Annotated in this window: 165 protein-coding genes, 2 other RNA genes and 7 pseudogenes; 67 read left to right on the top strand and 107 right to left on the bottom strand. The window is 62.0% G+C overall.

What is annotated here, in order from left to right; all coding sequences use genetic code 11:
* On the bottom strand, positions 1–6,194 hold a 6,194-nt coding region (locus ACYCCG_RS10655), incomplete at its 3' end, for an amino acid adenylation domain-containing protein (protein ID WP_459670338.1).
* Positions 6,195–6,468: 274 nt separating this feature from the next.
* Between ACYCCG_RS10655 and ACYCCG_RS10650 the strand changes: the two genes are divergently transcribed.
* Positions 6,469–7,437: a siderophore-interacting protein gene (locus ACYCCG_RS10650; RefSeq protein ID WP_459670337.1), complete on the top strand. Its 969-nt coding sequence runs from the start codon at positions 6,469–6,471 to the stop codon at positions 7,435–7,437.
* A 141-nt stretch (positions 7,438–7,578) separates the two neighbouring features.
* Here ACYCCG_RS10650 and ACYCCG_RS10645 read toward each other — a convergent pair whose 3' ends face one another.
* The 3 genes from ACYCCG_RS10645 to ACYCCG_RS10635 all read right to left on the bottom strand — a co-directional run bounded on the left by ACYCCG_RS10645 (position 7,579) and on the right by ACYCCG_RS10635 (position 11,300).
* A complete protein-coding gene (locus ACYCCG_RS10645) occupies positions 7,579–8,970 on the bottom strand; it encodes a diaminobutyrate--2-oxoglutarate transaminase (RefSeq protein ID WP_459670336.1) in 1,392 nt (463 codons plus the stop codon).
* 327 nt (positions 8,971–9,297) lie between these two features.
* Positions 9,298–10,620, bottom strand: a complete 1,323-nt coding sequence (locus ACYCCG_RS10640; RefSeq protein WP_176685672.1) for an ATP-binding protein — start codon at positions 10,618–10,620, stop codon at positions 9,298–9,300.
* The gene (locus ACYCCG_RS10635; RefSeq protein ID WP_004576176.1) at positions 10,617–11,300 is read right to left on the bottom strand and encodes a response regulator; all 684 of its coding nucleotides are present in this window, start codon (positions 11,298–11,300) and stop codon (positions 10,617–10,619) included. Before ACYCCG_RS10635 ends, ACYCCG_RS10640 begins: the two co-directional genes overlap by 4 nt.
* A 258-nt stretch (positions 11,301–11,558) precedes the next feature.
* Here ACYCCG_RS10635 and ACYCCG_RS10630 point away from each other — a divergent pair.
* Together ACYCCG_RS10630 and ACYCCG_RS10625 are read left to right on the top strand one after the other, a co-directional pair.
* Positions 11,559–12,904: pseudogene (locus tag ACYCCG_RS10630) on the top strand (DUF6861 domain-containing protein).
* Positions 12,905–12,923: 19 nt separating this feature from the next.
* A complete protein-coding gene (locus ACYCCG_RS10625; RefSeq protein ID WP_209967250.1) occupies positions 12,924–13,541 on the top strand; it encodes a GAD-like domain-containing protein in 618 nt (205 codons plus the stop codon).
* 88 nt (positions 13,542–13,629) lie between these two features.
* On the opposite strand, the pseudogene ACYCCG_RS10620 reads toward ACYCCG_RS10625, so the two are convergent.
* Positions 13,630–14,121 (bottom strand): annotated as a pseudogene (locus ACYCCG_RS10620) (two-component sensor histidine kinase); the annotation flags it as partial.
* Positions 14,021–14,268 (bottom strand): annotated as a pseudogene (locus ACYCCG_RS10615) (winged helix-turn-helix domain-containing protein); the annotation flags it as partial. The pseudogenes ACYCCG_RS10615 and ACYCCG_RS10620, both read right to left, overlap by 101 nt.
* A 125-nt stretch (positions 14,269–14,393) precedes the next feature.
* Here ACYCCG_RS10615 and ACYCCG_RS10610 point away from each other — a divergent pair.
* The 3 genes and pseudogenes from ACYCCG_RS10610 (at position 14,394) to ACYCCG_RS10600 (ending at position 16,337) form a co-directional block, all read left to right on the top strand.
* Positions 14,394–15,051: pseudogene (locus ACYCCG_RS10610) on the top strand (DUF6861 domain-containing protein).
* An 18-nt stretch (positions 15,052–15,069) separates the two neighbouring features.
* Positions 15,070–15,688: pseudogene (locus tag ACYCCG_RS10605) on the top strand (GAD-like domain-containing protein).
* A gap of 22 nt (positions 15,689–15,710) precedes the next feature.
* Positions 15,711–16,337 carry a GAD-like domain-containing protein gene (locus ACYCCG_RS10600; protein WP_209967256.1) on the top strand — a complete coding sequence of 209 codons (627 nt, stop codon included), beginning with the start codon at positions 15,711–15,713 and terminating at the stop codon, positions 16,335–16,337.
* 16 nt (positions 16,338–16,353) lie between these two features.
* Here the strand turns inward: ACYCCG_RS10600 and ACYCCG_RS10595 are convergent, their stop codons facing one another.
* From ACYCCG_RS10595 to ACYCCG_RS10575, 5 genes are read right to left on the bottom strand one after another with little or no spacing between them, the layout of a single operon-like run.
* Positions 16,354–16,920 carry a nucleotidyltransferase family protein gene (locus ACYCCG_RS10595; RefSeq protein WP_209967258.1) on the bottom strand — a complete coding sequence of 189 codons (567 nt, stop codon included), beginning with the start codon at positions 16,918–16,920 and terminating at the stop codon, positions 16,354–16,356.
* Positions 16,917–17,888 (bottom strand): XdhC family protein, encoded by a 972-nt coding sequence (locus tag ACYCCG_RS10590; RefSeq protein WP_209967260.1) that lies wholly within the window; start codon positions 17,886–17,888, stop codon positions 16,917–16,919. The genes ACYCCG_RS10595 and ACYCCG_RS10590 overlap by 4 nt, the downstream gene beginning before the upstream one ends.
* Positions 17,889–17,891: 3 nt before the next feature.
* Complete coding sequence (locus ACYCCG_RS10585; RefSeq protein ID WP_339535885.1) at positions 17,892–19,103, bottom strand: cytochrome c; 1,212 nt, start codon at positions 19,101–19,103, stop codon at positions 17,892–17,894.
* A 2-nt stretch (positions 19,104–19,105) separates the two neighbouring features.
* Positions 19,106–19,642 (bottom strand): (2Fe-2S)-binding protein, encoded by a 537-nt coding sequence (locus ACYCCG_RS10580; RefSeq protein ID WP_003254265.1) that lies wholly within the window; start codon positions 19,640–19,642, stop codon positions 19,106–19,108.
* The gene (locus ACYCCG_RS10575; protein ID WP_209967264.1) at positions 19,635–22,466 is read right to left on the bottom strand and encodes a xanthine dehydrogenase family protein molybdopterin-binding subunit; all 2,832 of its coding nucleotides are present in this window, start codon (positions 22,464–22,466) and stop codon (positions 19,635–19,637) included. Before ACYCCG_RS10575 ends, ACYCCG_RS10580 begins: the two co-directional genes overlap by 8 nt.
* Before the next feature lie 368 nt (positions 22,467–22,834).
* On the opposite strand from ACYCCG_RS10575, the gene dsbD reads away from it, so the two are divergent.
* From dsbD to ACYCCG_RS10550, 5 genes are all read left to right on the top strand, one after another.
* The gene (dsbD, locus tag ACYCCG_RS10570) at positions 22,835–24,550 is read left to right on the top strand and encodes a protein-disulfide reductase DsbD (RefSeq protein ID WP_459670328.1); all 1,716 of its coding nucleotides are present in this window, start codon (positions 22,835–22,837) and stop codon (positions 24,548–24,550) included.
* Positions 24,550–25,386, top strand: a complete 837-nt coding sequence (locus ACYCCG_RS10565) for a TlpA disulfide reductase family protein (RefSeq protein ID WP_339444624.1) — start codon at positions 24,550–24,552, stop codon at positions 25,384–25,386. Before dsbD ends, ACYCCG_RS10565 begins: the two co-directional genes overlap by 1 nt.
* A gap of 1 nt (position 25,387) precedes the next feature.
* Entirely contained in the window at positions 25,388–26,146 is a 759-nt protein-coding gene (gene dsbG, locus ACYCCG_RS10560) for a thiol:disulfide interchange protein DsbG (RefSeq protein WP_176685682.1), read from the top strand.
* A gap of 813 nt (positions 26,147–26,959) precedes the next feature.
* Positions 26,960–27,697 (top strand): hypothetical protein, encoded by a 738-nt coding sequence (locus ACYCCG_RS10555; protein ID WP_209967271.1) that lies wholly within the window; start codon positions 26,960–26,962, stop codon positions 27,695–27,697.
* Complete coding sequence (locus tag ACYCCG_RS10550; RefSeq protein WP_209967273.1) at positions 27,697–28,398, top strand: ATP-binding cassette domain-containing protein; 702 nt, start codon at positions 27,697–27,699, stop codon at positions 28,396–28,398. The genes ACYCCG_RS10555 and ACYCCG_RS10550 overlap by 1 nt, the downstream gene beginning before the upstream one ends.
* Before the next feature lie 41 nt (positions 28,399–28,439).
* On the opposite strand, the gene ACYCCG_RS10545 is transcribed toward ACYCCG_RS10550, so the two are convergent.
* A complete protein-coding gene (locus ACYCCG_RS10545) occupies positions 28,440–41,393 on the bottom strand; it encodes a non-ribosomal peptide synthetase (RefSeq protein ID WP_459670325.1) in 12,954 nt (4,317 codons plus the stop codon).
* Positions 41,394–41,698: 305 nt separating this feature from the next.
* Here ACYCCG_RS10545 and ACYCCG_RS10540 point away from each other — a divergent pair, with 305 nt between their 5' ends.
* Complete coding sequence (locus tag ACYCCG_RS10540; RefSeq protein WP_010954997.1) at positions 41,699–42,229, top strand: RNA polymerase factor sigma-70; 531 nt, start codon at positions 41,699–41,701, stop codon at positions 42,227–42,229.
* A 226-nt stretch (positions 42,230–42,455) separates the two neighbouring features.
* On the opposite strand, the gene ACYCCG_RS10535 is transcribed toward ACYCCG_RS10540, so the two are convergent.
* Entirely contained in the window at positions 42,456–43,469 is a 1,014-nt protein-coding gene (locus tag ACYCCG_RS10535) for a GNAT family N-acetyltransferase (protein ID WP_459670324.1), read from the bottom strand.
* 63 nt (positions 43,470–43,532) lie between these two features.
* The gene (locus ACYCCG_RS10530) at positions 43,533–44,333 is read right to left on the bottom strand and encodes a substrate-binding periplasmic protein (RefSeq protein ID WP_209967279.1); all 801 of its coding nucleotides are present in this window, start codon (positions 44,331–44,333) and stop codon (positions 43,533–43,535) included.
* Positions 44,334–44,504: 171 nt separating this feature from the next.
* On the opposite strand from ACYCCG_RS10530, the gene ACYCCG_RS10525 reads away from it, so the two are divergent.
* Both ACYCCG_RS10525 and ppnP read left to right on the top strand, forming a co-directional pair.
* On the top strand, positions 44,505–45,056 hold the full coding sequence (locus ACYCCG_RS10525; protein ID WP_176685184.1) for a 3'-5' exonuclease: 552 nt from the start codon (positions 44,505–44,507) through the stop codon (positions 45,054–45,056).
* A gap of 74 nt (positions 45,057–45,130) precedes the next feature.
* Positions 45,131–45,415 (top strand): pyrimidine/purine nucleoside phosphorylase, encoded by a 285-nt coding sequence (gene ppnP / locus ACYCCG_RS10520; protein ID WP_176685183.1) that lies wholly within the window; start codon positions 45,131–45,133, stop codon positions 45,413–45,415.
* A 103-nt stretch (positions 45,416–45,518) separates the two neighbouring features.
* On the opposite strand, the gene ACYCCG_RS10515 is transcribed toward ppnP, so the two are convergent.
* Positions 45,519–46,211: an alpha/beta family hydrolase gene (locus tag ACYCCG_RS10515; RefSeq protein WP_459670320.1), complete on the bottom strand. Its 693-nt coding sequence runs from the start codon at positions 46,209–46,211 to the stop codon at positions 45,519–45,521.
* Between the two features lie 50 nt (positions 46,212–46,261).
* Here ACYCCG_RS10515 and ccoN (ACYCCG_RS10510) point away from each other — a divergent pair, with 50 nt between their 5' ends.
* The 16 genes from ccoN (ACYCCG_RS10510) to ACYCCG_RS10435 all read left to right on the top strand — a co-directional run bounded on the left by ccoN (ACYCCG_RS10510) (position 46,262) and on the right by ACYCCG_RS10435 (position 61,942).
* The gene (ccoN, locus tag ACYCCG_RS10510) at positions 46,262–47,686 is read left to right on the top strand and encodes a cytochrome-c oxidase, cbb3-type subunit I (protein ID WP_339443583.1); all 1,425 of its coding nucleotides are present in this window, start codon (positions 46,262–46,264) and stop codon (positions 47,684–47,686) included.
* Positions 47,687–47,699: 13 nt separating this feature from the next.
* Positions 47,700–48,308 carry a cytochrome-c oxidase, cbb3-type subunit II gene (gene ccoO, locus ACYCCG_RS10505; RefSeq protein ID WP_003254281.1) on the top strand — a complete coding sequence of 203 codons (609 nt, stop codon included), beginning with the start codon at positions 47,700–47,702 and terminating at the stop codon, positions 48,306–48,308.
* Between the two features lie 5 nt (positions 48,309–48,313).
* Positions 48,314–48,508, top strand: coding sequence for a cbb3-type cytochrome oxidase subunit 3 (locus tag ACYCCG_RS10500; RefSeq protein ID WP_021784453.1), 195 nt, complete (start codon positions 48,314–48,316; stop codon positions 48,506–48,508).
* Complete coding sequence (gene ccoP / locus ACYCCG_RS10495; protein ID WP_339536197.1) at positions 48,505–49,446, top strand: cytochrome-c oxidase, cbb3-type subunit III; 942 nt, start codon at positions 48,505–48,507, stop codon at positions 49,444–49,446. Before ACYCCG_RS10500 ends, ccoP (ACYCCG_RS10495) begins: the two co-directional genes overlap by 4 nt.
* A gap of 531 nt (positions 49,447–49,977) precedes the next feature.
* The gene (ccoN, locus tag ACYCCG_RS10490; protein ID WP_003254284.1) at positions 49,978–51,420 is read left to right on the top strand and encodes a cytochrome-c oxidase, cbb3-type subunit I; all 1,443 of its coding nucleotides are present in this window, start codon (positions 49,978–49,980) and stop codon (positions 51,418–51,420) included.
* Positions 51,420–52,028, top strand: a complete 609-nt coding sequence (gene ccoO, locus ACYCCG_RS10485; RefSeq protein WP_003254286.1) for a cytochrome-c oxidase, cbb3-type subunit II — start codon at positions 51,420–51,422, stop codon at positions 52,026–52,028. Before ccoN (ACYCCG_RS10490) ends, ccoO (ACYCCG_RS10485) begins: the two co-directional genes overlap by 1 nt.
* A 5-nt stretch (positions 52,029–52,033) precedes the next feature.
* Positions 52,034–52,225 (top strand): CcoQ/FixQ family Cbb3-type cytochrome c oxidase assembly chaperone, encoded by a 192-nt coding sequence (locus ACYCCG_RS10480; protein WP_003254287.1) that lies wholly within the window; start codon positions 52,034–52,036, stop codon positions 52,223–52,225.
* Positions 52,222–53,199: a cytochrome-c oxidase, cbb3-type subunit III gene (gene ccoP / locus ACYCCG_RS10475; RefSeq protein ID WP_176685181.1), complete on the top strand. Its 978-nt coding sequence runs from the start codon at positions 52,222–52,224 to the stop codon at positions 53,197–53,199. The genes ACYCCG_RS10480 and ccoP (ACYCCG_RS10475) overlap by 4 nt, the downstream gene beginning before the upstream one ends.
* Positions 53,200–53,490: 291 nt before the next feature.
* Positions 53,491–54,906, top strand: a complete 1,416-nt coding sequence (gene ccoG / locus ACYCCG_RS10470) for a cytochrome c oxidase accessory protein CcoG (protein ID WP_209967281.1) — start codon at positions 53,491–53,493, stop codon at positions 54,904–54,906.
* A gap of 15 nt (positions 54,907–54,921) precedes the next feature.
* A complete protein-coding gene (locus ACYCCG_RS10465; protein ID WP_176685179.1) occupies positions 54,922–55,452 on the top strand; it encodes a FixH family protein in 531 nt (176 codons plus the stop codon).
* 136 nt (positions 55,453–55,588) lie between these two features.
* Positions 55,589–58,063 (top strand): heavy metal translocating P-type ATPase, encoded by a 2,475-nt coding sequence (locus tag ACYCCG_RS10460; protein ID WP_209967284.1) that lies wholly within the window; start codon positions 55,589–55,591, stop codon positions 58,061–58,063.
* Complete coding sequence (ccoS, locus tag ACYCCG_RS10455; protein WP_176685177.1) at positions 58,042–58,257, top strand: cbb3-type cytochrome oxidase assembly protein CcoS; 216 nt, start codon at positions 58,042–58,044, stop codon at positions 58,255–58,257. Before ACYCCG_RS10460 ends, ccoS begins: the two co-directional genes overlap by 22 nt.
* Positions 58,250–58,930 (top strand): sulfite exporter TauE/SafE family protein, encoded by a 681-nt coding sequence (locus tag ACYCCG_RS10450; protein ID WP_459670311.1) that lies wholly within the window; start codon positions 58,250–58,252, stop codon positions 58,928–58,930. The genes ccoS and ACYCCG_RS10450 overlap by 8 nt, the downstream gene beginning before the upstream one ends.
* A gap of 104 nt (positions 58,931–59,034) precedes the next feature.
* Positions 59,035–60,417 carry an oxygen-independent coproporphyrinogen III oxidase gene (hemN, locus tag ACYCCG_RS10445; protein WP_459670310.1) on the top strand — a complete coding sequence of 461 codons (1,383 nt, stop codon included), beginning with the start codon at positions 59,035–59,037 and terminating at the stop codon, positions 60,415–60,417.
* Between the two features lie 186 nt (positions 60,418–60,603).
* Entirely contained in the window at positions 60,604–61,338 is a 735-nt protein-coding gene (fnrA, locus tag ACYCCG_RS10440) for a Crp/Fnr family transcriptional regulator FnrA (RefSeq protein ID WP_003254301.1), read from the top strand.
* A 55-nt stretch (positions 61,339–61,393) separates the two neighbouring features.
* Positions 61,394–61,942, top strand: coding sequence for an adenine phosphoribosyltransferase (locus ACYCCG_RS10435; protein WP_009683910.1), 549 nt, complete (start codon positions 61,394–61,396; stop codon positions 61,940–61,942).
* A gap of 117 nt (positions 61,943–62,059) precedes the next feature.
* Here ACYCCG_RS10435 and recR read toward each other — a convergent pair whose 3' ends face one another.
* The 3 genes from recR to dnaX form a co-directional block, all read right to left on the bottom strand.
* Positions 62,060–62,662 carry a recombination mediator RecR gene (gene recR, locus ACYCCG_RS10430; protein WP_003254304.1) on the bottom strand — a complete coding sequence of 201 codons (603 nt, stop codon included), beginning with the start codon at positions 62,660–62,662 and terminating at the stop codon, positions 62,060–62,062.
* Between the two features lie 357 nt (positions 62,663–63,019).
* Positions 63,020–63,355 carry a YbaB/EbfC family nucleoid-associated protein gene (locus ACYCCG_RS10425; protein WP_003254305.1) on the bottom strand — a complete coding sequence of 112 codons (336 nt, stop codon included), beginning with the start codon at positions 63,353–63,355 and terminating at the stop codon, positions 63,020–63,022.
* A 63-nt stretch (positions 63,356–63,418) separates the two neighbouring features.
* On the bottom strand, positions 63,419–65,494 hold the full coding sequence (gene dnaX / locus ACYCCG_RS10420) for a DNA polymerase III subunit gamma/tau (protein WP_459670305.1): 2,076 nt from the start codon (positions 65,492–65,494) through the stop codon (positions 63,419–63,421).
* A 121-nt stretch (positions 65,495–65,615) separates the two neighbouring features.
* Between dnaX and ACYCCG_RS10415 the strand changes: the two genes are divergently transcribed.
* Positions 65,616–66,422: a substrate-binding periplasmic protein gene (locus ACYCCG_RS10415; protein WP_339443587.1), complete on the top strand. Its 807-nt coding sequence runs from the start codon at positions 65,616–65,618 to the stop codon at positions 66,420–66,422.
* Between the two features lie 265 nt (positions 66,423–66,687).
* Here ACYCCG_RS10415 and ACYCCG_RS10410 read toward each other — a convergent pair whose 3' ends face one another.
* Complete coding sequence (locus ACYCCG_RS10410) at positions 66,688–66,963, bottom strand: hypothetical protein (RefSeq protein ID WP_049588194.1); 276 nt, start codon at positions 66,961–66,963, stop codon at positions 66,688–66,690.
* Positions 66,964–67,321: 358 nt separating this feature from the next.
* A complete protein-coding gene (locus ACYCCG_RS10405; RefSeq protein WP_459670340.1) occupies positions 67,322–67,810 on the bottom strand; it encodes a DUF2938 domain-containing protein in 489 nt (162 codons plus the stop codon).
* A gap of 83 nt (positions 67,811–67,893) precedes the next feature.
* Here ACYCCG_RS10405 and ACYCCG_RS10400 point away from each other — a divergent pair, with 83 nt between their 5' ends.
* Positions 67,894–68,313 (top strand): helix-turn-helix domain-containing protein, encoded by a 420-nt coding sequence (locus ACYCCG_RS10400; protein WP_339535781.1) that lies wholly within the window; start codon positions 67,894–67,896, stop codon positions 68,311–68,313.
* A 35-nt stretch (positions 68,314–68,348) separates the two neighbouring features.
* On the opposite strand, the gene ffs (ACYCCG_RS10395) is transcribed toward ACYCCG_RS10400, so the two are convergent.
* Positions 68,349–68,434: signal recognition particle sRNA small type (gene ffs, locus ACYCCG_RS10395), an RNA gene on the bottom strand.
* Between the two features lie 165 nt (positions 68,435–68,599).
* On the opposite strand from ffs (ACYCCG_RS10395), the gene ACYCCG_RS10390 reads away from it, so the two are divergent.
* The 7 genes from ACYCCG_RS10390 (at position 68,600) to ACYCCG_RS10360 (ending at position 76,018) form a co-directional block, all read left to right on the top strand.
* Positions 68,600–69,892 (top strand): tyrosine-type recombinase/integrase, encoded by a 1,293-nt coding sequence (locus ACYCCG_RS10390; protein WP_459670303.1) that lies wholly within the window; start codon positions 68,600–68,602, stop codon positions 69,890–69,892.
* A 1,158-nt stretch (positions 69,893–71,050) separates the two neighbouring features.
* Positions 71,051–71,263, top strand: coding sequence for a hypothetical protein (locus tag ACYCCG_RS10385; protein ID WP_459670301.1), 213 nt, complete (start codon positions 71,051–71,053; stop codon positions 71,261–71,263).
* Positions 71,264–71,266: 3 nt separating this feature from the next.
* Positions 71,267–71,743: a hypothetical protein gene (locus tag ACYCCG_RS10380; protein ID WP_459670298.1), complete on the top strand. Its 477-nt coding sequence runs from the start codon at positions 71,267–71,269 to the stop codon at positions 71,741–71,743.
* A 580-nt stretch (positions 71,744–72,323) separates the two neighbouring features.
* On the top strand, positions 72,324–73,085 hold the full coding sequence (locus ACYCCG_RS10375; RefSeq protein ID WP_459670297.1) for a hypothetical protein: 762 nt from the start codon (positions 72,324–72,326) through the stop codon (positions 73,083–73,085).
* 840 nt (positions 73,086–73,925) lie between these two features.
* Positions 73,926–74,555, top strand: coding sequence for a recombinase family protein (locus tag ACYCCG_RS10370; protein WP_459670295.1), 630 nt, complete (start codon positions 73,926–73,928; stop codon positions 74,553–74,555).
* A gap of 300 nt (positions 74,556–74,855) precedes the next feature.
* On the top strand, positions 74,856–75,059 hold the full coding sequence (locus ACYCCG_RS10365; RefSeq protein ID WP_459670294.1) for a hypothetical protein: 204 nt from the start codon (positions 74,856–74,858) through the stop codon (positions 75,057–75,059).
* Positions 75,060–75,145: 86 nt separating this feature from the next.
* Complete coding sequence (locus ACYCCG_RS10360) at positions 75,146–76,018, top strand: DUF2971 domain-containing protein (protein ID WP_459670292.1); 873 nt, start codon at positions 75,146–75,148, stop codon at positions 76,016–76,018.
* Between the two features lie 75 nt (positions 76,019–76,093).
* Here the strand turns inward: ACYCCG_RS10360 and ACYCCG_RS10355 are convergent, their stop codons facing one another.
* The 6 genes from ACYCCG_RS10355 to ACYCCG_RS10330 form a co-directional block, all read right to left on the bottom strand.
* Positions 76,094–77,179 carry a type I restriction endonuclease gene (locus ACYCCG_RS10355; RefSeq protein WP_459670291.1) on the bottom strand — a complete coding sequence of 362 codons (1,086 nt, stop codon included), beginning with the start codon at positions 77,177–77,179 and terminating at the stop codon, positions 76,094–76,096.
* Between the two features lie 273 nt (positions 77,180–77,452).
* Positions 77,453–77,549, bottom strand: an RNA gene (ffs, locus tag ACYCCG_RS10350) — signal recognition particle sRNA small type.
* Between the two features lie 226 nt (positions 77,550–77,775).
* Positions 77,776–80,106, bottom strand: a complete 2,331-nt coding sequence (gene ligA, locus ACYCCG_RS10345; protein WP_459670290.1) for an NAD-dependent DNA ligase LigA — start codon at positions 80,104–80,106, stop codon at positions 77,776–77,778.
* Positions 80,107–80,342: 236 nt separating this feature from the next.
* Positions 80,343–81,236: a cell division protein ZipA gene (zipA, locus tag ACYCCG_RS10340; RefSeq protein ID WP_209967297.1), complete on the bottom strand. Its 894-nt coding sequence runs from the start codon at positions 81,234–81,236 to the stop codon at positions 80,343–80,345.
* A gap of 205 nt (positions 81,237–81,441) precedes the next feature.
* The gene (gene smc / locus ACYCCG_RS10335; protein ID WP_459670289.1) at positions 81,442–84,930 is read right to left on the bottom strand and encodes a chromosome segregation protein SMC; all 3,489 of its coding nucleotides are present in this window, start codon (positions 84,928–84,930) and stop codon (positions 81,442–81,444) included.
* Between the two features lie 3 nt (positions 84,931–84,933).
* Positions 84,934–85,593 carry a GntR family transcriptional regulator gene (locus ACYCCG_RS10330; protein WP_209967302.1) on the bottom strand — a complete coding sequence of 220 codons (660 nt, stop codon included), beginning with the start codon at positions 85,591–85,593 and terminating at the stop codon, positions 84,934–84,936.
* A 268-nt stretch (positions 85,594–85,861) separates the two neighbouring features.
* Here ACYCCG_RS10330 and xdhA point away from each other — a divergent pair, with 268 nt between their 5' ends.
* The 4 genes from xdhA to guaD all read left to right on the top strand — a co-directional run bounded on the left by xdhA (position 85,862) and on the right by guaD (position 91,988).
* A complete protein-coding gene (xdhA, locus tag ACYCCG_RS10325) occupies positions 85,862–87,316 on the top strand; it encodes a xanthine dehydrogenase small subunit (protein WP_209967304.1) in 1,455 nt (484 codons plus the stop codon).
* Positions 87,309–89,708: a xanthine dehydrogenase molybdopterin binding subunit gene (xdhB, locus tag ACYCCG_RS10320; protein WP_339443592.1), complete on the top strand. Its 2,400-nt coding sequence runs from the start codon at positions 87,309–87,311 to the stop codon at positions 89,706–89,708. Before xdhA ends, xdhB begins: the two co-directional genes overlap by 8 nt.
* 119 nt (positions 89,709–89,827) lie before the next feature.
* Positions 89,828–90,673, top strand: coding sequence for a xanthine dehydrogenase accessory protein XdhC (gene xdhC, locus ACYCCG_RS10315; protein WP_339443593.1), 846 nt, complete (start codon positions 89,828–89,830; stop codon positions 90,671–90,673).
* 10 nt (positions 90,674–90,683) lie between these two features.
* Positions 90,684–91,988 (top strand): guanine deaminase, encoded by a 1,305-nt coding sequence (gene guaD, locus ACYCCG_RS10310; RefSeq protein ID WP_176685154.1) that lies wholly within the window; start codon positions 90,684–90,686, stop codon positions 91,986–91,988.
* Here guaD and aqpZ read toward each other — a convergent pair.
* Together aqpZ and ACYCCG_RS10300 are read right to left on the bottom strand one after the other, a co-directional pair.
* A complete protein-coding gene (gene aqpZ, locus ACYCCG_RS10305; protein ID WP_176685153.1) occupies positions 91,985–92,683 on the bottom strand; it encodes an aquaporin Z in 699 nt (232 codons plus the stop codon). The genes guaD and aqpZ overlap by 4 nt on opposite strands.
* Positions 92,684–92,832: 149 nt before the next feature.
* Positions 92,833–93,588 (bottom strand): GntR family transcriptional regulator, encoded by a 756-nt coding sequence (locus ACYCCG_RS10300; protein WP_004577063.1) that lies wholly within the window; start codon positions 93,586–93,588, stop codon positions 92,833–92,835.
* A 283-nt stretch (positions 93,589–93,871) separates the two neighbouring features.
* Here ACYCCG_RS10300 and ACYCCG_RS10295 point away from each other — a divergent pair, with 283 nt between their 5' ends.
* The gene (locus ACYCCG_RS10295) at positions 93,872–95,221 is read left to right on the top strand and encodes an NCS2 family permease (RefSeq protein ID WP_010955029.1); all 1,350 of its coding nucleotides are present in this window, start codon (positions 93,872–93,874) and stop codon (positions 95,219–95,221) included.
* A gap of 716 nt (positions 95,222–95,937) precedes the next feature.
* Here ACYCCG_RS10295 and uraH read toward each other — a convergent pair.
* Entirely contained in the window at positions 95,938–96,291 is a 354-nt protein-coding gene (uraH, locus tag ACYCCG_RS10290) for a hydroxyisourate hydrolase (protein ID WP_003254328.1), read from the bottom strand.
* 401 nt (positions 96,292–96,692) lie between these two features.
* Between uraH and puuE the strand changes: the two genes are divergently transcribed.
* The 7 genes from puuE to ACYCCG_RS10255 all read left to right on the top strand — a co-directional run bounded on the left by puuE (position 96,693) and on the right by ACYCCG_RS10255 (position 103,695).
* Entirely contained in the window at positions 96,693–97,619 is a 927-nt protein-coding gene (gene puuE, locus ACYCCG_RS10285) for an allantoinase PuuE (protein WP_176685151.1), read from the top strand.
* Positions 97,619–98,134, top strand: a complete 516-nt coding sequence (uraD, locus tag ACYCCG_RS10280) for a 2-oxo-4-hydroxy-4-carboxy-5-ureidoimidazoline decarboxylase (protein ID WP_176685150.1) — start codon at positions 97,619–97,621, stop codon at positions 98,132–98,134. Before puuE ends, uraD begins: the two co-directional genes overlap by 1 nt.
* Positions 98,135–98,183: 49 nt before the next feature.
* A complete protein-coding gene (locus ACYCCG_RS10275) occupies positions 98,184–98,687 on the top strand; it encodes an ureidoglycolate lyase (RefSeq protein WP_003254333.1) in 504 nt (167 codons plus the stop codon).
* A gap of 44 nt (positions 98,688–98,731) precedes the next feature.
* A complete protein-coding gene (locus tag ACYCCG_RS10270) occupies positions 98,732–100,051 on the top strand; it encodes a urate hydroxylase PuuD (protein WP_176685149.1) in 1,320 nt (439 codons plus the stop codon).
* A 229-nt stretch (positions 100,052–100,280) separates the two neighbouring features.
* Entirely contained in the window at positions 100,281–101,636 is a 1,356-nt protein-coding gene (locus ACYCCG_RS10265) for a nucleobase:cation symporter-2 family protein (RefSeq protein WP_459670277.1), read from the top strand.
* A gap of 137 nt (positions 101,637–101,773) precedes the next feature.
* Positions 101,774–102,559, top strand: a complete 786-nt coding sequence (locus ACYCCG_RS10260) for an outer membrane protein OmpK (protein WP_209967310.1) — start codon at positions 101,774–101,776, stop codon at positions 102,557–102,559.
* A gap of 353 nt (positions 102,560–102,912) precedes the next feature.
* Positions 102,913–103,695: an outer membrane protein OmpK gene (locus ACYCCG_RS10255; RefSeq protein WP_003254339.1), complete on the top strand. Its 783-nt coding sequence runs from the start codon at positions 102,913–102,915 to the stop codon at positions 103,693–103,695.
* A 137-nt stretch (positions 103,696–103,832) separates the two neighbouring features.
* Here the strand turns inward: ACYCCG_RS10255 and ACYCCG_RS10250 are convergent, their stop codons facing one another.
* Positions 103,833–104,747, bottom strand: coding sequence for a DUF808 domain-containing protein (locus tag ACYCCG_RS10250; RefSeq protein ID WP_459670273.1), 915 nt, complete (start codon positions 104,745–104,747; stop codon positions 103,833–103,835).
* Between the two features lie 132 nt (positions 104,748–104,879).
* On the opposite strand from ACYCCG_RS10250, the gene ACYCCG_RS10245 reads away from it, so the two are divergent.
* Positions 104,880–105,491 (top strand): TetR/AcrR family transcriptional regulator, encoded by a 612-nt coding sequence (locus ACYCCG_RS10245; protein ID WP_012273442.1) that lies wholly within the window; start codon positions 104,880–104,882, stop codon positions 105,489–105,491.
* A gap of 122 nt (positions 105,492–105,613) precedes the next feature.
* Here ACYCCG_RS10245 and ACYCCG_RS10240 read toward each other — a convergent pair whose 3' ends face one another.
* Positions 105,614–106,054, bottom strand: a complete 441-nt coding sequence (locus tag ACYCCG_RS10240) for a GlcG/HbpS family heme-binding protein (RefSeq protein WP_010955037.1) — start codon at positions 106,052–106,054, stop codon at positions 105,614–105,616.
* Between the two features lie 257 nt (positions 106,055–106,311).
* Here ACYCCG_RS10240 and gcl point away from each other — a divergent pair, with 257 nt between their 5' ends.
* From gcl to ACYCCG_RS10210, 6 genes are all read left to right on the top strand, one after another.
* On the top strand, positions 106,312–108,087 hold the full coding sequence (gcl, locus tag ACYCCG_RS10235; protein WP_010955038.1) for a glyoxylate carboligase: 1,776 nt from the start codon (positions 106,312–106,314) through the stop codon (positions 108,085–108,087).
* A 54-nt stretch (positions 108,088–108,141) separates the two neighbouring features.
* Positions 108,142–108,924 carry a hydroxypyruvate isomerase gene (gene hyi, locus ACYCCG_RS10230; protein WP_459670269.1) on the top strand — a complete coding sequence of 261 codons (783 nt, stop codon included), beginning with the start codon at positions 108,142–108,144 and terminating at the stop codon, positions 108,922–108,924.
* Between the two features lie 152 nt (positions 108,925–109,076).
* Complete coding sequence (locus tag ACYCCG_RS10225; protein ID WP_103462236.1) at positions 109,077–109,970, top strand: 2-hydroxy-3-oxopropionate reductase; 894 nt, start codon at positions 109,077–109,079, stop codon at positions 109,968–109,970.
* A 240-nt stretch (positions 109,971–110,210) separates the two neighbouring features.
* Entirely contained in the window at positions 110,211–111,485 is a 1,275-nt protein-coding gene (locus tag ACYCCG_RS10220) for a glycerate kinase type-2 family protein (protein WP_176685143.1), read from the top strand.
* Positions 111,482–112,897: a pyruvate kinase gene (gene pyk / locus ACYCCG_RS10215; RefSeq protein WP_003254349.1), complete on the top strand. Its 1,416-nt coding sequence runs from the start codon at positions 111,482–111,484 to the stop codon at positions 112,895–112,897. The genes ACYCCG_RS10220 and pyk overlap by 4 nt, the downstream gene beginning before the upstream one ends.
* A gap of 206 nt (positions 112,898–113,103) precedes the next feature.
* Positions 113,104–113,979: an urea transporter gene (locus ACYCCG_RS10210; protein WP_459670267.1), complete on the top strand. Its 876-nt coding sequence runs from the start codon at positions 113,104–113,106 to the stop codon at positions 113,977–113,979.
* A gap of 50 nt (positions 113,980–114,029) precedes the next feature.
* Here ACYCCG_RS10210 and ACYCCG_RS10205 read toward each other — a convergent pair whose 3' ends face one another.
* Entirely contained in the window at positions 114,030–114,770 is a 741-nt protein-coding gene (locus ACYCCG_RS10205; protein WP_422630970.1) for an RHS repeat-associated core domain-containing protein, read from the bottom strand.
* A gap of 146 nt (positions 114,771–114,916) precedes the next feature.
* Here ACYCCG_RS10205 and ACYCCG_RS10200 point away from each other — a divergent pair, with 146 nt between their 5' ends.
* On the top strand, positions 114,917–115,738 hold the full coding sequence (locus ACYCCG_RS10200; RefSeq protein ID WP_459670265.1) for an ion transporter: 822 nt from the start codon (positions 114,917–114,919) through the stop codon (positions 115,736–115,738).
* 210 nt (positions 115,739–115,948) lie between these two features.
* Positions 115,949–116,947, top strand: coding sequence for a sulfate ABC transporter substrate-binding protein (locus ACYCCG_RS10195; protein ID WP_339444351.1), 999 nt, complete (start codon positions 115,949–115,951; stop codon positions 116,945–116,947).
* Positions 116,948–117,273: 326 nt separating this feature from the next.
* Here ACYCCG_RS10195 and ACYCCG_RS10190 read toward each other — a convergent pair whose 3' ends face one another.
* Together ACYCCG_RS10190 and ACYCCG_RS10185 are read right to left on the bottom strand one after the other, a co-directional pair.
* The gene (locus ACYCCG_RS10190; protein ID WP_459670264.1) at positions 117,274–118,785 is read right to left on the bottom strand and encodes an MFS transporter; all 1,512 of its coding nucleotides are present in this window, start codon (positions 118,783–118,785) and stop codon (positions 117,274–117,276) included.
* A gap of 195 nt (positions 118,786–118,980) precedes the next feature.
* Positions 118,981–119,148: pseudogene (locus tag ACYCCG_RS10185) on the bottom strand (class I SAM-dependent methyltransferase); the annotation flags it as partial.
* An 81-nt stretch (positions 119,149–119,229) separates the two neighbouring features.
* On the opposite strand from ACYCCG_RS10185, the pseudogene ACYCCG_RS10180 reads away from it, so the two are divergent.
* A pseudogene (locus tag ACYCCG_RS10180) lies at positions 119,230–120,047 on the top strand (mechanosensitive ion channel family protein); the annotation flags it as partial.
* A 58-nt stretch (positions 120,048–120,105) separates the two neighbouring features.
* Here the strand turns inward: ACYCCG_RS10180 and ACYCCG_RS10175 are convergent.
* Positions 120,106–121,032 carry a class I SAM-dependent methyltransferase gene (locus tag ACYCCG_RS10175; RefSeq protein ID WP_422631497.1) on the bottom strand — a complete coding sequence of 309 codons (927 nt, stop codon included), beginning with the start codon at positions 121,030–121,032 and terminating at the stop codon, positions 120,106–120,108.
* Between the two features lie 31 nt (positions 121,033–121,063).
* The gene (locus tag ACYCCG_RS10170; RefSeq protein WP_459670262.1) at positions 121,064–121,987 is read right to left on the bottom strand and encodes a DMT family transporter; all 924 of its coding nucleotides are present in this window, start codon (positions 121,985–121,987) and stop codon (positions 121,064–121,066) included.
* A 133-nt stretch (positions 121,988–122,120) separates the two neighbouring features.
* Here ACYCCG_RS10170 and ACYCCG_RS10165 point away from each other — a divergent pair, with 133 nt between their 5' ends.
* The 3 genes from ACYCCG_RS10165 to ACYCCG_RS10155 all read left to right on the top strand — a co-directional run bounded on the left by ACYCCG_RS10165 (position 122,121) and on the right by ACYCCG_RS10155 (position 125,332).
* Positions 122,121–122,558 carry an Lrp/AsnC family transcriptional regulator gene (locus ACYCCG_RS10165; protein ID WP_064493259.1) on the top strand — a complete coding sequence of 146 codons (438 nt, stop codon included), beginning with the start codon at positions 122,121–122,123 and terminating at the stop codon, positions 122,556–122,558.
* 496 nt (positions 122,559–123,054) lie between these two features.
* On the top strand, positions 123,055–124,587 hold the full coding sequence (locus ACYCCG_RS10160; protein WP_459670260.1) for an NCS1 family nucleobase:cation symporter-1: 1,533 nt from the start codon (positions 123,055–123,057) through the stop codon (positions 124,585–124,587).
* A gap of 16 nt (positions 124,588–124,603) precedes the next feature.
* On the top strand, positions 124,604–125,332 hold the full coding sequence (locus ACYCCG_RS10155; RefSeq protein WP_209967333.1) for an aspartate/glutamate racemase family protein: 729 nt from the start codon (positions 124,604–124,606) through the stop codon (positions 125,330–125,332).
* Positions 125,333–125,447: 115 nt separating this feature from the next.
* On the opposite strand, the gene ACYCCG_RS10150 is transcribed toward ACYCCG_RS10155, so the two are convergent.
* From ACYCCG_RS10150 to ccmA, 17 genes are all read right to left on the bottom strand, one after another.
* Positions 125,448–126,641 carry a D-amino acid dehydrogenase gene (locus tag ACYCCG_RS10150; protein WP_339444355.1) on the bottom strand — a complete coding sequence of 398 codons (1,194 nt, stop codon included), beginning with the start codon at positions 126,639–126,641 and terminating at the stop codon, positions 125,448–125,450.
* A 44-nt stretch (positions 126,642–126,685) separates the two neighbouring features.
* The gene (locus ACYCCG_RS10145; RefSeq protein WP_176685136.1) at positions 126,686–127,348 is read right to left on the bottom strand and encodes a histidine phosphatase family protein; all 663 of its coding nucleotides are present in this window, start codon (positions 127,346–127,348) and stop codon (positions 126,686–126,688) included.
* A 234-nt stretch (positions 127,349–127,582) separates the two neighbouring features.
* Complete coding sequence (locus tag ACYCCG_RS10140) at positions 127,583–127,921, bottom strand: FKBP-type peptidyl-prolyl cis-trans isomerase (protein WP_003254365.1); 339 nt, start codon at positions 127,919–127,921, stop codon at positions 127,583–127,585.
* A gap of 126 nt (positions 127,922–128,047) precedes the next feature.
* Positions 128,048–128,455: a GFA family protein gene (locus tag ACYCCG_RS10135; RefSeq protein WP_176685135.1), complete on the bottom strand. Its 408-nt coding sequence runs from the start codon at positions 128,453–128,455 to the stop codon at positions 128,048–128,050.
* A gap of 67 nt (positions 128,456–128,522) precedes the next feature.
* Positions 128,523–129,311: a PhzF family phenazine biosynthesis protein gene (locus tag ACYCCG_RS10130; RefSeq protein WP_209967337.1), complete on the bottom strand. Its 789-nt coding sequence runs from the start codon at positions 129,309–129,311 to the stop codon at positions 128,523–128,525.
* A 51-nt stretch (positions 129,312–129,362) separates the two neighbouring features.
* Positions 129,363–130,301, bottom strand: a complete 939-nt coding sequence (locus ACYCCG_RS10125) for a 2-hydroxyacid dehydrogenase (protein ID WP_209967339.1) — start codon at positions 130,299–130,301, stop codon at positions 129,363–129,365.
* A 54-nt stretch (positions 130,302–130,355) separates the two neighbouring features.
* A complete protein-coding gene (locus ACYCCG_RS10120; RefSeq protein WP_459670256.1) occupies positions 130,356–130,574 on the bottom strand; it encodes a hypothetical protein in 219 nt (72 codons plus the stop codon).
* A gap of 627 nt (positions 130,575–131,201) precedes the next feature.
* Positions 131,202–131,618, bottom strand: coding sequence for a hypothetical protein (locus ACYCCG_RS10115; RefSeq protein WP_176685429.1), 417 nt, complete (start codon positions 131,616–131,618; stop codon positions 131,202–131,204).
* 12 nt (positions 131,619–131,630) lie between these two features.
* Entirely contained in the window at positions 131,631–132,827 is a 1,197-nt protein-coding gene (gene ccmI, locus ACYCCG_RS10110) for a c-type cytochrome biogenesis protein CcmI (RefSeq protein ID WP_392515335.1), read from the bottom strand.
* On the bottom strand, positions 132,820–133,296 hold the full coding sequence (locus tag ACYCCG_RS10105; RefSeq protein ID WP_209967347.1) for a cytochrome c-type biogenesis protein: 477 nt from the start codon (positions 133,294–133,296) through the stop codon (positions 132,820–132,822). The genes ccmI and ACYCCG_RS10105 overlap by 8 nt, the downstream gene beginning before the upstream one ends.
* Positions 133,293–133,829 (bottom strand): DsbE family thiol:disulfide interchange protein, encoded by a 537-nt coding sequence (locus ACYCCG_RS10100; RefSeq protein WP_209967349.1) that lies wholly within the window; start codon positions 133,827–133,829, stop codon positions 133,293–133,295. Before ACYCCG_RS10100 ends, ACYCCG_RS10105 begins: the two co-directional genes overlap by 4 nt.
* Positions 133,826–135,814: a heme lyase CcmF/NrfE family subunit gene (locus ACYCCG_RS10095; protein WP_176685425.1), complete on the bottom strand. Its 1,989-nt coding sequence runs from the start codon at positions 135,812–135,814 to the stop codon at positions 133,826–133,828. Before ACYCCG_RS10095 ends, ACYCCG_RS10100 begins: the two co-directional genes overlap by 4 nt.
* Positions 135,811–136,266, bottom strand: a complete 456-nt coding sequence (gene ccmE / locus ACYCCG_RS10090; protein ID WP_176685424.1) for a cytochrome c maturation protein CcmE — start codon at positions 136,264–136,266, stop codon at positions 135,811–135,813. The genes ACYCCG_RS10095 and ccmE overlap by 4 nt, the downstream gene beginning before the upstream one ends.
* Complete coding sequence (ccmD, locus tag ACYCCG_RS10085) at positions 136,263–136,439, bottom strand: heme exporter protein CcmD (RefSeq protein WP_003254380.1); 177 nt, start codon at positions 136,437–136,439, stop codon at positions 136,263–136,265. Before ccmD ends, ccmE begins: the two co-directional genes overlap by 4 nt.
* On the bottom strand, positions 136,436–137,203 hold the full coding sequence (locus ACYCCG_RS10080) for a heme ABC transporter permease (RefSeq protein ID WP_010955058.1): 768 nt from the start codon (positions 137,201–137,203) through the stop codon (positions 136,436–136,438). The genes ccmD and ACYCCG_RS10080 overlap by 4 nt, the downstream gene beginning before the upstream one ends.
* A gap of 46 nt (positions 137,204–137,249) precedes the next feature.
* A complete protein-coding gene (gene ccmB / locus ACYCCG_RS10075; protein WP_012051653.1) occupies positions 137,250–137,918 on the bottom strand; it encodes a heme exporter protein CcmB in 669 nt (222 codons plus the stop codon).
* A complete protein-coding gene (ccmA, locus tag ACYCCG_RS10070) occupies positions 137,915–138,547 on the bottom strand; it encodes a cytochrome c biogenesis heme-transporting ATPase CcmA (RefSeq protein ID WP_176685423.1) in 633 nt (210 codons plus the stop codon). The genes ccmB and ccmA overlap by 4 nt, the downstream gene beginning before the upstream one ends.
* A 267-nt stretch (positions 138,548–138,814) precedes the next feature.
* Here ccmA and fliK point away from each other — a divergent pair, with 267 nt between their 5' ends.
* From fliK to ACYCCG_RS10055, 3 genes are all read left to right on the top strand, one after another.
* A complete protein-coding gene (fliK, locus tag ACYCCG_RS10065; RefSeq protein ID WP_209967350.1) occupies positions 138,815–140,371 on the top strand; it encodes a flagellar hook-length control protein FliK in 1,557 nt (518 codons plus the stop codon).
* Positions 140,368–140,706, top strand: coding sequence for an EscU/YscU/HrcU family type III secretion system export apparatus switch protein (locus ACYCCG_RS10060; protein ID WP_176685421.1), 339 nt, complete (start codon positions 140,368–140,370; stop codon positions 140,704–140,706). Before fliK ends, ACYCCG_RS10060 begins: the two co-directional genes overlap by 4 nt.
* 67 nt (positions 140,707–140,773) lie before the next feature.
* Complete coding sequence (locus ACYCCG_RS10055) at positions 140,774–143,485, top strand: dermonecrotic toxin domain-containing protein (protein WP_209967352.1); 2,712 nt, start codon at positions 140,774–140,776, stop codon at positions 143,483–143,485.
* 115 nt (positions 143,486–143,600) lie between these two features.
* Here ACYCCG_RS10055 and ACYCCG_RS10050 read toward each other — a convergent pair whose 3' ends face one another.
* The 53 genes from ACYCCG_RS10050 to flgB all read right to left on the bottom strand — a co-directional run bounded on the left by ACYCCG_RS10050 (position 143,601) and on the right by flgB (position 195,980).
* The gene (locus tag ACYCCG_RS10050) at positions 143,601–143,996 is read right to left on the bottom strand and encodes a DUF2802 domain-containing protein (RefSeq protein ID WP_010955062.1); all 396 of its coding nucleotides are present in this window, start codon (positions 143,994–143,996) and stop codon (positions 143,601–143,603) included.
* Between the two features lies 1 nt (position 143,997).
* Positions 143,998–144,477 carry a chemotaxis protein CheW gene (locus ACYCCG_RS10045; protein ID WP_003254393.1) on the bottom strand — a complete coding sequence of 160 codons (480 nt, stop codon included), beginning with the start codon at positions 144,475–144,477 and terminating at the stop codon, positions 143,998–144,000.
* Positions 144,478–144,518: 41 nt separating this feature from the next.
* Positions 144,519–145,409: a CheW domain-containing protein gene (locus ACYCCG_RS10040; RefSeq protein ID WP_392461851.1), complete on the bottom strand. Its 891-nt coding sequence runs from the start codon at positions 145,407–145,409 to the stop codon at positions 144,519–144,521.
* Complete coding sequence (locus ACYCCG_RS10035; RefSeq protein WP_176685418.1) at positions 145,409–146,197, bottom strand: ParA family protein; 789 nt, start codon at positions 146,195–146,197, stop codon at positions 145,409–145,411. Before ACYCCG_RS10035 ends, ACYCCG_RS10040 begins: the two co-directional genes overlap by 1 nt.
* 223 nt (positions 146,198–146,420) lie before the next feature.
* Positions 146,421–147,278: a flagellar motor protein MotD gene (gene motD / locus ACYCCG_RS10030; RefSeq protein WP_209967355.1), complete on the bottom strand. Its 858-nt coding sequence runs from the start codon at positions 147,276–147,278 to the stop codon at positions 146,421–146,423.
* Positions 147,279–147,281: 3 nt separating this feature from the next.
* Complete coding sequence (locus tag ACYCCG_RS10025; protein ID WP_003254399.1) at positions 147,282–148,022, bottom strand: flagellar motor protein; 741 nt, start codon at positions 148,020–148,022, stop codon at positions 147,282–147,284.
* Positions 148,022–149,134, bottom strand: a complete 1,113-nt coding sequence (locus ACYCCG_RS10020; protein ID WP_021785198.1) for a protein-glutamate methylesterase/protein-glutamine glutaminase — start codon at positions 149,132–149,134, stop codon at positions 148,022–148,024. The genes ACYCCG_RS10025 and ACYCCG_RS10020 overlap by 1 nt, the downstream gene beginning before the upstream one ends.
* A gap of 45 nt (positions 149,135–149,179) precedes the next feature.
* Positions 149,180–151,423 (bottom strand): chemotaxis protein CheA, encoded by a 2,244-nt coding sequence (locus tag ACYCCG_RS10015; protein ID WP_176685415.1) that lies wholly within the window; start codon positions 151,421–151,423, stop codon positions 149,180–149,182.
* Positions 151,424–151,435: 12 nt separating this feature from the next.
* Entirely contained in the window at positions 151,436–152,224 is a 789-nt protein-coding gene (locus ACYCCG_RS10010; RefSeq protein ID WP_176685414.1) for a protein phosphatase CheZ, read from the bottom strand.
* A gap of 22 nt (positions 152,225–152,246) precedes the next feature.
* Entirely contained in the window at positions 152,247–152,621 is a 375-nt protein-coding gene (locus tag ACYCCG_RS10005; RefSeq protein WP_010955070.1) for a chemotaxis response regulator CheY, read from the bottom strand.
* 107 nt (positions 152,622–152,728) lie between these two features.
* Positions 152,729–153,469, bottom strand: a complete 741-nt coding sequence (gene fliA / locus ACYCCG_RS10000) for an RNA polymerase sigma factor FliA (protein WP_003254406.1) — start codon at positions 153,467–153,469, stop codon at positions 152,729–152,731.
* The gene (fleN, locus tag ACYCCG_RS09995; protein WP_021785193.1) at positions 153,466–154,299 is read right to left on the bottom strand and encodes a flagellar synthesis regulator FleN; all 834 of its coding nucleotides are present in this window, start codon (positions 154,297–154,299) and stop codon (positions 153,466–153,468) included. The genes fliA and fleN overlap by 4 nt, the downstream gene beginning before the upstream one ends.
* A gap of 93 nt (positions 154,300–154,392) precedes the next feature.
* Positions 154,393–155,700, bottom strand: a complete 1,308-nt coding sequence (flhF, locus tag ACYCCG_RS09990; protein WP_176685413.1) for a flagellar biosynthesis protein FlhF — start codon at positions 155,698–155,700, stop codon at positions 154,393–154,395.
* Positions 155,701–155,711: 11 nt separating this feature from the next.
* Positions 155,712–157,841, bottom strand: coding sequence for a flagellar biosynthesis protein FlhA (flhA, locus tag ACYCCG_RS09985; protein WP_252460543.1), 2,130 nt, complete (start codon positions 157,839–157,841; stop codon positions 155,712–155,714).
* Between the two features lie 367 nt (positions 157,842–158,208).
* Positions 158,209–159,351, bottom strand: a complete 1,143-nt coding sequence (gene flhB / locus ACYCCG_RS09980; RefSeq protein WP_209967362.1) for a flagellar biosynthesis protein FlhB — start codon at positions 159,349–159,351, stop codon at positions 158,209–158,211.
* 2 nt (positions 159,352–159,353) lie between these two features.
* Positions 159,354–160,130: a flagellar biosynthetic protein FliR gene (fliR, locus tag ACYCCG_RS09975; RefSeq protein WP_209967365.1), complete on the bottom strand. Its 777-nt coding sequence runs from the start codon at positions 160,128–160,130 to the stop codon at positions 159,354–159,356.
* A 7-nt stretch (positions 160,131–160,137) separates the two neighbouring features.
* Complete coding sequence (gene fliQ, locus ACYCCG_RS09970) at positions 160,138–160,407, bottom strand: flagellar biosynthesis protein FliQ (RefSeq protein ID WP_103462211.1); 270 nt, start codon at positions 160,405–160,407, stop codon at positions 160,138–160,140.
* Positions 160,408–160,428: 21 nt separating this feature from the next.
* Positions 160,429–161,184, bottom strand: coding sequence for a flagellar type III secretion system pore protein FliP (gene fliP / locus ACYCCG_RS09965; RefSeq protein WP_003254415.1), 756 nt, complete (start codon positions 161,182–161,184; stop codon positions 160,429–160,431).
* The gene (gene fliO / locus ACYCCG_RS09960; protein WP_176685430.1) at positions 161,184–161,618 is read right to left on the bottom strand and encodes a flagellar biosynthetic protein FliO; all 435 of its coding nucleotides are present in this window, start codon (positions 161,616–161,618) and stop codon (positions 161,184–161,186) included. The genes fliP and fliO overlap by 1 nt, the downstream gene beginning before the upstream one ends.
* Before the next feature lie 12 nt (positions 161,619–161,630).
* Positions 161,631–162,098, bottom strand: a complete 468-nt coding sequence (gene fliN, locus ACYCCG_RS09955) for a flagellar motor switch protein FliN (RefSeq protein ID WP_029615633.1) — start codon at positions 162,096–162,098, stop codon at positions 161,631–161,633.
* Positions 162,099–162,145: 47 nt separating this feature from the next.
* Positions 162,146–163,114, bottom strand: a complete 969-nt coding sequence (gene fliM, locus ACYCCG_RS09950) for a flagellar motor switch protein FliM (protein ID WP_021785186.1) — start codon at positions 163,112–163,114, stop codon at positions 162,146–162,148.
* Between the two features lie 9 nt (positions 163,115–163,123).
* A complete protein-coding gene (fliL, locus tag ACYCCG_RS09945; protein WP_176685407.1) occupies positions 163,124–163,621 on the bottom strand; it encodes a flagellar basal body-associated protein FliL in 498 nt (165 codons plus the stop codon).
* Between the two features lie 217 nt (positions 163,622–163,838).
* Positions 163,839–165,104: a flagellar hook-length control protein FliK gene (locus ACYCCG_RS09940; protein ID WP_459670244.1), complete on the bottom strand. Its 1,266-nt coding sequence runs from the start codon at positions 165,102–165,104 to the stop codon at positions 163,839–163,841.
* Between the two features lie 71 nt (positions 165,105–165,175).
* Positions 165,176–165,523 (bottom strand): Hpt domain-containing protein, encoded by a 348-nt coding sequence (locus tag ACYCCG_RS09935; RefSeq protein ID WP_004577674.1) that lies wholly within the window; start codon positions 165,521–165,523, stop codon positions 165,176–165,178.
* Between the two features lie 48 nt (positions 165,524–165,571).
* The gene (locus ACYCCG_RS09930; RefSeq protein WP_459670241.1) at positions 165,572–167,263 is read right to left on the bottom strand and encodes a fused response regulator/phosphatase; all 1,692 of its coding nucleotides are present in this window, start codon (positions 167,261–167,263) and stop codon (positions 165,572–165,574) included.
* Between the two features lie 8 nt (positions 167,264–167,271).
* Positions 167,272–167,577, bottom strand: a complete 306-nt coding sequence (locus ACYCCG_RS09925; protein WP_176685404.1) for an STAS domain-containing protein — start codon at positions 167,575–167,577, stop codon at positions 167,272–167,274.
* Positions 167,578–167,886: 309 nt separating this feature from the next.
* A complete protein-coding gene (fliJ, locus tag ACYCCG_RS09920; protein WP_103462206.1) occupies positions 167,887–168,339 on the bottom strand; it encodes a flagellar export protein FliJ in 453 nt (150 codons plus the stop codon).
* A 6-nt stretch (positions 168,340–168,345) separates the two neighbouring features.
* Positions 168,346–169,701, bottom strand: coding sequence for a flagellar protein export ATPase FliI (gene fliI / locus ACYCCG_RS09915; protein ID WP_103462205.1), 1,356 nt, complete (start codon positions 169,699–169,701; stop codon positions 168,346–168,348).
* Complete coding sequence (gene fliH / locus ACYCCG_RS09910; protein ID WP_339444572.1) at positions 169,691–170,485, bottom strand: flagellar assembly protein FliH; 795 nt, start codon at positions 170,483–170,485, stop codon at positions 169,691–169,693. The genes fliI and fliH overlap by 11 nt, the downstream gene beginning before the upstream one ends.
* Positions 170,486–170,647: 162 nt before the next feature.
* Complete coding sequence (gene fliG, locus ACYCCG_RS09905; RefSeq protein ID WP_003254434.1) at positions 170,648–171,667, bottom strand: flagellar motor switch protein FliG; 1,020 nt, start codon at positions 171,665–171,667, stop codon at positions 170,648–170,650.
* Entirely contained in the window at positions 171,660–173,438 is a 1,779-nt protein-coding gene (gene fliF / locus ACYCCG_RS09900) for a flagellar basal-body MS-ring/collar protein FliF (RefSeq protein WP_209967371.1), read from the bottom strand. Before fliF ends, fliG begins: the two co-directional genes overlap by 8 nt.
* Before the next feature lie 15 nt (positions 173,439–173,453).
* Entirely contained in the window at positions 173,454–173,786 is a 333-nt protein-coding gene (gene fliE / locus ACYCCG_RS09895; RefSeq protein WP_176685401.1) for a flagellar hook-basal body complex protein FliE, read from the bottom strand.
* Between the two features lie 194 nt (positions 173,787–173,980).
* Positions 173,981–175,336: a sigma-54-dependent transcriptional regulator gene (locus tag ACYCCG_RS09890; RefSeq protein WP_103462202.1), complete on the bottom strand. Its 1,356-nt coding sequence runs from the start codon at positions 175,334–175,336 to the stop codon at positions 173,981–173,983.
* The gene (locus ACYCCG_RS09885) at positions 175,336–176,553 is read right to left on the bottom strand and encodes a sensor histidine kinase (protein WP_209967372.1); all 1,218 of its coding nucleotides are present in this window, start codon (positions 176,551–176,553) and stop codon (positions 175,336–175,338) included. Before ACYCCG_RS09885 ends, ACYCCG_RS09890 begins: the two co-directional genes overlap by 1 nt.
* 202 nt (positions 176,554–176,755) lie before the next feature.
* Positions 176,756–178,231: a transcriptional regulator FleQ gene (fleQ, locus tag ACYCCG_RS09880; protein ID WP_459670232.1), complete on the bottom strand. Its 1,476-nt coding sequence runs from the start codon at positions 178,229–178,231 to the stop codon at positions 176,756–176,758.
* Positions 178,232–178,399: 168 nt separating this feature from the next.
* Positions 178,400–178,693: a hypothetical protein gene (locus ACYCCG_RS09875; protein WP_014590131.1), complete on the bottom strand. Its 294-nt coding sequence runs from the start codon at positions 178,691–178,693 to the stop codon at positions 178,400–178,402.
* 16 nt (positions 178,694–178,709) lie between these two features.
* Positions 178,710–179,111, bottom strand: a complete 402-nt coding sequence (gene fliS / locus ACYCCG_RS09870; RefSeq protein ID WP_019438376.1) for a flagellar export chaperone FliS — start codon at positions 179,109–179,111, stop codon at positions 178,710–178,712.
* Positions 179,112–179,238: 127 nt separating this feature from the next.
* Positions 179,239–180,627, bottom strand: a complete 1,389-nt coding sequence (fliD, locus tag ACYCCG_RS09865; RefSeq protein WP_459670229.1) for a flagellar filament capping protein FliD — start codon at positions 180,625–180,627, stop codon at positions 179,239–179,241.
* An 83-nt stretch (positions 180,628–180,710) separates the two neighbouring features.
* Positions 180,711–181,067 carry a flagellar protein FlaG gene (locus ACYCCG_RS09860; RefSeq protein WP_209967376.1) on the bottom strand — a complete coding sequence of 119 codons (357 nt, stop codon included), beginning with the start codon at positions 181,065–181,067 and terminating at the stop codon, positions 180,711–180,713.
* Between the two features lie 76 nt (positions 181,068–181,143).
* A complete protein-coding gene (locus ACYCCG_RS09855) occupies positions 181,144–182,589 on the bottom strand; it encodes a flagellin N-terminal helical domain-containing protein (protein WP_209967377.1) in 1,446 nt (481 codons plus the stop codon).
* Between the two features lie 393 nt (positions 182,590–182,982).
* Positions 182,983–183,912 carry a ketoacyl-ACP synthase III gene (locus ACYCCG_RS09850; RefSeq protein ID WP_176685394.1) on the bottom strand — a complete coding sequence of 310 codons (930 nt, stop codon included), beginning with the start codon at positions 183,910–183,912 and terminating at the stop codon, positions 182,983–182,985.
* 499 nt (positions 183,913–184,411) lie between these two features.
* Positions 184,412–185,974 (bottom strand): flagellar hook-associated protein 3, encoded by a 1,563-nt coding sequence (locus ACYCCG_RS09845; RefSeq protein WP_401100063.1) that lies wholly within the window; start codon positions 185,972–185,974, stop codon positions 184,412–184,414.
* A 13-nt stretch (positions 185,975–185,987) separates the two neighbouring features.
* Positions 185,988–188,030: a flagellar hook-associated protein FlgK gene (gene flgK, locus ACYCCG_RS09840; RefSeq protein ID WP_252458837.1), complete on the bottom strand. Its 2,043-nt coding sequence runs from the start codon at positions 188,028–188,030 to the stop codon at positions 185,988–185,990.
* 12 nt (positions 188,031–188,042) lie between these two features.
* Positions 188,043–189,197 (bottom strand): flagellar assembly peptidoglycan hydrolase FlgJ, encoded by a 1,155-nt coding sequence (gene flgJ, locus ACYCCG_RS09835; RefSeq protein ID WP_252458838.1) that lies wholly within the window; start codon positions 189,195–189,197, stop codon positions 188,043–188,045.
* An 11-nt stretch (positions 189,198–189,208) separates the two neighbouring features.
* Positions 189,209–190,318: a flagellar basal body P-ring protein FlgI gene (locus tag ACYCCG_RS09830; protein WP_370844649.1), complete on the bottom strand. Its 1,110-nt coding sequence runs from the start codon at positions 190,316–190,318 to the stop codon at positions 189,209–189,211.
* A 12-nt stretch (positions 190,319–190,330) separates the two neighbouring features.
* Positions 190,331–191,026 (bottom strand): flagellar basal body L-ring protein FlgH, encoded by a 696-nt coding sequence (gene flgH, locus ACYCCG_RS09825; protein WP_103462191.1) that lies wholly within the window; start codon positions 191,024–191,026, stop codon positions 190,331–190,333.
* Positions 191,027–191,062: 36 nt separating this feature from the next.
* Positions 191,063–191,848 carry a flagellar basal-body rod protein FlgG gene (gene flgG, locus ACYCCG_RS09820; RefSeq protein WP_459670225.1) on the bottom strand — a complete coding sequence of 262 codons (786 nt, stop codon included), beginning with the start codon at positions 191,846–191,848 and terminating at the stop codon, positions 191,063–191,065.
* A gap of 47 nt (positions 191,849–191,895) precedes the next feature.
* Positions 191,896–192,636, bottom strand: a complete 741-nt coding sequence (flgF, locus tag ACYCCG_RS09815) for a flagellar basal-body rod protein FlgF (protein ID WP_103462189.1) — start codon at positions 192,634–192,636, stop codon at positions 191,896–191,898.
* 160 nt (positions 192,637–192,796) lie between these two features.
* Entirely contained in the window at positions 192,797–192,988 is a 192-nt protein-coding gene (locus ACYCCG_RS09810) for a hypothetical protein (RefSeq protein ID WP_003254464.1), read from the bottom strand.
* Positions 192,989–193,058: 70 nt separating this feature from the next.
* Positions 193,059–194,381, bottom strand: a complete 1,323-nt coding sequence (gene flgE, locus ACYCCG_RS09805; RefSeq protein WP_103462188.1) for a flagellar hook protein FlgE — start codon at positions 194,379–194,381, stop codon at positions 193,059–193,061.
* Positions 194,382–194,409: 28 nt separating this feature from the next.
* Positions 194,410–195,111: a flagellar hook assembly protein FlgD gene (gene flgD, locus ACYCCG_RS09800; RefSeq protein ID WP_103462187.1), complete on the bottom strand. Its 702-nt coding sequence runs from the start codon at positions 195,109–195,111 to the stop codon at positions 194,410–194,412.
* A gap of 12 nt (positions 195,112–195,123) precedes the next feature.
* Positions 195,124–195,567, bottom strand: a complete 444-nt coding sequence (gene flgC, locus ACYCCG_RS09795) for a flagellar basal body rod protein FlgC (RefSeq protein ID WP_012051596.1) — start codon at positions 195,565–195,567, stop codon at positions 195,124–195,126.
* A gap of 2 nt (positions 195,568–195,569) precedes the next feature.
* Entirely contained in the window at positions 195,570–195,980 is a 411-nt protein-coding gene (gene flgB / locus ACYCCG_RS09790) for a flagellar basal body rod protein FlgB (RefSeq protein WP_021785151.1), read from the bottom strand.
* Positions 195,981–196,716 lie beyond the last annotated feature (736 nt).

The raw sequence follows: 196,716 nt of genomic DNA, 5'->3' as shown, positions 1-196,716 counted from the left end.
TTGAGGATGGCCAGCAGGCCGACCACCATTTCGAGACTGCGCTCGGCGGCGATGCCCACCAGCACGTCCGGGCCAACACCGGCTACGACCAGGCGGTTGGCCAGCTGGTTGGCGCGGGCATCGAGCTCGGCGTAGCTCAGGCGCAGGTCACCGAATACCAGCGCCTCGGCGTCCGGAGTGCGTTGCACCTGGGCCTCGATCAAGCGCTGCACCGGGGTGTCCAGCGGGTAGTCGGTGGCGGTGGCATTGAAGTCTTCGACCAGCAGTTGGCGCTCGTCGGCCGCCAGCAGTGCCAGGTTGCCCAGGGACTGTGCGGGCTGCGCGCAGAAAGCGTCGAGCAGTTGCGCCAGGTGACGCGCCAGCATTGCCACCGCGGCATCGTCAAACTGCCCGCGGTCGTAGCTCAGGTGCAGTTCCAGCTCTACGCCCTGCCCCACGGCCAGGGTCAGCGGATAGTGAGTGTGCTCGCGATGCTCAAGGGCTGCGAAACGCACTTCACCACCGGCCTGGCCCAGAGCCTCGGCGACCGGGTAGTTGTCGAACACCACCAAGGTGTCGAACAGGGCCTCGCCGCCCTGGCCATGCCAGCGCTGCACCTCGGCCAGGGGCGTATGTTCGTGCTCGCGCAGGTTCAGGTTGAGCGCCTGCACCTGTTGCAACCACTGCGCCACAGTCTGCGTCGCCACCGGGCTGCCGATCACCGGCAACGTGTTGATGAACAGGCCGATTTGGCGCTCGACGCCTGGCAACTGCGCCGGACGCCCGGCCACCGTGGCGCCGAAGCACACCGTGGACTGCCCGGTATAGCGCTGCAACAGCAGCGACCAGGCCGCCTGTACCAAGGTATTGAGGGTGACCTTGTGCTGCCGGGCGAAGGTATCCAGGCGCTGCAGAGCCGTGGCCGGGAGTTGCAGGTAGTGATCGCCGAAGCCCTCGCCGGCCGCCGCGCGGGGCAAGGCCAGGGCCAACCGGGTAGGGCTATCCAGCGCCACCAGCTGATCGCGCCAGAACGCTTCACTACCGACAGCACCCTTGGCCTGCAGCCAGGCGATGTAATCGCGGAAACGCCCGGGCGCGGCATCCACCGCCTGGCCCCGGTAGCGCTGCAGCACCTCGCCCAGCAGTTGGGCATTGCTCCAGCCATCCATCAGCACGTGATGGTGGGTGTAGACCAGTTGGCACTGCGTGTCGCTCAGGCGGATCAGCACCACCCGCAGCAGCGGCGGCTGGCTCAGGTCGAAACCGCGCTGGCGCTCTTCGACTGCCAGGGCCTGTGCGGCGGCCTGGGCATCATTGCGGCCGCGCCAGTCAAGGTAGCGGAACGGCAGCTCCACCTGGCGCTGCACCACTTGCAAGGGCTGCGCCAGAGCGCCATCCCAGAGGAATCCGCTACGCAGGATATCGTGGGCCTGCAGGCACGCCTGCCAGGCCGCACGGAAGCGCTCCGCGTCAACGCCTTCGACCTGCACGTTGAGCTGGTTGATATAGCTGCCGCTGTGCGGGTCGATCAGGCTGTGGAACAGCATGCCCTGTTGCATCGGCGACAGGCCATAGAGGTCTTCGATCTGGGCTAGCGGCAAGGCCAGAGCGTCGAGCCCGGCCTGATCGATCAGTGCCAGCGGGAAGTCCGACGGCGTGGCCTGGGGGGCCGGCAACTGGCAGCAGTGGGCGACCAGCGCCTGCAAACGGGCACGGAAATGCTCGAGCAGGCCGGCGATGGTGGCGGGCTGGTACATCTGCTCGCTGAAGCCGAACTGCAACGCCAGTTCACCACCGAACACCTGGCCTTCGACGGTCAGCCAATTGACCAGCGGCGCGTCGGCATCCTGGGCTGCGCCGCTGCTTTCACCAGCCGGTGCCCACAGGGCGTGCTCGTCGAATTGCTGATCGAACTGCCCCAGGTAGTTGAAGGTGATGCGCGGTGCGGCCAGCGCGGCCAGCACCTGGCGTTGAGCGTCGTTACCCAACTGGCGCAGCAGTCCATGGCCGAGGCCTTTGTGCGGCACGCTGCGCACTTGCTCCTTGATGGCCTTGAGCGCGGCGCCTGGTTCGGCGCTTGGCGTCAGGCGCAGCGGGAACAGGGTAGTGAACCAACCCACGGTGCGCGACAGGTCGATATCCTCGAACACCTCTTCGCGGCCATGGCCCTCAAGCTGCACCAGCACCTCGGCCTGGCCGCTCCAGTCGGCAACGGCCTGGGCCAGGGCGGTCAGCAGCAGGTCGTTTACCTGGGTGCGGTAGGCCGCCGGAGCCTGCTGCAGCAACTGCCGGGTGAAGGCGGCATCGAAGCGGGCTTCGAGCTTGTGGGCGTGGCGATTGCTGACCGCTCCCTGCGGGTTATCGCAAGGCAGCTCGGCCACTACGGTCTGGGCACGCCAGAAGTCAAGCTCTGCGGCGTGCCCCTCGGCCAGTGCCGGCAGACGCGCCGTCCAGGCCTGCCAGGCGCTGGTCTTGGCCGGCAGCGGTTGCTGCTGGTAGGCCTGCTGCAGGTCTTCGAGCAACACGCGCCAGGACACGCCATCGACCACCAGGTGGTGGATCACCAGCAGCAGACGTTGGCTGCCATCGGGCAACTGCGCCAGCACCGCACGCAGCAGCGGGCCATGTTCCAGGTCGAGGCTGCGCTGGGTGGCCTGGCACAACTCGGCCAAGGCCTGCTCGCTAGCCACTGCCTGCTCGCTGAACACTGGCGCGGCCTCGGCATGCCAGGCCTGCCACTGGCCGTGCCGCTCGGCAAAACGCAAGCGCAGGGCGTCGTGCTGGCGCACCAGTTGCTCCACAGCATCGGCCAGACGCTCGCCATCCAGCGTTTGCCGCGGGGTCAGCAGCAGCGACTGGTTCCAATGCTGACGCACCGGCACAGTCTGTTCGAAGAAGTGCAACTGGATCGGGCTGAGAGCTGCCTCACCCTGCACCAGCCCCTGCTCGGCCTCGACTTGCACGGCGCAACCTGCGGCAGCGGCCAGGCTGCGCACGGTCTGGTACTGGAACAGGTCACGTGGGCTGAACTGCAGGCCCTGGCGGCGAGCGCGGCTGACCACCTGGATGGCGATGATCGAGTCGCCACCAAGCTCGAAGAAGTTGTCGTCGATACCCACCTGGGCCAGGCCCAGCACCTCGGCCCACACCTGGGCCAGCAGGCGCTGGCTGTCATCGCCCGGTGCCACGTAAGCCTCGCGCGGGACAGCCTCGGGCTGTGGCAGGGCCTTGCGGTCGAGCTTACCGTTGGGGGTCAGCGGCAGGCTGGCCAGCGGGATCAGGTGGGTGGGCACCATGAACTCGGGCAGCGCTTGTAGCAGCCAGTCTTTAAGCAACTGCTGCCAGCCCTCGCCTTGCTGGTTGAGCACCAGGTAGCCCAGCAGTTGCTTGCCATCGACGGCCAGCACTACCGCCTCGCGCACGCTCGGGTGCTGGGCCAGGCGCGCCTCGATTTCGCCCAGTTCGATACGCAGGCCACGGATCTTCACCTGATGGTCGAAGCGGCCGAGGTACTCGATCACCCCATCGTTGCGCTGGCGCACGCGGTCGCCGGTGCGGTACAGGCGCTCGCCGGTGCCGAACGGGCCGGCAATGAAGCGCTCGGCGGTGAGGCTGGCACGACGGTGGTAGCCGCGCGCCAGGCCGACCCCGCCCAGATACAGCTCTCCGGATACCCCAGGGGCCACCGGCTCCAAGCCGGCATCGAGCACATAGGTGCGGATGTTGGCGATGGGCTGGCCGATGGGCACGCTGTCGCGGCCTTCATCACGGCAGGTCCAGTGGGTAACGTCGATGGCTGCCTCGGTGGGGCCGTACAGGTTGTACAGGCCGGCACCGGGCAGCCGGGCGAACACATGCTGCTGGGCATCCACCGGCAGCGCCTCGCCGCTGCACACCACCCGGCGCAGGCTGCTACAGGCTTCGACACCCGGCTCATGGATGAAGGCCTGGAGCATCGACGGTACGAAATGCAGGGTGCTCACCTGATGACGCTGGATGGTCGCGATCAGCCGCGCCGGGTCGCGGTGCTCGCCAGGGGCCGCCACCGCCAGGCGGGCGCCGGTCATCAGCGGCCAGAAGAACTCCCACACCGACACATCGAAGCTGAACGGGGTCTTCTGCAACACCGTGTCAGTGGCGTCCAGACCATAGGCCTGCTGCATCCAGCAAAGACGGTTGGTCAGGGCCTTGTGGCTGTTGCCGGCACCCTTGGGGCGGCCGGTGGAGCCGGAGGTGTAGATCACATAGGCCAGTTGCCCGGCGTCCACCATCAGGTCCAGCATCGAGGCGGGCTGGTCGTCCAGCGCCAGCGTGTCGAGGGCCACGCAACGCACCCCAGCCGGCACCGGCAGGCCGGGCAGCAGCGCCTGCTGGGTGAGCAACAGCTCGATACCACTGTCCTCGACCATGTAGGCCAGGCGCTCGGTGGGGTATTCCGGATCGAGCGGCACGTAGGCGGCACCGGACTTCAGGATGCCTAGCAGGCCCACTACCATTTCCACGCTGCGCTGTACGCTGATGCCCACCAGGTGATCGCTGCCAGCGCCCTGGTCGCGTAGATAGTGGGCCAGGCGGTTGGCCCTGGCATCCAATTCGGCGTAGCTCAGGGTGGTGCCACCGAACACCAGGGCGGGAGCATGCGGAGTACGCCGCACCTGGTCCTCGATCAACTGGTGTACCGCGCGCTGCAACGGGTATTCGGTAGCGGTGGCGTTCCAGCCATGCAGCACCGCCTGCAGAGTGGCGGCATCGAGCATCGGCAATTGCCACAGGGCGCGCTGTGGCTGCTCCACCAGCGCGCGCAACAGGGTTTGCCAATGGGCGGCCATGCGTTCGATGGTAGCGGCGTCGAACAGGTCGCTGGCGTAGGTGAACGCAGCGTGCAGCACACCGCCCCGCTCATAGGTATCCAGGCTCAGGTCGAATTGGGTGGTGCGGCTGCGCCAGTCCAGGGTCGACAGCTCAAGGCCCGAGGCCAGGGTAACGGCGGCCAGGTCGGCAACCTGTGGCTGGTGGTTGTACATCACCTGGAACAGCGGCGCATGGGCCAAGCTACGCTCGACCTTGAGGGCATCGACCAGACGTTCGAACGGCAGGTCCTGGTGGGCCTGGGCACCGAGCACTGTCTGGCGCACCGCCTGAAGGTAGGCCAGGCCGTCACTCTGCGCTTCTGGCTGTAGACGCAGCACCTGGGTGTTGACGAACAGGCCGATCAGGCCCTCGATCTCGTTACGGTTGCGGTTGGCCACCGGGCTACCGATGCGTAGGTCGGCCTGGCCAGTGTGGCGTTGCAGCAACAGGCCGAAACCACCCAGTAACAGCATGAACAGGGTCAGGTTGTGCTGACGAGCGAAGCCGCGCAGTTGCTCGGCCAGGGCGCTGTCCACGGCGAACTCCAGGCGGCTGCCGCGAAAGCTCGGGGTGGCCGGGCGCGGATGGTCCAGCGGTAGCTCCAGCACCGGTTGCTCCTCGCCCAGTGTGGCCTGCCAGTAGGCCAGTTGGCGCTCCAGTTCACCGGCTTCGAGCCAGCGCCGCTGCCACAGGGCGTAGTCGACGTACTGAATCGGCAGCGCCGGCAATTGTGGCTGCGCGCCGTTGGCGAAGGCGTCGTAGCAGCGGCTGAACTCGTCGATCAGCACGTTCATCGACCAGCCATCGGAGACGATGTGGTGCAGGGTGAGCAGCAGTACATGCTCTTGCTCGGCCAACTGAAGCAAGCGGATGCGCAGCAAAGGCCCTTGCTCAAGATCGAATGGCATTAGCGATTCGGCCTCGACTTCGGCTTGCACCCGCGCTTCACGAGCCTGCTCGGCCAATTCGCGTAGGTCCAGGCGCTGAATGTTCGGTTTCGTCGGCCGGTGTACCTGCAACGGGCGCTCATCGGCTTGTGGCTGGAACACGCAGGTCAGACTCTGGTGGCGCTCCAGCAGGCAGGCGAAGGCCTGCTCCAGCGCCGCCTCATCCAGCTCCCCCTTGAGCCTGACCGCCCCCGGCAAATTGTAGGCACCACCTTGCGGGTCCAGCTGCCACAGCACCCACATGCGCTGCTGAGCGTAGGACGGCGCCAGACGGTCGTCGGCCGTCACCCCCGCCGGAATCGGGAACTGGGAAAAGTCGATGCCCTCCCGCGCGAGCGTCTCAAGGAACAGGCGGCGCTTTTCCGGCGGCAATTCAATGAAACGGCGGGCCAGTTGCAGGGACTTTTCGGGATTCATCAGCTTGCTTTCCGTACGAGTGAGGTGCCACGGGCAGTGCCCGGCTACTCCTACGAAACGGATACAACCTGAAAAAAATTAACGCTTCTGAACTCCCCTGACGGCGGTCGAAGACATACTACATTCCGCGGCCGGCCCTTCGTTACCCGCACTTACCGTTTCGGTGAATTTCTGGGCCAATTCCGAGCGTGTCTGGTAAGCCGACAGCTAGGCATTAATTTGCCTTGGCGGCGGCTCGTTTACCCAGAAAGCCGCCCTGCAAGAGGACCCTCGCATGTCCAGCCCCGCCCGCATCACCCTGGCGATCCAGCAAGGCCTGCGCCGCCTGGTCGGCAGCCCCAGCCCGGCTGCCAGCGCCTACCGCCTGTTCGACCTACAGCTCAAGCAACGCATCACCCTTTCCCCTTCTTTGACACGCCTGGTGTTCACCGGCCCGGATGTGGCCCAAATGACCACCCTGGCGCCGGACCAGCGGGTCAAGCTGTTCTTCCCCGCCCCCGACGGCTCGTTGCCAGTGCTGCCTACGGATGCCCACTGGAAGGCTGCGCACAGTGCCCTGCCGGCGGAGCAGCGACCACCCATGCGTACCTACACCATCCGCGCCCTGCGGCGCGAAGCTTTGGAGGTGGATGTCGATTTTGTCCTGCATGGTGTAAACGGCCCGGCTTCGGCCTGGGCTACCCATGCCCAGGTCGGCAAGCGCCTGCAAATGATCGCGCCGAACCTGGCCTACGGTGGCGACACTGGCGGTTATGAATGGAAACCGCCGAAGGATGTGCGCCATGTGCTGCTGGTGGGCGATGAAACGGCATTGCCGGCCATCGCCGGCATTCTCGAACAATTGGCCAACACACAGCCCGAGCTGGCCGTGGAAGCGTTCATCGAAGTACCGCAGGAGGCCGACTGCCTGGCTTTGCGCCACGGCGCCAATACCCGCCTGCATTGGCTACCGCGCGACCTGCTGCAATGCGCGCATGGCCAGGCCATGCAGCATGCCGTGCGCGAGCTGGCCAGCCTGCCGCAGGGGCATGCCGCGCCGCGGGTGAAGCTGGAAGAGGTGGATATTGATACGCGCATCCTATGGGAACAGGCCACTAGCGCCAGCAGTGTGTTTCACGCCTGGGTGGCGGGAGAATCGGCGACGGTGATGGATATACGCCGGTACCTGATCAAGGAGCGCGGGTTGCAGCGCGAGTGCCTGACCTTGATGGGCTATTGGCGGGCCGGGCGGACCTTTGATTGACTTGAGATAGCCGGGGGCGCTTTGCGCCCCTATCGCCGGCAAGCCAGCTCCCACAGGTACCGCGCCGACCAGAAGGCTTACGCGGTACCTGTGGGAGCTGGCTTGCCGGCGATAGGGCCGCAAAGCGGCCCCAGCAATCAGTCAGACCGCCGCCATCAACGCTTCGGCAAAGCGCTGCGCCACCTCGTCGATCTGCTCGCCACTGATAATCAACGGCGGCAGGAAACGCACCACCGCCCCATGCCGCCCACCCAACTCCAGGATCAGCCCGCGCTTGAGGCACTCGCGCTGCACCTTCGGCGCCAAGTCGCGATTAGCCGGTGGGTGGCCCAGCGCATCCGGCTGGCCTTGTGGGTCGACCAGCTCCACACCCAGCATCAAGCCACGGCCACGGATATCACCCAACTGCGGATAGTCCCGCTGCAGGCGCTGCAAATGCCCACGCAACCGCTGCCCCATGGCCTCGGCATGCTCGGCCAGGCGATGCTCGACCAAGTAATTGATCACCGCCGAACCCGCCGCCATGGCCATCTGGTTGCCACGGAAAGTGCCAGCATGTGCGCCCGGCTTCCAGGTATCCAGCCAGTCGCGGTACACCACCACCGCCAGCGGCAGACTGCCGCCGATGGCCTTGGACAAGGTGACCACGTCCGGCACGATGCCGGCATGTTCGAAGGCGAACATGCGTCCGGTGCGGGCAAAGCCGCTCTGGATCTCGTCGATGATCAGCGCCACACCGGCCTGCTCGGTGATACGGCGCACACCCCTGAGCCATTCGATATCGGCCGGGATCACACCACCCTCGCCCTGCACCACCTCAAGGATCACCGCCGCCGGCAGTGGCACGCCGCTTTCCGGGTCGAGCAGCAGGTTTTCCAGGTAATGCAGGTTGGCCTTCACCCCGGCTTCGCCGCCCAAGCCGAACGGGCAGCGGTAGTCGTACGGGTAAGGCATGAACTGCACGCCGTTACCGAGCAAGGCCCCCAGTGGCTGTTTCGGCCCATGGCTGCCCATCAGGCTCAGCGCGCCCTGGCTCATGCCATGGTAGGCGCCCTGGAAGGCCAGCACGGTGCTGCGGCCGGTGGCGCTGCGCACCAGTTTCAGCGCCGCCTCTACCGCATCAGTGCCGGTCGGGCCACAGAACTGCACCTTGGCCTCGCGGCGCAGCGCCTCGGGCAGGATGCCGAACAGGTCCTGGACGAAGCGGTCCTTGACCGGGGTGGTCAGGTCCAAGGTGTGCAGCGGCAACTCGTCAGCCAGCACCCGCTGGATCGCCTCGACCACCACCGGGTGGTTGTGGCCCAGGGCCAGGGTGCCGGCACCGGCCAGGCAGTCGATGAACTGGCGGCCTTCGACATCTTCGACGTGGATGCCACGGGCGCGCCTGAGCGCCAGCGGGATGCGCCGTGGATAGCTGCGGGCGTTGGATTCCTGTTGCTGCTGACGTTGCAGCAAGGGCGAATCGGTGAATTCGTACAAGGGCTGCGGCACGCTGGCCGGTACAACCCGGGCAAGGCTGGAAGCGGTGGGCATGGGTAAATCCTCGCGAGCAAGCGGATGGGCGGTTATCGCTTTGGAAACGCTTGAGTGAGGGGAGGATTTAGCGGTTGTTACGCCATTTTATTTGGGTCTGTGCCGGCCCTTTCGCGGGTAAACCCGCTCCTACAACCACACCGCCCGCGTAGGAGCGGGTTCACCCGCGAAGAGGCCAGCACAGGCAAACCCACCCCCACAGACCGCCACCCGCCCGTAGGAGCGGGTTCACCCGCGAAGAGGCCAGCACAGGCAACCCACCCCCACAGACCGCACCGCCCGTAGGAGCGGGTTCACCCGCGAAGAGGCCAGCACAGGCGATAAACATCAATGTCCAGGACGCGCCGGTACCTGCAACAAGACCCGCAAGCCGTCACTACGGCTGTCAAAGCGCAGGCTACCGGCACACCGCTGCACGATCGCCTGCACAATCGCCAGCCCCAATCCGCAACCACCACTCTGCCCATTGCGCCAGAAGCGCTCGGTCAGGTGCTCCAGGTCCGCTTCGGCAATCCCTGGCCCGTGGTCGCGCACCATGAAACCCACCTGGCCGTCCGCCATCTGCACCTCCAGCTCTACGGCTTCATCGCCGCCATGACGCAAGGCGTTGTCCAGCAGGTTGCGCAGCGCTGCCACCGCCAACGGTGCGGGCATGCCCAAGTAGATTTGCGTGGCCTCTTCAGGCAGGCGCAACACGATACGCCGGTTGTCGCCACCACCGGCATCCTGCACCGCCTGACGGGCCACCTGCTCGGCGCTGCACTGCACGCCATCCTCGAACGACAGGCTGCCTTCCACCCGCGCCAGCATCAGCAACTGCTCCAGCGTGCGGTGCATGCGGTCGGCGCCCTGCTCGGCATGCTCCAGCGCCTGCTCGCGCACTGCACCGTCGGTCATGCGCGCCACCTGCAGATGGGTCTTGATCGCGGTCAGCGGGCTGCGCAGTTCATGCGCGGCATCGTCGGTCAGGCGCCGCTCACGCTCGAGGGTCTGGGCAATGCGCCGGAACAACTGGTTCTGGGTTTCCAGCAACGGCTGCAACTCGCTGGGCATGCCCGCCACTTGCAGCGGCTCGACACTGTCCGCACGCCTGCGGCGCAACGCATCACGCATGCGGTTGAGCGGCTCCAGGCCCTTGCCAAGGCCGATCCACAACAGCCCCAGGCTGCCGAGCAGGGCCATCAGTACCGGCGCCGATGCCGCCAGCAGAATCGACTGGTTCAGCGCCTCGCGCTCCATATGCCGGTCGGCCGTGGTGATGCGCACATCGCCGTGGTTGTAGGTGAAGGTGCGCCAAAGCGCATCGTCGATGGTCTGGTCACGAAACCCACTGCGCTCGTCGTCCATGGCGCCATCGTGCTTGTGGTTGCTGGCAAGGATCTCGCCACGCAACGAGGTGACCTGGCAGGCCATGCCATCCGGTACGCTGAACTGGTCGGCGGAAAAATGCGCCTCCCCGCCCTTGGCGGTCAGCGGCTGCGGCAGTTGGTCGATCAGCCCGGCGACCATACGCGCCGACGCCACCAGCCGCTGGTCGAGGGAGAACATCATTTGCTGGCGCAGGTCTCGCAGCATCCACGCGGCGGCCAGTGCCCAGATGATCACGAAGGCACTGCCGAGGATCAGGCTCAGGCGCACCCGCAGGCTCATGATGCGGCCTCTTGCGGTGCCTGCGCCGGACCCAGCCGGTAGCCCAGGCCACGCACGGTCTCGACAATGCCGTTGCCCAGCTTGCGGCGCAGGTGGTGGATGTGCACGTTGAGGGCGTTGCTCTCGACTTCGTCGCTGAACCCGTACACGCAGTCTTTCAGTTGCTCGCTGGACAGCACGCGCCCGGGGTTCTGCAGCAGCGCCTGAAGCAGGGCCTGTTCGCGGCGGGACAGGTCGACATGCTGGCCGGCCAGGGTCGCCTCGCAGCTACTCGGATCATAGCGCAGCGGGCCGTGCTCGATCACGTTCACCGCCCGCCCGGCCACCCGCCGCAGCAAGGTATGCAGGCGTGCGGCCAGCTCGCGCAGATCGAAGGGCTTGAGCAGGTAATCATCGGCACCGGCCTGCAGGCCATCGACACGATCGGTGACGGCATCGCGGGCGGTGAGCACCAGTACCGGCAGGGTCTCGCCTTTTTCGCGCAGGCGGCGCAGCAGCTTTAGGCCGTCTTCGTCGGGCAGGCCAAGGTCGAGGATCATCACGTCGAACTGCGCGGCCTGCAGCATCGCCCGCGCAGCGGCGGCGTTACCCACCCGGTCCACGGTCAGGCCCTGGGCGGTGAGGCCGGCGCAGATGCCGGCGGCGATCAGGTCGTCGTCCTCGCAGAGCAGAACGTGCATGGTGGGGCTCCCGGAGTGGTGTGGCTGGTATTGCACCTTGGGCGGATTAAGGGGGGATTATGGACCTTTTGGGGAGGGTTGGGGGTAGATCGAGCGCCGCGCGGGGTCGCCGCCCTGCCCATCGCAGCCTCACCCCAATTCCCGAGCTTCTCGAACACAACAGAAACGAAGTCGCCTTTTCCTACAACTGACCCAGAAACCTCTGATCCGAATCCATGATGGGATTTCCCCCTGCACACGTTGTCAGGGAGACACCTCATGTACCTGGATTACCTCGTGCCCTCGTGGCACGAGATCGAGTCACGTGTCATCGCCATGGTGGGCTACCCAAGCGGTGGCCAGTTTCGCACCAGCCTCAATGAAGAGGTCGCCTCACTGGGCCTCAACCTGCGCCGGATCGAAGCTGTCCGCACAGCCTTCTACCACGCCTAATGGCAGGCGGCGCACATGCTGCGCCAGCGCTTCGCCGACCTCGACATCAACAGCATCGTCGACGAACTGCTGAGGGTCGTGAAGCAGATGGCGATGATCGTCGCCGGCAGCACCATTACCGGTGGCCTGCTTGGCGCGGGGGTAGGCGCATTCGCCGGCGGCGCCGGAACCATTCCGTTCGCCGGCGCAGGCGCGGCCATGGGCCTCAAGGTCAGCGGCTGGATCCTCGGTGCGCTGGGGCTGGCTTCCATTGCCGAATTCTTCATCGACGGCTTGCCGCGGATCGGCGAGTACTACGTCGATGGCATCCGCTTCGCCTGGGAAGGCACCTGCGGCAATGAAGGCACCGGCCCGTTCTGCCGGGACGACCCGTATGCGATATCCCGGGCCACGCATCAGATTGCCCAAGGCCATGTGGAAGTCGTGGTGCTGTTGTTGGGGCAATCGTGTCGTACCTCACCCGCGGGCGCGGCGATGCCCGGGTGCTGGCCCAGGAGATGGCGGCCAGCCGCAAAGGCGCGCGGTTGGGGCAATGGATTCTCCAGCATGAAGAGGGGTTGAAGAAACGGCCGGATCTGCAGGTGCCGGAGCGGCGCAAAGGGGCGATGGATGATCCGCAGCCAGTTCAGCCGAATCGGCAGGCGGGAAAAGACAAGGAGCACCCCACAGGGAAGCCCGGTAGCATGCCGTTGCATACGGTGGCGTGTTTCAAGGCGGATAAATTGCCAGCGTCGAAGCATGGCGAGTTTGAGCGGCAGTTAAAGGGACAACAAGATGGACTCAATCGGCTGACGGTTGAAGAGTTCCTGGAAAATATTGCAAATCCCATAAAGCGAGATCCAAAAACTGCGAGAAAAGCAAGACAAAAACTGTATGACGACCTAAGGAAAAGAGCTTATAGAAAACTGCCCAAGGACATGAACCCAATTGAAGCAAGAAAAATTTCAACGATGCAGGCTAAGGAAACGATGTCCTCTCTTGCTGCGCTGCACAATCCAGATCTAATCGCCGGCGGCAAGGATGTCATTTCTGACTTCGGGGATAGGCAAGTAAATTCCACTATAGGTCCCCAATGGAGAAGCAGGGTAGGAGAGCTGACAAGATCAGTCGAAGAACAAGCCAAAGATGGCCGTGCATCAGGCTTTTTAAATGTCAGACTGCACAAATGCTAACAAGATAAGGAGCGCGACAATGGACGAATTTTTCTCCCTCTTCATAGAAGAAATGGGCGAGCCGATTTTCAGGCAGGAGGTGCCACCTTCTAGCATCGAGCGCTACAGCGGTAAATTGCCGAAGAAACTGTTGGAGTACTGGGCCGAGCACGGATGGTGCGGATATGGTGATGGAATATTCTGGACGGTCAATCCGCAAGACTACGAGGGCGTAGCCGCCTCATTCATAGAAGGCACTGCGCTCGAAGGGCGAGATACCTATCATGTCATCGCTCGGGGCGCCTTTGGTGATCTCTATCTGTACGGAGAAAATTCCGGGTTTTCATTAGACATCGTAGCCCACACTTCACAATACTGCGGCAGAGTGAATGAACTTGATGCAGGCAACATGGACAAGGAGGTGCAAGGCTTCTTTCTATTGATCGAACGGGAGTCCAACAACTTTGGCGATTTATTCGAGCCTGCATATAACAAATTAGGCAAACTCGATCATGATGAGATGTATGGTTTCGTTCCAGCCTTGGCATTCGGTGGCCCCTGCGATCTTGCCCACCTAGAAAAAGTCAAAGCTGTCGAGCACTTGATACTACTTGCACAGATCTCCACCCTCGAGCCCTATAGCTTTTCTGACTTCTAAACACAGTATTGGCCGTGAAAAGCGGCGGATGAGATGCACGGCTTCGTCCGGCGTTGATGCTGGACGCGTCTGCCAGCCTGGCCAATCCTGCATGCTCCAGCGCTTGCTCGCGCACCGCACCGTCGGTCAGCCGCCGCTCACGCTCAAGGGGCTGGGCAATGCGCCGGAACAGCTGGTTCTGGGTTTCCAGCAACGTCTGCAACTCGCTGGGCATACCCGCCACCTGCAGCGGTTCGACACTGTCCGCACGCCTGCTGCGCAACGCATCACGCACGCAGTTGAGCGGCTCCAGGCCCTTGCCAAGGCCGATCCACAACAGCCCCAGGCTGCCGAGCAGGGCCATCAGTACCGGCGCCGATGCCGCCAGCAGAATCGACTGGTTCAGCGCCTCGCGCTCCATGTGCCGGTCGGCCGTGGTGATGCGCACATCGCCGTGGTTGTAGGTGAAGGTGCGCCAAAGCGCATCGTCGATGGTCTGGTCACGGAACCCGCTGCGCTCGTCGTCCATGGCACCATCGTGCTTGTGGTTGCTGGCGAGGATCTCGCCACGCAGCGAGCTGACCTGGCAGGCCATGCCATCTGCGGCGCAGGTGGTGGATGTGCACGTTCAGGGCGTTGCTCTCGACTTCGTCGCTGAAACCGTACACGCAGTCTTTCAGTTGCTCGCTGGACAGCACTCGCCCGGGTTCTGCAGCAGCGCCTGGAGCAGGGCATGCTCACGGCGGGACCCAATTCCCGAGCTTCTCGAACACAACAGAAACGAAGTCGCCCTTTCCTACAACTGACCCAGAAACCTCTGATCCGAATCCATGATGGGATTTCCCCCTGCACACGCTGTCAGGGAGACACCTCATGTACCTGGATTACCTCGTGCCCTCATGGCACGAGATCGAGTCACGTGTCATCGCCATGGTGGGGCTACCCAAGCGGTGGCCAGTTCCGCACCAGCCTCAATGAAGAGGTCGCCTCACTGGGCCTCAACCTGCGCCGGATCGAAGCTGTCCGCACAGCCTTCTACCACGCTGAATGGCAGGCGGCGCACATGCTACGCCAGCGCTTCGCAGACCTCGACATCAACAGCATCGTCGACGAACTGCTGAGGGTCGTGCAGCAGATGGCAATGATCGTCGTCGGCAGCACCATTACCGGTGGCCTGCTTGGCGCGGGGGTAGGCGCATTCGCCGGCGGCGCCGGAACCATTCCGTTCGCCGGCGCAGGCGCGGCCATGGGCCTCAAGGTCAGCGGCTGGATCCTCGGTGCGCTGGGGCTGGCTTCCATTGCCGAGTTCTTCGTCGAGGGCTTGCCGCGTATCGGCGAGTACTACGTCGATGGCATCCGCTTCGCCTGGGAAGGCACCTGCGGCAATGAAGGTACCGGCCCGTTCTGGGTCAACTCCAGCATTGGTGCTCAATGGCGAAACAGACTAGCCAGCATAAAAGAGGCTGCGGAAAAATCGCCGAAATTCGGCACCCACTCGACTTACATGAATGTAAGACTTCATAAGTGCTAACGACAAGAGGCATCGCAAATGGATGAGGTATTCTCCATATTCCTTGACAATATAGGCGCGCCTTTTTCCCGTCGAGAGGTGCCCCCCCTCCAGCATTGATCGCTATAACGGAAAACTTCCAGAGTTGTTACTTGCATACTGGAAAGAGCATGGATGGTGTGGTTTTGGCGAAGGTATATTCTGGCTGGTTAATCCACAGGAGTATGAGGGCGTTGTCTCATCCTGGACCGAGGGCACCCTCCTTGAAAACCGGGACACTTACCACTTGGTTGCCAGAAGCGCTTTCGGCGACCTGTATCTTTGGGGAGAGAACAGTGGCTTTTCAGTAAAAATCACAAGTCTTCTGTCCCGTTACACAGGTGAAAACTGCACACTCACTGAAACGGAAGCAACCAGAGAGGTCCAAAGCTTCTTTCTATCAAGAAAAAAAGAACACAACGACTTTGAAAGCCTTTTTGAGCCCGCGAAGAAAAAGCTGGGCATCTTGAAAGAAGATGAGATATATGCATTTGTTCCTGCATTGATGCTGGGAGGGCGCCCCGACCTCAAAAACCTGGAAAAACTTAAAGCAATAGAGCATTTAATTTTGCTGTCTCAAATCACCGAACTCGAACCCTACAGCTTCTCTGACTTCTGAGCACACAAAAGGACCTAAACGAATGGATGTCATCTTCAGCATTTTCCTGGAAACCTTCGGCGAACCCATCAGCCAGCAACCCGTACCACCTGCCGCTGTCGATCATTACCAAGGCAAACTCCCCAATCGCCTCCTTGAATACTGGCAAGACCACGGCTGGTGCGGCTACGGCGGCGGCTTGTTCTGGCTGGTAAATCCTCAGGAATACCAGGGTGTAGTGGCCTCTTGGTTGGCCGGTACGCACTTCGAAGAATGCGACACTTATCACCTCATCGCCCGCAGCGCTTTTGGCGACCTGTACCTATGGGGTGAGAAAACCGGTTCGGTGCTGACCATTGCGGCCTACCATTCCCGTTACCTCGATGGCGCTCATAGCTCAGGCGACGAAGAACGGGACAGCAGGATCCACGGTTTGCTCATGTGGCTGATGACCGAGTGCGTCTACTTCGACGACCTGTTCGAACCTGCCAGGGAACGGCTCGGCACCCTGGGCCCAGACGAGATGTATGGCTTTGTCCCCGCCTTGATGCTGGGAGGCCCAGACAGCCTCGAGCGTCTTGAAAAGCTGAAGGCAGTGGAGCATCTGGTGCTGCTTTCCCAACTGGGCGAACTCGAACCCTATGAACTCACTGGCGAAGAAGATGAATAGCCTTTGACGAACGCATTCAAGGGCGCACCGCATCCGGCCTATCGACATCCTGCAGCACGCCGGCATCCTCGACATCCAGCCGGACGCAACGGTCCGCATGGGCCTTCAGCACCGAACGCGCCCCTTCATCACCCTTCAGCCGGGCAAGCGCCGGCCAGAAATCACGCCCGAACAACACCGGATGGCCCTGTCGTCCGGCATGACAAGGCAGGACTATCGTTGATCCACTGGCCTCGCGTGCAAGCAAATCCAGGGTCGCGGACGCCACCCAGGGCATATCACCCAACAGAATCGCTACTGCCTGGGCCTCGCTGTCAGCCAGCGAAGCGGCCCCGGCCGCCAGGCTATGGCCCATGCCCAATGTGAAATCCGGACTGGAGACCACCCTGCACCGCGCAGGCAACCCTAGGTCCACGCCTCGCTCCCCTTCACGCAACACCACCCGCACATCATCGAACACTGCGCAGGCGCTCTCTACGCTGTGCACCAGCAAGCTTCGACCGTCAGCCAGCAGCGAACGGCGCTTGTCAGAGCCAAAACGCACACTGCTGCCTGCCGCCAATACCAACGCAACCACGCTCACAGCGCCGCCCGCTCGATGCCGTTGCGCACACGAAGGATATCGGCCAGTACCGCCAGGGCGATCTCGGCCGGGGTCTTGCTGCCCAGGTTCAGGCCAATCGGCGCATGGATGCGCGCCAGCTCGTCGCAACCCAGGCCACCAATTCGCTGCAAGCGTTCGCGACGCTTGTCGGAGGTGGCCTTGGAGCCCATCACGCCGATGTAGAACGCTTCGGTCCGCACGGCTTCAAGCATGGCCAGGTCATCGATTTTTGGATCATGGGTCAATGCCACCACTGCCGTGTCGGCATGGCAACCGCCATTGGCGATGAATTCCGACGGAAGCTCGCGGCGCACCTCAATGCCATTCAGCACTACGCCGTCGAGTACTTCATCACGCGGCTCGCAAAGGATGACCTCAAACCCCATGCCCCTGCCGAATTCGACGCAAAAATGCGCCACGCTGGAATAACCGGCCAGCAGCAGCCGCTGGGCGGCGCCGACACGCAAGCGCACCCGGGCATTTTCCCGTTCCACCCGTGGCCCCTGACTATGGTCATCGAGCAGCTGGCGGGTACCCGTAGGCAGGCTCACCTCACGCAGTATCCGGCGCTGTCCCAGCAGCGCACGTTCCAGCTCACGCAGATGCGCCTGCACCTCGCATTCAACCGGCAGGTTCTCCACCAGTACTTCAAGCACACCGCCACACGGCAGGCGAACGCGCGAACGCGGGTCGCTGCCGTCGCCATAACGCACGATGGCAACTGGCTCCGGGAATTCCCCCAGGGCCACGCGTTCGAGAAAGTCGTCTTCGACACAGCCACCGGACAGCGAGCCCAGCCACTGGCCGCTGGCGTTCACCGCCAGCAGCGAACCCGGTGCACGCGGCGCCGAGCCGTAGGTGGCGAGCACCGTGCACAACCATACCCGCTGGCCGTTGCAGGACCACTGCAAAGCCTGACGGATCACCCGTAGATCGAGATGCTGCACGCTTTACTCCGCCTTCAGCTCGGCGAGCTGCTGTACGCTCAGGTCGCCGGGCAATCCACCCCAGGCCTGGCGCAGGTAGTTGACCATATCCGTCACCTGTTGGTCATCCAGCTTGTCGGCAAAGCCCGGCATCGGCTGCATGCGCTCGAAGCCGGTGAACTGCTGTTCACGGATGCCTTCGAGGACCACCTTGACCAGGTTGCGGGAGTCGGCCTGGCGCAGCACGGTGTTGCCGCGCATGGCCACGGCGATGTGCGGCTTGCCCTCGCCGTCGACCCCATGGCAGCCGGCGCAGACGTTCAGGTACTGCTGGTGGCCACGCTTGGCACTGTCGCTCATCTGCTCCAGGGCAACAGTCTCGATAGCCTTGGCCGGCGGCGGCTGGTCGCCCAGCAGGTAGGTAGCCATGGCCGCAAGGTCTGCATCTTCCAGGTGCTGGGTGCTGTGGTGCACCACCGGGAACATCTCGTTGAACATGCTGCCCTGGGCGCTGATGCCGTGCTTGAGGAAGGTGGTCAGGTCCGGCTGGGTCCAGCCGCGCTCGGCCAGGTCCTGGGCCAGCAGGCTTGGCGCCAGGTAGCCACCCAGCAGGCCGCCGCTCAGGCGCTGGTCCTGCTGCAGCGCACCGATCGGGTTGCGCGGGGTATGGCATTCGCCACAATGGCCCATGACCTCGACCATGTACTGGCCGCGCTGCCAGGCCGGGCTTTTACCCTCGGTCGGCTGCAGTTGCACGCTCTTGCCATACAGCATGTTCCAGCCGCTGAGGCCCATGCGCACATTGAACGGGAAGCGCAGCGAGGTCTGCGGTGCCGGGCGGTTGATCGGCGGTATGGTCATCAGGTAGGCGAGGATTGCGTCCGAATCTTCACGCTTGATCAGGTGGTACGAGGTGTAAGGCATCGCAGGATAAAGGTTGGCGCCATCCTTGCGCTTGCCCTCGGTGACTGCGGCGAAGAACTCGTCGGCGCTGTAGTTGCCGATGCCGTACTGTTTGTCCGGGGTGATATTGCTGCCATAAATGGTGCCGAACGGCGAATGGATCGGCAGGCCACCCGCATACGGCGCGCCGCCTTCAGCGGTATGGCAGGCCATGCAGTCGGCCGCGCGGGCCAGGTATTCACCGCGCTTGACCTGCGCATCGTCGGCTGCCAGGGCAATCGAACTGACAGCCAGCCCGAGGACCAACGCCGAAGCGCTACGTACGAAGCCCATGTTCAACCCTCCTTGACCAGGCCGAGATCGTTGAGCACCTTGCGGGTGGCATCGTAGTAACGCACGTAGCCTGTGCAGCGGCAGATGTGGTGACCGAGGCTGGCCTCGATGCGGTCCTCCACTTCGCTCTTCTTCAGCGGCTGGCGCTGGGCCGTTTCCACCAGCACGGTAGCGGCGTTGACGAAGCCTGGTGCGCAGTAGCTGCACTGGAAGGCGAACAGGTCGACGAACTTCTGCTGGATCGGGTTGAGCGTCAGGTTACCGGCCTCGTCTTTCTTGGCATGGCCTTCGATGGTGCGAACCTTCTTGCCTTCGAAGTAATGCGCACCGGTGATGCAGGTGCGCACTTCTTCGCTGGTGCCGTCGGGGTTGTCGACGATCACCACGCAGGCGTGGCAGATGCCCTGGCCGCAACCCAGGCGCGAGCCGGTGAGGTTCTGGTGTTCGTGCAGGTAGTCGATCATCGCCAGGTCCGCGGGGACCTCGACCGGCCCGACCGGTTGACCATTGAGCGTCAGTTGCAGTGGACGGTTAGCCATTGAGGGCCTCCTTGATACGGGCTGGGGTGATGGGGAGATCGCGCACGCGCTTGCCGATGGCATGCGCGACGGCATTGCCGATGGCACCGACGACCGGGATCATCACCACTTCGGCGATGCCCTTGGACGGGTCGGTCGGTGACAGCGGCGGGAGGATTTCGCTGGTCTGCTGCCACACCGCCACATCGCGCGCATGTGGCAGGCGGTAGCGGTTGAAGTTCCAGTCGCCCTCCCCGGGCCCACCCTCGTACAACGGCATTTCTTCGGTCAGTGCATGGCCAATGCCCATGGCGATACCGCCTTCGAGCTGGCCCTTGACCAGTTCCGGCACCAGCACCCGGCCGCACTCGACCCAGCTGTGGTGGTTGAGCACCTGTGTCTCCAAGGTGCCTTTGTTGACCTTGACCTCGACGATGGTCGCCACCGGGCTGTAGTAGGTGACCATGGCATTGTTCAACTGGGTGTCGGGGTAGGCCGCATTCTGCCGGTCGAGCAGGTGGTAGCCATGGCTGTTCATCTGCGCCTTCTTCGCATTCACCGCCCCATCGCCGTATTTCACCGCCACCGCGTCGAGCGGTAAACGCTCACGCACGCCGTCGATGACGAAGTCGGCCTCGGCCCAGCTCCAGCGGTTGAAACCGTGCACACTGGCGCCGGTGACCAAGCCCATGTCGTGGGCCTTCTGTGCGAGCTGGGCGAACGGAATCGGCTGAAGACCGTTACCAGTCAGCTCTCCGTTGACCCACACCGCATTTTCGCGGCGCACCACCAGTGGGTTGGCCTGGCCGCCATACGGGCCCTGGCTCCAGATCGCCATGGCCGCTGGCCACAGGCCATGGTTGAACAGCACACGCGCCGCTTCGCGGGTGGCATGGCTGAAGTAGAAGGCCGAGTTGGTCGCCGACGATGGCGACGCCAGCTTGCCGACCCAGCGCGGGTTGCGCAGCGCGGCGTCCTGCTCAGGCTGGCTGATCAGGTACGGGTTGCCGCTGGTGCTCAGTTGCAGCTCAGGCCATTCGGTGACTGCCGTCGTTACCTCGTCGGCCGAACGGCCGAGGAAATCGCTGACCACCAAAGCCTGGGAGGTGGACATGCCGGTACCCAGCTCGGTGCCGATGTGGCGCAGGCTGATACGCCCGTCGCGGCTGAATTCGATGCTTGCCATCGGTGCTTCGGAGCCCGTGCCGAAGTCCTTCTGGCAAATGGCAAACCCCACCCCGTACCAGTGGTCCTGATCCTGCGCGTCCATCTGCCGCTTGCGTGCGTCGCGGTCGCGCCACCATTCATGCACAGCTGCCTTGTCGAGGATCTCGTAAAGCCGCAGGGCGCCCGCCGGCACCGCACCCTGGGTGTTCTTCATGCCCGATTTCAGCGCGTTGGCGCGGCGCAGGTCGATGGCATCGACCCCCAGGCGGCCGGCGATCTCATCCACCATCATCTCGGTGGCTGCCATGCTCTGCAGGGTGCCGTAACCACGCATGGAGCCGGCCTCGACACCACGGGAATAGTAGGCGGTAACCGACAGGTCGTTCTGCGGCATGTAGTAGATCGACTGCGCTGCAGTGGCGCCTACGGCTGCCACCGACGGGCTGTAGTTGATGCGCCCGCCGCCGTCGCAGCTCATGTCGGCGCGGAAGATCTTGAAGCTGTTGTCCTTCTTGTCCACCGCCAACTGGTAGCGGATATCGAAGGCATGGCGCTTGATGCCGCTCTGGAACTGCTCGTAGCGGTCGTTGGCCAGGCGGATCGGCACCCCGGCGCCGTACAGCGCGGCCACCGCGGCATAGAAGACGAAGATATTGTTGTCTTTTGAGCCATAGCCCACGGTATAGCCCGGGTGCATGTTCAGCGTGTTCAGGGCGAAGCGCGACGGCTTGATCATGTGCACGCATTCCTGCGCCACTTCGAACGGGCACTGGGTGGCGACCACGAAGTGCAGCGTGCCCGTGGTAGGGTCGTACCAGCCGTTGCCGTTGTCCGGCTCCAGCGCGGCAGGTTCGATGGACGGCGTCTTGTAGCGCTCGTCGAACACCAGCCAGTCCTCGGGCGGGTTGTCCAGCTGCTCGGCCATGCGCTTGGCGTAGAACAACCCCTGCTCGGTCAGGTCGCCGTGCTGGTTGGGCTGCTTCGACCACACCGGCTTGCGGTTGAGGATGGTGGGGAACAGCATGGAGTTCTTCAGGCTGGAGAACTCATCGTCGTCGAACGGCGTGGTGCCGCCCACCCGCACGAAACGGAAGCTGCCATAAGGGTCGCGCTGGTACAACGGCGCCTGGGCACCGTAACGGATCGCCTGCTGATTGAACTGCAGCTTGCGCTTGGCCTGGCGGAAGCGCTCGAAGTCGTGCCAGATCAGGATCGCCACCGGGTGGCCGATGAACATCGGCACCTTGCCGGGCGGCAGCAGCGGGTCGGGCGAATGGGCCTCGGGCCAGGCGATGCCGTCCTGTTCGAGGTCGGCGGCGGTGACGATGCGGTCCGGCTGCAGGTCGGTGCCGAGCAGGCTGAGGTCATGGCCGGCATAAATCCGGTCGACCTTGGTCGCCTTGAGCAGCAGCGCATGACCTTGCTGCGCGGGCCAGCCGGGCATGTCCTTGGCGCGGATGTCGCGCGCGAACACTTTGTCGCCGCAGACCTTGGACAAGGCATCGTTACGGAAACGCGCCTTGCCGTCGTGGTTCATCCACTTCTGCGGCGAAGTGGTAACGCGCTCCTCCATCAACGCGGCGAATGCCGGGCTGCCTAATGGCGCCATGGTCACACCGACACCAGCGATCAGGCCGCCTTGCAAAAAGGCGCGCCGGGAAATATCACGGTTGGACATGCTTGATCCTCTGGGCAGTTGGGGCCTGCCCTTTCTTTTGATTCTTGGCCTGGCTTGAGAAAACTGACCTTGGCGTCAACTTTACAGGAATTGGGTGGATATAGGCAAAGTCAAGCCGACAATGTGTCGCGGTGTGTATAGGGCAAGAGGCGGAATTCGCGCTTTGGCGGGTAGGTGTTCGCCGGGAGATTTTCAGCGCCTGTGAGATCGAGCGCCGCCCCCTCGAAAATCCAACAACGAAGACCCTGCAAATCCAGAACAAACTCTTAATACTCCTGACCCACCCCCAACCCCAACACCCGCGTTAACCTTCATTTAATCGACCCCAGCCAGCATGGCCCCATTCCCAGATCTGCCAAGGCGAAGACATGCGCGTTCTCCTGCTCTTCCTCACACTCCTGCTGGCCGGCCCGTTGCAAGCCAACCCGTTCGATGTGAAACCAGACTTCCTGCCGGTTGACCAAGCCTTCGTGCTCACCCACGACCGCCAGGCCGACGGCCAGATGCGCCTGTACTTCCAGATCAAGCCGGGCTACTACCTGTACCAGAAGCGCCTGAAGTTCGACGGCCTGCCTGCAGAGCAACACCCGCAGCTGCCGCCAGCACTCAACCATCACGACGAGTTCTTCGGCGACAGCGCGGTGTATCGCGACCAGCTTGAACTGCTATTGCCTGCCAACGCCCAGGGTCAGTTGCGCCTGGGCTGGCAGGGCTGCGCCGATGCCGGCCTGTGCTACCCGCCGCAAACCACCTCGATCGACTTGGGTGGCAGCGTAACGCCCGCCGCCGAGCAAGCCAGCGACCAGGCCCTGGCCAGCGGCCTTCAGCAAGGCCACCTGGCCTGGAGCCTGCTGGCGTTCTTCGGCCTTGGGCTGCTGCTGGCCTTCACCCCCTGCTCGCTGCCGATGCTGCCGATCCTTGCCGGGCTGGTGCTGGGCAATGGCGCCAGTGCCCGGCGCGGCTGGCTGCTGGCCGGGGTCTATGTGCTGAGCATGGCCCTGGTGTACGCCGGGCTCGGGGTGGTTGCTGCCCTGCTGGGTGCCAGCCTGCAGGCCTGGCTGCAGCAACCCTGGCTGCTGGGCAGCCTGGCGGGGCTGTTCGTGCTGCTGGCACTGCCGATGTTCGGCGCCTTCGAACTGCAACTGCCTGCCGCCCTGCGCGACCGCCTGGACCGCGCCGGGCAAGGTACCCGTGGCGGCAACCTGTATGGCGCGGCATTGCTCGGGGCGTTGTCCGGCCTGTTGCTCGGCCCGTGCATGACTGCGCCGTTGGCCGGTGCGCTGCTGTACATCGCGCAAAGCGGTGACGTACTGCAAGGCGCGCTGGTGCTGTTCAGCCTCGGCCTGGGCATGGGCGTGCCGCTGCTGTTGCTGGTAACCCTGGGCAACCGTTACCTGCCGCGCCCGGGTGCGTGGATGAACCGGGTCAAGGGTGTGTTCGGTTTCGTGTTCCTGGCCATGGCACTGTACACCGTGCGCAGCCTGCTGCCTGCTACCTTGCTGCTGGCACTGAGCGGCGCCTGGCTGATCGCCCTGGCCTGGGCCGCCTGGCCAGCCCTGCAGCGCCTGCCGGCGTTGCGTGCAGTGCCGTTGCTCGGCGCCCTGTGGGGCGGCCTGTTGCTGGTCGGTGCGGCAGCAGGCGGCGACGACCTCTGGCAGCCACTACGCCCGTTCGCCGGGGGTGGCAGCACAGCGGCCGCTGGCCAGCATGCCGAGGACAGCTTCGTCACCGTCAGCCGCCCCGAGGACCTGCAACGTGAGCTGGACGCGGCCAAAGCCCGCGGCCAGTGGGTGATGCTCGACTACTATGCCGACTGGTGCGTGTCGTGCAAAGTCATGGAAAAACAGGTGTTCGCCCGCAGCGACGTGCAGACCGGCCTGGCCGGCGTGCACCTGCTGCGCCTGGACGTGACCGCCGACAGCCCAGCCAGCAAAGCCCTGCTACAGCGCTACCAGGTACCCGGCCCGCCCAGCATCATCTGGATCGGCCCGGAAGGCGAAGAACGCCGCGCGCGGCGCATCACCGGTGAGGTGGATGCAGCAGCGTTCCAGCAACACTGGGTCCAGACCAGGAGCCAAGGCTGATGCTGACCGTAACACTCGGGCCACTGACCATGGCCCTCAACCACCTGCTGATGCTCACCGCCCTGGTGATCGCAAGCGTGGTCGGCTGGTGGGTCGCCCGACGTGGCGGCGAGAGCCCGGAATCGGCGCTGTTCAACCTGTTCCTGATCGGCCTGCTGTGTGCCCGCGCCGGTTTCGTGCTGGCCTACTGGACGATGTACCAGGACGAACCACTGCAAATCATCGACATCCGTGATGGCGGCTTCCTGTTCTGGCCGGGCCTTGCCGGCATCGTGGCAGGTGCCCTGTGGCAGGGCTGGCGCCACCCCGGCCTGCGTCGCCCGCTAGGCTGGGCGCTGTTCAGCGGCGCACTGTTCTGGGGCCTGGCCAGCCTCGGCGGCCACCTGTACAGCAAAGGCACCGAGTTGCCCGAACTGAGCCTGCGCAACGCCGGCGGCCAGTCCGTGGCATTGCTCAGCTACCGCGGCAAGCCGCTGGTCATCAATATCTGGGCCACCTGGTGTCCACCGTGTCGGCGTGAGATGCCCGTGCTGCAACAGGCACAAAGCGATTACCCGCACGTGACCTTCCTGTTCGTCAACCAGGGCGAGACCCCGGAAAACGTCAGCACCTTCCTCGCCACCACCGGCCTGAGCCTGACCCACGTGCTATTCGACGGCACCGGCCTGCTGGCCCAGCGTGTCGGCTCCATGGCCCTACCCACCACCCTGTTCTACGACGCCAACGGGCGGCTGATCGGCAGCCACCTGGGCGAGCTGTCCCGGGCCAGCCTGCGCCACGCTCTGGAACCCTTCGAACGGGCCCTGGCGCCCGCCCCTGCCGCACAAGGAAACTGACATGCGATTGACTGCACTGCTGCCCCTGTCCCTGGCCCTGCTGGCCACCCCTGCCCTGCAGGCCGAAGAACTGCCCAAGGCGGTTCAGCAACTGCAAGCCAAAGGCGCCGTGATCAAGGGCAGCTTCGATGCGCCCAACGGCCTGCGCGGTTATGCCGCCGAGTACCAGAACAACGCCCTGGCCCTGTACCTGACCCCTGACGGCAAGCACGTACTGGTCGGCAGCCTGTTCGACGAACAGGGCAAGGACCTTAGCGCCGAGCCACTGCAGAAGCTTGTATACGCGCCGATGAGCAAGGAAATCTGGGCGAAAATGGAAAAAACCGCGTGGATCGCCGACGGCAAGGCCGACGCGCCGCGCAAGGTATACCTGTTCAGCGACCCGAACTGCCCATACTGCAACATGTTCTGGGAACAGGCGCGGCCGTGGGTGGAGTCGGGCAAGGTGCAGTTGCGCCATATCATGGTCGGCATCATCCGTGAGGACAGCCCGGGCAAGTCGGCGGCGCTGCTGGCAGCGAAAGATCCGGCCAAGGCCCTGCAGCAGCATGAAAAGGCCGGCAAGGCCAGCACCCTGAAGGCACTCGAGCAGGTGCCAGAGGCTGTGCAACAGAAGCTGGCGGCGAACATGGCGTTGATGGAAGAGATGGGGTTGCAGGCGACCCCGGCCATTTTCTATCAGGATGAGCAAGGCAACCTGCAAAGCCAGCAAGGGGCACCACGGCCGGAGATGCTTGGGAAGATTCTGGGCAAGCGCTAGTGCATGTGGTGGGGCACAGATAGAGCGCCGCGAAGCAGATGACGCGGGGCATGGCACCGGCTACGCCGGTGTTCGCGGGTGAACCCGCTCCTACGGGGCTCGCGCTAACGGCTGGATTGTGATCGCAAGGCCTGCGCGGTCGGGTGTAGGAGCGGGTTTACCCGCGAAAGGGCCGGACCTGCTGGCCAATTTCCACCAGCCGTTCACCGTTGCCGCCGCCATTGTATTCGCGGGTAAACCCGCTCCTACGCTGATCGGGAGTGGACACACATTGGTGATTGGACGCAGGCCGTTCTTTCGCAAGCAGTAGATCTCCAGGCCCGGCAAATCTACCCCGCGCAGATTTAAATCTGCCACTCAACATACCCAGAAACAATTATTCGGCACGCCCCTTCGCCAAACATCGTCTGCTTGCTTCCCTTATTCAAATCCCACACACACGCACAACAAAGAACACTCGGACGTTCACGACAGAGTATTCGAGCATCAAAAACAGAAATTTCTCACACAATTAGAAGAAAAAATAAACCCCAAAAAACATTATCAGACTTAAGTAAGACCCTTCTGAAGAATTTTCCCACAAAAATAGCTTTAAACCAAACATTCCAATATCACTTCCAGCCACGCCACCCCCACCGAAAGATTGACTTTAAACAGCCGAACGCCTAAACCTCCATACCCGTACCTTTCAGACACACCAAAAACCAGGAGGCACTCATGAAAAATCAATATGGCATTAACCTCGTGGCATTGGCTTCGACACTCACTGCAAAATCAAATAACACGCAACCATGACACCAAAATGGTCCACCCATGAACCCAAACCACTTTATCCGCAGCGCAAAAAAAATCACGAGTATCACAAGAATCTTGACCACTGAGCACTTGAGGGAGCCCACATCGCTTCTTTGGTCAGCGCTGGCCCCTTGCATACTCTACATGATCACCAACCCAACGCATGCAACCTCAACCTATACCGCTTCAGCCGCCTGGTTCTACTCATACATCTCTGCCACCCTCGCGTTCTTTGGATTCAGCTTCTACCTTATCGGCAGAAGGGAAAGTGGCTTCACGCGGTCCTTCATCTACCAACACGGCGCAATCAAGCTATTCCTGACGGCCCATACACTCAGCTATTTATTATTGAGCACACTTTACGCCACACTATTTTACCTCTTGACCAAACCCTTGCGAGGTCAGTACTCACTCCCTGAATTCCTCTATCTGATGGCATGCTTTTACACCAGTTACCTCATGTTCACCTGTATCGGCCTGGGGATCGCTGCGCTGCCGATAAAATTCAGCACGGCCAGCACCCTTTTTTCGCTCATGTCATTTCTCATGCTGGTCTCCGGATACAACGGCGCCACAATGGGGCACGATGCTTCGCAGGCGCTAACGCTGATCAACCCGCTCTTTTTAAGCGCGCAGATCTTCCATGGCGAAATGCCCCTTCTCAACAGTTTCCTGATTGCACTTTCGGCCTCTGCAGCCTCGACATACCTGACTGGAAGGTATTTCAGAATTCAACCCATATGGAGCCGATACTGATGGACATTTTAACTATAAACAACCTTCAATTCGGATACAGCGGAAACCCGCTACTGAACGACATTGAACTCACTATAAAAGCGGGGGAACTGGTCGGTATTCTTGGCAACAACGGAGCCGGAAAGACAACCCTTTTCGACCTCATCTGTAAAATAAAGAAGCCGACAAAGGGTGCTATTTCCAATTTATCCAGGCGTCAGGCCTATTTGACGCAAATCCTTACACCGCCCCCATTGCTCCGCATGAACGAAGCGGGCAAGCTTATCACCAGCCTGACCCCCAACGTTTCCCCAGATCACACAGAGATTCTCTCGAAACTAGCCAAATGGTCCCCGCCACTGTCCAGGCGATATGCGGACATCGCCAAGAAAAAAGCCGCCAATTGCAGCTACGGTGAAATTCGCAGCTATTTCACGCTGACCTTGCTACTTTTAAACAGTGACTTGATCATTCTTGACGAGCCAACGGCTGGCGTAGACCCTGAATTTCGACACTATATATGGCTCGGTATTAAAAGCGCGTGCGCGGAAGGTGCGAGCGTGCTGATATCTTCTCATTACACAGAGGAAATCACGAAAAACTGCCAGCGCTTTTATATGCTCGCAAACAAACGACTGGAAGCGTTTGACAGTGGTGGACAGTTCATGGAACGCCACCACGCCAAATCGCTGGATGAAGCCTTTATCAATGCTTCGGTCTAGGTACCGTGGCCATTGAAAGGGGCGCCAAGCGCCCCTGCCCATCACAGCCCCTCCAGCTCCGCCATCAGGTCACTGAGCCGATCGACCTTGTCATCATCCAGCGCACTGCCCTGCAGCCCCTGTACATACTCGGCCAACGCCTCCACCGTGCTGCACTCGAACATCGCCCGCAGCGGCACGTTCAGCTGTAGCTGCTTCTGCACCCGCGAAGCGATCTGCGTGGCCAACAGCGAATGCCCGCCCAGCTCGAAGAAGTTGTCGTGCACCCCCACCCGCTCGGCTTTGAGCACATCGGCCCAGATACCCGCCAACACGCCCTCCAATTCGTTGCGTGGCGCCTGATAGGCCTGACTGTATTGGCCGCCGATGTCGATGGCTGGCAGGGCCTTGCGGTCGAGCTTGCCGTTGGCGTTGTGCGGCAAGCTGTCGAACCAGCCCCAATGCAACGGCACCATGTACTCCGGCAACTCGGCACGCAGTCGTTGCTTGACCTGCTCCAGCAACGCGGCATCGGCACTGACGCCCTGGTGCGCCACCAGGTAGCCAACCAGATGCTTGCCGTTCACGCCCTCCTGCACCGCCACGGCAGCATCGCGAATTTCCGCCTGCTCATGCAGCCGGGCCTCGATCTCGCCCAGCTCGATGCGATAGCCGCGAATCTTCACCTGATGGTCGATGCGCCCGACGTACTCCAGCACACCGTCCGGGCGTTGCCGCGCCAGGTCGCCAGTGCGGTACAGGCGTTCGCCCGGCGCCCCGTAAGGGTGAGGGATGAACGCCAGTGCCGTGCGCACCGGGTCACCGACGTAGCCACGGCCTACACCCGTACCAGCCACGCACAACTCGCCCACCGCACCCAGCGGCACCAGTGCCTGGTCCTCGCCGAACAGGTACAGGCGGTTGTTATCGGTTGGCGTGCCGATGGGCAGGTAGCTGCCTTGGGTCGAGGCGGCATCGACGCGGAAGAACGCCACGTCATCCGAGCACTCCGCCGGCCCATAGGCATTGACCAGGCCGATCTGCGGGTAGCGCTGCAGCCACTGCGCCGCCAGCTCCGGTGGCATGGCCTCGCCGGTCGGCAGCATCCAGCGCAGGCCGTCGAGGGCCTGGTGGTCGCTGGCCAGCATGCCCTGGATCAGCGACGGCACGCTCTCCAGCACGGTGATGCCGGTAGTTTGCACATGCGCCAGCAGGCCCTGCGGGTCATGGGCGATGGCGTTAGGCACGATCTCTACCTTGGCGCCGAACAGCGGCGCAGCCAGGAACTGCCAGACCGAGATGTCGAAGCTTTGCGAGGCGGTCTGGGCAATCACGTCCTGCTCGCTCAGGGCCAGGTACGGCACCTTGCTCAGCTGGTTGTTGAGCATGCCACGCTGCTCGACCATCACCCCTTTCGGCAGGCCGGTCGAGCCTGAGGTGTAGATCACGTAGGCGAGGTTGTCCGGGCCACTGTGGATACCCGGATTGTGGCTTGCGATCGGGTTGGCCTGGATGTCTTCCCAGACCAGCAGTCGCGGCCGCAGCGCAGTCTCCAGCTCACCGAGCAACTGCCGCCCCTGCTCGGCGCAGGCCGCGCTGCACACCAGCACTGGCGTACGGCTGAGCTGGATGATGCTTTGCAGGCGCGCCGCCGGCAGGCCCGGGTCCAGCGGCAGGTAGCCGGCCCCGGCCTTGAAGCTGCCGACAATCATGCCCAGCAGCGGCAACCCACGCTCGGCAAGCAGTGCCACTGGCTGGTCCACGCAGACCCCGGCAGCCACCAGCGCATGGCCCAGGCGGTTGGCCGCCAGGTTCAGCCCGGCGTAATCGTAGGACGCCTCCAGGCAGCAGGCCACGGTACGCTGCGGATGCGCCACGACCTGCGCTTCGAACTGCGCGATGTAGCTTTGTTCCAGCGGATAAACCCGCTCGGTCCGGTTGCAGTCCTCCAGCAGGAAGCCTTGCTCTTGGGCGCTCAGCAACGGTAGCTCGCTCACCGTCCCTTCAAAACCTTGTACCAGCGCCAGCAGCAGGCGCTTGAATTCGGCCAGCAGACGCTCGACGGTCGGGTAGTCGAAGTAACGCTGGTCGAACGACAGGTGCAGGCCCAGGTCATCACCCGGGTAACACACCGCCGTCAGCGGGAAGTTGGTGTGGGTACGGCCCGAGTCGGAGCTGGCGTTCAGGTGCTGGGCGTGATCGAGCACGGCGGTTTCAACCGGCGCATTCTCGAACACGAACAGGCTGTCGAACAGCGGCTGGCCCTTGGGCAACTCGCTGCACGCCTGGATCGCCACCAGCGGCAGGTATTCGTACTCGCGCAGTTCCATGTTGCTTTGCAGCAGGCCCTGCAGCCACTGGCGTACGCTGCAACGCTCACCAGCGATGGGCAACTGCACGCGCAGGGCCACGCTGTTGATGAACAGGCCGACGGTGCGTTGCATCTGCGGCATGCTCACCGGGCGACCGGCCACGGTCACGCCAAAGGCCACATCGCGGTCGCCGCTGTGACGCGCCAACACCAGGGCCCAGGCCGCCTGGGCGAAGGTGTTGACGGTGAGCTGATGAGCCTGGGCCAGTTCGCGCAGACGCACACCATCACTCACCTCCAGGCGGGTGTAGCAGTCGCCGACGACCATGCCGCTACCGGCGTGATCATGGCGCAGCGGGCGGTCGCTAGGGATGGCTGTAGCACGTTCGAAGCCGGCCAGGTTGGCCTGCCACCAGGCGCGTGCGTCGTCCAGGCCCTGGCGTTGCAGCCAACCGATGTAATCGCGGTAACGCGGCGGCACCGGCAGTTGGGCCTGACGGCCTTCGCCAAGGGCCTGGTAGACCTCGAAGAAATCGTTCATCAACAGCGAGCGGCACCAGGCATCGATAAGGATGTGGTGGTTGCTCATCATGAACCAGTAGCGTTCATCGGCCACGCGCACCAGGCGCAGGTGGAACGGTGCCTCGCTGAGCAGGGCAAAGCCGGCCTCGCGCTCCTGCTTGTGCAGAGCCTGCAGGCGCTGCTCCTGGGCATCCTCAGCCAGGCCGCGCCAGTCCTGGTAGTCCACCGCCAGGTTGCCTGGCTTGTGGATGATCTGCAGCATCGCCTCGCCGCTGTTCCAACTGAACGAGGCGCGCAACGCTTCGTGGCGCGCCACCACCGCCTGCCAGGCCTGGGCGAAACGCTCGGGGTCTAGCGCGCTGTTGATGCGGTAGCGGTCCTGCATGTAGTAAAGGCCGGTGCCCGGCTCCAGCAGGGTGTGCAGCAGCATGCCTTCCTGCATCGGCGTCAGCGGGTAAACGTCCTCGATCTGCGCGGCCGGTACCGGCAATGCGTCGATCTGCTCCTGAGTCAGGTGCGCCAGCGGGAAGTCCGATGGGGTGAAGCTGCCATTGCCATCGGCCAGGCAATGCGCGACCAGCGCCAGCAGCTCCTGACGATAGGCCTCGGCCAGACCCGCGATGGTCTGCTGGTCGTAGCGCTCGGCGCTGAAGGTCCAGCGCAGTTGCAGAGCACCGCCATACACCTGGCCATCGACGCTCAACCAGTTGGGCAACGGCGCATCGAGGTCATGCGCCAACCCGGCCGGTGCCTCCAGGGGCTGGAACAAGGCCGCACTGTCGAACTGCTGGTCGAACTGGCCCAGGTAGTTGAAGGTGATGCGCGCCTGCGGCAAGGCCGCCATCTGCTCGCGCCCGGCGGCATCCGCCAGGTAGCGCAGTACGCCGTAGCCCAGGCCCTTGTGCGGCACATGGCGCAGTTGTTCCTTGATGCGCTTGATCGAACCGGCCCGCGCCGCGTCGTCTTCACCTGGCAGCGGACGCAGGCTCAGTGGGTAGGCATTGGTGAACCAGCCGACGCTGCGGGTCAGGTCCATGTCTTCGAACAGCCCGTCACGGCCATGGCCTTCGAGCTGCACCAGCACTTCTTCATCGCCGCTCCAGCGGCACAAGGCCCGCGCCAGTGCAGTCAACAGCAGGTCGTTGACCTGGGTGTGGTAAGCCGCCGGGGCTTGTTGCAACAGTTGTCGGGTCTGCTCCACGTCCAGGCCGATAGCCAGGGTCTGGGCGTGGCGGTGCAAATTGCTGCCCTGCGGGTGATCGCATGGCAGTTCGCGGCGCACGCTACCCAGTTGGCCTTGCCACCAGGTCAGTTCGTCACGCAGCGAATCGCTGCCAGCGTAGCTGGCCAGGCGCGCGGCCCAGTCGCCGACGACGTGGGTCTTGGCCGGCAGAGGCTGGCCACGGTACAGCGCCTGCAGGTCTTCCAGCAGCACCCGCCAGGACACACCATCGACCACCAGGTGATGGATCGCCAGCAGCAACCGCTGGGTGCCCTGCCCGTCACGCACCAGCAAGGCGCGCAGCAGCGGCCCTTGTTGCAGGTCCAGGCTGCGCTGCACGTCGGTGTAGAGCGCCTGACAATCATTGAAATCGGCTACTGTGGCGCTCCACAGCAGTTGCTCGGCGCCAGGCCGCACGTACTGGGCCTGCCAGCGGCCCTGGGCGTCGCTGAAGCGCAGGCGCAGGCTGTCATGGTGCTGCACCAGCGCAGCCAATGCCTGTGCAAGAGTGGCCTCAACCAAGGGTTGGCGCACCTCCAGCAGCACGGCCTGGTTCCAGTGTTGCGGCTGTGGCACGTCACTGTCGAAGAACCAGTGCTGGATCGGCGTCAGCCCGGCCTGGCCCTGGCGCAGTCCCTGCTCCACCGTGCTCACGGCTTCGCTGAGCTGAACCACAGCTGCCAGGGTCTGGATGGTCTGATGCTGGAACAGGTCGCGCGGGGTGAATTGCAAGCCGGCCTGCCGGGCGCGGCTGACCACCTGAATCGACAGGATCGAGTCGCCGCCCAGTTCGAAGAAGTTGTCCTGCACCCCGACCTGGGCAACGTTCAGCACGTCGCGCCAGATCTGCGCCAGTTGCGCTTCCACCTCATTACCCGGGGCCTGGTACTGCTGGCGCGCCTGCTCCAGGTCGGGCAGTGGCAAGGCACGGCGGTCGAGCTTGCCGTTCCCCATCAACGGCAGGCTTTCGAGCAGAACCAAGTGTGCGGGCACCATGTAGTCCGGCAGGTGCTGGCGGGCATTGGCCTTCACCGCTTCGCGCAGCAGGCTTTGCGTATCGCTGTCGGCAGGGGCCTGCTTGCACACCAGGTAACCCACCAGTTGCTTGCCACCCGGCAGATCAAGGGCCAGCACCACGGCTTCTTCGACATCGGCATGCGCTTGCAGGCGGCTCTCGATTTCGCCCAGCTCGATGCGGAAGCCGCGGATCTTCACCTGCTGGTCGGCACGGCCGACATACTCCACCAGGCCATCGGTACCCAGGCGTACCAGGTCGCCGGTACGGTACAGGCGCCCGCCTTCGGCACTGAACGGGTCGGCGACAAAGCGCTCGGCAGTGAGGCCTGGCCGGTCGTGGTAACCCTGGGCCAGGCCGGCGCCGCCGACATACAGCTCGCCAATGCCGCCTTGCGGCAACAAGGCCAGATCCTCGTCGAGGATGTAGGCCGTACGGCTACCGATGACGCGGCCGATCGGTACGCTGCCAAGGTCTGCTGGCAAGGCCTCTGGGGCCAGGCACGCCAGCGGCATGACCACGGTTTCGGTCGGGCCGTAGGCATTGAAGCACTGCTGCGGCGCAAAGGCCTGGCGGATGCGTTGCAGGTGCTCGCCGGTCAGCGCTTCGCCGCCGGTGATCACCAGGCGCACCGGCAACTGTTCGCCCCGCCCACCCAGGTACTGGGCCAGTTGGCTGCCGTAGCTAGGGGTGAAACCGAGGATGCTCACCTGCTGCTCACGCACCAGTTGGCAGATTTCCTCGGCGCCCCACTGCCCTTGGGCACGCAGCACCACACGGGCGCCACACAGCAGCGGCGCCCACAGGCGCTCGCTGGCGGCATCGAAGTTGATCGAATAGAAATGCAGTTCGCAGTCATCGCTGCGCATGCCGAACGCGGCGATCACCGCCTGGCAATGCATGGCGAATTCGCCATGGCTGACCACCACACCTTTGGGCTTGCCGGTGGAGCCGGAGGTATAGATCAGGTAGGCCTGGTGCTGCGGCAGGTTGAGGTTGTCCAGCGGCGCGTCGCTGTACGCCGACAGGCTGGCAGCGTCGTCTTCCAGGCTCCAGCGCGCCACGCCTTCGGGCAGCTCGCCGAGGGTTTGCAGCAACGCGCGCTGGCTCAGCAGCAGGCCGATGCGGCTGTCTTCGATCATGTAGCGCAGGCGGTCGAGCGGGTACTCGGGGTCGAGCGGTACATAGGCGCCACCGGCCTTGAGGATGGCCAACAGGCCGACGACCATTTCCAGCGAGCGCTCCAGGGCCAGGCCCACGCGCACCTGCGGGCCGACACCACGCTCGCGCAGGGCGCGGGCCAGGCGGTTGGCCTGTTGGTCGAGTTCGGCGTAGGTCATGTGCTGGCCGGCAAAGGTCAACGCGCCAGCCTGTGGCGCGCGCGCGGCCTGGGCGGCGAACAGGCCGTGCAAGGTCTGGTCGAGGTCGAAATCGTGCTCGCCCTGCAACTGGCCCACCAGCACCTGCTGCTCGGCGCTGCTCAGCATCGGCAGTTCGCACAGGCGCTGTTGCGGGTTGTCCAGCAGGCCGACCAGCAGTTGCTGCCAATGCTCGGCCATGCGCGCGATGCGCGGCTCGTCGAACAGGTCACGGCTGTAGGTCAGGCAGCAACCCAGGCGACCGTCGAGGTCGGTCACCTCCAGGTACAGGTCGAACTTGGTGGCGCTGGCGTCATTGACCAGGTAATCCACCTGCACGCCGGCAAGCTGGCGGCTTTGCTGGAAGGCCCAGCGCTGCACGTTGCACATCACCTGGAACAGTGGGTTGTAGGCGCTGCTGCGCGGCGGCTGCAAGGCCTCCACCAACTGGTCGAACGGCAGGTCCTGGTGTGACTGGCCTTCGATGGCGGCCTGACGCATCTGCTCCAACAACTGAGCGGCGGTCATCTGGCCGTCCAGCTCGCAGCGCAGCACCTGGGTGTTGAGGAAGGCGCCGATCAGCCCTTCGCTTTCCGGACGGATGCGGTTGGCCACCGGCGCGCCGATACGCAGGTCGCGCTGGCCACTGTAGCGGTGCAGCAAGGCGGCCAGGGTGGCGGTCATGGTCATGAACAGGGTCAGGCCGCGCTGGCTGTTGAAGGCATGCACGCGGGCGACCAGGGCCGGGCCGAGGTCGAAGCGGTACAGCTCGCCACGGTGGCTTTGCACAGCCGGCCGCGGGCGGTCGGCGGGCAAGGCCAATACCGGGTGTTCATCGCCCAGGCGAGCCTTCCAGTAGGCCAACTGGCGCGCGCCCTCGCCGCTTTCCAGCCATTGCCGTTGCCACACGCTGTAGTCCAGGTACTGCACCGGCAGCGGCGGCAGCGGCGACTCGCGGTCATCGACGAAGGCCTCGTACAGCTCGCCCAATTCGCGGGCGAAGATGTCCATGGCCCAGCCTTCGGTGACGATGTGGTGCAGCGTCAGCACGAAGCAGTGCTCGCGCTCGTCGGCCTTGACCAGACAGGCGCGCAGCAGCGGCCCCCGCTCCAGGTCGAAGGGCTGGTGCGCCTGGTCGTCGGCCAGTTGTTGCAAACGTTGCTGGCGGGCATCGTCTGACAAAGCGCTGAAGTCTTGCCAGTCCAGATGCAGACCGCTGTCTTCGGCCACGCACTGGTACGGCACGCCGTCGATGCTGGGGAACGTGGTGCGCAAGGTTTCGTGACGCACGATCAGCGCCTGCAGCGCACGCTCGAAGGCGTCCACGTGCAGGGTGCCGCGCAGGCGTGCCATGCCGCCGACGTTGTACGCCGGGCTGTCAGGCTCCATTTGCCAGAGGAACCACATGCGCTGCTGCGAGTACGACAGCGGTACGGCCTGGCGGCGGTCGACGCGGGCGATTTCGCCTTGCAGGTTGCGCTCGCCGACCGCGCGCAAGCGCGCGATCTCGGCACAGAAGGCGCCCAGTTCGCTGGCTTCGAACAGGGTCTTGAGCGGCAGCTCGACATCGCAGGCCTGGCGGCTGCGCGAGACAATCTGGGTGGCCAACAGCGAGTGGCCACCCAGGGCGAAGAAGTCGTCCTGCAGGCCGATGCGCGGCAGGTTCAGCACTTCACGCCAGATCGCAGCGACCTGTTGCTGCAACTCGGTTTGTGGTTCGACATGCACACGCTGCTGCCACACCGGAGCCGGCAGCGCCTTGCGGTCGACCTTGCCGCTGGGGCCCAGCGGCATCTGTGCCAGCGGGATGAGCTGTGCCGGCACCATGTACGCTGGCAACTGGGCAGCCAGCACTGCCAACAGCTCGGCGGGCTGGGCGCTGCCACAGTAGTAGCCCACCAGTTGCGCGCCGACAGCATCCTTGTGAATCAATACCAGCGCCTGTTCGACACCCGCCTGCGCCAGCAGGCAGGCCTGGACTTCCTCGGGTTCGACGCGGAAGCCACGCACCTTTACCTGCTGGTCGAGGCGGCCAAGGTATTCCAGTGCCTCCATCTGCACCTGCCAACGGGCACCATCGCCACTGCGGTACAGACGCTGACCATTACCGTCGGCCTGGGGTACGAAGCGCTCGGCAGTGAGGCCGGGGCGGCCCAGGTAACCACGGGCCAACCCCGCGCCACCGAGGTACAGCTCGCCCGGCACCCCGGGGATAGTCAGTTCCAGCTCATCGTCCAGCACGCGGCACAGCACATTGCCCAGCGGCCGGCCGATGGGCGAGCGCTCGCCGTCCGCTGCCTGGCAGTGCCAGTGGGTGACGTTGATGGCGGTTTCGGTCGGGCCGTAACGGTTGTGCAGCTGCACCTGCGGCAGCACTTGCAGCACGCGGTCTCGTAGCGTGGCGGACAACGCTTCGCCACCCGAGAACACCCGGCGCAGGCTGGTGCAGGCACCCGCCTGCGGCTCCTGGACGAACACCTGCAACAGCGGCGGCACGAAGTGCAGCGTGGTCACCCCATGGGCCTGGACCATGGCAGCGATACGCTGCGGGTCGCGGTGTTCACCAGGGCCGGCGAGCACCAGCTTGCAGCCGGTGACCAGCGGCCAAAAGCATTCCCACACCGATACGTCGAAGCTGATCGGTGCCTTCTGCATCAGCACGTCGCTGTCATCCAACGCATAGGTGGCCTGCATCCACTGCAGGCGATCGGCCAGGGCCGCGTGAGTGTTGCCCACGCCCTTGGGTTGGCCGGTCGAGCCGGAGGTGTAAATCACGTAGGCCAGGTTGTCACCGTGCAGGTGCAGACCGGGAGCGTGGCTGGGCCAGCTGTCCAGGTGCAACTGGTCGAGGGCAATGGCACTGACACCGTCGACCTGCGGCAGCTTGCCCAGCAGGCTGCTGTGGCTCAGTAGCAAACGGGCGTCGCAGTCGGCCAGCATGTAGGCCAGCCGTTCGGCCGGGTAATCGACATCCAGCGGCACGTAGGCACCGCCAGCCTTGAGAATGGCTAGCAGGCCGACCAGCAATTGCGGCGAGCGCTCGATGGCAATGGCCACACAGGTATCGGGGCCGACGCCTTTGTCACGCAGGTAGTGGGCCAGGCGGTTGGCTTGCTGGTGCAACCCGGCGTAATCCAGGCTGCCCCCGTCCCAAATCAGGGCGGTGCGCTGCGGCGTCAGGCGTGCCTGCTCATTGAGTTGCTCGACCAACAGGTGCTGCGCTGCGGCGGCCGGTGCCTGGCCCCAACCCAGCAGTTGCGCACGGCCGGGCTCATCCAGCAATTGCACGTCGCCCAGCGCCTGCTGCGGCGCGGCACACACCTGTTCCAGCAGCGCCAGCAGGTGATGGGCCAGACGTTCGACGGTGCTGGCTTCGAACAGCTCCGCGGCATAGTCGAAGGCCAGGCTCAGGCGGCCCAGATGGTCCTCCTCACTGTGCAACTGCAAGTCGAACTTGGCTTCGCGGCTGTGCCACGCCAGCTCTTCGGCCAACAGCCCCGGCAGACGCCGCAGGGCTGACAGGTCGCGTTGCTGGTGGTTGAACATGACCTGGAACAGGCCTTGCTCTCGGGCCTCTGGCAAGGCTTCGACCAACTGCTCGAATGGCAGGTCCTGGTTGGCCTGGGCTTCCAGGGTGGCCTGACGGACCTGGGCCAGCAACTGCGCGAACGGCAGGCGGCCATCGAGCTGCGCGCGCAACACCTGGGTGTTGATGAAGAAGCCGACCAGGCCCTGGGCTTCCAGTCGCGGGCGGTTGGCGTTGGGCACACCGACGCGGATATCGGCCTGGCCGCTGTAGCGGTGCAGCAGCGCCTGCCAACCTGCCAGCAGGACCATGAACAGGCTGGCGTGCTGCTCGCGGGCCAGGCCCTTGAGCGCTTCGGTAAGCCTGGCCGGCACCTTTAGGCTGAAACGGGCGGCGCGATGGTCGCGCTGGCTGGCACGTGGATGATCGGTACACAGGTCGAGCACCGGCAGTTCATCGCCCAGGCGCGCCTGCCAATACTGCAGCTGCCGCTCGGCTTCGCCTTCGGCCAGCCATTGCCGCTGCCAGGTGCCATAGTCGGCGTAGCCCAGGGTCAGCGGTGCCAGGCTGGCCTGCAGGCCCTGGCAGTGGGCGGCATACAGTTTGGCGAACTCATCGAGCAGGATGTTCAGCGACCAGCCGTCAGCGACGATGTGGTGCAGAGTCACCCACAGTTGATGATCTTCATCGCCCAGCCGCGCCAGGGTCACCCGCAGCAACGGGCCCTGGGTGAGGTCGAACGGCTGGCAGGCCTCGGTTTCACGCTGCGCGGCAACCTGCTCGGGCGAGTGCCCCCCAAGGTCCAGGCAATGCAGGCTGAACGGCTGTTGCGGCAGGATACGCTGCAGCGCCTGGCCATTCTCTTCGCTGAACACGGTACGCAACGATTCATGGCGTGCCACCAGCGCCTGGAAGGCCGCTTTTAGGGCGTCGACATCCAGCTCGCCGCGCAGGTGCAAGCCGGCGGGAATGTTGTAGGCCGCTGATTGCGGCTCCAGCAGCCACAGCAGCCACAAGCGGTTCTGCGCCAGCGACTGGGGCAACGCCTGGGCGCGCTCCAGCGTGGTGATGGCCACGGTGCCTGCGGCGCCATCGGCGATGATCTGTGCCACGGCCTTGCTGTAGTCGGCCAGTACCGGCGCCTCGAACAGCGTGCGCAGGCTCAGGTCGATACCCAACTCATCGGCCAGGCGCGCTGTGGCCTGGGTGGCGGCGATGGAGTTACCGCCCAGCAACAGGAAGTGGTCGTCCGCGGCCACCGCCTCTACCTCGAGGATGTCGCGCCACACAGCGCCGATGCGTGCTTGCAGCTCATCACCAGCGGTTGCACCGGCACCGGCTTCGCTTGCCTCAGGGAAACGGGCATAGCAGTCCAGGCTGCCATCGTCCATGCGCAGGCGGCAGGCAGAGCGCTGCAACTTGCCGCTGGAGGTCTTCGGCAGCGCACCGGGGTTCAGCAGCAGGACCACGGCGGGGGCCTGTCGGCAGGCGTCGGCGACGACCTGGCGCAGGGTCTTGATCAGGTCCTGGGGCTTGATTGCCTTTTGCACGTTGCGGCTGATCTCCACCGCGACACCGATGCCCTCCTCGCCTTGGTGCTCGACGGCGAACACCGCCACCCGGCCTTTACGCAGCACCTGAACTTCGCGCTCGAGGTTTTTTTCCAGGTCTTGTGGGTACAGGTTTTGCCCACGCACGATCAGCATGTCCTTCAGACGCCCGGTGACGAATACCTCGCCGTCACGCATGAAGCCCAGATCGCCGGTGCGCAGCCAGGTCTGGCCGTCCATTTCGACAAAGGTGCGAGCGCTGGCTTCGGGGTTGCGCCAGTAACCCAATGCGATACTCGGGCCGCCGGCCCAGATCTCGCCAACCTGGTTGTCATCCAGCACTTGCAGGCGTTGTGGTTCGACGATACGTACGGCATGCCCCGGCTGTGGGTAGCCGCAGCTCATCAGCACACTGCCCTTGCCCGGCTCGGCACGGTTGGCAGCGAAGGCTGCGGCGTCCAGCTCCAGCGCGGCGATACCTTGGCCACGACGGCTGCCGCTGACGAACAGGGTGGCTTCGGCCAGGCCATAACTGGCGAAGAAACTCTGCGGATCGAAGCCGCAGGCCTGGAACTTGTCGGCGAAGGTGGCCAGGCTGTCCTGGCGGATAGGCTCGGAACCGGAATAGGCCACGCGCCAGCGGCTCAGGTCGAGCCCGGCCTGCGAAGCCTCGCTCACCCGTTCGCTGCACAAGCGGTAGGCGAAGTCGGGCCCGCCGCTGATGGTGCCACCGTAGTCGCTGATGGCCTGCAACCAGCGCAGCGGCCGGGCCAGGAAGTAGCCCGGCGACATCAGCACGCAGGGCACGCCACTGAAAATCGGCTGCAGCAGGCCGCCGATCAGACCCATATCGTGATAAAGCGGCAGCCAGCTGACGATCACGTCGTCGGGGTTGAGGTCGATGCCAAAGCCTTGGCGGATCAGTTGCTCGTTGGCCACCAGGTTGCCATGACTGACCTGCACGCCCTTGGGCAGCGCAGTGGAACCGGAGGTGTACTGCAGGAAGGCGATGTCATCGCCCTTGAGTACGGGCTCACGCCAGTTCGCCGCCAGGGCCGGGTCCAAGCCATCCACTGCCAGCAGTTGGGGGGCATTGTCCGCCGCCAGGGCTTCCAGGCCCTGCAGGCTGTCGTGCAGCGCCGCCACGGTCAGCAGCAGGCGCGGCTCGGCGTCGTCGATGATCGACAGCAAACGCTCCTGGTGGTGCTGGCGCGCCGACTCCGGTGGGTAAGCCGGCACCGCGATGACCCCGGCATACAGACAGCCGAAGAACGCCGCCACATAGTCCGGCCCGCTGGGAAACAACAGCACTGCACGATCGCCGAAGCGGGCACGAGCCTGCAAGGCGGCGGCGATGGTGCGCGCGCGCTGGTCGAGGTCCCGGTAGCTCAGCACGGCCTGCTCACCGGGCGCGTCGGCCAGAAAGCGCAAGGCAATGCTGTCCGGGGTCTGCGAGGCGCGTTGCGCCAGGGCCTGGACCAGCGTGTGCGGGAGTTCGAAGGCGTCCGTCATGGGGTGTTCCTGCCAGTGTCTGGTTAGGTCCGACAGCTGCTCCACCAACATGGGCGGGCAACGTATGCGACCGGGGATGTACACAGGGGAACGGATGGGCGGGGAGAGAAATTAGCGGGGGAGATTAGGCTTCAAGGGTTGATAAGGCATATCCCCAAAGCCAACCGCGCCTTAGAACTGAAACAGGTCGATATTAATTACATTTCGCATTTGACAATTATTATCATCTTGAATAGCTTGTCGCACGTCGTAGGAAGCTTCCCAACCTTGGGCGCCTCCTCTCCCTCTGTGACAAGGTGATTTCCATGGCGGAACAACTATCCACAAGTAAGTGCGATTCACCATTACTGCAGGCCTTCGTCGACAACCGCAGCATCCTGGTCAAGATCGCCGCCCGCATCACAGGCTGCCGTTCGCGCGCTGAGGACGTGGTACAGGATGCCTTTTTCCGGCTCAGCACCGCCCCGCAGATCACCTCATCGTTCAAGGCCCAGCTGAGCTACCTGTTCCAGATCGTGCGCAACCTGGCGATCGACCACTATCGCAAGCAGGCAATGGAGCTGAAGTACTCCGGTAGCGAGGAGGAAGGCATGAACGTGGTGGTGCAGAACGCCTCGCCCGAAGCCACCCACATCAACCGCGCCGCGCTGAATGACATCGCGGAGGCCTTGAACGAACTGCCGCCACGCACCCGCTATGCTTTCGAGATGTACCGCCTTAATGGCGTGCCGCAGAAGGACATTGCCAAGGAACTGGGCGTATCGCCGACCTTGGTCAACTTCATGATCCGCGATGCGCTGGTGCATTGCCGCAAGACGGCCAGTCGGCAGGCCTGAAGATAGCTGCAAGCAAAAGCGAGAGCGAACCTGGATCGCTCTGCTTTTGCTTGCAGCGCTAGTGTGGTGTTTTGCAAATACGGCCAATAACTCGCGAGCGATTTTTGCGTTCAGGCAAGGTGTCGCGACGAGTCGCAGCCCAGCTACGGCGAGGAGCGACAACGCCGCATGAGTGCAAAAAGCGCCGCGAGTTATGGTCGTTATTTGTGAAACACCACACTAGCCCCTACGTCAGCTTGCAACGATCGAAAAACCGCTCCCGCCCCAGAATCATCAACGCCGCCCGCTTGTGTGGAAAGTCGAACTCTTTGTCGCAATGGAAACATTGGTCGTGCATGTAGCCAATCATCTTGCCGTTGTCGGCGCGCGGCTCGGCCACCACCCGCTGGGTGCGCGGGTCATCCAGGAACAGGTAGTGCACCAACGCCGATAGCCAACTGGCCACCTTGTGCGGCCCTCGGTGGCTCTCCTCTCCCACCAGCATATGGATACCGCGGTCGTAGTCATCGGTCGGGTAGAAGGGGGCAATGCGGTCCTCCTTGGCCCAGTACGCCTCGAAGTAGGCAAACGGCTCGTCATCGAAACAACCGATCAACGTCAACGTATGCGGGTCGGCTTCGAGCTTGCCCAAGTATTCGCGGTGCTGCGCCAGCGTGCCCCCCTCCTGCCAGAACGCCTCCACACGAGGGTTGTTCTGCCAGCGGTTGAAACGTTCCAGGTCATGCTCGATCTCCAGGGTACGCAGCGATACCCAACTGCCCAAGCGCGCATCGAAGCGTCGGTACACTTCGCCCCGCGGCTTGGGTGCCCGGCGCGGGTGGCGCTTGCCGTCGCTGATCTGCATCTGCTGCGGATAGACCCCGGCGACCGACTCGCCCAGCCAAGGCTGCGGTAGCTGCCAGAACAGTGCGCGCTCGCACAGGTACTGGCCAGGCTGTTCACCGGCCAGCAGCAGGCCACTGGCCAACGCCTGCGGCTGCACTTCGGGCAGGTGCCAGGTCAGGCGCTGGCAGGCGGAATCGCGCGCCAGCAACCAATAGCAGGCGGCCCACAAGGCTTGGTAGGGGCGCTCGGGGCAAAAGCGCTCAAGGTGAACGTGCAGAGAAGCGCCAGGCTCCAGGCGCAACTGGATCAGGGGGCGGCCTTCAAGGGCCAGGCTTAGCCAGCTGTCGCCCTCCTCGGCACTGAGGCTACGCCAGCGTGGCGGTGACTGTGGCTGCGAAGCGGCATCGTACGGCATGGGCTTGACTCACGAGAATGAAGAAAAGGCACACTGCAGGGAACGTTGCCGCAACACGGGAATTTAGTCTTGCGGTGCAGCCACCGTGATACGGTACGGCTCGAAGATGCGCGCCAGTTCGCCACTGTCGCGCAGGGCGCGCAGCAGCGCCGCGAACGACTGCTCGCCGATCGGCGCCCCCGGACGCAGCAAGGCGTAGTGGTGATAGACCTGGTCAATGCGTTGCGAAGGCACCAGTTGCGCCCTGCTCGCCGGGTTGCGTGCCAGAAAATCGCTGAGGTAGGAGCGCGTGACCAGGGCGATATCGGCGCGGCCGGCCTGCACCATCAGCAGGTTGCTGTCGTGGGAATAGGTCAGGGTCGCGTTGTATGTCTTGCGCAGGTAGCCCGGCTCAGCGTTGAAACTGGCGAACGCGTAGTGGTAGCCGTTGAACAATGCCAGGCGTTTGCCGCGCAGGTCATCGAAGTAGTGTGGATCATTGCCATTTGCCTTGCGGGCGACGAACACTTCGGCATCTTCCAGGCCCATGTCCACGGCCTGATGGGCAATCTGCTCCCAGCCCCATTGTGGATTCTCGAAAATTGCCATGTCGGTGCGGCCCTGCTGGAAGTCACCGAAGCGCCGCTGGATAGACGTAGGCACCAGAACGAAGTGATAGTGCTGCTGCGCCCGGTTGAGTGCATCGACCAACTGCGGCAGCAAACCGGTATCGGCGCCTTGCTCGGGGCGCACCGTGTAAGGCGGGAAATGGGCCGCGCCAATCTTCACTTCGACCGCTTCACCCGCCCGTACGGGTGCCGCCAACCAGAACACGGCCAGCAGCATCAGGGTGGACAAGGCCTTGAGGCCGGGCGCTGGAGTCAAGACGGACACTCATCACGGTTTATGCCGGTATCTGCTTAAGCTAGGCGTTTTCCGGGGGCGGCACAACTACCGGTGCCTGCTCTTTGTGCCAAAGCAGGCGGCAAAATGCCATAGGATGCCGTATGCCCAGACATTGGCTACGCTCTAGCAGGATCTGCAAGGGAGCCTGGTATGGGCCATTGGTTGGTGATCGACCTGGAAGCCACCACCGACGATGGTGGGTGGCCAGTCACAGAGATGGAAGTCATTGAAATCGGCGCAAGCCTGGTTACCCGCGAAGGCCGCGAGGTCGACCATTTCCAGCGTTTTGTAAAGCCACGGCGGCGTCCGCAGTTGACCCCGTTCTGCCGCGAACTGACCCACATCAGCCAGGCCGACGTGGACAACGCCGCGCCGTTTCGCGAGGTGTGGGCAAGCTTCGAGCGCTGGCTGGGGCACCACCGCGGGCAGCTTCAGGCCTGGGTCAGCTGGGGCGACTACGACCGCCAGCAACTGCACCAGGAGTGGCAGCAGCACGGCCTCGACAGCCTGCTGCGCACATTGCCGCACATTAATCTCAAGCAACGCTTTGCCAAGGCCCGCCACCTGCAGCGCCCCACCGGCCTGAACGGCGCCCTGCAACTGGCCGGCATGCACTTTTGCGGGCAACAGCACAGGGCCCTGGAAGATGCGCGCAACACGGCGCGGCTATTACCGTTGAGCCTGCCCGCCAACAGCCCCTGAAAGCAGATGACGAGGCCTGTGGGCTTGGGCATACTGGCGAGCCCTTTTTCACCACCTCTTTTCAGGAGTCGCCCATGTTCCAGGTCAACGAGTACTTCAACGGCGCCGTCAAGTCGATCGCATTCTCGGGCGAAGAAGGCCCGGCCACCGTCGGCGTCATGGCTCCGGGCGAATACGAATTCGGCACTGCCAAGCGCGAGATCATGCATGTGGTATCGGGCGCGCTGACCGTGAAACTGCCGGGTAGCGACAACTGGGAAACGTTCAAGGCAGGCGACAAGTTCAATGTTGCCGCCGACAGCAAGTTCCAGCTGAAAGTGGCGGTGGATACTGCCTACCTGTGCGAGTACCGCGACTAAGCGTCGGCCTGTGCCGGCCTCTTCGCGGGTGAACCCGCTCCTACAGGTGCTTCGATGTTGTGCGGTCCTTGTAGGAGCGGGTTTACCCGCGAAGAATCCAGCACTAATCCTTCAGAAAATCAGCAATGCGTTCAGCCGCCGCCTGCAAGTGCTGCTCATGGCTGAACCCCGAAGCCTTCAACGGCTTCAGGTCATGGTCCCCCGCCGCTAGCCAGCTCACCTCGATCGCCGGCGACAACGCATACCCCGCCACCGCCTCGCGGTTACCCAGCGCATCCCGCTCGCCCTGCACGATCAACGTCGGTGTCTTCAACTCGGACAGGTGCTCTACCCGTGGCTTCTCGGGTTTACCCACCGCGTAGAACGGATAGCCCAGGCACACCAGCGCATCCGCGCCCAGTTCGTCGGCCAGCAGGCTCGCCATGCGCCCGCCCATGGACTTGCCACCCACGGCCAGCTTGCCCGCGACCAAAGGTCGCACTTGCCGGTACACCTCGCGCCAGCATTCAAGCAACACCTTCTGCGGGTTCGGCGGCCGCTTGCCACCGGTAACCCTGCGCTCGGCCATGTACGGGAACTCGAAGCGCACTACCGCTACCCCAAGAGCCGCAAGCCTTTGCGCCATTTCGTCCATGAACCCGCTGTCCATCGGCGCGCCCGCGCCATGGGCCAGGATCAGGCACCCCTTGTAGCCCTCTTTACCTTCAACCCGCGGAGGATCGCAGCGCAAGCCTGGGACATTTGCGACCTTCGCCCATTGATCCCCGTCAATACCGGCACTTTGCCCATTAATCATGCTTGCCTCGCTGTAAAGCCTGCCAAATAACCGTGGATGGGAACCCATACATGAACACAACCAGCAGTACCGCCTATAACTACAAGGTGGTCCGCCAATTCGCCATCATGACGGTGGTGTGGGGAATCGTCGGGATGGGGCTCGGCGTCTTCATCGCCGCCCAGCTCGCCTGGCCGTCCCTCAACTTCGACCTCCCCTGGACCAGCTTCGGCCGCCTGCGCCCCCTGCATACCAATGCGGTGATCTTCGCGTTCGGCGGCTGCGCACTGTTCGCCACCTCCTATTATTCGGTGCAACGCACCTGCCAGACCACCCTGTTCGCACCGGGCCTGGCCGCGTTCACGTTCTGGGGCTGGCAACTGGTTATCCTGCTGGCGGCCATCAGCCTGCCGCTGGGCTACACCAGCTCCAAGGAATACGCCGAACTGGAATGGCCGATCGACATTCTGATCACCATCGTCTGGGTGGGCTACGCCATCGTGTTCTTCGGCACGCTGATGAAGCGCAACACCAAACACATCTACGTCGGCAACTGGTTCTTCGGCGCCTTCATCCTGACCGTGGCACTGCTGCACATCGTCAACAACCTGGAGCTGCCGGTCAGCCTGACCAAATCCTACTCGGTCTACGCAGGCGCCACCGATGCCATGGTGCAGTGGTGGTACGGCCATAACGCGGTGGGCTTCTTCCTGACCGCAGGCTTCCTGGGGATGATGTACTACTACGTGCCCAAGCAGGCCGAACGGCCGGTGTATTCGTATCGCTTGTCGATCGTGCACTTCTGGGCACTGATTACCCTGTACATCTGGGCCGGCCCGCACCACCTGCACTACACCGCCCTGCCCGACTGGGCGCAGTCGCTGGGCATGGTGATGTCGCTGATCCTGCTGGCACCTAGCTGGGGCGGCATGATCAACGGCATGATGACCCTGTCGGGCGCCTGGCACAAATTGCGCAGCGACCCGATCCTGCGCTTCCTGGTGGTGTCGCTGGCGTTCTACGGCATGTCCACCTTCGAAGGCCCGATGATGGCCATCAAGACGGTCAACGCCCTGTCCCACTACACCGACTGGACCATCGGCCACGTCCACGCCGGCGCCCTCGGCTGGGTAGCGATGATTTCGATCGGCGCGCTGTACCACACCATCCCCAAAGTGTTCGGCAAAGAACGCATGTACAGCCTCGGCCTGATCAATGCGCACTTCTGGCTGGCCACCATTGGTACCGTACTGTACATCGCTTCGATGTGGGTCAACGGCATCGCCCAGGGCCTGATGTGGCGCGCGGTCAACAGCGACGGCACGCTCACCTACTCGTTCGTGGAAACCCTGGTGGCCAGCCACCCAGGCTTCGTCGTGCGCTTCGTCGGCGGCGCGATCTTCCTCAGCGGCATGCTCCTGATGGCCTGGAACACCTGGCGCACCGTGCGTTCGCCAGCGCTTGACGTCGCCCCTGCGAACGCCCAGTTGGCTTGAGGAGAAACGCCTGATGAAACATGAAGTCATCGAGAAAAACGTCGGCCTGATGGCCCTGCTGATGGTATTTGCCGTCAGCATCGGCGGCCTGACCCAGATCGTCCCGCTGTTCTTCCAGGACGTCACCAACAAACCGGTGGAGGGCATGAAGCCCTATACCGCGCTGCAACTGGAAGGTCGCGATGTCTACATCCGCGAAGGTTGCGTAGGCTGCCACTCGCAGATGATCCGCCCGTTCCGCGCCGAAACCGAGCGTTACGGCCACTACTCGGTGGCCGGTGAAAGCGTGTGGGACCACCCGTTCCTGTGGGGCTCCAAGCGCACCGGGCCGGACCTGGCCCGGGTCGGTGGCCGCTACTCGGACGACTGGCACCGTGCGCACCTGTACAACCCGCGCAACGTGGTGCCGGAGTCGAAGATGCCGTCCTACCCGTGGCTGGTTGCCCAGCAGGTCGACAACAGCCACACCGACGTCAAGATGCGCACCCTGCGCACCCTGGGCGTGCCGTACACCGACGACGACATCGCCGGCGCCCGTGAAGCAGTCAAGGGCAAGACCGAGATGGATGCACTGGTCGCCTACCTGCAAGTGCTCGGCACTGCGATTAAGAACAAGAGGTGAGTGCGATGGAAATGGACATCGGCATGATCCGCGGGCTGGGCACCCTGGTGGTGATGATTGCCTTCATCGGCCTCACCCTGTGGGTCTTCAACCGCCGCCGCGACCGTGATTTCGCCGAAGCGCGCCTGCTGCCCTTCGTCGACGACCGCCTGCCCCCTGCCGGGCAGGAACCTGCTGCAAAAAGGAGTAACGGGCAATGACCACCTTCTGGAGTACGTACATCAGCGTACTGACCATCGGTAGCCTGATTGGCCTGACCTGGCTGCTGCTCGCCACGCGCAAGGGCCAGAGCAACAACACCACTGACGAGACCATGGGGCACAGCTTCGACGGCATCGAGGAGTACGACAACCCGCTGCCCAAGTGGTGGTTCTGGCTGTTTGTTGGCACCTTGGTGTTCTCGGTCGGCTACCTGATCCTCTATCCGGGCCTGGGCAACTGGAAAGGCATCCTGCCGGGCTATGAAAATGGCTGGACCGGTGCCAACGAATGGCAGAAGGAAATGGACAAGGCCGATGCCAGGTTCGGTCCGATCTTCGCCAAATACGCCGCCATGCCCGTAGAAGAAGTGGCGAAGGACCCGCAGGCGCTGAAAATGGGCAGCCGCCTGTTTGCCTCCAACTGCTCGGTGTGCCACGGCTCCGACGCCAAGGGCGCTTTCGGCTTCCCCAACCTCACCGACAATGACTGGCGCTGGGGCGGCGATCCGGAAACCATCAAGACCAGCATCATGGGTGGTCGCCATGGCGTGATGCCGGCCTGGGCCGAAGTGATTGGTGACCAGGGAGTGGCCGATGTGGCTGCATTCGTGGTCAGCAAACTCGATGGCCGCACACTGCCTGAGGGCGCGAAAGCCGATGTCGAGAACGGGCAGAAGATCTTTGCTGCCAACTGCGTGGCCTGCCACGGGCCGGAAGGCAAAGGTACGCCCGCCATGGGCGCGCCGAACCTGACCCACCCGCAGGCGTTCATCTACGGCTCGAGCTTTGTCCAGTTGCAGCAGACCATTCGTTATGGCCGCCAGGGGCAGATGCCGGCGCAGGCCGAGATCCAAGGGAATGACAAGGTGCACCTGCTGGCGGCTTACGTGTATAGCCTGTCGCAGGATGGTTCGGCTGAGACTGTGACGGCCAAATGAGTTCGCCGAAAGGGATTTACCAAGTGAGTTCGCCGAAAGGCATTCGCCGCCTGTGAGATCGAGCGCCGCCCGCGCGGCGCTCGATCTCTGCCCCACCACAACACTCAAACCTTACACCCCCGCCCCATCACAACCCCCAAACCTTACACCCCCCGCCCCACATAACCCTCAAGCCTTGCACTCCCCCGCCCCACTACCAGCCTCAGTCCCCTTCCCTTGCACCCCCACCGAACACAACTAAGCTTGTTGCCTCAGTGGGCTTCTCTCCGAAAGGACCGGAGCAGACGCGGCGCATGGCCTGTCGCCGCCCCAGAAAAAGCTTGACCGATCGATCAGAAAAAGATGAAAAACGGTACACATTACAAATATTTATTTGTGTACAATCGCCCAGGCCCGATCCCTGCGGGACATCAGTGAACGGGTCTGGACACGGGTCGGCGTACCAAAGTTGCGTTGCGGTAACCTTGCCGGTTATCAATACTGGCGCCGATTTTTCGACCAACAAGAACATCAAAACCGTGGAACCTTAGAATGAGCACAGCAATCAGTCCGACTGCTTATAACTATAAGGTCGTCCGCCAGTTCGCCATCATGACGGTGGTCTGGGGGATCCTTGGCATGGGCCTCGGCGTCTTCATCGCCTCGCAGCTGGTGTGGCCGCAGCTGAACCTGGACCTTCCCTGGACCAGCTTCGGCCGCCTGCGCCCGCTGCACACCAACCTGGTGATCTTCGCCTTCGGGGGCTGTGCGCTGTTCGGCACCAGCTACTACGTGGTGCAGCGCACCTGCCAGACCCGGCTGATCTCCGACAGCATGGCCGCCTTCACCTTCTGGGGTTGGCAAGCCGTGATCGTCGGTGCGCTGATCACCCTGCCGATGGGCTACACCACCACCAAGGAATACGCCGAGCTCGAGTGGCCGCTGGCGATCCTGCTGGCCATTGTCTGGGTAACCTACGGCCTGGTGTTCTTCGGCACCATCGTCAAGCGCAAGACCAAGCACATCTATGTCGGCAACTGGTTCTACGGCGCCTTCATCGTGGTGACTGCGATGTTGCACATCGTCAACCACATCTCGCTGCCGGTGAGCCTGTTCAAGTCCTACTCGGCCTACTCCGGCGCCACCGACGCGATGATCCAGTGGTGGTACGGCCACAACGCCGTGGGCTTCTTCCTCACCACCGGTTTCCTGGGGATGATGTACTACTTCGTGCCCAAGCAGGCCGAGCGACCGATCTACTCGTATCGCTTGTCGATCGTGCACTTCTGGGCACTGATCACCCTGTACATCTGGGCCGGCCCGCATCACCTGCACTACACCGCCCTGCCTGACTGGGCGCAGTCGCTGGGCATGGTAATGTCGATCATCCTGCTGGCGCCAAGCTGGGGCGGCATGATCAACGGCATGATGACCCTGTCGGGCGCCTGGCACAAACTGCGCACCGACCCGATCCTGCGCTTCCTGGTGGTGTCGCTGGCGTTCTACGGCATGTCCACCTTCGAAGGCCCGATGATGGCCATCAAAACCGTGAACTCACTGTCGCACTACACCGACTGGACCATCGGCCACGTCCACGCCGGCGCCCTCGGCTGGGTGGCAATGATTTCGATCGGCGCCGTGTACCACATGATCCCGAAACTCTACGGCCGCGAGCAGATGCACAGCATCGGCCTGATCAATGCGCACTTCTGGCTGGCCACCATCGGCACCGTGCTGTATATCGCCTCGATGTGGGTCAACGGCATCACCCAGGGCCTGATGTGGCGCGCCATCAACGATGACGGTACCCTCACCTACTCCTTCGTCGAAGCCCTGCAGGCCAGCCACCCCGGCTACATCGTCCGCGCCCTGGGCGGTGCGTTCTTCGCCAGCGGCATGCTGCTGATGGCCTACAACGTGTTCCGTACCGTACGTGCCGCCAACCCGGCACAGGCTGAAGAGGCCGCCAAGATCGTCGTTGTGGGAGCGCACTGATGAAGCATGAAGCCGTCGAGAAGAACATAGGCCTGCTGGCCTTCTTCATGGTCATCGCCGTGAGCGTCGGTGGCCTGACCCAGATCGTCCCGCTGTTTTTCCAGGACGTCACCAACAAGCCGGTCGAGGGCATGAAGCCGCGCACCGCGCTGGAGCTGGAAGGCCGTGATATCTACATCCGCGAAGGCTGCGTGGGCTGCCACTCGCAGATGATCCGCCCGTTCCGTGCCGAAACCGAGCGTTACGGCCATTATTCGGTAGCCGGCGAGAGCGTGTGGGACCATCCGTTCCTGTGGGGCTCCAAGCGTACCGGGCCGGACCTGGCCCGCGTCGGTGGCCGCTACTCCGACGACTGGCACCGTGCGCACCTGTACAACCCGCGCAACGTGGTACCGGAATCGAAGATGCCTTCCTACCCGTGGCTGGTCGAGAACAAGCTCGACGGCAAAGACACCGCGAAGAAGATGGAAGTGCTGCGCACACTCGGCACCCCGTACACCGACGCCGACATTGCCGGCGCACGTGACGCGGTCAAGGGCAAGACCGAAATGGACGCCATCGTCGCGTACCTGCAGGGTCTTGGCACCATCATCAAGAGCAAACGGTGACGCTGATGGATATCGGGATGATTCGCGGCCTGGGCACCGTCGTGGTGATGGTGGCCTTCGTGGGCCTGGCACTGTGGGTATTCAACCCACGGCGTAAAAAGGACTTCGACGAAGCGACCCAACTGCCCTTCGCGGATGACCCCGAGGCCACTCGGCACGTCGAGCAAGCAAAAGCTTCTGGGAGCAAACAACAATGACAACCTTCTGGAGTCTGTACGTTACCGTCCTGACCCTGGGCACCATCTTCTCGTTGACCTGGCTGCTGCTGTCGACCCGCAAGGGCCAGCGCGAAGAGGTTACCGACGAAACCGTCGGGCATGCCTTCGATGGCATCGAGGAATACGACAACCCGCTGCCGCAATGGTGGTTCTGGCTGTTCGTCGGCACCATCATCTTCGCCCTCGGCTATCTGGTGCTGTACCCGGGCCTGGGCAACTGGAAAGGCGTCCTGCCGGGCTATTCATACCTGGATAACGACAAGCGGACCGAGTTTTCCAACGGCCAGCCGGGCTGGACCGGCGTGCACGAGTGGGAAAAGGAAATGGCCAAGGCCGACGCCCGCTTCGGGCCGATTTTCGCCAAGTTCGCAGCCATGCCCATCGAGGAGGTGGCCAAGGACCCACAGGCATTGAAAATGGGCGCGCGGCTGTTCGCCTCCAACTGCTCGGTGTGCCACGGTTCCGACGCCAAGGGCGCCTTCGGCTTCCCCAACCTCACCGACAATGACTGGCGCTGGGGTGGCGAGCCGGAAACCATCAAGACCAGCATCATGGGTGGTCGCCATGGCGTGATGCCGGCCTGGGCCGAAGTGATCGGTGACCAGGGCGTGGCCGATGTGGCTGCATTCGTGGTCAGCAAACTCGATGGCCGCACACTGCCTGAGGGCGCGAAAGCCGATGTCGAGAACGGGCAGAAGATCTTTGCTGCCAACTGCGTGGCCTGCCACGGGCCGGAAGGCAAAGGTACGCCCGCCATGGGCGCACCGAACCTGACCCACCCGCAGGCGTTCATCTACGGTTCGAGCTTTGCCCAATTGCAGCAGACCATTCGTTATGGTCGCCAGGGGCAGATGCCGGCCCAGGAACAGCTGCAGGGCAACGACAAGGTGCACTTGCTGGCGGCTTATGTTTACAGCCTGTCGCACCAGGCTGAACCGGCCAAGGCTGAGTAAGGCAGGCCTCTTCGCGGGTAAACCCGCTCCTACACAGGATCCTTGTAGGAGCGGGTTTACCCGCGAAGAGGCCGGTACTGGCACAGCATTTCTCGCAGGCAAGTGACCTGGATCAATTGACACCCGCCATAACACGTTTCATACCACGAACCCAACGCGACTAAAGGTCGCAGTGCGAACCCATACTGCCATCAGCGGCGTATCATGGTCCGCAGAGCGCTAGCAGATTGCGCGAGACTGCGGCCCGCACGCACTGGCCGCGGCGTTTCTCCACTGCCGTGGGACTTGATGATGAGCAAGCAAATTCCGGTACATGATGTAACCCCGCCCGCCAACAAAGGGAAGGATTCCGTCGACCTCTATGCCTCCCGCGAAAAAATCTACACTCGCGCCTTCACCGGCCTGTTCCGTCGCCTGCGCATGGTCGGTGGTGCCGCACTGTTCCTGCTGTACTTCGGCACCGTGTGGCTGAACTGGGGCGGTCACCAGGCCGTGTGGTGGAACCTGCCCGAGCGCAAGTTCTACATCTTCGGCGCCACCATCTGGCCGCAAGACTTCATCCTGCTCTCGGGCATTCTCATCGTCGCCGCCTTCGGCCTGTTCTTCATCACGGTGTTCGCCGGCCGGGTGTGGTGCGGCTACACCTGCCCGCAAAGCGTGTGGACCTGGATTTTCATGTGGTGCGAAAAGGTCACCGAGGGTGACCGCAACCAGCGCATGAAGCTCGACAAAGCCCCCATGAGCGGCAACAAGTTCCTGCGCAAATTCGCCAAGCACAGCCTGTGGCTGCTGATCGGCTTTGTCACCGGCATGACCTTTGTCGGCTACTTCTCGCCGATCCGTGAACTGGCAATCGAATTCTTCACGGGCCAGGCCGATGGCTGGGCCTACTTCTGGGTCGGTTTCTTCACCCTCGCCACTTACGGCAACGCCGGCTGGCTGCGCGAACAGGTGTGCGTGTACATGTGCCCCTATGCACGCTTCCAGAGCGTGATGTTCGACAAGGACACGCTGATCGTGTCCTACGACCCACGCCGCGGCGAAACCCGCGGGCCGCGAAAAAAAGACGCTGACTACAAGGCCCAAGGCTTGGGTGACTGCATCGACTGCACCATGTGCGTGCAGGTCTGCCCTACCGGCATCGATATCCGTGACGGCCTGCAGATCGAGTGCATCGGCTGCGCCGCCTGTATTGATGCCTGCGACAGCATCATGGACAAGATGAACTACCCCAAAGGGCTGATCAGCTACACCACCGAACACAACCTGTCCGGGCAGAAGACCCACATGCTGCGCCCGCGCCTGATCGGCTATGCCGTGGTACTGCTGGTGATGATGGTCGGGCTGGCGACGGCCTTCGCTACCCGTTCGCTGGTCGGCTTCGACGTCAGCAAAGACCGCGTGCTGTACCGCGAAAACGCCCAGGGGCGGATCGAGAACGTGTATAGCCTGAAGGTGATGAACAAGGACCAGCGCGATCACGTCTACGTGCTGGACGCCGCCGGCCTGCCGGACCTCAAGCTCGAAGGCCAACGCGAAATCCGCGTGGCAGCCGGTGATATCGTCAGCCTTCCCGTGCAGCTGTCGGTCGCCCCCGAGAAACTGCCATCAACCACCAACGAAATCACCTTCATCCTCAAGAGCGCCGACGACAGTGACGCCCAGGTTGAAGCCAAGAGCCGTTTCATCGGCCCACAGATCCGCTAAGAGAGATAACGCACAATGCCTGCCGCCACCGCCGCCAGCCCCTGGTACAAACACCTCTGGCCCTGGATCATCATCGGCATCCTTACCACCTCGGTGTGCCTGAGCCTGACCATGGTCAGCATCGCTGTGCACAACCCGGACAACCTGGTGAACGACAACTACTACGAGGCCGGCAAGGGCATCAACCGCTCGCTGGACCGCGAGCTGCTGGCGCAGCAGCTGGGCCTGAAAGCCAGCGTGCATCTGGACGAACTGACCGGCGAAGCAGACCTGCGCCTGACCGGTAACAGCGACCCGCAAAGCCTGGAGCTGAACCTGATTTCGCCAACCCAGCCAGAGAAGGACCGCAAGGTGCTACTGAGCCGGGTCGAAGCAGGGCGCTATGTGGGGCAGTTGGAAGACAAGGTCGACGGGCGCCGCTTTGTCGAACTGCTGGGTAGCGAAGGGGGCCAGGTGTGGCGCTTGTTCGAAGAGGAAAAAGTGGCGCATGGTGTGACCTTGCAGCTGGGTGATGAAGCACTGCAAGGCGCCGAACACCAACAGTAGCAACACCGCAAATCCCTGTGGGAGCGGGCACGCCCGCGAATGCGATAGCTCAGGCAAAGGTATTTCCAGGTCTGACGCATTCGCGGGCGCGCCCGCTCCCACAGGGTTTCCTATCTGCCTGAGCAGTGTCTGCCCTATGACCCAACCCACCCCCTGCTACCACTGCGCCCTGCCCGTCCCCACCGGTAGCCGCTTCACCGCCGTGGTCCTCGGCCAGCCCCGGCAGTTCTGCTGCCCAGGCTGTCAGGCGGTGGCCGAGTCGATCGTCGCTGGAGGCCTGGAACATTACTACCAGCACCGTAGCGACAACAGCGCCAACCCCGAAGCCCTGCCCAAGCAACTGCAGGACGAACTGGCCCTCTACGACCGCAGCGACGTGCAACAAACCTTCGTCCGCCACCAGGGCGAGCTGGCCGAAACCACCCTGCTGGTCGAAGGCATCAGTTGTGCCGCCTGCGGCTGGCTGATCGAAAAGCACTTGCGCAACCTGCCCGGTGTCGCCGAAGCGCGCCTGAATCTGTCCAATCACCGCCTGCTGCTGAACTGGGACGACAACCAGCTACCGCTGTCGCGCCTGCTCACCGAGCTACGACAGATCGGCTACGCCGCCCATCCCTATCAGCCCGACCAGGCTACCGAACAGCTGGCCCGGGAGAACCGTAGCGCCTTGCGCCGCCTGGGCGTGGCCGGGCTGCTGTGGTTCCAGGCGATGATGGCAACCATGGCCACCTGGCCGGAGTTCAACATCGACCTGTCGCCCGAACTGCACACCATTCTGCGCTGGGTGGCACTGTTCCTCACCATCCCCATCGTGTTCTACAGCTGCGCGCCGTTCTTCAAAGGCGCGGCACGCGACCTGCGCACCCGCCACCTGACCATGGACGTTTCAGTGTCGCTGGCCATTGGCCTGGCCTTCGGCGCCGGCATCTGGACGGCCATCACCGGCAGCGGCGAGCTGTATTTCGACACGGTGGGCATGTTCGCCCTGTTTCTGCTCACCGGCCGCTACCTGGAACGCCGAGCCCGAGAACGCACGGCTGCGGCCACTGCCCAGCTGGTCAACCTGCTGCCGGCCTCGTGCCTGCGCCTGGACGCCATCGGCCGCAGCGAGCGCATCCTCCTTGGCGAACTGCGCTGCGGTGACACCGTGCAAGTGCTGCCAGGCGCGGTAATCCCGGCCGACGGGCGTATCGTAGAAGGCCGCTCCAGCGTCGACGAATCACTGCTGACCGGCGAATACCTGCCACAACCCCGCCAGGTGGGCGAGCGGGTCACCGGCGGCACGTTGAATGTCGAAAGCACCCTGAACGTGGAAGTCGAAGCCCTCGGTCACGATTCACGGTTGTCGGCCATCGTCCGCCTGCTGGAGCGTGCACAGACCGAAAAACCGCGCCTGGCGGAAATTGCCGACCGTGCCTCGCAGTGGTTCCTGCTGTTTTCGCTGCTGGCCGCCGTTGCCATCGGCCTGTGGTGGTGGCACCTGGACCCGACGCGGGCGTTCTGGATCGTGCTGGCCATGCTCGTGGCCACCTGCCCTTGTGCCCTGTCTTTGGCTACGCCAACCGCACTGACCGCCGCCACCGGAACTCTGCACAAGCTCGGCCTCCTGGTGACCCGCGGTCATGTGCTGGAAGGCCTGAACCAGATCGACACGGTAATCTTCGACAAGACCGGCACACTGACCGAAGGCCGCCTGACCTTGCGCAGCATTCGCCCGCTCGGCAACCAGGCAGCCGACCGCTGCCTGGCCCTTGCCGCCGCGTTGGAAAACCGCTCCGAACACCCCATCGCCCGCGCCTTCGGCCGTACCGCCACGCCTGCCGATGATGTGCAGACCGTACCTGGCCTGGGCCTGGAAGGGCTGGTGGACGGGCAGCGCCTGCGCATTGGTCAGGCCACCTTCGTCTGCGCCTTGAGCGGCGCGCAGCCCCCCGCCGTGCCGGAGCCTCGCGGCCAATGGCTGCTGCTGGGCGACCGCCAGGGGCCATTGGCCTGGTTTGGCCTGGACGACCGTCTGCGCGACGATGCCCCTGCCCTGCTCGCTGCCTGCAAGGCACGTGGCTGGCGCACGCTGCTGCTGTCGGGCGACAGCTCGCCGATGGTTGCCGAAGTGGCCGCACAACTGGGCATCGACCAGGCCATTGGCGGCCTGCGGCCAGACGACAAACTTGACCGGCTGAAAGCCCTGCAGGCGCAGGGGCGCAAGGTGCTGATGCTTGGCGACGGTGTCAACGATGTGCCGGTGCTGGCCGCTGCCGACATCAGCATCGCCATGGGTAGCGCCACCGACCTTGCCAAGACCAGCGCCGATGCCGTACTGCTGTCCAACCGCCTGCAAGCGCTGGTGCAGGCCTTCGACCTGGCCCGTCGAACGCGGCGCAACATCCTCGAGAACCTGCTGTGGGCGACCCTGTATAATGGCCTGATGTTGCCGTTTGCCGCGCTCGGCTGGATCACGCCGGTGTGGGCCGCCATCGGCATGTCGGTCAGCTCGCTGATCGTGGTGCTCAATGCCCTGCGCCTGACCCGTATGCCAGTGGCCTTGGGCCCGCTGCCCCACGAAGCCCCTTTATCCGGGAGGAAGTCGCCATGCCCGCCCTCTATGTCATGATTCCGGCAGCCCTGCTGCTGGTCGGCGTGGCCGTGTACATCTTCTTCTGGGCGGTAGACAGCGGCCAGTACGACGACCTTGAAGGCCCCGCCCACAGCATCCTGTTCGACGATCAGGACCCGCGCCACCAGGCTGCCGTGAAGCCCGACGACGCCCCAACCGACACCGACAAGGAACCACCTCCACGTGCCTGACCTGCTTCCCCTTGGCTCGGCGCTGGTCCTTGGCCTGCTGGGTGGCGGCCACTGCATGGGCATGTGTGGCGGCCTGATGGGGGCCCTGACCCTGGCAATACCGCCCGAACAACGTGGCAGGCGCCTGCGCCTGCTGCTGGCCTACAACCTCGGGCGCGTTCTCAGTTATGCCTGCGCCGGCCTGCTGCTGGGCCTGGCAGGCTGGGCCGTGGCCAGCAGCCCGGCAGCGCTGGCGCTGCGGGTGGCTGCGGCGCTGCTGCTGATTGCCATGGGCCTGTACCTGGCCGGCTGGTGGAGCGGGCTGACCCGCATCGAGGCGCTTGGCCGCGGGTTGTGGCGGCATATCCAGCCGCTGACGTCGCGCTTGCTGCCGGTGTCCAGCCTGCCCCGGGCATTGCTGCTGGGCGCCCTATGGGGCTGGTTGCCGTGCGGGCTGGTGTACAGCACCCTGCTGTGGGCGGCCAGCCAGGGCAATGCCGGCTACAGCGCAGCGTTGATGCTGGCGTTCGGGGTGGGCACCTGGCCAGTGTTGCTGGCAACCGGGCTGGCTGCCGAACGGGTAAACGCCCTGTTGCGACGACGCAGCGTGCGTGTGGCGGGCGGTGTGCTGGTGATGCTGTTCGGTGTCTGGACCCTGCCGGGCCCACACCAGCACTGGCTGATGGGGCATTGACGGGGCCGCTCTGCGGACCCAATGCCCTTGATACAAATCAACACAGTTTCCTACAGACGGCCATAGACTCCGGTGCACTGCTGCTCTTTCCGGGGACTACCCTCATGCTCGACGAACTACGTTGGGATACCGACCTGATCCGCCGCTACGATCTCGCCGGGCCACGCTACACCTCTTACCCAACCGCCGTGCAACTGCACAGCGAGGTGGGTTCGTTCGACCTGCTCAACGCCCTGCGCGAGAGCCGACGGGCCGTGCGCTCGCTGTCGCTGTACGTGCATGTGCCGTTCTGCGCCAACATCTGCTACTACTGCGCCTGCAACAAGGTCATCACCAAGGACCGCGCGCGCGCCGCGCCCTACCTGCAGCGCCTGGAGCAGGAAATCCAGTTGATCGCCTGCCACCTGGACCCTAAACAACGTGTGGAACAGCTGCATTTTGGCGGCGGCACACCAACCTTCCTCAGCCATGTGGAACTGCGCCAGCTGATGGCCACCCTGCGCCAGCACTTCCACCTGCTGGACGACGATTCCGGCGACTACGGCATCGAGATCGACCCCCGCGAAGCCGACTGGTCGACCATGGGCCTGCTTCGCGAACTGGGCTTCAACCGCGTCAGCCTGGGCGTGCAGGACCTCGACCCGGCCGTGCAGCGCGCGATCAACCGCCTGCAGAGCCTGGAGCAGACCCGCACCCTGATCGAGGCTGCCCGCACGCTACAGTTTCGCTCGGTCAACCTCGACCTGATCTACGGCCTGCCCAAGCAAACCCCGGAAGGCTTTGCCCGTACCGTCGAAGAGGTGATCCGCCTGCAGCCCGACCGCCTGTCGGTGTTCAACTATGCCCACCTTCCAGAGCGCTTCATGCCGCAACGCCGCATCGACAGCAACGACCTGCCCAGCGCCGCCGCCAAGCTGGAGATGCTGCACGCCACCATCGACCAACTGACCGCCGCCGGTTACCGCTACATCGGCATGGACCATTTCGCCCTGCCCGACGACGAACTGGCCATTGCCCAGGAAGAAGGCACCTTGCAGCGCAACTTCCAGGGCTACACCACCCACGGGCATTGCGACCTGATTGGCCTGGGCGTGTCGGCGATCAGCCAGATCGGCGACCTGTACTGCCAGAACAGCAGTGACCTCAGCACCTATCAGGACAGCCTGTCCAACGCCCAACTGGCCACCCAGCGCGGCTTGCTGTGCAACCACGACGATCGCATACGCCGGGCGGTGATCCAGCAACTGATCTGCCATTTCGAGCTGGATTTCGAACCCATCGAACAGGCTTTCACCCTGGATTTTCGCGGTTACTTCAACGACCTCTGGCCCGAGCTGCTGACCTTGCAGCGCGACGGCCTGATCAGCCTGGACGACAAGGGCATTCGCATCCTGCCCGCCGGCCGGCTGCTGGCGCGCTCGGTATGCATGGTGTTCGACGCCTACCTGACGATGCACAACCGCCAGCGCTTCTCGCGAGTGATCTGAAAAACAAGGCGTTCAACCGCATGGACAAGCTTCCTTGTCAGGCACACTATGAGCACACATGGACTCCCGGCAGGCCACCTGCCGGGGTTTCGCCAGCGCGCACCATCATCGCGCACACTGGCCTACACCCTGTGTCGTGAGTTACCCTTACGACTTATGTGTGCTTTCCCACAAGGATCGATTCAAATGTCCGAGCCAGTCAAACTGCGCCCACACAACCAGGCCCATTGCAAGGATTGCAGCCTGGCCCCCCTGTGCCTGCCTCTTTCGCTGAACCTGGAAGACATGGACGCACTGGATGAAATCGTCAAACGCGGGCGGCCGCTCAAGAAAGGCGAGTTTCTGTTCCGCCAGGGTGACAGTTTTGGCTCGGTCTACGCAGTACGGTCCGGGGCCCTGAAAACCTTCAGCCTCAGCGACAGCGGCGAAGAGCAGATCACGGGCTTTCACCTGCCCAGCGAGCTGGTCGGCCTGTCGGGCATGGATACCGAGGCCTACCCGGTATCGGCCCAGGCTCAGGAAACCACTTCGGTGTGTGAAATCCCCTTCGAGCGGCTGGACGAGCTGTCGGTGCAACTGCCACAGCTACGCCGCCAGCTGATGCGGGTAATGAGCCGCGAAATCCGCGACGACCAGCAAATGATGCTGCTGCTCTCGAAAAAGACCGCCGACGAGCGCATTGCCACCTTCCTGGTCAACCTGTCGGCGCGCTTCCGCGCTCGCGGCTATTCGGCCAATCAGTTCCGCCTGAGCATGTCGCGCAACGAAATCGGCAACTACCTTGGCCTGGCGGTAGAAACCGTGTCGCGGGTGTTCACCCGCTTCCAGCAGAATGGCCTGCTGCGCGCCGAGGGCAAGGAAGTGCACATCCTCGACCCGATCCAGCTGTGCGCGCTGGCCGGTGGTGCAATCGAGGCCTGAGGCCAGTCTTTAGCGGGTATACTTGGGCATTCGTTTTCCCAGGATACCCGCAACAATGCACAGCGACGCCTTCGACCTCAAAGCCCTGATCCGCCCGGTAGTGGACTTCCCCAAACCGGGTGTGATCTTCCGCGACATTACCCCGTTATTCCAGTCGCCACGCGGGCTGCGCTATGTGGCCGACCAGTTCATCGAGCGCTATGTCGAGGCGGAATTCAGCCACATCGGCGCCATGGACGCGCGGGGTTTCCTGATCGGCTCGATCATCGCCCACCAGTTGAACAAGCCGCTGATCCTGTTCCGCAAGCAGGGCAAGCTGCCGGCTGACGTGTTGAGCGAGGGTTACCAGACCGAGTACGGCGAGGCCTTCCTGGAAGTGCATGCCGACAGCCTGTGTGAAGGCGACTCGGTGCTGATCTTCGATGACCTGATTGCTACTGGCGGTACGCTGCTGGCGGCGGCCAACCTGGTGCGTCGTACCGGGGCGCAGGTGTTCGAGGCGGCGGCGATCATCGACCTGCCGGAACTGGACGGCTCGCGTCGACTGCAGGCGGCCGGGGTACCTACCTTCTGCCTGACCGAGTTTTCCCTCAGCGAGTACTGAGTGGGCTTTTGGGGCTGCTTTGCAGCCCATTCGCGGGTAAACCCGCTCCTACAAAGGCCGCGCATTTTTGTAGGCGCGGGTTTACCCACGAATGGGCCGCCAAGCGGCCCCAATGAATCAGAGCGAAATGGGCCGGCGCCCTGCAAAGGCATGGGCCAAGGTACCGCCGTCCACCATCTCCAGCTCACCGCCCAGCGGCACACCATGGGCAATGCGAGACGCCACCAAGCCCTTCTCGCTCAGCAACTGGGCAATGTAATGCGCCGTCGCCTCCCCCTCCACCGTCGGGTTGGTCGCCAGGATCACCTCGGTAAAAGTGCCCTGCTCTTCGATCCGCGCCATCAGCTGCGGAATACCGATCGCCTCAGGCCCCAGGCCATCCAGCGGCGACAGGTGCCCCTTGAGCACGAAGTAACGGCCACGGTAGCCAGTCTGCTCCACCGCATACACATCGGTCGGCCCCTCGACCACGCACAGCTGTGTGTCGTCACGGCGCGGGTCGGCACACTGCGGGCACAGCTCCTGCTCGGTGAGGGTGCGACACTGGCGGCAATGCCCTACCCCTTCCATGGCCTGGGTCAAGGCCTGAGCCAGGCGCAGCCCGCCACTGCGGTCGCGCTCGAGCAGTTGCAGGGCCATGCGCTGGGCGGTTTTCTGGCCAACGCCTGGCAAGATGCGCAGGCCATCGATCAGTTGGCGGATGAGGGGGCTGAAGCTCATGGGAAAGGCCTGACAATTCAATAAGAGGCGGTTTATACCCAGCGGGGGCGGTGGCGTCAAATCAGGTCACCCCAAGTCTACGCGGCCTGCAGTTATATGAGCGCAATTACCTTGCACAAAACTGGAAAGCCAGTGTGATCACTGTGGGAGCGGGCATGCCCGCGAAGCAGGCTGCACAGTGGATGGCACGGGCTTCGCCCGTGTTCGCGGGCATGCCCGCTCCCACAGTGATCGTGCAAAATTTCAAAGTTCGAGCACAACAGTTGCACCCGACATAAAAAAGCAGACCGCAGTTGGGTGAAATCTACGCAAAAAAACGCCGCTGATATCAGCGGCGTTTTTGAGTACCTCAATGCCTTAGAACGGCATCTTGAAGCCCGGCGGCAGCTGCATGCCGGCGGTCATGCCGCCCATCTTTTCCTGGCTGCTTTGCTCAACCTTGCGCACTGCGTCGTTCAGCGCAGCGGCAATAAGGTCTTCCAGCACTTCCTTGTCGTCTTCATCAGTCGACATCAGGCTCTGGTCGATGCTGACGCGCTTGACGTCGTGACGACCGGTCATCACCACGCTCACCAGGCCGCCACCGGACTGGCCAGTGACTTCGGCGTTGGCCAGTTCTTCCTGCATCTTCTGCATTTTTTCCTGCATCTGCTGGGCCTGCTTCATCAGGCCGGCCATGCCACCTTTCATCATGGGGTATACCTCGATTGGGTCATGTGATGCGGCCCGGCACCGGGCCGGCCGCATGGTTATCCGTTACTGGCCCTGACTGGCCAGGGCTTCTACAGGCTCAATAGTATCCTGCCGCACCTTGGCGCCGAACAACTTGATCATCTGCTGGATCAACGGATCCTGCTCGATCGAAGCGACTGCATCCTGCTGGCGCTCGGCGCGCTTGCGTGCCGCGGCCTGAGCCGGGGTTTCCTGCTCGGGCAGGATCAGCTCGATGCGCAGGTTCAGCGTACGCCCCAGGTGCTGGTTGAGCGCTTCGTTCAGGCGCCGCTGCTGGGTTGCGTTGAACAGCGCCCCCTGGCCTGGATCCAGATGCAGCAGCCAGTCGTCGCCCTCGGCGGCAATCAGCGTACAGTTTGCCGCGATGTTGCCTGTCATCCCGGACACAGGCAACTGTGGGAATAATTCCAGCCATTGCAGGGCCAGGCCGGTAGCCGGTTTGGCTGCCGGCAACGGTTCGGCAGCCGGTTTGGAGACGTCTTCCTGAACATGTTCGGCCAACTCGTCCAGGTAGCTGAAACCTGCCGGATCGCTTTCGCCGCCGTAATAGTCTTCGTCCAGCGGTGGCTCATCGTCGCGGTCCATCCCCACGGCAGCGTAGGCGGACGGGTCGAAGGGCGGCTCGTCGTGCGCTGGGGTAGCCTGTGCGGGCGCCACCGGGGCAACAGGCTCGGGCGCAGGAGCCGGGGCAGGCGCAGGTTCAGCCGCTAAAGGCGCAGGTGCAACTGCAGGTTCTTCCCACGGCAGGTCGACCACTTCGGCGACAGGCTCAGGTACGGAGATGGCCTCGGCTTCGGCCTTCAGCTCAACGTCTGGCTCGGCCTCCGGCTCATGGTCAACCGTCGCGGGGGCAGGCACCTCCAGTTGCGGCACTTGCGCTACCGGTTCCGCCGGCACGGCGGCGACAGGCGATGAAAGCGCGACCGACGCCGGGGCTGCCACCTGCGCTGCAGGATCAGCTGTGGCCTGGCTGATCCCCACTGGCTTTAGCACCGGCTTCGGCGCGTCGTCCGTGTCGGCCGGGCGGAACGCCAGCATGCGCAGCAGCACCATCTCGAAGCCGCCGCGCGGGTCCGGCGCAAGGGGCAGATCACGGCGGCCAATCAGGCCCATCTGATAATAGAACTGCACATCCTCGGCCGGCAGCGCCGAAGCCAGTGCCAACACCCGCTCGCGATCACCCTGGCCGTTGTCTACCGCGTCGGGCAGCGCCTGGGCAATGGCTACACGGTGCAGCACATTGAGCATTTCGGCCAGAACACCCGACCAGTCCGGCCCTTGCTCGGCCAGGTTACGCACGGCCTCCAGCAAAGCCCTGGCATCGCCTTCGAGCAGTGCCTGCAAGACACCATACACCTGGCCATGGTCGAGGCTACCCAACATGGCACGCACATCGGCGGCCAGTACCTTGCCTTCACCAAAAGCAATGGCCTGATCGGTCAGGCTCATGGCATCACGCATGGAGCCATCGGCCGCACGACCCAGCAGCCACAGGGCATCTTCCTCGAACGGCACGTTCTCGGCGGCCAGTACATGGCTGAGGTGCTCCACCACCCGCTCCGGGCTCATGTTCTTCAACGAGAACTGCAGGCAGCGCGACAGGATGGTGGCCGGCAGCTTCTGCGGGTCGGTGGTGGCGAGGATGAACTTGACGTAGGGCGGCGGCTCTTCCAGCGTCTTGAGCAAGGCGTTGAACGAGTGGGTCGAGAGCATGTGCACTTCGTCGATCAGGTAGACCTTGAAGCGCCCACGGCTGGGGGCGTACTGCACGTTATCGAGCAGTTCGCGGGTGTCCTCGACCTTGGTGCGGCTGGCGGCGTCGATCTCGATCAGGTCGACGAAGCGGCCTTCGTCGATTTCACGGCACACCGAACAGGTGCCACAGGGCGTGGAGGTGATGCCGGTTTCGCAGTTCAGGCACTTGGCGATGATACGGGCGATGGTCGTCTTGCCCACGCCGCGGGTACCGGTGAACAGGTAGGCATGGTGCAGGCGCTGGTTGTCCAAGGCATTGATCAAGGCCTTGAGCACATGGGTCTGGCCGACCATTTCGCGGAACGAGCGCGGACGCCATTTTCGTGCAAGAACCTGATAACTCATCGAAAAACCATCGTAGCCTGATCGAGCGGAAGATCGCTAATGCTAGCGGAGCGGGGGCAAAATTGCACCCTGCGCGAGTCGTCTAAGCTTGGAATGACGCATTGTCCAGGGAGGATTGCCTTTGCGAAGTCTGCTGGCCCTGTTACTGCTGTGGTCTACCCACAGCCTGGCTGACCAGCCGGTGCTACGCTTTTCCGTAGCCGAGAGCTGGAGCATGCCGCTGGTGCGCATCGAAGACGATCAGCCAGTGGAGGGATTGCTTCACGACCTGATGCAAGCCGTTGCCAGGGAGGTGGGCGTTCGCCCCGAGTTTCACGTCATGGCCCGCCTGCGTCTGGAGGAGGCGATGAGCAGCGGCGACATAGATGTCCGTTGCTACGTGAGTACCCAATGGCTCAACGACCGTCCAAGGGATTTTGTGTGGAGTATCCCGCTGATTCATCAGCGCGACGTGCTGGTTGGCCGCGCTGGCGACAGCACCCCGACACCCCCGGAGCGACTGCCACCCCAGGCGATCGGCACGGTGCTGGGCTACACCTATTCAACCCTGCAACCACTGCTGGACAACGGCCAGCTGCACCGTGAGGACAGCCGCAGCCAGTTGCTGGTGCTGCAAAAGCTGCAGGCCGGCCGGTACCGCCATGCGGTGAGCAACCAGTTGTCGTTGCAGTGGTTCAACCAGGGATTGCCAGCGGAGCAGCAGCTGCAAACACTGGCGGTGCTGGACGAACAGGATTTGGGGTGCATGGTGCGCAACGATCCGGCGATACCGACACAAGGGCTGTTGCGGGCGTTGGTAAGAATGAAGCAGTCGGGGGAGATCGAGCGGATTTTGCAGCGGTATGAAGGGAGGGGCGACCCGGACAGTATGTCTGTGGCCCGGCCCGAAATACCCAGCAAAATGCCGGCACACAGCCAGCGCAACTAACGGCCCTGCTCATTTCGCGAACGCTTGCGCAAACACTGTGGGAGCAACTGTCTTGCTCAATTTCTAAAAGCTGGCGCGATCCCTGGACTGCTCCCAAGGGTTGGATTGGTGTCCAACTTCTTGGGGGCAGTCCATCCCTGTGGGAGCGGGCTTGCCCGCGAACACGGGCGAAGCCCGTGCCATCCACCGCGCTATATTCTTCGCGGGCACGCCCGCTCCCACAGCGTTGTGCGGCACACTCACAATCTCTATCACAAACTCAACGTCACCGGCCTTTACGTTCAAACGCCACGCTGACAGCATCCGCCTGCCCCCAGGCAATCTGCATGGCCCGCAACCCATGCTCCAACAACTGCCTGGTTTCTTCGTCCTGAATACGCTCAAGCGCCCGCCGGCTATCGCTGTAGGCGAACATCAGGTAGTGGGACACATTCATCAACGCGAACTCCATCGGGACGATGCCTTCGCTGATCGCGCGGGAAAGGGATTTGCCTTGGGGAAGATCGAAGACGTGGGGCGGATCGGGGACCAGTTTTTTCATGAGTTCACCATACCGGGCTGAGAGCACCCTTTCGCTTCCACACTTAGGGTGACAGTTGTACGCGGGGTGGAAGACCAGGGGTATGGCAAACCCGGCAGGCCCGAAGGCCTCCCACGCACAACTGTCATATCGACAGCCGCCAAACCACCCAGGCTTCCACACCCGATCGCTGAACTGACAGCGACCGCGAAAGCCTAGTGGGCGAGGTTGACCGGGACAATCAGACGGGAGTCGACGGAACACGTAGGATAATTCGCTATGCCTGCCTGACGCGTAGGGGCTTTCCTAGACTGTTATCAGACCTATCTTAAAAGTGGGCACTCTGATCATGTGCTTACTGTAATCGGGATCCCTGTCTTCACACCAAAGCCCGTAAATACGCACTCAAGAACAACCCCACACCAAACACAAAATGCGTGGCCAGGCTCTTCAAACAGTTCCGCGCAGGTGTCGGCGTTCTGGACGCAAAGAACCCTGCCCCCATGGCCGGCTGCATGAAGCACAGCGGCGCCATGACTGTACCCACACCCACAACTACCGCAGGTAAAAGAGTAGGCGATCGCAACCAGCCCTCCCCTACGATCACAAGCAGCAGCATCGCGAAAAGCACGCCGGTGGCGTAGTGAATCACCCATCCCCACGCCAACTCATTTCGCACCGGTTCCGCTTTGGCAATCGCTTGGTGCGAAACACGCCCACCTAGCAGGTGCCCCGCCCAACGCCCGACCATGGCAAAGTTCAGCGTTGCCACACCCAACCGCCTCAGCAGCAGCCCCCACAGGTCCATCACTACAGTGGCACCGATGCCAATCGGCAACGCAGCTAAAAACATTGAAGTAAACGTCATTGAACAAGCCCTCGAAAGTTGACGGTCATTACCCATGCCGCGCAGCATAGAAGTTGAAGTCAACTTCAAGTCAAGGACCCGAAATGGACATTGCCGACGTCGCCAAACGCACAGGCGTACCTGCATCGACACTCCGCTACTACGAGAAGAAAGGCTTGCTCAAGTCCCTGGCCGGGCGCGGCCAGCGACGACAGTTTGCAGCCGATGTGGCGGACAGGCTGGCGCTGATCGCCCTGGGGCAGGCTGCAGGGTTTTCGCTGGATGAAGTGGGGGCGATGCTGGTGGACCTGCAGGTCGACCGGCAGAAGCTGAATGCCAAGGCAGACGAGCTTGACGCGCGGATCAGGCGCTTGCAGGCCATGAGCAAGGGGTTGCGCCATGCAGCGCAATGCCCTGAGAAAGATCATCTGGCATGCCCGAAATTTCAGCGGCTGATGAAGCTGTCGGCGGCGGGAGCACTGGGCGAAAAGCAGGAAAGAACGAAAGCGTTCGTTATAGATTGAGGTTTTCCGACCCCGAAAATGGAGGCGGCCCCACCAGCCACACCCCGGCACTCGATGTTCCCGCTATGGCTGCTCCCTTCCGGGCCTGACCAGGTACGCATGCAAGCATGCTCGGGAATCAATGCGGGCCTTATGGGGCAAGGGTTTCAGGCTGATGAGGTAGCACGCCATCTACACGTGCAGACACTCAGCACGGACTCGCAGAGCTTGGGGTGTGACCAGAATTGTTCCACTCAATTGGTCCACTCAATTGGTCCACTCTACTGGTCCACTCTGGTGTTCATTCATGGCCTACATCGTTCGCCGCCAGTCCGTTTACTACCTCAACCTTCGCTTGCCGAAGCACCTATTCCCCAACCGGCACACACTTCGCATTTCACTGCGGGTGCGTGAGCGTCAGGCAGCCCTCTTCCTTGCTACATCGCTGGCTCAGCAGGTGAATAGCCACTTGAGCGAGCATCCCCTTACAACCTCAGAAACCCTGCGTGCGTTATGTGAGCAATGGCGTGCTGCGACACCCCTGACTTCAATTCCGATTGCTCCACAGACGCTCTCAAAGACTACACCGACGTTGATCGGTGAAGGGCCGACCCTAGCGTCACTTTCCAAGCTGTATATAGAAGAAGGCAAACGCGGCGGCACATGGCGACAAACCAGTACCGATGACGTAGAGCGTGCCCTAGCTGACCTGTTCGAGCTAATGGGTGACATGCCTGCGGCAGCCTTCGACGCTCAGCAGTCTCGGCTACTGAAAGAACGGCTTAGCCGGTGCCCTCAGTACTTCGGCCTTCGCCCGGAATTCAAGGGCAAGACACTGAGACAGGTCGTTGAGTCGGACACCACCTACAAGACGATCACCGCCGTCACGGTAAACAACCGGCTACGTAAGCTCACCGCATTCTTCAACTGGTGCAAGGTAAACAAGTACGTCACTGAAAACCCTTTGGCGGGCATGAAGGTGATGACGGGCTCGGCAAAGGAAGCTCGACTGTCATTTGATCGCCACGATTTAGTGGCCCTGCTGGACCAAGAAGCATTGCGAAAGGAAGCCCGCAAGCATCAGTGGCGATTCTGGATACCACTGCTGGGTCGATACACCGGGGCACGACTGGAAGAACTGTGCCAATTGCGTGTTGACGACTTCATTGAGCAACAAGGTTTCTACTGCTTCCGTATTGATGACAGCAGTGAAAGCCAGAGCCTCAAGAACTCGGGTAGTCGGCGTGTACTCCCTATCCACCCTACCCTGATCGAACTGGGTTTGTTACAGCACGTTGAGACAGTCAAAGCATCCGGGTTTGATCGACTGTTCCCTGATCTGGAAGCAGTGCGTGGGAAACTTGGTCACGCTCCATCGAAATGGTTTGGCAGGTACAAGACGAAGCTGGGTATCACTGACACCCGAAAGACATTCCATAGCTTCAGGCACACATTCATTGATGATCTTCGTGAGGCAGCAGTACAGGATTCGTTAATCAAGCGCATGGTCGGGCATGAGGACAGTTCCGTCACCTTTGGTATCTATGGAAGTCGGACGCCGATAGCGGCTATGCGAGAAGCATTGCTATGTATTCAATGACCCAACGATTTCGCACAAAAGTTCGTAAAAAACACGAACAGATATTGACAATCATTCTCATTTAAGGTATAATGAGCAGGTCAATAAAGATAAAGTAAACGTACTTGCGGTAGTAGGTATTGAAACTTTCCTTATTGACTCGAATCCTTCAACGTCAAACCCTAGACGTTGTTCCAGTGAATGACTTACCCTTGCCTCCTTCTCGGGTAACTCATTCACAGCCAGTTAACTACCCTCTATAAGTTAACTGGCAACTTATTCTCCCCTTTTGCTCTCATCATCTAATCGGGTGATGGGACTTCTTTTTGCTTCAAATAATATCTGTTCAATCCAAAAAACAAATCACATACCTATTGGAGGTAACAATGGTAGAAATTCGCTTGTGTAAAATTTGTAATAACTCAATTAATAACCGGCGTCGTGATGCAATCACATGCAGTAGTAGCTGTCGCGGTAGGCTCTTTCGATCAAACAAAATAAAGCATGTGCTTGTGCAGTTCAAGGTGCCAACTAGTACGTACACTGATCTAGCAATCAAGGCCTTCAGTGCTAAACAAGGGATCAACGAGTACCTGACCAATCTAGTAGTAGCTTCACAATGATTGGCAATTATCTTCTAATCCACAAGGCCTCCAATTTAATTGTCAGCTCATTTGAAGCTGACAAGCCAGAGCAGCCTAGCAACCAGTACAAGTTGATTCCGGTAAGTAACTTCGTACTTGATAAATACTACGCTATCCTAGCTAAGCACCAAGACGGTACTTGTGTGGATGCAGGTGAGTTTTCCTTGATTAGTCCAAGCTTTCTGGAAGCACTTAAGGTATCTTAATTCTATATCTTCCCTGAAATTCTATATACCTCTAGAACGCTCTGTTTTGCGTTTTGAGAGGTTTTATTTTTGGCTATATAACCCTACAGACCCCCTACTTTTGTACCGCTGCAGGCCACGGAATACGCGGTCTGTATTTGCGAAAACGAGCATGTCAGCGACATATTTTAGAAGGAACCAATAATGAGTAATAAAGAAATTTATCAACATATGAAATATTACAAGTCAATGAGGGCCGCAGCGGTATGCACTGGCAATAGGAGTGAGCATGAGCGGTGTAATGAAATCCTAGAGCTATTATCTGAATGCCTAGTAGGTGGTGCAGCACGATGAACGTTGATCTATTTACTAAAGGGCTTCAGCGAGCTAATGCTAATCGTAAGCAGCGACAAGTAAAGCAGCAAGATACAAACGCTAAACTCTCACCAGTGTTAACTAAACCAATACTCGCTAGCTCGACAGTGTTCGACTTGGAAGTATACCGCATCGGTATTATTGCCAAGGCAATTGCACATATTATTAACAACAAACAAAGGAAATGAAAAATGACAGAGAAGATTACAATCAAGGGAATTCCTCCTCAATACGATGACGCCGAATTGGAAAGCCGAGTAGCTAATTGGGTGCACGCATACAAGAACACCACGCAATCAATGGAGCTTGTACGTTCTCCGTTACCTCATGATCTACTTCAGCAAGTGATTGATAAAGCCAGTGATGGTTACACACTGGCACGCAGCCAACCGGTAAGCCTCGCTCCACTAAATAATTCAGCGTGGATGGTTAAGCCCGTTGCAATGCAGGAAGACGACATTGCCAATATCCGAGTGGAGCAAAAGGAAAAATACATTGCAGACCTCCAAGCAGAGCGTGAACGTTATCAAGGGCTACTACGTCAGCAGTTGATTCAAGCGAAGAACGAGAAAGAAGCTAGGGCTGCTGAGCTAGCAGAAGCAAAGAAATTGGAAGAAATTGAGCGTGAAGTGCAGGCCTGTTACAAGCCTTTGGTAATTCCTAAATAAAACCTTCGACGTAGCTGAGCGTTAAAAAGTGAAAAATAACAGGATAGGGTTGTGGTGGTTAAATACTACCACAGCCTTTTTTTGTGCCTGGAAGAAAGTGGAACAGCTGGTTTCACTCCGATAAACATTGGGGTAGTGGGTATTGGTGCTTAGCACATTAGAGGCTTTCGCCAAAAAACTCGTCATTTCTCTACGGTTACAACACTTAAATTCAGTTCTCTACGGAATCCCGTGGGCAATACGGTAGGAGCGCTCGCTGATGGGGCTAGCAGAGCTTTTCTTTTGTTTTCCATTCTAGGGTGGCGGGTAATGATGGTCATCGCTGTAATAGCTTGGTTTGAAATCATGGACTGTTGGAATGTCAGCGTGAATGGAAAATAGTTGTTGACTTTACACCACGACTAGCGTATAAGGCACATCTTAAATCCAAAACGCCAACCTCCACGCGACCACGTTCGTCAGACGAATTGTGCATCGTAGGGGACTCTGTCGTGCCTGCGATTTGAGAAGTTACACCCACACTGATACGGCACCACCGAGAGGAATGCCTATGAACTGAACTTGAGAAGGAGAATCAAAAATGTCGTACCCACTTGCCTCGAATTCCCCAAGCAATACCGAATTCCACCCCACCACTGTCCACTCGACCATCCTTCTTTCCCATGCGGAGTTGGAAGCACCGAATGCACACAAGGGGAAGGCTTACGTTGCCCCCAACCTTAACGTCGACGGACTGTTGATCAGTCCAACAACCGGCGAAATCTTTGACTACGATGACAAGCCTTCTGCTTTCAGCGAACGCCCTGACTACCGGCCAGAACTGAGCAAGTGCCGCAGTGCTGACGACCTGCACGCGCATCTGAAGCACGTCGATCGCCGAAAGCTGCCAACACATACGCTGCACTCACTGACCGACGCACAGGACTACGCCCATGGCCTATGGCGCCGGACAGGCGTGGACTGCCGTATCACTGTCCCGATGATGAACACCCTGAGCAAACTGCACGGGCTGGTTCAGTACCGGAACATGATCATCATGCCTCAAGCCGAACTGGCGAAGGCATTGGGCACGACGGAGTCAAACCTGATGAAGAAGCTGGGCACGTTGATCAACAGCAATATGGTGCGCGTGAGCACCTCAAGGCAGGGTGGCATTCGCACGGGTGAAATCAAGCTGACAGTAAATCCACGGCTGATCTTCCGGGGTGATGACGCCACACGGGATGAGTACATCGAGCATTGGTATCGTGAATGGACAACTCGCCACCCTCAATCGGCATCGAGCATGAATAAAAATGGGTGGGATGACAGTACCATTTACGCAGCAGCACTTGCCGCTTGACCCTAAATGCTGGCTGGTGACCTTGCGTAGTTTCTCATCACTTTTTCAAATAAACTACGCAAGAAATGCTCTACAAGCCACGAAAATCAAGGGGTTGTGAAAAACCCTTATACATATAAAGCTTTTGTTTCTCAGGAGGTCATCCTGAGGGTAGTAATTGATTTAGGGTGAAACCCTACATTAATACTCTGAGAAATTGGAAAGGAGAGGATGGATAAACCATCCAAAACTAGAGATCATTATTCATAGCTCAGCTATGAATATTGCTTTCCTGTACTGAGTACAGAAAACAGATCAAGAGCTTGGTAGGCTGTCTGCCTCCCTATTGAAAAGCATTCGCCTTCGGCTCACCTGCGATCACTCAATGTATGAGAGTGATGATGTTCTGATTGTCAATCAGTGATCGCAAGGAAACCGTAGGTTGACGTTCTTGAGGATTCATCCTCGATAGTCATTCTTCAGCGTCAACGCTGAACAGGACATTCCTAGATCATTGAAAGGGAGGGGAAAGGAACGACCCCAAAACACCGCGTCATAATCTTCACCGTCGAACGGTGAAGAGCATTCACCAACACCTCTTGACGTACACCAATGTCGTCACACCTTCCCCTCCAATGCCGCTAGGGGGTGATTCGATTTTCCTCCAGTCTCATTTTTGATCACAGATAGTTCCAACATTCCAACCTCATGCTGGCGATGATCGCATTGTCACTATCAAAGAACTCTACTCAAACGGGAGTGCCGGTCCTATCTGATAGTGGCTATCAAAATACCTATTGATGATAGCTATATGATTACTTATCATAGACCCATAAAATAGATAGCTAAAGGATAGTTACCATGAAAGCCCATCTATATCTCCGTGCTTCAACCAAGGATCAGGACGCCAACCGTGCACGCCAGATGCTTGAGGCTTTCGCCAGTGACCACAACCTCACCATTGCAGGCGTATACGCTGAGAACATCTCAGGAACTAAGCTGGAGCGTCCAGAGCTTTCCCGTCTGCTTGATGCTGCTCAAGCTGGTGACTCCATCGTATGCGAATCGGTTGACCGCCTGTCTCGGTTGTCCAGTGTTGAATGGGACGTACTGAAATCGACAATCAAGGCTAAGGGCTTACGTCTGGTAGTGGTTGACCTGCCCACCTCTCACCAGTTGGTCAGCGATACAGGTATCACTGGTGCAATCATGGAAGTCATCAACAACATGCTCCTCGACCTGATGGCAACCATGGCTCGCTTGGATCAAGAGAAGCGTGTGGAGCGGATCAAACAAGGTATCGAAAACAAGAAGGCCGCTGATCCTGCTTGGAAACCAGCGGGCAAAGGTAAGAACGCTGCCATGTGGGAGAAGGTGATCAGCATCATGGCCAAGCACCCAACCATGAACGCCGACGATGTAGCCAAGCTGGCAGAGTGTGGAGTTGCCACGGTCTACAGGATCAAGAAGGAAGTGAAAGCAGCTGTTTAAAACCAGCCCCATACAGGGCAGTTCTAGTCTTACCCTGAGCCCCCAAGCCCCGCTATGAGCCTATTTGGAGCTTCTGCGGGGCATTCTTGTATGCATCCACCGGATTTCAGCAATGTCTAGGCCCCCCTACCTTGGCCAGTGGCTTGCAGTCAAGCAGCGGTGCTATGTCGCGGAGGATTTCTGACCATTGGGCTATTTAGGCCGTGCTCAAGAACCAGATTCAGAAACTGGGGGGTTGGGTTGATAGCCTAAACTCGATATACCTAACGCTAGCACACCCTTTCTTGATGAGCCTCGCACATGGACAAAGCCACCATCACCGCTGACACCCTAGAACTACTCCACCTGAACCAGATAGCCATACGGGCGGCAATTGAGGAAGTCAGTGCATGGATACGCCAACGTGGTTCAACCAACGTTCACGACAACGTGATGGTCGCATTGCAGGCGCTCGATACCAATGCCGAGGTCATCAGCTCAGCGATTGAGCGGCTACGCCAATAGCCGCTTAACCGAGAATTTTCCATGCTGTGATATTTTAAAAAATGCACCACCTAACAGCAATCTTGACCACACAAGGAAAGCAATATATGCCCGAAGCATACTACAAGTACATGAGCTATAGCACAGCAGAAATTGTACTAAAGAACCAAACACTTCGATGGACAACGCCAGCAACACTAAATGATCCATATGATATTCAATTCGACCTTCGGATTGACTTCGACCGCAAAGCAGCACTAGAACTAACGATCGAGAAGCTCTGGAACGTAATCAATGGAAAAATTCAGTGCAGCATAAACTCCCCCATGCACAAGATTGCCCCGCTATTGCAGCTCAGGTACAAAAAACACTCCAAGGAGGACTTCACCTTAGCCATGACCGATGGAATTCTTGAGTCTTTCGCATCTTTAGACAAGAACATTCAAAAAACAAGGGAGGACACCAGAGCAATACTTTCAAGCATAAAAGTATTATGCCTTACCGATTCACCAAAAAATCAACTAATGTGGGCATATTATGCTGATAGCAACAAAGGCGCAGTTCTTAGATTCGAAAACGTGGCGGAGCTCGATAGCCCTTACAAGACAGCGAGACCAATCAACTACAGAACAGAAGTACCTATGCTGTTTGATGAAGAAGGAATTTCCAACACCCTATCAGGATTAACCAAAACTGATCCACAAGAGATATTTGAAGCTCTAATATACACAAAGTCAGCAGCTTGGTCCCATGAGAGAGAATGGCGAATTTGCTCGGGTGACGGCCGCAACAAAGATGCACCGCACGAGGATATCCGCTTTGGAAGTAGAGAACTTACTGGCGTAATATTCGGATGCCGAATGCCCAACGACCAGAAGCACTCGCTTTCCGAAATAATAAAAAAATCATATCCGCATACACAACTATTACAAGCAACCCCGATCAACCACAGCTACGAGCTAGAAATTGCTAAACTTTGATGAACAGCACATGCCATCAAAAAAAGAAGCACCGACCACACACCTAAATGGTCGGCGCTTCTAGAGTCAAATCTCTTACTCGTAAAAAGAAATAGTACCCTTCAACTGTTCCGCAAATCCGTAGATATCATCTACAGATGCAACTGGATGACGCGTTTCGTTCTTCTCAGCGTCGAAGAGACCTATGTACTTCTGACTGCGATTGAAATGCAACCGGCAAATCGGTTTACGATTGTTATCGTCCAGCAGAATCCCGAAGTAACTTTGGGTATCACGGTGAACGATCCGCTTTGCATCCACAACCGCCCGCACAATTGCCTTGACGATATGGAAGCCCTCAAGCTCTTCAAGAGTAGTCTGGATACGGTCATCGTCGTCGGCTTCCTCAGCAGACTCAGGCGCCGTTGCCACTTGAACGGCCATCATCGCATAAGACGGCTCGACCGCACCGCTCATAGCCGACTTCAGCCTGTCGTTAATCTGATCTCCTAGGAACTGGATTGCCGCCTTCCTAGTCAAGGTGGTGAATTGCTCTCTCACCTTCTGGGTAATGATCCCGTCGTAGACCCGAGTAGCGAAGAACTTCACGAACTCGTCACTAGGCTGACTAAACTGCGAAGCCATCTCTTTCTTGATCTGACCAACGTACTTCAGTTCTCCAGCAGCACTGATGATCGAGTCAACATCGAACGCAGACTTGGTTAGTTTCTGAAGCTCCGGAAGGGCGTGCTCGTCCAGATCGAGAAGGTCTAGCTCCAAGAACGGTTTCTCATCCATCTTGTTAGGGGCATCGAGGTCGGTGAAGAACCGGTAGACCTGACCATTGGTAAGGATCGAGATACGGGCGGTGGTGACGTGGAAATACCGGAAGAGCTGGCTCGCGTGATTGATATGCAGCGGCTCGCCAATCTTCTTGCACTCGATCAGGATCTGAATCTCGCCATTCTTCATGATGGCGTAGTCGATCTTCTCGCCTTTCTTCGTCCCCACGTCGCAGACGTACTCTGGCGTAACCTCTGAGGGATCGAAGACGTCGTAACCTAGGACAGAGTTGATGAAGGGCATGACAAAGGCAATCTTGGTCGCCTCTTCAGTCTGGATAGCAGTGCCCTGCTGGCGGATCTTGGCAGATAATGCGTTCAGTCGCTCTACGAATTCCATGTCTCGCTCCTCGCTCAGATGCCACATCCTAGTAGCACAGCCACCGTACTGGCAATTACAAATCACTGCGAGAGACAGGGGGGAAACCGACACATGAGCGGATGACAAGATAGCGCCTAGATTGGCGTAACCAGAGAGGTATTGGAGAGGCAAGATCAGGAAGCTAGAATGCTCAGCACAGTGCACCACTCAGGTGTACTACGGCACTGGTCCACTTCGAGATTTTTGAGAGAGAAAGCCTTGAGAATTCAAGGGCTTACGTAATGGAGGCGGCCCCACCAGCCACACCCCGGCACTCGATGTTCCCGCTATGGCTGCTCCCTTCCGGGCCTGACCAGGTTAACGGGTAATCAATGCGGGGGGACCGATGGGGCCACCACTACATGCCTCGCTGAGCAGCGAGTGGCGCCATTGTACCGGTCTTTGGGGCAGATACAACCACTGCGGCAGAAAAAGTCATCATTTCTCAATGACTTGTCAGGGTCGAGGCGGCCTGGACGGGCCCATTCGCGGGTAAACCCGCTCCTACAGGTGACCGCGCAGGCTTTTCAAATTTTGAGCGAGACAGTTGCCCCCCACAGGGGGGGCGCGGATGCCTAGACCGCTATGCCCTGCTCGGCCAGGAATGTGACGAAGGCATCTTCGTCCAGTACCTTCACACCCAGTTCAGCAGCCTTGGCCAGCTTGGAACCTGCCCCCGGCCCTGCCACCACGCAGTGGGTCTTGCCGGAAACCGAACCCGCCACCTTGGCCCCCAGGCTTTCCAGCTTGTCCTTGGCAATGTCCCGGCTCATGCGCTCCAGGGTGCCGGTCAGCACCCAGGTCTGGCCAGCCAGTGGCAAGCCTTCAGCCACTTTCTTCTCGTTGCGCCAGTGCATGCCGAACGCCAGCAGCTGTGCCTCGATGTCCCGCGCCAGCTTCTGGTTCGCTTCATCCTTGAAGAACTCGCGCACCGCGTCTGCCTGCTTCGCCGCCAATGCCTGGCGCAGGTCGATGCCGTCGGCGGCGATGATCTTGTCCAGGCTGTCGAGCTTGGCCACCAACTTTTCGGCACCGGTCGGGCCGACGGAGGCGATGTCGAGCTTGGCGATCATCCCGGCCAAGGTGGTGCTGGCAGCGAACTCGGCGGCCAGCTCGCCTTCGTCCTGCAACTGCATACCGCTGTCGAGCAGTTGCTGGATAACCTTCTGGTTGTGCTCGTCTTCAAAGAAGTTGTGGATCTCGTAGGCAACCTCCAGGCCGATGTCCGGCAGGTAGGTGAGCACCTGCGGCAGCGCCTGCTGGACGCGGGCCAGGCTACCCAGCGAGCGGGCCAGCACCTTGGCGGTCTCTTCGCCTACATCAGGAATACCCAGGGCGTAGATGAAGCGCGCCAGGCTCGGGCGCTTGCTGGCTTCAATGGCATCGAGCAACTTCTTGCTGGACACCTCGGCGAAGCCTTCAAGGCCGACGATCTGCTCGAACTGCAGCTTGTACAGGTCAGCCGGCGAGCCGATCAGGCCTTCATCCACCAACTGCTCGACGCTCTTCTCGCCCAGGCCGTCGATGTCCATGGCACGGCGCGACACATAATGAATGATCGCCTGCTTGAGCTGGGCGCCACAGGCCAGGCGACCAACACAGCGGTACACCGCGCCTTCGCTGGTGGTTGCCTTGCCTTTGCTGCGCTTTACCAGCTGGGTACGCTCGACCTGCGAACCACACACCGGGCACTCGCTTGGTACGTCTACCGGGCGGGCGTCTTGCGGACGACGCTCCAGCACCACCTGCATCACCTGCGGGATCACGTCGCCGGCCCGGCGAATGATCACCGTATCGCCAATGCGCAGGCCAAGGCGGGCGATTTCGTCCATGTTGTGCAGGGTGGCGTTGGACACGGTCACACCGGCCACCTTGACCGGCCGCAGGCGCGCCACAGGCGTTACCGCCCCCGTACGGCCAACCTGAAACTCGACGTCCAGCACCTCGGTCAGCTCTTCCATGGCCGGGAACTTGTGGGCAATCGCCCAGCGCGGCTCACGGGCGCGGAAGCCCAGCTCGCGCTGGGCGGCCAGGCTGTTGACCTTGAACACTACACCGTCGATCTCATACGGCAGGCTGTTACGGCGCTCGCCAATGTCGCGGTAGTAGGCCAGGCATTCTTCGATGCCGGCCGCATGCTTGAGCTCGCGGCTGATCGGCAGGCCCCAGACTTTGAGTTGCTCGAGGATGCCGATGTGGCTGTCGCCGATACTCTCGGACACCTGGCCGACGCCATAGCAGCAGAACTCCAGCGGGCGGCTGGCGGTAATTTTCGAATCCAGCTGGCGCAGGCTGCCAGCGGCAGCGTTGCGCGGGTTGGCGAAGGTCTTGCCACCGGCCTCGGCCTGGGCGGCATTGAGCCGGTCGAAACCGGCCTTGCTCATGTACACCTCACCGCGCACCTCCAGCACTGCCGGCCAGCCCTTACCCTGCAACTTGAGCGGGATGTTGCGCACGGTGCGTACGTTGGCGCTGATGTCTTCGCCAGTGGTGCCGTCGCCACGGGTGGCGCCCTGCACCAACTGCCCGTCGCGGTACAGCAGGCTCACGGCCAGGCCATCGAGCTTGGGTTCGCAACTGTAGTCGACCGCGCCAGGCTGATCGAGGCCTTCTACCACGCGACGGCCGAACTCACGCAGGTCGGCTTCTTCGAAGGCGTTGCCCAGGCTGAGCATGGGCACTTCGTGGCGTACCTGGCTGAACGCCGCCAGGGCAGCTCCACCTACACGCTGCGTGGGCGAGTCAGGGGTTACCAGGTGAGGGTGTTCGGCTTCCAGCGCCTTGAGCTCGTTGAACAGGCGGTCGTATTCGGCATCGGGCACGCTGGGCTCGTCGAGCACGTAGTAGCGATAGTTGTGCTGGTCGAGCTCGGCACGCAGTTCGAGGATACGGGTTTCGGCGGTCATGGGATTTGTCTTCTCTTGCAAAGCAAAAGAGCAGCTTGGGGTGTGCGTGGGGTTCCAGGTGTCTATTGACTGTGCCGGCCTCTTCGCGGGTAAACCCGCTCCTACAAGGGCATCACATACCTCCAGGGCGGTGATGTACCTGTAGGAGCGGGTTTACCCGCGAAGAGGCCGGCACAGGCAACGACGATACCCGAACCGGCCAGCACGCCCTCAGGCTGCTCTTTCGTCTGGATCTGTCAGCGCTTCTGGGTCAGCGCACGGCGCTCGAACTCGACGATACGCTGGCGATAGTGCTCGATGGTCTGGGCGGTCAGCACGCTGCGCTGGTCGTCCTTGAGCTCACCGTTCAGTTCGTGGGCCAGCTTGCGCGCCGCGGCAACCATCACGTCGAAAGCCTGTTTCGGATGACGTGGGCCCGGCAAGCCGAGGAAGAAGCTCACAGCGCGGGTGCTGAAGTGATCGATGTCGTCCAGGTCGAACACGCCAGGCTTGACTGCGTTGGCCATCGAGAACAGCACCTCGCCGTGACCGGCCATGCTCTCGTGGCGGTGGAAGATGTCCATTTCGCCGAAGCGCAAGCCACTTTCCAGGATGTTCTGCAGCAACGCCGGGCCCTTGAAGCCCCCCTCGTCGCGGGAGATCACGCTGATGACCAGCACCTCTTCGGCGGGTGGCAACTCCTTGACGCTGCTGCTGGCAGGCGCTGCGCCGCTACTACGGTTGTTGTCGGCGGCAAAGTCGTCATCGCTGTCGGCAAACAGGTCGGGCTCACGCTGCTCGGCGCTCAGGTTCAGGTCACCCTGCTGCACATCGGCAGCCGCACTGGCACGCTTGCCGCGCTTGCTGGCCTTGACCGGCTTGGGCTCACGCTCGCGATCACGCGCAGACGCGCTGAGCGACGGCAGGTCGCTTTCGTCAAGCTCAGGCTCCTTGTGGGTATCGAGCACTCGCGACGGGCCGAGCACCTCGGCACTGCCACCCTCTTCGTCCGGCAGGTTGGAATAACTGCGATCCAGACGGAATTTCAACTTGCCTTTGCCGCCGCGCATGCGGCGCCAGCCGTCGAAAAGAATCCCGGCAATAACAATGATGCCGATAACGATCAGCCACTCGCGCAGACCGATTTCCATGTAATCCCGTGCCTCTATAAAAATATGCTTGAAAACAAAGGGTTCAAAGCCCTTTAACACGTGGCGCCAACTCTATGTTCTGACAGGCGTTTTACCCACGCAAAAAACGAGTGACATTAAGCTAGCACGACCAAAGACAACTTTACACCGTCTGTCGCACACGGCGGGGGCATTTCGCTACAGAATGTGCCCCTATCGTCGTACATCAAGCGTCGACCATGGCCATGGCCGCCTCCACATCAACCGCAACAAGGCGTGAACAACCCGGCTCATGCATGGTCACCCCCATCAATTGATCCGCCATCTCCATCGCAATCTTGTTATGGGTGATGTAGATGAACTGCACGCTTTCACTCATTTCCTTGACCAGACGCGCATAGCGCCCGACGTTGGCATCGTCCAGCGGCGCATCGACCTCGTCGAGCATGCAGAACGGTGCGGGGTTCAACTTGAAGATGGCAAACACCAGCGCCAAAGCGGTCAGTGCCTTCTCGCCGCCGGACAGCAAATGGATGGTGCTGTTCTTCTTGCCCGGGGGGCGCGCCATGATCGTCACCCCTGTATCGAGTAGATCTTCGCCCGTCAGTTCCAGATAAGCGCTGCCACCACCGAAAACTTTTGGGAAAAGTGCCTGTAATCCGGCATTTATCTGATCAAAGGTATCCTTGAAGCGGTTGCGGGTCTCCTTGTCGATCTTGCGGATGACGTTTTCGAGGGTTTCCAGCGCTTCGACCAGGTCGGCGTCCTGGGCGTCCAGGTAACGTTTGCGCTCGGACTGCTGCTCGTATTCTTCGATGGCCGCCAGGTTGATCGCCCCCAGGCGCTGGATGCGCGCCTCAAGCTGCTCCAGTTCCTGTTCGGTACCCTGCTCGCTGGCCTCGGCTTCCAGGGTGGCGAGCACGCCTTGCAGGTCATAACCGTCGGCCAGCAACTGCTCTTGCAGGGTCTTGCGCCGCACATCCAGGCCCTGGCACTCCAGGCGCAGTTGCTCCAGTTGACCGCGCAGCAACTGGGCCTGCTGCTCGGCCTGGGTGCGGCGCTTTTCGGCATCGCGCAGTTCGCGGTCGGCTTCGTCCATGTGCAGGCGAGCCAGGCGCATTTCCTCGTCGACGCTCATGCGCCGCTCCAGCAGTTCCTCCAGCTTCAGGCGCAGTTCTTCCTGCGGGGCTTCCCCCTCCTCCAGGTTCAGGCTCAGTTGTTCCTGGCGCTCGGTCAGGCGCGCAGCTTGCAGCTCCAGGCGCTCCAGAGCCTGGCGGGTAGAATCGTACTGGGCGCGCAGCGAACCCAGGCGTACCGCCAACTGGTGAGCGTGATCCTTGTGCTGACGGGCCTCCTGACGCACCCGGTCAAGGCTTTCGCGCAGGGTATCGCGGCGGGCCATCAACTGTTCGCGCTGCTCGGTGTCCTGGGCCATGAGCTCCAGAGCCTCTTGCAGCAGCAGGCGTGCTTCGCCCAGTTGCTCGTGTTCCAGGGCGCGCTGTTCTTCCAGCTCGCCCAGCTCTTCATGCAGGCGGCGGCGGCGCAACTCGACCTGCTCGGCGCGCGCGCGGCTGGCCGAAAGACTGGCCTTCAGCTCGCCGTGCAGGCGGTTTTCATCCTGTGTACGGCGGCGCAACTGTTCGCGCTGCTCCTCCAGGTCCAGTTGCTGCTCGCGCAGGGCCTGCAACTGTTGATCGAGCTGTTCCAGCGCCGCTTCCTGTACCAGTTGCTCCTGGCCCAGGCGTTCGATTTCCTGGCCACGCGCCAGCACGCCGCCTTCGGCCTCGCCACCCCGGCGCACCCGCAGGAAGTGCCGGCCGACCCAATAGCCATCGCGACTGACCAGGCTCTGCCCTTCGCCGAGCGACCCGCGCTGCTCCAGTGCCTGGGCCAGGTCTTCCACAGGCCTGACCTGGCCCAGCCAGGGCGCCAGGTCGATACGGCCCTCGACCTTCTCCAGCAAGCTGCCGGGCAACGTCGCCCCCGCGCCGACGGCCAGCAGCAAGCGCAGTTCACCCTGCTCCAGGCCCGCAAAATCGAGGTCGTTGAAATCGTCCACCAGCACGGCCTGCAGATCGGCACCAAGCACGGTCTCTACCGCCAGCTCCCAACCCGGCTCCACCCGCAAGCCTTCGGCCAGCCGCGGCTGTTGCTCCAGCCCTTGGCCGTGCAGCCATTGCGCAGCACCTGCGCCCGGCTCCAGGGCGGCCTGCTGCAAGGCTTCAAGCGAGGCCAGGCGCCCGCCTAGGCGCTGCAAGTCGCCCTGTGCCTGCTGTTGCGCCTGGGTGGCCTGCTGCAGTTGCTCGCGTGCGTTTTCCAGGCGCTCGATCACCTGCTCTTCGCAGAGCTGCAGTTCTTCCAGCAGCATTTCGCTGCTGGCCAGCTGCTCGGCCAGTTCGAGCATGGCGGCATCCTGCGGGTCGCTGCCCAGCTGCTCGCGCTCCTCGACCAACTTGCGCTGGCGCTCGGCCTGGCGCTCAAGGCTGGTTTCCAGCTGCTGCAGGCGCGCCTGCTGCACTTCGGCCTGACGGCGCGGTTCGGCGGAACTGCTGTTGAAGCTGTCCCACTGCTCCTGCCAGCCGTGCATGCCCAGTTCGGCCTCTTCAAGCGCGGCAGCGGCTTCCTCGGCAGCCGCCAGAGTCATTTCCTGCTCGGGTTCGAGCATGGCCAGCTCTTCGCCCAGGGTCGCCAGCAAGGTGCGGTCGTGCCCCAGGTGCGATTCGGTTTCCAGGCGTGTGCGCTCGGCTTCCTTGAAGTCGTCCTGCAACTGCCGCAGGCGCTGCTGGCCGTGCTGGATGCTCTGCTCGACCCGGGCGATGTCACCGGCCACCGAGTAGAAACGGCCCTGCACCTGGTTGAAGCGTTCGGACAGTTCGTGATGACCGTCGCGCAGGCGTTCGATGCTGGCATCGGCATTGCGCTGCTCGGCCACCAGCGCCTCGTGAGAAACGCCCTGATCGCCGATCACCGACTCGCGCTGGCGGACTTGTTCGTCCAGGCCTCGCCAGCGCAAGGCAGACAGGCGCGCTTTCATCTGGCGCTCCTGAGCCTTGTACTCACGGTACTTCTCGGCAGCCTGGGCCTGGCGATGCAGACGCTCCAGCTGGCGCTCGAGCTCTTCGCGCAGGTCAGTCAGACGCGCCAGGTTTTCCTGGGTGCGACGGATGCGGTTCTCGGTTTCGCGGCGGCGCTCCTTGTATTTGGAAATGCCAGCTGCTTCCTCGATGAAGTTGCGCAACTCCTCGGGCTTGGCCTCGATCAGCTTGGAGATCATGCCCTGCTCGATGATCGAGTAGCTGCGCGGCCCCAGCCCCGTCCCGAGGAAGATATCGGTGATGTCACGCCGGCGGCACTTGGTGCCGTTGAGGTAATAGCTATTCTGCCCGTCGCGGGTAACCTTGCGGCGGATCGATATCTCGGCGTAGGCGGCATACTCGCCGACCAGGGTGGTTTCGCTGTTGTCGAACACCAGCTCGATACTGGCCTGGCTGACCGGCTTGCGCCCACTGGAGCCGTTGAAGATGACGTCGGTCATCGACTCGCCGCGCAGGTTCTTCGCCGAACTCTCGCCCATCACCCAACGCACCGCGTCGATGATATTGGACTTGCCGCAGCCGTTTGGGCCGACCACGGCCGCCATGTTGCTGGGGAAGTTGACCGTGGTCGGGTCGACGAACGACTTGAACCCGGCCAGGCGAATGCACTTCAGGCGCATCGGTCAGCCTCTGGCCAGTGCCGCCAGCACCAGTTCGCAGCTGCGCTGGCCATAGGCGGTGAGCACCTCGCGAATGCGCGGCAGGTCGCGGGAGACCACGGCTTCGAGCAGGCGGGCGAACAGGTCGAGATAGTCGCTCATGTTGGCCTGGCGCTGGTCCAGCGACAGGTAATAGGCACGGCTCATGGCCGGCTGCAGGTTTTCCACGGTTTCCTGCAGGAACGGGTTGTCGGCGAATGGATAGGCCGCACGCATGACCGCAAAACTGTCGGCGACGAAGGTCTTGATGTCGAGCTGGTCATGGGCACGCTGCAGCCGCTGCTGGATCTCCAGAAACGGGCGCAAGTCGGCTTCGGTGCGCCATTTTTGCGCAACCGCATTGCCCAGCAGGATGTAGAACTCGCCCATCAGCGAGCACAGGCTGCGAACGCTGCGCTCGTCCAGCTTGGTCACATGGGCACCCCGGCGCGGCAGGATCGCCACCAGATGGCGGCGTTCGAGGATCAGCAGTGCCTCGCGCACCGAGCCGCGGCTGACGTTGAGCGCCTGGGTAACCTTCTGCTCCTGGATACGTTCGCCTGGCGCCAGCTCGCCGCGGATGATGCGTTCGGCCAGGTAATCGGCAATCTGCTCGGAGAGGCTGTCCGGGGCCTTGAACGTCATGGTTTTCCTTCAAAATCATTGAACTGGGCACAAGGGGCGAATTGTAGCGTACTTGGGCGGTAGTCGCGCAGAGGGGCCAGGTGGTTTATTTGACCTGTCAGACAGCCACGCGCCCGGCGCGATCTATGCTTGGAATAGAGGCAGTGTGTTCGGCTGGGCATGGACATGTGCATTTTCTTGACCTTTGGGTCAGAAAAATATTGACCTGCTAGACAGGTCTTGCTTAGAGTCCGCCCAACAACAATAAAACCATTGCGAGGCCATCCCCGTGATCCAGTTTCTCGTCAACCAGGAGCTGCGTAGTGAGCACGCCCTGGACCCAAACATGACGGTGCTGCAGTACCTGCGCGAGCACCTGGGCAAAACCGGCACCAAGGAGGGCTGCGCCAGTGGAGACTGCGGTGCGTGCACCGTGGTGGTCGGCGAACTGAGCCAGGACGACCAAGGCAACGACAGCCTGCGCTACCGCAGCCTCAATTCGTGCCTGACCTTTGTGTCGTCGCTGCACGGCAAGCAACTGATCAGCGTCGAGGGTCTCAAACAACAGGGCCAACTGCACAGCGTTCAACAAGCGATGGCAGACTGCCACGGATCGCAATGCGGCTTCTGCACGCCCGGCTTCGTCATGTCACTGTTTGCCCTGCAAAAGAACAGCAGCGGCCCCGACCTGCACCAGGCCCAGGAAGCCCTGGCTGGCAACCTGTGCCGCTGCACCGGTTACCGACCGATCCTCGACGCTGCCGAGCAGAGCTGCCGCCAGCCCTGCCGCGACCAGTTCGATAGCCAGCAGGCGCAAACCATCAGCCGCCTCAAGGCCATTGCCCCGACCCAGACCGGCGAGCTGAACAGCGGCGACAAGCGCTGCCTGGTACCGCTGACCGTCTCCGACCTGGCCGACCTGTACAGCTCGCACCCTGAAGCGCGCCTGCTCGCGGGGGGGACCGACCTGGCGCTGGAAGTCACCCAGTTCCACAAGACCCTGCCAGTGATGATCTATGTCGGCCATGTGGCGGAGCTCAAGCGCATCGAGAAAACCGCCAGCCACCTGGAAATCGGCGCCGCCACGTCGCTGACTGACTGCTACGCCGCACTGAACGAAGAGTACCCTGACTTCGGGGCACTGCTTCACCGCTTCGCCTCGCTGCAAATCCGCAACCAGGGCACCCTCGGCGGCAACATCGGCAACGCCTCGCCGATCGGCGACTCGCCACCCTTGCTGATCGCACTGGATGCGCAGGTCGTCCTGCGCCAGGGCGAGCGCCAGCGGGTGATGCCACTGGAAGACTACTTCATCGATTACCGCATCACTGCCCGACAGGACAGCGAGTTCATCGAGAAGATCATTGTGCCGCGCGCCACCAGCGACTGGGCGTTCCGCGCCTATAAAGTGTCCAAGCGCCTGGACGATGACATCTCCGCCGTGTGCGGGGCGTTCAACCTCAGCATCGAAGACGGCGTAGTCAGCGGGGTACGCATCGCCTTCGGCGGCATGGCGGCGATCCCCAAACGCGCCCGCGCCTGTGAGGCGGCGCTACGTGGCAAGCCATGGGACCAGGCTGCCATCGAGCGCGCCTGCCAGGCCCTGGCCGAAGACTTCACCCCGCTCAGCGACTTCCGCGCCAGCAAGGAATACCGCCTGCTGACCGCGCAGAACCTGCTGCGCAAGTATTTCATCGAACAGCAAACACCGCACATCGAAACCCGGGTGACCGCTTATGTCTAACCATCACGTAGCCAAAAGCCAGGCCGAGATGGCCGAACTGTTCAGCCAGGACCTGACCACCGGGGTGGGCCGCAGCGTCAAGCACGACAGCGCCGACAAGCATGTGTCCGGCGAGGCGGTGTACATCGACGACCGCCTGGAATTCCCCAACCAGTTGCACGTCTATGCCCGCACCGCCGACCGCGCCCATGCGCGTATCCTGCGCATCGATACCACGCCGTGCTACGCCTTCGAGGGCGTGCGCATTGCCATCACCCACGAAGACATCCCCGGCCTGAAGGACATCGGCCCGGTGGTGGCCGGCGACCCGCTGCTGGCCATCGACAAGGTCGAGTTCTTCGGCCAGCCGGTGCTCGCTGTCGCTGCCCGCGATCTTGAAACCGCACGTAAAGCGGCCATGGCCGCCATCGTCGAGTACGAAGACCTGGAACCGGTGCTGGACGTGGTCGAGGCGCTGCGCAAGAAGCACTTCGTGCTCGATAGCCACACCCATCAGCGCGGCGATTCGGCTGCCGCCCTGGCCAGCGCCCCGCACCGCATTCAGGGCACCCTGCACATCGGCGGCCAGGAGCACTTCTACCTGGAAACGCAGATTTCCTCGGTAATGCCTACCGAAGACGGCGGCATGATCGTCTACTGCTCCACGCAGAACCCCACCGAAGTGCAGAAACTGGTCGCCGAAGTGCTCGACGTACCGATGAACAAGGTGGTGCTGGACATGCGCCGCATGGGTGGCGGTTTTGGCGGCAAGGAAACCCAGGCCGCCAGCCCGGCATGCCTGTGCGCGGTAGTTGCGCGCCTGACCGGCCAGCCAACCAAGATGCGCCTGCCGCGGGTCGAAGACATGACCATGACCGGCAAGCGCCACCCGTTCTACGTCGAGTATGACGTGGGCTTCGACGACAATGGCCGGCTGCACGGCATCAATTTCGACCTGGCCGGCAACTGCGGCTATTCGCCCGACCTGTCCGGCTCGATCGTCGACCGCGCCATGTTCCACTCCGACAACGCTTACTACCTGGGCGATGCCACCGTCCACGGCCACCGCTGCAAGACCAACACCGCCTCCAACACCGCCTACCGTGGCTTTGGCGGCCCACAGGGCATGGTCGCCATCGAGCAGGTGATGGACCATATCGCCCGTCATCTGGGCCGTGACCCGCTGGCCGTGCGCAAGGCCAACTATTACGGCAAGACCGAACGCAACGTCACCCACTACTACCAGACCGTCGAGCACAACATGCTCGAGGAGATGACCGCCGAGCTGGAAGCCAGCAGCGACTACGCCGAACGCCGCGAGTCGATCCGCCGCTTCAACGCCAACAGCCCGATCCTGAAGAAAGGCCTGGCGCTGACTCCGGTCAAGTTCGGCATTTCGTTCACCGCCACCTTCCTCAACCAGGCCGGTGCGCTGATCCACATCTATACAGACGGCAGCATCCACCTGAACCACGGCGGCACCGAGATGGGTCAGGGCCTGAACACCAAGGTAGCCCAGGTGGTGGCGCAGATCTTCCAGGTGGATTTCAGCCGCATTCAGATCACCGCCACCAACACCGACAAGGTGCCTAACACCTCGCCTACGGCTGCTTCCAGCGGCGCCGACCTGAACGGCAAGGCGGCGCAGAACGCGGCTGAAATCCTCAAGCGCCGCCTGACCGAGTTTGCCGCACGGCACTATCAGGTGACCGAGGAAGACGTCGAGTTCCGTAACGGCCATGTGCGCGTGCGCGACCAGATCGTCAGCTTCGAGCAACTGGTGCAGCAGGCTTACTTCGCTCAGGTGTCGCTGTCCAGCACAGGGTTCTACCGCACACCGAAGATCTTCTACGACCGCAGCCAGGCTCGCGGCCGGCCGTTCTACTACTTCGCCTTTGGCGCTGCCTGCGTGGAAGTGATCGTCGATACGCTGACCGGCGAATACAAGATGTTGCGCGCCGACATCCTGCACGACGTGGGCGATTCGCTGAACCCTGCGATCGACATCGGCCAGGTAGAGGGCGGTTTCATCCAGGGCATGGGCTGGCTGACTACCGAAGAGCTGGTGTGGAACGCCAAAGGCAAGCTGATGACCAACGGCCCGGCCAGCTACAAGATACCGGCCGTGGCCGACATGCCACTGGACTTGCGGGTAAAACTGGTGGAGAACCGCAAAAACCCGGAAGACACCGTGTTCCACTCCAAGGCCGTGGGCGAACCACCATTCATGCTCGGCATCGCTGCCTGGTGTGCAATCAAGGATGCCGTGGCCAGCCTCGCCGACTACCGCGTGCAGCCGCAGGTGGATGCGCCAGCCACACCTGAGCGGGTGCTGTGGGGCTGCGAGCAGATGCGCAAGGCAGTGGCTGAAACACAGTCGCGCGAACTGGAACTGGAAACCATCACCCCCTGACAACGCAAGGCCCTGGTAGGAGCGGGTTTACCCGCGAATGCGATATCAGCTTCACCGCTACATTCGCGGGTAATCCCGCTCCTACCCGGGTCGGCAGCATAGCTTAGAGAGGTTGCATCATGCACCAATGGATCAACGCCCTCGCCGACCACCAGTCACGTGGCGAAGCCTGCGTGCTGGTGACCATCATCGAGGAACGCGGCTCAACACCGCGCAATGCCGGCTCAAAGATGGTGGTCAGCGCCAGCGGCCTGTTCGACACCATCGGCGGCGGGCACCTCGAATACAAGGCCTTGCACATCGCCCGGCAAATGCTCGAAGAGCAGCGCACCACCCCGCACCTGGAGCGCTTCAGCCTCGGCGCCAGCCTGGGCCAGTGTTGCGGCGGCGCCACCGTGCTGCTGTTCGAGCCGATGGCCGCTGTGCAGGCGCAGATCGCCGTGTTCGGCGCGGGCCATGTCGGCAGGGCTCTGGTACCCTTGCTCGCCGCGCTCCCCTGCCGGGTGCGCTGGATCGACTCGCGTGAACAGGAATTCCCCGAACTCATCCCCAAAGGGGTGACCAAGGTCGTCAGTGAGGAACCGGTCGACGAAGTCGCGGACCTGCCGCCCGGCAGCTACTGCATCGTCATGACCCACAACCACCAGCTCGACCTGGAACTGACCGCCGCCATTCTCAAACGCAACGATTTCAACTGGTTCGGCCTGATCGGCTCGAAGACCAAGCGGGTCAAGTTCGAGCACCGCCTGCGCGAGCGAGGCTTCGACGAGGCCGTGATGGCACGCATGCGCTGCCCCATGGGCCTGACCGAGGTCAAGGGCAAGCTGCCCATCGAGATCGCCGTGTCTATCGCCGGTGAAATCATTGCCACTTACAACGCCTGCTTCGGCCAGCACGACGCTGCCGCCAATGCCGGCCCCATTGCCCAATTGCTGCCGCCCTCCCGCCGCAGCCAAGCCATTTGACGAGTGTGTTATGACCGTTACCCGCAAAGCCTACCGTGCCGCCATCCTGCACAGCATTGCCGACCCGGCCGAGGTAGGCCTGGAGGCTTCCCATGAATACTACGAAGACGGCCTGCTGGTGGTCGACGATGGCCGCATCAGCGCCGTTGGGCACGCCAGTGAACTGCTGCCGACGCTGGATGCCGGCATCCCGGTCGAGCACTATCAGGACGCGCTGATCACCCCGGGTTTCATCGATACCCACATCCACTTCCCGCAGACCGGCATGATCGGTTCCTACGGCGAGCAGTTGCTGGACTGGCTCAACACCTACACCTTCCCCTGCGAAAAGCAGTTCGCCGACAAAGACCACGCCGACCAGGTGGCGAAGATCTTCCTCAAGGAACTGCTGCGTAACGGCACCACCACTGCGCTGGTATTCGGCAGCGTGCACCCGGAGTCGGTCAACGCCCTGTTCGAAGAAGCCGAGCGCCTGGACCTGCGCCTGATCGCCGGCAAAGTGATGATGGACCGCAATGCCCCAGACTACCTGACCGACACCGCCGAGTCCGGCTATGCCGAAAGCAAGGCACTGATCGAGCGCTGGCACGGCAAAGGCCGCCTGCACTATGCCGTGACCCCGCGCTTCGCCCCAACCAGTACGCCGGAACAATTGACCCTGGCCGGCCAATTGCTCAAGGAGCACCCGGGCGTGTACATGCACACGCACCTGTCGGAAAACCTCAAGGAAATCGACTGGGTCAAGTCGCTGTTCCCCGAGCAGAAGGGTTATCTGGACGTCTACGATCACTTCGAGCTGCTGGGCGAACGCTCAGTGTTTGCCCACGGCGTGCACCTGTGCGACGAAGAGTGCCAACGCCTGGCCGAAACCGGCTCGGCCGTGGCCTTCTGCCCCACCTCCAACCTGTTCCTCGGCAGCGGCCTGTTCAACCTGCCCCAGGCCGAGCGGTTCAAGGTCAACGTGGGCCTGGGCACCGACGTTGGCGCCGGCACCAGCTTCTCTCTGCTTAACACCCTGAACGAGGCATACAAGGTGATGCAGCTGCAAGGCGCGCGCCTGCACCCGTACAAATCGCTGTACCTGGCCACCCTCGGCGGCGCCCGCGCGCTACGCCTGGACGACCGTATCGGCAGCCTGCGCCCAGGCAACGATGCCGACTTCGTGGTGCTGGACTACAAGGCCACGCCACTGCTGGACTACCGCATCCAGCAGTCCAACAGCATCGAAGAAACCTTGTTCGTGCTCACCACCCTGGGCGATGACCGTACCGTGCGTGAAACCTACGCCGCCGGGCGCTGCGTGCACCAGCGCTAAGGTTCTTTCGCCAAACCCCGATACAGCGCGCCGCCGATTGCAGCCCCGATCAGCGGCGCCACCCAGAACAGCCACAGCTGCTGCAGGGCCCAGCCCCCGACGAACAAGGCCGGCCCCGTGCTACGCGCGGGGTTGACCGAGGTATTGGTGATCGGGATCGAGATCAGGTGGATCAGGGTAAGGGCCAGGCCGATGGCGATGGGTGCAAAACCGGCCGGTGCGCGGGCGTCGGTCGCCCCCATGATCACCACCAGGAACATGGCGGTCATCACCACTTCACTGATGAAGCCGGCGCCCAGCGTGTAGCCACCGGGCGAGTGGTCGGCGTAGCCGTTTGAAGCCAACCCCGAAGACAGCTCGAAACCGGCCTTGCCGCTGGCGATGAGGTAGATCACCCCGGCCGCCAGGATGGCACCGATGACCTGAGCGATCACATAAGGCAGCAGCTCTTTGGCCGGGAAGCGCCCGCCTACCACCAGCCCGAACGACACGGCAGGGTTTAGATGGCAACCAGAGATATGGCCAATCGCGAAAGCCATGGTCAGTACAGTGAGGCCGAAGGCGAAGGCGACACCGAGTACACCGATGCCGAGAGGGGAACTGGCTGCGAGTACCGCACTGCCACAGCCACCAAGGACCAGCCAGAAGGTGCCGATCAGTTCGGCCCCCATGCGTTTACCCAGGGACATGCTCATGAATCCGTTCCTCAAGAAGTTGAACGCAACGAATGCGCAAGCCCAACTGCTTGATGAAGGTTTGCTCACAAGAATTTAGCAGACCTTTGGGTTATGGCCAGTAGTGCCTGGGGGCTGCCTTGCAGCCCCTCGATCACACCGGCAAACGATCAACCCTTGACGGAAACCTTGGGCTTTTTCAACAGGTGCGAGAAGACCGCATGCAAATCGTCCGAGGCGCTCTCCTCGTCCAGGTTCAGCTTGCTGTCGATGTGGTCCATGTGATGCATCATCAGGCTCACGGCCTGCTCGGCATCGCGCGCCTCGATAGCATCGATAAGCTGCATGTGCTCATCGTAAGAGCAGTGCGAGCGGTTGCCGCTTTCGTACTGGGCGATGATCAGCGAAGTCTGCGATACCAGGCTGCGCTGGAAACTCACCAGCGGTGCATTGCCCGCCGCTTCGGCCAGCTTGAGGTGGAACTCGCCGGAAAGGCGGATGCCGGCACCCCGGTCACCGCGCGAGAAGCTGTCGCGCTCCTCGCGCACCATCTGCCGCAGCTCGTTGAGCTGATCGGGGGTGGCATGCTGCACCGCCAACTCGGTGATGGCGCGTTCGACCATGCGCCGCGAGAAGAACACTTGGCGCGCCTCTTCCACGGTCGGGCTGGCCACCACCGCGCCGCGGTTCGGCCGCAGCAGCACCACGCTTTCGTGGGCCAGGCGCGACAAGGCGCGTCGGATGATGGTGCGACTGACGCCAAAGATCTCGCCCAGCGCTTCCTCGCTCAACTTGGTGCCCGGAGCCAGACGCTGCTCGAGGATCGCCTCGAAAATATGCGCGTAGACGATGTCGTCCTGGGTACCGCTGCGGCCGGCCTTGCCGACTCGTGCAGGTTTCTTCAGAGGTTGCAGCTGTTCGTTCATGGGCTCTCGAGGCACGAAGAGAAAGTATGGCGCCATTGTACACAGGCTGAGGCGATTCCGCAGGGGGCGTTTTACCTATATAGCCGTTGTACGACACATTGCGCATACAAAACATAAAACATTATTTGCTTTCTTTGTACACAAAAGCATAATCCATCGAGCGACTTCTTGACCCATGAGTCAACAAACCGGTCAGACGTCTGCCTTCCCTCGCGGAGCCGCCAAGTGCATTGCGCAGGAAACTGGCTCCATAACAACAAGAAAGACTTGAGGAGTACCCGCTGTGGAAAGCCGCAAATCCGAAGCCCCTACGCTGGATCTCGCCCCACCGCTCGAAACGAGCTGGCTGGAGCGGATTTTCAAACTCAAGCAACACGGCAGTACCGTCAGAACCGAAATGATCGCTGGGGTGACCACCTTCATCACCATGGCCTACATCATCTTCGTCAACCCCAACATCATGGCCGACGCCGGCATCGACCATGGTGCCGCTTTCGTCGCCACCTGCATCGCCGCCGCGCTGGGCTGCCTGCTGATGGGCCTGTACGCCAACTGGCCGGTGGGCCTGGCGCCGGGCATGGGGCTCAATGCCTTCTTTACCTACACCGTTGTCGGCACCATGGGCTACAACTGGGAAACGGCGCTGGGGGCGGTATTCGTCTCGGGCGTGCTGTTCATGTTCCTGACCTTGTCGAAAGTGCGCGAATGGCTGCTCAACAGCATCCCGGTCAGCCTGCGCCATGCCATGGGGGCCGGCGTCGGATTGTTTCTCGGGCTGATCGGCCTTAAGACCGCAGGCATCATCGTCGACAGCCCTGCCACCCTGATCAAGCTGGGCTCGCTGCATGAACCGGGGCCACTGCTGGCAGCCGTGTGCTTCCTGCTGATCGCCATCCTCAGCTACAAGCGGGTATTCGGCGCGATCCTGATCAGCATCATGGGTGTCACCCTGGCCGGCTGGGGCCTGGGCCTGGTCAAATTTGGCGGGGTGATGTCGATGCCGCCGAGCCTGGCGCCCACCTGGATGGCCATGGACGTGGCTGGCGTGTTCAACGTCAGCATGATCAGCGTGGTGCTGGCGTTCCTCTTCGTGCACATGTTCGACACTGCCGGCACCCTGATGGGCGTCGCGCAACGGGCCAACCTGGTGGCGCCGGACGGGCGTATCGAGAACCTGTCGAAGGCGTTGAAGGCTGACAGTGCCTCGAGTGTGTTCGGTGCGGTGGTAGGTGTACCGCCGGTGACCAGCTATGTGGAGAGTGCCGCGGGGGTTGCCGCAGGTGGCCGAACTGGCCTGACGGCTGTGGTGGTAGGCCTGCTGTTCATCGCCGCGATGTTCTTCGCGCCGCTGGCCGGGATGATTCCGGCCTATGCGACAGCAGGTGCACTGATCTATGTTGCAATGCTGATGATGGGCAGCATGGCGCATATCCATTGGGATGAGGCCACCGACAGCATTCCGGCGATCGTCACGGTGATCATGATGCCGCTGACGTTCTCGGTTGCCGATGGTATTGCCCTGGGCTTCATCAGCTATGTGGCCTTGAAGGCGGGTACAGGCAAGTACAAGGAAATCTCGGCCAGCCTGTGGGTGCTGTGCGCGATCTTCATCGCCAAGTTCGTATTCCTCTGATCAAGGGTGTCTGGCTTTAGATTTCCAGTGTTTTCGAAACCGAGCGCCGCCCGCGCGGCGCATCGCGACCAAGGTCGCTCCTACGCTTGTTTCGGGCCACTAATGCCTGCGAGGGACGTGCGCGACCGCCTTGTTGGTATGCCGCGATATGGCGCCCTTGCTCAACATTTGAAAGGCCTTCGCGGTCGCCCGTAGGAGCGGGTTCACCCGCGAAAGGGCCGGCCCTGCCTGCCAATCTCCACCCGCCGTTCACCGTTGCTGCTGCCACCGTATTCGCGGGTAAACCCGCTCCTACAACGGTGGCGGACAGTTGGACACAGCCCGCTGTAGGAGCGGGTTTACCCGCGAAAGGGCCGGCCCTGCCTGCCAATCTCCACCCGCCGTTCACCGTTGCTGCCGCCACCGTATTCGCGGGTAAACCCGCTCCTACCACGGTGGTGGACAGTTGGACACAGCCCGCTGTAGGAGCGGGTTCACCCGCGAAAGGGCCGGCCCTGCCTACCAATCTCCACCCGCCGTTCACCGTTGCTGCCGCCACCGTATTCGCGGGTAAACCCGCTCCTACCACGGTGGTGGACAGTTGGACACAGCCCGTCGTAGGAGCGGGTTCACCCGCGAAGAGGCCGGCACAGGCAACGCAAAAAACAGCAGACGAAAAAAAGCCCGCCAGTGTGAGAGCGGGCCAAAGGACCTACGAAGATTCTTCTAGCGACCAACTAGCTTCCACGATAGGTCGAATAGCTGTACGGCGAAATCAGCAGCGGCACGTGGTAATGCTCCTGCGACTCGTCGATGCCAAAGCGCAGCACAACAACATCCAGAAACGCCTGGGCCGGCAGTTGCACGCCACGGGCGCGGTAGTAATCCCCAGCGCTGAACTGCAACTGGTAAACGCCAGTGCGGTAATCGTCCCCCTGCAACAGCGGCGCATCGACGCGGCCATCGCTATTGGTCAGGGCGGTGTTCACCAGCTCCAGCTGCTGGCCTTCGACGCGGTACAGCTCGACCTTGATCGAGCTACCCGGGCAGCCATGCGCGGCATCCAGTACGTGTGTGGTCAAACGTCCCATTGCGTGTCGCCTCTTGTTCAATCTGTGGGCAAAAAATACTCAGCCATCGCACCAGCTTAGCGCCTGCGGCAGGCGGGAATGACGTTATTAAGACATTCCACCCATGAATTGTACACAATTTTTTGATCTCCCCTGTCGCACCCTCCCTTTGATGCCCATAAACGACCCATCGGTCGCAAATACGCGCACCATAACGATGCCAACTTTATTAGCTGACCAATCAGGCAGGTTTCTTGCACTGTATTTCCAAGTCGCTGTCAGGCGACAAAAGGGAAGAAATGCGGAAAAACAGGCTTACAAAAGATTTCAGAAGTTGTATACAATCAGCCCATCCGGTGGTGCGACATACCGACGCGGCCCGCCCACCCCCCCCGCACTAACGCACAAGAAGGAAGACTGCAGTGAGCGCTGATTACCCTCGCGACCTGATCGGTTACGGCAACAACCCTCCTCACCCGCAATGGCCGGGCAACGCCCGCATCGCGCTGTCTTTCGTCCTCAACTACGAGGAAGGTGGCGAACGCAACATCCTGCACGGTGACAAGGAATCCGAAGCCTTCCTGTCCGAGATGGTCGCTGCCCAACCACTGCAGGGCCAGCGCAACATGAGCATGGAGTCGCTGTATGAATACGGCAGCCGTGCCGGTGTATGGCGCCTGCTGAAGCTGTTCAAGGACAGCGGCGTACCACTCACCATCTTCGCCGTGGCCATGGCCGCCCAGCGCCACCCCGACGTGATCCGCGCCATGGTCGAAGCCGGCCACGAGATCTGCAGCCACGGCTACCGCTGGATCGACTACCAGAACATGGACGAGGCCCAGGAGCGCGAGCACATGCTCGAAGCCATCCGTATCCTCACCGAACTCACTGGCGAGCGCCCGCTGGGCTGGTACACCGGCCGAACCGGCCCGAACACCCGCCGCCTGGTGATGGAGGAAGGTGGTTTCCTCTATGACAGCGACACCTACGACGACGACCTGCCCTACTGGGAGCCAAACAACCCCACTGGCAAGCCGCACCTGGTGATCCCCTACACCCTGGACACCAACGACATGCGCTTCACCCAGGTACAGGGCTTCAACTGCGGCGAGCAGTTCTTCCAGTACCTGAAAGACGCCTTTGATGTGCTGTACGCCGAAGGCGCCGACGCACCGAAAATGCTTTCCATCGGCCTGCACTGCCGCCTGGTCGGTCGCCCGGCGCGCCTGGCAGCACTCAAGCGCTTCGTCGATTACGCAAAAAGTCATGACCAGGTCTGGTTCGCCCGTCGCGTGGATATCGCCCGCCACTGGCACACCACCCACCCGTACAAGAAAGAGAACGCCTGATGACCGCCTTCAATACCCTCAAACCATCCGCCCTGGACCGTGACACCTTCGTCAAGGCCTTCGCCGACATCTACGAGCACTCGCCGTGGGTTGCCGAAAAAGCCTACGACCTGGGCCAACTGGGCGAGCTGGACGAGATCGAGGCGCTGCACCAGCGCATGAGCGACATCCTGCTCAGCGCCAACCACGCCGACCAGCTGGCGCTGATCAACGCTCACCCGGACCTGGCCGGCAAGGCAGCCATCCAGGGCGAGCTGACAGAATCGAGCACCAACGAACAGGCCGGCGCCGGCATTCACCAGTGCACCGCCGAGGAGTTCGCCCGCTTCACCGAGCTGAATGATGCCTACAAAGCCAAGTTCCAGTTCCCGTTCATCATGGCAGTGAAGGGCAGCAACCGGCACCAGATTCTCGCCGCCTTTGAAAAGCGCATCCACAACGATGCCGATGCCGAATTCAAGGAAGCCCTGACGCAGATCAACCAGATCGCCCTGTTCCGCCTGCTGCAGCTGTAAGCAACAGCCGAACCTTATTCAGAAAACGAACAATAGAAGAGATAACCGCATGCGCACCCTGATGATCGAGCCCTTGACCAAAGAAGCCTTCGCCCAGTTCGGAGACGTGATCGAAACCGACGGCAGCGACCACTTCATGATCAACAACGGCTCGACCATGCGCTTTCACAAGCTCGCCACGGTCGAAACCGCCGAGCCTGAAGACAAGGCGATCATCAGCATCTTCCGCGCCGACGCGCAGGACATGCCGCTGACCGTGCGCATGCTGGAACGCCATCCGCTGGGCAGCCAGGCTTTCATCCCGCTGCTCGGCAACCCCTTTCTGATCGTGGTCGCGCCCGTTGGCGATGCACCTGTATCAGGCTTGGTCCGAGCCTTCCGCAGTAATGGCAGGCAGGGCGTTAATTACCATCGCGGCGTCTGGCACCACCCGGTGCTGACGATCGAAAAGCGGGATGATTTCCTGGTGGTTGATCGCAGTGGTTCTGGCAACAACTGCGATGAGCATTACTTCACCGAGGAACAGATGCTGATCCTCAATCCCCACCAATAAGAAAAGGTCAGTCATCTTCTCGGTGACTGGCAGAGGTACATACTGTGGAAGCACACCTTCACGAATGGCTGAACCTGAGCATTCGCTGGGTTCACATGATCACCGGCGTCGCCTGGATCGGTGCATCGTTCTACTTCGTCTGGCTGGAGAACCACCTGAACCGAAGCAACCCGCGCGATGGGTTGTCGGGTGATCTCTGGGCGATTCACGGCGGTGGTATCTACCACCTGGAGAAATACAAGCTCGCCCCCCCGAAAATGCCCGAGAACCTGCACTGGTTCAAATGGGAAGCCTACTTCACCTGGATGTCCGGTATCGCCCTGCTGTGCGTGGTGTTCTACTGGAACCCGACCCTGTACCTGCTGGCACCTGGCAGCACCCTGAGCGGTGCCGAAGGCGTGGCCATCGGTATCGGTTCGCTGATCGCGGGCTGGTTCATCTACGACTTCCTGTGCGACTCGCCCCTGGGCAAGAAGCCAGCGCTGCTCGGTGGTGTGCTGTTCGTGCTGATCATCGCAGCCTGCTGGGGCTTCAGCCTGGTGTTCAGCGGCCGTGGCGCCTACCTGCACACCGGCGCGATCATCGGCACCATCATGGTCGGTAACGTGTTCCGCATCATCATGCCGGCCCAACGCCAGCTGGTGGCGGCGATCGAGAACAACCAGACGCCCGACCCGGTACTGCCGGCCAAGGGCCTGCTGCGCTCGCGTCACAACAACTACTTCACCCTGCCGGTGCTGTTCATCATGATCAGCAACCATTTCCCGAGCACCTACGGTAGCCAGTACAACTGGCTGATCCTGGCCGGTATCGCAGTAGCCGCGGTTCTGATCCGCCACTACTTCAACACCCGCCACGACAGCAACAAGTACGCCTGGACCCTGCCCGTCGGCGCCCTGGCGATGATCTGCCTGGCTTACGTTACCGGCCCGAAACCGATGGCCGTAAGCCCTGAGCAAGCAGCAGCGAAGATCGAGTACCAACCGCTGCCGGCAACTGCGGTAGGCGGCAAGACCGCTGCCGAGCAGCGCGCCGAGGACGCCGCCAAGGCTGCCGAAACACCTGCGCAGGCACCGGCCCAGGCCGCTGCCCAGGCCGGTGGTGGCGACTTCGACAAGATCCACAATGTCATCCAGGAACGCTGCACCGTGTGCCACTCGTCCAAGCCGACCAGCCCACTGTTCAGCACCGCCCCTGCCGGCGTGATGTTCGACACTCCGCAGCAGATCCAGGCCCAGGCCGCGCGCATTCAGGCGCAAGCGGTTGCCAGCCAGATCATGCCGCTGGGCAACATCACCCAGATGACCACCGAAGAGCGCAAGCTCGTCGGGGACTGGATCGCCAAAGGCGCCCAGGTCAACTGACAGCACCTCGCCAGGCAACCCGCCCCCAAGGGAATCATCTTTCCCTGAAGGGGTGGGCTGACCCGCAAATCGGGGGATTGCACATCCCTTGTAGGAGCGGGCTTGCCCGCGAAGAGGCCGGTAACCCCAGCCTCAAGCTCCATGTGTTACGCAACAAGCAAGCATCGAGCGCGCAGGCATGAAGCCTGCCGCTTGGATCCGAGAATAAAAACAAAACTCGAGGTGCTGCATGTCCGAGTCACGCAAGGCGTATATCCCCATTGCGCCGCCGCGCGAACCCTTGCCCCTGTTCCAACTGTTCCTGGTTGGCCTGCAACACGTTCTGCTGATGTACGGTGGCGCGATCGCCGTGCCGTTGATCATCGGCCAGGCCGCCGGGTTGTCCCGTGAAGAAGTCGCTTTCCTGATCAACGCCGACCTGCTGGTCGCTGGCGTCGCTACCATCATCCAGTCGTTCGGTATCGGCCCGGTGGGCATCCGCATGCCGGTGATGATGGGTGCCAGTTTCGCCGCCGTCGGCAGCATGGTGGCCATGGCCGGCATGCCCGGCGTAGGCCTGCAGGGGATCTTCGGCGCGACCATCGCTGCCGGGTTCTTCGGCATGCTGATCGCGCCGTTCATGTCAAAGGTTGTCCGCTTCTTCCCACCGCTGGTCACCGGTACGGTGATCACCTCGATTGGCCTGTCGCTGTTCCCGGTGGCAGTCAACTGGGCCGGTGGCGGCCATGAAGCAGAAACGTTCGGCTCGCCGATCTACCTGCTGGTGGCCGGCCTGGTACTGGCCGTGATCCTGCTGATCAACCGTTTCATGCGCGGTTTCTGGGTCAACGTGTCGGTACTGGTGGGCATGGGCCTTGGCTACATCCTGGCCGGCTCCATCGGCATGGTCGACCTGTCGGGCCTGAATGAAGCACCGTGGTTGCAGGTGGTCACCCCGCTGCACTTCGGCATGCCGACCTTCAGCCTGGCGCCGATCCTGTCCATGTGCCTGGTAGTGGTGATCATCTTCGTCGAGTCCACCGGCATGTTCCTGGCCCTGGGCAAGGTGACTGATCGTGAAGTAACCCCTGGCATGCTGCGTCGCGGCCTGCTGTGCGATGCCGGTGCGTCGTTCATTGCGGGCTTCTTCAACACCTTCACCCACTCCTCGTTCGCCCAGAACATCGGCCTGGTGCAGATGACCGGGGTGCGCTGCCGCTATGTCACCATCGTGGCCGGTGCACTGCTGATCCTGCTCAGCCTGCTGCCCAAGGCGGCCTTCCTGATTGCCTCTATCCCGCCTGCGGTACTGGGCGGCGCGTCCATCGCCATGTTCGGCATGGTCACCGCCACCGGGATCAAGATTCTTCAGGAGGCGGACATCGGCGACCGCCGCAACCAGCTGTTGGTTGCCGTGAGCGTCGGCTTCGGGTTGATCCCCGTGGTACGTCCGGAGTTCTTTGCCCAGATGCCACAGTGGATGGAACCCATCACCCACAGTGGAATCGCCATGGCCACAGTCAGCGCCCTGGTGTTGAACGTACTGTTCAACATCCTTGGCGGTGCCGACCGCGCAATGCACAACGACGTCTGTCACCAGCATTGAGCCAAAGGGGGCGGCGCATGGCTGCCCCTCGTTCACCTCTGCAGTAACCGCTACGCCGTCGACCCGCCGGAATGGGTCGCCCGGGGCGCCTGCGCGCCAAAAACACCAACAAAAACAATAAGTCCGGGAATCACAACATGAAGCGCATCACCACGTCCCTGTTGTTGGGCAGCAGCCTGCTGGCCACCCTACCCTCGCACGCAGGCGAATGGCTGCAATGGCACGGCGAAAGCCTGACCTACCTGTACGGCAAGGACTTCAAGGTCAACCCTGATATCCAGCAGACCATCACCTTCGAGCACGCCAACAAATGGAAGTACGGCGACACCTTCATGTTCGTCGACAAGATCTTCTACAACGGCAAGGCCGACCCCGGCAAAGGTGTGACCACCTACTACGGCGAGTTCAGCCCACGCCTGTCATTGGGCAAGATCTTCGACCGCAAGCTTGCCTTCGGTCCGATCAAGGACGTGCTGCTGGCCATGACCTACGAGCGCGGTGAAGGCGACAACGAGGCCTACCTGATCGGCCCAGGCTTCGACTTGAACATCCCCGGCTTCAACTACTTCACCCTCAATTTCTACGTGCGTAACACCGAAGGCAGCCGCCCCGGTGACAACGTCTGGCAGATTACCCCCGGCTGGTCGTACACCCTCCCCGTGGGGCGGTCAGACATTCTGATCGACGGTTACATGGACTGGGTTACCGACAACGACCAGACCCGCCGTGGCACCTATCACGCCAACCTGCACTTCAACCCGCAGGTCAAATACGACCTGGGCAAGGCGCTGAACCTGGGCGCCAAGCAGCTCTACGTTGGCTTTGAATACAGCTACTGGAAAGACAAGTACGGCATTGACAGCCGCGGCAACCTGGACAGTAACCAGAGCGTCGCCAGCGCGCTGGTCAAGGTCCACTTCTGACAAGCTGACCAAACGCACAGGTTTGATCCACCCCGCTCCAGGACGGAGCACTTGAGGCGCGGCGCGCAAGCCAGTAATCTGCGCGCCCCCTCGATCAGGGCAGAACGGATTCTGCCTGCGTTTACTGACCGCTCAGTCAATGAATTCGGGCGGTTGGCCAACGTGTTGCCAGCCTGAAAGACCCTTTTCATCCGTTCAGAACGAAGTCGAGCAGGAAGGTTTTGCCAACCCGGAAAAGTTGGCCCAACCCTTGCCAAACAGCTGTGGCCTATCGAAAAAAGCTGACTCAAAAGACAAAAAAAGCGCCGACACCGAGCGCTGACAACAGATCAATCAAGGGAGCGACACTCGCAATGCGTACTATCAAGAGCCTGATCCTCGCTGGCGGCCTGCTGGCCTGCGGCACCACCTTCGGCGGCGACCTGCTGCAATGGCAGAACAACAGCCTGACCTACCTGTGGGGCAAGAACTTCAAGGTCAACCCGGCGATTCAGCAAACCGTCACCTTCGAGCACGCCGATGGCTGGAAGTACGGAGACAACTTCATTTTCGTCGACAAGATTTTCTACCAGGGCCAGAAAGACGCCGGCAACGGCCCGAACACCTACTACGGTGAGATCAGCCCACGCCTGTCGTTCGGCAAGATTTTCGATCAGAAGATCGAGTTTGGCCCGGTCAAGGACGTGCTGCTGGCGATGACCTACGAGTTTGGCGAAGGTGACACAGAGTCTTACCTGATCGGCCCAGGCTTCGACCTGGCCATTCCGGGCTTCGACTACTTCCAGCTAAACTTCTACAACCGCACCACCGACGGCAGCCGCGCTGGCGACAACGTGTGGCAGATCACCCCGGTGTGGTCGTACACCATTCCGGTCGGCGATTCCGACGTACTGATCGACGGCTTCATGGACTGGGTGGTGGACAACGACGAGAACCGCCGCGGCACCTACCAGGCCAACCTGCACTTCAACCCGCAGATCAAGTACGACCTGGGCAAGGCATTGCACCTGGGTGAGAAACAGCTGTATGTGGGTGTGGAGTATGACTACTGGAAAAACAAGTACGGCATCAAGGACAGCGATGCCTTCACTACCGACCAGAACACCATGAGCTTCCTGGTCAAGGTTCACTTCTGAACTGATCGCTCGGGGCCGCGCTGCGGCCCATTCGCGGGTAAACCCGCTCCTACAGGGGCCGCGCCGGGTTCAAGGCAAACGCGATACCTGGGGGGAGGGTTCACCCGCGAACCGGGGCAAAGCCCCGGACACACGCCTCAATTGGCTGGCCGAACTGCCCGCCACAATTTCCCCGCAACGCTTACCACCAGCAGCACCACAGCACCTGCGATGACTCCGACCCCGCCGTTGAGCAACGCACCGGTCAACGCCCCGCCACGCCCTTCGCTGAACGCCTCGATGGCATGATGCAGCGGCTCGATGCCATGCACCAGGATCCCACCGCCAACCAGGAACATCGCCGCGGTACCAATCACCGACAGGCTTTTCATCATGTACGGCGCCGCCCGCAGGATGCCGTTACCCACTGCCTGAGTCAGCCTGGAGGTTTTGCGGGCCATCCACAGCCCAAGGTCGTCAAGCTTGACGATCCCGCCTACCAACCCATACACACCAATGGTCATGACCACCGCAATGCCCGACAGCACGATGATCTGCTGGGTCAGCGGCGAGTCCGCGACGATACCCAAGGTAATGGCGATGATTTCCGCCGACAGGATGAAGTCGGTACGCACCGCCCCCTTGATCTTGGCTTTTTCAAAAGCCACCAGGTCAACGCTGGGATCGGCAACGGCCTCCTTGCGCGCCTCGTGCTGTGCCTCATCCTCTTCCTTGCTGTGCAAGAACTTGTGCGCCAGCTTCTCGAAACCCTCGAAGCACAGGTACGCACCGCCCAGCATCAGCAGTGGCGTTACCGCCCACGGGATGAAGGCACTGATCAGCAGGGCCGCCGGCACCAGAATGGCCTTGTTCAGCAGCGAGCCTTTGGCCACCGCCCACACCACCGGCAACTCGCGATCAGCGCGCACGCCGGTGACCTGCTGAGCATTCAGTGCCAGGTCGTCACCCAGCACACCCGCAGTCTTTTTCGCCGCAACTTTGGTCATTAGCGAGACGTCATCCAGCAGCGTGGCGATGTCGTCGATCAGTACCAGTAGACTGCTTCCTGCCATGTTTGCCTGTTTCCCCTGAATTGAATGTGCCGGAGTCTAGCCGAAAGTCGCTGCCTTGAGCGCCCGTCGAGCCCGGTGCTACCATGCCCGATCCCCCTTAGAGGTGGCCAGACACGAGGAAGATCCCTGACCATGAGCACCATTCGCGAGCGCAACAAGGAATTGATCCTGCGCGCGGCAAGCGAGGAATTCGCCGACAAGGGCTTCGCCGCCACCAAGACCAGCGATATCGCGGCCAAGGCCGGCCTGCCCAAGCCGAACGTGTATTACTACTTCAAGTCCAAGGACAACCTTTACCGCGAGGTCCTGGAAAGCATCATCGCGCCAATCATGCAGGCATCCACGCCGTTCAATGCAGACGGCGACCCGAAGGAAGTGCTGAGCGCGTACATTCGTTCGAAGATTCGCATTTCGCGTGATCTGCCTTATGCGTCCAAGGTGTTCGCCAGCGAGATCATGCATGGCGCGCCGCACCTGTCACCGAACCAGGTAGAGCAGTTGAACGAGCAGGCCCGACACAACATCGAGTGTATCCAGCGCTGGATCGACCGCGGGCAGATCGCCCATGTGGACGCGCATCACCTGATGTTCAGCATCTGGGCGGCGACCCAGACCTATGCGGACTTCGACTGGCAGATTTCTGCAGTGACCGGCAAGGCCAAGCTGGCCGACAGTGATTATGACGCGGCAGCCGAAACCATCATTCGTATGGTCTTGAAAGGTTGTGAGCCTGAGGCAGCCTGAACCATCCCGAAGGGCCATTCGCGGGCAAGCCCGCTCCCACAGGATCACCACATGCCTGAAGATAGTGGAGTCCCTGTGGGAGCGGGCTTGCCCGCGAATGGGCCAGAACAGGCAATAGAGATTTAGGCCGCTACCCCGGCATCTGCCCGCAACCCCACCTCCTCGATCGCACTGATCGCACACTGCTCGTCGATATCCGAGGTATCGCCGCTGATCCCCACGGCACCCAGCACCTTGCCGTCCTGATCACGAATCAGCACCCCACCCGGCGCCGGCACCACCGGCCGCTCACCCATGCCGTTCAACGCGGCAAAAAAAGCCGGCCGCTGCTGCGCATCCAGCGCCAGCAAGCGCGATCCCTTGCCCAGGGCAATCGCGCCCCAGGCCTTGCCAGTGGCCACTTCAGGACGAATCAGGCTGGCGCCATCCTCGCGCTGCAGCGCCAGCAGGTGCCCGCCGGCATCCAGCACCGCCACGGTCAGCGGCGCGGCATTGATCTTGCGGCCCGCCACCAGCGCGGCATTCACCAGGCTGACGGCGACTTTCAGGTTCAGAACGTTCATGGAAAGGTCCTCTTCTTGTTGTGAGAAGCCCTGAGGGCAGTTGAAAACCGATCGAACAAATAGAACACAACGAGAGATGTTTTTGTATACAATATTTTTAAACGATCGTATGCGATGGCGCAAACCCTCGTTTTCACGGGCGCTCTGACGAAAGCCAGCTTAGTCGATGAAAACCCATTGACCTGAGCCGCCAGGCGTGAATACACTCTGTCGCAAAGCAAGTTGTATACAATTACAAAATCGATGAGGCACAAACCATGAGCAAAATGAGAGCAATCGATGCAGCCGTTCTGGTCATGCGCCGTGAAGGTGTAGATACCGCGTTCGGCATCCCGGGGGCTGCCATCAACCCGTTGTATTCGGCCCTGAAGAAAGTCGGTGGCATCGATCACGTCCTCGCTCGTCACGTCGAAGGTGCCTCGCACATGGCCGAGGGCTACACCCGCGCCAACCCGGGCAACATCGGTGTGTGCATCGGCACGTCCGGCCCTGCCGGCACCGACATGGTCACCGGCCTGTACAGTGCCTCGGCCGACTCCATCCCGATTCTGTGCATCACCGGCCAGGCGCCACGTGCCCGCCTGCACAAGGAAGACTTCCAGGCTGTCGACATCACCAACATCGTCAAGCCGGTGACCAAGTGGGCGACCACCGTTCTGGAGCCAGGCCAGGTGCCTTACGCCTTCCAGAAGGCCTTCTATGAAATGCGTACCGGCCGCCCAGGCCCGGTGCTGATCGACCTGCCGTTCGATGTGCAGATGGCCGAAATCGAATTCGACATCGACGCCTACGAACCGCTCCCCGTGCACAAGCCGTCCGCCACTCGCGTACAGGCCGAAAAAGCCCTGGCCCTGCTCAATGATGCCGAGCGCCCCCTGCTGGTAGCCGGTGGTGGCATCATCAACGCCGACGCCAGCGACAAGCTGGTCGAATTCGCCGAACTGACCGGCGTACCGGTGATCCCGACCCTGATGGGCTGGGGCACCATCCCGGACGACCACGCACAAATGGTCGGCATGGTCGGCCTGCAGACCTCGCACCGCTATGGCAACGCAACCCTGCTGAAATCCGACCTGGTATTCGGTATCGGTAACCGCTGGGCCAACCGCCACACCGGTTCCGTCGATGTCTACACCGAAGGCCGCAAGTTCGTGCACGTCGACATCGAACCGACCCAGATCGGCCGCGTGTTCACCCCGGACCTGGGCATCGTTTCCGATGCGGGCAAGGCACTGGACGTGTTCCTGGAAGTGGCCCGCGAGTGGAAAGCCGCCGGCAAGCTCAAGTGCCGCAAGGCCTGGCTCGAAGAGTGCCAGGAGCGCAAGTCGAGCCTGCAGCGCAAGACCCACTTCGACAACGTGCCGGTCAAGCCGCAGCGCGTCTACGAAGAAATGAACCAGGTATTCGGCAAGGACACCTGCTACGTCAGCACCATCGGTCTGTCGCAGATTGCCGGCGCCCAGTTCCTGCATGTGTACAAGCCTCGCCACTGGATCAACTGCGGCCAGGCCGGCCCGCTGGGCTGGACCATCCCTGCCGCGCTGGGTGTGGTCAAAGCCGACCCGAAGCGCAAGGTTGTGGCGCTGTCGGGTGACTACGACTTCCAGTTCATGATCGAAGAGCTGGCGGTAGGCGCACAGTTCAACCTGCCGTACGTCCACGTGCTGGTCAACAACGCCTACCTGGGCCTGATCCGTCAGGCGCAGCGTGGCTTCGACATGGATTACTGTGTACAACTGGCGTTCGAGAACATCAACTCGACCGACGCTGCCACCTACGGTGTCGATCACGTCGCTGTGGTCGAAGGCCTGGGTTGCAAGGCCATCCGTGTGTTCGAGCCAGCAGAAATCGCCCCTGCCCTGATCAAGGCACAGAAGATGGCCGAAGAGTTCCGCGTGCCGGTGGTGGTTGAAGTGATTCTCGAGCGTGTGACCAACATTTCCATGGGCACCGAGATCAACGCGGTCAACGAGTTCGAAGACCTGGCCCTGGTCGGCAACGACGCGCCAACCGCCATCTCGCTGCTGGACTGATCGCCTGACGCCCCCAGGCACGCCCTGGGGGCCTTCATCGCAAGGAGACAACTCATGCCTCGCTTCGCTGCCAACCTGTCCATGCTGTTCACCGAACAGGACTTCCTGGCCCGCTTCAAAGCTGCCGCTGACGCTGGCTTCAGCGGCGTCGAATACCTCTTCCCCTATGACTTCAGCGCAGCTGAAATCAAGCAGCAGTTGGAGGCCAACGGCCTGACCCAAGTGCTGTTCAACCTGCCGGCAGGCGACTGGGCCAAAGGTGAGCGCGGCATCACCTGCCACCCCGACCGCATCGAAGAATTCCGCGCAGGTGTCGACAAAGCCATCGAATACGCCAAGGTCCTTGGCAACACCCAGGTCAACGCCCTGGCCGGCATCCGCCCACAAGGCCCGGACTGCGCCACCGTGCGCAAGACCTTCGTCGAGAACCTGCGCTACGCCGCTGACAAGCTCAAGGCCGACGGGATCCGCCTGGTCATGGAAATGATCAACACCCGCGATATCCCCGGTTTCTACCTGAACACCACCCAACAGGCGCTGGAAATCCAGGCCGAGGTAGGCAGCGACAACCTGTTCCTGCAGTACGACATCTACCACATGCAGATCATGGAAGGTGACCTGGCTCGCACGATGGAAGCCAACCTGAAGCTGATCAACCACATCCAACTGGCCGACAACCCCGGCCGTAACGAACCAGGCACCGGCGAGATCAACTACCGCTTCCTGTTCGAGCACCTGGACCGCATTGGCTACCAGGGCTGGGTGGGCGCGGAGTACAAGCCGCTGACCACCACCGAAGCGGGCCTGGGCTGGCTGAAAACCCACAACGCAATCTGAGGAACAACTCGGGACCCTGTGGGAGCGGGCTCGCCCGCGAACACCGGCAAAGCCGGTGCCATCCACCGAGTTGTCTGCTTCGCGGGCGAGCCCGCTCCCACAGGGGGCCAAAGCTTGCTTGAGATATCACAATTACAAAGAGGTAATTTCTCATGGCTAAAATCGGTTTCATCGGCACCGGCATCATGGGCAAGCCCATGGCCCAGAACCTGCAAAAGGCAGGTCACAGCCTGTTCATTTCCACCCACCACGACGCCGCGCCAGCCGACCTGATCGCTGCCGGTGCCGTGGCCCTGGCCAACCCGAAAGAGGTTGCCCAGGAAGCCGAATTCATCATCGTCATGGTCCCCGACACCCCGCAGGTAGAAAGCGTTCTGTTCGGTGAAAACGGCGTGGCCGAAGGCGTCGGCCCGAACAAGGTGGTGATCGACATGAGTTCGATCTCGCCAACCGCGACCAAAGTGTTCGCAGAGAAAATCAAGGCAACCGGCGCTGCCTACCTGGACGCTCCTGTATCCGGTGGCGAAGTCGGTGCCAAGGCTGCGACCCTGAGCATCATGGTCGGTGGCTGCCCGAACGCCTTCGAGCGCACCCTGCCGCTGTTCGAAGCCATGGGCAAGAACATCACCCGCGTCGGTGGCAACGGTGACGGCCAGACCGCCAAGGTCGCCAACCAGATCATTGTCGCCCTGAACATCCAGGCCGTCAGCGAAGCATTGCTGTTCGCCGCCAAGAACGGTGCCGACCCGGCCAAGGTGCGTGAAGCACTGATGGGCGGCTTCGCCTCGTCGAAAATCCTCGAAGTGCACGCCGAGCGCATGATCAAGGGCACCTTCGACCCAGGCTTCCGCATCAACCTGCACCAGAAGGACCTGAACCTGGCCCTGCAAGGCGCCAAGGAACTGGGCATCAACCTGCCCAATACCTCCAATGCCCAGCAAGTGTTCAACACCTGCCAGGCCCTGGGCGGCGGCAACTGGGACCACTCGGCGCTGATCAAAGGCCTGGAGCACATGGCCAACTTCTCGATCCGCGGCGACAAATAAGTCGTTTTTAGCCTTCACTGGCCTCTTCGCGGGTAAACCCGCTCCTACCAAAGACCGCACAATCGCTCAGAGCTGTGCATTTAGGAGCGGGGCTTGTCCGCGAAGAAGCCAACGCCGTTGAACCTGCGACCACAGGCCCAATGGTGGCATCGAGCAACACCCGCCCCTGGTTCGGCCTGCACGGAGGCAGTTCCAGGGGCGTCTTTGATTCTGCAGAACAACAATAACTGGGAGCCTGCCATGTCGGTCGATCCGCAAAAACTTCTCCGCGAGCTGTTCGACACAGCCATCGCCGCCGCCCACCCCCGTCAAGTCCTCGAACCCTACCTGCCCGCCGATCGCAGCGGCCGGGTTATCGTCATCGGCGCCGGCAAGGCCGCAGCCGCCATGGCCGAAGTGGTCGAGAAAAGCTGGCAGGGCGAAGTCTCCGGCCTGGTCGTCACCCGCTACGGCCATGGTGCCAACTGCCAGAAGATCGAGGTGGTCGAAGCCGCCCACCCGGTCCCGGACGCTGCCGGCCTGGCTGTGGCCAAGCGCGTGCTGGACCTGGTCAGCAACCTCAACGAAAACGACCGCGTCATCTTCCTGCTGTCTGGCGGTGGCTCGGCGCTGCTGGCCCTGCCTGCCGAGGGCCTGACCCTGGCCGACAAGCAGCAGATCAACAAGGCGCTGCTGAAATCCGGCGCCACCATCGGCGAGATGAACTGCGTGCGCAAGCACCTCTCGGCGATCAAGGGCGGGCGCCTGGCCAAGGCCTGCTGGCCGGCCACGGTCTACACCTATGCCATTTCCGATGTACCGGGCGACCTCGCCACGGTAATCGCCTCCGGCCCCACAGTGGCCGACCCGAGCACCTCGGCCGACGCCCTGGCCATCCTCAAACGCTACAACATCGAAGCGCCCAAAGCGGTCATCGACTGGTTGAACAACCCGGCCTCGGAAACCGTCAAGGCCGACGACCCGGCCTTGGCCCGCAGCCACTTCCAGTTGATCGCCAAACCCCAGCAGTCGCTCGAGGCCGCCGCCGTCAAAGCCCGCCAGGCCGGTTTCAGCCCGCTGATCCTCGGCGACCTTGAAGGCGAATCGCGCGAAGTGGCCAAGGTGCATGCCGGTATCGCCCGGCAAATCGTTCAGCACGGCCAACCGCTCAAAGCGCCCTGCGTGATCCTGTCGGGTGGCGAAACCACCGTGACCGTACGCGGCAATGGCCGTGGCGGGCGCAACGCCGAGTTCCTGCTCAGCCTCACCGAAAGCCTGAAAGGCCTGCCGGGTGTTTACGCCCTGGCCGGTGACACCGACGGCATCGATGGCTCGGAAGATAACGCCGGTGCCTTCATGACCCCCGCCAGCTACGACCGCGCCGAAGCGTTGGGCCTGTCGGCCAGCGACGAATTGGACAACAACAACGGCTACGGCTACTTCGCCGCGCTGGATGCGCTGATCGTCACCGAACCGACTCGCACCAACGTCAACGACTTCCGCGCCATCCTGATCCTCGAGACTGCCCAATCATGACGCCTGATAAAAAAGTAAAGATCCTCGCCACCCTTGGCCCTGCGATCAACGGCATCGACGATATCCGCCAGCTGGTCGAAGCCGGGGTGAACATCTTCCGCCTCAACTTCAGCCATGGCGAGCATGCCGACCACGCCCTGCGCTACCAGTGGATCCGCGAAGTCGAGCAGCAACTGAACTACCCGCTGGGTATCCTCATGGACCTGCAAGGGCCGAAGCTGCGCGTTGGCCGCTTTGCCGAAGGCAAGGTGCAGCTGCAACGCGGCCAGGCCCTGCGCCTGGACCTGGACAAAACCCCGGGCGACAGCCGCCGGGTCAACCTGCCGCACCCCGAAATCATCGCCGCCCTTGAGCCCGGCATGGACCTGCTGCTGGACGACGGCAAGCTGCGTCTGCGCGTTACCGCCAAGCACAGCGACGCCATCGACACCGAGGTACTGAACGGTGGCGAGCTTTCCGACCGCAAGGGCGTCAACGTACCGCAAGCGGTGCTCGACCTCTCCCCGCTCACCGAAAAAGACCGCCGCGACCTGGCCTTTGGCCTGGAGCTGGGTGTGGACTGGGTCGCCCTGTCGTTCGTGCAGCGCCCTGAAGACATCGTCGAAGCGCGCCAGCTGATTGGCGACCGCGCCTACCTGATGGCCAAGATCGAGAAGCCATCGGCGGTGGAGCAACTGCAAGCCATCGCCGAACTGGCAGACGCGATCATGGTGGCCCGTGGTGACCTGGGCGTGGAAGTACCGGCCGAAAGCGTGCCGCAGATCCAGAAGCGCATCATCGGTACCTGCCGCCAGCTGGGCAAGCCGGTGGTGGTGGCCACGCAGATGCTCGAGTCGATGCGTTTCTCGCCAGCACCAACCCGTGCCGAAGTCACCGACGTGGCCAACGCGGTGGCCGAAGGTGCCGACGCTGTGATGCTGTCGGCCGAGACGGCCTCGGGCGACTACCCGCTGGAAGCTGTGCAGATGATGAGCAAGATCATCCGCCAGGTGGAGAACGGCCCGGACTACCAGGCCCAGCTCGACGTCGGCCGGCCAAAGGCCGAAGCGACCGTATCGGATGCCATCAGCTGCGCCATCCGCCGCATCAGCGGCATTCTGCCGGTGGCGGTGCTGGTCAACTACAGCGAGTCGGGTGCCTCGACCCTGCGCGCGGCACGTGAGCGGCCACGGGCACCGATCCTCAACCTGACGCCGAACCTGAACACCGCGCGCCGCCTGAGCGTGGCCTGGGGCGTGCATTCGGTGGTCAACGACCGCCTGCGTCAGGTCGACGAGGTGGTTTCCACCGCCCTGGAGATTGCCCAGGCGCAAGGCATGGCCAGCCGTGGCGACACGTTGCTGATCACCGCTGGCGTGCCTTTCGGCAAGCCGGGTACGACCAACACGCTGCGGATCGAGACTTTGATCTGAGATTGCCGGGGGCGCGTTGCGCCCCTTTCGCGACACAAGGCCGCTCCCACAGGGCCGCGCTGGCACAAGGGAATGCGATCCCTGTGTGAGCGGCCTTGTGTCGCGATTGGAGGGCAAAGCCCTCCCCGAATACCGCTCTACCTGACCGCGGAAAACCGAGGCCCAAAGAGGCCCACCGCTCCCCCATCAACCTCACTGACTGCCCCATGTACACCAAAAATTTCGTCAACCCGTGCCCCGACTGGGCCACGGCGTTACTCAACGGCTTCAGCCAGGTGCTGCTGCTGCGCAACCCCCTGTGCGGCCTGTGCTGCCTGCTGGCCATCCTGCTGACCGCACCCAACCTGGTCGGCGGCGCGCTGCTTGGTGCCTTGGCCGGCCTGCTCACCGCCCAGGCACGCGGCTATGACCGTGCCGACCGCCAAGCGGGGCTGTACTGCTACAACGGCGTGCTGATCGGCATCCTGATCAGCGCGGTGCTGCCCTGGTCGGCGATCCTGCCGCCACTGATCATCGCCGCCGGCGGCCTGTCCAGCATCATCACCCACCAGTGGCGCAAGCGCGGCGGCAAGTTGCTGATTGCCTACACCTCCCCTTTCGTATTGCTGGGCTGGGCCACACTGCTGGTCGCCAGCCCCTCGCCCAACGGCTTCGTCGAAGCCGACCCGCTGTATGCGTTGGCCCGCGGCGTGGGCCAGATTTTCCTGCTCGACCAGCCCTTGGCCGGGTTGCTGATCATCGTCGGCATGTTCATCGCCAATCCCTATGCGGCGATGTGGGCGGTGATCGGCTCGGCCATTGGTGGCGGCGTGGCGTTGCTCACCGATCAGGCGCAAGCCGCCTGGTTAGGCCTGTACGGCTTCAATGGCGCACTGGCGGCACTGGCCTTTAGCCGGCAAGGTGAAAAGCCCTGGGTGACGGTGCTGGCCATTGCCCTGGCGCTGTTGCTACAACCGCTGCTCAACTTGATGCCCATTGCAGGGCTGACAGCGCCGTTCGTACTGGCCTGCTGGCTGATGCATTCGGGCAACCACTTCTGGCAGCTTCTGCTGCGTCGGAATATATGGCGCCTACATAACTGAAGGCCAGAACACATCGGATGTGCAGGACTCTGTCAGCCACGCTGTGCCACTTACCCATGACCAAAGGATGCCAGCGCCTGGATATCCAATACCTGGCGTGCGCCCTGCTCCCTGATAAACGCCATGGAGTGCTCGATATCGGCAATCTGAGTGTTCTGGGCCCGCTGATGATTGGGAATCATCTGGTCCAGACTCATTGGCTGAGTGCCCGGCCTGTGTTCCCAGTGCCAATGGTTATGCCAAGACGCTCCAAGCTCATCGATAGTTGGCCCTTGTGACGGAACGCCTGCTACTGTCGCTACGGGACGTATCTTCACAGGCGCGCCACTGAAATCTTCGGTAGTGCCAGAGCCGCTAAAGTCAACGACTTCACTCAAAACAGTGCGCGCAAGCTGATACTTGCCGGGACCATTTTTGAAAACCGGTGAAACTCGATCATCTGTCGCTTTTACAGGACTGACCACGGCCACTCGCCTTGCCCGCCCCGGCAAACGTTTCAAAATGCCTGTTCCACCAGTCGGGTCCAAGCGATTGACCGGATCACCTTGGCAATAGGAATACGTGTTGACCCCACCCTTACCGAACGGACTCAACATGTCAGGGCTGAAAAAGCGCATAAGTGCAGGGCAATAGAATCGATACCCGTTGCCCAGAGCATAGCCTTGAAGCACCTCTTCCTTCCTCTCGCCATTGAACCCCAACGCAGCGCCCGGCCCCTTCTGCAAAAAGCCGTAAGCGTTATATGACAGTGTTCGCCGAGCCAAGCCCCGTGGTTCAGTTACCCTTTTCATGACCGTCTCACACACTTGCCCGTGCCTGACGCTATTCTGCGCCCACCACTCAGATACCTAAAACTGGCATTTTTGCCAGTTCAGCCTGTTGCAGGCCCGGACACTGACCTTTTAGGCTTGTTGCTTACGCACCCGGATCACAAGCCATGCAAACCCCGCAATCAATACGCGAGCGGCTCTTCGTCATCGTCTTCCAGACCGACACCGTAGCCGGTCGCCGCTTCGACAAGATCCTGCTACTGATCATCCTGGCCAGCCTGGTCACGGTGATCCTCGACAGCATCGACGAAGTGCACCAAGGCTACGCTGGCCTACTGGCCGGCATCGAGTGGGGCTTTACCGCGATCTTCCTGGCCGAATACATCACCCGCCTGTACTGCTCGCCGAAGCCGTTGCGCTATGCCTTCAGTTTCTATGGCCTGGTCGATTTACTGGCGGTCGTGCCGGGGATCCTCGCGCTGTACTACAGCGACGCCCAGTACCTGTTGATCATTCGTGTGATACGGATGCTGCGGATCTTCCGTGTACTCAAGCTCAGCCCGTACCTCAAGCAGGCCCATTACCTGATGGAGGCGCTGCGCGGCAGCAAACAGAAGATCATCGTGTTCCTAGTGACGGTATCGACGCTGGTGACCGTGTTCGGCACGCTGATGTACGTGATCGAAGGGCCTGAGAATGGTTTTACCAGCATCCCCAAAGGCATCTACTGGGCCATCGTTACCCTGACCACCGTGGGCTTTGGCGACATCGTGCCGAAGACTCCGCTGGGGCAGGTGCTTTCGTCGCTGGTGATGATCACCGGTTATTCGATCATTGCCGTGCCGACCGGCATCTTTACCGCCGAGCTGGCCAATGCCATGCGCGGGGAGCAGTTGCAGCATGATTGCCCGACCTGCCACAAGAAGACCCACGAGCATGGGGCAGCGTTCTGTTCTCGCTGTGGGAATGGGTTGTTTCCCAAAGCGTGATAGCGCCTGTGCCGGCCTCTTCGCGGGTAAACCCGCTCCTACAACAGGCGCGGACCGTGCGCGGTCCCCCGTAGGAGCGGGTTTACCCGCGAAGAGGCCGGCACAGGCAGAAGCATAACCAAAGCATTTTTTGTTCTTTAACCCGTATAAACCCACCCGCTATAGTCGCTGGCAATCTGCCCCAACACCCTTCAAGAACAAGGAAGCATCGTGAAAAAGCTCTTCACCGCCTCGCTGCTCGCCGCAGGCCTGGCCTTGGGTAACCTCGCCCAAGCCGCCCCCACCTTGCTCAACGTTTCCTACGACGTGATGCGCGACTTCTACAAGGACTACAACCCGGCCTTCCAGAAGCACTGGGAAGCCGAACACAACGAGAAGGTCAACGTGCAGATGTCCTTCGGCGGCTCGAGCAAGCAGGCGCGTGCGGTGATCGATGGTCTGCCGGCCGATGTCATCACCATGAACATGGCCACCGACATCAACGCCCTGGCAGACAAGGGCAAGCTGGTGCCCGACAACTGGGTAAGCCGCCTGCCGAACAACAGCGCGCCATTCACCTCGGCCACGGTGTTCATCGTGCGCAAGGGCAACCCAAAAGCCCTCAAAGACTGGCCCGACCTGCTCAAGGACGGTGTGCAGGTGATCGTGCCCAACCCGAAAACCTCGGGTAATGGCCGCTATACCTACCTGTCGGCCTGGGGCTACGTACTCAAGCAAGGCGGCGATGAAAGCAAAGCCCGCGACTTCGTCGGCAAGCTGTTCAAGCAGGCCCCCGTGCTGGACACCGGTGGCCGTGCCGCCACCACCACGTTCATGACCAACCAGATCGGTGACGTACTGGTCACCTTCGAGAACGAAGCCGAGATGATCGCCCGCGAGTTCGGCCGCGACCAGTTCGAAGTGGTCTACCCAAGCGTATCGGCCGAAGCCGAGCCACCGGTGACGGTGGTCGACAGGGTAGTGGCCCGGAAAGGCACCCAGGCCGTGGCCGAGGAATACCTGAAGTACCTGTGGTCACCAGCAGCCCAGGAGATCGCCGCCAACAACTACCTGCGCCCGCGTGATGCGACGGTACTGGCCAAGTACACCGACCGCTTCCCGAAAGTGGACTTCCTGTCGGTGGAGAAAACCTTCGGTGACTGGCGTACCGTGCAGAAGACCCACTTCAATGATGGTGGGGTGTTTGACCAGATCTATACCAATCAATAGCCGTAAGGGGGCATCTGGCCTAATGCCAGTCAGTTAAGACAGACTCATTGACCTTTAGCCTGTAGGCCGCAAAATCCGACGCTTGGAAACGAGCATCGGATTTTTTATGCGCCTGTCAAAAGCCCTCTCTCTGAAACACCACATTAGATGCTCCTGCGGTATCAGGACTTCGCCGACATAACGCTGTTCCAGATGCAAGGCCGCACGCTGATCATACAATTGCCCCAATAGTAGGCGCATGCCACCTCTCCAAATTTAAAGCAGCACAAATCCAGACCCGAAACTATTCAACTGAACAGTTCCGGGCCGAGCATTATTTGACTAAATTAAGAAGAAACTTGCTGTTCGGCAGAAACTGTCGAATACCTTCGAAAGTTCACAAACACCAACAGTGCGATGACCACGAGTAACCCCACGGTGGCCATCATTACCGAGGACACCGCTTGGTCGAACGCCAATCGCGCATTCACAGCGATTTCCTGCCCCAGCGGGGCGGGCATTTGCGCGGCAGCGGCTAGCGCGCTGTCGATCCCGTCCTGCAGGTGCGCCGCGTCGGTGGCCTGCTCGGGCACGACCAGCGAGCGGCTGTACACCACCGACATCAGGCTACCCATGAAGGCGATGCCCAACCCTCCTCCCAGCTCGTAGGAAATTTCCTCGGCCGAAGCGGCCATCCCCGCTCGCTCCGGCGGCGCGCTGGCCATGATGGTGGTGGACGCCCCGGTCATACTCGCCCCTACGCAAGCACCCATGACGAACAGCAGCAGCAGTCGCAGGGCGACCGACTGGCTGAAGCTGTACATGAACAGGCCAATGGCACCGGCGTAGATCAACAGTGCGAGCACCAGGAACCGATCACAACGGACCTTGGGCAGCAACCAGCCGCTTAACGGACCGGCCACGATCGCTCCCACGGAAAGGGGCAGGAAATAAAGGCCGGTCTCGAGCGGGGATAGCCCGACAACCAGTTGCAGGCGCTGGCTCAGTACCAGGTTGATGCCCATCAGGCAGCCGGCCGCGGCCAGGCTGGCGATGACCGCAGAGGAGAACGCGGGGCTGCGGAAAATCTGCAGGTCGATCAACGGAAAACCACGCTTGCGCTGCCCGCGCACGAACATCCAACCGAAGCCCGCGCAGATGGCCAACGCCCCCAGCGCCGCCACCAGCGAGGGCTCGGGCTTGGCGAATTCCTTGATCAGGTACGCCAGGCTGATGAGCCCTACCATCGCCTGAAGGGAGCCAAGCAAGTCCCATCGCCCGGCGTTGGCCTGTTGCATGTTCCTGATCAGCAGCAAGGACAACACCAGGGCCACCAGCACGATGGGCACGTTGATCAGAAACACGGAACCCCACCAGAAATGCTCGAGCAGCGCCCCCCCTATCAGCGGACCAATCGCTGCACCACCGGAAGCCACGGCCGTCCAGACGCCGATGGCAAAACCACGCTCACGCTCATCCTCGAAGGTCAGACTGATGATCGCCAGCGTGGCCGGCATCATGGCCGCCGCACCGACGCCCAGCGCGCCCCTAGCCAGGATTAGCAGCGCGGAAGATGGCGCGAATGCAGCCAGAAGCGACGCCGCACCGAACAGCACAAGGCCGATCACGAACAATCGCTGGTGGCCGATGCGATCACCCAAGGTGCCAGCACCCAGCAACAGGCCGGCGACGACCAGGGGATACATGTTGATGATCCACAGCTTTTCGGAGGTAGATGCCCCGAGCGCATGGGTAAGTGTGGGCAAGGCGATGTAAAGGACCGTCATGTCGATCGCAACCAATAGCAAGGCGAAGGACAGGACGGCCAATACGAGCCATCGCTGGTAAGTGTTGAACATTGGCATTCTCCCTGCCTTGATCAAGCCGATCACTAATTGTCGGCGCCGTATCCAAATAGGAACTCGGATCCTAGTAGACGGCCAACTTCATTGCAAATATTAAAAATTGTAAAAACAATTAATCTCCACGCAATGAATATAAATAAATCATGCCCGTAAGATAAATCCTACATTAACAGAGGAATAATGACGTATTTAAAATAGAACTCCATCACCTTGAGTGCTCCTCCACGCCCGCATCCGAAAAATCGGCGAATTCGCCAGCCGCTCGGCGAACGCCAGCGCCGGGGCATGCAAGGACAACTCTTCGATAAGGAACTGCAGCCCGATGCCTGGGTCGTTGGCACAGGCCAGTAAGGTGCCGAACAACTGGTAACCCGCCTGCCGGACAACAGCGTGCCGTTCACCTCGGCTCATACAAGGGATGCGCGGGTACGCCCCTGTAAGGAGCTGCTGTGCAGCCTCGCCCACGCGCTACTGCGCATCGACATGGCCGTCACCTTCATCGAGCTGCTGGGGCGCATCTGGGGCTTCTCGGTGGTCGATTTCGCCCTGAGCAACAGCCTGGGCCAGGCGATCAGCAACTCGCTGTCGAGCATTGGCTTGATCCTGCTGGTCACCTGGCTGCTGTGGGTGGTACTCGATACGGCCATCCAGGAAGCACTCAAGCCCCCCGTCGGCCGCCGCAGCGCGCGTCAGCCGAGCACCCGGGTGCGGACCATCCTGCCGATGCTGCACAATGCGACCAAAGTGGTCCTGATCGTCATCTGCACCATCACCACCATGGCCAACCTGGGCACCAACGTCGCGCCGTTCCTGGCCGGTGCCGGGGTGATCGGCCTGGCCATCGGCTTCGGCTCGCAGCAGCGGGTGCACGATGTGATTACCGGGTTGTTCATCCTCATCGAGGATTCCATTTCCATCGGCGACTGGGTAGTGCTCGATTCCGGCCATACCGGTACAGTCGAAAGCCTGACGATCCGTAGCGGCTGCGCGATGGCAAAGGCTTCGTGCACTCCGTGCCGTTTCGCCAGATCAAGGCGGTTACCAACCAGTCGCGGCAGTTCGCCTATGCGTTCTTCTCGGTGCAGTTCACTTACGACAGTGATGTGGATGCGTCACTCGCGCTGATCCATGAGGTGGACAAGTCGATCAGCGAAGACCCGCTGCTGCGCATCAACCTGCAAGGGCCGTTACAGGTATCCGGGGTGGACCGCTTTGCCCAGGTGTACCCGCTGCCGCTGCAGGCCCTGGGGGCTTGAATTCGCCTGCACCGGCCCTTTCGCGGGCTCGCTCGCGAAGCTTCCAGCAAGGGCAGCATCAAACCTGACGGAATACCAATGCCTTCAGCCCCCCCGCCGGGTCAACGTCCGGAAACTCCGGCGGGTTTTCCAGACGCTCGACATAAGCCAGCGAAGGCGCCTGCGCTGCCATGCCTTCGATCAGAAACTCAGGCCCGATCCCCGGGTCGTTGACACACGCCAGCACCGTCCCTCCCGCATTCAACAACTCCGGCAAACGCCGCAGGATCTTTGCGTAATCCTGGGTCAGCACAAAGCTGCCACGCTGGAAGGTAGGCGGGTCGATGATGATCAGGTCATAAGGCCCGTACTTGCGCACCTTGCCCCACGACTTGAACAGTTCATGCCCCAGGTATGCCACCCGTGATGCATCGTGGCCATTGAGGCGATGGTTGTCCCGGCCCCGCGACAGGGCCGACTTGGCCATGTCCAGGTTCACCACCTGCTCGGCGCCACCGGCAATCGCTGCCACGGAAAAGCCGCAGGTATAAGCAAAAAGGTTCAACACGCGCTTGCCCGCGGCCTGCTCGCGCACCCAGCGGCGGCCATAGCGCATGTCGAGGAACAGGCCATTGTTTTGCCGCACGCCCAAGTCCAGCAGGTAGGTCAGGCCGTCCTCGATCACTTCGCGTTGCTGGCACGGCTCGCCCAGCAGCCACTGGCCCGGGCTGTCGGGCAGGTAGCGGTGCTGGATGATGACTGCCTGCCCAGTCCACTGCGGGCGCTCGGCCAAGCTGCGCAGCATGGCTTCCAGTTCGGCGAGCTGGCCCTCGGGCGGCTCACGGAACAAGGCGACCGACAGCACGCCCTGCAGCCAGTCGACGGTGACCTGCTCCAGGCCCTGCCAGCAGCGGCCGCGGCCGTGAAACAGGCGGCGGGTTTCCCGTGGTGCAGGGTCGAGGGCGGCAAGCAGGTGTTGCTCGAGGGTGTCGATGGGCGAGGTCATGGCGGATCGCAGGCTGGCAAAAAGCGGCATTCTACCTTGCGGGCCTCTTCGCGGGTAAACCCGCGCCTACAGGATGCCGCGCCGAGCGGAACCACCACCCCTGCTGCATGCCCGCTGCCGCCAGCAGGATCAACCCCACGCCCAGCCACTGCAGCGGCGCCAGGCGGTGCCCGAACGCCACCCAGTCCACCAGAATTGCCGCAATCGGGTAAATGAACGACAGCGCACCGGTCAACGCCGTGGGCAAACGCTGGATGGCGCTGTACAACAGCACATACATCAGGCCGGTGTGCACCATGCCCAGTGTCAACAAGCTGGCCAACGCCGGCACTTCAACCGGCAACCCGCCAAGCGTGACCCACGGCGCCAGCAGCAGTACACCCGTGGTTACCTGAATCAGCGCTATCAGGTGCGGGGGCGTGCCACTCAGGCGCTTGATGATCAACGCCGCGATTGCATACAAGAATGCCGCCCCCAGCGCCAGGGCAATCCCCAGCAGATAGTCCTCGCCATTACTTTGCCCAGCGCCATGGGCACTGACGATGGCCAGCATGCCGAGGAACGCCACACTCAGCCAGGTCACCTTGGCCAAGGTAATCTTTTCGCCCAGAAACAGCGCCGCCAGCCCCACCAGAATGAATGGCTGCACGTTGTAAACCGCCGTGCCGATGGCAATCGACGCCCGTGCGTACGAAGCGAACAACATCAGCCAGTTGCCGACAATGGCCACCCCACTGGCAATCGCCAGCAAAAATGCCGTGCGGCTGATCACGCCCGGTCGCAGAAAGCCAAACGCGGCGCAAATCGCCAGCAAGGTCACGGCACCGAACACGCAGCGCCAGAACACCACATCCAGCACCGGCTGGCCGGACACCAGCACGAACCAGCCAATGGTCCCGGAAATCAGCATGGCGGCCACCATTTCCAGCGAGCCACGGCGCAATGAACTGTCCATCTCAAATCTCCCGTTGATGATGGTCACAGTATGCAAAGGCGACAGCCTGGCCATCCAGCGGATAACCAAGGCATATTTGTGGCTCTGCCTTTACTATCAAGGCAAATAACACGAATTACCTGATGAGGTGGGTATGACCGATGCCATCGACCAACTATTGATCAATGCCCTGATGGAGGACTCGCGCCGCTCGCTCAAGGCTCTGGCGCAGGTCAGCGGGCTGTCCGCACCCAGCGTCAGCGAGCGCCTGCGCCGGCTCGAAGAGCGCGGCGTGCTGCGCGGCTACACCGTGGAGGTCGACCCTCGCGCCTTTGGCTACCAGTTGCAGGCGATCGTGCGTATCCGTCCGCTGCCGGGGAAGCTGCAAGAAGTGGAGCGCCAGATCATTGCGATTCCTGAGTTCACCGAATGCGACAAGGTCATTGGCGAGGACTGCTTCATAGCCCGACTGCATGTGCGCTCGATGGAGCAGCTGGACACGCTGCTCGATCTCATGAATGTGCTGGCTGAGACCAATACCGCGATCATCAAGAAGACCCCGGTCAAGCGGCGGTTGCCGCCAATGGATTGATGGGCGCCTGTGCTGGCCTCTTTGCAGGCGTGCCCGCGAAGAGGTCAGCACCGGAAAAGCTGACTATTTTTTGTACACAAATACGTAACCATAAGTGCCATTTTTGTGTGCACTTTCTTCAGTAGCGCCCCAATTCGTTACACACTTCCCACCCGTTATTTTGACCAAATGATCAACTAATCAATCTTTCGAAAATTTAAACTTGTTCAATCGGTCAACTTATATTCTCTTTATTTCATTAACTTACCTTTCAACAAGATAAGTTCGAAATGATCGCCTATTGAAACCTGCTCTTCCTTTGGCATGGAACTCGCTTTTGTGTGTCCGTGTTTTGTATACAACTTAGACAAAACATAAATACACAAGAACCCGCGACGCCGCCCCAACGTCGGCCGCCGCGCCCACAACCCTGTGATGCCAACGCTGCACCGACGAGATGGCGAGCCCGTGCGCATGCCCGCTCATCGCAGTCCATGTGCATCAGGAGCCCGCCGGAATGAGTAGCAGCCTCGACCTTGCCCCTGAACAATCCGTCGCCAGCACACACCCGAGTTCCACGCTTGCCGGTCACCAGCCGGACCTTGTTCTCAGCCCGCGCCTGCATAACCGCGACCTGGCGCCAACGCGTATGGAAGGCCGTCGCTGGGGCGGCTACAGCATCTTCGCGCTGTGGACAAACGATGTGCACAATATCGCCAACTACTCGTTCGCCATGGGCTTGTTCGCCCTCGGCCTGGGTGGCTGGCAAATTCTGTTGTCGCTGGCCATCGGCGCGGCACTGGTGTACTTCTTCATGAACCTGTCGGGTTACATGGGGCAGAAAACCGGGGTGCCGTTTCCGGTCATCAGCCGCATTGCCTTCGGCATCCACGGCGCGCAGATACCGGCGCTGATCCGAGCCATCATCGCCATCGCCTGGTTCGGCATCCAGACCTACCTGGCATCGGTGGTGCTGCGGGTGCTGCTCACCGCCGTGTGGCCGCAACTGGCAGCCTACGACCACGACAGCATCCTCGGCCTGTCGAGCCTGGGCTGGGTGTGTTTCGTGTCGATCTGGCTGGTGCAACTGGTGATCCTGGCCTACGGCATGGAGATGGTGCGCCGTTACGAGGCCTTTGCCGGGCCGGTGATCCTGCTGACCGTCGCCGCACTGGCGGTGTTCATGTACTTCAAGGCCGACGCGCGCATTGCCTGGTCGGTGGCTACGCCGCTGACCGGCTACGAGATGTGGCGCAACATCTTCGCCGGCGGCGCACTGTGGCTGGCGATCTACGGCACCCTGGTGCTGAACTTCTGTGACTTCGCCCGCTCCTCGCCTTGCCGCAAGACCATCCGCGTGGGCAACTTCTGGGGCCTGCCGGTGAACATCCTGGTGTTCGCCGTGATCACCGTGGTGCTGTGCGGCGCGCAGTTCCAGATCAACGGCCAGATCATCGACAGCCCGACGCAGATCGTCGCCGCCATACCCAGCACGCCATTCCTGGTGCTCGGCTGCCTGGCCTTCCTGATCGTCACCGTGGCGGTGAACATCATGGCCAACTTCGTCGCCCCGGCCTTCGTACTCAGCAACCTGGCACCGCGCCACCTGAACTTCCGCCGTGCCGGGCTGATCAGTGCCACCCTCGCGGTGCTGATCCTGCCGTGGAACCTGTACAACAGCCCGCTGGTGATCGTGTACTTCCTGTCGGGCCTGGGCGCCCTGCTCGGCCCGCTGTACGGCGTGATCATGTCCGACTACTGGTTGCTGCGCAAAGGCTGCATCAACGTGCCAGAGCTGTATACCGAGCACCCGGCCGGTGCCTATCACTACAGCAAGGGCATCAACCTGCGCGCCGTGGCCGCCTTCGTGCCGGCCGCACTGCTGGCCATCGTGCTGGCCCTGGTGCCCAACTTCCACGGTATCGCGCCGTTCTCCTGGCTGATCGGTGCCGGCATCGCCGCCGCCCTGTACCTGCTGATCGCGCCACGTAACCACCATTACCACGACGTCAGCGGCGAGTGCATCGCCGTCGACCACAGCGGCCATTGATCAAGGAGGACTGCCCATGCGTATTCTGATCGCCAACGTCAACACCACCGAAGCCATTACCCAAGCCATTGCCGAGCAGGCCCGTGCGGTGGCCGCACCCGGTACCGAAATCGTCGGCCTCACACCCTGGTTCGGCGCCGAGTCGGTGGAGGGCAACTTCGAGAGCTACCTGGCGGCCATCGCGGTGATGGACCGGGTACTGGCCTTTGAAGGGCCTTACGATGCCGTGATCCAGGCCGGTTATGGCGAACACGGCCGCGAAGGCCTGCAGGAACTGCTTAACGTGCCTGTGGTGGACATTACTGACGCCGCCGCCAGCACAGCAATGTACCTGGGCCACGCCTATTCCGTAGTAACCACGCTTGACCGCACCGTGCCATTGATCGAGGACCGCCTGAAGCTCTCGGGCCTGTATGACCGCTGCGCCTCGGTGCGAGCCAGCGGGCTGGCGGTGCTGGAACTGGAAGCCGACCCGCAGCGGGCCGTGGAGGCGATTGTTGGCCAGGCCGAGCGCGCCGTGCGTGACGACAAGGCCGAAGTGATCTGCCTGGGTTGTGGCGGCATGGCCGGGCTGGACGAGCAGATTCGCCAACGTACCGGCGTGCCGGTGGTGGATGGTGTGAGTGCAGCGGTGACCATTGCCGAATCGCTGGTGCGCATGGGCTTGAGCACGTCCAAAGTGCGCACCTATGCTACGCCGCGGACAAAGAAAGTGGTGGGTTGGCCGATGCGCTTCGGCCGCTAGATATCCTTCGCCTGTACCGGCCTCTTCGCGGCTAAAGCCGCTACAGGACCACCACAAGCCTGAATACCGTGGGGTCCTCGTAGGAGCGGCTTTAGCCGCGAAGAGGCCGGTCCGGTTAACGCATCATCCGGGCCAAACGCTGCGCACTGCCACAGGCCAAGGTGAACCCCAACGCCCCATGCCCCAGGTTCAGCCACAGGTTGCGGTACACCGTCCCACCGATGATCGGCACCCCGGTCGGTGTCGCCGGCCGCATCCCCGCCCACTCCACCGCCTGGCCATAATCCGCCGCCCTCGGCAGCGTCTCCAGCGCCAGCCGCCGCATGCTCTGCAAACGGCGCATGTCCACCGACTCATCGAACCCGACAATGTCCACCATCGCCGCTACCCGCAGCTGCTGCCCCAGGCGGGCGTAGACGATCTTGCGCTCATAGTCGGTAAGGCTCACCTCCGGGGGCAGGTGCGCGGCGCTGATCGGTGCCGTCAGGCTATAGCCCTTCAGCGGGTAGACTGGTATCTGCACCTCCGGTAATGCCAAGCCTGGGCCGCGATGCCCGGCACACAGCACCAACTGCTCCACGTCCAGCTGCTGATCGCCCAGTTGCAGTGCCACGACCTGGCCCTGGCGCTGAAGCAATTGCGTCACCGGCCGGCCAAGCAGGAAATGGCACTGGCCCGACGCGCGCAACAGCGCCTCCAGCCGCAAGCAAAACACGTGACAATCGCCAACCTCTTCGCCCGCCGTGAACACGCCACCCACAAACGGTGCGCCATCCAGGGCAGGCTCCAGCCCGCGCAGCTCGGCAGCCGCCAGCACCTGCTGACTGGACGGGTCCGCCAACTGTTCCCGGCCTTGGGCAAAGGCCCGTTCACTGCGAAATGCCACCAGCTTGCCATTGCGCCGCCAGGCAAAATCCCCCAGGTTCTGGTCCTCGCGCCATTGCGCCAGAACGGCCTGACTGTAAAGCGCCAGCTCAAGCAATTGCCCGGCATTACGGCGATTGACGCTTCGCCGGCAAGCCAGGGTGAATGCCAGCAGCCAGCGCCACTGGGCCGGGTCCATGCGCAAGCGCAATCGCAATGGCGACTCGCCCTGCAACAGCCAGCCCAGCGCCTGCCACGGCACCCCGGCATCAGCCAGCGGCGCCACATAGCGATAGGACAATTGCCCGCCATTGGCAAAGCTGGTGGCCGACGCCAGGCTGTCGCGGGCCTCGATCAGGTCAACCGACCACCCTTCCCGAACCAGCGCGTAAGCCGTCGCCAGGCCCACCACTCCACCACCGATCACCGTTACCCGCTGTTTCATCGCTCATCCCTGTTCCAGCTTCCTTGCCAAACAGTACCAGCGGATCAGGTCGGGCAGCTATGCGCACCGTCATTCAGGCCCTGGCGCACATTACGGCTCAGCAGGCTGGCTTTGCCGTTTTGCCAGGTCAGGGTCAGTACATAGAGCGTGTCGAAGTCTTCGCCGCTCCAATCCTCGGTGATCACCCGCTCCTCCCCCAGGGCCTTGCCGGCCACGGTGTTGATCAGTTCCGGCAGGTAGCCGTGGGACCAGGCAGTGTAGATGGTCGCATTGCGGTACTTGTCGCTCAGCAACTCATCGGCCAGTTCAGCAGTGTCGTTGGCGCCGTAGTCGATATTCACCGGCAAGCCGAGGCGGATGGCACTGGGGGTGATGGTCATCAATGGGCGGATATAGCTGTAGCTTTCGTCCCGGCTGCCTTCCTCGACATGCCGCGTGGGGTTGGCGGCAAACACGTAGTCGGCCTTGCCGAAGCGCTCGGGCAGTACAGTGGCCAGGTCCAGTGCACGGTTGAGGCCCTGGCAGTTCAACTGCCCGAGCCCCTCGCCCGGCTTCTCGCCATGACGCAGAAACACCAGGGTCTGGGTGCCATCCACCGGTCGTGCCCGGCTTTCGACAGCCTCCAGCGCCAACGGTACGGCGATGGCTGTGAGCAACAGACTCAGCAGCAAGTGACGGCGACGGCGGAAGAGTGTTGGCAACTTCATCAAGGCAGGCTCGTGTGGCAGAGAAAATCGGGTTTACCCGCCACATCGCCCGGCCAGTTGCAGGGCGCCCATGTAGTGAATGCCATCCCTGGCAACGCGTGAGGGTCAGAGTGCCCCGAACCCGTTTGGTTCCTCCCTGGAGGTGGATGCCGTTCCCTAGGCAAGGCCTAGATTAGGGGCTGGGTGTTGCGCAATTGTGTAAGGTGCAAGAATTTCGGGTTGCAACGTGCCCACTCAATCATCCCGCGTGAGCACTTCCAGCAGTTCGATCTCGAAGGTCAGGTCCGAATTCGGTGGGATCGCCCCTACGCTGCGTTCGCCATAGCCCAGGTGCGCCGGTACCAGCAGCTTGCGCTTACCGCCAACGCGCATACCCATCAGGCCTTGGTCCCAGCCTTTGATTACCCTGCCGGTACCGATTACGCACTGAAACGGCTTACCGCGCGACCAGGACGAGTCGAACTCGCTGCCATCGGCCAGCCAGCCGGTGTACTGGGTGGTGATCAGGGCACCTTTGACGGCGGCTTTGCCGTCTCCCTCGACCAGGTCGATGATCTGCAGTTCTTGGCTCATGGGTACACTCCAAACGCTGAAAAACAAAACCGCCCTTTTCTCAGGAATGCACCGGTTTGGCAAGTTCACGCAGAATTGTATGGAGGCATTCGCCGACGGAACGCCCCCGTACAACATGACGTTGAATCAGCTGTTCTGCTCGAACACCTCTTGGCCGGACAGCTCCTTGGTCTGATTGGCGAAGCAGTACCACGCGGGTTTCTGTTCGACGAAGATCTGCAGGTCGAAATCCCAGGCTTGGTCGCCATCGAGCAGGCCGACCGGCACGGCGTGGAAGTCGTTGGCCTTGAGCCGGTAGTACAGGTGCGTACCACAGCGGCCACAGAAAGCACGCTGGGCCCAGTCGGACGAATCATAGACGCTCGGCGCACGCCCTTCGATCAGCGGAGGCTTGCTGCAGTGCACCACCAACAGCGGGCCACCGGTCCACTTGCGGCACATGCTGCAATGACAAGCGCTGATATGGGTATTGTCGACGCTGACCGTCAGCCGCGTGTCGCCGCACAGGCAGGTGCCGTGTTTTTCCAGGTCCATGGGTGGCTCCTTGAACGGAAAGATGGGCCTGCAATTATAGAAGCCCCCCAGGGCATCACACGCCATACTAGATGTACACATTGCCCCGCAGGTACAACGCCGCCCGCCCACTGATGATTACGCGGCCATTGCCCGGCACTTCACACTGCAATTGCCCTTTGCGTGCCCCGCCCTGCTCGCAGTTCAGCACCTTCTTGCCCAGCCTCTGGGCCCATACCGGCGCCAGCGAAGTGTGCGCCGAGCCGGTTACCGGGTCTTCATTCACACCAACCCGCGGGCCGAACCAGCGGGTGACGAAGTCAAAGCCACGCCCTGCCGCGGTCACGGCAATGCCACGGACGTCGAAGGCCGACAGTGCAACAAAGTCTGGTTTCAACGTATCGAGCAGCAAGGCGTCATCGATCACCACCACATAATCGTCGCTACGGTACACCACCTGTGCCTGGCTCAAGCCCAACGCCTGCAGCAGGCCCGCCGGCATGTCCACCGCTACGGGTTGCTTGGCCGGGAAGTCCATGGCCAGCAGGCCATCAGTGCCACGGCTGACGCGCAACTCGCCACTGCGGGTATTGAAGCGCAGCACTTGCGCCTGCTCACCCAGTTGCTCGAACAGCACGTAAGCCGAGGCCAAGGTAGCATGGCCGCACAGGTCGACCTCCACGGCGGGGGTAAACCAACGCAAGTCAAACGTTTCGCCGTTGCGCACGAAGTAGGCTGTTTCTGACAGGTTGTTTTCTTCGGCAATGCGCTGCAGCACATCGTCCGGCAGCCAGCTGTCCAGCGGGATCACTGCGGCCGGGTTGCCACCGAACGGTTCAGTGGAAAAGGCATCGACCTGGAATATTTCGAGTTGCATGCACACACTCCTTGTTGCCCGGGCGCTGCCAGGCAGATATCTGGAAAAGGGTTACGGGCGTACCGGGGTCAAAACTGGCTCACCGGCAAAGAACGCCTGCAGGTTGCGTAGCACCAAGGCCACCGTGTCGCGCGCGGCTTCTGGCGATTGGCCAGCCACGTGGGGTGTGAGCACGGTGTTGGGCAAGGCCTTGAGTGCATCGGGCACTGCCGGCTCGTCATCGAATACATCCAGCGCGGCGCCAGCCAGCTGGCCACGCTGCAATGCAGCAATCAGGGCTTGCGTGTCGACCACGCTGGCACGGGCGATGTTCACCAGATAGCCGTCAGCCCCCAGGGCCTGAAGGACGTGGGCATCGACCAGATGCCGGGTGTTGGCGCCACCGGGGGTAGCCACCACCAGGATGTCGACGGCTTCAGCCAAGTGTCGTGGGCTGTCGTACCAGGTATAGGGCACCCCCTGGCGTGCTGTGCGGCTGTGGTAGCTGACGTGCATGTCGAAGCCCAAGTGGGCCCGCTTGGCAATCGCCAGCCCTACTGCGCCGAGGCCGAGAATGCCCAGGCGCTTGCCACTCACCGAGGGGCTGATCACCCGGTTCCATTCACCGCGCCGCGTGCTGGCATCGGCACGGGGGATGTCGCGCAGCAGCGCCAGCAGCAGGGCCAGGGTGTGGTCGGCGACGGCCGCGGCATTGGCCCCTGCGCCATTGGTGACGGTTATGCCGCGGGCAGCGGCGGCGGCCAGGTCGACCTGCTCGTAGCCGGCGCCGATCACGCAGATGATCTGCAATCTGGGTAATGCGTCAATTTCGGCGGCGGATAGCCCCAGCGGCCCACGGGTGAGGACCGCATCGATTTCTTCGGCGTGGCGATGAATGGCATCGGCGCGCATTTTCGGCGAAGGGGCACGGATCAGGTGGTAACCGGCCTGCTCCAGCATGGGCAGGTAATCGTCGACGGTTTCCACCAGTACCAGGACTGTCTTGCGCATGCCACCTCCGGGTGAATTCGAGGCGTCATTATGCGGAGTCACCGACCGGTACAGTCAATGGAAATAACAAGGCAAAACTGTACTGTACTGTACTGTGCTGTTGCTGTTGCTGTTGCTGTTGCTGTTGCTGTTGCTGTTGCTGTTGCTGTTGCTGTTGCTGTTGCTGTTGCTGTTGCTGTTGATCTTGATCTTGATCTTGATCTTGATCTTGATCTTGATCTTCGCGACTTCAGGAGGCCGAACGCAGGCCTTGCGGAGGCAGGTGACGGGCATGGATGCCCGTCAAGCGCTGAGGCCCCAGGATGGGGCCTTCGGCGCGGTCCTGCCGGGAGCAAGGCCGGAGTGAGGGGACCCCGGAGCGCAGCGCAGGGGCCGGATGATGGGAGCGCAGCGTTTTTTGGTTACTTTTTGTCGCGTTTGACAAAAAGTGACTCGCCGTAAGGGCGAAAAGGTGAGTCAGTGTCGCCATCGCGAATGGACTGTTCGCTGAGTCAAAACAGACGAGTTCGCTTCTTGCTTCTTGCTTCTTGCTTCTTGGATGTGGGCATCCACATCGAGTAGGTATTCATTCACGCAGGTGGCGCATAGTCACCTTTCCGCCCTTACGGCGGGTCACTTTTTGTCAAACGCGACAAAAAGTAACCAAAAAACGCTGGCTCCTATCATCCGGCCCCTGCGCTACGCTCCGGGGTTCCCTCGCTACGGTCTTGCTCCCGGGAGGACCGCGCTGCAGGCCCCATCCTGGGGCCCAGCGCTTGACGGGCATCCATGCCCGTCACCTCCCTTCGCAAGCCCTGCGCTCGGCCTCCTGAAGTCGCAATCTGCGTCGCCTGAACTACCGCGCGCTTACAAGCAAAAGCAGAAGCAGAAGAAGAAGAAGAAGCAGATACAGAAACAGCGTTACTGTGCGAACGCCCGCCCTAACCCACCTGGTACACCACTGCTGTCAGTTTCCTGCCAAGGCCCATTCGGGCTCAACGACCAGCTCCAGCCGTTATCGAACCGATAGTAGGTACGCTGCCGGTAGAAGGTATTGGGCTGCTTCTCCAACACATATACACCCAGCCTGGGATCCCAGTGGCTTGCCCCGCCAGGCGGTGGCGCAAAGCTGGCCGAGGTACGCGGCATGGGCTTGGGTATCGCCGCCGGCTTGCTCGGCTGAGTGGCAGGCTGCCCGCCCGGCAAGGGCTTGACCACCGGCCCCGATGGCGGCACACGCTCGATCGGTGGCGCGGGCTGCTCGTACGGCTCGTGCACCGTACACGCAGACAAACCCAGGGCCAGGGTAATCAGGGTCAGGCGGACGGTGCTGTGCATGGCAGTGCTCTCTTACTGGTCTGGAGTGTCGATGGTCAGGCGCTGGGTAGCCTGGGTGGCGCTAGGCAACGGAGCACCCCGGCCAATCCACTCACCCTGGGTAGGCTGACCCGCGCGTGAAACACGTGCAACCAGTTGGACTTCGGCAAATTGCGACAGTTTCATCTGCGGCATCATCGCATCAGCGTCAGACAATTCCACCTCGATCGGCAACTGCGCCACAGTCACCCGCTTGGCCGCCAGTGGCATCGGCGGGCCATTGCTGGCGCGAGCGAAGATAAATACCGTGTCGTCCGGCTTGACCTTGTCCTTCAAGGCAGCCGCCAGTTCCACCCGCACTTTCAGGCGAGCCGCCACAGGTGCAGGCTCGGTCGCCTCTGCTGGCACCCCACCCAGGCGCTCGGCGGCGCGGTCGATACCACCCTGCAGGGCCGCTCGCGATGCATCACCTTCTGGCAACTGCGCCAGCAAGCGCTTCCAGTAGTCGATGGCTTCCTGATAACGCTCGCCTTCAAACGCAGCAATACCGCGCAGGCCCAGGCTGGTCACCTCGTTAGGGTCCGCCTTCAGCGCTTCGTCAGTCAGCGCCTGCAATTGCGGGCTCCACTGCTTGTTGGCGGCAAAGTACAGCGCCTGCGCCCACTGCCCCAGCAGCTCGGGCTGACGACCAGCCAGGGCCACGGCCCGTTCGAACGTGCGCGCGGCATCGGCCGGGCGCTGCTCGGCCATGTAGGCCCGGCCAAGGAAATACATGGCCTCGGCCGAATCCGGCTGGGCCTGCACCACGCGCTCAAGGCGCGTAGTCATTTCATCCATCGACTTGGGTGCCTCGGCAAATTCCTGGGTCAGCGCCACCTTGTCGGCCGCGCCAAAATGCAGGTACAGCCCCAGCGCCATCAGCGGTACCAGCACTGCCGCCAGCAGCGGCAGCGCCTTGCCCAAATGCCCCTGGCGCGGGGCCTCGGCGCCTTCGGTATCGGCCAGCAACTCGCGGGCAGCCTCGTCCCGGCCCTTGGCCATCTGCGCCTCATCGAGCACACCGGCGGCTTGCTGGGCCGCCAGTTCGGCGACGCGTTCCTGGTAAAGGGCCACGTTCAAGGCCGTGCGGTCTTCTTCCTGCTGGCGACGGCGGCCACGCAGGATCGGGAGCAGCAAAAAGCTGAGGGCAGCGAGCAGCAGAAGGCCCGCGCTAAGCCAGAATTCAATCATGGGTCTGTTCTTTTTCCAGCAGTTTGGCGAGACGCTCGCGTTCTTCGGCAGACAACTCATCGGTGCCTTGCACGGCCGTGGCACGGCGCCGGCGCACGATCACCGCCAGCACCACGAAGCCACCGGCCAGCAAGATCCCCGGGCCAAACCACAGCAGCCAGGTACGCGCGCTGAGCGCCGGCTTGTAGCGCACGAAGTCGCCATAGCGATCGACCATGAAGTCGATGATCTGCTGGTTGCTCTGGCCTTCGCCGAGCATGCGGAAGATTTCCCGGCGCAGGTCGGCAGCAATCGGCGCGTTGGAGTCGGCAATATCCTGGTTCTGGCACTTGGGGCAGCGCAGTTCCTTGGTCAACTGTTGGTAACGCTCGCGCTCGGCCTCGTCGCGAAACTGGTAGGTGTCGATAGCCGCCTTGGCCACACCGGCCAGGCTCATGCCCAGCACCGCAGCTGCCAGCCAGCGCTTCATGGCTTGGCCTCGTCGATCAGGCCCTGGTACAACGGCGCCAGTTGTTCACGCCAGACCGTGGCATCAACGATACCCACGTGCTTGTAGCGGATGATGCCCTTGGCGTCTATCAGGAAGGTTTCCGGCGCCCCATACACCCCAAGGTCCAGGCCCAGGCTGCCCTGCTCGTCACGAATATCCAGCTGGTAGGGGTTGTGGAACTCGGCCAGCCACCTCTGCGCGGCGGCGTTGTCATCCTTGTAGTTGACCCCATGGATCACCACACCCTGCCGTGCCAGCTGGTTCAGGTACGGATGCTCGACCTTGCATGATGGACACCAGGTGGCCCACACATTGACCAGTGCCGGGCGACCCTGCAAGTCAGCCTGAGTCAGGGTGCGGTCCCCCTGTGTCGAAGCCAGGGAAAACACCGGGAACGGTTTGCCGATCATTGCCGAAGGCAGCTCGTCGGGCTTGAGGAAAAGCCCCTTGTAGAGGAACACCGCCACCAGCAGGAACACTGCAAGGGGCACCACCATGATCCAACGCTTCATGCAGCTGCTCCAGACACGCCCAGGACATCACGCACCCGGGTCTTGACCTTGACGCGGTAGCGCCGGTCGAGGGCCGCCAGCAACCCGCCCAGGCCGGTCAGCAGACCGCCCAGCCAGATCCAGCGAACGTAAGGCTTAATATGTACGCGCACAGCCCAGGCGCCATTCTCCAGTGGCTCACCAAGCGCAACGTACAGGTCTCGGGTAAAGCCGGCGTCGATGCCCGCTTCGGTCATCATCGACTGTTGCACGGTGTACAGGCGCTTCTCCGGGTGCAGTGTGGTCACTTCACGACCCTCGCGGCTGACCACGATGGTGCCCTTGTCAGAGATGAAGTTCGGCCCCTCGAAGTGCTTGGCGCCCTGGAACAGGAAGTGGTAGCCACCCAGCTCCACACTTTCGCCCGGCGCCATGCGCAGGTCGCGTTCGGCGCTGTTGTTGCTGGACAGCACCACGCCCAGCGCGCACACCGCCAGGCCCAAGTGCGCCAGTTGCATGCCCCAGTAGCTGCGCCCCAGGCCCGGCAAGCCTTTGATCAGGCCCTTGTGGCGGGTCTTGTCGAAAATGTCACGCAGCCCGCCAAGCACTACCCAAGAAGCCAGGGCGAAGGCCGTCAGCGTCGGCCAATCGAAGTCGTCGACGATAAAGCCGGCAACCGGAGCAAGGATGGCACTGCCGATCAACACTGGGGTCATCATGCTGGCCAGCCATTTGCCCGGGGTGTCCTTCCAGCGCACCACCACGCCCACGCTCATCACCACCATCAGCAGCGCCATCAACGGCAGGAACAAGGCGTCGAAGTAGGGCGGGCCGACCGATAGCTTGGCACCGGTCAGGGCATCGAGCACCAGCGGGTACAGGGTACCGAGCAGAATCATCGAAGCCGCCACCACCAGCACCAGGTTGTTGGCCAGCAGCAGCGTTTCACGCGACCACAGGGCGAAACCGACCTGGCTCTTGACCACCGGTGCACGCAGTGCGAACAGCGTGAGCGACCCGCCGACCACGAACAGCAGGAAAAACAGGATGAAAATACCGCGCGACGGGTCGGCGGCAAACGCGTGCACCGAGGTCAGCACGCCGGAACGCACCAGGAAGGTACCCAGCAGGCTCAGCGAGAATGCGGCAATTGCCAGCAGCACGGTCCAGCTCTTGAACACCCCGCGTTTCTCGGTCACCGCCAGCGAGTGGATCAGTGCCGTGCCCACCAGCCAAGGCATGAACGAGGCGTTTTCCACCGGGTCCCAGAACCACCAGCCACCCCAGCCCAGTTCGTAATAGGCCCACCACGATCCCAAGGTGATGCCAATACCCAGAAAAGCCCAGGCGACGATGGTCCACGGCCGCGACCAGCGCGCCCAGGCAGCGTCCAGCCGGCCGCCCAGCAAGGCGGCGATGGCGAAGGCGAAGGCCACCGAAAAGCCCACGTAGCCCATGTAGAGCATGGGTGGGTGAACGATCAGGCCAAAGTCCTGCAGCAGCGGGTTGAGGTCACGGCCATCAGTCGGCACCTGCGGCAGCAGGCGCTGGAACGGGTTGGAAGTAATGATCAGGAAGCTCAGGAAGCCCACGCTGATCATGCCCATTACCGCCAGTACGCGGGCCAGCATCACCTGCGGCAACTGCCGGGAGAACACCGACACAGCAAAGGTCCAACCGCCGAGGATCAGCGCCCAAAGCAGCAGCGAACCCTCATGGGCGCCCCACACCGCACTGAACTTGTAGTACCAGGGCAAGGCGCTGTTGGAGTTGCTGGCCACATAGGCGACCGAGAAGTTGTCTGTCATGAAGGCATGGGTCAGGCAGGCAAAGGCAAACGCCAGGAAGACGAACTGCCCCCACGCTGCCGGCCGCGCCAGGCTCATCCACAGGCTGTCGCCACGCCACGCGCCAAGCAGCGGCACACTGGCCTGCACGACGGCAAAGCAGATCGCCAGAATCATCGCCAACTGGCCCAGTTCGGGAATTACCAGTGCGGCGTTCATGGCTTGGCCTCTACGCCGGTAGCGGCCTGGCCGCTTTCCTTCAACGCCTTGGTGACCTCGGGCGGCATGTATTTCTCGTCGTGCTTGGCCAGCACTTCATCGGCTACCACCACACCTTCGCCGTTGAGCTTGCCAAGGGCGACGATGCCCTGCCCTTCGCGGAATAGATCGGGGAGGATGCCGCGGTAGGTGATGGGTACCGACTTGTTGAAGTCGGTAACCACGAAACGCACGTCCAACGAGTCGGCCGAGCGCTGAACCGAGCCTTTCTCGACCATGCCGCCAGCGCGAATGCGCGTGTCCAGCGGCGCTTCGCCGTTGGCGATCTGGGTCGGTGTATAGAACAGGTTGATGTTCTGCTGCAATGCGCTCAAGGCAAAGCCGACGGCAACCCCGACGCCGACCAGCAGGCCGACGATGAGCAACAGGCGTTTCTTGCGCTGCGGATTCACTGGTTGTTCTCCCGGCGCAAACGGCGCGCCTCTTCTTGCAAATAGCGACGACGGGCCAGCAGTGGCGCACCAACGTTCAGCGCCAGCACCGCCAGGCAGATGCCATAGGCCGACCACACGTACAGGCCATGGTGGCCCATGGCGAGAAAGTCACCGAAAGTGGCAAAGCTCATTGTGCGGCCCTCCGCCCCAGGCTGTTCAATACTTCGTCCCTGACCCAACTGGCACGTGCTTCGCGCTTGAGCACTTCAAGGCGCATACGCAGCAACAGCACCGCACCGAAAAAGCAGTAGAAACCCAGCGCCGTGCACAACAGCGGCAGCCACATTTCGGCCGGCATCGCCGGCTTTTCGGTAAGGGTGAAGGTGGCGCCCTGGTGCAGGGTGTTCCACCACTCCACCGAATACTTGATGATCGGGATATTCACCACACCGACAATCGCAAGCACCGCACAGGCCTTGGCCGCACTGTCACGATTACTGATCGCCTGGCCCAGCGCAATAATGCCGAAGTACAGGAACAGCAGGATGAGCATGGACGTAAGGCGGGCATCCCACACCCACCAGCTGCCCCAGGTCGGCTTGCCCCAGATGGCGCCGGTAACCAGCGCCACGGCGGTCATCCAGGCGCCGATGGGTGCGGCACATTGCAGGGCGACGTCGGCCAGTTTCATCTTCCACACCAGCCCCACCACCCCGGCCACCGCCAGCAGCACATAGCAGGACTGCGCCAGCATCGCCGCCGGCACATGGATATAGATGATGCGGAAGCTGTTGCCCTGCTGGTAGTCCTGGGGGGCGAAGGCCAGGCCCCAGGTGATGCCGACCAGCAGCAGGAGCACGGCAGCACCGGCCAGCCACGGCAGCATGCGGCCGCTGATGGCATAGAACCATTTCGGGGAGCCCAGCTTGTGGAACCACGTCCAGCTTATTTTCATCAGGGTACATCCAGGGTATTTGCCGGGCTTGAGAGCCCGGGACTCGTTATTCGCCGACGCTGATCTTCAGGCCGGCCGCTATCGCAAAGGGTGCCAGGGTAACGGCCAGGGCCGTCAGACTGGCGAGCCAGAGCAGATGGCCGGTTGCCGGCATATTTTGCAACGCCGCTTGCAACGCACCACTGCCCAGGATCAATACAGGGATATACAACGGCAGAATCAGCAACGCCAGTAACAAACCTCCGCGTTTAAGGCCGACTGTCAGCGCCGCGCCCACCGCGCCCAGCAAGCTCAATACCGGCGTACCCAGCAGCAGCGAACCGAGTAGCACCGGCAGGCAATGGCTTGGCAGCCCCAGCATCAGTGCCAGCAGTGGCGCCAACAATACCAGCGCCAGCCCGGAAAAGATCCAGTGCGCCAGCACCTTGGCCAGCACCAGCAGCGCCAGTGGGTGCGGCGACAGCACCCACTGCTCCAGCGAGCCGTCTTCGAAATCGCTGCGGAACAGGCCGTCCAGCGACAACAACACGGCCAGCAACGCTGCCACCCAGACCAGGCCGGGCGACAAGGTTTGCAACAATTGGCTTTCCGGGCCGACCGCCAGCGGGAACATGGCCACGACGATGGCGAAGAACACCAACGGGTTGGCCAGTTCGGCGGGGCGACGGAACAGCAGGCGCGCTTCGCGGCGCAGCAACAAAATGAATACGCTCATGCAGCCCATTGCCCCAGGTTCAGTTCTCGATAACCGGAGGGCTTGCGTTCCAGTGTGTGGTGAGTCGTCAGCACCACCGTGCCGCCCTGCTCGCAGTGGGCTGCCAGGTGCGCTTCAAGCTGCGCCACGCCTTGCTTGTCGAGCGCGGTGAACGGCTCGTCGAGAATCCAGAGCGGCGGACTAGCCAGGTGCAGCCGGGCCAGGGCCACACGGCGCTGCTGACCGGCTGACAGGGTATGGCAGGGAACGTCTTCGAAACCGCGCAGGCCGACAGCCTCCAGCGCCGCCCAGATCGCCTCGCGGCTGGCCGGCTGGTGCAGGGCGCACAGCCAGGTGAGGTTTTCCTCGGCGGTGAGCAAGTCCTTGATACCAGCGGCGTGGCCGATCCACAGCAGTGCGCTGGCCAGGGCATGGCGCTGCTCGGCCAAGGGCTTGCCACCCAGCAGAATCTGCCCGGCCGTCGGCTGCATCAGCCCGGCCAGCAAGCGCAACAGGCTGGTCTTGCCACTGCCGTTGGGGCCACTGATCTGCAGCATGTCGCCGGCGCCCAGCTCGAAATCGAGCTGCTCGAACAGCAGGCGCCAGTCGCGCTCGCAGGCCAGGCCCGCGGCTTGGAGGTGAAGGGTCACGGTTTCGCCTTATCTTTAGTAGGGCTTTGGCGCGGCGTCGCCTGTTTCGCGGGTGAACCCGCTCCTACAGGTTCGGCGCAGTACTCGGATACCGCACAGAACCCTGTAGGAGCGGGTTCACCCGCGAAGCAGCCAACACCGCTCCAAAGCCCTTGTGTCTCAAGTCGCCCCGCGCGCTGCCGTTATACTGGCAACCACGGGCGCTCGGCATTATTACACGCGCCGCCGCGCTGCCAAGAGGCCGGGCTCGACAGGTTGTATACAATCATGACTGAAATCAATAGTCTCGGCGCACAAAACGCGATCAACAGCCAAGCCATGAAGGCAGGCATGACCGGCGAACTGCTGCGCCTGATCCAGGCGCAGCCCGGTCTACTGGCCCCTGGCGAAACCGCGCAAGCCGAGGTCGTATCGTTGCGCCAGACCGGCCAGGACTTTCAGTTGGTGCTACGGCTGATGCAGGCCAACGGCATACAGACCCAGCTACAGGCCAACGCCAGCCAGCCGCTGCCCCAAGGCAGCCAGATCACCGTCAGCCAGACCGAAAGCAATCGCCTGGCGATCATGCTGCAACAGGCCAGCGCCAGCCAGGTCGCCACCCTCACCCAGCTGGACACCAGCAAGGTGCCGGTCGGCACCTTGTTGCAAGGCAAGGTCCTGACCAACCAGCCGCTGGCCCAGGAACCCGGCCAACCGGCCGTGTACCGAGCGCTGGTCAGCTTGCTCAACAGCGCCCAGGCCGGTGCCACACTGAGCATCGACAGCCCGCGTCCACTGGCCATTGGCAGCCTGCTCAGCGCCCTGGTGCAGGGCGACCAGTCATTGCGCTTCGTGCCACTCAGCGGCAGGCAGGACCAACTCAGCATTGCCCAACAGCTGCTGACCCAGCAAAACCGCCAAGCCTCGCTACCCGGCCTGCTCAACGCCCTGCAACAGCTCACCCGCGACCCAGGCGTCGATGGCGACCTGCGCGCCAGCGCCGAACGCCTGCTGGCCGGCCTGCCGGACGCCCGACAACTGGGCGACGCCAAGGCAGTGGCCCAGGCCCTGAACAACAGCGGCAGCTTTCTCGAAGCGAAGCTGCTGAGTGGGTCCACCGCCAGCATCGCCACCGACCTCAAGGCGCATTTGCTGCGGCTGATGGACCAGGCCCCTGCCCTTCCGGCGGGCGCCACCAATCTCAACCCCGCCAGCCTGGCCGTGACCATGCCGGCACTGGCGCGCAGTGCACTGGGCATGCTCGAGCGGGTCAGCCCCAAGCCGCAGCCGGGGGCGTTCCCGTTACCGTCGCGCCTGCTCAAGGCCATGGAGGACGAAGGCGACCTGCAACAGTTGCTGCGCCTGGCTGCTGCTGCCGTTTCACGCTTGCAGAGCCACGCCATGAGCAGCCTGCAACAGACCGGCACGCTGGAGAACGGCAACCTGCAGACCACCTGGCAAACCGAAGTGCCGATCCGCCACGGCCAGGAGTTCATCCCGCTGCAAGTCAAACTGCAACGCGAAGAAACCCCGCAACAACAAGCCGACCGCCAATATAAAGCCCAAGACCCTCGGCAAGCCCTGTGGCGCATCGAGCTGGCCTTTGACCTGTCCCCGCTCGGCCCCCTGCAAGTACAGGCGCAACTGAGCCAGGGCCGTTTGAGTGGGCAGCTATGGGCGGAGCGCGAGCAGACCGCGCGCTTGATCGACACCCAGCTCGGCGCGCTGCGCGAGCGCCTGCTGGCCCGGGGCCTGGAAGTCGGCGACCTGGAGTGCTACCCGGGCATTCCGCCGCTGGGGCCACGCACACGAATGGAACAACGCTGGGTGGACGAAACCGCATGAGCCACACGACACCACGCCAAGCCATAGCGCTGAACTACGACGGCCATCAGGCACCGACCCTCACCGCCAAGGGCGACGGGGAACTGGCCGAGGCCATCCTTGCGCTCGCCCGCGAACACGAAGTGCCGATCTACGAAAACGCCGAGCTGGTGCGCCTGCTGGCGCGGCTGGAGCTGGGCGATCAAATACCCGAGGCGCTGTACCTGACCATTGCCGAGATCATCGCCTTCGCCTGGCAACTGCGCGGCAAGGTACCTGCGGGTTTCGATGATGCGCCTCCGGAAGAGCACGATATCACCCCGCCATTACCCCTCCTGCCCGGAACTGGCCGGTAACTATCTACCACCCCCTCCCCCACCATGCGCCCAACCTTGTCGGTCTCCCACGTACAAGGTGACCGTCATGATCGACAGCAGAATCAACGCCCAAGGTGTGCAGTTCGTAGTAGACCATCTGGCCAACATCCCACGCCCGGACCGCGAAGCCAATCGCTTGATCCGGCAGTGGCTCGCCGGGCAAGGTGTGCATATCGACCCCGATCGCGTCGATGTGGTCACCCTGCACTACCGGCTGGATGAGCAAGGCTATGTGGCAGCGGTCCAGCAGACCCAGAGCATGACCCAGGCGCTGCTGGGCAACTGGCAAGGGGAGTCCGATAACAACCTCATCGGAGCACTGTTCACCAACCCTTGGGCAGGCACCTTCCCCCAAGGGCCGTTGAAGCTGGTCGATCGCCTGCCAACGCTGGGCTTTGGCCATCAGGGCGCGGCCTTCGAGGTGTATAACGGCCTGTTCCAGCGATCGTCCCCCGCCCGCTACGATGCTTCGACCCACGTTCAGGTTCCGGCTGAAGCCTTCCAGCGGTTCATAGAAGCGCTGGACTTTCACCAGCCGTTCAAAGCCATGCTCGACGCTTACTGGCAGGAGCATCAGTACAGTCACCGCCTGGCCAGCAAGATCAATTTCATCGCCGCCTGCAACGCCCAGGTCAGCCGAGGCAGCCTGAGCGATGCCGCCAGAACGCTGGCATGGCAAGCCGCTGGCCTGATGCCGCGGCGGCGCAAGGTAAGGGTGAGCACACTGAGCATCTATGGCTACGCGGCCACCGACCTGCTGTACATCAATGCCCCCGACAGCGATCTGACCCTGCTGTACATGCCAGGCAACAGCTCACCCTTGCTCGAATTCGCCAGCGAAAACCTGCTCAAGGACTGGGTGGGCGATCAGTGCAAGGACCCCGCCCGACGCGAGGCACTCAAACAACATTTCAGGCTCGCCGACCGTCCTCAGGGCCTCGATTTCAGCGGCCTGGACACCGCGCTAGAGGGCCTTGGCGACTATCCAAACCGGCACCGGCTGCCGCCTGAACATGGTTATTTCAACGATGATGGTGTCTGGCCCCCTAGAACCTACGTGAACTACAAACCTGGCAAATACAACCCCAAACTGACCGGGGATATGTTCGCAGCCCTGACCGAGCGCCAGCGCCAGCGCAGCTACGACGATGCCGATTTTGTCATCACCACCGATAGCCAGGTTACCAAAGCCAGATGGCGAGGCTACCTCACCAACACGCTCAACCTGCTGGCGCCACTGTGCCTGGTGGTGCCGGGGCTGGCGCCATTGCTGGCAGTCGGTGGCATTGCCCAGTTGGGCCTGGGCCTGGATCAGGTGATCAACGGCCACAGCCTGAAAGCCAAACAGGACGGGGTTGGCGACATCGCCTGGGGGCTGTTCAACGCCGTACCGCTGGCAACGGAGGGCACGGCAGGCATCAAGGCCCTGTTCGAGTTCAAAAGCGATGGTTTTGTCATGCCGCGCGAGGTCAACGGGCAGCTCGGCTACCCGCTGAGCCCGATCCGTCCACCACGGCTTCCCGAGCCAGAAGGCGTGGAGTATTTCCACAACCACGAGCCGATTACACCGCTTGACGAAGGCGACCCGGCTGTTGCCGGCGCGGTGATTCGCTTGCCCCACTACGATGGCGAACTGGACGACCTGGAATGCAGCATCGAAACCTACAATGCACGCGTGGTCTATGACCTGGAGCGCGACGCATTCATCATCAAGGAAACCGTCAACGAGGTCGAGCCGCAAGCCTACATCGCAGTACCTGGCAGCCGTGACCTTGTCGCGCTCGACAGGCAGCGCCCAGTCACCGACGCCATGCGCACCCGCACCTTGCGCGCGCTGGGTGTGGACCTGCCACTGCCAGTAAACATTCCGACACCGGCGCCGGACAGCGCTCCCATCCCCAAACTTATCTCCAGCCTCTGGGTCGGCGACAAAGTCATAAGCGAGCCATTGCTGGCCAACCTTGCCGCCAACGCCGCGCGCCTGAGCGACAGTGAATACAGCATGCGCCTGTTTCTGTCGAAGGCTTCGCCTACCGCCTACGAACAGAACGCAAGACTATTGGCAGCCCGGGCGCCAGGGCTGCAGGTATTGCCGCTAGAAGAGCAAGGCTTCTTCCGGGCCTTCCGCCAGAGCCGCTATTACGCACAGTACGAGGCAGCGCTGGATGGCAACGGTGGCATCGCCACCAATTACGCGTCTGCGACCGATGTGCTGCGCTACCGGATGCTGCACCATGAGGGCGGGCTATACATGGACGTAGACGATTTCCTGCTGCCGGACGGCAAGGGCGAAACGATCGATCAGGTCGAGTTGCGCACCCCACCCGATGGGCTGCTGCTGCCTCCGCCGATGTCCAACGAGAAAATGAGCATGAATTGCCTGTACAACACCAGCCTCATGGGTAGCCACCCAGGCAACCCGCTGCTGGATGCAATCTCCGATGAAATGCTCGCACGTTTCCAGACCCATGCAGACTTCTACGAAAGCCGACCGAGCCTGGAACAGGACCCGAGCGGTTTCTACCGCTATGCCAATACGCTCAGCTATCTCACCGGGCCGGCGCTGCTCACCGAAGTGGTCGATCGCCATCTACCCGGGCTGCGGACCCTGCGCCAGATCATCAACCTGCACACCATGCCACGCGTCAACACCTATCCATTCATCGACCCTTCGCAAGCCAATACAGCCCTGAGGCAACTGCTGCCACTGAACCGATTCGCCGGCGTCGGCGGCAACCATTCCTGGGTTCGCAACTGAAATGAACAGCGGGTACCGAACGGGCCCGGCGGCACCTTTCAGATCGAGCGTCGCGTGGACGTCGCTCGATTTCCCAGGCGACGAACCTGCTGCCAAGGATACCTGCCAGCCCCACTCAAGGAGCCCGGTACACCTTGCTCATCAACTCCGCCTCGGCCTGGGTCAGGCCGCAGCTCTGGGTCAACTCATCGATACTCGCCCCCATCCCCACCAGCTTGGCCGCCTGGCTGAAGGTAACGTTGCTCGGGTCGCGCTGTTCGAGGCGCTCCAGCCGGTCCGGCAGGGTGGCCACCGCCGCACGCAGCTCATGGATGGCCTCCCCCATGCGCACAGTGCCGTTCTGGTAGTCATCCAGACGCTTGGCCAAGTCCTTGATGCGCTGGTCACGCAGCGCATCGCCCTCGGCCTGCTGCGCAGCCAGCTCGCGCTGGCGCTTGCTGTAGTTGAGAAAAAACCACAGGCTCAGCGCCCAGGCCAGCGCCAGGAAGATGACAGCAACCTCTAGGATCAACTCAGATGTTCTCCAGCTCGGACCACTCTTCCTCGGTCATCATCTTGTCCAGTTCGACCAGGATCAGCAGCTCGCCATTCTTGTTGCACACGCCCTGAATGAACTTGGCCGACTCTTCGTTACCCACGTTCGGCGCAGTCTCGATTTCGGACTGGCGCAGGTAAACCACTTCGGCCACGCTGTCGACCAGAATGCCGACCACTTGCTTGTCGGCTTCGATGATGACGATACGGGTGTTGTCGGTCACTTCGGTCGGCATCAGGCCAAAACGCTGACGCGTGTCGATCACCGTCACCACGTTACCGCGCAAGTTGATGATGCCCAGCACGTAGCTCGGCGCGCCCGGCACCGGGGCGATCTCGGTGTAGCGCAGTACTTCCTGCACCTGCATCACATTGATGCCGTAGGACTCGTTGTCCAGACGGAAGGTAACCCACTGCAGGATCGGATCTTCGGAACCTTGTGCAGACGACTTTTTCATTCCCCTACCCTCAAAATCCGCCGTTGGCGGTATGTTCTGTGTCATTTCTGGTTGGCGTGCATCTGCTTGACCGCACCGCTGGCGATCAGCTCGGCCAGTGCGGCGACGTCGAGCAGTGCACACATGTGTTCGATTACGGTACCGGCCAGCCACGGGCGCTGGCCACGCTGGCTGCGCCACTTGATCTCCGACGGGTCCAGGCGCAGCGAACGGCTGACCTGATGCACCGCCAGCCCCCATTCGTAGCCCTGCACCGAAATCACGTACTGCAGGCCCTGGCGAAAATCATCGCGGTAACGGTCGGGCATTACCCAACGCGCAGTGTCCAGCACCTTCAGGTTGCCAGCCTGGCAGGTCAGGATGCCGAGGAACCAGTCGGGCTGGCCGAACAGTGGCGTCAGTTCCTGGCCAGCCAGGGTGTAGATCGAGCCCAGGCACACCAACGGCACCGCCAGGGTCAAGCCGGCAACATCGAACAGCAGGCACTCGAACGGCTCGGCCGCCCACGCCGGACGACCCTCTACAGTGGCCGGAGGCACGGGCAGGTTGGGCGCCGGCAGATACACATCGACCAGCGGCACAGCCGGTTCCACGGTTTGCTCTTCGACCAGTACCGGAATGGTGGCTTCGGCCACGATCTCCTGCTCGACCACCGCCACCACCGGGGCTTGCACCGGCATCACGCTGGGCAGTACCGCCAGCCGGGGCTCGGCGAACGGCCGGGCAAGGCTGGCGGCGGCTTCGGCGGGCTCAGGCCGGGCCGGCTGCCGGGCATCGCGTGCCTGCTCCTCGCGCACCGCCTCGGCGAACTCATCCGCCACTGCCGGCGGCTCGCTCTGGTCTTCGGCCTCGGTGGCCTCCTGCAGCAGGCCGTCCAGGTACGATTGCAGGGCCATCTGGGGTCGGGTGCTGGTTTGCCGGGTTTGAGTCATCAGGCCACCTGCACTGCGTTCTTGTAGGTGAGCAGGTGCTTGAGCAACGCCCTGTAGGCGATCAACCCACGGCTCTTGCTGTCGAACTGCGAGGGCGTGACGCCCTTGCGACTGGCATCGCGCAGGCGCGTATCCACCGGAATGTAACCCTGCCATACATGCTGCCCGTAAGTGTCACGTAGCAGCTTGAGGGTGCCCAGCGACGCCTGGGTACGACGGTCGAACAGGGTTGGCACGATCTGGTACGGCAGCGCCTGCTTGCGCGAACGGTTGACCATGGCCAAGGTGCCGACCATGCGCTCCAGGCCCTTCACCGCGAGGAATTCGGTTTGTACCGGGATCACCAGCTGCTGGCTGGCGGCCAGGGCATTGACCATCAGCACACCCAGCAAGGGTGGGCTGTCGATCAAGGCATAGTCGAAATCCTGCCACAGTTGCGCCAGACTCTTGGCGATTACCAGGCCCAGGCCATTCTGCCCTGGTGACTGGCGCTCCAGCACCGCCAGCGCGGTACTCGACGGCAACAGCGAAATGCGCTCATCGCTGGTGGGCAGCAGCAGTTGCCCGGGCAAGCCTTCGGGCACCGCCCCCTTGTGCAGGAACAGGTCGTAGCAGCTGTGCTCCAGGGCATCCGGGTTATGCCCGAAGTAGCTGGTCATCGAGCCGTGCGGATCGAGGTCGACGACGACCACGCGCTTGCCGGCCTCGGCCAGCAGGCCGGCCAGGGCAATGGTAGTGGTGGTCTTGCCGACGCCACCTTTTTGATTGGCTACTGCCCAGACTCTCATCAAGCAAACTCTATCCATTGATTTGGCAGGGACACTGTAGATACAACTGTCATGCGCAAAACTTCAAAGCTTGCACGCCCCTCTGTGGGAGCGGGCAAGCCCGCGAATACCGGCGCAGCCGGTGCCATTCACCGAGTCGCTGGCTTCGCGGGCATGCCCGCCCCCACAGGGGACGGCGGCACATTCAAAATCGTGTTCGTATCAGCGACGGGGAATTGACGAATCACTGCCCCGCCACTGTTGCTGGCGTTGCTGGTGCACTTTGTGTGCCAGCCCGGCGCAATGCGGCATCCGGTGTGGCATTGGCGCTGCCCGAGCCTGTCAGGCTGCGACGCACTTCCAGGTTACGGGAAATCACCAGCACCACCCGACGATTGCGTGCGCGCCCTTCGGCGGTATCGTTGCTGGCCACCGGCTGGTACTCGCCGTAGCCCACCGAAGCCATGCGCGCCGGGTTGACGCCCTCCATGGCCAGCAGCCGCACGATGCTGGCCGCGCGCGCCGAGGACAACTCCCAGTTGGTGGGGTACTGCGCGGTGCGGATCGGCAGGTTGTCGGTGAAGCCTTCGACGTGCACCGGGTTGGCGAACGGCTTGAGGATGTTGGCCACCTTCTCGATGATCGCAAACGCCTTGTCACTGGGCATCGCATCACCACTGCCAAACAGCAGCGACGAATTGAGCTCGATCTCGACCCACAGCTCGTTACCGCGCACAGTCATCTGGTCGCTTTTGATCAGGTCGCCAAAGGCATCGCGCACGTCATTGCTGATGGTTTTCAACGGGTCGGCATTGGTCGCCGCCAGGCCCGCTTCGGTCTGCTCGCTGTCTTTGACCAGCGGTTCGGCCGGACGCACGCTCAGCGGCTGCTCATCGCCAATCGGGATCGGTTTCATACTGCGCTCGGGGTCGTTGAAGACCCCGAGCAAGGCCTGAGAAATAACCTTGTACTTACCCTCGTTGATCGAGGAAATCGAATACATCACCACGAAGAAGGCGAACAGCAACGTGATGAAGTCGGCGTACGACACCAGCCAGCGCTCGTGGTTTTCGTGTTCCTCGGTATGACGACGGCGACGCATGGGTTACTCCATGAAGCCTTGCAGCTTCAGCTCGATCGAGCGCGGGTTTTCACCTTCGGCAATCGACAGCAGGCCTTCGAGCAGCATTTCGCGGTAGCGCGACTGGCGCATGACGATGGCCTTGAGCTTGCTGGCAACCGGCAATAGCACAAGGTTGGCACTGGCCACACCGTAAATGGTGGCGACAAAGGCCACGGCAATGCCATTGCCCAGTTGCGACGGGTCGGCCAGATTGCCCATCACGTGGATAAGGCCCATGACCGCACCGATGATGCCGATGGTCGGCGCATAGCCGCCCATGCTTTCGAATACCTTGGCTGCCTGGATGTCACGGCCTTCCTGGGTAAGGAAGTCGACCTCTAGGATGCTGCGGATGGCTTCCGGCTCGGCGCCGTCCACCAGCAGTTGCAGGCCCTTGCGCGCATACGGGTCGGGTTCGCTGTCCGCTACCCCTTCCAGGCCGAGCAGGCCTTCTTTGCGAGCGGTCAGGCTCCAGTTCACCACGCGGTCGATGCCGCCCGCCAGGTCGACCCGTGGAGGAAACAGGATCCAACGCAAAATCTGCAAGGCACGCTTGAACGACGACAGCGGCGACTGCAACAGCGCCGCCGCCAGAGTGCCACCCAGTACAATCAGAGCCGCCGGGCCATTGACCAGAGCACCGACATGACCACCTTCAAGGAAGTTGCCACCGACGATGGCAACGAAAGCCAGGATCAAACCGATCAGGCTGAGGACGTCCATCAGACGCACGCCTCCACCAGGTGCTTGCCGATTTCGTCCAGGCTGTACACGGCATCAGCCAAATTGGCCTTGACGATGGCCATGGGCATGCCATAAATCACGCAGCTGGCTTCATCCTGGGCCCACACTGTGCTGCCCCCCTGCTTGAGCAGGCGCGCGCCTTCGCGGCCATCGGCGCCCATGCCGGTGAGCACTACCGACAACACCTTGTCACCATACGACTTGGCCGCCGAACCGAAGGTGATGTCCACGCAGGGTTTGTAGTTCAGACGCTCGTCGCCGGGCAGGATCTTCACCGTACCACGGCCATCGATCATCATCTGCTTGCCACCGGGGGCCAGCAGGGCCAGGCCCGGGCGCAGCATGTCGCCGTCTTCGGCTTCCTTGACGCTGATGCGGCACAGCTTGTCCAGGCGTTCGGCAAACGCTTTGGTGAAGGCCGCCGGCATGTGCTGGATCAGCACGATCGGCGCCGGGAAATTGGCTGGCAATTGGGTCAGTACCCGCTGCAACGCCACTGGCCCCCCCGTGGAGGTACCGATGGCCACCAGTTTATAGGGCTTGCGCTTGGGTGCCGGCGACTGCGAGGCCGCCGCTGTCGGGGCCGCTGCACGGGCAGGCGCAGCCGGGCGCGCCTGCGCCTGGCTGGTGAAGGTGCTGGCCGGCGCTGGCGCGGCGACCGGCGCCGTTCGCGCGTAGCTGCCGATCCGGCGGTTGCTGCGCGAAATGGTGTGCACCTTCTCGCACAGCAGTTGCTTGACCTTGTCAGGGTTGCGCGAGATGTCCTCGAAATTTTTCGGCAGGTAGTCCACTGCGCCGGCATCCAGCGCGTCGAGGGTGACCCGGGCGCCTTCGTGGGTCAGCGACGAGAACATCAACACGGGCGTCGGGCAGCGCTGCATGATGTGCCGCACTGCGGTAATGCCATCCATCATGGGCATTTCGTAGTCCATGGTGATGACATCGGGCTTGAGCGCCAGCGCCTGGTCGATTGCTTCCTTGCCGTTGGTCGCGGTTCCCACTACCTGGATCGTTGGATCCGCCGAGAGGATTTCCGAGACACGGCGGCGGAAGAAACCAGAATCATCCACCACCAGGACCTTGACTGCCATAAACACTCCATTAGGCGGCGCAACCCGCAGGGCGCGCCACCGAAATCAAATACGCCGCGCGGCGTAACGCTTGAGCATGCTCGGAACGTCGAGAATCAACGCGATGCGACCGTCGCCGGTAATGGTGGCCCCGGACATGCCCGGGGTGCCCTGCAGCATCTTGCCCAGTGGCTTGATGACCACTTCTTCCTGGCCAACCAGTTGGTCGACGACAAAGCCGATGCGCTGGGTGCCGACCGACAGAATCACCACGTGGCCCTCGTGCTGTTCTTCGTGCACCTGGCCCTGGACCAGCCAGCGCTTTAGGTAGAACAGCGGCAGCGCCTTGTCGCGCACGATCACCACTTCCTGGCCGTCGACCACGTTGGTGCGCGACAGGTCGAGGTGGAAGATCTCGTTGACGTTGACCAGCGGGAAGGCAAACGCCTGGTTGCCCAGCATCACCATCAGGGTGGGCATGATCGCCAAGGTCAGCGGCACCTTGATGACGATCTTGGAGCCCTGGCCCTTGGCCGAGAAAATGTTGATCGAGCCGTTGAGCTGGGAGATCTTGGTTTTCACCACGTCCATGCCCACGCCACGCCCGGACACATCGGAAATCTCGGTCTTGGTCGAGAAGCCCGGGGCGAAGATCAGGTTGTAGCAGTCCGACTCGCTCAGGCGCTCCGCGGCGTCCTTGTCCATCAGGCCCTTTTCCACGGCCTTGGCACGCAGGATGTTCGGGTCCATGCCCTTGCCGTCGTCCGAGATCGACAGCAGGATGTGGTCACCTTCCTGTTCGGCCGATAGCACTACGCGGCCGGTACGCGCCTTGCCAGAAGCTTCACGCTCGGCGGGCATCTCGATACCGTGGTCGACAGCATTGCGCACCAAGTGCACCAGCGGGTCGGCCAAGGCTTCTACGAGGTTCTTGTCAAGGTCGGTCTCTTCGCCGACCAGCTCCAGGTTGATCTCTTTCTTCAGCTGGCGCGCCAGGTCGCGCACCAGGCGCGGGAAGCGGCCGAAGACTTTCTTGATCGGCTGCATGCGGGTTTTCATCACCGCAGTCTGCAGGTCGGCGGTGACCACGTCGAGGTTGGACACGGCCTTGGACATGGCCTCGTCGCCGCTGTTCAGGCCCAGGCGCACCAGGCGGTTACGCACCAGCACCAGCTCGCCGACCATGTTCATGATCTCGTCCAGGCGCGCGGTATCGACGCGCACCGTGGTTTCTGCTTCGCTGGCGGCATGCTTTTCGGCGGCCGGGGCTGGCGCGCGAGGCGCCGCGGCAGGTTTGCTGGCCGGCGAAGGCGCTGGCGCGGCGGCTGGCTTGGCCACCGGCTGGCTTTCGGCCTTGGCGGCAGCCGGCGCTTGCGCCTGGGCAGCAGCCGGGGCTTCTACAGCGGCAACATCGCCACCGAACTTGCCCTTGCCGTGCAACTGGTCCAGCAGGGCTTCGAATTCGTGCTCGCTGATTTCATCGCTGGCTGCGCTGCTGTCTGGCACGGCAGGTGCTGGTGTCTGGGCGGCTGGCAAGGCATCGACCTGGAAGGTGCCCTTGCCATGCAGTTGGTCGAGCAGCGATTCGAATTCGGCGTCGGTGATCTCATCACTGGTCGCTTCGCTGCTGACGGCAACCGGCGGCGCCGCAACCTCGACACTGAACTGGCCCTTGCCGTGCAACTGGTCCAGCAGCGACTCGAACTCGGCGTCGGTGATTTCATCACCAGCGCCACTGACAGTCTCGCCCTGCATCTGCTCGTCGGCCGCTGCTTGCGCCTTGACCGCATCGAGCGAATCGAGCAACTGCTCAAACTCGCTGTCAGTGATGTCCTGGTGCTGCTCTTCGGCCTCGGCAGGAGCCGCAACCGCCACGTCGGCAACCGGGGCCGGCGGCGGCGCTGCAACAGCTTCGGCTGCGCCAGGTTCGGCCAGGCGCGCCAACGCTGCCAGCAGCTCGGGGGTGGCCGGCGTCACTTCAGCACGCTCGCGCACCTGGCCAAACATGCTGTTGACCGTATCCAGTGCCTCGAGCACCACATCCATCAGTTCCGCATCGACCCGGCGCTCACCTTTGCGCAGGACGTCGAACACGTTCTCGGCGATATGGCAGCACTCCACCAGCTCGTTCAGCTGAAGGAAGCCGGCGCCCCCTTTTACAGTGTGGAAACCGCGAAAGATCGCATTGAGCAGGTCGGCATCGTCAGGCCGGCTTTCCAGCTCGACCAGTTGCTCGGACAATTGCTCAAGAATTTCGCCGGCTTCTACCAGGAAATCCTGGAGGATTTCTTCATCGGCGCCGAAGCTCATCAAACGTGCTCCTTAAAAACCAAGGCTGGACAGCAGATCATCGACATCGTCCTGACCGGACACGACGTCTTCACGCTTATCGGCATGAATCTGCGGACCTTCACCCCGAGTCGGATGTTTTTCTCGATCTTTTTCTGCACGCAATTGATCGTGATCATGGTTTATACCGGCAAAGCGGTCGACCTGGCTGGCCATCAGCACCAGCTTGAGCAGGTTGCTTTCCACCTCGGTCACCAGTGTGGTGACGCGCTTGATCACCTGGCCGGTCAGGTCCTGATAGTCCTGGGCCAGCAAAATGTCATTGAGGTGCCCGGAAACCTTGCGGTTACCCTCAGCGCTATGCGTCAGGAAACTGTCGACTCGCTTGACCAGATCACGAAATTCCGGCGCAGCCACTTCGCGGCGCATGAAGCGCTGCCAGTCGGTGCTCAGGGCCTTGGCCTCGCTGGCCAGCTCATTGAGCACTGGTGTGCTTTCCTCGACCAGGTCCATGGTGCGGTTGGCCGCGCCTTCGGTGAGCTTGACCACGTAAGACAGGCGCTCGGTGGCGTCGGTGATCTGCGACACCTCTTCTGCCTGCGGCATGGTGGGGTCGATCTGGAAACTGACGATGGCGCTGTGCAACTCGCGAGTCAGCTTGCCGACTTCCTGATACAGGCCGCGGTCGCGGGTCTGGTTCAACTCGTGAATCAGTTGCACCGCCTCGCCGAAACGGCCCCGCTCCAGGCTTTCGACCAACTCCTGGGCATGCTTCTTCAGGGTCGATTCGAACTCGCCCAAAGACGTTTGTGATGAATCCATGACGCGCCCCCCGTAACGTGACTCAGCCGTTGACGCGTTCGAAGATCTTCTCGATCTTCTCTTTGAGCACCTGAGCGGTGAACGGCTTGACCACATAACCATTGACGCCGGCTTGGGCCGCTTCAATGATCTGGTCGCGCTTGGCTTCAGCGGTCACCATCAACACCGGCATGCTTTTCAGCTTGTCGCTGGCACGCACTTTACGCAGCAGGTCGATGCCGGACATGCCCGGCATGTTCCAGTCGGTCACCAGGAAGTCGTAGTGACCGTTTTCCAGCATTGGCAACGCCGTGGTGCCGTCATCGGCTTCATCGGTGTTGGTGAAACCCAGGTCACGCAACAGGTTCTTGATGATCCGCCGCATCGTCGAAAAGTCGTCAACGATGAGGATTTTCATGTTCTTGTCCAATTAGACCTCCAAGCAGTCTCAAACGCGCTCGGCCTACCGAGCACGCACTCATTCAATTCGGTACAACGTGGAAAACGACTGCAACGACAGCGGGCTCAACGCGCCCGCCATTCCCCCAGGCGGCTGCGCAGGCGCGCGGCACACTGACTGTGCAACTGGCTGACCCGCGACTCGCTGACCCCCAGCACCTCACCGATCTCCTTGAGGTTCAGCTCTTCGTCGTAGTACAGCGCCAGCACCAGACGCTCACGCTCCGGCAGGTTGGCGATAGCCTCGGTCAGGGCAGCCTGGAAGCGCTCCTCCTCCAGCCCGCGCGCAGGTTCGACCTGGCCACTGGCGCCATCCTCATGCAGCCCTTCGTGCTCGCCATCCTGCAACAGGTCGTCGAAGCTGAACAGGCGGCTGCCCAGGGTATCGTTCAAGATCCCGTAGTAATCATCGAGACTCAATTGGAGTTCGGCAGCAACTTCATGATCTTTAGCGTCACGGCCTGTTCTGGCTTCTACTGCACGCATGGCATCACTGACCATACGAGTGTTGCGGTGCACCGAACGCGGTGCCCAGTCACCTTTGCGCACTTCGTCCAGCATGGCGCCGCGGATGCGGATACCCGCGTAAGTCTCAAAGCTGGCGCCCTTGCTGGCGTCGTATTTGTTGGCCACTTCCAGCAGGCCGATCATGCCGGCCTGGATCAGGTCCTCGACCTGTACGTTGGCCGGCAAGCGGGCCAACAGGTGGTAGGCGATGCGCTTGACCAGCGGGGCGTAGCGTTCGATCAGCTCGTACTGGGCATCCTTCGCCGCCCGGCTGTACATCTTGAAACCGCTGGCGTTCATAGTACGGGTCCCGCGCTGGTGGGTTGCACCAAGCGCTCGACAAAGAACTCCAGATGACCGCGCGGGTTGGCCGGCAGCGGCCAGCTGTCGACCTTCTGCGCAATCGCCTTGAAGGCCAGTGCACACTTGGAGCGGGGGAAGGCTTCGTAGACGGCACGCTGCTTCTGCACCGCCTTGCGCACGCATTCGTCGTAAGGCACGGCACCCACGTACTGCAGGGCAACGTCAAGGAAGCGATCGGTGACCTTGGTCAGCTTGGCAAACAGGTTACGCCCTTCCTGCGGGCTCTGCGCCATGTTGGCCAAGACACGGAAACGGTTCATGCCGTAGTCGCGGTTGAGCAGCTTGATCAACGCGTAGGCATCGGTAATCGAGGTAGGTTCATCACACACCACCAACAGCACTTCCTGGGCGGCACGAACGAAGCTGACCACCGAGTCACCAATACCCGCAGCAGTATCGATCACCAACACATCGAGGTTGTCACCGATTTCGCTGAACGCCTGGATCAGCCCGGCGTGCTGGGCCGGGGCCAGGTGCACCATGCTCTGGGTGCCCGAGGCTGCCGGCACGATGCGCACACCACCAGGGCCCTGCAGCATCACGTCACGCAGCTCGCAACGCCCTTCGATGACATCGGCGAGGGTACGTTTGGGGGCAAGGCCCAGCAACACGTCGACATTGGCCAGGCCCAGGTCGGCGTCCAGTAACATGACCCTGCGGCCAAGCTCGGCCAGCGCCAGGGACAAGTTCACTGAAACGTTAGTCTTGCCGACGCCACCTTTGCCACCGGTCACGGCGATCACCTGTACGGGATGCATGCTACCCATGTCTGTTCTTTACCTTGTCTCGCTGGGACTCAGGCCACACGTAGGGCAATTCTGCGTGCCCCTTGGCATAGCGACTTTGCACACGCTTCATGGTCAACCCGCTCGCCGTGGGTTGTGATAGAGATCAGCGAACATGTCGGCCATGGCCTCTTCGCTGGGCTCGTCCTGCTGCTGCACATTCACGGCCCGCGTGACCAACTGGTGGCCCCGCGGCAGGTGCAGGTCGTCAGGAATGCGTGGGCCATCGGTAAGATAGGCCACTGGCAGTTCATGACTGATGGCAAGGCTCAACACATCGCCAAGGCTTGCCGTTTCATCGAGCTTGGTCAGGATGCAACCGGCCAGGCCACAGCGCTTGTAGCTGTGGTAGGCGGCGGTCAGCACCTGCTTCTGGCTGGTGGTGGCCAGCACCAGGTAGTTCTTCGCGGCAATGCCACGCCCGGCCAGGGTTTCCAGTTGCATGCGCAGCGCAGGGTCGCTGGCCTGCAGGCCGGCAGTATCGATCAGCACCACGCGCTTGCGCAGCAGCGGCTCCAGCGCTGCTGCCAGCGACTGGCCCGGGTCGACGTAAGTCACCGGCACGTTGAGGATGCGGCCCAGGGTCTTGAGCTGCTCCTGGGCGCCGATACGGAAGCTGTCCATGCTCACCAGCGCCAGGTTCTGCGCGCCGTACTTGAGCACGTAGCGCGCGGCCAGCTTGGCCAGGGTGGTGGTCTTGCCCATGCCCGCCGGGCCCACCACGGCGATCACGCCGCCCTCTTCGATCGGCTCGACTTCAGGTATTTCGATCATCCGCGCCAAGTGAGCCAGCAGCATGCGCCAGGCCTGGCGCGGCTCTTCGATCTCGGCGGTCAGGTCCAGCAACTCGCGGGCAATCGGCCCCGACAGGCCGATGCGCTGCAGGCGGCGCCAAAGGTTGGCCTGCTGCGGCTTGCTGCCCTGCAGCTGATTCCAGGCCAGTGAACCGAGTTGCACTTCCAGCAACTCGCGCAGGCCCGACAGTTCGGAACGCATGGCATCGAACAGGCGCGGATCAACCGGTGCAGCAACCGGTGCGGCGGCTGCCTCAGGGATATCGGCGTGCGGCTCGACCAACGGTTCGGCAGCGGTCAAAGATTGCCCGGCGAACAATTGGCGGTTGTTGTCGCTGCTGTCCTGACGCTGGTCCAGCTCGGCCTGGGCACTGGCAATGCGCGTATGGGTCTTGCGCAGCTCTTGTTCCAGCTCGGCGTTGGGCACACGCGGGGCCAGGGCGGACAGCTTGTAGTCCAGCGCGGCCGTCAGTTCGACACCACCGGCAATGCGGCGGTTGCCAATGATCGCGGCATCGGCGCCCAGCTCGTCACGAACCAGCTTCATGGCCTGACGCATATCGGCGGCGAAAAATCGCTTAACTTGCATTATCCCCTACCTCAGCCGTTAGGGCCCACGGTGGCAACGATGGTGACTTGCTTGTTGTCAGGTATTTCCTGATACGCCAGAACATGCAAATTCGGTACAGCCAGGCGACCGAAACGCGACAACATGGCGCGGATCGGGCCGGCGACCAGCAGAATGGCCGGCTGACCCTGCATTTCCTGGCGCTGGGCCGCCTCGATCAGCGAACGTTGCAGTTTCTCGGCCATGCTTGGCTCCAGAAGAACACCGTCTTCCTGACCCTGCCCAGCCCTTTGCAGACTATTCAGCAAAATCTGTTCCAACCTTGGCTCCAGGGTAATCACTGGCAGCTCCGACTCAACGCCGACAATGCTTTGCACGATGGCGCGACACAATCCGACGCGCACCGCCGCCACCAGCGCGGCGGTATCTTGACTCTTGCCGGCATTGTTCGCGATGGCCTCGGCAATACTGCGAATATCGCGCACTGGCACCTGTTCAGACAACAGTGCTTGCAGCACCTTGAGCAGCCCCGACAAGGAAATGACACCCGGCACCAGCTCTTCTGCAAGTTTAGGCGATGCCTTGGCAAGTACTTGCAACAGTTGCTGAACCTCTTCGTGGCCGATCAGTTCGTGGCAATGTTTCTGCAGGATCTGGTTGAGGTGGGTGGCCACCACGGTGCTTGCATCGACCACGGTGTAGCCCAGCGACTGCGCCTGCGAGCGCTGGCCAACGTCGATCCACACCGCCTCCAGGCCAAACGCCGGGTCGCGCGCGGCAATACCATTGAGGGTGCCGAACACCTGCCCCGGGTTGATCGCCAGCTCGCGGTCCGGATAGATCTCCGCCTCGGCCAGAATCACCCCCATCAGGGTCAGGCGATAGGCGCTGGGTTGCAGGTCGAGGTTGTCCCGAATGTGCACGGTGGGCATCAGGAAACCCAGGTCCTGCGACAGCTTCTTGCGCACGCCCTTGATCCGCGCCAGCAACTGGCCGCCCTGGTTGCGGTCGACCAGCGGGATCAGCCGATAGCCGACTTCCAGGCCGATCATGTCGATGGGGGTGACGTCGTCCCAACCCAGCTCCTTGGTTTCCAGCGCGCGCTGTGGCGAGGGCAGCAGGTCCTGCTGGCGCTGCGCCTCTTCCAGGGCCTTGACCTTGACCTGTTGCTGTTTCTTCCACACCAGGTAGGCGCCGCCACCGGCCAGCAGGCCGAGGCTTAGGAACGCCACGTGCGGCATGCCCGGCACCAGCCCCATGACAATCATCAACCCGCCAGACACCGCAAGAGCCTTGGGCGAATCGAACATCTGCCGATTGATCAGCTTGCCCATGTCCTCGGAGCCCGACGCGCGGGTCACCATGATCGCGGCGGCAGTGGACAACAGCAGTGATGGCAATTGCGCCACCAAACCGTCACCGATGGTCAGCAAGGCGTACACCTTGCCGGCCTCCGTGAAACTCATGCCGTGCTGCATCATGCCGATCAATATGCCGCCGATCAGGTTGATGAACAGGATCAGCAAGCCGGCGATGGCATCACCGCGCACGAACTTGCTGGCACCGTCCATAGAACCGTAGAACTCGGCCTCCTGCGCCACCTCGGCACGGCGGTGCTTGGCCTGGGCCTGGTCGATCAGGCCGGCATTGAGGTCGGCGTCGATGGCCATCTGCTTGCCAGGCATGGCGTCGAGGGTGAAACGCGCACTCACTTCCGAGATACGCCCGGCACCCTTGGTCACCACCACGAAGTTGATGATCATGAGGATGGCGAACACCACGGCACCGACCACGTAGTTACCACCGATCACCACCTCACCGAAGGCCTGGATCACTTTACCGGCAGCGCCATGGCCCTCCTGACCATGCAGCATGACCACACGGGTGGACGCCACGTTCAGGGCCAGGCGCAACAACGTGGCCACCAGCAAAATGGTCGGGAACGCAGCAAAGTCGAGGGGGCGCAGGGCGTATACACAGACCAGCAGCACCACGATCGACAGGGCGATGTTGAAGGTGAAGAACACGTCGAGCAGGAACGGCGGTATCGGCAACATCATCATTGCCAACATCACCAGCAGCAACAGCGGCACACCCAGGTTGCCCCGGCCGAGCCCGGCCAGGTTGTTACGGGCGTTGCTGATTAACTGAGTGCGATCCACCGCGAGTCCTCTTGATGCAAAACTTTGACGCCCAGGGGGCGCCTGGGCGTGGCTTTGCAAGAAGCTTTCCAACTTTGCATGGCGAGGGATTTATGTTGCTGGTACCGGCCCTTTCGCGGGTAAACCCGCTCCTACGACGGCCTGTGCCCAACCACCGACCTGCGCCCACCACCGTGGTAGGAGCGGGTTTACCCGCGAATACGGTGGCGGCGGCGACGGTGAACGGCGGGTGGAAATTGGCCAGCAGGAACGGCCCTTTCGCGGGTGAACCCGCTCCTACGACGGCCTGCGCCCAACCACCGACATGTGTCCACCACCGTGTAGGAACAGGTCCGCCCGCGAAATGGCCTGAAGCCGTGACACAAGGTCAACTGTCACGCCGCAAATCCGGCGGGATCGGCAGGTCGTCTTTCAGCGGCTCCGGCCGCTTGCCCTTGCCAGCCCGGTACTGCCGGATCTGGAACACATACGCCAACACCTGGGCCACCGCCAGGTACAAGCCCGCGGGGATTTCCTGCTCGAGTTCGGTGGAGTAATAAATCGCCCGCGCCAGCGCCGGCGATTCGAGGATCTGGATGTTGTGCTCTACGCCAATTTCACGAATTTTCAACGCCATGAAATCGCTACCCTTGGCCAGCAGCAACGGCGCCGCACCGCCCTTCTCCGGGTCGTACTGCAACGCCACCGCATAATGCGTCGGGTTGGTGATGATCACGTCGGCATCCGGCACCGCCGCCATCATGCGCCGCTGCGACACCTCGCGCTGCAGCTGGCGAATACGCTGCTTGACTTCGGGCTTGCCCTCGCTGTCCTTGTACTCGTCGCGCACTTCCTGCTTGGTCATCTTCATTTTCTTGTGCGTCTGGTACAGCTGGAACGGCACATCTGCTGCGGCAATCAGCAACAGCCCGGCTGACATCCACAAGGCACTCCAGCCCACCACCTGCAAGCTGTGGATGATCGCCTGCTCCAGCGGCTCATTGGCAATCGACAGCAAGGCCTGGCGGTCGCTGGACAGCACCAGCACCGCCACCACCAGAATCACGAAGAACTTGGCCAGCGCCTTGAGCAGTTCAGTCAAGGCATTCATCGAGAACATGCGCTTGATCCCCGACAGCGGGTTCATGCGGCTGAATTTTGGCTGCAGCAAGCTGCCCGAGAACAGGAAACCGCTGAGCGCGATGGGCGCCACGAAGGAAATCACGAACAGCAGGATCAGCACCGGCTGCACCGCCCAGATGGCCATCTTGCCCGAGGCCAGCAGGAAGGCGCCCATGGCCCGCTCATCGACGATGATGTCGCGGGTCAAACTGAAGTTCATGCGCATCAACGCCAGCAACGTCTCGGCCACGTGGCCACCGAACGCCAGCAGGCCACCGGCGCCCGCCAGGGTCACCGCCACCGTGTTCAGCTCCTTGGAGCGGGCGACCTCGCCCTTCTCGCGGGCGTCGCGCTTGCGCTTTTCGGTGGGTTCTTCTGTCTTGTCCTGCCCGCTCTCGCTTTCTGCCATGCTCAGCGCGCCCTCGCCAGTTCACGCAGCCATTGCAGCGTTTCGCTGGCCAATGCCTGATAGTGGGACAGGACATCGGCCAGGCCGACCCAGAAGATGAACATGCCCATGACCAAGGTCAGCGGGAAGCCGATAGAAAAAATGTTCAGCTGCGGCGCAGCGCGGGTCATTACGCCAAAGGCGATGTTCACCACCAGCAGCGCAGCGATCACCGGCAGAATCAACAGCAGGCCGGCACCGAACACCCAGCCCATGCGCCCGGCCAGCTCCCAGAAGTGGTTGACCACCAGCGCACTCCCCACCGGCAGGGTGGTAAAACTTTCGGTCAGCACCTCGAACACCACCAGGTGGCCGTTCATCAACAGGAACAGCACACTCACCAGCATGGTCATGAACTGGCTGATTACCGTGACGTTGACACCATTGGCGGGGTCGACCATCGAGGCGAACGCCATGCCCATCTGTACCGCGACGATTTGCCCGGCCACCACGAAAGCCTGAAACAGCAACTGCAAGGCCAGGCCAAACAGCACGCCGACGATGATCTGCTCGGCACACAGCAGCATACCGCGCAGGCTCAACGGGTCGAACTCGGGCAGTGGCGGCAATGCCGGCACGATTACCACGGTTACCGCCACCGCGACGTACAGGCGAATCCGCGCCGGCAACATGCGGGTACCGAAGATCGGCATGGTCATCAGCACCGCAGTCACCCTGAACAACGGCAGGATGAAGGTGGCGACCCAGGTGCCAATCTGCGTGTCGGTCAGCTCCAGCATCGCCGCGTCAACCAATGAGCTGCGGGATGTTGGTGTAAAGGGTGGTGAAGTACTCCATGAACTTCTGCACCAGCCAAGGCCCGGCGACGATCAGTGTGATCAGCATCACCAGCAGGCGCGGCAAAAAGCTCAAGGTCTGTTCGTTGATCTGCGTGGCAGCCTGGAACATCGCCACCACCAGGCCCACCAACAGGCTCGGCACCACCAGCACGGCGACCATGAGGGTGGTCAGCCACAGGGCATCACGAAACAGGTCGACAGCGACTTCAGGTGTCATCGGCGGCTCTCCTTGACGGCGTCAGACGCCGCCGAAACTGCTGGCCAGGGTACCCATGATCAACGCCCAGCCATCGACCAGCACGAACAGCATGATCTTGAACGGTAGCGAGATGATCAGCGGCGAAAGCATCATCATACCCATGGCCATCAGCACACTGGCCACGACCATGTCGATGATCAGGAACGGGATGAAGATCATGAAACCGATCTGGAACGCCGTCTTCAGCTCGGAAGTAACAAACGCTGGCACCAGGATCGTCAGCGGCACCTGGTCGGGGCCAGCGATGTCGGTACGCTTGGACAGGCGCATGAACAGGTCAAGGTCGCTTTGCCGGGTTTGCGCCAGCATGAAGTCCTTGAGCGGCCCCTGAGCCTTGTCGATCGCCTGCTGGGCAGTCATCTGCTCCTTCAGGTACGGTTGCAGCGCGTCCTGGTTCACCCGATCGAACACCGGCGCCATGATGAACATGGTCAGGAACAGCGCCATGCCGGTCAACAGCTGGTTGGACGGTGTCTGCTGCAGGCCCAGGGCCTGACGCAGGATCGAGAACACGATGATGATGCGGGTAAAGCTGGTCATCAGGATGACGAACGCCGGAATGAAGCTCAGCGCGGTCATGATCAGCAGGATTTGCAGACTGACCGAATATTCCTGCTGCCCGTCCGGGGTGTTGGACAGGGTAATGGCCGGTATCGACAGCGGGTCGGCGGCCAGAGCCAGCGGCGCAGCCAACAGCAGCGCCAGAGTCAACAACGTACGCAGCGCGCCGCTCATCACTTGTTGTCCTTAGGGTCCTTGCCCATCAGCTCCATCAGCCGCTGGGCAAACTCCGGCGTCGCCTGACGGACACTTGCCGGCACTTCCACGGGTTCGGCCAGTACGTGCAGGGCCTCGATACTGCCGGGGGTATGGCCGATCAGGATCTGCTCCTTGCCTACCTGCACCAGCAGCAGGCGGTCACGCGGGCCGATGGCACGGCTGCCGACGATCTCGATCACCTGCCCACCCTTCACTGCGGTGCTCTGCAGGCGCCGAAGCAGCCAGGCCAGGAAGAAGATCAGGCCCACCACCAGCAGCAGGCCCAAGACCATCTGCGCCAGCTGCCCGCCGAGACTGCCCGGTTGAGCCGCCGGGGTGGCCGCTGGCGTGGCCGCGGCCAGGCAGGCGTGGCTGGCGAACAGCGCCGCGACTGCGGCGATGGCGCGCATCGTGCCTTTCACTCAGCGCAGCTTCTTGATACGTTCGCTGGGGCTGATCACGTCGGTCAGGCGGATGCCGAACTTTTCGTTGACCACGACCACTTCGCCATGGGCGATCAGCGTGCCGTTGACCAGCACGTCCAGCGGCTCGCCGGCCAGGCGGTCGAGCTCGATCACCGAGCCCTGGTTGAGCTGCAGCAGGTTGCGGATGTTGATCTCGGTGCTGCCCACCTCCATGGAAATGTTCACCGGAATGTCCAGGATCACGTCCAGATTCGGGCCTTCGAGGCTGACATTTTCGTTCGGCTTCGGCGAGCTGGCGAATTCTTCCATCGGCAGGCGGCCCGGGCCGCTGCTGCTGCCGGTATCCCCGCCCAGCAGCGCATCGATGTCGGCCTGGCCGGCTGAACCGGTTTCCTCCAACGCTGCGGCCCACTCATCGGCCAGTGCCTGGTCCTCTGGGGAGGTGATCTCGTTTTCGTTAGCCATGATTTCCTCGACAGGCATTCAATTCGTTGTAAGCGACCGGCACACCGTCAGCGGCGTTCGATCGGGTCGATGATCTGCAGGGCCAGGTTGCCCTTGTGCGAGCCCAGCCGCGCCTTGAACGCGGGCACCCCGTTAGCGCGCAGCACCAGGTGCTCAGGCAGCTCGACCGGAATCACGTCACCCGGCTGCATGTGCAAGATGTCGCGCAACTTCAGTTGGCGCCGGGCGACCGTGGCGCTCATCGGCACGGCCACGTCCAGCACGTCCTCGCGCAGGGCCTTGACCCAGCGCTCGTCCTGGTCGTCCAGATCCGACTGGAAACCGGCATCGAGCATTTCCCGCACCGGCTCGATCATCGAGTACGGCATGGTCACATGCAGATCGCCACCACCGCCGTCCAGTTCGATGTGGAAGGTGGACACCACCACCGCCTCGCTGGGGCCGACGATGTTGGCCATGGCCGGGTTGACCTCGGAGTTCATGTACTCGAAGGTGACCGGCATGATCGCCTGCCAGGCTTCCTTGAGGTCGACGAAACACTGGTCCAGCACCATGCGCACCACGCGCAGTTCGGTCGGGGTGAACTCGCGCCCCTCGATCTTGGCGTGGCGGCCATCGCCGCCAAAGAAGTTGTCCACCAGCTTGAACACCAGCTTGGCGTCGAGGATGAACAGCGAGGTGCCGCGTAGCGGCTTGATCTTGACCAGGTTGAGGCTGGTGGGTACGTACAGCGAGTGCACGTATTCACCGAACTTCATTACCTGCACACCACCCACGGCCACATCTGCGGAGCGGCGTAGCAGGTTGAACATGCTGATACGGGTGTAGCGGGCGAAGCGTTCGTTGATCATTTCCAGGGTCGGCATGCGACCCCGTACGATCCGATCCTGGCTGGTCAGGTCGTAGCTTTTGATGCTGCCAGGCTCGGATGCGCTCTCGGTCTGCACCAGACCGTCGTCGACGCCGTGCAACAGGGCATCAATTTCATCCTGGGACAGCAGGTCCTGTACGGCCATTGCGGACTCCTACTGCAATACGAAATTGGTGAACAGCAACTGGTCAACGACCGGCTTGCCGACTTCCTTCTGCGCCACTTCCTGGACCACCGCAGTGGCCTTCTGGCGCAACATCTCCTGCCCTACCGGGCTGCTGGCCAGGGCGTCGAACCCTTGCCCGGAGAACATCATCACCAGGTTGTTGCGGATAACCGGCATGTGCACCTTGAGCGCATCCAGGTCGGCCTGGTTACGCGCCTGCAGGGTGATGCTCAGTTGCATGTAGCGCTGACGGCCGTTCTGGTTGAAGTTGACCACGAAAGCCGGGGTCAGCGCTTCGTAGATCGCCGCTGGCTTGACGTTGCTGGCCGCAGCCTCGGTGGCCGGAGCCGGCTCGCTCTTGTGCATGATGAACCAGGTAGCGCCCACCGAAAGGCCGATCGCCAGCAACAGGCCTACCACGGCCAACAGGATCAGCTTGAGTTTGCCTTTAGTGGCGGGGTCTTTGACTGCTTCGCTCTTCGCCATGCCAATAATCCGTCGTCCATCGGGGGTTCAAGGGAGGATGGCTTGGCTTGAGCAAGTGTTATGCCAGATTTTGCAGTGGATGGATTCCAGCAGGTTTGCGGTGCTGGCTTCTTCGCGGGCACGCCCGCTCCCACAGGTACCGCACAGGGTTCGAAATCAACGAAATGCCTGTGGAAGCGGGCGTGCCCGCGAAGAAGCCAGCCCAGGCCAACAGTTATCAGGCGTAGTAATCGACCGCACTGTCGCCGATAACCACCTGCTGCTCCAAAGGCCGGGCGCTGTCGACCGCCTCGGACCCACCCTGCTCGGCCCGGCGCGCCGCCACCCCGGACAGGTTGCCGCCCTGCGCCTGCCCCTGCTGCTGTTGCTGCTCGCGCGACTGGTCAGCGACGTTGACATCCGGCTGCGCCAACCCCTGCTGGGCAAACAGTTCGCGCAAGCGGTGCACCTGGCTGTCGAGGGCATCACGTACGCCGGCGTGGCCGCTGATGAAGGTAACCTGGGTGGCCTGATCCGCCGCAACATTGACGCGAATGTCGAGGCGACCGAGTTCTGCCGGCTCCAGCTGGATATCAGCTGACTTGAGGTTCTGGCTGGACAGGTACATGACCCGGTTGACCAGGCCCTCGGCCCAAGCGTTCTGGTTCATCGGCAATGGCTGATGCAACGGGCTCGCATTGGCCGGCACGGCGTTGGCGGTCTTGGCCGTGGCCGCCTGGGTCAGGTTGGCCAGGCGGTTGGCAAAATCATCGACGCGGGTGTCGCTGCTGGCACTCTTGGTGTCCTTAAGGCCGTCTTCAAGCAAGGCGCCAAAGGCCTTGTCACCGGACTCGGCGCTTTCGCCATCGGCATTCTCGACCAGATTCGCCAAGGTATTGACGGCTGCCCGCCCTTCCTCGCCCTGAGCCTGGGCAGCATCAAGGGCATGTGCCGAGGTGCCACCTTTGGCCTGGGCACTGTGCTCCAGCGCCAAGCGCAGGGTCGGCAAGTTGGCCAGGGGGTCAGCATCCGGGTCGAAGGCCTCCTCGGCAGACGGCTCTTCAGGCAATGCCGCAGCAACCTGGCTTTGCGCCGTGGCCGCCTGAAGCACTGGCGCCACCGCCTCGGCCTGCGCCTGGATCAGTTGCGCGCCAGGCTGGGCATCGGTGACCTGACCAGCCACCAGGCTGGCGTCGCGCACACCCGCATCGGCCTGGGCCGAATCGCCTTCTGGCAACTTGTTGCCGTCATCGGCAACTGCAGCCTTGCCAGCCGGGTCTTTCTTGCCGCCCGTTGCCGCATCAGGCTTGTCCTTGGGCTTGGCCGGAGCGACCTTGTCATCCTGCCCTACAACCTTGTCGCGGCCCTGCCTGGCCATCATCTGGCCAAAGGCATCGCCCTTGTCGCCCTGCGCCTGCAGCGGCTTGTCCGCCTGCACGGTGGCCGAACGCGTGGTTTTGCCGAGGGCATTGGCTTGCAACAATGGGTTAGGTGCGACAGGCATCGAGCGGTCTCCGCGCCAGAAACAAAAAATCATCGAGACAGAGACAGGCAAGACTCGCGCCAACTCACGTATCAACCTGCGGAAATACGCTGCTGCTCACCACGGTAAAAGTGCTGCACCACGACGAACTCCATGTCGATGCGGCTGATCAAGTCTTCAATACCGTACAACGGGGGCCGCCGCGCGCGCTCTTCGAGCTGTTGACACAGGCTGGCCAAGGCCACAGCGCCCATGTTGCTGCTGCTGCCCTTGAAACTGTGAGCCGCCGCGCCAAGCTCCTCGGCGCTTTTGGCCGCATGCAACTGCCCAAGACGCCGCTCCGAGTCATCGAGAAAAGTCTGCACCAACTGCAGGTAGCCATCTTCCATGACCTCACGCAGGTCACTGAGTACCTTGTGGTCAATATGCATGTCGGTCACTTGTTCACTCCTTGATCAAGCCAGATTATGCCCGAGCCAACCAGCGGCTCACCATACGAACTCCACATGCGCGCAACGCCCGCCCTCACTCCAGTGCGTATCACTGGCCAACTGCCTCACCAGATTCAGACCGCGACCGCTCAGCCCCTGATCCGGCGAAGGCCGCGCCAGCACTCGCTGCACGTCAAAGCCGGCACCGCTGTCGCGCACCTCGATCATCAGACGCCCACCGCCGCCATACGGTTCAACCTTGAAATCGATGCTTACAAAGCCTTCGGTCAGCGAGCCCAGGCGCCGGGCGCGCTCCTGGTAATAGTCGGTAAAGCCTTGCACATCGCGCTTGAGCTGCGAGTCCAGGCCCAGCACACCATGCTCCAGCGCATTGGAATACAACTCGCTAAGCACACTGTGCAGGTTGCCCGTACGTGCGCGCAGGCCATGAATTTCTTGCAATAACTGCACCAGGTACGGCACAGGGTTGAAGCGCTTGAGGCTTTCGCCACGCACCTCGAAGCCCAGCGACCAGTCCAACGGGCTGGAACGACCGCTGTCAGAGTAGATCATCGGTGCTGACACCCGCTCCTCGGCAGTGAACATGCGAATGTCGCACAAGCTGATGTCATCGCGTGGCTGCCCCCCAAAACGCTCCAGGGCCAGCATCAGCTCGTCGAACAACTGCACAGGGTCGCGGTTGTCGGCCAGTACCGCTCGCAGGCGCTGCACGCCAAACAGGCGTTCCTGGTCGTCGGCGGTATCGAGCACACCATCCGACAGCAGCAACAGGCGCTCGTCCGGTGCCAGCGGCAACACCTCAGTGCTGTCATCGAAGCGCTCAGCGGCCAGAATGCCCAGCGGCAGGTGCCGCGAACTCAGTACCGACAGCACCTGGCCATCCACCGACAGGCGATACCCATCGGGCATACCGCCATTCCACACCTCCACCGTGCCGCGCTGCATGCTGAGGTTGAGCAGCAGCGCACAGCAGAACATGTCTACCGGCAGGATGCGCTTGAGCTTGGCATTCATCTCGCGCAGGATCTGCGCCATGCCGTGGCCCTTGGCGGTCATGCCGTAGAACACCTCAGCCATCGGCAAGGTGCCGACCGCGGCCGGCAGGCCGTGACCGGTGAAATCGCCGAGCAGCACACGCATGTCGCCGGCCGGGGTAAATGCCGCCAGCATCAGGTCGCCATTGAACAGCGCGTAAGGCGATTGCAGGTAGCGAATGTTGGGCGCAGAAAGGCATCCAGAGTGGGCCACTTTGTCGAACACCGCCTTGGCCACCCGCTGCTCGTTAAGCAGGTGATGGTGATGCCGTGTGATCTGGTCGCGCTGCGCCAGCACGGTAGCCTGTAACCGGCGCAGACGGTCCATGGCGCGGATCTTGGCAGCGAGGATCACCGCGCTGTAGGGCTTGGCCATGAAATCATCGCCCCCCGCCTCAAGGCAACGCACCAGGCCTTCCTCTTCATTCAGCGAAGTCAGGAAAATGATCGGCACCAGCGCCTCGCCAGCCAATGCCTTGATCTGCCGCGCCGCCTCGAAGCCATCCATGACCGGCATCAGGGCGTCCAGCAGCACCAGTTGAGGGCGCCGTTCGATGAACAGCGCTACCGCTTGCTCGCCGTTCTCCGCAGTGAATACCTGATGCCCCTGGCGGCGCACGATCTGCGAAAGCAGCAGGCGATCGACAGCACTGTCTTCGGCGACCAGCACGGTCAACGCCTGTTCGGCCGGCATGTCGGCGCTCAACTGATATCGAAGAGTTTTTCGAAATTGGAGATGGCGAGAATCTTGCGCACGTCGGAGCTGGCATGCACCACCCGCACGTCCGACTCATCACCGCCCGCGTGGTCGCGCAGCAACAGCAGCATGCCAAGCGCGGAGCTGTCGAGGTAGGTGGTATCCTTCAGGTCGACGACCACCGAATCCGGCCGCCCGGGCTGGCGTTCGTACGCTTCGCGAAACTCCTGATGCTTGCCGAAATCGAAGCGCCCCTTGATCTTGATGGTCAGCTTTTTCCCGTCCTGCGAAAAATCAGTCTCGACTGCCATGCTAGCGATTCCTTCGATGATGGCGGATGCAACTGCTTTAAGGTTTAGCAGGCGAAGGTGGGGGTGGCAAGCGGATGCAGGCTCATGGCTTTGATGGCCTGTACCGGCCTCTTCGCGGGTAAACCCGCTCCTACATCAATCGGTGGTGTCGCCCCATACCGTGGTAGGAGCGGGTTCACCCGCGAATAGGCCGGACCTGCCAGCCAATATACCCGGTCATACACCGTCGCAGCCGCCACCGCATTCGCGGGCAAGACCTCTCATTTGTTTCGGGCCAATTATTCCGCTGCAAGGCCTGCGGGCGAACACCTATAGATGGTTTTGCCGCGGCAGGCGCTGCGACAGCTCATCCAGCAAGCGCTGCTCACGCTTGTCTTCAGCGCGCCGGGCCTCGTCCTGGTAGCGCTGCACCAGCTTGCGCAAACCCTCCACCCGGGCATAGGCCTGCTGCCAGGTACCACGCGCGTTATTGAGGTTGTTCTGGTGCCAGACCAGGCTCTGGCGCTGCTGGGTCATGGCCGTTTCCAGCTGCCCGAGAAAACGCTGGTAATTGACCAGCCAACTGCCATTGACCCCTTGCCCGCCGCGGTTGATCCACTGCAGCTGGTAATCCTCGCGAAAGCGCTCCAGCTCAGCCAGCTTGGCCTGGGCCGTGGCCACCTGCTGCTGAAAGTGGCCAAGGCGCTGAGCCGCCTTGCGCTCGGCCTCTTCGGCCATGTCCACCACCGGCGCCAGGCGAGCGGCACGCCCAGGCTGCGCCATGGCTTATCAACCTGCCGGGGGCGTGAAAATCGCCCCCAGCTGTTCGCGGCTCTGCGCCATACCCACGTTCTCGCGCAGGCCCTGGCGCAGGAACTCCACCAGCTTCGATTGCAAGGCAATGGCCAGGTCGGTCTCCGGATCACCGCCGGCCACATAGGCACCCACGCTGATCAGGTCGCGGCTTTGCGACAGACGCGACCACAGTTGCTTGAACTTCTGCGCCTGGCGCAAGTGGTCGGCATCGACCACTTGGGGCATGACCCGACTGATCGACGCTTCGATGTCGATGGCCGGGTAATGGCCTTCCTCAGCCAGCCGACGCGACAGCACAAAGTGGCCGTCTAGCACGCCCCGCGCCGAGTCGGCGATCGGGTCTTGCTGGTCGTCGCCTTCGGACAGTACGGTATAGAACGCAGTGATCGAACCACCGCCAGGTTCGCCATTGCCTGCCCGCTCGACCAGTTTTGGCAACTTGGCAAACACCGAGGGCGGGTAACCACGGGTGGCCGGCGGCTCGCCGATGGCCAGGGCAATTTCCCGCTGGGCCTGGGCGAAACGGGTCAACGAGTCCATCAGCAACAGCACATTCTTGCCTTTGTCGCGGAAGTACTCGGCAATGCGTGTGCAATACATGGCGGCACGCAGGCGCATCAGTGGCGCATCGTCGGCCGGCGAAGCCACCACCACCGAGCGCTTGAGGCCCTCTTCACCGAGGATATGCTCGATGAACTCCTTCACCTCGCGCCCCCGCTCACCGATCAGGCCGACCACGATGATTTCGGCTTCGGTGAAGCGGGTCATCATGCCCAGCAACACCGATTTACCCACCCCGGTACCGGCAAACAGGCCTAGCCGCTGGCCACGGCCGACGGTAAGCAGGCCGTTGATACTGCGAATACCCACATCCAGCGGCTTGCTGATAGGGTCGCGGTTGAGCGGGTTGATCACCGGGCCGTCCATCGGCACCCAGTCCTCGGCCTTCATCCCGCCCTTGCCATCCAGCGCGCGGCCGGCGCCGTCGAGCACCCGCCCCAGCATACTCATGCCCATGGGCAGGCGGCCACCGTCATCCAACGGCACTACCCGGGCCCCCGGAGCGATGCCGACGATGCTGCCCACCGGCATCAGAAACACCTTGGGCCCGGCAAAGCCCATGACTTCGGCCTCGACCTGCACCGGGTGATAACTGTCGTCGTTGATCACCAGGCAACGGCTGCCCACTGCAGCGCGCAGGCCTTCGGCTTCCAGGGTGAGACCGACCATACGCAGCAAGCGGCCTTCGACGATGGGCTGGGCCGGCAGCGCGATGGCCTCAGCGTAAGTGCCCAGGCGCTTGCCGAAGCTGGTGCGCTCAAGGTGCATCTGGGCTGTCCACGGTACGCTCGACCGGCGCATCCAGGTCTGTCGACATGTCTGGCGCCGCCGGGTGCAGGGATTGGTCATGCAACTGGTCGAACAGCTGCGCCACCGCTTTTTCGATACGCGTTTCCATGGTGGCATCGATGCGGCTGTGGGCCGTCTCGATGCGGCAACCACCCGGCAGCAGCGCACTGTCTTCCAGCAGCCGCCAGTTCTCCTCATGGCGTTCGCGCAGGGCTTTGGCCAGCTCGAAATCCTGCGGATTGAGGTGGATGCGGATATTGTCCGCGCCCATGGGCAGCAGCTTGAGCGCTTCGCGCAGCACCTGAGTGATCTGGCTGGAATCGTTGCGCAGCTCGCGGCCGATCACCTGGCGAGTCATGTGCGCGATCAGATGTACCAGGCTTTTCTCGATCTGCGTGTCCTGCTCGGCAATCGGCTCCATCAGGTTGGCCATCAGCCGCTCGAGGCTGTCCAGCTTGGCCTTCAGGGCCTCTTCAGCCTCCTGCCGGACCTTGAGCTGGGTGCTGTGGAAGCCCTCGCGCTCACCGGTGGCGAAACCCTCGTTGTAGGCCTCCTGGCGGATGGCTTCGAGCTCTTCCAGGGTCAGTGGCTGGACTTCTTCCAGCGGCACTTCCTCGATTTCTTCCTCGATGACCTCGGGCTCCGGTTCCGGCTCGGGCGCAGGCTCCGGTTCCGGGTCGAAGCTGGGCAACGTCCACACGTCCACGCCCTCGAGGTCGCGGGCGCGGATCAGGTCGCTGGGGTGGTGTTCTTTGGTGGGCATGCTGTCATGTTCTCAAACCATGTTCGGCCGATACGGTCCCTTGCAGGAGCGGGTTCACCCGCGAATGCGTCGGCAGCGACAACCTCGATTGCCAGGACCGACGCCTTCGCGGGTAAACCCGCGCCTACAAAAGGCGGCGTCGGCTATGGGGTCGCGAATACCTTAGATCATTTCCTCGGCGCCCTTGCCGCCGAGCACGATCTCGCCGGCCTCGGCCATGCGCCGGGCAATGGTGAGGATTTCTTTCTGCGCGGTTTCCACGTCGCTGACCCGTACCGGCCCTTTGGCCTCCAGATCGTCACGCAGCAGTTCCGAAGCACGTTTGGACATGTTCTTGAAGATCTTGTCCTTGACCCGCTCGTCGGCGCCCTTGAGCGACACCACCAACACGTCGGAGGACACCTCGCGCAACAGCGCCTGGATGCCTCGGTCGTCGACGTCGGCCAGGTTGTTGAAGACAAACATCAAGTCTTCGATCTGCTCCGACAGGTCGCTGTCGATTTCGCGGATCGCGTCCATCAGTGCGCCTTCCACCGAGCTGTCGAGGAAGTTCATGATGTCGGCAGCACGCTTGATACCACCCAGGGTGGTGCGCGCGGCGTTGGAGTTGCCCGAGAACTGCTTCTCGAGGATCTGGTTCAGCTCCTTCAGCGCCGCCGGCTGCACGGTGTTCAGCGATGACACGCGCAGGACGATATCCAGGCGCACCTTGTGGTCGAAGTTGCTCAGCACTTCACCGGCCTGGTCCGGGTCGAGGTAGGCGACCACGATGGCCTGGATCTGCGGGTGCTCGTAGCGGATCACGTCGGCCACGGCACGCGGCTCCATCCACTTGAGGCTGTCCAGGCCGCTGGTATTGCCGCCGAGCAGGATGCGGTCGACCAGGCCATTGGCCTTGTCCTCGCCCAGGGCCTGGTTGAGCATCTTGCGGATGTACGCATCAGACCCGACACCCAGGCTGGTCTGGTCGCCAACGATGTCGACAAACTCGCTCATCACCTGTTCGACCTGGTCACGGTGCACATTGCCCATCTGCGCCATGGCCACACCTACCCGCTGCACTTCCTTCGGGCCCATGTGCCGCAGCACCTGGGCCGCATCGGTCTCGCCCAGCGAGAGCAGGAGGATCGCCGCCTTGTCGACGCGGCTCAGCTTGGCGGTAACGGCTCGGTTATCACTCATCGGCGTTGATCCAGTCTTTCACGACCTGGGCCACACGGCCCGGGTCTTCGGCCACCAGGCCTTTGATTGCGTTGAGCTGTGCCTCGTAACCCTCGCTCGGGCTAGGCAGCAGAATGCTTGTCGGGCCACCCAGGCTGACGCGGTCGTTGGCCAGTTCGCCATCCAGACCCATCATGCCGCCCAGCTCCATGTCGCTATCCGGGGCAGCCTGCTTGCCGCCCCCGGTAATGTTGTTCAGCACTGGCCGCAGCACGCCGAACACCAGCACCAGGATGAACACCACGCCCAGCACTTGCTTGACGATATCCCAGAACCAGGGCTGCTGGTAGAAGGCGATGTCGGCGATTTCCTCGCCACGGTCGGCGGCGAACGGCACGTTGATCACCGTCACGCTGTCGCCACGGCTGGCATCGAAGCCGACTGCGTCCTGCACCAGGCGGGTAAAGCGCGCCAGGTCCTCGGCGCCCCATGGCGCACGTGTGGTATCGCCAGTGGCCGGGTCGATCTTGACCTGGTCGTCCACCACCACCGCTACCGACAGACGGGTCATGCGCCCCTGCTGCTGGCGAGTGTGGCTGATGGAACGGTCCAGCTCGAAGTTCTTGGTGCTTTGCTGACGTTTGTCTGATGGGTACGGCGCGAGCATCGGCTGGCCGGTGGCCGGGTCCATGATCTGCTGGCCGTTGGCATCCACCAGCGGTTGGCCAGGCTGAATGGCAGCAGCCGGGGTAGCCGCGCCACCGGTGGTCTGCGGTGCCGAAGCGGCGCCTGGCGGCTGGTTGCTCAGCGCGCCAGGCACGCCTTGCGGGCCTTGGCTGCTGGCACGCTGTTCGTCGACTGACTGCTCGCTGCGCAACGCCGGCTGATCGGGGTTGAACTGTTCGGAGGTGGACTCGACCGCGCTGAAGTCGAGGTCGGCGGACACTTCGGCCTTGTAGCGGTCGTTGCCCAGCACCGGCTGCAGGATATTGTGCACGCGCTGGGTAAGCATGCTTTCCACCCGGCGACTGTAGTCGAACTGCTTGCCAGCCTGGGTCAGCGCGGAATCCTGAATCTGATCGGACAGCAGGTTGCCCTTCTGGTCGACGACGGTGACCTGGGACTTGTCCAGTTCCGGCACGCTGGTGGCGACCAGGTTGACGATGGCCATCACCTGCCCGGCTTCCAGTGCGCGGCCTGGGTACAGCTCGACCAGTACCGAGGCGCTGGGCTTGCGTTCATCACGCACGAACACCGAACTTTTCGGGATGGCCAGGTGCACACGCGCGGCCTTGACGTTGTTGAGGCTGGAAACGGTACGGGCCAGTTCGCCTTCCAGGCTGCGGCGGTAGCGAGTGGTTTCCATGAACTGGCTGGTGCCCAGGCCCTGCTCCTTGTCGAGCAGCTCGAAGCCGACATTGCCGTCGCTCGGCGCCACGCCGGCGGCTGCCAGTTTCAGGCGCGCACGGGAGAGGTCGTCGGCCTTGACCAGCAGGGCCCCCGAGTTGGGCTCCACGTTATAGGAGATGTCAGCAGCGGCCAGGGTGTCCATGACCTGCTTGGTGTCCATGCCCGACAGGCTGCCGTACAACGGACGGTAATCGGGTTGTTGCGACCACAGCACCACGGCAAAGCCGATGGCCACGCTGGCCGCCAGGCCGACCATGAGGCCGATCTGGCGCAGCATGGGCATCTGCGAGATGTTTTCCAGAAACGCCATGCCAAACAGCGGCGGCTTGGCCGCTGGCGAGCCAGCTTTGGCGGGGGCGTTTTCGACGACTGCTTCAGCCATGGGTTACATCCGTCCTCAAACCGGCATCTGCATGATGTCCTGGTACGCCTGGACCAGCTTGTTGCGTACCTGGGTCATGGCTTGCATCGACACGCTGGCCTTTTGCGAAGCGATCATCACGTCAGTCAGGTCGACGCCGCTCTTGCCGATTTCGAACGCGTTGGCCAGCTGGGTCGAGGCCTGCTGCGTCTCATGCACCTTGCCGATGGCCTGGCCGAGCATGTCGGCGAAGGTACTTTGCCCCGGCGCCAGCTCTGGGGCAACGGTTGCCTTGGGCAGCGACATGGCATCGGCCTGCATGGCCCGCATGTCCAACATCAGACGATTGAATTCAACACCTTGGCTCATGACCCTTCTCTCTCCTGCGGCCGCATTTTTTTGACAGTCATGCGGCGAATGACCTACCTAAAGCAACAAAGGTGCCAGCCTTCGCGACTCATTTCCCAGGGATCACACAATTCCTGTGGGAGCGGCCTTGCGCCCCTATCGCGACGCAAGGCCGCTCCCACAGAGGTCCGCGCCAGTTGCAGATGATTTGCCTGTCAGCCGAACAGGCTGGCCTCGACGTCAAACCCGGCATCGCGCATCTGTGCCAGCTTGTAGCGCAACGTGCGCGGGCTGATGCCCAGGCGTTCGGCCGCCTCTTTGCGGCGGCCGCGTTCGGCGCGCAGGGTGTCGATGATCATCTGGTACTCGTGGCGACGCATGTCATCCCCCAAGCCGCCAGCATCAGCAACCACCTCAAGAGATGGCTCGGTGCCAGCCGACAATGGAATGGCGCCTGCCAGACAAAAATCCGCCGCCTCGATCACGCCCCCCTGCTGCAGAATCAACGCCCGCTGCAGTGCGTTGTCCAGCTCGCGCACGTTGCCCGGCCAGGCATATGCCTGCAGGCAGGCCCGAGCCGCTGGCGAGAGACGCACCGGGGCATGCTTCATCTTGGCCACATGGCGCGCCAGCAGGCGCTCAGCCAGTTGCAGGATATCGCCCGGCCGCTCACGCAGCGGGCGCCAGGCCAGCGGGAACACCGACAGGCGGTAGTACAAGTCTTCGCGGAAGCGCCCGGCCGCCACTTCGCCGGCCAGGTCGCGGTTGGTGGTGGCCAGCACCCGAATATCCAGGCTGATCGGCTTGCGCCCGCCTACCCGCTCCACCTCGCGCTCCTGCAGCACACGCAGCAGCTTGGCCTGCAAGGCCATGGGCATTTCCGAGATTTCGTCCAGCAGCAGGGTGCCGCCTTCGGCCTGCTCGAACTTGCCAGCCTGAGCCGCGATAGCGCCGGTGAAGGCGCCCTTCTCGTGGCCGAACAGGGTGGCCTCGAGCATGTTGTCGGGGATCGCCGCGCAATTGATCGCCACGAAGGGCTGCGCCGCACGCGGCGATTGCTGGTGAATGTAGCGCGCCAGCACTTCCTTGCCAGTACCGGACTCGCCGGAAATCAGCACGGTCGAGTCACTGCGCGCCACACGGGCCGCCAGCTCCAGCAACTGGCGACTGGCCGGCTCGCAAGCCACCGGCCCTTCTTCGCCGGTGACCCGCCCGGCGGCATGCCGCTCCACGAGGCTGAGCAGCGCCTTGGGCTCGAACGGCTTGACCAGGTAGTCGGCGGCGCCTTGACGCATGGCCTCGACCGCACGCTCGACAGCAGCATGCGCCGTCATCAACAGCACCGGCAACTGCGGCTGCTGGCGGCGCAGCTGGCTGAGCAACTGGTGCCCGTCCATACCGGGCATGTTGACGTCACTGACTACCAGGCTGAACGCGTCATCCAGTACGGCCTCCAGCGCTTCTTCGGCACTGCCCACCGCCTGATAGGCGAACCCGCCGATTTCCAGGGTATCGCCCAGCGCCTGGCGCAATACGCGGTCATCCTCGACCAGCAGCACCTTGATTGCCATTACACCCCCTCCGCCAATTGCCCGTCGATCAACGGCAGTTCTACCCGCACGCAGGTACCACGGCCGACTTTCGAGCGCAGGTTGATCGTGCCCTGATGCGCGCGCACCACTGCCTTGACCACGGCCAGGCCCAGGCCGGTACCGGTGGCCTTGGTGGTGAGGAACGGCTCGCCCAAACGGCCAAGCAAGCCTGCATCGATGCCACTGCCGGCATCGCTGACGCAGAGGTGCAAGCTACGTTCGCGGCGGTACAGGTGCACCTTCAGCCGTGCCGGGCCATCGCTGGCCTGCAGGGCATTTTCAATCAGGTTGAGCAAGGCGCCGACCAGGGTGTCGCGGTTGCACAGCAACTCGCCCAGATGACTGTCGCACTGCCAGCGCACGGCATGCCCTTGCACATGTGCCTGGGCCGCCTGTTGCAGGGCCTGGAACAGCGCTTTCGGGGTCACCCGATCCCCCAGTGGCAACTCGCCACGGGCAAACACCAGCATGTCGCGCACCTGGTGTTCCAGCTCGTGCAGGCGCTCCTTCAAGGTCGCGGCGAAGCGCTGGCGGGTTTCCGCGCTCAGTGCTTGCTCGCTATCGGCCAGGTGGCTGGCATACAGCATGGCTGCCGACAGCGGCGTGCGAATCTGATGGGCCAGCGAGGCAACCATGCGCCCCAAGGACGACAGCCGCTCATGGCGAGCCAGTTGATCCTGGAGGCGACGGGTTTCAGTCAGGTCGTTGAGCAGCACCAACTGGCCAGGCTCGGCATCCAGCGAGCGGGTGGCAATCGACAGGCGGCGGCCGTCGCGCAGCGAGACTTCGTGGCCGTCGTCCTTGCGCGGGGCAAAGCTACGGGCGATCACCTGGCGCCACAATTGGCCGATCAGAGGATCGCCGAGCAACTCGCAGGCGGCCGGGTTGGCTTCGCGCACCAGGCCCTGGCCGTCGATCACGATCACCCCACCGGGCAGCAAGTCCAGCAGGTTCTGCAGGCGGTTGGCCAGGCGCTCCTTTTCGCTCAGTTCGTCGATGCGCTGGGCGCTGACCACGGCCAGCTCACCTTTGAGCTCACTGACCCGGGCTTCGAGCAGGCTGTAGGACTGGCTCAGCTGGCTGGACACCTGATTGAACAGGGCAAAGGCTTGCGCGATACCCTGGCCGCTGTCCTGCGCGACCGGGGTTTGCCCCTGCTGATCGGGGGCTCGGGATACGTGGGCGGCCTGGGGCATCGTGCTCTCTCGCGTGGCTGACCGTCATAAAAACGGTGTGTTGCCAGCGGTGTAGCAATAGCCGTGCCGGAGATAGGGATTTGTGCCGGCCTCTTCGCGGGCACGCCCGCTCCCACAGGATCGATACACATCTTCAATTCGGTGATATCCCTGTGGGAGCGGGCTTGCCCGCGAAGAGGCCGGCATAGGCAACCGCCAGGCTTCAATCTTCCGCCTGTTCCTCGCCGCCCTGGCGGCTCATGCCGTACTTGCGCATCTTCTCGACCAGGGTGGTACGGCGAATACGCAAACGTTCAGCCGCGCGCGCAACGATACCGTTGGCATCGTCCAGCGCCTGCTGGATCAGGCCCTGCTCCAGGCTACCCAGGTAGTCCTTGAGGTCCAGGCCTTCGGGCGGCAGCATGGCGTGGTTGCTGAAGTTTGGTGTATGGCCATTGATCGCCACGCGCTCTTCAAGGTCGCTGCGCAGGCTGTCGACCATCTGCTCGTCTTCGTCATCGACATAGCGGAATTTCTTCGGCAGTTCCGACACGCCAATGACCCCGTACGGGTGCATGATCGCCATGCGCTCGACCAGGTTGGCCAGCTCGCGCACGTTGCCCGGCCAGCCGTGACGACACAGCGACATGATCGAGGCGGAATTGAAGCGAATGGAACCGCGCTTCTCGTGCTCCATGCGCGAAATCAGCTCGTTCATCAGCAACGGGATGTCTTCCACCCGCTCACGCAGCGGTGCCATCTCGATAGGGAACACGTTCAGGCGGTAGTACAGGTCTTCGCGAAAGGTACCGTCCTCGATCATGTTTTCGAGGTTTTTGTGCGTCGCAGCGATGATGCGCACGTCGATGCTCTGGGTCTTGTTGCTACCCACGCGCTCGAAGGTACGCTCCTGCAGTACACGCAGCAGCTTGACCTGCATCGGCAACGGCATGTCGCCGATTTCATCGAGGAACAGAGTACCACCGTTGGCCAGCTCGAAACGCCCGGCACGGCTGGTGATGGCCCCGGTAAAGGCGCCCTTCTCGTGGCCGAACAGTTCGCTTTCCAGCAGCTCGGCCGGGATCGCGCCACAGTTGACCGGCACGAATGGCGCTTCGCGGCGCTTGGAATGGTAGTGCAGGTTGCGCGCCACCACTTCCTTACCGGTGCCCGACTCACCCAGGATGAGCACGCTGGCGTCGGTATCCGCCACTTGCTGCATCATTTGCCGCACGTGCTGAATGGCACGACTGGTGCCAACCAGGCTGCGGAACAGATTGGGCTCGCGCTGGCGACCGCGCTCACGCGCCTGGTCATACATTTCGCGGTAGACCTGGGCACGGTGCAGCGAGTCCAGCAGCTGGCTGTAGCTTGGCGGCAGTTCCAGGTTGGAAAGCACCCGGCGGCGAAGGTCTTCCGGCAGCTCGGCAGAAGAAATTTCACCTAAAAGCAGAACCGGAAGGAACTCATCCCAGGTAGCCACTGTCTTAAGCAACCCAAGCAGATTGCCCGGAGCATTTACGGTGCCGATGAGCACGCACAGCACTTCGCGGCTCGAAGACAATGGCTCGACCGCCTGCTGCCAGTCATGGCTGGCACACGCGAGGTTTTCTTCGCCGAGGAAGTTCAGCACCACCGCAAGGTCGCGGCGGCGCGCGCTGTCGTCATCGATCAGCAGAATCTTGGTTTCACGCCACATGCAATAGCAACTTCCCTAGTCATATCGGCGCCCTGCGGGGGCGTGCTCGACATCATTCCGACTGAATGGTCAGTGTTCGGACGTCTGAAATTCGAAAACAGCCACTAGTAAAGTCAAAAAGGCCCACACAGTCAAATTTATGGCGCCTTTTGTTAAGTCGTGCGCATCTTAACTGAAGAGATGGTAAACCTTCGATGCATTTTTCGCTTGATTGATCTGCATCATCTCTTCGGCAATTGCCTGGCGTTCACCGGTTGTGACATCGATCAAATTGCGGTAGAGCCGCAGCACCCCTTCCAGCTTCTCGCGCAGCAACGCCTGATCCATCGCATGGGTTTCCAGCACCTCGTCGATGCACGCGCGGCACGCCACATCCAGCTTGGCAATGGCTTCCCAGTCACGCTCACCCAAGGCCCCGATCAGGGCATCGCAGGTGTCATCGAGGCGTTGCAGTGCGGTCACGGTAATCTCCTTGCCATCAGCTGGCAGGCTGGGCGTCGGCAATGCCGTCCCAGCCACTTTTCACGGTAATCAGCAGCTGGGCAACTTCGTCGATAATGCTGGCATCGTTGTCCACATTGGCCTGCATCAGGCGATTGGTCATGTAGACATAGAGGGCGTCGAGCTTTTCGACGTACTCTGGGTTTTCGCTTTTTTCAGGCGACAAGCCATCGCGCAAGCCGATGATGATATCGATCGCCTTGCCCAGCATCAGGCCCTTCTCCGCAATGTCGCCACGCGCCATCGCCCCCTTGGCCTGCGCCATGCGATCGAGGCCGCCTTCCATCAGCATCTGCACCAGGCGATGGGGCGTGGCTTCGGAAATCTGGGCATGGGAATTGACCTTCTGGTACTGACGAAGGGCTCTCATGGGATTCATCTTGCGACCTCGTGACGGGCAGGCTTAAGGGGGAGATATTCCTTGTATCGGGCAGGTGGCGAAAAACTTTACCGGCCGATGACATGAAGTCCGGCATCTTGCACGGACTTCATGCAAGGTTCACGGATCAATCGTCGCTGTTCGCCTTGTTCAGTGCGTTGAGGGTGCTGAGCACCGAGTTCTGCTGCTGACGCAACTGAGTGACCAGGGTATCCATGTTGTTGTACTTGTCCTGCAGGCTCTTCTGCAGGGCTTCCATGCGGGCGTCCAGGGTTTCCTGCTCGGCCGTGAGCTTGGTCAGGCTTTCGCTCAGGACCTTGGAGCGCTCGGCCAGGGTGCCGGTTGCGGCCTTGGCGAATGGCTCGGTGACTTTTTGCAGGCGCGCCAGCAGGCCATCCTTGCCATTGAAAATGCTGGTCAGGTCCGCCGCGTTGGTGGAGGCAACCTTGTCCCACTTCTTGTCGTCCAGGCTCAGCGCACCGCCATCCTGGGACGAACTGACACCAAAGGCAGCGAGCGATTTCAAGGTTCCGTTGCCCGATACCGCATTGAGCTCCTCACGAATGGAGGTCATCAACGTGCGCATCGTGGCATCACCCGTCAGCGCCGCGGCCGTCATGGTGCCATTGGCGTTCTTGGTGACCTTGGTTTCCTCATTCATCACGGCGAGCAAGGCATTGTAGGTATCGATGAAACCTTTGAGGCCCGACTTCAACGTTGTGGAACTGGTAGTCAGCGAGAGGATGGTCGCCGTAGGCTCACCACTGGTAGCGTTTATCGGTGAAACACCCACCAGCTTAATATTGAGACCACTGACAGCATCGGTGATGTCATTGGTCTTGGACTTCATGGCAATGCCGTCAAGGGTGTACTCGGCGTCCGTCGGCTCATCGACAACGGTATAACCGGTATCGATGCCCGAGTTACCGGAAAGGGTAATGTCAGAGCCCTCACCCATTTTCGTCGAGGTGACGATCAGGCGAGAACCATTGGCATCCGTCAGCACGTTGGCACTAAGGCCCGCTACACCGAACTGGCTATTGATGCTGTCGCGTACCTGCTGCAACGTGGCGCCGGCGGGAACACTCAGATCGAAGTCCTTGCCGTCCTGACTGATGGTCAGGGTAGTTGGCGTACTGCCGCTATTGACTACCGATCCCGCGCCATCTGCATACACTTTGGTCGAAACTTTTGACGCGGTCGCCAACTTGTCGACGATCAGCTTGAACGACCCGTTTGCCGCCCCAGTCCCCATGGTGACGGTCGCGACCTTTTCATCCGAAGACTTAAGGCTCAGGCCACCAAAGCTGTTGGAATCAGTCATGTTGGTCAAGGCGCCACGGAACGCATCGAGAGCCGCCTGGATCTTGCCAATAGAGGACAACGTGGTGGTTGCCTTCAGTGTTTGGGTATTGATCTGCGCCTGTTTCGGCGCCTTCTGCGCGGCCACCAGAGATTCGACGATCGCCTGGGTATCGATGCCCGAGCCAATACCGCTGACTGTTGTACCTGCCATCATTGCTCTCCTTGTTCAGTAGCTGCCGGATCCTTGGCGGATAAATCCATCAAATAATCGACAACAACAAAAATCATGCCAGCCTATGCCTGACCGTCGAACAGCAGGCTGCTGGCTTCACTGAGGCTCTGCGCCAATTTCAGTGCAGCTTCCGACGGAAGTTGCCGGATCACCTCACCGGACTGGGTAGCAATCACCTTGACTACAATCCGGCCCGTGGAATCGTCAATGGAAAAGTCCAGCTGGCGCTGGCTCGACTGGACGAAATCACGAATTTCGCCAACCGCTTTTTCCAGGTCCTCGCGCGAGTGCGGCTGATTATCGGAGGCAGCGGCTTCCTGCACCTTGGCAGGCATAGCCGGGTCCCGCTCGCGATCAGCTCCTGGCGGATGGGGCAACACGGTCGGGTACACCTGGTTCAGCTTGACACTCATGTCCATGTTTCGAACTCCTCATGTCAAAAAGGGTGAAAGGGCACGTAAACGCACCCTTTCACCCTTCACTCAAGCGCCTGAATTACTGAAGCAGTTTCAGGACCGACGATGGCAGCTGGTTAGCCTGCGACAGGATCGCGGTCGAAGCCTGCTGCAGAGTCTGCTGCTTGGTCAGCTCGGCAGTTTCCGAAGCGAAGTCCACGTCCTGCACGGTGGAACGGGCAGCGGTGGAGTTCTTCTGGATGTTCTGCAGGTTGTCGACGGTGGTTTGCAGACGGTTCTGGGTAGCACCCAGGCCCGAACGGACGCTGTCGATGGAGCCGATCGCCTTGTCGATAACAGCCAGAGCGTTCTGGGCGTTGGTGGCGTCGGTCACGTCGGTTTCGGCGATAGAGGTCTTGGCCGAAGTCACAGCGGTGACACCAGTACCCGCGAACAGGTCTTCAACGCCAGCGCCGGTCAGCGAGTAGCCCTTGGCGGAGTCCAGGTTCACCGCGCCAGTGACGACCAGAGTGGCTGCGTCCAACGCGGCGGCAGTACCAAGTTTGCCCGAACCGTCTTTGGCGGCAACTTGGATACCTGCAACGGCACCAGGGTCGGCAGCAGTGAACTTGAGGTTTTCACCGGTATCGGACTTGACCGACAGAGTGCCCTTGGTCTCGTCATAGTTGACGCTGATACCCAGCTTGGCAGCGTTGGACTTCAGCTGGTCAGCAAGACCGGCGGTGTCGGTGACACCCACGAAGTCGACAGTCTGACCGCCGACTTCGAGTTTGAAGTTGGCGGATGCTGGGGTGGCACCGGCGATAGCCGCTTCGTCGATGGTGAACTCGACTTCGGTGCTTGCGGTAGCGGTCAGGCCACCTACTGCGCCGTTCAGGGTCTTGGCGATTTCCTTGGCGGAAGCACCAGCAGCGAGCGTGACGTCAGTGCTCTGGCCGTTACCGGTGATGGTGACAGCGCCACCTGCAATGCCGGTTGCATCTGGAGTGATGCCGACGCTCTTGACTTGCTGCGAGCCAATGCTCTTGGCCGAAACGTTGTCCAGAGTCAGGTTGATGGTTTCGTTGGCATTTGCGCCGACCTGAATGGCCTTGGTGCCGTACGAACCGTCCAGCAGCTTCTGGCCACCGAAGGTGGTGGTATCCGAGATACGGTTCAGCTCAGCGGTCAGAGCCTGGTATTCGTCGTTGTTCGACTTACGGTCGTCGGCGCTCAGCGAGCCAGTAGCCGAGGACAGAGCCAGGGTACGCATTTTCTGCAGGATGTCGGTCGAGGCCTGCATTGCACCTTCAGCGGTCTGAGCGATCGAGATACCGTCGTTGGCGTTCTTCACAGCCTGGCCCAGGCCATTGATCTGGCTGGTCAGACGGTTGGCGATCTGCAGGCCGGCAGCGTCGTCTTTAGCGCTGTTGATGCGCAGACCCGAGGACAGACGCTGCATCGAAGTGGTCTGAGCGTTGCTCGCCTTGGTCAGGTTGCCCTGGGTGGTGATCGACGCAATGTTGGTGTTTACAGTTAAAGCCATGACGAAATCCTCGTTGGATGGGTACTGCGGCTTCCGGCCTTGGCAACCGCCGGATTGGCCTAGAGAACCTTCGTAATGGTTATCGTCGGGTGCGCGGGTTGCTTGAGGGCTTTTTCAAAAAAAAAATACTGGCATGGGGCCAGCCCTGATAAATCAAGGGGTTAAGGGCGGTTTATTGGCGTCAAAAACTGTTCGAACTGGGCTGAATGCCTCATCCCGTCTGTAGGAGCGGGTTCACCCGCGAACACCGGCTAAGCCGGTGCCATAGACCGAGCAGCCTTCTTCGCGGGTGAACCCGCTCCTACAACGGGCTGCGTTAGGCAGAAGTTTATTTTTGGCAGAAAAAAGCGCCGGGCGGTGGCCGCCGGGCGCTTTTGTGGGCTGACCGGGGGATCAGTCGCGGTACAGGATGGCCGAGCCCCACGACAGGCCCACGCCAAAACCACTGATCGCCACGCGCTTCCAGTTGCCATCGAGCATGTGCTTCTGCAGCAGCAGCGGAACGCTGGAGGACACCGTATTGCCGGTTTCCAGCATGTCCTTGACGAACTTCTCCGGGTGTTGCTCTTCAAAGCGTCGCGCCACGGCGTCGACAATCGCCGCACTGCCCTGGTGGATACAGAAGGCGTCGATATCCGACGATTTCAGGTCGCTGGCATCCAGCAGCTCGTGCAGGTGCGCCGGCACTTTGATCAGGGCGAAGTTGAACACCTGGCGGCCATTCATGAAGAATTTGCCGTCGCTGACTTTCAGGTGCTCGGCACCGGAACCGTCAGTGCCGAAACGCGCCTGGCCCAGGTTCCAGACCGCGTTTTCACCCATCCAGGTTGCCGTGGCGGCGTCGCCGAACAGCATGGTGGTGTTACGGTCTTCCGGGTCGACGATCTTCGAATACGGGTCGGCGGTGATCAGCAGGCCGTTCTTCAGGCCTGCCGCTTCCATGAAGCCTTTGATCGCATACAGGCCATACACATAGCCCGAGCAGCCCAGCGACACGTCGAACGCCGCCACGCGGGTAGACAGGCCTAGTTTGCTCTGGACGATGGCTGCGGTGTGCGGCAAGCCTTCTTCGTCGCCGTTCTGGGTGACCACGATCAACGCATCGATCGATTGCGGATCAAGGTCGGGGTTGCTGGCGAACAGCGCCTGAGCGGCTTCTACGCACAGGTCGGAGGTTTCTTGCTCTTCGGCCTTGCGCGGCAGGAACGACGCACCGATCTTGCCGAACATGAACTCTTCGTCCTTGCCGAACTTCGCACCCTGAACGTAGTTGTCCAGGCCAGCGGTGGGCACGTAACTCGCAATGCTTTTGATGCCAATCATTCTGGCTTCCCAATGAAAACAGCCAAAGACCACCACTCGATGAATTGAGGGCGCCAAATACCGGAGCGGTCACCGCCAGGGGTTGTAGGCAGGGCTCGCCTGCGCACCGGTAACAAAATGCTGCAACAGCTGCTGCATAGAATACAGGGAAGATGAGCGTTTTGACTCATTGGTCACATTGAAATGCTACGAAAGCCGTGGCGAGGGTGTGGGGACTGGGGAATTTTTGGAATGACCGGGCGGGCACTGGACCCCGAATGATCAGCTTCGCAGCAGATATCGATGGGGCCGCTTCGCGGCCCTTTCGCGACGCAAGGCCGCTCCCACGAATACGCCACCTTCAGAAGAGAGGAGTACCGGAAATGCCCCAAGAAGCTGGACACCAATCCAACCCTTGGGAGCAGTCCAAATACCCCACCTTCAGGAGAGAGGAGGACCTGTGGGAGCGGCCTTGTGTCGCGATAGGGCTGCGCAGCAGCCCCAGGATCAGGCAGGCAGATCAGAGCTTGTTGAACAGGCTCAGCTGGGAAATACGCGAAAAGGCCAGCTGAGAGGCCTCCAGCATGGCCTGCTGCAAGGTCAGGGTGATGGCTGCCTGCGACATGTCGGTGTTGCCGATGGCGTTCTGGGTGGTCTTGTTGGCCAGCCCCAGGCTGGTGTTCTCCTGGCGTTGAATCTCGAGCGAGTTGCCGCGAGCACCGATCGAGCCACGGGTGATATCGACCTGCTCACGGGCACTGGCCAGGTTTGCAATGGCCGAGGCCGCCGCATCTTTCAAGGCATTCGCCGCGCCAGCACCGGTCACCGGCGTTTCCAGTGCCGCACGCAACTGACTGAGGGTTTCCAGCACGTTCTGGTTCTGGTGGGTATTGGCCGTGACCGCAAACTGGTCGCCTGCCTCCGGCGAACCGGACACCTGGTAGGTTACCCCGGCCACCGTCAACGACGGTGCCGTAAAGGTACCTTTGGCGACCGGCTTGCTGTCGGCCGTCAGCGGCTGGGCATAGAACTCGTATGCGCCCGGCCCCGTGAACTTGATCACCGCGCCATTACTGGGGAACGTACTGCGATAGGCAGCCTCGTCGGTCACGCTGCTGCTGGTGAGCTGGGCGCTGGAGGTGTTGCTGCCGTTACGGGTGGTATTGAACGAGTCCGGGCGTGCTTCCAGGGAGAACTCGCGCCCGCCCACGGCGGCGTCGGCATCGGCACCCTCCTCCAAGGTCACGGTTATCTCGAACTCCACCCCACGCAGGGCAATCTTGTTGGCACCTTCGGTCTTGCTGTCGAAGGTACCGTTGGTAGGCGTTTCCGAGGTGATGTCATTACCGTTGGCGTCAGTGATGGTGTACTGCGTCGCGCTGGTGAAGGTCAGCTTGTAGGGCTGGCCTGCCGTGAAACTGTTGTTGTAGGTGGTGCTCGAGGTCAGCAGGCCAGACGACACCCCGACCACGCTATCGTCAGTCGCCGGCACCAACAGGGTCGACTGGGTACGGCTCTTGTTGCTGGCCGAGTCGAAGATGCTGAAACCGGTGTCGTTGGTAGCCAGGCTCAGGGTATCGGATACCTGCAGGCTCAGTTGGGTCTGGTCGCCGTGGTAGCTATAGGTGCCATCGGAGTTGCGCACATAGGGCGGCGTGGTGCTCTTGGAGCCTCCGAACATGTAGTCGCCGTTGGCATCGCGCGAGTTGAGCAGGCCAAAGATGTTGGCCTCGATCTCTTTCAGCTCGGTGCCGATGGCCACGCGGTCAGAATCGGTCACCCCGGCGCCACCGGCACGGATCGCCAACTCACTGGCACGCTGCATGGCATCGTTGATGGTAGAGAGCACACTCTCTTCCTGCAGCAGCGAGTTGCTCACGGTGTTGATGTTGCCGCTGTACTGGTCCAGCAACGATTGCTGCTGTTGCAGCAGCAGCAGGCGTGCAGCACCGACCGGGTCATCGGCAGCGGTCTGGATACGGATACCCGACGTCACCTGGTCGTTGGTCTTGTTCATGCTGGAGAAGTTCTTGGAGTAGCTACTGGCGCTGGCCTCATAGAACTGAGCAGTGGAAATACGCACGATAGTCTACTCCTTACAAAGCGTTGATCAGGGTGCTGAAGGTTTCTTGCGCCGCCTTGATGATCTGCGAGGACGCCGTGTAGTAATGCTGGAACTTGACCAGGCTGGCCGCTTCGTCATCCAGGTTGACCCCGGACACCGCACTGCGGCTTTCGCTGGCAGACTTGAGCACCGCCTCGGTCGCGGTGCTGTCGATGGACGCCTGGTTCGCCTTTGCACCCACGCGTTCGACCAGCGAGGCGTAGGCCGAAGTGAAGCTGGTACCGCCGCCGGAGCCGGTGTTCACCGTCGACTTGGTCTGCAGGTCGAGCAGTGCCGTGGCGTTACGGTTGTCCGCTTTGCCGTCGGCATTGAACGACAGGGTAAAGCTGTCATTGGCCGCAGGGCTGCCGCCAATGGTGGTCTCGACGGCAAAGGTACGCGGGTTACCGCTACCATCCAGAATCGGGTCGCCAGCCGCATCCAGCATTGGCACGGCGATGGACAGCTTGTTGTCCTGCCCCGGCACCACGCTGCCGGTGCCAATCTGGGTGCCCTTGGCATCGAACAGCTTGTAGCCCTGGGAGCCACCACCGGCGGCGTCGAACACCACGCGCACGGGCATCGAGTCGCGAATCGACTGCTGGATCAGCGCGGTATCGGCACCGCCGTAGATGTCCAGCGCCTCGCTCAGGGTCGGCTGGGTGATGGTGCCAGTACCGCTGTTGCCACTGCCCGAGGTAGCGCTGACGGGCCCAGCGAAGGCCAGCTTGTTGGCATCGGTCAGGGTCGTGGTAATGCTACCGGCAGCTGCACGGGTGGGGATAACCTTGAAGCTGTCGCCGGCCGCCAGGCCGCCGCCTTTCAACGCCAGGCTGAAACCGTCGATCACGGGTGCCGGGTCGGCATTCAGGTCGAAGCTGCCCATGTCGGTGCCGTCCGAGCGGCGCACACTGTACTGGTTGGCGCTGGTGAACTTCACCTCGTAGTCGTAGGTGGTCAACGCACCGCTGTTGGCAATGGTGACATCCAGGTTGCCGGAGCCGGCACTGTTGTTCGACGAGGCCAGGCTGCGCTGGGCAATGGCGGTGGCGCTGTTGATGCTGGAGAACAGCGAGCTGCCGAACTGGCCGTTGGCATCCAGGCCCTGCCCCAGCTGGCCGTTGATGCTGTCGGCAACCACCAGGGCAACGCGACCGAGTTCGTTCATCGACGGCGTCAGCACGTCCTGGCGATAACGCAACAGGCCACCAATGGCGCCACCGGACACCACCGAGGTCACGTCCGAGCTGAACGAGTCATAGTTGATGCGCAGGGCAACCTGGCTCTTGTCAGCCACACCCGGCTCCACCGACAAGGTGTTGGCCTTGGTGCCAGTGACCAGCGACTGGCCACTGCCCAGGTACACATCGTAGTTGCCATCACGCTCCTGCACCGTCACCCCTACCAGCTCATTAAGCTGGCGCACGGCTTCGCTGCGCGCATCCAGCAGGCTGTTGGGGGTGTTACCGGAGGCGCTGGCCGCGGTGATCTGCTTGTTGTACTCGGCAATGTTGGCGGTGAGTTTGTTCACCTGGCCGGCCATGGTGTCGAGCTGGGAGTTGATCGTGGCGTTCTGTTGAGTCAGCTGGGTGCTCACCGCGTTGAAGCGGTTGCTCAGGGTTTGCGCCTGGGTCAGCAGCAACTGGCGCGAGGCAACGTCACCCGGCTTGGCCGCCGCAGTCTGCAGGGCCGAGAAGAATGCGGTAAGGACCGAGCTGATACCGGTATCACGGTCTGCCAGCAGCTTGTCGACACTGGTGATCTGGTCCTGGAACGTCAGCGAGTCTGCCTGCAACGAGGTGGCCGTCTGCAGTTGGTTGTCCAGGTAGGAACTGTAGATGCGACGCACATCCGCCAGCGTGGTCCCGGTACCCAGGAAACCGGCGCCAATGTTGTGCGAAGGCCCCGCCGCCTGAACTGTCTGCTGGCGCGAGTAGCCACTGGTCGCGGCGTTGGCGATGTTGTTACTGGTTACCGACAAGGCAGCCTGGCTGGCACTCAGGCCACTCAGGCCGATGGAAATCAGGCTCGACATGATTTAGTCCTTTTATAAGTTCGTGGTTCTGCCAGCCATGGCGTATTGCGGGGTTGACTGCATTTGCTGGGCAATGCTGATGATCTTCTTCGCATAGCCCGGGTCGGTCGCATAACCTGCCTTTTGCAGCTCTCTTGCAAACTGCTCAGGGTTATCGGCCGCATCCAGCGCACCTTGATAGCGAGAATTGCTCTGCAACAAGGTGACAAGGTCGTGGAAGCTGTCCTGGTACGAGTCGTAGCTGCGGAACGCTGCGGTTTCCTTGACGAACTGGCCGTCGCGGAATTCGCTGGTGATCGCCCGCGCCTGATCGCCTTGCCAGTTGCCAGTGGCTTTGATGCCGAACAGGTTGTGGCTGCTGCTGCCGTCGCTGTTGCGCATCACCGACTTGCCCCAACCGGTTTCCAGCGCGGCCTGGGCCACCAGGTAGCGTGGGTCGATACCAATGCGCTTGGCGGCCTGTTCGGCCATTGGCAGCATGGTGGCGACGAAGGCGTCGCTGTCGGTGAAAGCCTTGTTCGGCGCCAGCGGCGGCTGGGCCACGGCGCGGCCGACAATGCGCAGGCCGTTGTCCGGCACGGCGAAGGCCTTGGCCACTTGCTGGCCGTCACGTGCAGGCACGGCGGCGTTGTTGGCGGTTTCCGCCGATGGCACGATACCGGCCAGGAGGCGGTCGGTGAGCTTGCTGGGCAAGGCCAGGCGCCGCGCGTTGAGTGCTGCAACGTCATTGCGGGTAGCGGACGAGGCCATGGTATGCACCGGCTCCGCCACCTTGTTGCCCCACAATGCCGGGCCACTGCTATCGACGCGCGGGAACGGGCTGGTATTGACCGACGCACTGCGGCCCTTGGTCAGCTGGCGTACCAGCACGTCCTGCAGGCCGATACCGCCACCTTCGCGGGACATGCTTACGGCCAGCTGCTGGTCGTACATGTCGCGGTACTGTTTGACCGTTTCGGTGTTCATCGGGTTGTCGTCGGCCAGCACGTCACTGGCCTTGCGCGAGGCCTTGAGCATTTCACTGATGAACAGCGACTCGAACTCCTGGGCCACCTTGCGCACATTGGCTTCGCTGTCGCGGTCGCCGTGCTTGAGGGCACTCAGGCGGTTAAGGTCGGTATAGGCGCCGCTGTCGGCACTACCGGATACCTGGCTTTTGATATTCATCCGTGCCGTTCTCAGATCACGATCAGGTCGGCCTGCAAGGCACCGGCCTGTTTCAAGGCTTCGAGGATCGCCATCAGGTCGCCGGGCGCTGCGCCCACCTGGTTCACCGCGCGGACGATTTCGTCCAGCGTGGTACCCGGGCCGAACTTGAACATCGGCTTGGCCTCCTGCTCGGCATTGACCCGCGAGCGTGGCACCACGGCAGTCTGGCCATTGGAGAAGGCCCCCGGCTGGCTGACGATCGGGTCTTCGGTAATGGTCACGGTCAGGCTGCCATGGGTTACCGCCGCCGGCGACACCTTGACGTTCTGGCCGATGACGATGGTGCCGGTTCGCGAGTTGATGATGACCTTGGCCACCGCCTGGCCCGGGTCGATTTCGAGATTTTCGAGGATCGACAGATAATCCACACGCTGGCTTGGGTCCATCGGCGCGCTGACCCGTACCGAACCACCATCCACGGCCTGGGCCACGCCAGGGCCGAGCAGGTCGTTGACCTTGTCCACGATGCGCTTGGCGGTCGTGAAGTCAGGGCGATTGAGGTTCAGAGTCAGGGTATTGCCCTGGTTGAAGCCGCTCGGCACCGCACGCTCGACACTGGCACCCCCCGGAATACGGCCAGCCGACGGCACATTGACAGTGATCTTCGAGCCGTCACGGCCCTCGGCGTCAAAGCCGCCCACGACCAGGTTGCCCTGGGCAATGGCGTAGACATTGCCGTCGATACCTTTGAGCGGGGTCATCAACAGGCTGCCGCCGCGCAGGCTCTTCGAGTTACCGATCGACGACACGGTAATGTCCACCACCTGGCCCGGCTTGGCGAACGGTGGCAGGTCGGCGTGCACCGACACTGCGGCAACGTTCTTCAACTGCACGTTGCCGGAACCGGCCGGCACCTTGATGCCGAACTGCGACAGCATGTTGTTGAAGGTTTGCAGGGTGAACGGTGTCTGGGTGGTCTGGTCACCCGTGCCATTGAGGCCCACCACCAGGCCGTAACCAATCAACTGGTTGGAGCGTACGCCAGAGATGCTGGCAATGTCCTTCAGGCGCTCGGCCTGGGCAGCGAAGGCACAGGACAAAAGCAGGGTTGCGGCAATCAGCTGCCTTACGTTGAACATGGTCATCCGTACTCAGAAAGGCCAAAGCGGGCTGATGAAGAAGCGGTCCAGCCACCCGGGCTGGCTGGCATCGGCAAACGAGCCCGTGCCGGAATAGGTGATGCGCGCGTCGGCCACGCGGGTGGACGGCACGGTGTTGTCAGTGGCGATATCGTCAGCGCGGACCATGCCGGCAATGCGCACCAGCTCTTCGCCGGTGTTCAAGGTCAACCACTTCTCGCCGCGCACGGCGATGATGCCGTTGGGCAGCACTTCAGCCACGGTCACGGTAATCGAGCCGGTCAGGGTGTTGCCCTGGGTGGCCTTGCTGTCGCCCTTGGTGGCACGCTCGCCGTTATAACCAGCCTCCAGCGACAGATCACCACCGCCGAACGGATTGTTGGTGTTCGGTGTGCTGCCGAACAGCGAGGTCAGGCCAATATTGGCCGAGCTGTTCTTCTGGATCTGCGAACCTGCGTTCTTGCTGGCCGAGGTTCTCTCGTTGAGGGTGATGGTGATGATGTCCCCCACCCGGAACGCCTTGCGGTCGCTGTACAGGTTCTGCTCGAAACCGGCCTGGTAGATCGAACCGTTGTTGGCCGCTGCCGGCAATGGGGTGCGCGGCAACACCGGCGCGTAGTACGGGTCGTTGGGCCGGGGCGTCGGCGCGACGCAACCTGCCAGCAACACCGCCCCCCCCAGGGCGAAAACGGACAACAGACGATTCATGACGCTTACCTCACGGGTGCAACTGAGTGACAGGGCTTAGAGCTGTTGGGTAACGAACGACAGCATCTTGTCGGCCGTGGAAATGACCTTGGAGTTCATCTCGTAGGCACGCTGGGTGGTGATCATGTTCACCAGCTCTTCCACGGTGCTGACGTTGGAGTTCTCCAGCGTCTGCTGCAGGGTAGTGCCAAAACCGTTCAGGCCTGGGGTGCCGACCTGAGGTGCGCCACTGGCTGCGGTCTCGAGGAACAGGTTGTCGCCGATCGCCTGCAGGCCGGTCGGATTGATGAAGTCGGCGGTCTGGATGTTGCCGATCACCTGTGCAGCCGGATTGCCGGCGGTGGTGATCGACACGGTGCCGTCCTGGCCAACGGTGAAGGTCTGCGCGTCATTAGGCACGACAATCGCAGGCTCCAGGGCGTAGCCGTTGGCGGTAACGATCTGGCCGTCGGAGTTCAGGTGGAAGGTGCCGTCACGGGTGTACGAAACGGTGCCGTCCGGCTGCAGGACCTGGAAGAAACCACGGCCGTTGACTGCCATGTCCAACGGGTTTTCGGTGGTTTGCAGGCTGCCGGCAACGAAGCTCTTCTGGGTGCCCACAATACGTACACCGGTACCGACCTGCAGGCCCGAAGGCAGCTCGCTGTCCTGGGTAGACTGGGCACCAGGCTGGCGCTTGATCTGGTAGAGCAGGTCGGCAAATTCGGCACGATCACGTTTGAAGCCGGTGGTCGAGACGTTGGCCAGGTTGTTGGAAATGACCGTCAGGTTGGTGTCCTGGGCGGACAGGCCGGTTTTAGCGACCCAAAGAGCCGGAAGCATGTAAGTTCTCCTCGTGCGCCTGTTTTACGGCACCCGTTCAAAAGTGATTAGCCGATTTGCAAAACCCGAGCCATGGCTTCGTCGCCTTCCTTGGCCGTGTTCATCATCTTGACGTGCAGTTCGAACTGGCGGGACAGCGCCAGCACCGAGGTCATTTCCTCGACAGCGTTGACATTGCTGCCTTCCACGAAGCCAGCCACCACCCGCACATTGACGTCTGCATCGGCCGGCTGGCCGGATGTGGTATGGATCAGGCCGTCCAGGCCCTTTGTCAGGCCTTTGGTGTCCGGGTTGACCAGTTTGATGCGATCGACCTCGGCCATCACCCGCGGGTCTTCACCCATGGAGCGGATACTGATGGTGCCGTCGGCACCCACTTCCACTTTCTGCTCGGGCGGGATGGCGATCGGGCCACCGTTGCCGATCACTGGCATGCCATTGCCGGCACGCAGCACACCGAGGGCATCGATGTTCAGGCTACCGGTACGCACATAGGCTTCGCTGCCGTCCGGCGCCTGCACGGCGATAAAGCCCTTGCCGGTCACCGCCACGTCAAGGTCGCGGCCGGTTTCGACCAACGGGCCTTCGCTGAAGTCGGTGGCCGGGCGTTCGGTCATGGCGAAGGCGCGCGCCGGAAAGCTGTCGCCGAACACCGGCATCGAACGGGCCTGCTCCAGATCGCGCTGAAAACCGTTGGTGGAAATGTTCGCCAGGTTGTTGGCGTGAGCCTTCTGCGCCAGCGCGTTCTGGCTGGCGCCGGTCATGGCCACATAAAGCAACTTGTCCACAGTTTCTCCTCTGCGCGTAGTTGCCGCGCTGTCACTGGGCTGGTTCAAAGCAATAATCGAACCAAGTCTGAAACACCCGGTTTACGGGGCTTTCAGCGTGGCGAGGGGCAATAACCGTCAGTTTGTCGGCGGATGTTTGCCGCCTGCGGCAAGGGCTTGCTCAATGGGCGCGGCAGGCGGCGTTGTTGTAGGGGCCGGAATGGCGCACCCAGCCTTTGCCCGGGTTGTGGGCCGAGCACAGGTAGCGGCCGGTGACCAGACTTTGCCATTGATAGAACGGGGCGGGGGCGGCAGGGGCCGGCAGAACCAGCACCAGCAAGGGGAACAAGGCCAATAATGACAGCCGCTTCATTAGCACGAACCTTCAAGTTCTTGGGGCCGCGTTGCGACCCCAATTACAGACACCACAGCAAAAACAATCATCAGGTCATCTGAATGATGGTCTGCATGATGGTGCTTTCAGTGGAAATGGTCTTGGCATTGGCCTGGTAGTTGCTCTGCGCCTTGATCAGGTTGACCAGCTCGCCGGTCAGGTCGACGTTGGAGTCTTCCAGCGCACCGCCAGAAATCTGGCCGAGGGTACCGGTGTCCGGGGCACCGATTACCGGTACGCCCGAGGCGTAGGACTCTTTCCAGTTGGTACCGCCAATCGGCGTCAGGCCCTGCAGGTTGGCGAAGTTGGCAATCGCCACCTGGCCGATCACCTTGTCCTTGCCATTGGTGAAGCTGGCAAACAGGTAGCCGTTCTGGTCGATGCTCAGCCCCGACAGCTCACCAGTGGCGAAGCCATCCTGGGTTTTTGCAATTTCTGCGGAGGACGCGTTGTATTGGGTGGCACCCAGCATGTCCAGCTTCACACCGTCCGCGTTGGCGATGGCGCCATTGGCCGACCACTCTCCGGCGGCGTTTTTCTGCGCCGGGATCCAGTCGTTGAGCTGGAAGATCTTGTCTTCGCCAATGCTCAGGCCGCCCGGGACATCACCCGCGATCATTGCGTCCTTGTCCAGCGTACCATCGGACTTGAACGGCACAGCGTTGACCAGCGGCGCGGTGGAAGCCGGATTGGCCGGGTTGCGGCCATCGATAGTGGTGTGCATGGACCAGGTATTGGTCGCGTCGTCCTTGATGAAGTACTGATTCATCTGGTGTTCATTACCCTGGCTGTCGTACACCGGAGTATTGAACGTGAAGTTGTAGGAACTGGCGTTGGTGGGATCAAATGGCGTTACCGACGGGGAGGTCGCGGCCGAGTTCAGGTTGATCTTCTCGGTGATGAGGCTGGTCGGCTTCGGCGTCAGGTTGGAAGTATCGATCTGCAGGTCAGTCAGGATGCCCTGGATGATCTTGCCGTCCTCGCCGACCGCATAACCCTGCAGGTTGGCACCCGAAGCATTCACCACATAACCGGCCTTGTCGCTGTAGAAGGCGCCCGCACGGGTGTAGATCTTCGAGCCGTTGTCGTTCAGGGCAAAGAAGCCGTTGCCATCAATAGCCATGTCCAGCGCCTGGCCGGTGGCGTTGATATTACCTGGCGTGAACAGCTGCGAAACCGCGGCGGTCTTTACCCCGGTGCCGATCACGGTCTTGCCCGCGCTAGTGCCGCGAATGGAGTTGGAGTACTGGTCGGCGAACTCGGCACGCGACGACTTGAAGCCGGTGGTGGCAACGTTGGCAATGTTGTTGCCAGTAACGTTCAGGGCCTTGTTTGCTGCATAGAGGCCGCTAAGGCCGATATTGAAAGACATGTGTAACTCCTGTCGTTTTGCTCAGGCCCTAGATGCCGATGCTTTGGATTTTGGAAAGCGCAACACTGCCCAGCCCGGCCAGGTTGAGCGTCATCTCCGAACCGTTGGTACCCATGGTCACACTGGTAACCGAAGCCGGCAGGTTGGTGGTCATGGCCGTGGCCTTGCCATCGATCGAGGCAGTAGCCTTGAAGGTGTAGGTCCCGGCGGCCGCGACTTCACCGTCATCGTTCAGGCCATCCCAGGTAAAGTCGATGCTGCCACCCTTCTGGGTACCGAGCTCGATGGTGCGCACCAGCTTGTCGTCCTTGTCGTAGATCCCCACCGAGGTGGAGGTACTGGACGACGTCAGGTTGACCGAGCCCTTCATGTCCTTGCTGGTATCGACCACGGCCTTGTCGGTCTGGACAATGACATTGCGCCCGACCAGCGAGGAGGCCTGCAAGGCCTGGGAAGATTGCAGCCCGGCCGCGATGTAGGTCACTGCGTCGTTCAGCGACTGCATGCTTTCCAGGCTGCTGAACTGCGCCAACTGGGCCACGAACTCGCCATTTTCCTGCGGGTCGAGCGGGTTCTGGTTCTGCATCTGGGTAACCAGCAACTGCAGGAACGCGTCCTTGCCCAGCGCACTGCCGGCGGCACCGGTAGAGCTGTCAGTCTTGGACGTCTGCTTCTGCAGCGAGGTCAGGTACGCGCTACCGACGTCCGTGGTGGAATTGGTGGTGGTCATGTCGGCTTCCTATCACTGCCCAAGGGTCAGCACTTTCTGCATCATGCTCTTGGCCGTGTTCATCAGTTCGGCATTGGTCTGAAACGCGCGGCTGGCGGAAATCATGTCAGCCATTTCCTCGACCACGTTGACGTTCGGGTAGTAGACGTAGCCGTCCTTGTTCGCCGCCGGGTGGTTCGGCTCGTAGCGTGCCTCCAGCGTGCTCTGGTCTTCGACGATGCCTTTTACCTGCACGCCCTGCCCTGCCTCGCCCTGGTCTTCGAACAGCGACTGACTGCTGCCGGCCTGGGCATTCTGGAAGGTGGTGGCGAACACCGGGTGGCGGGCGCGATACGTCTGGTCGATGCTCGAAGACACGGTCTCGGCGTTGGCGATGTTGGACGCCACGGTGTTCAGGCGCGTGTTCTGTGCGCTCATGCCGCTACCGGCAATGTTGAAGACACTGGAAAGGGACATGATCATTCTCCCCGCAGGGCGGAAACCAGCCCTTTGAATTTACTGTTGAGCAAGGTGAAGCTGGCCTGGAAGCCAATCGCGTTTTCCGTGTAGTTCGATTGCTCGATCTGCGCATCCACGGTGTTCTGGTCGATCGACGGCTGCAGCGGCGTGCGGTACTTGAGGGTTTCATCGGCCATGGCCAGGCCTTCAGCCTCGATGTGCCGGCTATTGGTGCGGTCAAGGCTGAAGCGGCCACCGCTCTGCTGCTTGTCGCTTTCGGCTGCCAGCACCGAGGCAAAGTCCATGTCACGCGCCTTGTAGTTGGGCGTATCGGCGTTGGCGATGTTGTTGGCCAGCACTTCAGCGCGCTGGGCGCGGAAGCCCAGCGCCTTTTCGTGAATACCAAGCGCCTTGTCGAAGCTGATGCTCATGTCAGGGAAACCTTCAGAGGTTGACCGGAATTTCGTTGAGCAAGGTATAGCAAGGGCTGTGCCAACCACCGTAAAGCCCGTATTTATGGGGTTTGCCGGGAGGGTACTATCAGATTGATGCCAGAAAAGCGGCAAAGGCCTTCCGCCTGAGGTGACAAAAGCGGCAATTGATGGGCGGCAAAAGCGGCAAAACAAAAAATTGACGTCAGTGTTTTCCTGTGCGGGCCTCTTCGCGGGTAAACCCGCTCCTACACGGCGGGCTGTGCCCAACCTCCGGTGTGTGTCCACCACCGATCCGGTGTAGGAGCGGGTTTACCCGCGAATACGGTAGCGGCAGCAACGGTGAACGGCGGGTGGAGATTGGCCAGCAGGGCCGGCCCTTTCGCGGGTGAACCCGCTCCTACACGGCGGGCTGCGTCCAACCTCCGGTGTGTGCCCACCACCAATCTGTGTAGGAACGGGTTTACCCGCGAATACGGTAGCGGCAGCAACGGTGAACGGCGGGTGGAGATTGGCCAGCAGGGCCGGCCCTTTCGCGGGTGAACCCGCTCCTACACGGCGGGCTGCGCCCAACCTCCGGTGTGTGCCCACCACCAATCTGTGTAGGAGCGGGTTTACCCGCGAATACGGTAGCGGCAGCAACGGTGAACGGCGGGTGGAGATTGGCCAGCAGGGCCGGCCCTTTCGCGGGTAAACCCGCTCCTACACGGCGGGCTGTGTCCAACCTCCGGTGTGT

The organism is Pseudomonas sp. VEM90 (assembly GCF_054611535.1).
Note: the sequence above shows the minus strand (reverse complement) of the source record. Positions and strands in the feature narration are given on the sequence as shown.

What these genes read in the sequence shown, in the direction of transcription:
- ACYCCG_RS10175 (WP_422631497.1), bottom strand. Translation starts at nt 121,032, where the DNA reads ATGACCTCGCCCATCGACACCCTCGAGCAACACCTGCTTGCCGCCCTC.
- ACYCCG_RS10255 (WP_003254339.1), top strand. Translation starts at nt 102,913, where the DNA reads ATGCGTACTATCAAGAGCCTGATCCTCGCTGGCGGCCTGCTGGCCTGC.
- ACYCCG_RS10640 (WP_176685672.1), bottom strand. Translation starts at nt 10,620, where the DNA reads ATGAGCCTGCGGGTGCGCCTGAGCCTGATCCTCGGCAGTGCCTTCGTG.
- ACYCCG_RS10145 (WP_176685136.1), bottom strand. Translation starts at nt 127,348, where the DNA reads ATGAAGTTGCCAACACTCTTCCGCCGTCGCCGTCACTTGCTGCTGAGT.
- fliR (WP_209967365.1), bottom strand. Translation starts at nt 160,130, where the DNA reads ATGCTGGAGCTGACCGACACGCAGATTGGCACCTGGGTCGCCACCTTC.
- fliH (WP_339444572.1), bottom strand. Translation starts at nt 170,485, where the DNA reads ATGCCCACCAAAGAACACCACCCCAGCGACCTGATCCGCGCCCGCGAC.
- fliG (WP_003254434.1), bottom strand. Translation starts at nt 171,667, where the DNA reads ATGAGTGATAACCGAGCCGTTACCGCCAAGCTGAGCCGCGTCGACAAG.
- ACYCCG_RS10165 (WP_064493259.1), top strand. Translation starts at nt 122,121, where the DNA reads ATGACCGATGCCATCGACCAACTATTGATCAATGCCCTGATGGAGGAC.
- ACYCCG_RS10220 (WP_176685143.1), top strand. Translation starts at nt 110,211, where the DNA reads ATGTCGGTCGATCCGCAAAAACTTCTCCGCGAGCTGTTCGACACAGCC.
- ccoO (WP_003254281.1), top strand. Translation starts at nt 47,700, where the DNA reads ATGAAACATGAAGTCATCGAGAAAAACGTCGGCCTGATGGCCCTGCTG.
- ccmB (WP_012051653.1), bottom strand. Translation starts at nt 137,918, where the DNA reads ATGAGCGTATTCATTTTGTTGCTGCGCCGCGAAGCGCGCCTGCTGTTC.
- ACYCCG_RS10635 (WP_004576176.1), bottom strand. Translation starts at nt 11,300, where the DNA reads ATGCACGTTCTGCTCTGCGAGGACGACGACCTGATCGCCGCCGGCATC.
- ACYCCG_RS10020 (WP_021785198.1), bottom strand. Translation starts at nt 149,134, where the DNA reads ATGGCAGTCAAGGTCCTGGTGGTGGATGATTCTGGTTTCTTCCGCCGC.
- flgJ (WP_252458838.1), bottom strand. Translation starts at nt 189,197, where the DNA reads ATGAATATCAAAAGCCAGGTATCCGGTAGTGCCGACAGCGGCGCCTAT.
- fliI (WP_103462205.1), bottom strand. Translation starts at nt 169,701, where the DNA reads ATGCACCTTGAGCGCACCAGCTTCGGCAAGCGCCTGGGCACTTACGCT.
- ACYCCG_RS10245 (WP_012273442.1), top strand. Translation starts at nt 104,880, where the DNA reads ATGAGCACCATTCGCGAGCGCAACAAGGAATTGATCCTGCGCGCGGCA.
- ACYCCG_RS10130 (WP_209967337.1), bottom strand. Translation starts at nt 129,311, where the DNA reads ATGCAACTCGAAATATTCCAGGTCGATGCCTTTTCCACTGAACCGTTC.
- ACYCCG_RS10045 (WP_003254393.1), bottom strand. Translation starts at nt 144,477, where the DNA reads ATGAAAAAGTCGTCTGCACAAGGTTCCGAAGATCCGATCCTGCAGTGG.
- flgE (WP_103462188.1), bottom strand. Translation starts at nt 194,381, where the DNA reads ATGTCTTTCAATATCGGCCTTAGCGGCCTCTATGCAGCAAACAAGGCC.
- ACYCCG_RS10160 (WP_459670260.1), top strand. Translation starts at nt 123,055, where the DNA reads ATGAGTAGCAGCCTCGACCTTGCCCCTGAACAATCCGTCGCCAGCACA.
- fliM (WP_021785186.1), bottom strand. Translation starts at nt 163,114, where the DNA reads ATGGCCGTACAGGACCTGCTGTCCCAGGATGAAATTGATGCCCTGTTG.
- ppnP (WP_176685183.1), top strand. Translation starts at nt 45,131, where the DNA reads ATGTTCCAGGTCAACGAGTACTTCAACGGCGCCGTCAAGTCGATCGCA.
- hemN (WP_459670310.1), top strand. Translation starts at nt 59,035, where the DNA reads ATGCTCGACGAACTACGTTGGGATACCGACCTGATCCGCCGCTACGAT.
- ccoN (WP_003254284.1), top strand. Translation starts at nt 49,978, where the DNA reads ATGAGCACAGCAATCAGTCCGACTGCTTATAACTATAAGGTCGTCCGC.
- ACYCCG_RS10330 (WP_209967302.1), bottom strand. Translation starts at nt 85,593, where the DNA reads ATGACGTTCAAGGCCCCGGACAGCCTCTCCGAGCAGATTGCCGATTAC.
- ccoG (WP_209967281.1), top strand. Translation starts at nt 53,491, where the DNA reads ATGAGCAAGCAAATTCCGGTACATGATGTAACCCCGCCCGCCAACAAA.
- ACYCCG_RS10150 (WP_339444355.1), bottom strand. Translation starts at nt 126,641, where the DNA reads ATGAAACAGCGGGTAACGGTGATCGGTGGTGGAGTGGTGGGCCTGGCG.
- smc (WP_459670289.1), bottom strand. Translation starts at nt 84,930, where the DNA reads ATGCGCCTGAAGTGCATTCGCCTGGCCGGGTTCAAGTCGTTCGTCGAC.
- fleN (WP_021785193.1), bottom strand. Translation starts at nt 154,299, where the DNA reads ATGGGTAGCATGCATCCCGTACAGGTGATCGCCGTGACCGGTGGCAAA.
- fliK (WP_209967350.1), top strand. Translation starts at nt 138,815, where the DNA reads ATGACTGAAATCAATAGTCTCGGCGCACAAAACGCGATCAACAGCCAA.
- flgH (WP_103462191.1), bottom strand. Translation starts at nt 191,026, where the DNA reads ATGAATCGTCTGTTGTCCGTTTTCGCCCTGGGGGGGGCGGTGTTGCTG.
- ccoO (WP_003254286.1), top strand. Translation starts at nt 51,420, where the DNA reads ATGAAGCATGAAGCCGTCGAGAAGAACATAGGCCTGCTGGCCTTCTTC.
- fliJ (WP_103462206.1), bottom strand. Translation starts at nt 168,339, where the DNA reads ATGGCGCAGCCTGGGCGTGCCGCTCGCCTGGCGCCGGTGGTGGACATG.
- flgD (WP_103462187.1), bottom strand. Translation starts at nt 195,111, where the DNA reads ATGACCACCACCAATTCCACCACGGACGTCGGTAGCGCGTACCTGACC.
- fliE (WP_176685401.1), bottom strand. Translation starts at nt 173,786, where the DNA reads ATGAGCCAAGGTGTTGAATTCAATCGTCTGATGTTGGACATGCGGGCC.
- flgC (WP_012051596.1), bottom strand. Translation starts at nt 195,567, where the DNA reads ATGTCCCTTTCCAGTGTCTTCAACATTGCCGGTAGCGGCATGAGCGCA.
- ACYCCG_RS10155 (WP_209967333.1), top strand. Translation starts at nt 124,604, where the DNA reads ATGCGTATTCTGATCGCCAACGTCAACACCACCGAAGCCATTACCCAA.
- ACYCCG_RS10360 (WP_459670292.1), top strand. Translation starts at nt 75,146, where the DNA reads ATGCCCGAAGCATACTACAAGTACATGAGCTATAGCACAGCAGAAATT.
- ACYCCG_RS10545 (WP_459670325.1), bottom strand. Translation starts at nt 41,393, where the DNA reads ATGACGGACGCCTTCGAACTCCCGCACACGCTGGTCCAGGCCCTGGCG.
- flhB (WP_209967362.1), bottom strand. Translation starts at nt 159,351, where the DNA reads ATGGCAGAAAGCGAGAGCGGGCAGGACAAGACAGAAGAACCCACCGAA.
- ACYCCG_RS10240 (WP_010955037.1), bottom strand. Translation starts at nt 106,054, where the DNA reads ATGAACGTTCTGAACCTGAAAGTCGCCGTCAGCCTGGTGAATGCCGCG.
- ACYCCG_RS10275 (WP_003254333.1), top strand. Translation starts at nt 98,184, where the DNA reads ATGCGCACCCTGATGATCGAGCCCTTGACCAAAGAAGCCTTCGCCCAG.
- ccoP (WP_176685181.1), top strand. Translation starts at nt 52,222, where the DNA reads ATGACAACCTTCTGGAGTCTGTACGTTACCGTCCTGACCCTGGGCACC.
- ACYCCG_RS10365 (WP_459670294.1), top strand. Translation starts at nt 74,856, where the DNA reads ATGGACAAAGCCACCATCACCGCTGACACCCTAGAACTACTCCACCTG.
- aqpZ (WP_176685153.1), bottom strand. Translation starts at nt 92,683, where the DNA reads ATGAGCATGTCCCTGGGTAAACGCATGGGGGCCGAACTGATCGGCACC.
- guaD (WP_176685154.1), top strand. Translation starts at nt 90,684, where the DNA reads ATGACCGTTACCCGCAAAGCCTACCGTGCCGCCATCCTGCACAGCATT.
- fliO (WP_176685430.1), bottom strand. Translation starts at nt 161,618, where the DNA reads ATGCGCGCCATCGCCGCAGTCGCGGCGCTGTTCGCCAGCCACGCCTGC.
- ACYCCG_RS10515 (WP_459670320.1), bottom strand. Translation starts at nt 46,211, where the DNA reads ATGATTAATGGGCAAAGTGCCGGTATTGACGGGGATCAATGGGCGAAG.
- ACYCCG_RS10500 (WP_021784453.1), top strand. Translation starts at nt 48,314, where the DNA reads ATGGAAATGGACATCGGCATGATCCGCGGGCTGGGCACCCTGGTGGTG.
- ccoP (WP_339536197.1), top strand. Translation starts at nt 48,505, where the DNA reads ATGACCACCTTCTGGAGTACGTACATCAGCGTACTGACCATCGGTAGC.
- fnrA (WP_003254301.1), top strand. Translation starts at nt 60,604, where the DNA reads ATGTCCGAGCCAGTCAAACTGCGCCCACACAACCAGGCCCATTGCAAG.
- ccmD (WP_003254380.1), bottom strand. Translation starts at nt 136,439, where the DNA reads ATGAGCTTTGCCACTTTCGGTGACTTTCTCGCCATGGGCCACCATGGC.
- flgB (WP_021785151.1), bottom strand. Translation starts at nt 195,980, where the DNA reads ATGAGCATCAGCTTCGACAAGGCGCTTGGTATTCACGAAAAGGCGCTG.
- ACYCCG_RS10375 (WP_459670297.1), top strand. Translation starts at nt 72,324, where the DNA reads ATGTCGTACCCACTTGCCTCGAATTCCCCAAGCAATACCGAATTCCAC.
- ACYCCG_RS09850 (WP_176685394.1), bottom strand. Translation starts at nt 183,912, where the DNA reads ATGATTGGCATCAAAAGCATTGCGAGTTACGTGCCCACCGCTGGCCTG.
- ACYCCG_RS10370 (WP_459670295.1), top strand. Translation starts at nt 73,926, where the DNA reads ATGAAAGCCCATCTATATCTCCGTGCTTCAACCAAGGATCAGGACGCC.
- ACYCCG_RS10425 (WP_003254305.1), bottom strand. Translation starts at nt 63,355, where the DNA reads ATGATGAAAGGTGGCATGGCCGGCCTGATGAAGCAGGCCCAGCAGATG.
- recR (WP_003254304.1), bottom strand. Translation starts at nt 62,662, where the DNA reads ATGAGCTTCAGCCCCCTCATCCGCCAACTGATCGATGGCCTGCGCATC.
- ACYCCG_RS10565 (WP_339444624.1), top strand. Translation starts at nt 24,550, where the DNA reads ATGCTGACCGTAACACTCGGGCCACTGACCATGGCCCTCAACCACCTG.
- uraD (WP_176685150.1), top strand. Translation starts at nt 97,619, where the DNA reads ATGACCGCCTTCAATACCCTCAAACCATCCGCCCTGGACCGTGACACC.
- ACYCCG_RS10540 (WP_010954997.1), top strand. Translation starts at nt 41,699, where the DNA reads ATGGCGGAACAACTATCCACAAGTAAGTGCGATTCACCATTACTGCAG.
- ligA (WP_459670290.1), bottom strand. Translation starts at nt 80,106, where the DNA reads ATGACCGCCGAAACCCGTATCCTCGAACTGCGTGCCGAGCTCGACCAG.
- ACYCCG_RS10580 (WP_003254265.1), bottom strand. Translation starts at nt 19,642, where the DNA reads ATGGCTAACCGTCCACTGCAACTGACGCTCAATGGTCAACCGGTCGGG.
- ACYCCG_RS10550 (WP_209967273.1), top strand. Translation starts at nt 27,697, where the DNA reads ATGGACATTTTAACTATAAACAACCTTCAATTCGGATACAGCGGAAAC.
- fliQ (WP_103462211.1), bottom strand. Translation starts at nt 160,407, where the DNA reads ATGACACCTGAAGTCGCTGTCGACCTGTTTCGTGATGCCCTGTGGCTG.
- ACYCCG_RS09925 (WP_176685404.1), bottom strand. Translation starts at nt 167,577, where the DNA reads ATGGCAGTCGAGACTGATTTTTCGCAGGACGGGAAAAAGCTGACCATC.
- ACYCCG_RS10385 (WP_459670301.1), top strand. Translation starts at nt 71,051, where the DNA reads ATGAACGTTGATCTATTTACTAAAGGGCTTCAGCGAGCTAATGCTAAT.
- pyk (WP_003254349.1), top strand. Translation starts at nt 111,482, where the DNA reads ATGACGCCTGATAAAAAAGTAAAGATCCTCGCCACCCTTGGCCCTGCG.
- ACYCCG_RS09810 (WP_003254464.1), bottom strand. Translation starts at nt 192,988, where the DNA reads ATGAAGCGGCTGTCATTATTGGCCTTGTTCCCCTTGCTGGTGCTGGTT.
- fliD (WP_459670229.1), bottom strand. Translation starts at nt 180,627, where the DNA reads ATGGCAGGTACAACAGTCAGCGGTATTGGCTCGGGCATCGATACCCAG.
- flhF (WP_176685413.1), bottom strand. Translation starts at nt 155,700, where the DNA reads ATGCAAGTTAAGCGATTTTTCGCCGCCGATATGCGTCAGGCCATGAAG.
- ACYCCG_RS09860 (WP_209967376.1), bottom strand. Translation starts at nt 181,067, where the DNA reads ATGGACATGAGTGTCAAGCTGAACCAGGTGTACCCGACCGTGTTGCCC.
- fliA (WP_003254406.1), bottom strand. Translation starts at nt 153,469, where the DNA reads ATGAACGCCAGCGGTTTCAAGATGTACAGCCGGGCGGCGAAGGATGCC.
- ACYCCG_RS10015 (WP_176685415.1), bottom strand. Translation starts at nt 151,423, where the DNA reads ATGAGCTTCGGCGCCGATGAAGAAATCCTCCAGGATTTCCTGGTAGAA.
- dsbG (WP_176685682.1), top strand. Translation starts at nt 25,388, where the DNA reads ATGCGATTGACTGCACTGCTGCCCCTGTCCCTGGCCCTGCTGGCCACC.
- ACYCCG_RS10025 (WP_003254399.1), bottom strand. Translation starts at nt 148,022, where the DNA reads ATGGACGTCCTCAGCCTGATCGGTTTGATCCTGGCTTTCGTTGCCATC.
- ACYCCG_RS09855 (WP_209967377.1), bottom strand. Translation starts at nt 182,589, where the DNA reads ATGGCTTTAACTGTAAACACCAACATTGCGTCGATCACCACCCAGGGC.
- ACYCCG_RS10190 (WP_459670264.1), bottom strand. Translation starts at nt 118,785, where the DNA reads ATGTTCAACACTTACCAGCGATGGCTCGTATTGGCCGTCCTGTCCTTC.
- ACYCCG_RS09830 (WP_370844649.1), bottom strand. Translation starts at nt 190,318, where the DNA reads ATGTTCAACGTAAGGCAGCTGATTGCCGCAACCCTGCTTTTGTCCTGT.
- ACYCCG_RS10410 (WP_049588194.1), bottom strand. Translation starts at nt 66,963, where the DNA reads ATGAAAAAACTGGTCCCCGATCCGCCCCACGTCTTCGATCTTCCCCAA.
- flgK (WP_252458837.1), bottom strand. Translation starts at nt 188,030, where the DNA reads ATGTCGAGCCTGATTTCCATCGGCCTGAGTGGCCTGAGTGCCAGCCAG.
- fliN (WP_029615633.1), bottom strand. Translation starts at nt 162,098, where the DNA reads ATGGCTAACGAAAACGAGATCACCTCCCCAGAGGACCAGGCACTGGCC.
- ACYCCG_RS10435 (WP_009683910.1), top strand. Translation starts at nt 61,394, where the DNA reads ATGCACAGCGACGCCTTCGACCTCAAAGCCCTGATCCGCCCGGTAGTG.
- ACYCCG_RS10210 (WP_459670267.1), top strand. Translation starts at nt 113,104, where the DNA reads ATGTACACCAAAAATTTCGTCAACCCGTGCCCCGACTGGGCCACGGCG.
- ACYCCG_RS09890 (WP_103462202.1), bottom strand. Translation starts at nt 175,336, where the DNA reads ATGGCAATCAAGGTGCTGCTGGTCGAGGATGACCGCGTATTGCGCCAG.
- flgG (WP_459670225.1), bottom strand. Translation starts at nt 191,848, where the DNA reads ATGCTTCCGGCTCTTTGGGTCGCTAAAACCGGCCTGTCCGCCCAGGAC.
- ACYCCG_RS10035 (WP_176685418.1), bottom strand. Translation starts at nt 146,197, where the DNA reads ATGAGAGTCTGGGCAGTAGCCAATCAAAAAGGTGGCGTCGGCAAGACC.
- ACYCCG_RS10125 (WP_209967339.1), bottom strand. Translation starts at nt 130,301, where the DNA reads ATGCGCAAGACAGTCCTGGTACTGGTGGAAACCGTCGACGATTACCTG.
- gcl (WP_010955038.1), top strand. Translation starts at nt 106,312, where the DNA reads ATGAGCAAAATGAGAGCAATCGATGCAGCCGTTCTGGTCATGCGCCGT.
- zipA (WP_209967297.1), bottom strand. Translation starts at nt 81,236, where the DNA reads ATGGAAATCGGTCTGCGCGAGTGGCTGATCGTTATCGGCATCATTGTT.
- ACYCCG_RS09885 (WP_209967372.1), bottom strand. Translation starts at nt 176,553, where the DNA reads ATGCCCCAGGCCGCCCACGTATCCCGAGCCCCCGATCAGCAGGGGCAA.
- ACYCCG_RS10120 (WP_459670256.1), bottom strand. Translation starts at nt 130,574, where the DNA reads ATGCCCGTCACCTGCCTCCGCAAGGCCTGCGTTCGGCCTCCTGAAGTC.
- ACYCCG_RS10205 (WP_422630970.1), bottom strand. Translation starts at nt 114,770, where the DNA reads ATGAAAAGGGTAACTGAACCACGGGGCTTGGCTCGGCGAACACTGTCA.
- ACYCCG_RS10115 (WP_176685429.1), bottom strand. Translation starts at nt 131,618, where the DNA reads ATGCACAGCACCGTCCGCCTGACCCTGATTACCCTGGCCCTGGGTTTG.
- ACYCCG_RS10555 (WP_209967271.1), top strand. Translation starts at nt 26,960, where the DNA reads ATGAACCCAAACCACTTTATCCGCAGCGCAAAAAAAATCACGAGTATC.
- ACYCCG_RS10645 (WP_459670336.1), bottom strand. Translation starts at nt 8,970, where the DNA reads ATGCCCACCGCTTCCAGCCTTGCCCGGGTTGTACCGGCCAGCGTGCCG.
- ccmI (WP_392515335.1), bottom strand. Translation starts at nt 132,827, where the DNA reads ATGATTGAATTCTGGCTTAGCGCGGGCCTTCTGCTGCTCGCTGCCCTC.
- ACYCCG_RS10575 (WP_209967264.1), bottom strand. Translation starts at nt 22,466, where the DNA reads ATGTCCAACCGTGATATTTCCCGGCGCGCCTTTTTGCAAGGCGGCCTG.
- ACYCCG_RS10265 (WP_459670277.1), top strand. Translation starts at nt 100,281, where the DNA reads ATGTCCGAGTCACGCAAGGCGTATATCCCCATTGCGCCGCCGCGCGAA.
- ACYCCG_RS10170 (WP_459670262.1), bottom strand. Translation starts at nt 121,987, where the DNA reads ATGGACAGTTCATTGCGCCGTGGCTCGCTGGAAATGGTGGCCGCCATG.
- ACYCCG_RS10140 (WP_003254365.1), bottom strand. Translation starts at nt 127,921, where the DNA reads ATGAGCCAAGAACTGCAGATCATCGACCTGGTCGAGGGAGACGGCAAA.
- ACYCCG_RS10480 (WP_003254287.1), top strand. Translation starts at nt 52,034, where the DNA reads ATGGATATCGGGATGATTCGCGGCCTGGGCACCGTCGTGGTGATGGTG.
- ACYCCG_RS10250 (WP_459670273.1), bottom strand. Translation starts at nt 104,747, where the DNA reads ATGGCAGGAAGCAGTCTACTGGTACTGATCGACGACATCGCCACGCTG.
- ACYCCG_RS10625 (WP_209967250.1), top strand. Translation starts at nt 12,924, where the DNA reads ATGGACGAATTTTTCTCCCTCTTCATAGAAGAAATGGGCGAGCCGATT.
- ACYCCG_RS10535 (WP_459670324.1), bottom strand. Translation starts at nt 43,469, where the DNA reads ATGCCGTACGATGCCGCTTCGCAGCCACAGTCACCGCCACGCTGGCGT.
- ACYCCG_RS10600 (WP_209967256.1), top strand. Translation starts at nt 15,711, where the DNA reads ATGGATGTCATCTTCAGCATTTTCCTGGAAACCTTCGGCGAACCCATC.
- ACYCCG_RS10390 (WP_459670303.1), top strand. Translation starts at nt 68,600, where the DNA reads ATGGCCTACATCGTTCGCCGCCAGTCCGTTTACTACCTCAACCTTCGC.
- ACYCCG_RS10355 (WP_459670291.1), bottom strand. Translation starts at nt 77,179, where the DNA reads ATGGAATTCGTAGAGCGACTGAACGCATTATCTGCCAAGATCCGCCAG.
- ACYCCG_RS10135 (WP_176685135.1), bottom strand. Translation starts at nt 128,455, where the DNA reads ATGGACCTGGAAAAACACGGCACCTGCCTGTGCGGCGACACGCGGCTG.
- ACYCCG_RS10100 (WP_209967349.1), bottom strand. Translation starts at nt 133,829, where the DNA reads ATGAAGCGTTGGATCATGGTGGTGCCCCTTGCAGTGTTCCTGCTGGTG.
- ACYCCG_RS10055 (WP_209967352.1), top strand. Translation starts at nt 140,774, where the DNA reads ATGATCGACAGCAGAATCAACGCCCAAGGTGTGCAGTTCGTAGTAGAC.
- fliL (WP_176685407.1), bottom strand. Translation starts at nt 163,621, where the DNA reads ATGGCGAAGAGCGAAGCAGTCAAAGACCCCGCCACTAAAGGCAAACTC.
- ACYCCG_RS10060 (WP_176685421.1), top strand. Translation starts at nt 140,368, where the DNA reads ATGAGCCACACGACACCACGCCAAGCCATAGCGCTGAACTACGACGGC.
- ACYCCG_RS10200 (WP_459670265.1), top strand. Translation starts at nt 114,917, where the DNA reads ATGCAAACCCCGCAATCAATACGCGAGCGGCTCTTCGTCATCGTCTTC.
- ACYCCG_RS10010 (WP_176685414.1), bottom strand. Translation starts at nt 152,224, where the DNA reads ATGGATTCATCACAAACGTCTTTGGGCGAGTTCGAATCGACCCTGAAG.
- ACYCCG_RS10400 (WP_339535781.1), top strand. Translation starts at nt 67,894, where the DNA reads ATGGACATTGCCGACGTCGCCAAACGCACAGGCGTACCTGCATCGACA.
- fleQ (WP_459670232.1), bottom strand. Translation starts at nt 178,231, where the DNA reads ATGTGGCGTGAAACCAAGATTCTGCTGATCGATGACGACAGCGCGCGC.
- ACYCCG_RS10005 (WP_010955070.1), bottom strand. Translation starts at nt 152,621, where the DNA reads ATGAAAATCCTCATCGTTGACGACTTTTCGACGATGCGGCGGATCATC.
- ACYCCG_RS10405 (WP_459670340.1), bottom strand. Translation starts at nt 67,810, where the DNA reads ATGACGTTTACTTCAATGTTTTTAGCTGCGTTGCCGATTGGCATCGGT.
- uraH (WP_003254328.1), bottom strand. Translation starts at nt 96,291, where the DNA reads ATGGGACGTTTGACCACACACGTACTGGATGCCGCGCATGGCTGCCCG.
- ACYCCG_RS10585 (WP_339535885.1), bottom strand. Translation starts at nt 19,103, where the DNA reads ATGGGCTTCGTACGTAGCGCTTCGGCGTTGGTCCTCGGGCTGGCTGTC.
- ACYCCG_RS10080 (WP_010955058.1), bottom strand. Translation starts at nt 137,203, where the DNA reads ATGAAAATAAGCTGGACGTGGTTCCACAAGCTGGGCTCCCCGAAATGG.
- hyi (WP_459670269.1), top strand. Translation starts at nt 108,142, where the DNA reads ATGCCTCGCTTCGCTGCCAACCTGTCCATGCTGTTCACCGAACAGGAC.
- ACYCCG_RS10460 (WP_209967284.1), top strand. Translation starts at nt 55,589, where the DNA reads ATGACCCAACCCACCCCCTGCTACCACTGCGCCCTGCCCGTCCCCACC.
- fliS (WP_019438376.1), bottom strand. Translation starts at nt 179,111, where the DNA reads ATGAATCCCATGAGAGCCCTTCGTCAGTACCAGAAGGTCAATTCCCAT.
- ACYCCG_RS10095 (WP_176685425.1), bottom strand. Translation starts at nt 135,814, where the DNA reads ATGAACGCCGCACTGGTAATTCCCGAACTGGGCCAGTTGGCGATGATT.
- ACYCCG_RS09930 (WP_459670241.1), bottom strand. Translation starts at nt 167,263, where the DNA reads ATGCCGGCCGAACAGGCGTTGACCGTGCTGGTCGCCGAAGACAGTGCT.
- xdhC (WP_339443593.1), top strand. Translation starts at nt 89,828, where the DNA reads ATGCACCAATGGATCAACGCCCTCGCCGACCACCAGTCACGTGGCGAA.
- ACYCCG_RS10105 (WP_209967347.1), bottom strand. Translation starts at nt 133,296, where the DNA reads ATGAAGCGCTGGCTGGCAGCTGCGGTGCTGGGCATGAGCCTGGCCGGT.
- xdhB (WP_339443592.1), top strand. Translation starts at nt 87,309, where the DNA reads ATGTCTAACCATCACGTAGCCAAAAGCCAGGCCGAGATGGCCGAACTG.
- fliP (WP_003254415.1), bottom strand. Translation starts at nt 161,184, where the DNA reads ATGAGCGGCGCGCTGCGTACGTTGTTGACTCTGGCGCTGCTGTTGGCT.
- ACYCCG_RS10040 (WP_392461851.1), bottom strand. Translation starts at nt 145,409, where the DNA reads ATGACTCAAACCCGGCAAACCAGCACCCGACCCCAGATGGCCCTGCAA.
- ACYCCG_RS10260 (WP_209967310.1), top strand. Translation starts at nt 101,774, where the DNA reads ATGAAGCGCATCACCACGTCCCTGTTGTTGGGCAGCAGCCTGCTGGCC.
- ACYCCG_RS10525 (WP_176685184.1), top strand. Translation starts at nt 44,505, where the DNA reads ATGGGCCATTGGTTGGTGATCGACCTGGAAGCCACCACCGACGATGGT.
- ACYCCG_RS10465 (WP_176685179.1), top strand. Translation starts at nt 54,922, where the DNA reads ATGCCTGCCGCCACCGCCGCCAGCCCCTGGTACAAACACCTCTGGCCC.
- ACYCCG_RS10225 (WP_103462236.1), top strand. Translation starts at nt 109,077, where the DNA reads ATGGCTAAAATCGGTTTCATCGGCACCGGCATCATGGGCAAGCCCATG.
- ACYCCG_RS09940 (WP_459670244.1), bottom strand. Translation starts at nt 165,104, where the DNA reads ATGCCTGTCGCACCTAACCCATTGTTGCAAGCCAATGCCCTCGGCAAA.
- dsbD (WP_459670328.1), top strand. Translation starts at nt 22,835, where the DNA reads ATGCGCGTTCTCCTGCTCTTCCTCACACTCCTGCTGGCCGGCCCGTTG.
- dnaX (WP_459670305.1), bottom strand. Translation starts at nt 65,494, where the DNA reads ATGAGTTATCAGGTTCTTGCACGAAAATGGCGTCCGCGCTCGTTCCGC.
- ACYCCG_RS10650 (WP_459670337.1), top strand. Translation starts at nt 6,469, where the DNA reads ATGTCCAGCCCCGCCCGCATCACCCTGGCGATCCAGCAAGGCCTGCGC.
- ACYCCG_RS10380 (WP_459670298.1), top strand. Translation starts at nt 71,267, where the DNA reads ATGACAGAGAAGATTACAATCAAGGGAATTCCTCCTCAATACGATGAC.
- ccoS (WP_176685177.1), top strand. Translation starts at nt 58,042, where the DNA reads ATGCCCGCCCTCTATGTCATGATTCCGGCAGCCCTGCTGCTGGTCGGC.
- ccoN (WP_339443583.1), top strand. Translation starts at nt 46,262, where the DNA reads ATGAACACAACCAGCAGTACCGCCTATAACTACAAGGTGGTCCGCCAA.
- motD (WP_209967355.1), bottom strand. Translation starts at nt 147,278, where the DNA reads ATGCGTCGCCGTCGTCATACCGAGGAACACGAAAACCACGAGCGCTGG.
- fliF (WP_209967371.1), bottom strand. Translation starts at nt 173,438, where the DNA reads ATGGCTGAAGCAGTCGTCGAAAACGCCCCCGCCAAAGCTGGCTCGCCA.
- ACYCCG_RS10300 (WP_004577063.1), bottom strand. Translation starts at nt 93,588, where the DNA reads ATGAACGAACAGCTGCAACCTCTGAAGAAACCTGCACGAGTCGGCAAG.